This is a genomic window from Enterobacter sp. FB (genome assembly GCF_000805795.1).
Classification (GTDB): Bacteria; Pseudomonadota; Gammaproteobacteria; order Enterobacterales; family Enterobacteriaceae; genus Enterobacter; species Enterobacter roggenkampii.
In genome coordinates this window covers 746019-968950 of the sequence record NZ_JSZC01000013.1, presented here as the reverse complement: position 1 = coordinate 968950, position 222932 = coordinate 746019, and the positions used below count along the sequence as shown (strand labels likewise).

The 222932-nt window shown below is 56.8% G+C and carries 226 protein-coding genes, 4 tRNA genes, 5 pseudogenes and 1 riboswitch (1 of these 236 only partly in view); of the genes and pseudogenes, 111 read left to right on the top strand and 124 right to left on the bottom strand.

From position 1 onward, the window contains the following. The 4 genes in view from astB to PI91_RS11490 are tightly spaced (each overlapping or abutting the next) and all read right to left on the bottom strand, a layout consistent with a single transcriptional unit that may run on beyond the window. Window positions 1-1082: the 5' portion of an N-succinylarginine dihydrolase gene (gene astB / locus PI91_RS11505; RefSeq protein WP_032651535.1), read on the bottom strand. Its footprint begins 244 nt before the window's first position; only the first 1082 of its 1326 coding nucleotides appear in the window; its start codon is at window positions 1080-1082; its stop codon lies beyond the left edge, outside the window. Next, complete coding sequence (gene astD / locus PI91_RS11500) at window positions 1069-2556, bottom strand: succinylglutamate-semialdehyde dehydrogenase (protein ID WP_032651532.1); 1488 nt, start codon at window positions 2554-2556, stop codon at window positions 1069-1071. The genes astB and astD overlap by 14 nt, the downstream gene beginning before the upstream one ends. After that, window positions 2553-3587 (bottom strand): arginine N-succinyltransferase, encoded by a 1035-nt coding sequence (astA, locus tag PI91_RS11495; RefSeq protein ID WP_008500686.1) that lies wholly within the window; start codon window positions 3585-3587, stop codon window positions 2553-2555. Before astA ends, astD begins: the two co-directional genes overlap by 4 nt. Then, entirely contained in the window at window positions 3584-4804 is a 1221-nt protein-coding gene (locus PI91_RS11490) for an aspartate aminotransferase family protein (protein ID WP_039266158.1), read from the bottom strand. The genes astA and PI91_RS11490 overlap by 4 nt, the downstream gene beginning before the upstream one ends. A 433-nt stretch (window positions 4805-5237) precedes the next feature. Between PI91_RS11490 and xthA the strand changes: the two genes are divergently transcribed. The 6 genes and pseudogenes from xthA (at window position 5238) to PI91_RS11460 (ending at window position 11412) form a co-directional block, all read left to right on the top strand. After that, entirely contained in the window at window positions 5238-6044 is an 807-nt protein-coding gene (xthA, locus tag PI91_RS11485; protein ID WP_008500688.1) for an exodeoxyribonuclease III, read from the top strand. 6 nt (window positions 6045-6050) lie between these two features. Beyond that, window positions 6051-6734, top strand: coding sequence for a TVP38/TMEM64 family protein (locus tag PI91_RS11480; RefSeq protein ID WP_039266157.1), 684 nt, complete (start codon window positions 6051-6053; stop codon window positions 6732-6734). A 15-nt stretch (window positions 6735-6749) separates the two neighbouring features. Beyond that, entirely contained in the window at window positions 6750-7910 is a 1161-nt protein-coding gene (locus PI91_RS11475; protein WP_052232742.1) for an ABC transporter substrate-binding protein, read from the top strand. Continuing rightward, window positions 7883-9412: a thiamine ABC transporter permease gene (locus PI91_RS11470; RefSeq protein ID WP_032651523.1), complete on the top strand. Its 1530-nt coding sequence runs from the start codon at window positions 7883-7885 to the stop codon at window positions 9410-9412. Before PI91_RS11475 ends, PI91_RS11470 begins: the two co-directional genes overlap by 28 nt. Continuing rightward, window positions 9412-10032, top strand: coding sequence for an ATP-binding cassette domain-containing protein (locus PI91_RS11465; protein WP_032651519.1), 621 nt, complete (start codon window positions 9412-9414; stop codon window positions 10030-10032). The genes PI91_RS11470 and PI91_RS11465 overlap by 1 nt, the downstream gene beginning before the upstream one ends. Before the next feature lie 73 nt (window positions 10033-10105). Beyond that, window positions 10106-11412 (top strand): annotated as a pseudogene (locus tag PI91_RS11460) (sulfurtransferase). On the opposite strand, the gene PI91_RS11455 reads toward PI91_RS11460, so the two are convergent. Both PI91_RS11455 and PI91_RS11450 read right to left on the bottom strand, forming a co-directional pair. Further along, window positions 11409-12026, bottom strand: a complete 618-nt coding sequence (locus PI91_RS11455) for a CDP-alcohol phosphatidyltransferase family protein (RefSeq protein ID WP_032651515.1) — start codon at window positions 12024-12026, stop codon at window positions 11409-11411. The pseudogene PI91_RS11460 and the gene PI91_RS11455 overlap by 4 nt on opposite strands. Continuing rightward, window positions 12019-12588 (bottom strand): carboxymuconolactone decarboxylase family protein, encoded by a 570-nt coding sequence (locus PI91_RS11450; protein WP_032651513.1) that lies wholly within the window; start codon window positions 12586-12588, stop codon window positions 12019-12021. Before PI91_RS11450 ends, PI91_RS11455 begins: the two co-directional genes overlap by 8 nt. 75 nt (window positions 12589-12663) lie before the next feature. Between PI91_RS11450 and PI91_RS11445 the strand changes: the two genes are divergently transcribed. Continuing rightward, a complete protein-coding gene (locus tag PI91_RS11445) occupies window positions 12664-13080 on the top strand; it encodes a pyrimidine (deoxy)nucleoside triphosphate diphosphatase (RefSeq protein ID WP_023327152.1) in 417 nt (138 codons plus the stop codon). On the opposite strand, the gene PI91_RS11440 is transcribed toward PI91_RS11445, so the two are convergent. Beyond that, entirely contained in the window at window positions 13040-13312 is a 273-nt protein-coding gene (locus tag PI91_RS11440; RefSeq protein WP_039266155.1) for a YnjH family protein, read from the bottom strand. The two genes, PI91_RS11445 and PI91_RS11440, sit on opposite strands and share 41 nt — an antisense overlap. 227 nt (window positions 13313-13539) lie before the next feature. On the opposite strand from PI91_RS11440, the gene gdhA reads away from it, so the two are divergent. Continuing rightward, a complete protein-coding gene (gdhA, locus tag PI91_RS11435; protein ID WP_008500700.1) occupies window positions 13540-14883 on the top strand; it encodes an NADP-specific glutamate dehydrogenase in 1344 nt (447 codons plus the stop codon). 115 nt (window positions 14884-14998) lie between these two features. Here gdhA and PI91_RS11430 read toward each other — a convergent pair whose 3' ends face one another. From PI91_RS11430 to PI91_RS11420, 3 genes are all read right to left on the bottom strand, one after another. Beyond that, window positions 14999-16912 carry a DNA topoisomerase III gene (locus PI91_RS11430; RefSeq protein ID WP_039266154.1) on the bottom strand — a complete coding sequence of 638 codons (1914 nt, stop codon included), beginning with the start codon at window positions 16910-16912 and terminating at the stop codon, window positions 14999-15001. A gap of 4 nt (window positions 16913-16916) precedes the next feature. Continuing rightward, window positions 16917-17960 (bottom strand): selenide, water dikinase SelD, encoded by a 1044-nt coding sequence (gene selD / locus PI91_RS11425; protein ID WP_023292697.1) that lies wholly within the window; start codon window positions 17958-17960, stop codon window positions 16917-16919. A gap of 116 nt (window positions 17961-18076) precedes the next feature. Next, the gene (locus tag PI91_RS11420) at window positions 18077-18628 is read right to left on the bottom strand and encodes an NAD(P)H nitroreductase (protein ID WP_039266153.1); all 552 of its coding nucleotides are present in this window, start codon (window positions 18626-18628) and stop codon (window positions 18077-18079) included. A gap of 167 nt (window positions 18629-18795) precedes the next feature. On the opposite strand from PI91_RS11420, the gene sppA reads away from it, so the two are divergent. From sppA to PI91_RS11400, 4 genes are all read left to right on the top strand, one after another. Beyond that, the gene (sppA, locus tag PI91_RS11415) at window positions 18796-20652 is read left to right on the top strand and encodes a signal peptide peptidase SppA (protein WP_008500704.1); all 1857 of its coding nucleotides are present in this window, start codon (window positions 18796-18798) and stop codon (window positions 20650-20652) included. Window positions 20653-20715: 63 nt separating this feature from the next. After that, window positions 20716-21732, top strand: coding sequence for an asparaginase (ansA, locus tag PI91_RS11410; RefSeq protein ID WP_008500705.1), 1017 nt, complete (start codon window positions 20716-20718; stop codon window positions 21730-21732). 9 nt (window positions 21733-21741) lie between these two features. After that, window positions 21742-22383, top strand: a complete 642-nt coding sequence (gene pncA, locus PI91_RS11405) for a bifunctional nicotinamidase/pyrazinamidase (protein ID WP_039266152.1) — start codon at window positions 21742-21744, stop codon at window positions 22381-22383. Between the two features lie 221 nt (window positions 22384-22604). Further along, window positions 22605-23858, top strand: coding sequence for a glycoside hydrolase family 18 protein (locus tag PI91_RS11400; protein WP_032651503.1), 1254 nt, complete (start codon window positions 22605-22607; stop codon window positions 23856-23858). 50 nt (window positions 23859-23908) lie between these two features. On the opposite strand, the gene PI91_RS11395 is transcribed toward PI91_RS11400, so the two are convergent. Then, complete coding sequence (locus PI91_RS11395; RefSeq protein ID WP_021241050.1) at window positions 23909-24181, bottom strand: YeaC family protein; 273 nt, start codon at window positions 24179-24181, stop codon at window positions 23909-23911. A gap of 41 nt (window positions 24182-24222) precedes the next feature. Next, complete coding sequence (gene msrB / locus PI91_RS11390) at window positions 24223-24636, bottom strand: peptide-methionine (R)-S-oxide reductase MsrB (RefSeq protein WP_008500710.1); 414 nt, start codon at window positions 24634-24636, stop codon at window positions 24223-24225. A gap of 341 nt (window positions 24637-24977) precedes the next feature. Here msrB and gapA point away from each other — a divergent pair, with 341 nt between their 5' ends. Together gapA and PI91_RS11380 are read left to right on the top strand one after the other, a co-directional pair. Continuing rightward, window positions 24978-25973: a glyceraldehyde-3-phosphate dehydrogenase gene (gene gapA / locus PI91_RS11385; protein WP_006809136.1), complete on the top strand. Its 996-nt coding sequence runs from the start codon at window positions 24978-24980 to the stop codon at window positions 25971-25973. A gap of 72 nt (window positions 25974-26045) precedes the next feature. Beyond that, window positions 26046-26930 carry a D-hexose-6-phosphate mutarotase gene (locus tag PI91_RS11380; protein WP_021241049.1) on the top strand — a complete coding sequence of 295 codons (885 nt, stop codon included), beginning with the start codon at window positions 26046-26048 and terminating at the stop codon, window positions 26928-26930. Window positions 26931-27008: 78 nt separating this feature from the next. On the opposite strand, the gene PI91_RS11375 is transcribed toward PI91_RS11380, so the two are convergent. Next, window positions 27009-27755 (bottom strand): MipA/OmpV family protein, encoded by a 747-nt coding sequence (locus tag PI91_RS11375; RefSeq protein ID WP_021241048.1) that lies wholly within the window; start codon window positions 27753-27755, stop codon window positions 27009-27011. Window positions 27756-28186: 431 nt separating this feature from the next. On the opposite strand from PI91_RS11375, the gene yeaG reads away from it, so the two are divergent. From yeaG to PI91_RS11360, 3 genes are all read left to right on the top strand, one after another. After that, window positions 28187-30121: a protein kinase YeaG gene (gene yeaG, locus PI91_RS11370; RefSeq protein ID WP_008500713.1), complete on the top strand. Its 1935-nt coding sequence runs from the start codon at window positions 28187-28189 to the stop codon at window positions 30119-30121. Between the two features lie 74 nt (window positions 30122-30195). Beyond that, entirely contained in the window at window positions 30196-31479 is a 1284-nt protein-coding gene (locus tag PI91_RS11365) for a YeaH/YhbH family protein (RefSeq protein ID WP_023292702.1), read from the top strand. A gap of 99 nt (window positions 31480-31578) precedes the next feature. Further along, on the top strand, window positions 31579-32079 hold the full coding sequence (locus PI91_RS11360; protein ID WP_008500735.1) for a YbaK/prolyl-tRNA synthetase associated domain-containing protein: 501 nt from the start codon (window positions 31579-31581) through the stop codon (window positions 32077-32079). A 21-nt stretch (window positions 32080-32100) separates the two neighbouring features. Here PI91_RS11360 and yoaI read toward each other — a convergent pair whose 3' ends face one another. After that, complete coding sequence (gene yoaI, locus PI91_RS25665) at window positions 32101-32205, bottom strand: small membrane protein YoaI (protein ID WP_010430055.1); 105 nt, start codon at window positions 32203-32205, stop codon at window positions 32101-32103. 144 nt (window positions 32206-32349) lie between these two features. Between yoaI and PI91_RS11355 the strand changes: the two genes are divergently transcribed. Then, window positions 32350-32796, top strand: coding sequence for a DUF441 domain-containing protein (locus tag PI91_RS11355; protein WP_008500737.1), 447 nt, complete (start codon window positions 32350-32352; stop codon window positions 32794-32796). Here PI91_RS11355 and PI91_RS11350 read toward each other — a convergent pair. Further along, the gene (locus tag PI91_RS11350; RefSeq protein WP_032651495.1) at window positions 32780-33571 is read right to left on the bottom strand and encodes a helix-turn-helix transcriptional regulator; all 792 of its coding nucleotides are present in this window, start codon (window positions 33569-33571) and stop codon (window positions 32780-32782) included. The genes PI91_RS11355 and PI91_RS11350 overlap by 17 nt on opposite strands. Before the next feature lie 99 nt (window positions 33572-33670). On the opposite strand from PI91_RS11350, the pseudogene PI91_RS11345 reads away from it, so the two are divergent. Continuing rightward, a pseudogene (locus PI91_RS11345) lies at window positions 33671-34849 on the top strand (CynX/NimT family MFS transporter); the annotation flags it as partial. 39 nt (window positions 34850-34888) lie between these two features. Here PI91_RS11345 and PI91_RS11340 read toward each other — a convergent pair. Further along, window positions 34889-35596, bottom strand: a complete 708-nt coding sequence (locus PI91_RS11340; protein WP_021241044.1) for a CTP synthase — start codon at window positions 35594-35596, stop codon at window positions 34889-34891. 101 nt (window positions 35597-35697) lie between these two features. Between PI91_RS11340 and PI91_RS11335 the strand changes: the two genes are divergently transcribed. Further along, the gene (locus PI91_RS11335; protein ID WP_039266151.1) at window positions 35698-36042 is read left to right on the top strand and encodes a DUF488 domain-containing protein; all 345 of its coding nucleotides are present in this window, start codon (window positions 35698-35700) and stop codon (window positions 36040-36042) included. Here PI91_RS11335 and PI91_RS11330 read toward each other — a convergent pair whose 3' ends face one another. Beyond that, on the bottom strand, window positions 36043-36348 hold the full coding sequence (locus PI91_RS11330; protein ID WP_021241042.1) for a hypothetical protein: 306 nt from the start codon (window positions 36346-36348) through the stop codon (window positions 36043-36045). 80 nt (window positions 36349-36428) lie between these two features. Next, window positions 36429-36683 (bottom strand): DUF333 domain-containing protein, encoded by a 255-nt coding sequence (locus PI91_RS11325; protein WP_039266150.1) that lies wholly within the window; start codon window positions 36681-36683, stop codon window positions 36429-36431. Window positions 36684-36991: 308 nt separating this feature from the next. Between PI91_RS11325 and PI91_RS11320 the strand changes: the two genes are divergently transcribed. Together PI91_RS11320 and PI91_RS25660 are read left to right on the top strand one after the other, a co-directional pair. Further along, window positions 36992-38020: a sensor domain-containing diguanylate cyclase gene (locus tag PI91_RS11320; protein WP_031274981.1), complete on the top strand. Its 1029-nt coding sequence runs from the start codon at window positions 36992-36994 to the stop codon at window positions 38018-38020. 45 nt (window positions 38021-38065) lie between these two features. Further along, window positions 38066-38164 (top strand): YoaK family small membrane protein, encoded by a 99-nt coding sequence (locus PI91_RS25660; protein WP_014883431.1) that lies wholly within the window; start codon window positions 38066-38068, stop codon window positions 38162-38164. A 130-nt stretch (window positions 38165-38294) separates the two neighbouring features. Here the strand turns inward: PI91_RS25660 and PI91_RS11315 are convergent, their stop codons facing one another. From PI91_RS11315 to PI91_RS11305, 3 genes are all read right to left on the bottom strand, one after another. Beyond that, complete coding sequence (locus PI91_RS11315; protein ID WP_008500746.1) at window positions 38295-38543, bottom strand: GlsB/YeaQ/YmgE family stress response membrane protein; 249 nt, start codon at window positions 38541-38543, stop codon at window positions 38295-38297. Between the two features lie 282 nt (window positions 38544-38825). Then, window positions 38826-40310 carry a diguanylate cyclase gene (locus PI91_RS11310; RefSeq protein ID WP_369804006.1) on the bottom strand — a complete coding sequence of 495 codons (1485 nt, stop codon included), beginning with the start codon at window positions 40308-40310 and terminating at the stop codon, window positions 38826-38828. A 167-nt stretch (window positions 40311-40477) separates the two neighbouring features. Continuing rightward, window positions 40478-41998, bottom strand: coding sequence for an EAL domain-containing protein (locus tag PI91_RS11305; RefSeq protein ID WP_084635643.1), 1521 nt, complete (start codon window positions 41996-41998; stop codon window positions 40478-40480). 236 nt (window positions 41999-42234) lie between these two features. On the opposite strand from PI91_RS11305, the gene PI91_RS11300 reads away from it, so the two are divergent. Beyond that, a complete protein-coding gene (locus PI91_RS11300) occupies window positions 42235-43734 on the top strand; it encodes a cyclic diguanylate phosphodiesterase (RefSeq protein ID WP_039266149.1) in 1500 nt (499 codons plus the stop codon). 290 nt (window positions 43735-44024) lie between these two features. Here PI91_RS11300 and PI91_RS11295 read toward each other — a convergent pair whose 3' ends face one another. From PI91_RS11295 to icd, 3 genes are all read right to left on the bottom strand, one after another. Further along, window positions 44025-44270: a DUF2543 family protein gene (locus PI91_RS11295; RefSeq protein ID WP_025911748.1), complete on the bottom strand. Its 246-nt coding sequence runs from the start codon at window positions 44268-44270 to the stop codon at window positions 44025-44027. Window positions 44271-44344: 74 nt separating this feature from the next. Next, window positions 44345-44692 (bottom strand): DUF1304 domain-containing protein, encoded by a 348-nt coding sequence (locus PI91_RS11290; RefSeq protein WP_008500751.1) that lies wholly within the window; start codon window positions 44690-44692, stop codon window positions 44345-44347. 77 nt (window positions 44693-44769) lie between these two features. Further along, window positions 44770-46020 (bottom strand): NADP-dependent isocitrate dehydrogenase, encoded by a 1251-nt coding sequence (icd, locus tag PI91_RS11285; RefSeq protein WP_023292761.1) that lies wholly within the window; start codon window positions 46018-46020, stop codon window positions 44770-44772. A 117-nt stretch (window positions 46021-46137) separates the two neighbouring features. Between icd and rluE the strand changes: the two genes are divergently transcribed. From rluE to PI91_RS11245, 8 genes are all read left to right on the top strand, one after another. Then, on the top strand, window positions 46138-46791 hold the full coding sequence (gene rluE / locus PI91_RS11280) for a 23S rRNA pseudouridine(2457) synthase RluE (protein ID WP_008500753.1): 654 nt from the start codon (window positions 46138-46140) through the stop codon (window positions 46789-46791). Between the two features lie 9 nt (window positions 46792-46800). Then, on the top strand, window positions 46801-47274 hold the full coding sequence (locus PI91_RS11275) for an NUDIX hydrolase (RefSeq protein ID WP_039266148.1): 474 nt from the start codon (window positions 46801-46803) through the stop codon (window positions 47272-47274). A 40-nt stretch (window positions 47275-47314) separates the two neighbouring features. Then, window positions 47315-48427 (top strand): tRNA 2-thiouridine(34) synthase MnmA, encoded by a 1113-nt coding sequence (gene mnmA, locus PI91_RS11270; RefSeq protein WP_021241033.1) that lies wholly within the window; start codon window positions 47315-47317, stop codon window positions 48425-48427. A 28-nt stretch (window positions 48428-48455) separates the two neighbouring features. Continuing rightward, entirely contained in the window at window positions 48456-49085 is a 630-nt protein-coding gene (gene hflD, locus PI91_RS11265; protein ID WP_008500756.1) for a high frequency lysogenization protein HflD, read from the top strand. A 19-nt stretch (window positions 49086-49104) separates the two neighbouring features. Continuing rightward, window positions 49105-50475, top strand: coding sequence for an adenylosuccinate lyase (gene purB / locus PI91_RS11260; protein WP_008500757.1), 1371 nt, complete (start codon window positions 49105-49107; stop codon window positions 50473-50475). A 123-nt stretch (window positions 50476-50598) separates the two neighbouring features. Continuing rightward, window positions 50599-51270, top strand: coding sequence for a two-component system response regulator PhoP (gene phoP / locus PI91_RS11255; RefSeq protein WP_025911763.1), 672 nt, complete (start codon window positions 50599-50601; stop codon window positions 51268-51270). After that, the gene (gene phoQ, locus PI91_RS11250) at window positions 51271-52734 is read left to right on the top strand and encodes a two-component system sensor histidine kinase PhoQ (protein WP_008500759.1); all 1464 of its coding nucleotides are present in this window, start codon (window positions 51271-51273) and stop codon (window positions 52732-52734) included. A gap of 91 nt (window positions 52735-52825) precedes the next feature. Then, a complete protein-coding gene (locus PI91_RS11245) occupies window positions 52826-53947 on the top strand; it encodes a cupin domain-containing protein (protein WP_039266147.1) in 1122 nt (373 codons plus the stop codon). Between the two features lie 92 nt (window positions 53948-54039). Here the strand turns inward: PI91_RS11245 and PI91_RS11240 are convergent, their stop codons facing one another. Beyond that, window positions 54040-54531: a transposase gene (locus PI91_RS11240; RefSeq protein WP_039266146.1), complete on the bottom strand. Its 492-nt coding sequence runs from the start codon at window positions 54529-54531 to the stop codon at window positions 54040-54042. A 95-nt stretch (window positions 54532-54626) separates the two neighbouring features. Continuing rightward, the gene (gene pepT / locus PI91_RS11235) at window positions 54627-55850 is read right to left on the bottom strand and encodes a peptidase T (RefSeq protein ID WP_023343774.1); all 1224 of its coding nucleotides are present in this window, start codon (window positions 55848-55850) and stop codon (window positions 54627-54629) included. Between the two features lie 237 nt (window positions 55851-56087). Between pepT and potA the strand changes: the two genes are divergently transcribed. The 4 genes from potA to potD are packed head-to-tail and all read left to right on the top strand — an operon-like array spanning window position 56088 to window position 59896. Then, window positions 56088-57236, top strand: coding sequence for a spermidine/putrescine ABC transporter ATP-binding protein PotA (gene potA, locus PI91_RS11225; RefSeq protein ID WP_181008253.1), 1149 nt, complete (start codon window positions 56088-56090; stop codon window positions 57234-57236). Beyond that, window positions 57220-58077, top strand: coding sequence for a spermidine/putrescine ABC transporter permease PotB (gene potB, locus PI91_RS11220; RefSeq protein WP_023292769.1), 858 nt, complete (start codon window positions 57220-57222; stop codon window positions 58075-58077). The genes potA and potB overlap by 17 nt, the downstream gene beginning before the upstream one ends. Further along, complete coding sequence (potC, locus tag PI91_RS11215) at window positions 58074-58865, top strand: spermidine/putrescine ABC transporter permease PotC (protein WP_039266145.1); 792 nt, start codon at window positions 58074-58076, stop codon at window positions 58863-58865. The genes potB and potC overlap by 4 nt, the downstream gene beginning before the upstream one ends. Further along, the gene (gene potD / locus PI91_RS11210; RefSeq protein ID WP_039266144.1) at window positions 58862-59896 is read left to right on the top strand and encodes a spermidine/putrescine ABC transporter substrate-binding protein PotD; all 1035 of its coding nucleotides are present in this window, start codon (window positions 58862-58864) and stop codon (window positions 59894-59896) included. The genes potC and potD overlap by 4 nt, the downstream gene beginning before the upstream one ends. Before the next feature lie 47 nt (window positions 59897-59943). On the opposite strand, the gene PI91_RS11205 is transcribed toward potD, so the two are convergent. Beyond that, complete coding sequence (locus PI91_RS11205; RefSeq protein ID WP_039266143.1) at window positions 59944-61173, bottom strand: EAL and HDOD domain-containing protein; 1230 nt, start codon at window positions 61171-61173, stop codon at window positions 59944-59946. Window positions 61174-61409: 236 nt separating this feature from the next. Between PI91_RS11205 and PI91_RS11200 the strand changes: the two genes are divergently transcribed. After that, on the top strand, window positions 61410-63341 hold the full coding sequence (locus PI91_RS11200) for a methyl-accepting chemotaxis protein (protein WP_039266142.1): 1932 nt from the start codon (window positions 61410-61412) through the stop codon (window positions 63339-63341). Between the two features lie 45 nt (window positions 63342-63386). On the opposite strand, the gene cobB is transcribed toward PI91_RS11200, so the two are convergent. From cobB to lolC, 5 genes and pseudogenes are all read right to left on the bottom strand, one after another. Then, window positions 63387-64208, bottom strand: coding sequence for a Sir2 family NAD+-dependent deacetylase (gene cobB, locus PI91_RS11195; protein ID WP_021240739.1), 822 nt, complete (start codon window positions 64206-64208; stop codon window positions 63387-63389). 14 nt (window positions 64209-64222) lie between these two features. Further along, window positions 64223-65134 (bottom strand): N-acetylglucosamine kinase, encoded by a 912-nt coding sequence (gene nagK / locus PI91_RS11190; RefSeq protein ID WP_021240740.1) that lies wholly within the window; start codon window positions 65132-65134, stop codon window positions 64223-64225. Between the two features lie 53 nt (window positions 65135-65187). After that, window positions 65188-66432 carry a lipoprotein-releasing ABC transporter permease subunit LolE gene (gene lolE, locus PI91_RS11185; RefSeq protein WP_008500771.1) on the bottom strand — a complete coding sequence of 415 codons (1245 nt, stop codon included), beginning with the start codon at window positions 66430-66432 and terminating at the stop codon, window positions 65188-65190. Then, window positions 66432-67133 (bottom strand): lipoprotein-releasing ABC transporter ATP-binding protein LolD, encoded by a 702-nt coding sequence (gene lolD, locus PI91_RS11180; RefSeq protein WP_039266141.1) that lies wholly within the window; start codon window positions 67131-67133, stop codon window positions 66432-66434. Before lolD ends, lolE begins: the two co-directional genes overlap by 1 nt. Continuing rightward, a pseudogene (gene lolC / locus PI91_RS11175) lies at window positions 67126-68324 on the bottom strand (lipoprotein-releasing ABC transporter permease subunit LolC). Before lolC ends, lolD begins: the two are co-directional and overlap by 8 nt. 256 nt (window positions 68325-68580) lie before the next feature. Here lolC and PI91_RS11170 point away from each other — a divergent pair. From PI91_RS11170 to PI91_RS11160, 3 genes are all read left to right on the top strand, one after another. Further along, a complete protein-coding gene (locus tag PI91_RS11170; RefSeq protein WP_039266140.1) occupies window positions 68581-69654 on the top strand; it encodes an acyltransferase family protein in 1074 nt (357 codons plus the stop codon). Between the two features lie 148 nt (window positions 69655-69802). Beyond that, window positions 69803-73249, top strand: a complete 3447-nt coding sequence (mfd, locus tag PI91_RS11165) for a transcription-repair coupling factor (protein WP_039266139.1) — start codon at window positions 69803-69805, stop codon at window positions 73247-73249. Window positions 73250-73396: 147 nt separating this feature from the next. Beyond that, a complete protein-coding gene (locus PI91_RS11160) occupies window positions 73397-74362 on the top strand; it encodes a L,D-transpeptidase family protein (RefSeq protein ID WP_039266138.1) in 966 nt (321 codons plus the stop codon). 75 nt (window positions 74363-74437) lie between these two features. Here PI91_RS11160 and bhsA read toward each other — a convergent pair whose 3' ends face one another. Beyond that, the gene (gene bhsA, locus PI91_RS11155) at window positions 74438-74695 is read right to left on the bottom strand and encodes a multiple stress resistance protein BhsA (RefSeq protein WP_008500777.1); all 258 of its coding nucleotides are present in this window, start codon (window positions 74693-74695) and stop codon (window positions 74438-74440) included. Between the two features lie 244 nt (window positions 74696-74939). On the opposite strand from bhsA, the gene comR reads away from it, so the two are divergent. Continuing rightward, window positions 74940-75575: a TetR family copper-responsive transcriptional repressor ComR gene (gene comR, locus PI91_RS11150; RefSeq protein WP_008500778.1), complete on the top strand. Its 636-nt coding sequence runs from the start codon at window positions 74940-74942 to the stop codon at window positions 75573-75575. 59 nt (window positions 75576-75634) lie between these two features. Here comR and PI91_RS11145 read toward each other — a convergent pair whose 3' ends face one another. The 22 genes from PI91_RS11145 to yceD all read right to left on the bottom strand — a co-directional run bounded on the left by PI91_RS11145 (window position 75635) and on the right by yceD (window position 94295). Continuing rightward, window positions 75635-76174, bottom strand: a complete 540-nt coding sequence (locus PI91_RS11145) for a glycine zipper 2TM domain-containing protein (protein ID WP_008500779.1) — start codon at window positions 76172-76174, stop codon at window positions 75635-75637. Window positions 76175-76367: 193 nt separating this feature from the next. Beyond that, on the bottom strand, window positions 76368-77672 hold the full coding sequence (locus PI91_RS11140) for an NAD(P)/FAD-dependent oxidoreductase (RefSeq protein ID WP_008500780.1): 1305 nt from the start codon (window positions 77670-77672) through the stop codon (window positions 76368-76370). Between the two features lie 237 nt (window positions 77673-77909). Then, window positions 77910-78452: an alpha/beta hydrolase YcfP gene (gene ycfP / locus PI91_RS11135; protein WP_008500781.1), complete on the bottom strand. Its 543-nt coding sequence runs from the start codon at window positions 78450-78452 to the stop codon at window positions 77910-77912. Between the two features lie 34 nt (window positions 78453-78486). Beyond that, window positions 78487-79512 carry a beta-N-acetylhexosaminidase gene (gene nagZ / locus PI91_RS11130; protein ID WP_025911802.1) on the bottom strand — a complete coding sequence of 342 codons (1026 nt, stop codon included), beginning with the start codon at window positions 79510-79512 and terminating at the stop codon, window positions 78487-78489. Window positions 79513-79535: 23 nt separating this feature from the next. After that, complete coding sequence (gene thiK / locus PI91_RS11125; RefSeq protein ID WP_039266137.1) at window positions 79536-80348, bottom strand: thiamine kinase; 813 nt, start codon at window positions 80346-80348, stop codon at window positions 79536-79538. Beyond that, entirely contained in the window at window positions 80329-80976 is a 648-nt protein-coding gene (lpoB, locus tag PI91_RS11120) for a penicillin-binding protein activator LpoB (protein WP_008500784.1), read from the bottom strand. Before lpoB ends, thiK begins: the two co-directional genes overlap by 20 nt. A gap of 10 nt (window positions 80977-80986) precedes the next feature. Further along, entirely contained in the window at window positions 80987-81361 is a 375-nt protein-coding gene (locus tag PI91_RS11115; protein WP_008500785.1) for a YcfL family protein, read from the bottom strand. Window position 81362: 1 nt separating this feature from the next. Beyond that, entirely contained in the window at window positions 81363-81722 is a 360-nt protein-coding gene (gene hinT, locus PI91_RS11110; RefSeq protein ID WP_008500786.1) for a purine nucleoside phosphoramidase, read from the bottom strand. A gap of 246 nt (window positions 81723-81968) precedes the next feature. Continuing rightward, the gene (ptsG, locus tag PI91_RS11105; RefSeq protein WP_008500788.1) at window positions 81969-83402 is read right to left on the bottom strand and encodes a PTS glucose transporter subunit IIBC; all 1434 of its coding nucleotides are present in this window, start codon (window positions 83400-83402) and stop codon (window positions 81969-81971) included. Window positions 83403-83699: 297 nt separating this feature from the next. Then, entirely contained in the window at window positions 83700-84494 is a 795-nt protein-coding gene (locus tag PI91_RS11100; RefSeq protein ID WP_039266136.1) for a metal-dependent hydrolase, read from the bottom strand. 10 nt (window positions 84495-84504) lie between these two features. Then, a complete protein-coding gene (gene holB / locus PI91_RS11095) occupies window positions 84505-85509 on the bottom strand; it encodes a DNA polymerase III subunit delta' (RefSeq protein ID WP_008500790.1) in 1005 nt (334 codons plus the stop codon). After that, window positions 85506-86147, bottom strand: coding sequence for a dTMP kinase (tmk, locus tag PI91_RS11090; RefSeq protein WP_008500791.1), 642 nt, complete (start codon window positions 86145-86147; stop codon window positions 85506-85508). The genes holB and tmk overlap by 4 nt, the downstream gene beginning before the upstream one ends. Then, entirely contained in the window at window positions 86137-87159 is a 1023-nt protein-coding gene (yceG, locus tag PI91_RS11085) for a cell division protein YceG (RefSeq protein ID WP_023292782.1), read from the bottom strand. The genes tmk and yceG overlap by 11 nt, the downstream gene beginning before the upstream one ends. Before the next feature lie 2 nt (window positions 87160-87161). Then, complete coding sequence (pabC, locus tag PI91_RS11080) at window positions 87162-87971, bottom strand: aminodeoxychorismate lyase (RefSeq protein ID WP_039266135.1); 810 nt, start codon at window positions 87969-87971, stop codon at window positions 87162-87164. A 121-nt stretch (window positions 87972-88092) separates the two neighbouring features. After that, the gene (gene fabF / locus PI91_RS11075) at window positions 88093-89334 is read right to left on the bottom strand and encodes a beta-ketoacyl-ACP synthase II (protein WP_008500794.1); all 1242 of its coding nucleotides are present in this window, start codon (window positions 89332-89334) and stop codon (window positions 88093-88095) included. Window positions 89335-89425: 91 nt separating this feature from the next. Further along, window positions 89426-89662 (bottom strand): acyl carrier protein, encoded by a 237-nt coding sequence (acpP, locus tag PI91_RS11070; protein ID WP_003857954.1) that lies wholly within the window; start codon window positions 89660-89662, stop codon window positions 89426-89428. 154 nt (window positions 89663-89816) lie between these two features. Beyond that, on the bottom strand, window positions 89817-90551 hold the full coding sequence (fabG, locus tag PI91_RS11065; protein ID WP_008500795.1) for a 3-oxoacyl-ACP reductase FabG: 735 nt from the start codon (window positions 90549-90551) through the stop codon (window positions 89817-89819). Window positions 90552-90563: 12 nt separating this feature from the next. Further along, window positions 90564-91493, bottom strand: coding sequence for an ACP S-malonyltransferase (gene fabD, locus PI91_RS11060; RefSeq protein ID WP_008500796.1), 930 nt, complete (start codon window positions 91491-91493; stop codon window positions 90564-90566). A 15-nt stretch (window positions 91494-91508) separates the two neighbouring features. Next, the gene (locus tag PI91_RS11055; protein WP_008500797.1) at window positions 91509-92462 is read right to left on the bottom strand and encodes a beta-ketoacyl-ACP synthase III; all 954 of its coding nucleotides are present in this window, start codon (window positions 92460-92462) and stop codon (window positions 91509-91511) included. Between the two features lie 6 nt (window positions 92463-92468). Beyond that, the gene (gene plsX / locus PI91_RS11050; RefSeq protein WP_021240758.1) at window positions 92469-93503 is read right to left on the bottom strand and encodes a phosphate acyltransferase PlsX; all 1035 of its coding nucleotides are present in this window, start codon (window positions 93501-93503) and stop codon (window positions 92469-92471) included. Window positions 93504-93583: 80 nt separating this feature from the next. Beyond that, window positions 93584-93757: a 50S ribosomal protein L32 gene (gene rpmF, locus PI91_RS11045; RefSeq protein ID WP_003857964.1), complete on the bottom strand. Its 174-nt coding sequence runs from the start codon at window positions 93755-93757 to the stop codon at window positions 93584-93586. Window positions 93758-93773: 16 nt separating this feature from the next. Beyond that, window positions 93774-94295: a 23S rRNA accumulation protein YceD gene (gene yceD / locus PI91_RS11040; RefSeq protein ID WP_021240759.1), complete on the bottom strand. Its 522-nt coding sequence runs from the start codon at window positions 94293-94295 to the stop codon at window positions 93774-93776. Between the two features lie 140 nt (window positions 94296-94435). Between yceD and PI91_RS11035 the strand changes: the two genes are divergently transcribed. Further along, window positions 94436-95020 carry a nucleoside triphosphate pyrophosphatase gene (locus PI91_RS11035; RefSeq protein WP_039266134.1) on the top strand — a complete coding sequence of 195 codons (585 nt, stop codon included), beginning with the start codon at window positions 94436-94438 and terminating at the stop codon, window positions 95018-95020. A gap of 76 nt (window positions 95021-95096) precedes the next feature. On the opposite strand, the gene rluC is transcribed toward PI91_RS11035, so the two are convergent. Then, window positions 95097-96044 carry a 23S rRNA pseudouridine(955/2504/2580) synthase RluC gene (rluC, locus tag PI91_RS11030; RefSeq protein WP_032663822.1) on the bottom strand — a complete coding sequence of 316 codons (948 nt, stop codon included), beginning with the start codon at window positions 96042-96044 and terminating at the stop codon, window positions 95097-95099. A gap of 572 nt (window positions 96045-96616) precedes the next feature. On the opposite strand from rluC, the gene rne reads away from it, so the two are divergent. Next, window positions 96617-99736, top strand: coding sequence for a ribonuclease E (gene rne, locus PI91_RS11025; protein WP_039266133.1), 3120 nt, complete (start codon window positions 96617-96619; stop codon window positions 99734-99736). 47 nt (window positions 99737-99783) lie between these two features. On the opposite strand, the gene PI91_RS11020 is transcribed toward rne, so the two are convergent. Continuing rightward, entirely contained in the window at window positions 99784-100686 is a 903-nt protein-coding gene (locus PI91_RS11020; RefSeq protein WP_369804005.1) for a LysR family transcriptional regulator, read from the bottom strand. Between the two features lie 145 nt (window positions 100687-100831). Between PI91_RS11020 and PI91_RS11015 the strand changes: the two genes are divergently transcribed. Beyond that, complete coding sequence (locus PI91_RS11015) at window positions 100832-102046, top strand: MFS transporter (protein ID WP_008500804.1); 1215 nt, start codon at window positions 100832-100834, stop codon at window positions 102044-102046. Between the two features lie 74 nt (window positions 102047-102120). Here the strand turns inward: PI91_RS11015 and flgL are convergent, their stop codons facing one another. The 11 genes from flgL to flgB all read right to left on the bottom strand — a co-directional run bounded on the left by flgL (window position 102121) and on the right by flgB (window position 111975). Next, the gene (gene flgL / locus PI91_RS11010) at window positions 102121-103074 is read right to left on the bottom strand and encodes a flagellar hook-associated protein FlgL (protein WP_023327102.1); all 954 of its coding nucleotides are present in this window, start codon (window positions 103072-103074) and stop codon (window positions 102121-102123) included. Between the two features lie 14 nt (window positions 103075-103088). Beyond that, window positions 103089-104729, bottom strand: a complete 1641-nt coding sequence (flgK, locus tag PI91_RS11005; RefSeq protein WP_039266131.1) for a flagellar hook-associated protein FlgK — start codon at window positions 104727-104729, stop codon at window positions 103089-103091. Between the two features lie 75 nt (window positions 104730-104804). Further along, on the bottom strand, window positions 104805-105758 hold the full coding sequence (flgJ, locus tag PI91_RS11000) for a flagellar assembly peptidoglycan hydrolase FlgJ (protein WP_021240767.1): 954 nt from the start codon (window positions 105756-105758) through the stop codon (window positions 104805-104807). Beyond that, entirely contained in the window at window positions 105758-106855 is a 1098-nt protein-coding gene (locus tag PI91_RS10995) for a flagellar basal body P-ring protein FlgI (protein WP_008500808.1), read from the bottom strand. Before PI91_RS10995 ends, flgJ begins: the two co-directional genes overlap by 1 nt. A gap of 12 nt (window positions 106856-106867) precedes the next feature. Further along, window positions 106868-107566 (bottom strand): flagellar basal body L-ring protein FlgH, encoded by a 699-nt coding sequence (gene flgH / locus PI91_RS10990; RefSeq protein ID WP_039266130.1) that lies wholly within the window; start codon window positions 107564-107566, stop codon window positions 106868-106870. A gap of 57 nt (window positions 107567-107623) precedes the next feature. Beyond that, the gene (gene flgG / locus PI91_RS10985) at window positions 107624-108406 is read right to left on the bottom strand and encodes a flagellar basal-body rod protein FlgG (protein ID WP_008500810.1); all 783 of its coding nucleotides are present in this window, start codon (window positions 108404-108406) and stop codon (window positions 107624-107626) included. Between the two features lie 11 nt (window positions 108407-108417). Further along, complete coding sequence (locus PI91_RS10980; RefSeq protein WP_008500811.1) at window positions 108418-109173, bottom strand: flagellar basal body rod protein FlgF; 756 nt, start codon at window positions 109171-109173, stop codon at window positions 108418-108420. A 20-nt stretch (window positions 109174-109193) separates the two neighbouring features. Continuing rightward, window positions 109194-110402, bottom strand: a complete 1209-nt coding sequence (flgE, locus tag PI91_RS10975) for a flagellar hook protein FlgE (protein ID WP_008500812.1) — start codon at window positions 110400-110402, stop codon at window positions 109194-109196. A gap of 26 nt (window positions 110403-110428) precedes the next feature. Next, a complete protein-coding gene (flgD, locus tag PI91_RS10970) occupies window positions 110429-111139 on the bottom strand; it encodes a flagellar hook assembly protein FlgD (RefSeq protein WP_021240768.1) in 711 nt (236 codons plus the stop codon). Window positions 111140-111150: 11 nt separating this feature from the next. After that, the gene (gene flgC, locus PI91_RS10965) at window positions 111151-111555 is read right to left on the bottom strand and encodes a flagellar basal body rod protein FlgC (RefSeq protein ID WP_008500814.1); all 405 of its coding nucleotides are present in this window, start codon (window positions 111553-111555) and stop codon (window positions 111151-111153) included. Window positions 111556-111558: 3 nt separating this feature from the next. Then, window positions 111559-111975, bottom strand: coding sequence for a flagellar basal body rod protein FlgB (gene flgB, locus PI91_RS10960; protein ID WP_008500815.1), 417 nt, complete (start codon window positions 111973-111975; stop codon window positions 111559-111561). A 157-nt stretch (window positions 111976-112132) separates the two neighbouring features. On the opposite strand from flgB, the gene flgA reads away from it, so the two are divergent. The 3 genes from flgA (at window position 112133) to flgN (ending at window position 113609) form a co-directional block, all read left to right on the top strand. Then, window positions 112133-112792 carry a flagellar basal body P-ring formation chaperone FlgA gene (flgA, locus tag PI91_RS10955; RefSeq protein WP_021240769.1) on the top strand — a complete coding sequence of 220 codons (660 nt, stop codon included), beginning with the start codon at window positions 112133-112135 and terminating at the stop codon, window positions 112790-112792. A 93-nt stretch (window positions 112793-112885) separates the two neighbouring features. Continuing rightward, window positions 112886-113179, top strand: a complete 294-nt coding sequence (gene flgM, locus PI91_RS10950; protein ID WP_008500817.1) for a flagellar biosynthesis anti-sigma factor FlgM — start codon at window positions 112886-112888, stop codon at window positions 113177-113179. Between the two features lie 4 nt (window positions 113180-113183). Continuing rightward, window positions 113184-113609, top strand: coding sequence for a flagella biosynthesis chaperone FlgN (gene flgN, locus PI91_RS10945; protein WP_008500818.1), 426 nt, complete (start codon window positions 113184-113186; stop codon window positions 113607-113609). A gap of 59 nt (window positions 113610-113668) precedes the next feature. Here flgN and murJ read toward each other — a convergent pair whose 3' ends face one another. The 4 genes from murJ to rimJ form a co-directional block, all read right to left on the bottom strand. After that, complete coding sequence (gene murJ, locus PI91_RS10940; protein ID WP_021240770.1) at window positions 113669-115204, bottom strand: murein biosynthesis integral membrane protein MurJ; 1536 nt, start codon at window positions 115202-115204, stop codon at window positions 113669-113671. Window positions 115205-115333: 129 nt separating this feature from the next. After that, window positions 115334-116257 (bottom strand): Gfo/Idh/MocA family protein, encoded by a 924-nt coding sequence (locus PI91_RS10935; protein ID WP_023343752.1) that lies wholly within the window; start codon window positions 116255-116257, stop codon window positions 115334-115336. 2 nt (window positions 116258-116259) lie between these two features. Next, window positions 116260-116910 carry a YceH family protein gene (locus PI91_RS10930; protein WP_039266129.1) on the bottom strand — a complete coding sequence of 217 codons (651 nt, stop codon included), beginning with the start codon at window positions 116908-116910 and terminating at the stop codon, window positions 116260-116262. Between the two features lie 9 nt (window positions 116911-116919). Then, window positions 116920-117504: a ribosomal protein S5-alanine N-acetyltransferase gene (rimJ, locus tag PI91_RS10925; RefSeq protein ID WP_008500822.1), complete on the bottom strand. Its 585-nt coding sequence runs from the start codon at window positions 117502-117504 to the stop codon at window positions 116920-116922. A 236-nt stretch (window positions 117505-117740) separates the two neighbouring features. Between rimJ and mdtH the strand changes: the two genes are divergently transcribed. From mdtH to PI91_RS10875, 9 genes are all read left to right on the top strand, one after another. After that, a complete protein-coding gene (mdtH, locus tag PI91_RS10920; protein WP_023292794.1) occupies window positions 117741-118949 on the top strand; it encodes a multidrug efflux MFS transporter MdtH in 1209 nt (402 codons plus the stop codon). A gap of 123 nt (window positions 118950-119072) precedes the next feature. Continuing rightward, window positions 119073-119633 (top strand): lipoprotein, encoded by a 561-nt coding sequence (locus PI91_RS10915; RefSeq protein ID WP_008500824.1) that lies wholly within the window; start codon window positions 119073-119075, stop codon window positions 119631-119633. Between the two features lie 126 nt (window positions 119634-119759). After that, window positions 119760-120806: a dihydroorotase gene (gene pyrC / locus PI91_RS10910; protein WP_039266128.1), complete on the top strand. Its 1047-nt coding sequence runs from the start codon at window positions 119760-119762 to the stop codon at window positions 120804-120806. A 74-nt stretch (window positions 120807-120880) separates the two neighbouring features. Continuing rightward, window positions 120881-121126: a DNA damage-inducible protein I gene (gene dinI, locus PI91_RS10905; protein WP_039266127.1), complete on the top strand. Its 246-nt coding sequence runs from the start codon at window positions 120881-120883 to the stop codon at window positions 121124-121126. Window positions 121127-121400: 274 nt separating this feature from the next. Further along, window positions 121401-121655, top strand: a complete 255-nt coding sequence (gene bssS / locus PI91_RS10900; RefSeq protein WP_008500827.1) for a biofilm formation regulator BssS — start codon at window positions 121401-121403, stop codon at window positions 121653-121655. Window positions 121656-121771: 116 nt separating this feature from the next. Further along, the gene (solA, locus tag PI91_RS10895; protein ID WP_039266896.1) at window positions 121772-122890 is read left to right on the top strand and encodes an N-methyl-L-tryptophan oxidase; all 1119 of its coding nucleotides are present in this window, start codon (window positions 121772-121774) and stop codon (window positions 122888-122890) included. 59 nt (window positions 122891-122949) lie between these two features. Further along, on the top strand, window positions 122950-123063 hold the full coding sequence (locus PI91_RS10890; protein ID WP_021240776.1) for a DUF2770 family protein: 114 nt from the start codon (window positions 122950-122952) through the stop codon (window positions 123061-123063). 208 nt (window positions 123064-123271) lie between these two features. Continuing rightward, on the top strand, window positions 123272-123838 hold the full coding sequence (locus tag PI91_RS10880) for a cytochrome b (RefSeq protein WP_039266895.1): 567 nt from the start codon (window positions 123272-123274) through the stop codon (window positions 123836-123838). 1 nt (window position 123839) lies between these two features. Further along, window positions 123840-124418 (top strand): YceI family protein, encoded by a 579-nt coding sequence (locus tag PI91_RS10875; protein WP_039266126.1) that lies wholly within the window; start codon window positions 123840-123842, stop codon window positions 124416-124418. A 41-nt stretch (window positions 124419-124459) separates the two neighbouring features. Here the strand turns inward: PI91_RS10875 and PI91_RS10870 are convergent, their stop codons facing one another. Then, entirely contained in the window at window positions 124460-125509 is a 1050-nt protein-coding gene (locus PI91_RS10870; RefSeq protein ID WP_021240778.1) for a rhodanese-related sulfurtransferase, read from the bottom strand. A 221-nt stretch (window positions 125510-125730) separates the two neighbouring features. Here PI91_RS10870 and PI91_RS10865 point away from each other — a divergent pair, with 221 nt between their 5' ends. From PI91_RS10865 to PI91_RS10855, 3 genes are all read left to right on the top strand, one after another. Beyond that, a complete protein-coding gene (locus tag PI91_RS10865; protein WP_008500832.1) occupies window positions 125731-126657 on the top strand; it encodes a Kdo(2)-lipid IV(A) acyltransferase in 927 nt (308 codons plus the stop codon). Window positions 126658-126800: 143 nt separating this feature from the next. Next, window positions 126801-128018, top strand: coding sequence for a multidrug efflux MFS transporter MdtG (gene mdtG / locus PI91_RS10860; protein WP_021240779.1), 1218 nt, complete (start codon window positions 126801-126803; stop codon window positions 128016-128018). Window positions 128019-128114: 96 nt separating this feature from the next. Further along, complete coding sequence (locus PI91_RS10855) at window positions 128115-128489, top strand: MysB family protein (protein ID WP_039266125.1); 375 nt, start codon at window positions 128115-128117, stop codon at window positions 128487-128489. Between the two features lie 6 nt (window positions 128490-128495). Here the strand turns inward: PI91_RS10855 and PI91_RS10850 are convergent, their stop codons facing one another. From PI91_RS10850 to mdoG, 3 genes are all read right to left on the bottom strand, one after another. Next, entirely contained in the window at window positions 128496-128723 is a 228-nt protein-coding gene (locus PI91_RS10850) for a YceK/YidQ family lipoprotein (RefSeq protein ID WP_008500835.1), read from the bottom strand. Between the two features lie 84 nt (window positions 128724-128807). Then, a complete protein-coding gene (gene mdoH / locus PI91_RS10845) occupies window positions 128808-131336 on the bottom strand; it encodes a glucans biosynthesis glucosyltransferase MdoH (protein ID WP_023292800.1) in 2529 nt (842 codons plus the stop codon). Next, window positions 131329-132882, bottom strand: coding sequence for a glucans biosynthesis protein MdoG (gene mdoG / locus PI91_RS10840; RefSeq protein WP_021240787.1), 1554 nt, complete (start codon window positions 132880-132882; stop codon window positions 131329-131331). Before mdoG ends, mdoH begins: the two co-directional genes overlap by 8 nt. A gap of 254 nt (window positions 132883-133136) precedes the next feature. On the opposite strand from mdoG, the gene mdoC reads away from it, so the two are divergent. Beyond that, the gene (mdoC, locus tag PI91_RS10835; RefSeq protein WP_008500838.1) at window positions 133137-134276 is read left to right on the top strand and encodes a glucans biosynthesis protein MdoC; all 1140 of its coding nucleotides are present in this window, start codon (window positions 133137-133139) and stop codon (window positions 134274-134276) included. Between the two features lie 34 nt (window positions 134277-134310). On the opposite strand, the gene ymdB is transcribed toward mdoC, so the two are convergent. From ymdB to csgB, 5 genes are all read right to left on the bottom strand, one after another. After that, on the bottom strand, window positions 134311-134853 hold the full coding sequence (gene ymdB / locus PI91_RS10830; protein ID WP_023327094.1) for an O-acetyl-ADP-ribose deacetylase: 543 nt from the start codon (window positions 134851-134853) through the stop codon (window positions 134311-134313). Window positions 134854-134958: 105 nt separating this feature from the next. Continuing rightward, entirely contained in the window at window positions 134959-135279 is a 321-nt protein-coding gene (locus tag PI91_RS10825; protein WP_008500840.1) for a type 1 fimbrial protein, read from the bottom strand. Window positions 135280-135439: 160 nt separating this feature from the next. Then, entirely contained in the window at window positions 135440-135772 is a 333-nt protein-coding gene (csgC, locus tag PI91_RS10820) for a curli assembly chaperone CsgC (protein ID WP_023343744.1), read from the bottom strand. A gap of 59 nt (window positions 135773-135831) precedes the next feature. Then, window positions 135832-136284 (bottom strand): curli major subunit CsgA, encoded by a 453-nt coding sequence (gene csgA, locus PI91_RS10815; protein WP_023292803.1) that lies wholly within the window; start codon window positions 136282-136284, stop codon window positions 135832-135834. Window positions 136285-136325: 41 nt separating this feature from the next. Beyond that, window positions 136326-136781 carry a curli minor subunit CsgB gene (gene csgB, locus PI91_RS10810; protein ID WP_008500843.1) on the bottom strand — a complete coding sequence of 152 codons (456 nt, stop codon included), beginning with the start codon at window positions 136779-136781 and terminating at the stop codon, window positions 136326-136328. A 763-nt stretch (window positions 136782-137544) separates the two neighbouring features. On the opposite strand from csgB, the gene csgD reads away from it, so the two are divergent. Genes csgD through csgG form a run of 4 tightly spaced genes read left to right on the top strand, consistent with a single transcriptional unit; the run spans window position 137545 to window position 139886 of the window. After that, the gene (gene csgD / locus PI91_RS10805) at window positions 137545-138195 is read left to right on the top strand and encodes a biofilm master transcriptional regulator CsgD (RefSeq protein WP_021240790.1); all 651 of its coding nucleotides are present in this window, start codon (window positions 137545-137547) and stop codon (window positions 138193-138195) included. Between the two features lie 4 nt (window positions 138196-138199). Continuing rightward, window positions 138200-138589, top strand: coding sequence for a curli production assembly/transport protein CsgE (gene csgE / locus PI91_RS10800; protein WP_008500845.1), 390 nt, complete (start codon window positions 138200-138202; stop codon window positions 138587-138589). 23 nt (window positions 138590-138612) lie between these two features. Then, window positions 138613-139026: a curli production assembly/transport protein CsgF gene (csgF, locus tag PI91_RS10795; protein ID WP_008500846.1), complete on the top strand. Its 414-nt coding sequence runs from the start codon at window positions 138613-138615 to the stop codon at window positions 139024-139026. A 26-nt stretch (window positions 139027-139052) separates the two neighbouring features. Then, window positions 139053-139886, top strand: a complete 834-nt coding sequence (csgG, locus tag PI91_RS10790) for a curli production assembly/transport protein CsgG (RefSeq protein WP_008500847.1) — start codon at window positions 139053-139055, stop codon at window positions 139884-139886. Between the two features lie 43 nt (window positions 139887-139929). Here the strand turns inward: csgG and PI91_RS10785 are convergent, their stop codons facing one another. From PI91_RS10785 to ghrA, 4 genes are all read right to left on the bottom strand, one after another. Further along, window positions 139930-140412, bottom strand: coding sequence for a DUF1097 domain-containing protein (locus PI91_RS10785; protein ID WP_072203727.1), 483 nt, complete (start codon window positions 140410-140412; stop codon window positions 139930-139932). A gap of 96 nt (window positions 140413-140508) precedes the next feature. Next, window positions 140509-141063 carry a molecular chaperone gene (locus tag PI91_RS10780; RefSeq protein ID WP_021240794.1) on the bottom strand — a complete coding sequence of 185 codons (555 nt, stop codon included), beginning with the start codon at window positions 141061-141063 and terminating at the stop codon, window positions 140509-140511. A gap of 21 nt (window positions 141064-141084) precedes the next feature. Further along, window positions 141085-141822 (bottom strand): phosphatase, encoded by a 738-nt coding sequence (locus tag PI91_RS10775; protein WP_008500850.1) that lies wholly within the window; start codon window positions 141820-141822, stop codon window positions 141085-141087. An 84-nt stretch (window positions 141823-141906) separates the two neighbouring features. After that, window positions 141907-142845 (bottom strand): glyoxylate/hydroxypyruvate reductase GhrA, encoded by a 939-nt coding sequence (gene ghrA / locus PI91_RS10770; protein WP_039266124.1) that lies wholly within the window; start codon window positions 142843-142845, stop codon window positions 141907-141909. A gap of 232 nt (window positions 142846-143077) precedes the next feature. On the opposite strand from ghrA, the gene PI91_RS10765 reads away from it, so the two are divergent. After that, window positions 143078-143165 (top strand) — tRNA-Ser (locus tag PI91_RS10765). A 133-nt stretch (window positions 143166-143298) separates the two neighbouring features. Here PI91_RS10765 and PI91_RS10760 read toward each other — a convergent pair. Further along, on the bottom strand, window positions 143299-144204 hold the full coding sequence (locus tag PI91_RS10760) for a LysR family transcriptional regulator (protein WP_039266123.1): 906 nt from the start codon (window positions 144202-144204) through the stop codon (window positions 143299-143301). Between the two features lie 109 nt (window positions 144205-144313). Here PI91_RS10760 and PI91_RS10755 point away from each other — a divergent pair, with 109 nt between their 5' ends. The 3 genes from PI91_RS10755 (at window position 144314) to PI91_RS10745 (ending at window position 146106) form a co-directional block, all read left to right on the top strand. Next, complete coding sequence (locus PI91_RS10755; RefSeq protein ID WP_039266122.1) at window positions 144314-145180, top strand: pirin family protein; 867 nt, start codon at window positions 144314-144316, stop codon at window positions 145178-145180. A gap of 14 nt (window positions 145181-145194) precedes the next feature. Next, window positions 145195-145872 (top strand): isochorismatase family protein, encoded by a 678-nt coding sequence (locus PI91_RS10750; RefSeq protein ID WP_008503510.1) that lies wholly within the window; start codon window positions 145195-145197, stop codon window positions 145870-145872. Window positions 145873-146018: 146 nt separating this feature from the next. Beyond that, window positions 146019-146106: transfer RNA gene (locus tag PI91_RS10745), tRNA-Ser, on the top strand. 154 nt (window positions 146107-146260) lie between these two features. On the opposite strand, the gene phoH is transcribed toward PI91_RS10745, so the two are convergent. The 4 genes from phoH to efeU form a co-directional block, all read right to left on the bottom strand. Further along, the gene (phoH, locus tag PI91_RS10740) at window positions 146261-147049 is read right to left on the bottom strand and encodes a phosphate starvation-inducible protein PhoH (RefSeq protein ID WP_008503509.1); all 789 of its coding nucleotides are present in this window, start codon (window positions 147047-147049) and stop codon (window positions 146261-146263) included. A 500-nt stretch (window positions 147050-147549) separates the two neighbouring features. Beyond that, the gene (gene efeB / locus PI91_RS10735; protein WP_032651282.1) at window positions 147550-148833 is read right to left on the bottom strand and encodes an iron uptake transporter deferrochelatase/peroxidase subunit; all 1284 of its coding nucleotides are present in this window, start codon (window positions 148831-148833) and stop codon (window positions 147550-147552) included. Between the two features lie 5 nt (window positions 148834-148838). Further along, complete coding sequence (gene efeO, locus PI91_RS10730) at window positions 148839-149966, bottom strand: iron uptake system protein EfeO (protein WP_039266121.1); 1128 nt, start codon at window positions 149964-149966, stop codon at window positions 148839-148841. A 40-nt stretch (window positions 149967-150006) separates the two neighbouring features. After that, the gene (gene efeU / locus PI91_RS10725; RefSeq protein WP_039266120.1) at window positions 150007-150840 is read right to left on the bottom strand and encodes an iron uptake transporter permease EfeU; all 834 of its coding nucleotides are present in this window, start codon (window positions 150838-150840) and stop codon (window positions 150007-150009) included. Window positions 150841-151091: 251 nt separating this feature from the next. Here efeU and PI91_RS10720 point away from each other — a divergent pair, with 251 nt between their 5' ends. Then, on the top strand, window positions 151092-152276 hold the full coding sequence (locus tag PI91_RS10720; RefSeq protein WP_021240801.1) for a NupC/NupG family nucleoside CNT transporter: 1185 nt from the start codon (window positions 151092-151094) through the stop codon (window positions 152274-152276). Window positions 152277-152346: 70 nt separating this feature from the next. Here PI91_RS10720 and PI91_RS10715 read toward each other — a convergent pair whose 3' ends face one another. Together PI91_RS10715 and putP are read right to left on the bottom strand one after the other, a co-directional pair. Then, entirely contained in the window at window positions 152347-152766 is a 420-nt protein-coding gene (locus PI91_RS10715) for a DUF3574 domain-containing protein (RefSeq protein ID WP_032651277.1), read from the bottom strand. 116 nt (window positions 152767-152882) lie between these two features. Beyond that, complete coding sequence (gene putP, locus PI91_RS10710; RefSeq protein WP_008499815.1) at window positions 152883-154391, bottom strand: sodium/proline symporter PutP; 1509 nt, start codon at window positions 154389-154391, stop codon at window positions 152883-152885. A 423-nt stretch (window positions 154392-154814) separates the two neighbouring features. Between putP and putA the strand changes: the two genes are divergently transcribed. Continuing rightward, window positions 154815-158777, top strand: coding sequence for a trifunctional transcriptional regulator/proline dehydrogenase/L-glutamate gamma-semialdehyde dehydrogenase (putA, locus tag PI91_RS10705; protein WP_039266119.1), 3963 nt, complete (start codon window positions 154815-154817; stop codon window positions 158775-158777). A gap of 101 nt (window positions 158778-158878) precedes the next feature. Beyond that, window positions 158879-159274 (top strand): lysozyme inhibitor LprI family protein, encoded by a 396-nt coding sequence (locus tag PI91_RS10700; RefSeq protein ID WP_008499817.1) that lies wholly within the window; start codon window positions 158879-158881, stop codon window positions 159272-159274. On the opposite strand, the gene rutR is transcribed toward PI91_RS10700, so the two are convergent. Further along, on the bottom strand, window positions 159271-159909 hold the full coding sequence (gene rutR / locus PI91_RS10695; protein WP_039266118.1) for an HTH-type transcriptional regulator RutR: 639 nt from the start codon (window positions 159907-159909) through the stop codon (window positions 159271-159273). The genes PI91_RS10700 and rutR overlap by 4 nt on opposite strands. Window positions 159910-160154: 245 nt before the next feature. On the opposite strand from rutR, the gene rutA reads away from it, so the two are divergent. From rutA to rutG, 7 genes are read left to right on the top strand one after another with little or no spacing between them, the layout of a single operon-like run. Continuing rightward, window positions 160155-161246: a pyrimidine utilization protein A gene (gene rutA, locus PI91_RS10690; protein WP_039266117.1), complete on the top strand. Its 1092-nt coding sequence runs from the start codon at window positions 160155-160157 to the stop codon at window positions 161244-161246. Beyond that, window positions 161246-161935, top strand: coding sequence for a pyrimidine utilization protein B (gene rutB / locus PI91_RS10685; RefSeq protein ID WP_039266116.1), 690 nt, complete (start codon window positions 161246-161248; stop codon window positions 161933-161935). Before rutA ends, rutB begins: the two co-directional genes overlap by 1 nt. An 11-nt stretch (window positions 161936-161946) precedes the next feature. Next, window positions 161947-162333, top strand: coding sequence for a pyrimidine utilization protein C (gene rutC / locus PI91_RS10680; protein ID WP_008499822.1), 387 nt, complete (start codon window positions 161947-161949; stop codon window positions 162331-162333). A 7-nt stretch (window positions 162334-162340) separates the two neighbouring features. Further along, window positions 162341-163141, top strand: coding sequence for a pyrimidine utilization protein D (gene rutD / locus PI91_RS10675; RefSeq protein ID WP_039266115.1), 801 nt, complete (start codon window positions 162341-162343; stop codon window positions 163139-163141). A 9-nt stretch (window positions 163142-163150) separates the two neighbouring features. Beyond that, window positions 163151-163741 (top strand): malonic semialdehyde reductase, encoded by a 591-nt coding sequence (locus PI91_RS10670; protein WP_039266114.1) that lies wholly within the window; start codon window positions 163151-163153, stop codon window positions 163739-163741. Between the two features lie 9 nt (window positions 163742-163750). After that, window positions 163751-164245 (top strand): NADH-dependent FMN reductase RutF, encoded by a 495-nt coding sequence (gene rutF, locus PI91_RS10665; RefSeq protein ID WP_039266113.1) that lies wholly within the window; start codon window positions 163751-163753, stop codon window positions 164243-164245. A gap of 21 nt (window positions 164246-164266) precedes the next feature. Beyond that, window positions 164267-165589, top strand: coding sequence for a pyrimidine utilization transport protein G (gene rutG / locus PI91_RS10660; RefSeq protein WP_039266112.1), 1323 nt, complete (start codon window positions 164267-164269; stop codon window positions 165587-165589). Window positions 165590-165662: 73 nt separating this feature from the next. Here the strand turns inward: rutG and PI91_RS10655 are convergent, their stop codons facing one another. From PI91_RS10655 to PI91_RS10640, 4 genes are all read right to left on the bottom strand, one after another. Beyond that, a complete protein-coding gene (locus PI91_RS10655; protein WP_032651255.1) occupies window positions 165663-166184 on the bottom strand; it encodes a GNAT family N-acetyltransferase in 522 nt (173 codons plus the stop codon). Window positions 166185-166190: 6 nt separating this feature from the next. Further along, window positions 166191-166460, bottom strand: a complete 270-nt coding sequence (locus tag PI91_RS10650; RefSeq protein ID WP_008499829.1) for a DUF1778 domain-containing protein — start codon at window positions 166458-166460, stop codon at window positions 166191-166193. A gap of 61 nt (window positions 166461-166521) precedes the next feature. Continuing rightward, the gene (locus PI91_RS10645) at window positions 166522-167439 is read right to left on the bottom strand and encodes a DMT family transporter (RefSeq protein WP_039266111.1); all 918 of its coding nucleotides are present in this window, start codon (window positions 167437-167439) and stop codon (window positions 166522-166524) included. Window positions 167440-167557: 118 nt separating this feature from the next. After that, complete coding sequence (locus PI91_RS10640; protein ID WP_013097201.1) at window positions 167558-167728, bottom strand: general stress protein; 171 nt, start codon at window positions 167726-167728, stop codon at window positions 167558-167560. A gap of 391 nt (window positions 167729-168119) precedes the next feature. Between PI91_RS10640 and wrbA the strand changes: the two genes are divergently transcribed. Both wrbA and PI91_RS10630 read left to right on the top strand, forming a co-directional pair. Beyond that, on the top strand, window positions 168120-168716 hold the full coding sequence (gene wrbA, locus PI91_RS10635) for an NAD(P)H:quinone oxidoreductase (protein ID WP_008499831.1): 597 nt from the start codon (window positions 168120-168122) through the stop codon (window positions 168714-168716). A 20-nt stretch (window positions 168717-168736) separates the two neighbouring features. Next, complete coding sequence (locus tag PI91_RS10630) at window positions 168737-168964, top strand: YccJ family protein (protein WP_008499832.1); 228 nt, start codon at window positions 168737-168739, stop codon at window positions 168962-168964. A gap of 35 nt (window positions 168965-168999) precedes the next feature. On the opposite strand, the gene agp is transcribed toward PI91_RS10630, so the two are convergent. Then, window positions 169000-170241 carry a bifunctional glucose-1-phosphatase/inositol phosphatase gene (agp, locus tag PI91_RS10625; RefSeq protein WP_008499833.1) on the bottom strand — a complete coding sequence of 414 codons (1242 nt, stop codon included), beginning with the start codon at window positions 170239-170241 and terminating at the stop codon, window positions 169000-169002. A gap of 152 nt (window positions 170242-170393) precedes the next feature. Between agp and PI91_RS10620 the strand changes: the two genes are divergently transcribed. Next, window positions 170394-170837, top strand: coding sequence for a helix-turn-helix domain-containing protein (locus PI91_RS10620; protein WP_008499834.1), 444 nt, complete (start codon window positions 170394-170396; stop codon window positions 170835-170837). Between the two features lie 125 nt (window positions 170838-170962). After that, the gene (locus PI91_RS10615; RefSeq protein ID WP_039266110.1) at window positions 170963-171757 is read left to right on the top strand and encodes an SDR family oxidoreductase; all 795 of its coding nucleotides are present in this window, start codon (window positions 170963-170965) and stop codon (window positions 171755-171757) included. Between the two features lies 1 nt (window position 171758). Here the strand turns inward: PI91_RS10615 and PI91_RS10610 are convergent, their stop codons facing one another. Next, complete coding sequence (locus PI91_RS10610) at window positions 171759-172118, bottom strand: helix-turn-helix domain-containing protein (protein WP_008499836.1); 360 nt, start codon at window positions 172116-172118, stop codon at window positions 171759-171761. A 100-nt stretch (window positions 172119-172218) separates the two neighbouring features. Here PI91_RS10610 and PI91_RS10605 point away from each other — a divergent pair, with 100 nt between their 5' ends. Next, on the top strand, window positions 172219-172968 hold the full coding sequence (locus PI91_RS10605) for an SDR family oxidoreductase (protein ID WP_023343729.1): 750 nt from the start codon (window positions 172219-172221) through the stop codon (window positions 172966-172968). Window position 172969: 1 nt separating this feature from the next. Here the strand turns inward: PI91_RS10605 and PI91_RS10600 are convergent, their stop codons facing one another. Beyond that, entirely contained in the window at window positions 172970-173473 is a 504-nt protein-coding gene (locus PI91_RS10600) for a DedA family protein (protein ID WP_039266109.1), read from the bottom strand. A 159-nt stretch (window positions 173474-173632) separates the two neighbouring features. Continuing rightward, a riboswitch (M-box (ykoK) riboswitch) is annotated at window positions 173633-173802 on the top strand. Window positions 173803-173862: 60 nt separating this feature from the next. Here PI91_RS10600 and PI91_RS10595 point away from each other — a divergent pair. Beyond that, window positions 173863-174864 carry a magnesium transporter gene (locus PI91_RS10595; protein ID WP_021240818.1) on the top strand — a complete coding sequence of 334 codons (1002 nt, stop codon included), beginning with the start codon at window positions 173863-173865 and terminating at the stop codon, window positions 174862-174864. A gap of 85 nt (window positions 174865-174949) precedes the next feature. Here the strand turns inward: PI91_RS10595 and hpxK are convergent, their stop codons facing one another. From hpxK to hpxU, 7 genes are all read right to left on the bottom strand, one after another. Next, a complete protein-coding gene (gene hpxK, locus PI91_RS10590) occupies window positions 174950-176179 on the bottom strand; it encodes an allantoate amidohydrolase (RefSeq protein ID WP_023327071.1) in 1230 nt (409 codons plus the stop codon). Then, window positions 176176-177417, bottom strand: a complete 1242-nt coding sequence (locus tag PI91_RS10585; protein ID WP_025912976.1) for an alanine--glyoxylate aminotransferase family protein — start codon at window positions 177415-177417, stop codon at window positions 176176-176178. The genes hpxK and PI91_RS10585 overlap by 4 nt, the downstream gene beginning before the upstream one ends. Window positions 177418-177430: 13 nt before the next feature. Further along, entirely contained in the window at window positions 177431-178168 is a 738-nt protein-coding gene (locus tag PI91_RS10580) for an amino acid ABC transporter ATP-binding protein (protein ID WP_023292833.1), read from the bottom strand. Beyond that, the gene (locus tag PI91_RS10575) at window positions 178149-178805 is read right to left on the bottom strand and encodes an amino acid ABC transporter permease (protein ID WP_071530936.1); all 657 of its coding nucleotides are present in this window, start codon (window positions 178803-178805) and stop codon (window positions 178149-178151) included. The genes PI91_RS10580 and PI91_RS10575 overlap by 20 nt, the downstream gene beginning before the upstream one ends. Beyond that, entirely contained in the window at window positions 178805-179470 is a 666-nt protein-coding gene (locus tag PI91_RS10570; RefSeq protein WP_023343724.1) for an amino acid ABC transporter permease, read from the bottom strand. The genes PI91_RS10575 and PI91_RS10570 overlap by 1 nt, the downstream gene beginning before the upstream one ends. 4 nt (window positions 179471-179474) lie before the next feature. Then, complete coding sequence (locus tag PI91_RS10565) at window positions 179475-180257, bottom strand: transporter substrate-binding domain-containing protein (protein WP_023311064.1); 783 nt, start codon at window positions 180255-180257, stop codon at window positions 179475-179477. 191 nt (window positions 180258-180448) lie between these two features. Further along, the gene (gene hpxU / locus PI91_RS10560) at window positions 180449-181288 is read right to left on the bottom strand and encodes a MurR/RpiR family transcriptional regulator HpxU (RefSeq protein WP_039266108.1); all 840 of its coding nucleotides are present in this window, start codon (window positions 181286-181288) and stop codon (window positions 180449-180451) included. Between the two features lie 142 nt (window positions 181289-181430). Here hpxU and hpxW point away from each other — a divergent pair, with 142 nt between their 5' ends. Genes hpxW through hpxZ form a run of 4 tightly spaced genes read left to right on the top strand, consistent with a single transcriptional unit; the run spans window position 181431 to window position 184990 of the window. Further along, the gene (gene hpxW / locus PI91_RS10555; RefSeq protein WP_039266107.1) at window positions 181431-183014 is read left to right on the top strand and encodes an oxamate amidohydrolase; all 1584 of its coding nucleotides are present in this window, start codon (window positions 181431-181433) and stop codon (window positions 183012-183014) included. A gap of 10 nt (window positions 183015-183024) precedes the next feature. Beyond that, window positions 183025-183213 (top strand): oxalurate catabolism protein HpxX, encoded by a 189-nt coding sequence (hpxX, locus tag PI91_RS10550; protein ID WP_008499849.1) that lies wholly within the window; start codon window positions 183025-183027, stop codon window positions 183211-183213. Beyond that, the gene (locus PI91_RS10545) at window positions 183210-184607 is read left to right on the top strand and encodes an AtzE family amidohydrolase (protein WP_039266106.1); all 1398 of its coding nucleotides are present in this window, start codon (window positions 183210-183212) and stop codon (window positions 184605-184607) included. Before hpxX ends, PI91_RS10545 begins: the two co-directional genes overlap by 4 nt. After that, window positions 184604-184990: an oxalurate catabolism protein HpxZ gene (gene hpxZ, locus PI91_RS10540; RefSeq protein WP_039266105.1), complete on the top strand. Its 387-nt coding sequence runs from the start codon at window positions 184604-184606 to the stop codon at window positions 184988-184990. Before PI91_RS10545 ends, hpxZ begins: the two co-directional genes overlap by 4 nt. A 115-nt stretch (window positions 184991-185105) precedes the next feature. On the opposite strand, the gene puuE is transcribed toward hpxZ, so the two are convergent. From puuE to PI91_RS10525, 3 genes and pseudogenes are all read right to left on the bottom strand, one after another. After that, entirely contained in the window at window positions 185106-186005 is a 900-nt protein-coding gene (gene puuE, locus PI91_RS10535) for an allantoinase PuuE (protein WP_232764432.1), read from the bottom strand. Next, window positions 185923-186794 (bottom strand): annotated as a pseudogene (gene hpxA, locus PI91_RS10530) (allantoin racemase). Before hpxA ends, puuE begins: the two are co-directional and overlap by 83 nt. Next, complete coding sequence (locus PI91_RS10525) at window positions 186794-187510, bottom strand: GntR family transcriptional regulator (protein ID WP_039266102.1); 717 nt, start codon at window positions 187508-187510, stop codon at window positions 186794-186796. The pseudogene hpxA and the gene PI91_RS10525 overlap by 1 nt, the downstream one beginning before the upstream one ends. Window positions 187511-187654: 144 nt before the next feature. Here PI91_RS10525 and PI91_RS10520 point away from each other — a divergent pair, with 144 nt between their 5' ends. Then, window positions 187655-189151: an NCS1 family nucleobase:cation symporter-1 gene (locus tag PI91_RS10520; protein WP_008499855.1), complete on the top strand. Its 1497-nt coding sequence runs from the start codon at window positions 187655-187657 to the stop codon at window positions 189149-189151. Window positions 189152-189250: 99 nt separating this feature from the next. Beyond that, entirely contained in the window at window positions 189251-190570 is a 1320-nt protein-coding gene (gene guaD, locus PI91_RS10515) for a guanine deaminase (protein WP_039266101.1), read from the top strand. Here the strand turns inward: guaD and uraH are convergent. After that, the gene (gene uraH / locus PI91_RS10510; protein ID WP_039266100.1) at window positions 190550-190873 is read right to left on the bottom strand and encodes a hydroxyisourate hydrolase; all 324 of its coding nucleotides are present in this window, start codon (window positions 190871-190873) and stop codon (window positions 190550-190552) included. The two genes, guaD and uraH, sit on opposite strands and share 21 nt — an antisense overlap. Beyond that, on the bottom strand, window positions 190870-191370 hold the full coding sequence (uraD, locus tag PI91_RS10505) for a 2-oxo-4-hydroxy-4-carboxy-5-ureidoimidazoline decarboxylase (protein ID WP_039266099.1): 501 nt from the start codon (window positions 191368-191370) through the stop codon (window positions 190870-190872). Before uraD ends, uraH begins: the two co-directional genes overlap by 4 nt. Window positions 191371-191609: 239 nt before the next feature. On the opposite strand from uraD, the gene hpxO reads away from it, so the two are divergent. The 3 genes from hpxO to PI91_RS10490 are packed head-to-tail and all read left to right on the top strand — an operon-like array spanning window position 191610 to window position 194763. Next, the gene (hpxO, locus tag PI91_RS10500; RefSeq protein ID WP_039266098.1) at window positions 191610-192764 is read left to right on the top strand and encodes an FAD-dependent urate hydroxylase HpxO; all 1155 of its coding nucleotides are present in this window, start codon (window positions 191610-191612) and stop codon (window positions 192762-192764) included. 17 nt (window positions 192765-192781) lie between these two features. Further along, on the top strand, window positions 192782-193816 hold the full coding sequence (hpxD, locus tag PI91_RS10495; RefSeq protein WP_039266097.1) for a molybdenum cofactor-independent xanthine hydroxylase subunit HpxD: 1035 nt from the start codon (window positions 192782-192784) through the stop codon (window positions 193814-193816). A gap of 11 nt (window positions 193817-193827) precedes the next feature. Continuing rightward, complete coding sequence (locus tag PI91_RS10490) at window positions 193828-194763, top strand: PDR/VanB family oxidoreductase (protein WP_039266894.1); 936 nt, start codon at window positions 193828-193830, stop codon at window positions 194761-194763. A gap of 44 nt (window positions 194764-194807) precedes the next feature. Here the strand turns inward: PI91_RS10490 and PI91_RS10485 are convergent. Continuing rightward, window positions 194808-194895, bottom strand: a tRNA-Ser gene (locus tag PI91_RS10485). Between the two features lie 279 nt (window positions 194896-195174). Here PI91_RS10485 and PI91_RS10480 point away from each other — a divergent pair. The 5 genes from PI91_RS10480 to PI91_RS10460 all read left to right on the top strand — a co-directional run bounded on the left by PI91_RS10480 (window position 195175) and on the right by PI91_RS10460 (window position 200216). Then, on the top strand, window positions 195175-196311 hold the full coding sequence (locus PI91_RS10480) for a D-alanyl-lipoteichoic acid biosynthesis protein DltD (RefSeq protein WP_039266893.1): 1137 nt from the start codon (window positions 195175-195177) through the stop codon (window positions 196309-196311). A gap of 128 nt (window positions 196312-196439) precedes the next feature. After that, window positions 196440-197558 carry an MBOAT family O-acyltransferase gene (locus tag PI91_RS10475; RefSeq protein WP_023343711.1) on the top strand — a complete coding sequence of 373 codons (1119 nt, stop codon included), beginning with the start codon at window positions 196440-196442 and terminating at the stop codon, window positions 197556-197558. Further along, the gene (locus PI91_RS10470) at window positions 197555-198988 is read left to right on the top strand and encodes an AMP-binding protein (RefSeq protein ID WP_039266096.1); all 1434 of its coding nucleotides are present in this window, start codon (window positions 197555-197557) and stop codon (window positions 198986-198988) included. Before PI91_RS10475 ends, PI91_RS10470 begins: the two co-directional genes overlap by 4 nt. A 17-nt stretch (window positions 198989-199005) precedes the next feature. After that, window positions 199006-199224, top strand: a complete 219-nt coding sequence (locus PI91_RS10465; protein ID WP_008499867.1) for an acyl carrier protein — start codon at window positions 199006-199008, stop codon at window positions 199222-199224. 155 nt (window positions 199225-199379) lie between these two features. After that, window positions 199380-200216 carry an alpha/beta fold hydrolase gene (locus PI91_RS10460; protein WP_023292852.1) on the top strand — a complete coding sequence of 279 codons (837 nt, stop codon included), beginning with the start codon at window positions 199380-199382 and terminating at the stop codon, window positions 200214-200216. Between the two features lie 101 nt (window positions 200217-200317). On the opposite strand, the gene PI91_RS10455 is transcribed toward PI91_RS10460, so the two are convergent. The 3 genes from PI91_RS10455 to PI91_RS10445 all read right to left on the bottom strand — a co-directional run bounded on the left by PI91_RS10455 (window position 200318) and on the right by PI91_RS10445 (window position 202712). Beyond that, window positions 200318-200575: a YjhX family toxin gene (locus PI91_RS10455; protein WP_023343708.1), complete on the bottom strand. Its 258-nt coding sequence runs from the start codon at window positions 200573-200575 to the stop codon at window positions 200318-200320. A gap of 290 nt (window positions 200576-200865) precedes the next feature. Beyond that, window positions 200866-200953: transfer RNA gene (locus PI91_RS10450), tRNA-Ser, on the bottom strand. A 130-nt stretch (window positions 200954-201083) separates the two neighbouring features. Next, complete coding sequence (locus PI91_RS10445; RefSeq protein ID WP_039266095.1) at window positions 201084-202712, bottom strand: ABC transporter substrate-binding protein; 1629 nt, start codon at window positions 202710-202712, stop codon at window positions 201084-201086. A 270-nt stretch (window positions 202713-202982) separates the two neighbouring features. On the opposite strand from PI91_RS10445, the gene yccA reads away from it, so the two are divergent. Continuing rightward, complete coding sequence (gene yccA / locus PI91_RS10435) at window positions 202983-203642, top strand: FtsH protease modulator YccA (RefSeq protein ID WP_021240844.1); 660 nt, start codon at window positions 202983-202985, stop codon at window positions 203640-203642. Window positions 203643-203705: 63 nt separating this feature from the next. Here the strand turns inward: yccA and PI91_RS10430 are convergent, their stop codons facing one another. Next, entirely contained in the window at window positions 203706-204182 is a 477-nt protein-coding gene (locus PI91_RS10430) for a hypothetical protein (RefSeq protein WP_008499906.1), read from the bottom strand. Continuing rightward, window positions 204179-204931, bottom strand: a complete 753-nt coding sequence (locus tag PI91_RS10425; RefSeq protein WP_008499907.1) for a winged helix-turn-helix domain-containing protein — start codon at window positions 204929-204931, stop codon at window positions 204179-204181. The genes PI91_RS10430 and PI91_RS10425 overlap by 4 nt, the downstream gene beginning before the upstream one ends. A 326-nt stretch (window positions 204932-205257) precedes the next feature. Here PI91_RS10425 and PI91_RS10420 point away from each other — a divergent pair, with 326 nt between their 5' ends. The 6 genes and pseudogenes from PI91_RS10420 to tusE all read left to right on the top strand — a co-directional run bounded on the left by PI91_RS10420 (window position 205258) and on the right by tusE (window position 211473). Continuing rightward, complete coding sequence (locus PI91_RS10420) at window positions 205258-205983, top strand: fimbrial protein (RefSeq protein WP_232764397.1); 726 nt, start codon at window positions 205258-205260, stop codon at window positions 205981-205983. A 75-nt stretch (window positions 205984-206058) separates the two neighbouring features. Then, the gene (locus PI91_RS10415; RefSeq protein ID WP_021240847.1) at window positions 206059-206565 is read left to right on the top strand and encodes a CS1 type fimbrial major subunit; all 507 of its coding nucleotides are present in this window, start codon (window positions 206059-206061) and stop codon (window positions 206563-206565) included. A 72-nt stretch (window positions 206566-206637) separates the two neighbouring features. Further along, the gene (locus PI91_RS10410; RefSeq protein ID WP_039266092.1) at window positions 206638-209355 is read left to right on the top strand and encodes a TcfC E-set like domain-containing protein; all 2718 of its coding nucleotides are present in this window, start codon (window positions 206638-206640) and stop codon (window positions 209353-209355) included. Window position 209356: 1 nt separating this feature from the next. Further along, window positions 209357-210514, top strand: coding sequence for a CfaE/CblD family pilus tip adhesin (locus tag PI91_RS10405; RefSeq protein ID WP_039266091.1), 1158 nt, complete (start codon window positions 209357-209359; stop codon window positions 210512-210514). A gap of 10 nt (window positions 210515-210524) precedes the next feature. Then, entirely contained in the window at window positions 210525-211076 is a 552-nt protein-coding gene (locus PI91_RS10400) for a LuxR C-terminal-related transcriptional regulator (protein WP_008499912.1), read from the top strand. A 68-nt stretch (window positions 211077-211144) separates the two neighbouring features. Further along, window positions 211145-211473: pseudogene (tusE, locus tag PI91_RS10395) on the top strand (sulfurtransferase TusE). On the opposite strand, the gene yccX reads toward tusE, so the two are convergent. The 3 genes from yccX to PI91_RS10380 are packed head-to-tail and all read right to left on the bottom strand — an operon-like array spanning window position 211470 to window position 213119. Beyond that, complete coding sequence (gene yccX, locus PI91_RS10390) at window positions 211470-211751, bottom strand: acylphosphatase (RefSeq protein WP_008499914.1); 282 nt, start codon at window positions 211749-211751, stop codon at window positions 211470-211472. The pseudogene tusE and the gene yccX sit on opposite strands and share 4 nt — an antisense overlap. Window positions 211752-211762: 11 nt before the next feature. Next, window positions 211763-212551: an AraC family transcriptional regulator gene (locus tag PI91_RS10385; protein WP_008499915.1), complete on the bottom strand. Its 789-nt coding sequence runs from the start codon at window positions 212549-212551 to the stop codon at window positions 211763-211765. Between the two features lie 10 nt (window positions 212552-212561). Next, the gene (locus PI91_RS10380) at window positions 212562-213119 is read right to left on the bottom strand and encodes a kinase inhibitor (protein ID WP_039266090.1); all 558 of its coding nucleotides are present in this window, start codon (window positions 213117-213119) and stop codon (window positions 212562-212564) included. 174 nt (window positions 213120-213293) lie between these two features. On the opposite strand from PI91_RS10380, the gene rlmI reads away from it, so the two are divergent. Beyond that, on the top strand, window positions 213294-214484 hold the full coding sequence (gene rlmI, locus PI91_RS10375) for a 23S rRNA (cytosine(1962)-C(5))-methyltransferase RlmI (protein ID WP_021240853.1): 1191 nt from the start codon (window positions 213294-213296) through the stop codon (window positions 214482-214484). A 60-nt stretch (window positions 214485-214544) separates the two neighbouring features. Beyond that, on the top strand, window positions 214545-214862 hold the full coding sequence (hspQ, locus tag PI91_RS10370) for a heat shock protein HspQ (protein WP_008499919.1): 318 nt from the start codon (window positions 214545-214547) through the stop codon (window positions 214860-214862). A 37-nt stretch (window positions 214863-214899) separates the two neighbouring features. Here hspQ and PI91_RS10365 read toward each other — a convergent pair whose 3' ends face one another. After that, window positions 214900-215313, bottom strand: coding sequence for a CoA-binding protein (locus PI91_RS10365; protein WP_008499920.1), 414 nt, complete (start codon window positions 215311-215313; stop codon window positions 214900-214902). A 173-nt stretch (window positions 215314-215486) separates the two neighbouring features. On the opposite strand from PI91_RS10365, the gene PI91_RS10360 reads away from it, so the two are divergent. Next, a complete protein-coding gene (locus PI91_RS10360; protein ID WP_039266089.1) occupies window positions 215487-216149 on the top strand; it encodes a DUF2057 family protein in 663 nt (220 codons plus the stop codon). A gap of 80 nt (window positions 216150-216229) precedes the next feature. Further along, entirely contained in the window at window positions 216230-216688 is a 459-nt protein-coding gene (gene mgsA, locus PI91_RS10355) for a methylglyoxal synthase (RefSeq protein WP_008499922.1), read from the top strand. Window positions 216689-216747: 59 nt separating this feature from the next. On the opposite strand, the gene helD is transcribed toward mgsA, so the two are convergent. After that, on the bottom strand, window positions 216748-218802 hold the full coding sequence (helD, locus tag PI91_RS10350; protein ID WP_039266088.1) for a DNA helicase IV: 2055 nt from the start codon (window positions 218800-218802) through the stop codon (window positions 216748-216750). A 123-nt stretch (window positions 218803-218925) separates the two neighbouring features. Here helD and PI91_RS10345 point away from each other — a divergent pair, with 123 nt between their 5' ends. Both PI91_RS10345 and yccS read left to right on the top strand, forming a co-directional pair. Beyond that, window positions 218926-219372 (top strand): YccF domain-containing protein, encoded by a 447-nt coding sequence (locus tag PI91_RS10345; protein WP_023343701.1) that lies wholly within the window; start codon window positions 218926-218928, stop codon window positions 219370-219372. Window positions 219373-219391: 19 nt separating this feature from the next. Next, complete coding sequence (gene yccS, locus PI91_RS10340; protein ID WP_032651202.1) at window positions 219392-221554, top strand: YccS family putative transporter; 2163 nt, start codon at window positions 219392-219394, stop codon at window positions 221552-221554. Here the strand turns inward: yccS and PI91_RS10335 are convergent. Then, entirely contained in the window at window positions 221511-222137 is a 627-nt protein-coding gene (locus tag PI91_RS10335; RefSeq protein ID WP_008499926.1) for a TfoX/Sxy family DNA transformation protein, read from the bottom strand. The two genes, yccS and PI91_RS10335, sit on opposite strands and share 44 nt — an antisense overlap. A 217-nt stretch (window positions 222138-222354) precedes the next feature. On the opposite strand from PI91_RS10335, the gene sulA reads away from it, so the two are divergent. After that, window positions 222355-222864, top strand: a complete 510-nt coding sequence (gene sulA / locus PI91_RS10330) for an SOS-induced cell division inhibitor SulA (protein WP_032637628.1) — start codon at window positions 222355-222357, stop codon at window positions 222862-222864. Window positions 222865-222932 lie beyond the last annotated feature (68 nt).

Below are 222932 nucleotides of genomic sequence, written 5' to 3'. Positions count from 1 at the left end.
CCGCCGTTGGCCATGCTTTCACGCAGGTCAAACACGCGCAGTTCGTCAATCGGGTTATCCGCCTTCACCAGCTCGGTCAGGTAGCGCCATACGCCCTGATGATCCCGGGACTCCTGCGGCAGGACCAGCATCATGCTGCCGTCATCGCGGCTGAGCAGCTGGCTATTGAACAGATACGTTTCAACCGCGTCCTGCACGCTCACCGCCTCCGTTGGCACCTGGACAGGCGTGAAGCCGCGCACGCGCTCATGCAGCGTGGCGAGCAGCTTTTCCTGATGGGCAAACGCCTGCTCGTGGCAGAACAGCACCTGGCGGTTAGAAACGGCAATCACGTCGTTGTGGAACACGCCCTGGTCGATCACATGCGGGTTCTGCTGGGCAAAAATCACCTGGGAAGGATTCACCTGGTTCAGGCGGGCAACCGCCTGGCTGGCCGCCAGCGTCTGACGGGCAGGATAACGGGTTGGCGCGACGTGGCCCCCCTCTTCTCGCCCGTAAATAAACAGCTGCACACCCGGCTCGCCATAATCGCCCCCCAGGCGGTTATGGTTGGCTGCGCCTTCGTCGCCAAACATCGCCACCTGCGGCAGGGCCTGATGCACCGCGAAATGGGCGTCCTGGTTGAAAATGGCGCGCAGCACGCGCTCGGTGGTTTCCGCTTCGGTGGCGCGGTGAAACTTGTTATTCAGGTTCGCTACCGTCAGGTGGACTTTGCCATCCAGCGTATCGGCTGACGGCGCGACGGTGGCCGCGTTGGCGACCCACATCGAAGAGGCGGAGCTTGCCGCCGAGAGCAGGTGCGGCGTCTGCGTCCCCGCTTTTTCGACCACCTGCTCATCGGTACCGCTAAAGCCGAGCTGACGCAGTACCGCCACGTTCGGACGCTCCTGCGGCGGGATCACCGCCTGCGGGAAACCGGCATCCGCCAGCGCTTTCATCTTCAGCAGCCCCTGCTTCGCCGCCAGCTTCGGGTTGGAGACCTGAAAACGGTGCTTCGTGGAGGCTTCATTACCAAAAGAGAGACCGGCATAGTGGTGGGTCAGCCCCACCAGCCCGTCAAAGTTGACTTCACGCGCTTTCATGACGGTCCCCTCCGGTAAAGTCCAGCCCCGGATTAAGCGTTTCCGGCAGCGTCAGCGCCGGGGTTTCCAGGCTCGCCATCGGCCAGGCACAGTAATCGGCGGCATACCACGCACTGGCGCGATGGTTCCCCGACGCGCCCACGCCGCCGAACGGCGCGGTGCTCGCGGCCCCGGTGAGCGGTTTATTCCAGTTCACAATCCCGGCGCGTGCTTCCAGCAGCAGTTGGTCAAACTTCTCGCGATGCGGCGAAATCAGCCCACTCGACAGACCATAGCGGGTCTTATTGGCCATTGCGATGGCGTCGTCAAAATCGTCATAGCGCCAGACGCACAGCAGCGGGCCAAAGACCTCTTCATCCGGCACGTTGCTCGCGCCGCTCATCTCAACGATGCCCGGCGTCAGCAGCGAGGCACCCGGCTGAACCTGTTTCGGTTCGAGCAGGGTTTTCGCGCCGCGCGTGACGTGGTCCTGCCAGGCCTTCAGCACGTTCAGCGCGGCCTGCTCGGAAATCAGCCCGCCGATAAACGGCTGCGGATCGGCATCCCACGCGGCTGGTACCAGACGCGCGCTCACCTCAACCAGACGTTTGAGGAACGCATCCCCCTGCGCGCCCCGTTTCACCAGCAGGCGGCGGGCGCAGGTGCAGCGCTGTCCGGCGGTAATAAAGGCGGACTGAATCGTCAGGTGCACCGCGGCGTCGATATCGTCAGGGTCTTCCACAATCAGCGGGTTGTTGCCGCCCATCTCGAGAGCAAGGATTTTTTCCGGCTGCCCCGCCAGCTGGCGATGCAGCTGATAGCCCGTCCCGGCGCTGCCGGTAAACAGCAGGCCGTCGATATCGCTCAGCGCGCTCAGCGCCTGGCCGGTTTCGCGTCCGCCCTGCACCAGGTTCAGCACGCCCGGCGGCAGGCCAGCCTGTTCCCACAGCTTAACCACCGCCTCGCCGGTTAATGGGGTGAGCTCGCTCGGCTTGAAAATCACGGTATTGCCTGCCAGCAGCGCGGGCACAATGTGGCCATTCGGCAGATGCCCCGGGAAGTTGTACGGACCAAACACCGCCAGCACGCCGTGCGGACGGTGGCGCAGCGTGGCCGCGCCGTCCGGCATCTCGGTGTGCTGTTCGCCGGTGCGGGTGTGGTACGCCTTCACCGAAATGGCGACTTTGTTGATCATCGCCGTCACTTCGGTTGCCGCTTCCCAGCGCGGTTTACTGGTTTCAGACGCGATGATGCGCGTCAGTTCGGCCTTATTTGCCTCCAGCAGCCCGGCAAACTTTTCAACAAGCGCCTGGCGCACGGCGAAAGGCTGTTTTGCCCACGCCGGGAACGCGCGGCGAGCGGCATGGCAGGCTTGTTCCACCTGCGCGGCGCTGGCGTCGTTCCCCTTCCAGAGCACCTCTTTTCCTACCGGATTGGTCTTTACGCGCTGTTCGCCTTCGCCCGTGACCCAGTCACCGTTAATCCATAATGTCATGCTGTTTTCTCCTCAGGGCAGAGACGCACCAGGCGAACCTTATCGCCGGCGTTACATTTCAGGGCATCCAGTTCTGCAGCCGTCAGCACCAGACGTTCACATTTCGGGTTGGTCCGCACCAGCATCGCACGGAAGTTGGCGTAATTTTCGTTCGCCACCAGGCATGCCGGCCAGTCGCCCGGCGCGGGCTGGCCTTCAGAGACCTCAACCAGCCGGCTCTTACGGATCGCGCGCACGCGGTCGATATCGCACTCAAGCGTAGGCCCACCGTCAAAGATGTCGACATAGTTGCGGTAGCGGAACCCTTCTTTCTCCAGCACCGCGCGGGCAGGCGCGGTTTGCGGATGCACTTCACCGATCACCGCCTGCGCTTCCGGGCTGAGGAAATGGGTATAGATAGGATGCTTCGGCATCAGTTCGGCAATAAAGGCTTTCTGACCCGTGCCGCAGAGATAGTCCGCCCGGCTGAACTCCATAGAGAAGAAGCGCTCGCCCAGGCTCTCCCAGAACGGTGAATAGCCGGTGTCGTCGATCACGCCGCGCATCTCCGCAACCACCTTTTCGTTAAAGCGATCGCGGAAGGCGGCCATAAACATAAAGCGCGATTTGGAGAGCAGATAGCCGTTGCCCTCCTTGCGCCACGCCGGGTCGAGGAACAGCGTGCAAAGCTCGCTGGCGCCCGTGTGGTCATTGCAGAGGAACAGCGTCGGCAGCGCGTTATAGACGTTCAGCTCTTTCGAGGCATGAACCATGGTGCCGACGCGGTAGTTGTACCACGGGTCGTTAAGCCCGACGGCCACTTCGATGGCGCAGATCCCGGCCACGGTCCCCGTGTCGGTGTCTTCCAGCACGAACACATACCCCTGTTCGCTTTTTGGCAACGTCCCCTGCCAGGTTTGAAGGGCGCGCTCAATGCGCGCCGACAGCGTTTTTTCATCAGCAGGAAGCGAGGTCAGCCCGCCTCCCGTCTTACCGGCAAGCTGCATGAGCCCGGCGAGATCGCCGCGCTCAACGGGACGGATGACCATCATGATGACACCCCGGATTTCACCTTTTCACACGCCAGCGCAAAGCGGTCCAGACCGGTTTGCACCTCTTCCTCGCTGACAATCAGCGCGGGAGCAAAACGCACGACGTTGGCACCGGCAATCAGCACCATCACGCCGACTTTTGCCGCTGACTGTGAAATAAGTTTAGCTTTTCCGGCAAACTCAGCGGTGAGCTCGCAGCCGATTAACAGCCCCAGGCCACGAATTTCTTTAAACAGGCCAACCTTGCCGTTGATGGCATTCAGGCGCTCAACAAACCAGTCGTGGCGCTGCTTAACGCCCTTCAGCACCTCAGGGGTATTAATGATGTCGAGCACCTGTCCGGCAACGGCAGTGGCCAGCGGGTTGCCGCCGTAGGTGGTGCCGTGGGTGCCGACGGTCATCACGCTGGCGAATTTCTCGGTGGTCAGCGTCGCGCCAATCGGGAAGCCGCCGCCCAGCGCTTTGGCGGTCGACAGCACATCCGGCGTGACGCCGTAGTGCATATAGGCATACAGCTCGCCGGTGCGGCCCACGCCGGTCTGCACTTCGTCGAAAATCAGCACCGCGTTATGACGATCGCACAGCTCGCGCAGCCCCTGCAGGAATTCCTTTTGCGCCGGAAGCACGCCACCCTCACCCTGCATCGGCTCGACGATCACCGCACAGGTGGTGTCGTTAATCAGCTCGCTGGCAGACTGCAGATCGTTATAAATACCGTGACGGATATCCGGCGGCAGCGGTGCGAAATCCTGCGAGTAGGAAGGCTGGCCACCCGCGCTGACGGTAAAGAGCGTGCGTCCGTGGAAGGCATTTTTAAACGCCACGATACCGCTCTTGTGGGTACCAAACTTATCGTGTGCATATTTGCGCGCCAGCTTCAGCGCCGCTTCGTTGGCTTCCGCCCCCGAGTTACAGAAAAAGACTTTTTCGGCAAACGTCGCGTCGATCAGTTTTTTGGCCAGGCGCAGCGCAGGCTCGTTGGTGAAGCCGTTGCCGGTATGCCAGAACTTCGCCGCCTGATCGTTCAGCGCCTGACGCAGCGCCGGGTGCGCATGACCCAGCGCGTTCACCGCAATCCCACCTGCAAAGTCGATATACTCTTTACCCTGCTGATCCCACAGGCGCGAGCCTTCCCCACGAACCGGAATAAAAGCCGCCGGAGCGTAAACCGGCATCATCCATTCATCGAAATTTTCACGCGTAATTGACAGAGACATAGCGACCTCATCCGGTAAATAAAAGGTTATTTGAATGTTAAATAATTGAGTGTTTGCACTGTGAATGTAGATTGCAGCCTTCGTGCCAGCCAGCGATAAAAATGCATAAACGGGTTGAGGTAACAGAATATCAATGAGTTACAATATGGAGTTATTCACTGTTAGTGCATAAAAAGTGAATATTTTTACGACAAGCGGCGCTTTGCCGCATGAAAATCAGAAAGAGTATGCACAGGCCAAATATAATTCTGGAATTGTGATCGCTCGCGAAATTTATCGGCCATTTACGCCCTGTTTGGGGGCGAAGCGCGTCAGAATGGTGCAAATATTGCACCACCGGCATTATCTGTTGCAGTTATTGGTCGAAGCCGGTAACAGTTGACGCAAATTCTGCTACCATCCTTGCACTATTCACCTTGCACTGGCAGCGACTATGAAATTTGTCTCTTTTAATATCAACGGCCTGCGTGCCCGCCCTCATCAGCTTGAAGCTATCGTTGAGCAACATCAGCCAGATGTGATCGGCCTGCAGGAGACAAAGGTTCACGACGACATGTTCCCCCTCGAAGAGGTGGCGAAACTCGGCTACAACGTCTTTTATCACGGCCAGAAAGGTCACTATGGCGTCGCGCTGCTCACCAAAGCGCCGCCGGTTTCCGTGCGTCGCGGCTTCCCGGGCGACGGTGAAGAAGCGCAGCGTCGTATTATCATGGCGGAAGTCCCTTCTGCGATCGGCAATATCACGGTCATCAACGGCTATTTCCCGCAGGGTGAGAGCCGTGACCATGAAACCAAATTCCCGGCGAAAGCGAAGTTTTATCAGGATCTACAGGACTACCTGACCACCGAACTCAAAAAAGAGAATCCGGTGCTGATCATGGGCGACATGAATATCAGCCCGACGGATCTCGATATCGGTATTGGCGAAGAGAACCGCAAACGCTGGCTGCGCACCGGCAAATGCTCCTTCCTGCCGGAAGAGCGTGAGTGGATGGAGCGCCTGCTGGGCTGGGGCCTGGTGGATACCTTCCGCAATGCCAACCCGGAAACGCAGGATCGCTTCTCCTGGTTTGACTATCGCTCTAAAGGCTTTGACGACAACCGCGGCCTGCGTATCGATCTGCTGCTGGCCAGTTCCCCGCTGGCCGAGCGCTGCATCGAAACCGGGATCGACTACGACATCCGCAGCATGGAAAAACCGTCTGACCACGCGCCGGTGTGGGCTAAATTCAAGCTGTAATGACGCGTGAACCTTTCAAAAACACTCTTCCTGTGCGCCCTTCTGGGCGCCTTTATTCTGGCGTTTATCATGCTTCCGCCGAGAACCCTCTCCCTGGAAGAGATTAAAACGCACCAGCAGGCATTACTCTCCTATGTCGACCACTCGCCGCTGCGCAGCGCGCTGATCTTCTTTGCGGTCTATGTGGCGGTCTCCGCCCTCTCGATCCCCGGCGCGGCGATCCTGACCCTGCTGGGCGGGACGTTGTTTAGCCTGTGGGAAGGCACTGTGCTGGTCTCGTTTGCCTCCACGCTTGGGGCCACGCTGGCGATGCTCGCCAGCCGCTATCTTTTGCGCGACTGGGTGCAACGGCGGTTTGCCCGGCAGATGAGTACGGTGAATACCGGCATGGCGCGCGACGGCGCGAACTTTCTTTTTGCCCTGCGCCTGATGCCGCTGTTCCCGTTTTTTCTGGTGAATTTGCTGATGGGGCTGACCCGCATGAGAGTATTTCGCTACTGGTGGGTCAGCCAGCTCGCCATGCTGCCCGCAACGGTGGTCTTTCTCAACGCCGGGCGCGAGCTGGGAAAAGTGACCTCGCTACGCGATATTTTGTCGCTGGGCATGCTATTCGCCTTTACACTACTGGGGTTATTGCCGTTGGTCACCCGCCGGCTGTTTTCCCGTTATCTCCCGTCTGCTAAAAAGTGAGGCATTATGCGCCGTGTGCGTTTTTGCGCGTTTCTGACCGGGCTGCTGCTGGCGGCCCCTCTGTATGCCGCCGACGGCTGGCAGGCCATTCAGCAACAGGCTAAAGGCCAGACCGTCTGGTTTAACGCCTGGGGCGGCGATCCGGCGGTCAACCGCTATCTGGAGTGGGTCAGCGGCGAGATGCAAACGCACTATGCCATTACCCTTAAAATTGTCCCGCTGGCGGATGCTGCCGACGCGGTAAAACGTATTCAGACCGAAGCCGCCGCGGGGCGTAAGACCAACGGCTCCGTTGACCTGCTGTGGGTTAACGGCGAGAACTTCCGCACGCTGAAAGAGGCAAACCTGCTGGAGACCGGATGGGCGCAGACGTTGCCCAACTGGCGCTATGTCGATACCCGCAAGCCCGTCACGGAGGATTTTGCTATCCCCACAGACGGCGCGGAATCGCCGTGGGGCGGCGCGCAGCTGACCTTTATCGCCCGTAAAGCCACCATGCCGACGCCGCCGACCGATCCTCAGGCGCTGCTGGCGTACGCGCAGCAGCATCCGGGCAAGATCAGCTATCCTCGCCCGCCCGATTTTACCGGCACGGCATTTCTTGAGCAGTTGCTGATGACGCTAACCGCTCACCCGGAGGCGCTGCAACAGGCCCCCGATAGCACCTTTGCCGAGGTCACGGCCCCGCTCTGGGATTATCTGGACACGCTCCACCCGCTGCTGTGGCGCGAAGGGAAAGATTTTCCCCCTTCTCCTGCACGGATGGATGCCCTGCTTGCCCGCGGCAGCCTGTACCTGTCCCTGACCTTTAATCCGGCCCATGCGCAGCAAAAAGTGGCGAGCGGCGAACTGCCCGCCGACAGCTACAGCTATGGTTTTCAGGGCGGGATGCTCGGCAACGTCCATTTTGTGGCGATTCCGGCCAACGCTAGCGCGAGCGCGGGGGCGAAAATGGTCGCCAATTTCCTGCTGTCGCCGCAGGCGCAGATCCGCAAAGCTGACCCTGCCATCTGGGGCGATCCGAGCGTGCTGGATGCGAAAACGCTGCCCGAAGAAGAAGCCAGACAGCTGCTGGCACACACGCCTCAGGGGCTGCCGAAGGTGCTTGCCGAGCCGCAGTCCGCCTGGGTGAACGCGCTGGAGCAGGAATGGCTGCGTCGTTACGGCACCCGCTGAGCGGGCTCGTCTGGCTGGCGATGGCGGTGATTTATCTGCCGATCCTGCCCGCCGGCGCCATGCTGCTTGCCCCGGCGTTTTCGCTGACAAACTGGCAGCGGCTGCTGAACGATCCGCAGCTCCCGCAGGCGGCCGTCGCCACGCTGGTCTCAACGCTCATCGCCACGCTGGGGGCGTTGTTCATTGCCCTTCTCCTCGTCAGCCTTCTCTGGCCCGGTAAACGCTGGCGACGTCTCACAACCCGCCTGCCGTGGCTGCTGGCGATCCCCCATGCAGCGTTCGCCACCGGCGCGCTACTGCTGTTTGCCGAGGGCGGCCTGTTTTATCAGGTCTGCACCGTGTGTTCGCCGCCGTTTGACCGCTACGGCGCCGGGCTGGGGCTGACGCTCGCAGTCAAAGAGAGCGCGTTTGTCCTGTGGGCCATTTATGCCGTACTGCCGGAAAAACGGCTCGCGCAGCAGAAGATCGTCCTGCAGACGCTCGGCTACGGGCGATTTCAGACGCTGAGCTGGCTGATTCTGCCAGCTATCGCGCCCGTCCTCGGGGCAGTCATGCTGGCGGTGCTGGCATGGTCGCTGTCGGTCGTGGACGTGGCGATCGTTCTCGGGCCCGGCAACCCGCCTACCCTGGCCGTGCTGGCCTGGCAGTGGTTAAGCCAGGGCGACGCGCAGCAGCAGGCAAAAGGGACGCTGCTGTGCCTGCTTCTCCTTCTGCTGCTGGCCGCGCTTGCCGCTCTGGGATACGGACTCTGGAAGGCATGGGTTCGCACACTTGCGGACCTCACCGGAACGCGTCCCCGGTCGCAGCGCGTCCTGCCTGAGCGGGCACTGAGCGGGTTTCTGCCCGCCTGCGGCGTCCTGTGCGCCGCGGTACTGCTGATGCTGGCGCAACGGGATGACGTTGGCCCGGTGGGAACCAGCCTCTCCTTCGGTCTGCTTTCAGCCCTGATTGCCCTGGTCGTCGGGTTACTCTGGCTGGAGTGGGGCCCGCAGCGCGGCACGCTGTGGGTATGGTTACCGCTCGCCCTTCCGGCCCTCCCGCTCGTCATCGGCCAGTATGCCATTGCGTTGCACCTGGGCATCGACGGGCACTACGCCGCCGTGCTCTGGAGCCACCTTCTGTGGGTATTGCCGTGGATGCTGCTGGTACTGCAACCCGCCTGGCGACGGATCGATCCCCAGCTTATCCTCACCGCCAGAACCCTCGGCTGGCGGCGGACAAAAATCTTTTTACTGCTGAAATGCCCGCTGCTGGTGCGCCCTGCGCTACTGGCCTTTGCCACCGGCTTTTCCGTCAGCATGGCGCAATACATGCCGACGCTGTGGCTGGGCGCGGGGCGTTTCGCCACGCTGACCACCGAAACCGTCGCGCTCAGCAGCGGGGGCAGCATCCCGATTCTCGCTAACCGGGCGCTGGGATTACTGTTGGTCACGGGCACGGTATTTGGTCTTGCCGCCCTGCTATCCCGGCTCGTGGGCCACTACCGACAAGGGTTACGTTAATGCTGAAGGTAAAAAATCTCACCATCGAACCGCTTTTCCGCGAGGTCAGTTTTTGCGTGCCCCGCGGGGAGATCGTCACTCTGATGGGGCCGTCCGGCAGCGGAAAGTCGACCCTTTTTGCCTGGATGGTCGGCGCGCTGTCAGACGATTTCCAGGCGCGGGGCGAACTGTGGCTCGACGCGCGTCGCTGCGACGCGCTTCCCGTGGAGTCCCGCGGGCTGGGTATTCTCTTTCAGGACGCGCTGCTGTTCGATCAGTTCAGCGTCGGGCAAAATTTGCTGCTGGCGCTGCCCGAGCGCATCACCGGACGCGCGCGTCGGGAGGCGGTCGCGCAGGCGCTGGATTCCGCCGGGCTGAGCGGCCATTACGCCAGCGATCCGGCCACCCTCTCCGGCGGGGAGCGTGCCCGGGTCAGCCTGCTGCGGGCCCTGCTCGCGGAGCCGCAGGCGCTGCTGCTGGATGAACCGTTCAGCCGCCTCGATAAAGCGTTACGGGCCACGTTTCGGGCATGGGTATTTGACGCCGTCCGCGCGCGCAATATTCCGGCGGTGCTGGTCACGCACGATGAGGACGATATTCCACCCGGCGGCGAGCTGATTGAGATTTCTCGCTGGCAATAATGTGCTAACGCAATGTTTTCCGTTTCGGGAGAGACGACAATGCCCCCCTCTTTTACTGACGTCAGGTTATTCGATGAAACGTGTTTCTCAACTGACCGCGCTGGCCCTGCTCTGCGGCCTCGCTTCTTTTTCCTCGCTGGCGGCTGATATGCCCAACGCCATCACGCTGTCTCAGCTTCAGGCACAGCACGGCACGCCTGTCGACACACGCGCCAGCGCCTTCTATAACGGCTGGCCGCAGACGCTTAGCGGCCCCTCCGGGCATGAACCCGCCGCGCTCAACCTTGCTGCCGCCTGGCTCAGCGCCATGAGCGACGAGCAGATTGCGCTGTGGGCAAAACAGCATCAGCTTACCCCTGCGACGACCATCGCCCTGTACGGCGACGAGAACGATAACCAGGCGGTGAAAGCCCGCCTGGAGAAAGCCGGGTACCGCCACGTTTCGCTGCTCAGCGATGCTCTGCAGACGCCCGAACGCCTTCAGCGCCTGCCTCACTTTGAACAGCTGGTTTACCCGCAGTGGATCCACCGGCTCCAGCAGGGTAAACCCGTGGCTGCCGCACCGGCGGGCGACTGGAAAGTGATTGAGGCCGCCTGGGGTGCACCGAAGTTTTACCTGCTGAACCACATTCCCGGCGCGGGCTATATCGACACCAACGAGGTGGAAAGCGAACCGCTGTGGAATAAAGTCTCCGACGACAAGTTGAGAGCGATGCTGGCGAAGCACGGGATCCGTCACGATACTACCGTCATTTTGTATGGCCGCGACGTCTACGCCGCCGCGCGCGTGGCGCAGATTATGCTGTATGCGGGCGTGAAGGATGTGCGTATTCTCGACGGCGGCTGGAAGGCGTGGTCAGATGCAGGCCTGCCGGTTGAGCGCGGTACGCCCGGTAAAGTGACGCCCGCCCCCGATTCGGCGCGCCAATCCCCGGCCAGCCGCAGCTGATGGTGGATATGGAACAGGCGCGCGGCATGCTGCACCGTCAGGATGCCTCTCTGGTCAGCATACGCTCGTGGCCGGAGTTCATCGGCGAAACCAGCGGCTACAGCTACATCAAGCCAAAAGGTGAAATTGCCGGTGCCCGCTGGGGTCACGCGGGCAGCGATGCCACCCACATGGAGGATTTCCATAACCCGGATGGCACCATGCGCAGCGCTGACGACATCGCCGCCCAGTGGAAGCGCTGGAATATTCTGCCGGAACAGCACGTCGCGTTTTACTGCGGCACCGGCTGGCGGGCGTCTGAAACCTTTATGTACGCCCGGGCGATGGGCTGGAAGAATATCGCCGTCTATGACGGCGGCTGGTACGAATGGAGTAGTCATCCGCAGAACCCCGTGACGACCGGTGAGCGCGGGCCTGAAAGCGCGCGCTAAGGATTGAGTGACTTCAGCGTCACGTAGCCGCTCCAGATGCGCGTTGTGGTGGTCAGCCAGCACAGCGCGCCGAATACCCACGCGAAGAGCGTAAAGTGCGCAGGAAAAAGGCAGCACAGCACAAACAGCGCGATGGTCTCCGTCCCTTCCGTTAACCCGCCGATGTAATAAAACGACTTGTGCGCATAGCCGGGGTTGTCGATGTCGTGCTTCGCGGCCAGGGCCGCGAACGCCAGAAAACTGCTGCCGGTCCCGATAAACGCGAACAGCAGCCAGGCGGCTGCCAGCGCATTTTCCGCCGGTGCTGCCAGCGCAAAGCCAAACGGCACCAGGGCGTAGAACAGAAAGTCGAGCGCGATATCGAGAAATCCCCCCGCATCGGTCAGGCCTCTGCGGCGCGCCAGCGCCCCGTCCAGACCGTCCAGCAGGCGGTTAAGCACGATGGCGACCAGCGCCGCCGGATACCAGCCGAGGGCCAGAAACGGCAGCGCCAGCACGCCGATGGCAAACCCGGTCAGGGTCAATCCGTCTGGCGTGATGCCCGGCCTGTCCAGCATAGAGACCAGACGATCCAGAGCCGGTTTTATCCGCGGGTGAAGATGGCGATCAAGCATGGGGCGTCTCGTTAAAGGTGGCGCATAGCCCCTGCGCCGGAATATCCAGCGCGGCGTTAAAGCGGGCAGAGAGATTCTGAAAGGCAATGAGCGCCGTCATCTCGGTGATGGCATCTTCCGTAAAGTGGCGCTTCAGCGCCGTTCTGATGGCCTCATCCGCCCGGGGCGGCGTGGCGGTCACCGCCTCGGCGTAGGCCAGCGCCGCGCGCTCCTGCTCCGTGAACAAGGCGGAACCCTGCCAGTCGCTCACGGCCTGCACCTTATCCAGCGCCCCGCAGCGCTCGGCTAGCCGCAGGCTGTTGGCATCAATACAGAAAGCGCAGTGGCAGAGCTGGGACACCCGCGTCATGAGCAGCGAACGCAGCACGGGTGACAGGCGCGCGCGACGACGCTCCAGAAAACCGACGAACAGCGCGACCAGCCAGAACAGACGCGGCATGCGCCCCCACCAGCGCGTGGGATTCAGCACGGCGCCAAAATGCTTTTTCTGCATCACGGCAATGGGTTTAAGGCTGGCGGGAAGGGATTCGATAGGGGCAACCCAGGCGGTAGTCTCTTTCACCTGATTCTCCTGATTACTGGACTCTGAGAAAGGGCACGATAATATGTCTTTTTTCGCTATCAATTATTGACGACCATGCTGAAAACACTCGATGTCGTTGCCGCCATCATCGAAAAAGACGACAAAATTTTACTGGCGCAGCGCCCTGCCCACGCCGACCAGCCTGGCATGTGGGAATTTGCAGGCGGCAAAGTCGAGGCGGGTGAAACCCAGCCCGAGGCACTTATCCGCGAGCTGCGTGAAGAGTTAGGTATTGAAGCCCGCCCTGCGCAATACGTGGCAAGCCACCAGCGCGAAGTCTCGCAGCGCTTAATCAACCTGCACGCCTGGCACGTTCCTGCGTTTAGCGGTGCGCTCACGGCGCACTACCACAGCGCGCTGGCGTGGTGTACGCCTGAAGAGGCGTTTGGCTATACCTTAGCCCCCGCGGATATTCCCCTGCTGGAGGCGTTTATTGTTTTACGCGACGCCAGACCAGCGGGTTCGTGCTGATGGCGCGCTCGTCGCGCTGGCACTGCAGCAGCACGCCCTCCGCCTTCACGACGGCCCCTTCAGAATAGTTTTGATCCTGATAAATGCAGCACTGGTTACACGGCTGCGCACGCTGGCCGCTGGAGGTAAACACTTCCGGCGGCACATTCACTTCCACATCCGGGCGAATGCGGTCAGCCTGCGCGCCTGCGGTCAACATCAATGATAACGCGGCCATCACGTAACGGTTCATAGACTTCTCTTCCTGTTGTGTCCTGATAATGACTATAACGGTAAATCGGGCAGAATCTTTAATTTAGCGCGCCATCGCTTTTGGTTATGACGCAGCACCTGTCATTAATTTCCCTTTCGTCCTGAATTTCTGCTTGCCACACAAAGCGGTACGGGTGGTATAGTCAAAAAAACAACACAAAACGCATAAGTCATATACAAACACTATTATAAGAGGTTCTTATATCTATGGATCAGACACGCTCTCTGGAAAGTTTCCTTGCCCATGTTCAGCAGCGCGACCCGCACCAAAGCGAGTTCGCCCAGGCCGTGCGCGAAGTGATGACCACCCTGTGGCCCTTCCTTGAACAAAACCCGCGCTATCGCCAGATGTCTTTGCTTGAACGCCTTGTCGAGCCAGAGCGCGTGATCCAGTTCCGCGTGACGTGGGTGGACGATCGCAACCAGGTGCAGGTTAACCGCGCGTGGCGCGTACAGTTTAACTCAGCCATCGGTCCGTTTAAGGGCGGCATGCGTTTCCATCCGTCCGTGAACCTGTCGATTCTGAAATTCCTCGGCTTCGAGCAGACCTTTAAAAACGCGCTGACCACGCTGCCCATGGGCGGCGGGAAAGGCGGCAGCGATTTCGATCCGAAAGGCAAAAGCGAAGGTGAAGTGATGCGTTTCTGCCAGGCGCTGATGACCGAACTCTACCGTCACCTCGGCCCGGACACCGACGTGCCTGCCGGTGATATCGGCGTGGGCGGACGTGAAGTGGGCTTTATGGCCGGGATGATGAAAAAGCTTTCCAACAACAGCGCCTGCGTCTTTACCGGCAAAGGGCTGTCGTTTGGCGGGAGCCTGATCCGCCCGGAAGCGACCGGGTACGGCCTGGTATACTTCACAGAGGCCATGCTCAAGCGTCACGGCTTAGGCTTCGAAGGCATGCGCGTAGCCGTTTCCGGCTCCGGTAACGTGGCGCAGTACGCGATTGAAAAAGCGATGCAGTTTGGCGCTCGCGTGGTGACCGCCTCTGACTCCAGCGGAACGGTGGTGGATGAAGCGGGCTTCACGGCAGAGAAGCTGGCGCGCCTGTGTGAAATCAAAGCCAGCCGCGATGGACGCGTAGCGGATTACGCCCGGGAGTTTGGCCTGACCTACCTCGAAGGGAAACAGCCGTGGGGCGTGCCGGTGGATATCGCCCTGCCGTGCGCCACGCAGAACGAGCTGGATGCTGAAGCCGCGCGCACGTTGATTAGCAACGGCGTAAAAGCGGTCGCCGAAGGGGCAAACATGCCGACCACCATCGACGCGACGGATCTGTTCCTGGAGGCAGGCGTGCTGTTTGCACCGGGCAAGGCCGCCAACGCGGGCGGCGTGGCAACCTCCGGCCTCGAGATGGCGCAAAACGCCGCGCGTCTCGGCTGGAAGGCGGAGAAAGTGGATGCGCGCCTGCACCATATCATGCTGGATATTCACCACGCCTGCGTGGAGTACGGCGGTGAAGCATCGCAAACCAACTACGTGCGTGGGGCGAATATCGCCGGGTTCGTGAAGGTAGCGGATGCGATGATTGGGCAGGGTGTGATTTAAGTTTTCGCGGCGTTCTCGCCCTGTAGGCCCGGTAAGCGTTAGCGCCAACGGGCTTTTTTCAGGCCGCAGAGCGGCTTTTCGCCGGGTGGCGGCTTCGCCTGACCCGGCCTACGGGTTAAGAGGCGGCCGCGCTCTTTTTCTTTTTAAACGGTTTCTTCGCGCCACCACCGGGTGCAACCATCCCTCTGAACGTTTTCACCGGCGTGCTGCGCGCCTGATCGATCAGCTGGTAAAGCGTCCCCACCAGCGGCTGCATAAAGTCCTGATAGCGGCACTGCTTCTCGCTGATCTGCGTCAGCACCGATTCCCAGTGCGCGGTCATGTCCGGCCTGGCGGCCAGCTCCGGCAGGGAGTGAATCAGCGCGCGGCCCGGCTCGGTCGAATGGATATAGCGCCCCTTTTTCTCAAGAAAACCGCGCTTAAAGAGCAGCTCGATGATCCCCGCGCGGGTTGCCTCCGTGCCCAGACCGTCGGTGGCGCGCAGGATCTTCTTCAGACCTTTATCCTGCACGAACCGGGCGATCCCGGTCATAGCCGACAGCAGCGTCGCATCGGTAAAATGGCGCGGCGGCTGGGTCTGGCGTTCCACCACTTCCCCTTTCTCGCACAGCAGTTCGTCGTCTTTAGCCACCACGGGCAGCGGCGTACCGTCGTTCTCTTCGTCACGCTCTTTGTTGCCGAGCAGCGTGCGCCAGCCTGCTTCCGCGAGGAAACGGGCTTTGGCGATAAACTTCCCTTTTGCGATTTCCAGCTCGATCACGCATTTGCGGAACACCGCGTCCGGGCAGAACTGCATCAGGTACTGACGAGCGATCAGGTTGTAGACCTTCGCTTCGTTATCCGTCAGGTTGACGCTGCTGGCGCGCGCCGTCGGGATAATCGCGTGGTGGGCGTCCACCTTTTTGTCGTCCCAGCAGCGGTTATGGGTATCTGGGTTCACCACCGGCTGCGGCAGCAGATCCGGCGCGTGCACGCTAATGGCGTTCATCACCGAATGACGACCGGCAAAATGCTCTTCCGGCAGGTAGCGGCTATCCGAACGCGGATAGGTGATCAGCTTATGGGTTTCATAGAGCTTCTGGCAGATATCCAGCACGTTCTGCGCGCTGAGGCCAAAGCGTTTCGCGGCCTCAATCTGCAGGGCCGACAGCGAGAACGGCAGCGGCGCGGGTTCTGATTCCCGTTTATCGTTATAGCTGGTGACGATAGCGGGCTGTCCGGTAATGCGGTTAACCACATGATCCGCCAGCGGACGGTGCAGCAAACGCCCCTCTTCATCCTGATATGACTCGCAGGCATCGCTCGGCTGCCAGACGGCGGTAAAGCGTTCGTCTTTAGGCGTGACGATATGCGCTTTCACTTCAAAGAAATCTTTGGCGACGAAGTTCTCAATCTCTTCATCACGACGCACGACCAGCCCCAGCACCGGCGTCTGCACGCGCCCCACGGAGAGCACGCCCTGATAGCCCGCGTTGCGCCCGAGTATGGTGTAGGCGCGGGTCATGTTGATGCCGTACAGCCAGTCCGCGCGCGCGCGGGCCAGCGCGGAGACGCACAGCGGAATAAACTCGCTGTTGGCGCGCAGGCGCGAGATCGCACGCTCCACCGCCTGCGGGTTGAGGTCGTTGATCAGGCAGCGCTGCACCTGCTGGCGCTTTTCCGGCGCCAGCTCCAGATAGTCCAGCACCTCATCCACCAGCAGCTGTCCTTCCCTGTCCGGGTCACCCGCGTGCACGATTTCTTCGGCTTCATGCAGGAAGCGCTTGATCACGTTGAGCTGTTTGGTCACCGAAGGTCGGGGCTGCAGGCGCCATTTTTCAGGCACGATGGGCAGATCGTTTAAATTCCAGCGGGCGTAGCGGCTGTCATAGACATCCGGCTGCGCCTGCTCAAGCAGGTGACCGATACACCAGGTAACCACCTGCCCGTTACCGCATTCGATAAAGCCGTCGCCTTTGCGATGCGGCTTGGGCAGCACATCGGCAATGGCACGGGCCAGGCTCGGCTTTTCGGCAATAAACAACCGCATCGAATTAACGGATCTCAATCATCGGTCGGCCACCGCGCGCGGTCACCAGCTCGCCGATCGCCGTCAGGGTAATGCCGAACTCGGCGGCCGTGGCCTGAACCTCGGCTTCGGATTCCGGCGTGACCGCCAGCAGCAGGCCGCCGGAGGTTTGCGGATCGCACAGCAGGTTGCGCCATTCTTCTGGCATTTCGCCCATCAGGTGACCATAGCTGGCGAAGTTACGCTGGGTACCGCCCGGGACCGCGCCCTGAGCAATATACTCTTCCACGCCCGGTAGCTTCGGCACGTCCTGATACCAGACCTGCGCCTGCACGCCCGCGCCCTGACACACTTCGGAGAGGTGCCCCAGCAGACCAAAACCGGTCACGTCGGTCATCGCCTTCACGCCGTCGATATTGGCGAACGCCGCACCCGCGAGGTTCATCTGGCACATGACTTCGGTTGCCAGCCCTATGTGCTCAGGCTTCAGCAGGGATTTTTTCTCGGCGGTGGTCAGCACACCAATGCCCAGCGGCTTGGTGAGGAACAGCTTGCAGCCCGCCTGCGCGGTGCTGTTGCGCTTCACGCGCTCGGTCGGGACCACGCCGGTAACGGCCAGGCCGAAGATAGGCTCCGGCGCATCGATAGAGTGACCACCGGCCAGCGCAATCCCCGCCTGCTGGCAGGCGAAACGGCCGCCATCAATCACTTCACGGGCTACTTCCGGCGGGATAGTGTTGATCGGCCAGCCCAGAATAGCGATCGCCATAATCGGTTTGCCGCCCATGGCGAAGATATCGCTGATGGCGTTGGTGGCCGCAATACGCCCGAAATCGAACGGGTTGTCGACAATCGGCATAAAGAAGTCGGTGGTGCTGATAATGCTGGTGCCGTTACCCAGGTCATAAACCGCTGCATCGTCACGCGTTTCGTTGCCGACAAGCAGGTTCGGGTCGACAAACTTCGCCTGTTCGCTGTGCAGGATGGTCTCCAGCACTTTAGGGGAAATTTTACAACCGCAACCGGCTCCGTGGCTGTACTGCGTTAAACGAATGGTTTGCTCGCTCATGGACGTCTCCTGTCATCTCAATCGCGCTATGGTAGCGCTCATTCCATAAAGAGGTAAGTATGACTGTCTGAATTCTGCGGCAGATGCTCAGAATCCAGACAGTTTAGCGCGCGTTATCAGAAACGGCTGACGAAAGGCGTGGTGTCCGGCACGCTGATGGTGCTGGAGGCTTTAAGCTGCGGAGTACCGAGATAGAGGAAACCGACAATTTTGTCATGCTCACCGCAGCCAAAACCGTCCCGGACCGCCGGGCTTTCGGTCAGCGCACCGGTGCGCCAGATACCGTTAAAGCCTTGCGCGACGGCGGCCATCTGCATCGCCATCACCGCACAGCCCGCAGACATTTCCTGTTCCCAGACCGGGACTTTATGATCCACCTGGCATTTTGCCACGACAGCAATGATCATCGGGGCGCGGAACGGGGCATTACGCGCCTTATCGATTCCTTTCTCATCCTGCCCTGCGGCCACCGCCCCCTGCCCCAGCAGTTTACTGAAACGATCGCGACCTTCGCCTTCAATCACAAAGAAGTGCCACGGCTGCAGCGTGCCATGATCGGGGGCACGCATGCCGGCACGCAGAATGTTCTCCAGCTGCTCGCCTGCCGGGGCAGGTTCGGCCAGACGGGAAGCGCTACGGCGGTTAACAAGCAGTTCGAGTGCGTCCATTGGTTAACTCCTTTCTTGAAATTTACTCACAAAATTAACACGACGGCAGATTTTGTTACAGCCTGGCAGGCGATTCCTGCTGACAAGTGGCGGTTGGGTCATTACGATAACCCAACATTACCGTCCAGTGGCGACGGAAACAGTCATTTTCTGGTTAGGGAGAATACATGCGAACCCTTTGGCGAATTATTGCCGGTTTCTTTAAATGGACGTGGCGACTGCTCAACTTCGTCCGCAACCTGGTGATGAATATCTTCTTCATCCTGTTGGTTCTGGTTTGCGCGGGCATCTGGATGCACATCAGCAACGCAAATCAGGCGCAGCATTCGACTCGCGGGGCCCTGTTACTCGATATCACCGGCGTCATCGTTGATAAACCGTCAGCCAGCAACCGTCTGGGTGTGATCAGTCGCCAGCTGTTTGGCGCCACGTCCGACCGCCTGCAGGAAAACTCCCTGTTCGATATCGTCGATGCCATCCGTCAGGCGAAAGATGACCGCAACATCACCGGCATCGTGCTGGATCTGAAAGATTTTGCCGGCGGCGATCAGCCGTCTATGCAGTACATCGGTAAAGCGCTGCGCGAATTCCGCGACAGCGGCAAGCCGGTCATTGCCGTGGGCGACAGCTACAGCCAGGGACAATATTATCTGGCGAGCTTCGCCAATAAAATCTGGCTCTCCCCGCAGGGTACGGTCGATCTGCACGGCTTTGCCACCAACGGCCTGTACTATAAATCGCTGCTCGATAAGCTGAAGGTTACCACCCACGTCTTCCGCGTCGGCACGTACAAATCCGCCGTGGAGCCGTTTATCCGCGACGATATGTCACCTGCCGCCCGCGAAGCGGACAGCCGCTGGATTGGCGAGCTGTGGCAGAACTATCTCGGCACCGTTGCCGCTAACCGTCAGATTACGCCTGAGCAGGTGTTCCCTGGCGCGCAGGGCGTGCTCGAAGGCCTGCGCAAGGTTGACGGCGATACCGCGAAATACGCGCTCGATAACAAACTGGTTGATGCCCTGGGCACCAGCGCCGAGATTGAAAAATCCCTGAGCAAACAGTTTGGCTGGAGCAAAGAGGACAAAAATTACAGCGCCATCAGCATGTATGATTACTCGACGAAGAAACCGGATGAGAACGGGGACAGCGTCGCGGTGGTCTTTGCTAACGGTGCGATCATGGACGGTCAGGAGACCCCGGGGAACGTGGGCGGCGATACCACCGCGTCACAAATCCGCGATGCGCGCCTGGATCCGAAAGTGAAGGCGATTGTCCTGCGGGTCAACAGCCCTGGCGGTAGCGTCAGCGCCTCCGAAGTGATCCGCGCTGAACTGGCCGCGGCCCGCGCCGCCGGTAAGCCGGTCGTCGTCTCAATGGGCGGAATGGCCGCCTCCGGGGGTTACTGGATCTCCACGCCAGCCAACTACATCGTGGCGAACCCAAGCACGCTCACCGGCTCGATTGGCATCTTCGGGGTGATCAACACCGTAGAAAACAGCCTGGATTCTCTGGGCGTGCATACTGACGGCGTAGCGACTTCTCCGCTCGCGGATGTCGCGGTGACCAAATCCCTGCCGCCGGAAGTCTCTGAGATGATGCAGCTCAGCATTGAGAACGGCTATAAACGCTTTATCACCCTGGTCGCCGACTCGCGCAAAAAGACGCCTGAGCAGATCGACCAGATTGCGCAGGGCCACGTCTGGACCGGTCAGGATGCGAAGAGCAACGGACTGGTGGACAGCCTGGGCGACTTCGATGATGCGGTGAAGAAAGCCGCCGAACTGGCGAAGCTGAAGCAGTGGCATATCGAGTATTACCAGGACGAACCGTCGTTCTTCGATATGGTCATGGACAGCATGTCCGGCTCGGTACGCGCCATGCTGCCGGAGGCGCTGCAGGCTTACCTGCCTGCGCCGGTCGCCACGGCGGCAAAAGCGATGAAGGCAGAAAGCGATAAGCTTGCGGCCTTTAACGATCCACAGAGTCGTTACGCGTTTTGCCTGACCTGCGCGAACGTCCGTTAAAAACCGTCCCCTCTTCCTACGAAGAGGGGATTTTTTTCTTTTGAAGAACAAGAACTCACTACCATGCAGAAGAAATCGATTTATGTAGCCTACACTGGCGGTACCATCGGTATGCAGCGCTCTGAAAACGGCTATATCCCCGTCTCCGGCCACCTGCAGCGTCAGCTTGCGCTGATGCCCGAATTCCACCGTCCGGAAATGCCTGACTTCACCATCCACGAATACGAGCCGCTGATGGACTCCTCCGACATGACGCCGGAAGACTGGCAGCACATCGCGGATGACATTAAAGCCCATTACGACCAGTACGACGGCTTCGTGATCCTGCACGGTACCGACACCATGGCATTTACCGCCTCGGCGCTCTCCTTCATGCTGGAGAACCTGAGCAAGCCGGTTATCGTCACCGGATCGCAAATTCCGCTGGCGGAGCTGCGTTCTGACGGGCAGATCAACCTGCTGAACTCCCTGTACGTGGCGGCGAATTACCCGATTAACGAAGTGTCGTTGTTCTTTAACAACCGTCTGTATCGCGGGAACCGCACCACCAAAGCCCACGCTGACGGCTTTGACGCCTTTGCCTCACCCAACCTGCAGCCGCTGCTGGAGGCCGGGATTCATATCCGTCGTCTGGGAACCCCTCCTGCGCCGAACACCGCGGGCGAGCTGATTGTGCATCCGATTACTCCGCAACCGATTGGCGTGGTGACCATTTATCCGGGTATCTCTGCGGACGTGGTGCGTAACTTCCTGCGCCAGCCGGTGAAAGCGCTGATCCTGCGCTCCTATGGCGTGGGCAATGCGCCGCAAAACGGCGAGTTTCTGAAAGAGCTTCAGGAAGCCAGCGAACGCGGAATTGTGGTGGTGAACCTGACCCAGTGTATGTCCGGTAAAGTGAATATGGGCGGCTATGCCACCGGCAACGCGCTGGCGCATGCGGGCGTGATCAGCGGTTTCGATATGACCGTTGAGGCAACGCTGACTAAACTTCACTATTTACTGAGTCAGGATCTGGACATTCAGTCCATTCGCAGCGCGATGATGCAAAACCTGCGCGGCGAACTGACGCCTGACGAATAAGGAGGTCTCATGAAGCAACGCGCCCTGCTCCTGGTCGATTTGCAAAATGATTTCTGCGCGGGCGGTGCGCTGGCCGTCGCCGAAGGTGACAGCACCGTTGACGTAGCCAACACGCTCATTGACTGGTGCAAAGCCCGTGGTGAAGCAATTGTCGCAAGCCAGGACTGGCACCCGGCAAATCACGGCAGCTTTGCCAGCCAGCACAATGTCGAGCCCTTCACCCAGGGTGAACTCGACGGGCTGGCGCAAACTTTCTGGCCGGATCACTGCGTACAGCAAACGGAAGGCGCGGAGTTACATCCGCTCCTGAACCAGAAAGCCATCGACGCGGTGTTCCATAAAGGTGAAAACCCGGCTATCGACAGCTATAGCGCGTTTTTTGATAACGGGCATCGCCAGAAAACGGCGCTGGACGCCTGGTTACGTCACCATGAAATCACCGAGCTGATTGTACTGGGGCTGGCAACGGACTACTGCGTGAAGTTCACCGTGCTGGATGCGCTTCAGCTTGGCTACACCGTCAGCGTCATCACCGACGGCTGCCGCGGGGTGAACATTCACCCGCAGGACAGCGCTCAGGCGTTTATGGATATGGCTGCGGAAGGCGCGACGCTGTATACGCTCGAAGACTGGCTGGAAACGCAGGCGTAGTCTTTTAAGCCGGGTGGCGGCTGCGCCTTACCCGGCCGACTTCTTTGGTTTTGTAGGCCGGGTAAGCGTCAGCGCCACCCGGCAAAACTCCCCCTCCGATCCCCATAAAGTGAACTCCCTCGCAACCTCAGCGAAGCGGCAATGCTATTCTCTTCAGGCTGTTTTTTCGCCACGCCTTTTCCGTGGCGTGGTTAATTTTATTAAGTCAAAGAGGAACTTGTATGAAACGTTTGCCCTTGCTGGCAGCACTACCCTTGCTTTGCGCGTCAGTTGCCTCCGCCAGTTCCCTGATGTCCGTGGGCTACTTTAACGGGGGTGGCGACGTCACCGCCGGACCGGGTGGCGATATCAATAAGCTGGACGTTCGCCAGATCACCCACCTGAACTACTCGTTTGGTCTGGTCTATAACGACGAAAAAGACGAAACCAACGCCGCGCTGAAAGATCCGGCGAAGCTGCATCAAATCTGGCTATCGCCAAAAGTGGCGTCCGACCTGGCCTTAATCCCCACGCTGCGTAAGCAAAACCCAAATCTTAAGGTCCTGCTCTCCGTCGGCGGCTGGGGCGCGCGTGGCTTCTCTGGCGCAGCGGCAACCCAAGAGAGCCGCGCAGTGTTCATCCGCTCCGCGCAGGAGATTGTTGAAAAATATGGTCTGGACGGGATCGACCTCGACTGGGAGTATCCGGTCAACGGCGCCTGGGGCCTGGTGGCTAGCCAGCCCGCCGACAGGGATAACTTTACCGCCCTGCTGAAGGAGATGCGCGACGCGTTCGGGCATAAAAAGCTGGTGACCATTGCGGTAGGCGCGAATGCGGAAAGTCCGAAAAGCTGGGTGGATGTGAAAGCCATTGCGCCCCTGCTCGATTACATCAACCTGATGACCTACGACATGGCGTACGGCACGCAGTATTTCAACGCCAACCTGTACGACTCCAGCGCCTGGCCGACGGTGGCCGCCGCGGACAAATACAGCGTCGATTTTGTGGTGAACAACTATCTGGCCGCCGGGCTGAAGCCACAGCAGATGAATCTCGGGATTGGTTTCTATGGCCGCGTACCGAAACGCGCCGTGGAGCCGGGCATTGACTGGACGAAACCCGATGCGCAAAAAAATCCGGCCACTCAGCCCTACTTCGGGCCGCAGGAGATCGGGCTATTCAAGTCACTCGGCTATGACCTGACCAAAGATACCTACGTGAAGTACAACGATATCGTCAAAACGTTGCTGAACGATCCGCAGAAACGCTTTACCGAGCACTGGGACGACCAGGCAAAGGTGCCGTGGCTTTCGGTGAAGGGTGCCGATGGCAACGCGCTGTTTGCGATTTCGTATGAGAACCCGCGATCCGTGGCGATCAAAGCGGACTACATCAAAGAGAAAGGTCTCGCCGGGGCGATGTTCTGGGAGTACGGCGCGGATGACGAAAACCAGTTAGCGAAGCAGCTGGCGGCGTCGCTCGGGATCCCGCACTAAAGTGTAGCGTGCCGGGTGGCGCTAGCGCTTACCCGGCCTACATGAGAGCATTATTTGAAAGTCGCAATCGGCTTCGGGGTGATACCAAAGTCCTCTTTCAGCTCACGCTTGCTCTTCATCACCATTTGACCATGGGTGTCGATCGTCATGTGCTGCGCGTCGGTGTTGTTGCGCGCCTGCCACAGCATCACCAGCTGCAGGCTGTTCTCTTTCTGCTCCGGGGTCAGCGCGACGCCATCGGGCCATTTTCCCAACTCTACGGCGGTGACCAGACGCTGATAAATTTCCGGCGTCATACCGCTAATCATGTCTTCAATATTCACAGTCCCGCCCTTTAAAAGGAATAATTTGCTGAATCGTTTTTTCAACCCTTGATCTGGTCGCCGTTTTCGTCGTCAGTGAAGCTCATTGAGGCTGAATTCACGCAGAAACGCTCGCCCGTTGGCTGAGGGCCATCCGGGAAGACATGTCCAAGGTGCGCATCGCAGTTGCCGCAGCGAATTTCCGTGCGCACCATACCGTGCGACGAGTCGGTCAGATAGCGGATAGCCTCATCGCTCACCGGCTCGTAAAAGCTCGGCCACCCGCAGCCCGAATCAAATTTCGTTTGGGAATTGAACAGCGGAGCATCACAGACCAGGCAGTGGTAGACGCCGTCTCGCTTGTTGTGCAGTAAACGTCCGGTGAACGGCGGTTCCGTCCCGTGGTTTTGCGTCACGTAAAACTGCATTTCTGTGAGGTTTTTTTTCAAATCGTCGGGGTTACGTTGGTTCGACATATGCTTACATCTCGCTGTAGAAACAGACATCTTTTACCCCGCATTCTAACAAAACATTAACACCCTTGCGTGCACTTTTGATCTAAACTTATGTGTCGCGAAAAGGCGGTCAGGCAATTGTGATCATATTCACATTTTTATCCTGCGAGGACTTTAAAATTCCGGGCGCAGCCCCCATGTGGTTGCAAGCTCAAAGGGAAAGTGAGGCGAGTCAGTCGCACAAACGTTAGTCACAGGATTGATTTGTCGCAATGATTGACACGATTCCGCTTGACGCTGCGTAAGGTTTTTGTAATTTTACAGGCAACCTTTTATTCACTAACAAATAGCTGGTGGAATATATGACTATCAAAGTAGGTATCAACGGTTTTGGCCGTATCGGCCGTATTGTTTTCCGTGCTGCTCAGAAACGTTCTGACATCGAAATCGTTGGTATCAACGATCTCCTGGACGCTGAATACATGGCGTACATGCTGAAGTACGACTCAACTCACGGTCGTTTCGACGGCACCGTTGAAGTGAAAGACGGCCACCTGGTTGTAAATGGCAAAACCATCCGCGTTACTGCTGAGAAAGACCCAGCTAACCTGAAATGGAACGAAATTGGTGTTGACGTTGTTGCTGAAGCAACCGGTATCTTCCTGACCGACGAAACTGCACGTAAACACATCACTGCGGGTGCGAAGAAAGTTGTTCTGACGGGTCCTTCCAAAGACAACACCCCAATGTTCGTTCGTGGTGCAAACTTCGAAACTTACGCTGGCCAGGACATCGTTTCCAACGCATCCTGCACCACCAACTGCCTGGCACCGCTGGCTAAAGTTATCAACGACAACTTCGGCATCATCGAAGGTCTGATGACCACCGTTCACGCAACCACCGCTACTCAGAAAACCGTTGATGGCCCGTCTCACAAAGACTGGCGCGGCGGCCGTGGCGCGGCTCAGAACATCATCCCATCCTCTACCGGTGCGGCTAAAGCTGTAGGTAAAGTACTGCCAGAACTGAATGGCAAACTGACTGGTATGGCGTTCCGCGTTCCAACTCCTAACGTATCCGTTGTTGACCTGACCGTTCGTCTGGAAAAAGCTGCTTCTTATGAAGAAATTAAGAAAGCAATCAAAGCTGCTTCCGAAGGCCCAATGAAAGGCGTTCTGGGTTACACCGAAGACGACGTTGTTTCTACCGATTTCAACGGCGAAGTGTGCACTTCCGTGTTCGATGCTAAAGCAGGTATCGCACTGAACGACAACTTCGTTAAACTGGTATCCTGGTACGACAACGAAACCGGCTACTCTAACAAAGTACTGGACCTGATCGCTCACATCTCCAAATAAGTTGAGATGAGTGTTTGATCCAAAAAGGCGACTTCGGTCGCCTTTTTTATTTATAAGACAGAGGATTGCTTAATGATTAATAAAATTTTTGCACTTCCGGTAGTCGAACAACTTACCCCTGTGCTCTCCCGCCGCCAGATTGACGGTGCTGACGTTATCGTCGTTGACCATCCGCGCGTTAAGGCCTCCGTGGCGCTGAACGGCGCCCACCTGCTCTCCTGGAAGCCGGAAGGTGAAGTTGAGGGATTGTGGCTCAGTGATGCGACCTCCTTCAAAAAAGGGGCTGCAATCCGTGGTGGCGTACCGATCTGCTGGCCGTGGTTCGGCCCGTCCGCACAGCCGGGTTTACCTTCTCACGGTTTTGCCCGTAACCAGCAGTGGACCCTGAAAGCGCATAACGAAGACGACAGCGGCGCCGTGCTGACCTTTGAGCTGCAGGCAAATGACGAAACCCGCGCTCTGTGGCCGCACGATTTCACCCTGTACGCCCGCTTTAAGCTGGGTAAAACCTGTGAAATCGAACTGGAAGCCCACGGCGAGTTCGAAACCACCTCCGCCCTGCACACCTATTTCAACGTGGGTGACATCAGCGCTGTGAAGGTGAGCGGTCTGGGCGATACCTTTATCGATAAAGTCGACAACGCGAAAGAAGGCAAACTCAGCGACGGCGTTCAGGCGTTTCCTGACCGTACCGACCGCGTCTATCTGCATCCGGAAGCATGCAGCATGATCCACGACGGTGCCCTGAACCGCGGCATTGAGGTAGTACATCACCATCACAGCAACGTGGTGGGCTGGAACCCGGGCCCTGCACTGTCTGTCAGCATGGCCGACGTGCCTGACGACGGTTATAAAACGTTTGTCTGCGTGGAAACGGCCTGCGTGACTACCCCGCAGAAAGCGAGTGAAGAAAAGCCATCTCGTTTAGGTCAGACGATCCGCATTATTAAGCGATAATCTCGCTGCACCACACTAAAGCAAACGGGGCGCAAGCGCCCCGTTTTGATGCACCAATTGCACAATATAAGTGCGCAATCAGAACTTGTAGGTCACACCGACAGAGAAGATGCCTGCCCAGGACTTATCGACCATCGGGCTGTCTTTCACTTCATCGCTCAGACGCTCATAACGGCCAGTACCGTACACGCTCCAGTCGCCAAGGAAGTTATAGCTCGCGGTCAGCTCCAGGTACGGATCCCAGCCGTCATCTGCGCTGTAGCTCTTCAGACCGCTACGACGGGACTCGTTTTTAGAGACGCCATAATAGTAGTCATTGTAGTTCTCGCTGTTGTACTGCACACCGATACCCGGCGTCAGGGTCAGACCACCGTTGGTGTAACGGTACAGCCACGCCAGATCCCAGATAAAGCCGTTGCTGTTATCCAGCGTATCGCCTGCCAGGGCCGTACGCAGGAAGCCATACTGGGTGTTATGCACATAAGAGAGGCCGGCCATCATCGAGCTTTTACGCTTGTCGAGCTGGCGAAGCGCGTGGCTGTCGCTGTCACCCGGCTTGAAGTGCGTAGGATCGTAGTACGCCATGATGGAGAGCTTATCGGCCGTATCGTTCCACAGATAGTAGCCGCCGCCGAGCCCACGGAACCAGACGTTATCGCCTTCATAGGTGATAACCGGGACAGGATAAACATCACGGTCATACTGTTTGTACGGGCTGTTAATGACGCCAACACCCGCGCCAACCGTCCACTGACTTTCCGCCTGTGCGGTGCTTACTGCGGTCGCGGCAAGGATGCCTAATGCCAGAAGTTTGAGTTTGGTCACAATCCATTCTTTCCTGTAGTCAAATAATCAGCGGGTGAAGTGTAACCGCCATTCCCGTACATCCCAAAATTTTTTGCCTGCTAATCAGTCTGATTAACCCATTATTTTTAACTTATCAGATGACAACCGGCTTTCATTTACATGACCGCTGAATGAAAAATGTGCTTTTGCCTTATTACCAGAGTGGAAATTTTTGGATGAGTTATTGATATGTCATTGAAAGTAGATTTTATGGGCATGCAAGTTTTGCAAATGCCATCTACGCTTTAATTTAAGAAGAGTTTTCCTGAACACCCTGCGGTTCTTAGCGTCTGACCTGGCACACAGGTTGCTGCTCTGGCAGTGAGGTGCGAGAGATTCTCTTCCGGGAGCCTCCACTACTCATACGAACGGCTCTTATCCTGTGCTAAAAAACGAAAGGACGGCATGCCATGAATATATTCGATCACTATCGCCAGCGCTATGAAGCTGCCAAGGACGAAGAGTTCACACTGCAGGAGTTTCTTACCATCTGTCGGCAAGATCGCAGTGCCTATGCCAATGCGGCAGAACGGCTATTGATGGCTATTGGTGAGCCAAACATGGTTGACACTGCCCTGGAACCCCGGCTTTCCCGTCTCTTTTCGAATCGGGTGGTCGCCCGATACCCGGCGTTTGAAGAGTTCTATGGCATGGAAGATGCCATAGAGCAGATTGTCTCCTACCTGAAGCATGCCGCTCAGGGTCTGGAAGAGAAGAAACAGATCCTCTATTTACTTGGCCCCGTGGGCGGCGGTAAATCCTCGCTGGCGGAACGCCTGAAGTCGCTGATGCAGCGCGTGCCTATCTATGTCCTGAGCGCCAATGGCGAGCGCAGCCCGGTGAACGACCATCCGCTGTGCTTGTTCAATCCGCAGGAAGATGCGCAGATTCTGGATAAAGAGTACGGCATCCCGCGTCGCTACCTCGGCACCATCATGTCGCCGTGGGCGGCAAAACGCCTGCATGAGTTTGGTGGCGACATCACCAAATTCCGCGTGGTGAAAGTCTGGCCGTCGATCCTGGAACAGATCGCCATCGCCAAAACGGAACCCGGTGATGAGAACAACCAGGATATTTCGGCGCTGGTCGGTAAGGTCGACATCCGCAAGCTGGAAAACTTCGCGCAAAACGACCCGGATGCCTACGGTTACTCCGGCGCGCTGTGCCGGGCTAACCAGGGGATTATGGAATTCGTCGAGATGTTTAAAGCGCCCATCAAGGTGCTGCATCCGCTGCTGACGGCCACTCAGGAAGGAAACTACAACGGGACGGAAGGTATCTCCGCCCTGCCGTTTAACGGGATCATTCTTGCCCACTCGAACGAATCTGAATGGGTGACCTTCCGTAACAACAAAAACAACGAGGCCTTCCTTGACCGCGTGTACATCGTCAAGGTGCCTTACTGCCTGCGGATCTCCGAAGAGATCAAAATTTACGAGAAACTGCTTAACCACAGTGAGCTGGTGCATGCGCCGTGCGCGCCGGGCACGCTGGAAACGCTGTCTCGCTTCTCCATCCTGTCGCGCCTGAAAGAGCCGGAAAACTCCAGCATCTACTCGAAAATGCGCGTCTATGACGGTGAGAGCCTGAAGGATACCGATCCGAAAGCGAAGTCGTATCAGGAGTATCGCGACTACGCCGGGGTTGATGAAGGGATGAACGGTCTGTCCACGCGCTTCGCGTTTAAGATCCTCTCCCGCGTCTTTAACTTCGACCATGCGGAAGTGGCGGCCAACCCGGTGCATCTGTTCTACGTGCTGGAGCAGCAAATCGAGCGCGAGCAGTTCCCGCAGGAGCAGGCTGAACGCTACCTTGAGTTCCTGAAAGGTTATCTGATCCCGAAATACGCCGAGTTCATTGGCAAAGAGATCCAGACGGCCTACCTGGAATCCTATTCAGAATACGGGCAGAACATTTTTGACCGTTATGTCACCTACGCTGACTTCTGGATCCAGGATCAGGAATACCGCGACCCGGATACCGGCCAGCTGTTTGACCGTGAATCCCTGAACGCAGAGCTGGAAAAAATCGAGAAGCCTGCCGGGATCAGCAACCCGAAAGACTTCCGTAACGAGATTGTGAACTTCGTCCTGCGCGCCAGAGCGCATAACAACGGGCGCAACCCGAACTGGACCAGCTACGAGAAGCTGCGCACGGTCATTGAGAAGAAAATGTTCTCCAATACCGAAGAGCTGCTGCCGGTGATCTCGTTTAACGCCAAAACCTCAACCGATGAACAGAAAAAGCACGACGATTTTGTCGACCGTATGATGGAAAAAGGCTACACCCGCAAACAGGTCCGCCTGCTCTGCGAATGGTACCTGCGCGTGCGTAAATCGTCTTAAAACAAGTGCCCGGCGGCGGTTAGCGCCTGCCGGGCCTACAAAATGCAAGTTGGCAAATGCAGTACGGGGGGTATATGACCTGGTTTATTGACCGGCGTCTTAACGGCAAAAACAAGAGCACGGTGAACCGCCAGCGCTTCTTGCGTCGTTATAAAGCGCAAATTAAACAGTCTATCTCCGAGGCCATCAACAAACGCTCGGTGACCGACGTCGACAGCGGCGAGTCTGTCTCCATCCCCACCGATGACATCAGCGAACCGATGTTTCATCAGGGGCGAGGCGGCCTGCGCCATCGCGTACACCCAGGTAATGATCACTTCGTTCAGAACGACAGAATTGAGCGCCCTCAGGGCGGCGGCGGTGGTTCAGGAAGCGGTCAGGGACAGGCCAGCCAGGACGGTGAAGGTCAGGACGAATTTGTCTTCCAGATCTCAAAAGATGAATATCTCGACCTGCTGTTCGAAGACCTGGCGCTGCCGAATCTGAAAAAGAATCAGCATCGTCAGCTTAATGAATATAAAACCCACCGCGCGGGCTATACCGCCAACGGCGTGCCCGCCAACATCAGCGTCGTGCGTTCGTTGCAGAACTCGCTGGCGCGACGCACGGCCATGACGGCAGGCAAACGTCGCGAACTGCGCGAGCTGGAGAGCAGCCTGAAGGTAGTGGAAAATACGGAGCCGGCGCAGCTGCTGGAAGAGGAGCGCCTGCGTAAAGAGATTGCAGAGCTGAGGGCGAAGATCGAACGGGTACCGTTTATCGACACCTTCGACCTGCGCTACAAGAATTACGAAAAACGTCCGGAACCCTCCAGCCAGGCGGTGATGTTCTGCCTGATGGACGTGTCCGGCTCGATGGACCAGGCCACCAAGGATATGGCAAAGCGCTTCTATATTCTGCTCTATCTGTTCCTGAGCAGAACCTATAAGAACGTCGAGGTGGTCTATATCCGTCACCATACCCAGGCGAAAGAAGTGGATGAGCATGAGTTCTTCTACTCGCAGGAAACCGGGGGCACCATCGTCTCGAGCGCGCTGAAGCTGATGGATGAAGTGGTCAAAGAGCGCTACGACCCGGCACAGTGGAACATTTATGCCGCGCAGGCGTCGGACGGCGATAACTGGGCCGACGACTCGCCGCTGTGTCACGAGATTCTGGCGAAGAAAATTCTGCCGGTCGTGCGTTACTACAGCTATATCGAAATCACCCGTCGCGCACACCAGACCCTGTGGCGGGAGTATGAGCATCTGCAGTCGATGTTCGATAATTTTGCCATGCAGCATATCCGTGACCAGGATGACATTTATCCGGTGTTCAGGGAGCTGTTCCACAAGCAGTCTGCTACCAGCAACGCATAATCCCACAGCCAGCGAACCCGCTGGCTGTTTTCTTTCGACCCCGTTCATCCCGTGCTAATGTAGACCCCTGCATACTGGATTATCACCGGGAAAATCGTTATGACTGACGACGTTATTGGAACAGGAACCCACCAGCAGCTCATTACCTTACTCACCGAGCAGGGCGCGCGTTTTCGCGTCATGGAGCACGAGGCGGTCGGGAAATGTGAAGCGGTAAGTGAAATTCGCGGAACCGACCTGCGGCAAGGCGCCAAAGCCCTGGTTTGCAAGGTGAAGGGAAACGGCGTAAAGAAACATGTTCTGGCGATCCTCGCCGCCGACCTGCAGGCTGACCTGAGCCAGCTTGCCAGCCATTTTGGCGGGCTAAAGGCCTCCCTCGCCAGCCCGGCCGAAGTCGATGCCCTGACCGCCTGCGTTTTCGGCGCTATCCCGCCCTTTAGCTTCCATCCTGACCTGGCACTGGTTGCCGACCCGCTGCTGTTCGAGCGCTTTGACGAAATCGCGTTTAACGCCGGCCTGCTGGAGAAATCCGTCATTATGGATACCCAGGATTACCTGCGCATCGCCCGTCCTGAGCTTGTCACCTTCCATAAAGCGTAACTGCGATGGCTGACGCCCCTGTCAGCCTTTTCTTTCCAGGAACAGCACGGAGGCAACAAGAATAACGGCAATAGCGAAAAACGATGAGGAGATAATCAGCGTTTCCACAAACATGTGATCGTTCATGATAGCGACCCTTTTGCGATATCTGCTTTCGTTTTAATCCGCGTAAATGACAAGGTTATGACAACGATAAAATCTTTTTAAAACTGTTCTCTGCCGCGTTTGCGCGTACAGTAAACAGGACCATTATTCTGGCAAGGATTCCCTATGTTTGACCCTACTCTGCTCATTCTTCTGGCACTCGCCGCGCTCGGCTTTATCAGCCATAACACCACCGTTGCCATCTCGATTCTGGTACTGATTATTGTGCGCGTGACCCCGTTAAATACCTTTTTCCCGTGGATAGAAAAACAAGGCCTCACCATCGGGATCATCATCTTAACCATCGGGGTAATGGCGCCCATCGCCAGCGGCACGCTTCCCGCCTCAACGCTGCTGCATTCGTTTGTAAACTGGAAATCGCTGGTGGCGATCGCGGTGGGGATTTTTGTGTCATGGCTGGGCGGACGCGGCGTCACGCTGATGAGCAGCCAGCCCTCGCTGGTGGCGGGTCTGCTGGTGGGCACCGTGCTGGGCGTGGCGCTCTTTCGCGGCGTGCCGGTCGGCCCGCTGATTGCGGCAGGCCTTGTCTCGCTGTTTATTGGGAAGTCGTAGTCAGGCTGGCCATATAACGCGCCGGCGTCTGGCCCAGTCCCTTCCTGAACATGGTGATAAACGCGGTGGTCGAGTCATAGCCCAGTGACTGTGCCACCTGCTGTACCGATTTTCCGCCGATCAGGTGCTGTAACGCCACAATCAGCTGCAGCTGGTGACGCCAGCGGCGGAAGCTCAGACCGGTCTCCTTCACTACCAGCCGCGCCAGGTTGCGCTCGCTCATGGCGAAGTGGCTCGCCCACTGCGCCAGCGTCTGCCAGGCGGCGGGCTCTTCCGCCATCTTCTCGCTCATCAGCCGGATTTTGGGATGGGGCGACACGGGCAGCTGCAGATGCTCCTGTCGCTGGAGCGGCAGCTCGTCAAACAGGACGTCCACCAGACGCGAGGTGGCCGCGAGCTGCAGCTGTTCACGTGATTTTTCCGCGAGCGATAAAATCAGCTCCCGCACCAGGGGGGAGATTTTCAGGGTACAGCAGCGCTCGGGCAGGCTGGCAGCCCCCGGCTCAATGAACAAAAAGCAGAGCTGCGCGCCCGGCGTGGCCCTGTTACTGTGCGGCATCTGTCCAGGGATCCAGACGGCATACTGGGGCGGCACCATCAGCATGGCATTTTCCACTTCACAGGTGATTGCGCCGCCGAGGGCCAGAATCAGCTGCCCCTTACGGTGATGATGAAGCGGAATATATTGTTCCTCCGCCACTACCTGAATGCGAAATGCGACGGCCGCATCGTACTGGCTATCTGGATCGTAGCCCTCCAGTCCCAGACCAATCATCAGTTTGTCCGATATGAGCGATAAACTGTCATTTTAGCCTGATTTCAACCGCTGAGAAAATCGGTATTGTGTGCGCTCGCTTGAACGTATGAGAACATAATGACTACTGCTATTCGCACCTCAGGAAAACACGGCGCGCTGTTGATTGCAGGCATCCTGATGATTGCCACCACGCTTCGCGTCACCTTTACTGGCGCAGCGCCGCTGCTCGATACCATTCGTCTTGATTATGGCTTAAGCACGGCGCAAACCGGTCTGCTGACCACCCTGCCCCTGCTGGCTTTCGCCCTTGTCTCGCCGCTCGCCGCAGGCGTTGCCCGGCGTATCGGCATGGAGCGCAGCCTGTTTATCGCCCTGCTGCTCATTTGCGCCGGGATTGCCGTTCGCTCGCTGCCTTCCGCCGCTTTGCTTTTCATCGGAACGGCGATCGTCGGCTGCGGTATTGCGCTCGGGAACGTGCTGTTACCGGGATTAATTAAGCGTGATTTTCCGGGCCAGGTGGCGAAGCTCACCGGCGCCTATTCCCTGACGATGGGCGTCTCGGCGGCGTTTGGCTCAGCGATGATCGTTCCCCTTGCACAGGGGAGCGCGGGCTGGCATGGCGCGCTGCTGATGCTGATGGCGTTTCCGCTGGTCGCACTGCTGCTCTGGCTGCCGCAGTGGCGTCAGAAACACGTCGCAACGGTAACGGGCGCAGGCGCGCTGCAAAACCGCGCGCTCTGGCGCTCGGCCCTCGCCTGGCAGGTGACGCTCTTTTTAGGAATTAACTCGCTGATCTACTACGTCATCATCGGCTGGCTGCCGGCGATATTGCTGAGCCACGGCTACAGCGAAGCGCAGGCCGGTTCGGTGCACGGTCTGTTGCAGCTGGCCACGGCCGTGCCGGGACTCGCCGTTCCGCTGATCCTCCACCGCCTGAAAGATCAGCGAGCGATCGCAGGCTTAGTGGCACTGATGTGCGCGATAAGCGCGGCAGGATTATGGTTTATGCCCGGAATGGCGGTGATGTGGACGCTGATGTTTGGCTTTGGCACAGGGGCAACAATGATCCTCGGCCTGACGTTCATCGGCCTGCGCGCCAGCTCTGCGCACCAGGCGGCGGCGCTCTCCGGAATGGCACAGTCGATTGGCTACCTGCTTGCCGCCTGCGGCCCGCCGCTGATGGGGAAAATTCACGATACCGCAGGAGACTGGCAAATCCCGCTTCTGGGCTGTGCGCTGGCCGCTGTGATAATGGCTATCTGCGGTGTGTTAGCCGGGCGAGACCGGGAGATCGCGCCCGTTAAATCCTCAGGCAGACCACCGGGTCTGCCTTTTTTACCCGCGCGCCGCGCGCAGCATCGCCTGCACCAGCACGACCGGGCGTCCTTCCAGCGCGGCACGTTCATGCTGGAATAAGGTGATCACGAAGAACGGGTGCGTCACCAGCTCCGCGGCACGAATTTCACCCTGATCGTCCCAGCCCGTTACATGCATATCACCGCTTTCCAGCGCCTGCGCAAACGCCGGCGACACGCCATAGTTACAGTGATACCCCTCTTCAATTTCCGGCTTGCCGTACGCTTTGGCGATCAGCGTATTATTGCGCAGCTCAATGGCATCCGTTTTTTCCACCAGCGAGCAGGTCAGCGGCGCAATCACCATGGTGCCTTCGGTATCCGTCTCAGCGTGTGCCGCATCAGCCCAGCCCAGCACGTTTCGGGCATACTCAATCAGCGCATGCTGGAACCCGCCGCAGGTGCCCAGGAACGGGATGCCGTTCTCACGGGCGTAGCGCGCGGCAATAAAAGCGGCCGCCGTGTTTTTATAGGGGCTGGCAGGAACCAGCCAGATGGCATCGTAGCCCACCAGATCTTCAGCGCTTGTTAGCTCCGTCGTGGCCAGCCAGTCGTAATCGGCGGTGAGGTCAAGCACTGCGGCGGCGTCGTCAATGGCCAGCGGGATAGCCTGATGCGCAATAACATTGGGATTGTAATCGCCAACCAGCGCAATGCGCAGCGTTGTTTTAACCGGGAGGTGTTCCATGAAAGGTTCCTTATGCCAGAGTATTATCAGATAACATAAGGAACCTCAGACTACCGATCTTTTGCAATTATCACAATACCTTAAATTGGGAGGGTGGAATCATGATTCAGTGCAAACGGGTCTACGAACAGGCAAGCCCTGACGACGGCTATCGGGTACTGGTGGACAGGCTGTGGCCGCGCGGGCTGAAGAAAACGGATCTCGCGTATGACGAATGGTGTAAAGCGCTCACGCCCTCAACTGAACTACGCAAGGCCTTTCACAGCGACACGATTGATTTCGCCGCCTTCAGTCAGGCCTATCGGGAAGAGCTGGCGCAGCAGGCTGACGAGGGCGTGCGTCTGGCGACGCTGGCGCGCAGGCAGACCGTCACCCTGCTCTTTGCTGCCAAAAATACGGAGCAAAATCACGCTCTGGTCTTAGCCGACTGGCTGCGCCATCTGTGATCAGCCGATCGCCAGTTCATCCAGAATTTGCGGCGCTTCATCCGGGGTGAGCGGCATCAGATGTTCGGCGCGGACAAACGCAAAGCCGTGCTGGTTGTCAAAGGCGTAGACATCACCCGTCACCAGCCAAAGCGCGCGATCTGCGGTGACCGGTAATTGCGTCATCACGCCGTTGACGGGGTTAACAAAACGCAGGCCAGGCTGGCAAAGGCCAAACAGCTCAACGGATTTACCAATATTGCGACGGCCTGACGCCGTGCGGGCGCCAACGATCATCGCCATGCTGCCCGGTTTTAGCTGAAACATACTTCTCTCACGATAACGAACGCCAGGAACTGGCTAAGAATAATCTTAAAGAGAAGTGTATCGCAGGCAATATTACTTTGTCACCTGGCGGGTTGCGGATGGTCGCGACGATAGAGCGTCCATTCATCAATCACTTCGCCGCCCGGTAATTTGCACTCGGTACGCACGCCCTGCGGGCTTTGAAACGGGACCTGTTCCCCGCCTTTCTCCAGACAGTAGACGGAAGCTGGGTTCGCCATACCGATAACGTGCGGCGGTTTCGGTGCATCAGGTGGCGTGGTTTTGGCGGTGCAGGCGGCCAGGGCAAGCGCCAGCGCCAGAAGCAGAAATCTCATCTCATTGATCCTTTTGACGTCATCAGAGTCTAAGGGTAACGGGTCATCGCCACGTTCTCCATGATTTCTCCATTTTAACTGCACTTTTCAGCACTATAGTGTGGCATGTTCTCGATATGACCAGAGAACATCATTCCGTAATCAAGATGTCTTTGCCCCGGTCTCAACAACGGGGCTTTTTTCTCGCCTGCTGCCCGCCCCCTGCATATATTAAATTTTCTGTATTCATGTTTTACTATGTCTGAAGCCTAAAAATTCAGCATAACATGCAGATGCAGACGTCTTCTGCCTGGGAGTTATTCTACGTCATGTCGGATCTTATCCTCGCTCGCGTTTCAGAAACCCTTGCCACCGAGCAATCCCTTGAAAGCCTCGTTCGCCAGCTGCTGGAGATGCTGGAGATTGTCACCGACATGGAGTCGACCTACCTGACGAAGGTGGATATCGAAGCGCGGCTACAGCACATTCTCTACGCCCGCAACAGCAAGCAGATGACGATCCCGGAGGGGCTGAGCGTCCCATGGGATGAGACGCTGTGCAAGCGCGCGCTGGATAGTGACACGATATTCAGCAATGACGTGCCCGAGCGTTGGCCCGAGTGTGAAGCAGCGAAAGCACTTGGCATTACCACCTACATGAGTATTCCTGTCCATCTTGCGGATGGTTCACTTTACGGAACGCTCTGTGCCACCAGCACGGCCAGAAAGCCGCTGAGCGAGCGCGGTGAACAGGTTCTGAAGCTCTTCGCCGGGCTGATCGCCCAGTCCATTCAGAAAGAGTCGCTGGTCACCCAGCTTCGCGAAGCCAATGCGGCCCTCATCGCGCACTCCTATACGGATGCCCTTACCGGTTTACCCAACCGTCGCGCCATTTTTGAAGATCTGACCACCCTCTTTTCTCTGGCCCGGCACCTTAAGCGTAACGCCATCATCGCGTTCATCGATCTGGATGATTTCAAACTGATTAACGATCGTTACGGCCACGAGGCTGGCGACCAGTTCCTGATAGAAGTGGGTAAGCGTTTGACGGAAGAGAAACAGCAGGACGATATTATCGGTCGTCTGGGCGGGGATGAATTTCTGGTGGCGTCGCTAAGCCAGCCCCACCAGGACGGGGATAACGCGCAGCTTACGCTGCTCAAAACGCGCCTCAGCGCCTGCATCGCTGGCGAATACTGGCTGGGCAGCGTTCATATTATTTATCCGGGCGCCAGCTTCGGCGTGATCGAAGTGGACCCTGCCGCAACCGATCCTGACAGCGCGTTACGCGCTGCGGATGTCGCGATGTATCAGGATAAGAAAGGAAAAAGCAAATCACGCTTTCTCACCATTGATTAACCCCGTACACTCTACGGCGTTACAGAAACCGAAACAGGTGATGGTATGAGAATAGGGATCCTCTTCCCGGTCGTTATATTTATAACGGCGGTGGTATTTTTAGCGTGGTTTTTTGTCGGCGGTTACGCGGCGCCGGGGGCATAAATGCGGATGACAACCGTCATTATGCTGATCGTTGCCATCGCGGCGTTTGCAGGCACGCAGCTTGGCTGGTGGTAAACGCCAGTACGTAAAAAGGCCGCCATCTGGCAGCCTTTTTCAACGCTTTAAGACCTTAGCTTTTGATCTTTCTGTAGATAAACAGAACAACCAGCGCACCGATCACCGCGACGGCGAAACTGCCGAAGTTAAAGCCATCGACCTTGCCAAAACCGAACAGCGTACTGATCCAGCCGCCGACTACCGCGCCGACAATACCCAGTATTACGGTGACGATAAACCCACCGCCATCTTTGCCCGGCATGATCCACTTCGCCAGAATACCCGCAATAAGCCCAAAGATAATCCAGGATAAAATTCCCATAACTTTCCTCTCTGTATGGTTTTTGTCATTAAATCAACGACACAAAAAAGAATAGCACAGGATTCCAGAAAGGAAATTTGTGATAAGCATCACAATGAGAGAGTGGGGAATTATTCATCAAAAAAATGTACGGGCCACAGAAACTGTGGGGTTGCATCTTTTGTTGAGAAAGATTATCTTTCTCAACACTGAATAGTTGAGAGAAACACTCAAGTATTCAGTACGACATTGCTCACATTGCTTCCAGTATTTCTTGCCCACTCCTGAGTGGGCTTTTTTTTCTCATACCCCAACAAACGCGTACCGGTTACGTCCCGCGCGTTTCGCCTGATAGAGCGCCTGGTCTGCGGCAATAATGATATTTTGCTGGCTGCCTGCAATGTCGACGGCACGGGCGGTGGAAATTCCGACGCTTACCGTCACCCGGCCGAAGGGGCTAAAGGCATGCGCGATTTGCAGCGAGAACACATTGCGAATAATCGTCTGGGCCAGACGAAGTGCCTCCTGAATATCCGCATCCGGCAATATCAGCGCAAACTCCTCTCCGCCGTAGCGCGCCACAAGCTGATTATCACGGGTAAGGCTCTCCCTGAGGCTGTTTCCGAGCATTGCCAGACACCGGTCCCCTTCAGGATGACCATAGTTATCGTTGTATTTTTTGAAGTAGTCCACGTCCACGATCAGTACCGAAATCGGCGCGTCATGCGCGGCGCACGTAGCAATTTCCGAGAGGATTTTTTCATCAAAGACGCGGCGGTTGTACAGCCCGGTCAACGCATCTTCTGAAGCGATAATCTTCAGCGCTTTGTTATCCCGTGTTTTTCGGGACAGGTCGGAATACAGGAAGTACGACGCCACGATGAGTATCGCCGTAAACACGAAAATGAGTACCGCCAGCTGAATCGCCTGCTTGCGCCAGGGTGCAAGAGCTTCATCAATGCTAACGGCCACTGTGGTGACCAGTCCGTAGCGTCTGTTTTTCTCATAGGCATAGATGCGCTCGATTTTATCAAACCGTGAGATGGAGCTGGCTATCCCCGTATTTTGTACTTTGAGATATTTCCTGAAGAGCGGTGAATCAGAAACAATCGTGCCGATATAGGTATTTTTAAAGGGATAACGGACCAGCAGCACGCCTGATTGCGTCGTTAAGCCGATGACGCCCGAGTGGCCGATATTAATCTGCCCGTAGAGTGCCAGAAAATTTTCAATACCGAGCGTCACCACCACGACACCGTTAAATGCCCCGGACTGGGTTTCAAGGCGCCGACTGAGGGTGATAACCCATTTGCCATTGGTTCTGCTTACCACCGGCTCCCCAATAAAGACCTGCTGAGTTTTATTTTCCTGGTGATAGATAAAAAACTCTCTGTCCGAGCCTTTGCGTGGCCCCGTGAAACTTTCATGCAGCGCGGTGAAGATATCGCCCTGAGCATCGTAAACAACCACATTATTAATCTGGGTAAGAAGGTTATCCTGATTATGGATCATGTGCTGAATATTGGTCGCCTGCTGCGGGGTCATGCCATAAATTTCGATTATGTCGGAAACGGTAGTAATTAACATTTCACTCTGGCGCATGATCCCTTCAGTATAAACATCCAGGGTGTGGCTAAGATTAGCGACGCTGGTATTAATTTGCTGGATTGACTGCTGTCTGGACGTGGCAATTTGGACGGCAAGCGCCAGCGAGATGATCAATGAGACAATGATGACGGTAATGGTTGTTGTGTAAAAAGTATTTTTCACATGCACGAGCTTTTCCACCTTATCACGCCTGATATCCCTGGCTGACAACTCTTGTCACTGTAACAAAGCTCAGGATAAGAGGAAAATGAATTGCACTTAAGCATACAACAGAAGCTCGTCTTTATTTTGTTTTTCACCGCCAGGCAACCCGCTCTATTCCTGATTTTTTTACAGCGCCTGACGTTTTACAGCATCACGGCCTCCCTGGGCTTAGATAAAATGACTTTAATAAAATCGATATAGGAGACGGGTTTACCAAAATAATACCCCTGCAACAGGGTAATTTCATTACGGTTGAGGTACTCCAGCTGCTCTTTCGTTTCTACGCCTTCGGCCACGATACGCAATGAAAGTTTTTTCGCCAGGTCAATAACGCAGCCCAGCAGGATCGTTGAGTCCTTCTCCTCAGAAACCCGGTTAACAAAGCTTTTATCAATTTTAATATAATCTATGGCAAGCGCATTAAGACATGACAGCCCGGAATACCCCGTCCCAAAATCATCCAGTGCAATGACAAAACCGGCGTTATGCAGCGCGTTGAGGTTTTCCACCAGATGAGGATTATCGATCAACGGTTCACGTTCGGTCACCTCGAGAACCAGCTTCACGGCTTTACCCTGAAACCCCTTGCCGAAGAGACGACAGTCACCGAGGAAAGAAGGGGCATCAATGTGTCTGGCGCTGATGTTCACCCCGATATGGAACCCATCCGGTAGCTTCGGCAACAGCGGCTTAAGCTGTGTGACCACTTTCGCCATCAAGCCTTTGGTCAGCGGAATAATCAACCCGCTACGTTCAGCAATCGGAATAAAGACATCCGGCGGGATAAACCCAGACTTTGGATGCTTCCACCTTGCCAGGACTTCAACCCCGTATAACCCGCCGGTGTCCCCGTTCACGATCGGCTGATAATAAGGCACGATCTCTCCCTGCAAAATGGCCTTACGCAAATCGTCTTCAAAGGTGGTGCTTTTTCCCTTGTATCGGCGGATCAAAATGCCCACCGCCAGGGATAGCGCGAGAATCAGCAGTATCAGGCTCCAGCCCTGGTGCAGTAGCCGCGTCAGGCTAAAAAAGGCAGGCGGTTGCCAGGCCAGACTAAAGGGGAATTGCGAAGATGCCGTAAGTGAACCCGTCCACGAGGCCGCTTTCCAGCCGGTCACGTCACCGTTGCGCGTAAACATGCTTTCGCCGACAACCAACCCCAGGTCAACGCTGTTTGATGCGTTCGCGATGACGTCCTGCAAATGCGCATCGCTGACGCTGACGATGATGCGCCCGCCTGCGATGGGCATCTGGAAGACAAGTACCGGGATCCCGTTCACCAGTCGATTACCGGGGAGCAGCATTAATTCTTTTTCAGGTAGCGTCTCCGGATGAACAATCAATACGCCATTCCCCGGAAGGGATGTACAGATGATTTCACCCTGCTGCTGGATCATGATGGCGCGCAGATGCGGTTTTAGCGCAGCTTCTGTCCCCAGCGCCAGCTGCCCGCTGCTGGTACACCCCTGCTCCGCAACGCGCTTCGCCGTGCTGGCCGCACTGACGGCTTCCGACAAAATGCTTTCTATTTTCTGGGTGCTTACCGTGGCGGTATGAACGTTATTCATTTTCGCCATCTGCCATAACTGCCAGTTAATAATCAGTATGCCGATCAGAAAAAGAAACAGGGCACTGAGAATAGGGATCATCACGTTGCGCACGATGTTTTCCTTAATAGAATAAACAAGCATGAAGGATCTGAAAGAAGAACCCGTGGTTTACCTGACGTTGCCGATCGCAATGAAAATATCTTAGCTGAGAATTGTCTTAAAAAACTGATGCTTTCGTATGAGTTCACCCGCCCGAATTTGCTCACCCGGCGTGACTATCAGGCTTGTGCCTTGCCCAGGCTGTGTTAAGATTTATGAATTCAGGGAGCGGACAGGATAACCGGAAAATGAAAAAGCGCATTGCCGTTGCGATCGTTTCAACGCTTCTGGTCATCCTGTCTCTTTATGCGGTCAATGCGGTTATCCTTGGTCAGCAAAAAACCAAACAGCTTGAAATATCCCGGACCCTTTTACATTATTCCGAAGACCTGTCCCAAAACGTGGCGCTGGGCCTTAAAAGCATAACGACGCAGGGGTGTGATAAAACCAGCCTTGATAGCTACAGACAAATAAAGCTTAACAACCTCTATTTCGGCGATATCGGTTTTATTGAAAAAGGAAAAATTATCTGTACTGCTTTTTGGGGTAAACTCGCGACGCCCGTTCCACTTCCTGCGGAACTGCATAAAACGCCGAGAGGTTTTCTCCTCGCGCAGTTTTCAAGAAAAGACTTTTTCACGGGCAATGCGGCCATTTATAATAATATTATTATCTTCACCTCCCGCTATGCTTACGATAAATTCACCCCGGTTACCGCAAGCTATTCTCTGAGTGCCACCACAAAGGACTTTGGCCGGATCTTTTTTTCGGCTGCCCCCGACCTGCGAGCGCGGAGCTGGCTGCACTCCACGTTGTTCACCCTGACCATTACACAGTGCAGCGCCGTGTGGGATTTATGCGTGATTGTAAAACATCACGATGCGGGACTGGCCTCGTTACCCCCGTTTATCTTGACGTTTCTCGCGATCATTCTCTACTTTATCTGGGCCGCGATAACGTTATTTGTCTTCCGTATCCATGAAGACCGTTTTTCGCTGGAACGTACGCTAATCAAAGCCGTGATAACAAATACCTTCAGCGTTAACTATCAGCCCATTATTCGCATTCGCGATCAAAAAATCGTGGGCGTGGAAGTTCTGTCGCGATGGCGCGATCAAAAACACGGAGACGTCTCGCCGGAGCTGTTTATCCCATTAATTAAGAAAATCGGGCTGTATAAAAGATATTATGGCAATGTTATCGGTAAATCTCTCTCAGAAATTGCCCCGCTGGCGATTAAGCATCAGCTGATCGTTTCAATCAACGTTGGGCGGAAAGAAATTGAAGACGGACAGTTTATTAACATTTTGCGTCGCGAGTGCTTAGTCAACAACCTTCCCCTTTCCCTGATGAAGGTCGAGCTTTCTGAGAAAGCCGTTTCCGCTGCGGATATCCTTGAGGGATTCTGCCAGGAACTAAAATCGCTTGGCGTTAAAATTTCAATCGATGATTTCGGCGTACAAAATTCAAATCTGGCGCGGCTGTCACAGCTTGAATATGATGAAATCAAAATCGATAAATCGCTGGTGGATGGCATCAGCGAAGATTATAAGCAAAACATCTTTGTTATCTTCAGCGATGCCCTCGCGAAGTTGAATAAAACCCTTGTTTTCGAGGGCGTGGAAAATGAAACTCAGTATCGCTTTATTGCGGACAGATATCCCGACGCGCTGATCCAGGGATGGTATTTTTCAAAAGCACTCACCCGGAGCGAGCTGGCGAAGCGACTCACCGGCGTCGCCCCCTAACATGAAGCCTGTCCTGCTCGTTTTTTTACACTCGGACGTTTCCATTTTTTCCGCCAAAACATATAGTCGTCATATTCAGACGGTAGATTACCCTGAAGCACACTCTTATTTTGGTTAAAAACGTGAAATTATCCTTAGTTTTTCCAGCAGTACTCTTTTTTCTGATCGTTATTTTCGCGCTGCTTGTCGATAAACCCGCTTCGCCTATTCTGCGGAAAAAATGCATGTGGTCCGATAGCGTGATGCTGAGCTGTATCGCAAAGCATCACCATAACGGTTTTTGAGGCAGGCTATTCATTTCCCCACTGATTGAGGAAGTTCGCAACATCATCAATGCGACCCGCACGGATCCCGGCTTCTGTGGCCATCTCCTGCTGGGCTTCCTCGCTGATCTCCTCATTATTCGCTAAGCGGGTAAGCAGCAGCTGGAAATAGTGTGCAAGCGCGTCGCGCTCTGATTCCGCGACTTGCTCTGCAGCCTCCGTCGCGTACTCATCGGCAATATCATAATATTTCAGGGGGATATCGTTGTGCATAACAGTCTCGTCTCTGGTCAATAAAGGTAACGTCACGAGTATATCGGACGCATTATCTCAACCAAAGCATTGCTTCAGATGAGTAACGCAAGCAGCGCAGCGAGCGCGGGAATGGCCTGCACGTACAAAATTTTTCGGCTGGCGGTGGCTGCGCCAAAAAGCCCGGCGATCAGCACGCAGGTCAGAAAGAAGATGGCCACCTGAATCCCGTTTTCGCCGAGCCAGAGGCTCCACAGCAGGCCCGCCGCCAGGAACCCGTTATACAGACCCTGATTCGCCGCCAGCACGCGGGTGTCGCGTGCAAAATCAGGACGCAGATTAAAGGCCTTGTGCCCTGTTTTGGTATTCCACAGGAACATTTCCAGCACAAGAATGTAGAGATGAATAAGTGCAACGACAGTGATAAGGACAGTGGCTAACATCGGGTTGTCTCCCGCGGGCAGAGGCAAAAAAAACGGGAACCCTCAGGCCCCCGCTCTTGTTTAACCCAGAATCTGGATTACATGTTCGCGATAATCGCGTCGCCAAACTCTGAGCATTTCAGCAGCTTAGCGCCTTCCATCAGACGTTCGAAGTCATAGGTTACGGTTTTCGCGTTGATTGCGCCTTCCATACCTTTAACGATCAGGTCTGCGGCTTCGAACCATTCCATATGACGCAGCATCATCTCTGCGGACAGGATGATAGAGCCCGGGTTCACTTTGTCCTGGCCTGCATATTTTGGTGCAGTACCGTGGGTAGCTTCGAACAGGGCGCACTCGTCACCGATGTTCGCGCCAGGGGCGATACCGATACCGCCAACCTGAGCTGCCAGGGCGTCAGAGATGTAGTCACCGTTCAGGTTCATACAGGCAATCACGTCGTATTCCGCAGGACGCAGCAGGATCTGCTGCAGGAACGCATCGGCGATCACATCTTTAATGACGATCTCTTTGCCGGTGTTCGGGTTTTTGATCTTCTGCCATGGGCCGCCGTCGATCAGCTCACCGCCGAACTCTTCTTTCGCCAACTGGTAGCCCCAGTCTTTGAACGCGCCTTCGGTGAACTTCATGATGTTGCCTTTGTGAACCAGGGTCACAGAGTCACGGTCGTTGGTGATCGCATATTCGATGGCCGCGCGCACCAGACGCTTGGTCCCTTCTTCGGAGCACGGCTTAATGCCGATACCGCAATGCTCAGGGAAGCGAATTTTCTTCACACCCATCTCTTCGCGCAGGAATTTAATCACTTTCTCTGCATCAGCAGAGTCCGCTTTCCATTCGATACCCGCGTAGATGTCTTCTGAGTTTTCGCGGAAGATGACCATGTCGGTCAGTTCTGGGTGCTTAACCGGGCTTGGGGTGCCCTGATAGTAACGAACCGGACGCAGACAGACGTACAGGTCCAGCTCCTGACGCAGTGCCACGTTCAGGGAACGGATGCCGCCGCCAACTGGCGTCGTCAATGGGCCTTTGATAGCAACGCGGTAGTCGCGGATCAGGTCCAGCGTTTCTGCTGGCAGCCAGACGTCCTGGCCATAAACTTGCGTCGATTTCTCACCGGTGTAAATTTCCATCCAGGAAATTTTACGCTCGCCTTTGTAGGCTTTCTCAACAGCGGCATCAACCACTTTCAGCATTGCCGGGGTAACGTCTACACCGATACCATCACCTTCGATGAATGGAATGATCGGATTGTGAGGAACGTTAATCTTGCCGTTTTGCAGGGTGATCTTTTTACCTTCCGCCGGAACAACTACTTTGCTTTCCATTAACCTCTCCTTCGAGCGCTTCTGGTTGTTACTGATCTTATGTTAATAAATTGTAATGAGCCCTTCGATAGTACCTGATTGTCCGACTCCATGAAAGGTCTTCGTTATTAGGCTATAATGCGGCAATTGATAACGCCTGAAAATACCATGAAGAAAACTTCTTTTACAAAACACCGGGTTGAGCGATTCAGCTCGCGACAAGCCGCCAGACGACCGCAAGAAACCCAGCCAAAGCGGGTGATTCTGTTCAATAAACCCTACGATGTTTTGCCGCAGTTCACCGATGAAGCCGGACGCAGCACGCTTAAGGACTACATCCCGGTTCAGGGGGTCTACGCGGCCGGGCGTCTGGACCGCGACAGCGAAGGCCTGCTGGTCTTGACCAACGACGGCGCGCTGCAGGCGAAACTCACGCAGCCGGGGAAACGCACCGGCAAAATTTACTTCGTCCAGGTAGAAGGCGAGCCGGATGACGAGACGCTGGAAAAATTGCGCAAAGGCGTCACGCTAAACGACGGTCCCACCCTGCCGGCAGGTATTGAACGCGTGAATGAACCGGAGTGGCTGTGGCCGCGTAACCCGCCTATCCGCGAACGCAAATCCATTCCGACAAGCTGGCTTAAAATCACCCTTTATGAAGGCCGCAACCGCCAGGTTCGGCGCATGACCGCACACGTCGGCTTCCCCACCCTGCGCCTGATTCGTTATGCCATGGGTAACTACACCCTGGAAACGCTGGCAAACGGTGAATGGCGGGACGTTACCTCTTAAGGAGTCACTATGTTTAAACCTCATGTCACGGTTGCCTGCGTGGTCCACGCCCGGGGGAAATTCCTTGTTGTCGAAGAGAGCATTAACGGCAAAGCGCTGTGGAATCAGCCTGCCGGGCACCTTGAAGCCAATGAGACCCTCCTGCAGGCGGCAAAACGCGAGCTGTGGGAAGAGACCGGTATTCACGCCGAGCCCCAGCACTTCATCCGTATGCACCAGTGGATTGCGCCCGACAGCACACCGTTCCTGCGTTTTTTATTTTCCGTTGAGCTTAGCGAAACGTGCGCCACTGAGCCGCAGGATGACGATATCGACCGCTGTCTGTGGGTCACCGCCGACGAGATCCTGAACGCGCCAAACCTGCGCTCGCCGCTGGTTGCGGAAAGCATCCGCTGCTGGCAGTCAGGCGCACGCCTGCCGCTGGATGTCATCGGCGCATTTAACTGGCCGTTTACAGAGGGTGCCAATGGTGGGGGGGCGTGATAGAATACGCCGCCTTGAAGTTCAATGTCGTGAGTATTCCATGTCAGATAACAGCCAGAAAAAAGTGATCGTCGGCATGTCCGGCGGTGTCGATTCCTCCGTTTCCGCCTACCTGTTACAGCAACAGGGCTATAAGGTGGAGGGCCTGTTCATGAAGAACTGGGAGGAAGATGACGGCGAGGAATACTGCACTGCCGCAGCGGATCTCGCCGATGCGCAGGCCGTGTGCGATAAGCTCGGCATTGAACTGCACACCGTTAACTTTGCCGCAGAATACTGGGACAACGTTTTTGAACTGTTCCTCGAAGAGTACAAAGCGGGCCGTACGCCGAACCCGGATATTCTGTGCAACAAAGAGATCAAATTTAAGGCCTTCCTGGAATTCGCCGCGGAAGATCTGGGCGCAGACTACATTGCGACCGGTCACTACGTGCGTCGCGCTGACGTGAATGGCAAAAGCCAGCTGCTGCGCGGTCTGGACGGCAACAAAGATCAAAGCTATTTCCTCTATACGCTGAGCCACGAGCAAATCGCCCAGAGCCTGTTCCCGGTCGGCGAGCTGGAAAAGCCTCAGGTGCGTAAAATCGCCGAAGAGCTGGACCTGATCACCGCGAAGAAAAAAGACTCTACGGGTATCTGCTTCATCGGCGAGCGCAAATTCCGCGATTTCCTCGGACGTTACCTGCCCGCACAGCCGGGTAAAATTGTCACCGTCGACGGGGAAGAGATTGGCCAGCATCAGGGGCTGATGTACCACACCTTAGGCCAGCGTAAAGGCCTGGGTATCGGCGGGACGAAAGAAGGTAGCGAAGATCCGTGGTACGTGGTCGACAAAGATGTCGAAAACAATATTCTGGTTGTTGCTCAGGGCCATGACCATCCGCGTCTGATGTCCGTTGGCCTGATCGCGCAGCAGCTGCACTGGGTCGATCGTGAGCCGCTGAAAGGCACGCTGCGCTGCACGGTGAAAACACGCTACCGTCAGACCGATATTCCTTGCACCGTTACCGCGCTTGATGACGACCGCATTGACGTGCGCTTCGACGAGCCGGTCGCCGCCGTCACCCCGGGTCAGTCCGCTGTCTTCTACAGCGGCGAAATCTGCCTGGGCGGCGGGATCATTGAACAGCGCCTGCCGCTGCCCGCTGTTTAACAGCGTTTGCACACATAAAGGAGACCGTGTGGCGAAGAACTACTATGACATCACCCTGGCGCTGGCGGGAATTTGCCAGTCAGCCCGTCTGGTGCAACAGCTGGCGCATCAGGGTCATTGCGACGCTGATGCCCTGCACGTTTCACTCAACAGCGTTATCGACCTCAACCCCGGTTCGACCCTGGGCGTGTTCGGTGGCAGTGAAACCAATCTTCGTCTCGGTCTTGAAACCCTGCTTGGCGTGCTTAACGCCAGCAGCCGTCAGGGGTTAAACGCAGAGCTGACCCGCTACACGTTGAGCCTGATGGTGCTGGAGCGTAAGCTGAGCGCAGCAAAAGGTGCGCTTAATACCCTGGGCGATCGCATTGCCGGGCTACAGCGTCAGCTTGACCATTTTGACCTGCAGTCCGACACGCTGCTGAGCGCCATGGCCGGCATTTATGTTGACGTCATCAGCCCGCTGGGCCCACGGATTCAGGTCACCGGCTCCCCTGCCGTGCTGCAAAGCCCGCAGGTACAGGCAAAAGTACGCGCCTCCCTGCTGGCAGGGATCCGTGCCGCCGTACTGTGGCACCAGGTTGGCGGTGGCCGCCTGCAGCTAATGTTTTCTCGTAATCGCCTGACCACTCAGGCAAAACAAATTCTTGCTCATTGTTAACCTCCCGGAGTTGCGAATTATGGAATTATCCTCACTGACCGCCGTATCCCCTGTCGATGGACGCTACGGCGATAAAGTCAGCGCGCTGCGCGGGATCTTCAGCGAATATGGTTTGCTGAAGTTCCGTGTTCAGGTTGAAGTACGCTGGCTGCAAAAGCTGGCCGCCCAGGCAGCAATCAAGGAAGTTCCTGCTTTTGACGAAAAGGCAAACGATTACCTTGATAAAATCGTTGCCGAGTTTAGCGAACAAGACGCCGCGCGCATTAAAACCATTGAGCGCACCACCAACCACGACGTGAAGGCGGTTGAGTACTTCCTGAAGGAGAAAGTGGAAAGCGTTCCTGCGCTGCACGCCGTGTCTGAGTTCATTCACTTCGCCTGTACGTCTGAAGACATCAACAACCTCTCTCATGCGCTGATGCTCTCCACCGCGCGCAAAGAGGTGGTGCTGCCTTACTGGCGTAAAATCATCGACGCGGTGAAAGCGCTGTCCGTGGAATACCGCGACATTCCGCTGCTCTCCCGTACCCACGGCCAGCCAGCCACCCCATCCACGATGGGTAAAGAGATGGCGAACGTCGCGTACCGTATGGAGCGCCAGTACCGTCAGCTGGAACAGGTTGAAATTCTGGGCAAAATCAACGGCGCGGTCGGTAACTATAACGCCCACATCGCCGCGTATCCGGAAGTGGACTGGCACCAGTTCAGCGAAGAGTTCGTGACCTCGCTGGGCATTCAGTGGAACCCGTACACCACCCAGATTGAGCCGCACGACTACATCGCCGAGCTGTTTGACTGCATCGCGCGCTTTAACACCATCCTGATCGACTTCGATCGTGACGTGTGGGGCTACATCGCCCTGAACCACTTCAAGCAGAAAACCATCGCCGGTGAAATCGGCTCTTCCACCATGCCGCACAAAGTGAACCCGATCGACTTCGAAAACTCCGAAGGTAACCTGGGTCTGGCGAACGCCGTGCTGCAGCATATGGCGAGCAAACTGCCGGTATCCCGCTGGCAGCGCGACCTGACCGACTCCACCGTACTGCGTAACCTGGGCGTGGGCATCGGCTACGCGCTGATCGCGTATCAGTCCACGCTGAAAGGCGTGAGCAAGCTGGAAGTGAACCGCGATCGTCTGCTGGACGAACTGGATCACAACTGGGAAGTGCTGGCGGAGCCGATTCAGACCGTGATGCGTCGTTACGGCATCGAAAAACCGTACGAGAAGCTGAAAGAGCTGACCCGCGGCAAACGCGTTGATGCCGAAGGTATGAAGCAGTTTATCGACGGCCTGGCGCTGCCGGAAGAAGAGAAAACCCGCCTGAAGGCGATGACTCCGGCGAACTACATTGGCCGCGCCATCACCATGGTTGACGAGCTGAAGTAATCTCCTCTCCCCCCTTTCCGCCCGGAAAGGGGGTTGCTTTTCCACGGTTTACTCAATGTTTATCCCCACAGCAACATAATCAGCGTTAAACTATTCATACTATTTATTCTGGGAGAAAAGATGATGCGCGTACTGGTTGTTGAGGATAACGCATTGCTACGCCATCACCTGAAGGTTCAGCTTCAGGAGATGGGACATCAGGTGGACGATGCTGAAGATGCAAAAGAAGCCGATTATTATCTCAATGAACACCTGCCGGATATCGCCATTGTCGATTTAGGGTTGCCTGACGAAGACGGCCTGTCGTTGATTCGTCGCTGGCGCAGCCACGATGTTTCCCTGCCGGTTCTGGTGTTGACCGCTCGTGAAGGCTGGCAGGATAAGGTTGAAGTGCTCAGCGCGGGTGCAGATGATTACGTCACTAAGCCGTTCCATATTGAAGAGGTGGCGGCCCGCATGCAGGCGCTGCTCCGTCGCAACAGCGGGCTGGCGTCGCAGGTTATTTCCATCCCGCCTTTCCAGGTCGATCTCTCCCGCCGCGAGCTCTCAATTAACGATGAAGTCATCAAGCTGACCGCATTCGAATATACGATTATGGAAACGCTGATCCGCAACAGCGGCAAGGTGGTGAGTAAAGATTCTTTAATGCTTCAGCTCTACCCTGACGCTGAACTGCGCGAGAGCCATACCATTGACGTGCTGATGGGACGACTGCGTAAGAAAATTCAGGCCCAGTACCCGCAGGATGTGATTACCACCGTCCGCGGTCAGGGCTACCTGTTTGAATTACGCTAAATGAGACGGATTTTGCGTCATCTTCTGCCCCTCTCACTGCGGGTTCGTTTTTTACTGGCAACGGCTGCGGTGGTGCTGGTGCTGTCGCTCTCCTACGGCATGGTCGCCCTGGTGGGGTACAGCGTCAGCTTCGATAAAACGACCTTTCGTCTCTTACGCGGCGAAAGCAATCTGTTTTATACCCTGGCGAAATGGGAAGACAACCGAATCACCGTCGAAATGCCGGAAAACCTTAATCAGCAAAGCCCCACCCTCGCCCTGATTTACAACGAAAAGGGAAAGCTGCTGTGGGCGCAGCGCGACATTCCGTGGCTGGTCAAAAGCATTCGTCCGGAGTGGCTTAAAACCAACGGGTTTCACGAAATTGAAGCCGATCTCAACACCACCAGCTCGCTGATCCGTGAAGATCGTTCCCTGCAGCAAAAGCTGAACGAGATCCGCGCCGACGACGCCGAAACGGAGATGACGCACTCCGTTGCGATTAACCTTTATCCGGCGACGCTAAACATGCCGCAGCTGACCATCGTGGTGATCGACACCATTCCGGTCGAACTGAAGCGTTCTTATATGGTCTGGAGCTGGTTCATCTACGTTCTGGCGGCAAATCTGCTGCTGGTGATCCCGCTGCTGTGGATAGCGGCGTGGTGGAGCCTGCGCCCCATTGAATCACTGGCGAAAGAGGTTCGCGAGCTGGAAGAACATCATCGCGAAAAGCTTAATCCGGAAACCACCCGCGAGCTCACCAGCCTGGTGCGTAACCTCAACCGCCTGCTGAAAAGTGAACGCGAACGCTATGATAAATACCGTACGACGCTTACCGATCTGACCCACAGCCTGAAAACCCCGCTCGCGGTGATGCAAAGCACCCTGCGTTCCATGCGCAGTTCGAAGCTGAGCGTCGACGATGCCGAGCCGGTGATGCTGGAGCAGATCAGCCGTATTTCCCAGCAAATTGGCTATTACCTCCACCGCGCCAGCATGCGTTCCGGCAGCGCCCTGCTGAGCCGCGAGCTGCATCCGGTCGCCCCGCTTCTGGATAACCTCACGTCCGCCCTCAACAAGGTGTATCAGCGTAAAGGGGTGAATATCAGCCTCGATATCTCGCCAGAGATAAGCTTTGTGGGTGAAAAAAATGACTTCATGGAAGTGATGGGCAACCTGCTGGATAACGCCTGCAAATACTGTCTTGAGTTCGTGGAAGTGTCGGCGCGCCAGACGGATAACGAACTGCATATCATCGTGGAGGATGATGGCCCGGGGATCCCGCGCAATAAACGTGATGTGGTGTTCGATCGCGGTCAGCGCGCCGATACGCTACGTCCTGGCCAGGGCGTTGGATTAGCCGTCGCCCGGGAGATTGTCGACCAGTATGACGGGAAAATCGAAACCAGCGAAAGTTTGCTGGGCGGCGCGCGAATGGAGGTCATTTTTGGTCGCCAGCAGCCGACATCGAACGATAGTTAACCCGTTATGTGAAAAATGCGAGGATCTCGCAGCCGGGGACCTGAGCTTCCGTTATAATCCGAGTCAGTAAGAGCCTGCGGAATAAAAAAATATGGATTATCACTTAACGCTTAACTGGCCCGAGTTTATTGAACGTTACTGGCAAAAACGCCCGGTCGTTCTGAAACGCGGGTTCAGCAATTTTGTCGACCCTATCTCGCCTGACGAGCTGGCCGGTCTGGCCATGGAAAACGAAGTCGACAGCCGCCTGGTCAGCCACCAGGACGGGAAATGGCAGGTTAGCCACGGTCCTTTCGAAAGCTACGATCACCTCGGTGAAAACAACTGGTCGCTGCTGGTACAGGCTGTCAACCACTGGCATGAGCCGACGGCCGCCTTAATGCGTCCGTTCCGCGCCCTGCCCGACTGGCGCATGGACGATCTGATGATCTCCTTCTCCGTGCCGGGCGGCGGCGTAGGCCCGCATCTGGACCAGTACGATGTGTTCATCATTCAGGGTACGGGCCGCCGCCGCTGGCGCGTGGGCGAAAAAGTGCCGATGAAGCAGCACTGCCCGCATCCGGACCTGCTTCAGGTTGATCCGTTTGAAGGGATTATCGACGAAGAGCTGGAGCCGGGCGACATTCTCTACATCCCGCCGGGATTCCCTCATGAAGGCTACTCCCTGGAGAACTCCCTCAACTACTCCGTCGGGTTCCGCGCGCCTAGCGGCCGCGAGATGATCAGCGGATTTGCCGACTATGTTCTGCAGCGCGAGCTGGGCAGCTATCGTTACAGCGATCCCGACATGCCTGCGCGTGAGCACCCGGCAGACATCCTGCCTGCGGAGCTGGATAAGCTGCGCGGCATGATGCTGGATCTGATCAACGAGCCGGAACATTTCCGTCAGTGGTTTGGCGAGTTTATTAGCCAGTCCCGCCACGAGCTGGACGTTGCGCCTCCGGAGCCGCCGTATCAGGCTGACGAGATTTACGATGCGCTTCAGCAAGGCGACAAGCTGACGCGCCTGGGCGGGTTGCGCGTGCTGCGCATTGGTGAGGATGTGTTCGTCAACGGCGAGAAGCTGGACTCTCCACACCGACCGGCGCTGGAAGCCATAGCCAGCCATCTGGTGCTGACTGCGGATACCTTTGGCGATGCGCTGGAAGACCCGTCTTTCCTCGCGATGCTGGCCGCGCTGATCAACAGCGGGTACTGGTTCTTTGAGGACTGAGTCGTGATATTTGCCGGGTGGCGGCTACGCCTTACCCGGCCTACGAAAGCGCGATCCTGTAGGCCCGGTAAGCGTAGCGCCACCGGGCGTTTTTATCGCCGCTCCCCCGCGGCAAAATCCTCAATCTCTCCTGCCCAATCCACCGGATACAACCCTTCAGCCACGTCCCGATGAAACGTTGAATACGGCCAGTCGCTGACTTTACCCACATAGCCGTGCTTCAGCGGATTGACATAAATGTAATCCACATGCCGCCGGTAGTCCTCTTCGTTGCGGATAGTGTGCTCCCAGAATCGTGGCTGCCAGATATAGCGCATGTCGATGCTGCGGCTGAATGTCTTTTTGATATCCCGCCAGCGGGCGGAAAAATCACTGTCCCCGTCCGGTAGGCTCCAGATACAGTGCATATGTTCAGGCAAAATAACCCACGCGTTGATGGTGAAGGGCTTCGCACGCTTAACCGTTGAGGTGGCGGAACGCAGGTTATCGATATGGCGGGTAAGCAAATCGCTCTGACGGTTTTGCAGGTTAACGGTGAAAAACCAGGTGCCACCGGGGACGTAATGGCGACGGTAGTTTGACATGGGCACTCCTTGCCTCATTGCTCGGTGGCGGCTTTGCCTTACCCGGCCTACATTCGGATCGTAGGCCCGGTAAGCGCAGCGCCACCGGGCATTTTTTAGCGTTTAGCGGTCAACTCCGCGATCCGCACTATCACCTTCACCGCCTTTTCCATCCCTTCCAGCGTCACAAACTCATGTTTACCGTGGTAGTTATAGCCACCGGTAAACAGGTTCGGGCACGGTAGTCCCATAAACGACAGCTGAGAACCGTCGGTACCGCCGCGAATCGGTTTTAATACCGGTTCAATATCGCAGTCGCGCATCGCCTGCTGGGCGATATCGAGAATATGCGGATGGGCCATCACCTTCTCGCGCATATTGTAATAGCTGTCTTCGATGATGAGCTCAATATAGCAGTCAGGATGCAGGCCCTTGCCCACCTTCTTGGCGATTTCCATCATCTTACGCTTGCGCGCCTCAAAGGCTTTACGGTCAAAATCGCGGATGATGTAGTGCATCTGCGCGCTGTCCACGGTGCCTTTGATGCTGGTCAGGTGATAGAAACCTTCATACCCTTCGGTCTGTTCGGGGCTCTCTTCCGCCGGGACTTCTGCATGAATACGCGACGCCAGCGACAACGCGTTGACCATGACGCCTTTGGCAGAGCCTGGGTGAACGTTGTTGCCGACAATTTTGATCGTGACTGACGCGGCATTGAAGTTTTCATACTCCAGCTCACCGACGCCGCCACCGTCGACGGTGTAGGCCCACTGGGCGTTAAAGGCGTCCACGTCGAAGTGCTTCGCGCCCTTGCCGACCTCTTCATCCGGCGTAAAGGCCACGCGGATATCACCGTGCGGAATATCGTTGCCCTTCAGCACCGCCAGCGCCGTCATGATCTCCGCGATGCCCGCTTTGTCATCCGCCCCCAGCAGCGTTTTACCATCGGTGGTGATCAGCGTCTGACCGAGCAGCTGGTGCAGCACCGGGAACATCACGGGCGAGAGCACTTCGTCGCCAATGCCCAGCGCAATGTCGCCGCCGCGGTAGTTTTCAACAATCTGCGGGTTCACATGTTTACCGCTAAAATCCGGAGAGGTGTCGACATGGGAGATAAAGCCAATCGCCGGAATGTCGCCCGGGACATTCGCCGGCAGCGTTCCCATCACAGTGCCTTTCTCGCTTAACGTGACGTTGACCAGCCCCATGGCGTCAAGCTGCTCTTTCAGCAGGTTTAATAGCTTCCACTGGCCTTCGGTGCTCGGCACCTGGCGAACACCCGGCTTAGATTGGGTATCCAGCGAAACGTACTGTAAAAAACGCTCAAGTAATTTATCCATGCAGTCACCCTCACTTTTTGTGACAACATTATCAATAAGCATCAAAACGCAAATATTGCGTCAGGTCACTTTTATCCCGCAAACGAGAATATTTTCCGTTTATATCGTTATGCGTTAGTAAATGTAGCTTATGAATCAGTGACAAGGATTGGCGATTGCGGGGGATTGCCGTAGAATGTCCGCCCTCATTACGAGTCACCAAGGTGGTTACACACAAACCCCGCTTCAGTCTGCTGCCTGAGGCGTCTATATGGGACAGCGCAAAAATTGAATACACAATCCCGTTCACGTTCACCGCTGGTGCAACTGGAACGAATTCGTAAAAGTTTTGATGGCAAAGACGTCATTTCCGACCTCACTCTCACCATCAATGACGGTGAGTTTCTGACGCTGCTTGGCCCCTCCGGCTGCGGCAAAACCACCGTACTGCGCCTTATCGCCGGGCTGGAGAGCGTCGATAACGGCCATATCCATCTTGAAAACCAGGACATCACCCAGGTTCCCGCTGAAGACCGCCACGTCAACACTGTCTTTCAGAGCTATGCCCTCTTCCCGCACATGACCGTGTTTGAAAACGTGGCGTTTGGCCTGCGGATGCAAAAAACCCCGGCGAATGAAATCGAACCGCGCGTCACCGAAGCCCTGCGCATGGTGCAGCTCGAGACGTTTGCCCAGCGAAAACCGCATCAGCTTTCCGGCGGCCAGCAGCAGCGCGTGGCCATCGCCCGCGCCGTGGTCAACAAGCCGCGTCTGCTCCTGCTGGATGAATCCCTCTCCGCGCTGGATTACAAGCTGCGCAAGCAGATGCAGAACGAGCTTAAAGCCCTGCAGCGCAAGCTCGGCATTACCTTTGTCTTCGTCACCCACGACCAGGAAGAAGCCCTGACCATGTCCGACCGCATCGTGGTGATGCGCGACGGCAAAATCGAGCAGGACGGCACGCCGCGTGAAATCTACGAAGAGCCGAAAAATCTGTTTGTCGCCAGCTTCATTGGTGAGATCAATATCTTCGACGCCACGGTGATCGAGCGTCTGGATGACCAGCGCGTTCGCGCGTGCGTCGAAGGACGCGAGTGCGCCATCACGGTGAATTTCCCCGTCGAAAAGGGACAAAAGCTCAACGTTCTGCTGCGCCCGGAAGATCTGCGCGTCGATGAAATCCACGGCAATGCCGAGGCCGAAGGGTTAATCGGCTATATCCGCGAGCGCAACTACAAAGGGATGACGCTGGAGTCTGTCGTCGAGCTGGAGAACGGCAAAATGGTGATGGTCAGCGAGTTCTTTAACGAGGACGACCCGGACTTCGACCACTCTCTCGACCAGAAAATGGTTATCAACTGGGTAGAAAGCTGGGAGGTTGTACTGGCTGATGAAGAACACAAGTAAGTTCCAGAATGTGGTGATTGCCACGATCGTCGGTTGGCTTGTGTTGTTTGTCTTTTTACCCAACCTGATGATCATCGCCACCAGCTTCCTGACCCGGGACGACGCAAACTTCGTTTCGCTGGTTTTTACGCTGGACAACTACGCGCGCCTGCTCGATCCGCTCTATTTTGACGTGCTGCTGCATTCGCTCAATATGGCGCTGATTGCCACCATTGCCTGCCTGGTGCTGGGGTATCCTTTCGCATGGTTCCTCGCGGGCCTGCCGCAAAAGGTACGTCCCCTGCTGCTGTTTTTACTGATTGTTCCCTTCTGGACCAACTCGTTAATCCGCATCTACGGGCTGAAAATCTTCCTGAGCACCAAAGGCTACCTCAATGAATTTCTGCTGTGGCTGGGGGTGATTGATACGCCGATCCGCATCATGTTTACCCCGAGTGCGGTGATTGTGGGTCTGGTCTATATCCTGCTGCCGTTTATGGTGATGCCGCTCTACTCCAGCATTGAGAAGCTGGATAAACCGCTGCTGGAGGCGGCAAAAGATCTGGGTGCCAGCAAGTTCCAGACCTTTATCCGCATTATCATTCCGCTGACCATGCCCGGCATTATCGCGGGCTGTCTGCTGGTCATGCTTCCGGCCATGGGTCTGTTCTACGTTTCGGACCTGATGGGTGGCGCGAAAAACCTGCTGATTGGGAATGTGATCAAGAGTCAGTTCCTCAACATTCGCGACTGGCCGTTCGGCTCCGCCACCAGCATTACGTTGACGGTGGTGATGGGTCTGATGCTGCTGGTTTACTGGCGCGCCTCACGGCTGCTGAACAAGAAGGTGGAACTCGAATGATCGGTCGACTGCTTCGCGGCGGTTTTATGACCGCCATTTACGCTTACCTGTATATCCCGATCATTATTTTGATCGTGAACTCGTTTAACAGCTCGCGCTTTGGGATTAACTGGCAGGGCTTTACCACCGACTGGTACAGCCTGCTGATGAACAACGACAGCCTGCTGCAGGCCGCTCAGCACTCGCTGACGATGGCGATCGTCTCCGCCACCTTCGCCACGCTGATTGGCTCCCTGACCGCCGTGGCGCTCTATCGCTATCGCTTTCGCGGTAAGCCGTTCGTCAGCGGCATGCTGTTTGTGGTGATGATGTCGCCGGACATCGTGATGGCGATTTCGCTGCTGGTGCTGTTTATGCTGCTGGGCGTACAGCTTGGCTTCTGGTCGCTGCTGTTTTCCCATATCACCTTCTGCCTGCCGTTTGTGGTGGTGACCGTCTTTGCGCGCCTGAAAGGGTTCGACGTGCGCATGCTGGAGGCGGCGAAAGATCTGGGCGCCAGCGAGATGACCATCCTGCGCAAAATCATCCTGCCGCTGGCGATGCCCGCCGTGGCGGCCGGATGGCTGCTGAGCTTTACCCTGTCGATGGATGACGTAGTGGTCTCCTCCTTCGTGACCGGGCCGAGCTATGAAATTCTGCCGTTGAAAATTTATTCGATGGTGAAAGTCGGCGTTTCACCTGAGGTGAACGCGCTGGCGACCATTCTGCTGGTGTTTTCGCTGGTTCTGGTGATCGCCAGCCAGGTTATTGCTCGTGATAAAACAAAATCTCAGGGGACAATGAAATGAAAAAAATGCTCGCCGCTGCGGCGCTGGTGCTTGGTATGGGTGCCGCACACGCTGATGACAGCAAAACGCTCTACTTCTACAACTGGACCGAGTACGTGCCGCCGGGCCTGCTGGAGCAGTTCACCAAGGAGACGGGCATCAAGGTGATCTACTCGACCTACGAGTCGAATGAAACCATGTACGCCAAGCTCAAAACCTACAAAGATGGCGCGTACGATCTGGTGGTTCCGTCCACCTACTTTGTCGACAAAATGCGCAAAGAGGGCATGATCCAGAAGATCGACAAAACGAAGCTAACCCATTTTTCAAACCTCGATCCTGAGATGCTCAACAAGCCGTTTGACCCAAATAACGACTACTCCATTCCGTATATCTGGGGGGCAACCGCGATTGGCGTTAACAGCGAGGCCGTCGATCCGAAATCGGTGACAAGCTGGGCCGATCTGTGGAAACCGCAATACAAAGGCAGCCTGCTGTTGACCGACGACGCGCGCGAAGTCTTCCAGGTGGCGCTGCGCAAGCTTGGCTACTCTGGCAACACGACGGATCCTAAAGAGATTGAAGCGGCATATGCCGAGCTGAAAAAGCTGATGCCTAACGTGGCGGCATTCAACTCTGATAACCCGGCAAACCCGTATATGGAAGGCGAAGTAAACCTGGGGATGGTGTGGAACGGCTCCGCGTATGTGGCCCGCCAGGCCGGTACGCCGCTTGAGGTGGTCTGGCCAAAAGAGGGCGGGATTTTCTGGATGGACAGTCTTTCAATCCCGGCCAACGCGAAAAACGTGGACGGGGCACATAAGCTGATCGACTTCCTGCTGCGCCCGGACGTGGCGAAACAGGTTGCCGAGACGATTGGCTACCCGACGCCAAACCTGGCCGCACGCAAGCTGCTGAAGCCTGAGGTGGCTAACGATAAGTCGCTCTACCCGGATGCGGAAACCATCAGCAAAGGTGAGTGGCAGAACGATGTCGGCGACGCCAGCCGGCTCTACGAAGAATATTACCAGAAGTTAAAAGCGGGCCGCTAACCGGTATCGCGTACTTCCTCACGCCGCCTGCGCGGCGTGAGGAAGGATTAACTGACCGTATTCTCTCCAGCCCAGAGCGTCGCTTTTCGCATCGCCTCAACCACCTCTTCATCTGACAGGCCCAGCGCCTGACGAACCCGGGTCGCCTCGTCCCACCGCTGCTGTTCATAGTAACGGCAGAGGTTAATCATGTCGGCTAACCGTCCCTCCTGGTGGCACAGCGCGTTGCTCACGCTCTGCGGTACCGCAATTTGCTTCATCAGCTCTGCCATCGGAAGCTCCAGGAGGGTATCGAGCAGAGAAAACAGGCCGCACATGAACGCATTTTCAGCCAGAGTAGGTTCGTTCATCGTCTCAGCCAGCAGTTCGCAAAATTTGCCGCGCATCATGCTCAGCGGGTAAAGCTCGCTGACGGTGTCATTGCCCGCACTGGCGAGGACCACGACGGCAACAAACCGTCGGAGCTGGTTTTCGCCAAGATACCTGAGCACCTCGCTCAGGGTTAACTTGCTGAAATTACAGGCGCCGACATGTTTAAACGCCGTATGCTTCATATAGCGCATGATTTTATAAGAGAGCGTGAGATCGGTTTTTATCAACGACTCGATGATTCGAAAATCAGGTTTATTGCGTCCGACCTCCATTTGCAGCCGAAAAATCGCCAGCTGATTTTGCGACAGCCGTTTATATTTAATGACCTCCGGACGGCAGAAAAAATAGCCCTGAAAAAGGGAAAATCCCTCGTCTCTGTATTGGTTGAATTCCTCTTTAGTCTCAATTTTTTCAGCCAGATATTTAATATGACCGGTCAGATGTTTGCGTGCTTTCAGATACGCTTTAATTTGCGCTAAGGTATAATTTCTGACGTCAAATTTCAGGATAGAAATATAGGGTAAAAAAACATCCCATTCTGGCGCAAGGGTGAAATCATCAAGCGCAAACTGATAGCCGTGCGCATTCATCTCCCTGACGGCCTGCAGCAGTTCGGCCCCCGGCACAGCATCTTCAAGGATTTCAATCACCACGCTCTCTTTATCAAGCGCTTCTCCACTGCGGTCAATAACCATCCTTGAAGGGAAATTAATAAACGACGTATGTGCCCCGGCAATGCGCTGGGACGGCACACATAAGAACTGATCTGATATCATCCTGGACGTGGCATATTCTGCCGACACATCCGGAAAACGATTTGTCATCCCGTCTCTGAAAAGCAGCTCATAGGCTACGGTATTCATTTCAGGGTTAAAAATGGGTTGTCGCGCGATAAATCCGTACATATCCCATCCTCCTCTACCACTTTATATTTATTAGCATCCTCTTTCTACACGACGATAACGAGTTTTATCGAGCACTATTTTGATTGAATGCACAAAATAAAAGCATCCACACTAATTAACGGGAATTAATCGTCTGGATTTAAATTAAATATATCCTTCGCTCTACAGAAAGGGGATGAAATATCCGATAAGTACTTTGTGCCTGCCCGACATGCACGACATTACGGGAGATGAGAATGAAAGACGCCATGGTCCGAAGACAAAAAATAAGAGTCAAGACGTTGATGCTATTGTCCATTTTCCTCACCGTGACGGTGGGCTTTACGGCAACGATCGGGTTTATGATGTGGCAATGGATGGCGCAGCAAGAGGTGCTGGCCAAAAACCATATCCGCCAGATAGCCGAGGTACACGCTTTACAGGTCAGCAAACAGCTGGATTCTGCCCTGACTGCCGCCCGGGATATGGGCAACAGCGCCCTCGCGCTACGCGAAGCGGGCATTTCCGACCGCCAGAGCCTGAACCAGCTGCTCGTCCACTTCCTCTCGGCTCACCCGTCGTTTCTCTCCATGTCGATGGCCTTTGAGCCCAACGCGTTTGACGATAAAGATGCCGTCTTTGCCGGTCAGAGCGGTGAAGATCCTGCCGGGCGCTACGCCCGCTACGTCGACCGCGATGCCACCGGCAAACCGACATTGCACCTGCTGACGGACATCGAAACGCCCGGCAGCGGTGATTACTATCTGTTGCCGAAACAGCGGCATAAAGATGTGATCATCGAACCCTATATTTACCCCTACAACGGCGTGGACGTGATGCTCACCTCAATTGCCGCCCCCATCATGCGTGACGGTCAGTTTCTGGGCTCAGTCACCTCTGACTTCTCGCTCGCCACGCTGCAGTCCATGATTGGCGCCATTAAACCGTGGAACGGCACAGGCTACGCCCTGCTCCTGTCTGCGGGCAATAACGTGGTGTCCAGCCCGGACAAAGGTGCGGCAGGCAAGCCTTACGCGGGTCAAATTGCAGGACATGACGTCACCCGGGTAAACGATCCGCTGCTGAAAGAAGAGGTATTTATCACCTGGCAGGCGATCGCCGTCGGTAATAGCCAGACGCCGTGGAAACTCGCCATCATCACCCCGGTCAGCGAAGTGATGGCCGAAGCGCGCGCATTTTTACTGAAGGCCATCGTCATGATGGTGTTAAGCATCGTTGCGGTTAGCCTGGTGATGGCCCAGATTTTTACCCGCAAGGTTGATCGTCCGGTGGGGGGAGAACCTTCCGAGGCCGCCGGGATCGCCCTGGCCGTCGCCCGCGGGGATCTGAACAACACCATCCCGGTGCGATCCGGGGATACCCACAGCATTTTTTATGCCCTGCACACCATGCAGACGCAGCTCAAGCGCATCGTCGACAACATCAGCGAAGCCAGCCACTCCGTGCACGGCGGGACCAGCGAAATTTCGGCGGGCAACCTTGACCTCGCCTCGCGTACCGAGGAACAGGCGGCGGCGATTGTTGAAACCGCTGCCAGCATGGAAGAGATTTCGGTTACGGTGAAGAACAATGCCGACAACGCCCACAAGGCGACCACCCTGACCGATCGCGCCGCGAGCCTTGCCGGACATGGCGAAACGCTGGTGAACGATGTGGTCGTGGTGATCGGCGAGATTGATGAGAGCGCGCGCAAGATCGGTGAGATTAACAGTATCGTCGATGGCATCGCCTTCCAGACCAATATCCTGGCGCTGAATGCTGCCGTTGAAGCGGCGCGCGCGGGTGAACAGGGACGCGGTTTCGCGGTAGTCGCAGGTGAAGTACGCAACCTTGCGCAGCGAAGCGCTAACGCGGCCAAAGAGATCTCTCAGCTGATTGCCGAGTCCTCAGGCCGCGTCAGCAAAGGCGTTGAGCTGGTCAATGAAACCGGCGTAATGATGAAACAGGTGATTGAGGCGGTGTCGCACGTGCATCTGGTCATCAACGACATTGTCCAGGCGCTGGACGAGCAGAATCGGGGGATTAGCCAGGTCAGTACCGCCGTTAACCAGATGGACAGCACCACCCAGCAGAACGCCTCTCTGGTTCAGCAGATCTCTGCGGCGGCGCTTTCGCTGGATGAGCAGGCTAAATCGCTGGAGAAGACGCTGGCCTTCTTTCATTCTTAAATAAAAAGGCACCCGCCCGGCGGGTGCCTTTTCACGCCATGAGCGTCACAGCCCTTTCAGCAGCTTGTCGACAAACTCCGGAACAACCGTGCTTGCCAGGCCGTAGTGTTTCTCTTCAAACTCGCTGCCCACCTGGCTCGGCTCAAGATTGAGTTCAACCGTATGCGCACCGTGCAGCCGCGCTTCGTGGACAAACCCCGCCGCCGGGTAAACGTGGCCGGATGTGCCGATGGCGATAAACACGTCGGCCATCGCCAGCGCGCTGTAGATCTCATCCATTCCCAGCGGCATTTCGCCGAACCAGACCACGTGCGGACGCAGGCGAGACGGGAACTGGCAGCAGTGGCACTTATCCTCCGGCAGCACGTCCTCTTTCCAGTCCAGCACCTGACCGCTCCAGGCGCAGCGAACCTTGAGCAGCTCGCCGTGCATATGGATGATGTTCTTGTTGCCGGCCCGCTCGTGAAGGTTGTCGATATTCTGCGTTACCAGCAGAAAACGATCGCCCAGCGCCTCTTCCAGCTTCGCCAGCGCCAGATGCGCGGCATTCGGCGCGACGTCAGGCTGCTGAAGCTGACGACGGCGGGCGTTGTAAAACGCCTGCACGAGATCCGGGTCGCGGGCAAAGCCTTCAGGCGTGGCGACATCCTCCACGCGGTGCTCTTCCCACAGCCCGTCCGCCGCGCGGAAGGTTCGAATACCTGACTCGGCGGAGATCCCCGCCCCGGTCAGCACCACCACTCTGGGTTTATCCATCGCTTCTGGCATCATTCTGTCTCTGAAAAAGATCCGCTGGCGCAAGCGCTCACGCAAGCGGCGTTTATTTTTGCGAAAACGGCTGAGTCGACCCTGGCGACGCGACAGCATAGAAACCTCGTAAACTAATCGGTGAGATGAAGGAATGCGGCTCCGCGCATGCCTCCTGCGTCCCCGTGTCGCGCGCGTTCAATACGCGGCACGCGGGCAACCGGCAATAAATGTCGGGGCAAACGCCCGGACAACCGTTCCGTAATCGCGGTAAAGTTTGAGAGCCCTCCCCCAATCACCAGCAGATCCGGGTCGACGATGGTGAGAATATTGCCCAGACACACCGCCAGCAGATCCAGATAGCGCTCGACGTGCTCACGCGCCTGCGCATCCCCTTGCTCCCACAGGGTAATGATTTGAGGGGCCTCAAGTTTCTGATGATAGAAGTGTTCGTAAAGCCATGCAAACCCGCGGCCTGACAGGTAGTTCTCAATACAGCCGTGCTGCCCGCAGCCGCAGCGGGTCAGCGGGAAATCACGGCCGACGACCTCCAGCGCATCCACCGGGAGGCGGATATGACCAAACTCGCCGGTGATGTAGCTGCGGCCGGTGATGGGCTTACCGTTGATGACGATTCCTCCGCCGACGCCGGTACCGAGGATCAGCCCCATCACCAGCGGATATTGACGGAACTCATCATCCCAGGCTTCGGAGAGCGCAAAGCAGTTGGCGTCGTTATCTAAACGCACGTCGCGTTCAAGGAGCGCGGAGAGATCGGCGCGCAGCGGTTTACCGCTGGCGGCAGGCACGTTGGCCGCGTAAAGCGTACCGTCGTCGGTTTCCGGCATGCCCGGAATACCAATGCCGACGCTGCCTTTCACGCCAAAGCGTTCATCGGCCTGCGCCACCAGCGCGGCAATGGCAGTTAAAAATTCGTCGTAGCTGTCGCGCGGCGTGGGAACGCGGGTTTCCCACTGCAGTTTGAGGTCTTTATCAAACACGCCGAGCGCAATCTTGGTGCCGCCAATATCAAATCCATAATACATAACGTATTCCTCTTTCGATCTGGCGACACGAAAGCCGCTAGATCGTGACGTAATTACTGGCCACTTAATACCCTCGCCGGATCAATTCGGCTTGCGCGACGCGCCGGATACCAGCTTGCCAGCAGACTCAGTAAAAGTGCTGTAAGCAGCACATAAAAAACATCCAGCCAGTGCAGTTCAGACGGCAGGAAGTCAATAAAATAGATATCACCCGACAGGAACTGGTGACCAATAAGCTTTTCAATCCCGTTGATAATCGGCGTTAGCTGCAGGGAAACCACCACGCCAATCACCACGCCGCACAGGCTGCCGAACAGTCCTGCCAGCAAACCGTACCAGACGAAAATGGCGCGAATAAGGCCGTCTTTTGCCCCAAGGGTACGCAGCACGGCGATGTCGCCGCTCTTGTCTTTGACCGCCATCACCAGCGTCGAGACGATATTAAAGCACGCGACACCGATCACCAGCACCATCGCCAGATACATAATGGCGCGGATCATCTGGATATCACGGTACATATAGCCGTAAGTGCCGATCCAGCTTTTGATGTAGACATAGTTATTGGTCACGCTGCCCGCGTCGCGCACCAGTTTGTTAGCGTTAAAGACGTCGTTCACCTTAATGGCAATGCCCGTCACGCTGTCGCCCATGTCGAGATACTGGCGTGCATCCTCCATCGGCACCATCGCAAAGCTGTGGTCAAGCTGACCGCTCAGCTGAAGAATACCGGTAACGTGCAGGCGCACGCGCTTTGGCTGCTGCAGTTTGTGATCGGCGCTGGCATTCGGGATCATGATTGACACCCAGTCGCCCTGCTTCACCTTCAGGGCATCAGCAACGCCTTTACCCATGATGATCTGCTGCTCGCCCGCCTTGAAGTTGGCCCACGCGCCGTTCTGCACGTAGTTCGGCAGCGCGCTGAGGCGCGCTTCCTGCGTCGGATTCACCCCTTTCACCTGGATAGCGCGCAGGTTTACCCCGCTCTCCACCAGCCCGGTAAAGTTAATGTAGGGCGCAGCCGCGGCGATGCCGGGCACTTTTTCCACTTTGTTCAGGGCGTCGCTCCAGTTCGTCCACGGCTGGTTAACCGGTTCGATCTCCCCGTGCGGCACGACCGCCAGAATACGGTTATTCAGCTCGCGCTCGAAGCCGTTCATGGCGCTTAAGCCCACGATCAGCACCGCCACACCCAGCGCAATACCGATGGTCGAGATAACGGAGATCAGCGACACCATGCCGCCGCGACGGCGGCCGCGGCTAAAACGTAAACCGATGAGTAACGATAACGGTGACGCCATTACTCTGCTCCCATCAGGGTCAGTTCCGCGTTCAGATGGCCGTCGCGCATCTCAAGCTGGCGCCCCATGCGTTTTGCCAGCTGCAGATCGTGGGTCACCACCAGAAACGCGGTGCCCTGCGAGGCGTTCAGCTCGCCCAGAAGCTGGAAAATACTGTCCGCGTTGCGCGCGTCCAGGTTACCGGTAGGCTCATCCGCCAGCACCAGACGCGGGTTGTTGACCAGCGCACGGGCAATCGCCACGCGCTGACGCTCGCCGCCGGACAGCTCCGACGGACGGTGGTTTCCGCGATGGCCCAGCCCTACCGCTTTCAGCATGTCGCTGGCGCGGGCGTTAATCTCAGCCGGTTTCTTTTTGCCAATCAGCAGCGGCATCGCCACGTTTTCCAGCGCCGTGAAGTCCGGCAGCAGGTGGTGGAACTGGTAGATAAAGCCCAGCTCGCGGTTACGCAGCTCGGCCTTCGCCGCCGAGGACATTTTGCTCATCGGCTGGCCGGAGAAAATCACGTCGCCGTTGGTTGGGGTATCCAGCCCGCCCAGCAGATGTAATAAGGTACTTTTACCGGAGCCGGAGCTGCCGACAATCGCCATCATCTCGCCTTCATCCACGCTAAAGCTCACATTGTGCAGCACGTCGGTTTGCACAGTGCCTTCCTGATAGCGTTTGGACAGGTTGTCGCATTGCAACAGGATCTTATTCATAACGTAAAGCCTCAGCGGGTTGAGTGGCGGCAGCGCGCCAGGAAGGATAAAGCGTAGAAAGCAGCGCAATGGCCATCGCGGCCAGCGCGATACCGACCACCTGCAGCGGCTCGATGGCCACCGGCAGCGCCGCGCCGTCAAGCAGCGCGCCGATGATCGGCATTAAATTGTTGAGCTGGCTGGCAAGCAGCGCACCCAGCCCCGCCCGAGCAGCGCGCCGATGATACCGGCGCTGGCCCCCTGCACCATAAACACGGCCATGATCTGCCGCGGCGTCAGCCCCTGGGTTTGCAGGATAGCGACCTCGCCCTGCTTCTCCATCACCATCAGCCCCAGCGAGGTGATGATGTTAAAAGCAGCCACGGCGACGATCAGGCTCAGCAGCAGCCCCATCATGTTTTTCTCCATCCGCACGGCCTGGAACAGCTCGCCTTTACGCTCGCGCCAGTCCTGCCATTTGGTGCCGTCCGGCAGTTTTTGCTGGCTGAGGGTATCGACCTTCAGCGGCGCGTCGAGCCACAGGCGCCAGCCGGTGATATTGCCGGCCGGGTAGCGCATCAGGCGTGACGCGTCCTGAATGTTAACCAGCATCTGGTAACCATCGACTTCACTGTTGGCGGCAAAGGTCCCAACCACGGTAAACAGGCGTTGGCTTGGCAGGCGCCCCATCGGCGTAAACTGGCTGGCTGAAGGCACCATCACGCGGAGCTGGTCGCCGCGGTTGACGCCAAGCTGACCGGCAAGCTGCTCACCCAGAATCACGTTGTATTTTCCGGCTTCCAGATCGGTCTGCTTCACGTTTACGAGATACGGCGTCAGCGGGTCTTTTTGCGCCGGGTCAATACCCAGCATCACGCCGACCGCCACGCTGCGGGCGCTTTGCAGCACCACGTCGCCGGTGGTCAGTGGCGCAACGCGCGTGACGCCCTGTAACTTCGCCGCGCTTTCCGGCAGCTGTTGCGGGTTAACCGAACCGTTAGTGGATGAGAGTACGGCCTGCGGCATCAGCCCCAGGATGTTGTTTTGCAGCTCGCGCTCGAAGCCATTCATGACGGAAAGCACCGTCACCAGTGCCATCACGCCAAGCGTAATGCCAATAGTCGAAAGCCAGGAGACAAAGCGACCGAAGCGGTCCGCGGCGCGCCCACGCATGTAGCGTAAGCCTATGAAGAGTGCGACAGGTTGATACATGAAGTCCGTCTGTTTGCTGATAGCAGACCCACGAGTATATAAGCGAATCCGTTAAGCGTAAATGACTGAAACCGTAAGCTTTGGTAATCATTTTTCCAAAAAATTCAGATAAATCAGGATACTAATATCTGAAACCGCACCTCGTAACCTCCACCTTTTCCGAAAAACCTCCTGATACAGACTGTTACCCATTACAGCCCGGTTTCGTTTAACAACAATTGCTCGTTCGTCTATGGCAATAAGGTAGTTGCGAACAATGAAGCAAAAAGCATTATGGATTAACCAGATAAAAGGGCTGTGCATCTGCCTGGTGGTTATCTACCATTCAGTTATCACGTTTTATCCGCACCTGATGGGGCTGCAACACCCCCTCTCTGGCCTTCTCGCCAAATGCTGGATCTATTTTAATCTCTATCTCGCCCCCTTCCGTATGCCGGTCTTTTTCTTTATCTCCGGCTATCTGATCCGTCGTTATATTGACGAGGTGGACTGGCGAACCAGCCTCGACAAGCGAATCTGGAGCATTGTCTGGGTTCTGGCGCTGTGGGGGATTCTGCAATGGCAGGCGCTGACCCACCTGAACGCCTGGCTGGCGCCCGATCGCGAGGTTGCCACCTCATCAAACGCGGCCTACGCCGATTCGCTCCTGGGATTTGTGCAAGGGATGCTCACCGCCAGCACCAGCCTGTGGTATCTGTATGCCCTGGTGGTCTACTTCACGTTGTGTAAACTGCTGAGCCGCTGGAAGCTGCCGATGCTGGGACTGCTGGCGCTGGCAAGCATCGCGATCAACTTCCTGCCGCTGCCGTGGTGGGGAATGAACAGCGTGGTACGCAACATGATCTACTACAGCCTCGGGGCGTGGTATGGCGCTGAGCTGATGGCATGGATGAAAAATCTAAACCTTCGCCGCACCTGGCTGGCAACGGGCGCTTTCGCCGCCGTCTCCGTGGTGCTGTGGTTTGCTAACGTTCCGCTGCTGCTCTCCTTGCTGTCGATTGTGCTGATCATGAAGCTGTTCTACAGCGTTGAGCAGCGCTATGCCGTTCACCCTGACAACCTGCTGAACGTGATTGGCTCCAATACCATTGCGATTTATACCACCCACCGCATCCTCATTGAGGCCTTTAGCCTGTTCCTGATTGGCGAGATGAATGCCGCTTACTGGCCGGTCTGGGCCGAACTCACCTTAATTCTGGTCTACCCGTTTGCCAGCCTGCTTATCTGTACCCTGGCCGGGCTGGGGGTGCGTAAACTCTCCACCGCGCTGTTCGGGGACATTTTCTTTTCTCCGCCTTCGACGCTTACGCTCTCGCCGACCACCCGTTAATGCCCTCTCCGCCCCCTTTCGGGGGCGTATAACCCCGCCGTGCGGTTCCGATTTGCTTATGTAAAACGATCGAGGATAATAAAGACATTGCGTATCAGTGATATGCCCCAATACTGTTGGTATATCCATAAGGGACTCTGACATAGCCATGCCTGAACACTATCGTTATTCCTTGCCTGTCAAAGCGGGCGACCAGCGCCAGCTGGGTGAACTCACGGGCGCAGCGTGCGCCACGCTGGTGGCGGAAATTGCTGAGCGTCATCCTGGCCCGGTGATCCTGGTTGCCCCGGATATGCAAAACGCCCTGCGCCTGCACGATGAAATTCGCCAGTTCACCGATAATCTGGTGTTCAGCCTGGCCGACTGGGAAACGCTGCCCTATGACAGCTTCTCTCCGCACCAGGAGATCATCTCCTCGCGCCTGTCGACGCTGTATCAACTCCCGACCATGCAGCGCGGCGTGCTGATTGTGCCGGTGAATACCCTGATGCAGCGCGTCTGTCCGCACAGCTACCTGCACGGTCACGCGCTGGTAATGAAAAAAGGTCAGCGCCTGTCCCGTGATGCCCTGCGGGCGCAGCTTGACGGCGCCGGGTATCGCCACGTGGATCAGGTGATGGAGCACGGGGAATATGCGACCCGCGGCGCGCTGCTCGACCTTTACCCGATGGGCAGCGACCAGCCGTATCGTCTGGACTTTTTCGATGATGAAATCGACAGCCTGCGCGTCTTCGACGCCGATACGCAGCGCACGCTGGAGGAGGTCGAGTCCATCAATTTACTGCCCGCACATGAGTTCCCGACGGACAAAACCGCTATCGAACTGTTCCGCAGCCAGTGGCGCGATAAGTTCGAGGTGAAGCGCGACGCGGAACATATTTATCAGCAGGTCAGCAAAGGCACGCTGCCTGCCGGGATCGAATACTGGCAGCCGCTGTTCTTCAGCGAGCCGCTCCCTGCCCTGTTCAGCTACTTCCCGGCGAATACCCTGATTGTTAACACCGGGGATATCGACGCCAGCGCCAGCCGCTTTGAAAGCGAAACCCGCGCTCGCTTCGAAAACCGGGGCGTTGACCCGATGCGTCCGCTGCTGCCGCCGGAGGCGCTGTGGCTGCGTACCGACGAGCTCAACGCCGAGCTGAAGCGCTGGCCGCGGATGCAGCTGAAAACCGATTCGCTTGCCGACAAGGCCGCGAACACCAACCTCGCCTTCCGGACGCTGCCGGACCTGGCCGTCCAGGCGCAGCAGAAATCCCCGCTGGATAATCTGCGCAAGTTCCTGGAGTCCTTTACCGGCCCGGTGGTGTTCTCCGTTGAGAGTGAAGGCCGTCGCGAAGCGTTAGGTGAGCTGCTGGGACGCATTAAGGTGGCGCCGAAGCGCATCCTGCGCCTGAGCGAAGCGACCGGAAACGGCCGTTACCTGATGATTGGCGCCGCCGAGCATGGGTACATCGACACGCTCAACAACCTGGCGCTGATTTGCGAAAGCGACCTGCTGGGCGAGCGCGTCGCGCGCCGTCGTCAGGACAGCCGTCGAACCATCAACCCGGACACGCTGATCCGCAACCTGGCCGAGCTGCATCCGGGCCAGCCGATTGTGCACCTGGAGCATGGCGTTGGGCGCTATCAGGGCATGACCACGCTCGAGGCGGGCGGCATTAAAGGTGAATACCTGATGCTGACCTACGCTAACGACGCCAAACTGTATGTCCCGGTGTCGTCCCTGCATCTGATCAGCCGCTACGCGGGCGGTGCCGAAGAGAACGCGCCGCTGCACAAGCTGGGCGGCGACGCCTGGGCGCGCGCGCGCCAGAAGGCCGCGGAAAAAGTGCGCGACGTGGCCGCCGAGCTGCTGGATATCTACGCCCAGCGCGCGGCCAAAGAGGGCTTCGCCTTTAAGCATGATAAGGAACAGTATCAGCTGTTCTGCGACAGCTTCCCGTTTGAAACCACGCCGGATCAGGCTCAGGCTATTAACGCCGTGCTGAGCGACATGTGCCAGCCGCTGGCGATGGACCGTTTAGTGTGCGGCGACGTCGGCTTCGGCAAAACCGAAGTGGCGATGCGCGCCGCCTTCCTTGCGGTGGAAAACAACAAGCAGGTGGCGGTGCTGGTGCCAACCACCCTGCTCGCTCAGCAGCATTTCGACAACTTCCGCGACCGCTTCGCCAACTGGCCGGTACGCATCGAGATGCTGTCACGTTTTCGCAGCGCCAAAGAGCAGACACAGATCCTGGAGCAGGCCAGCGAAGGCAAGATCGATATTCTGATCGGCACCCACAAGCTCCTGCAAAGCGACGTGAAGTGGAAAGATTTGGGGCTGCTGATCGTCGACGAAGAGCACCGCTTCGGGGTGCGTCATAAGGAACGCATCAAAGCGATGCGCGCCGACGTCGATATCCTGACCCTGACCGCGACGCCGATCCCGCGCACCCTGAACATGGCGATGAGCGGCATGCGCGATCTGTCGATTATCGCCACGCCGCCGGCGCGCCGTCTGGCGGTAAAAACCTTCGTCCGCGAATACGATAATCTGGTGGTGCGAGAGGCCATTCTGCGTGAAGTGCTGCGCGGGGGTCAGGTCTATTACCTGTACAACGACGTGGAAAACATCCAGAAAGCGGCCGACAGGCTGGCGGAGCTGGTGCCGGAAGCGCGCATTGCTATCGGTCACGGGCAGATGCGCGAGCGCGAGCTGGAACGGGTGATGAACGACTTCCACCATCAGCGCTTTAACGTGCTGGTGTGTACCACCATCATCGAAACCGGGATCGACATTCCGACGGCGAACACCATCATCATTGAACGTGCGGATCACTTTGGCCTGGCGCAGCTTCACCAGCTGCGCGGCCGCGTCGGGCGTTCGCACCATCAGGCCTACGCCTGGCTGCTGACGCCGCATCCGAAAGCGATGACCACCGATGCGCAGAAGCGTCTGGAAGCCATCGCCTCGCTGGAAGACCTCGGTGCAGGCTTCGCGCTGGCCACGCACGATCTCGAGATCCGCGGTGCCGGTGAACTGCTGGGTGAGGACCAGAGCGGCTCGATGGAGACCATCGGCTTCTCGCTCTATATGGAACTGCTGGAAAACGCGGTTGATGCCCTGAAGGCCGGGCGCGAGCCGTCGCTGGAAGATCTCACCAGCCAGCAGACCGAGGTCGAGTTGCGTATGCCTTCCCTGCTGCCGGATGATTTCATTCCGGACGTGAATACCCGACTGTCGTTCTACAAGCGCATCGCCAGCGCGAAGACGGAAAGCGAGCTGGAAGAGATTAAGGTTGAGCTGATCGACCGCTTTGGTCTGCTGCCCGATGCGGCGCGAAATCTGCTGGATATCGCGCGCCTGCGCCAGCAGGCGCAGAAGCTGGGCATTCGCAAGCTTGAAGGCAACGAAAAAGGCGGCGTGATTGAGTTCGCCGAGAAGAACCACGTCAACCCGATGTGGCTCATCGGTCTGCTGCAAAAACAGCCGCAGCATTTCCGTCTGGATGGCCCAACGCGTCTGAAATTTACCCAGGAGCTGACGGAGCGCAAAACCCGCATGGACTGGGTGCGTAACTTTATGCGCCAGCTGGAAGAGAACGCGATCGCCTGACCTCCCTTCCCCCGTTAGCCCAGCGCTAACGGGGGACAATTTACAAACTCTTTGCACTTCACCCGATCTTCCCGACACACCCATTCGCCATAATTATCGTTAACGCCTTATAAAACAATAACCTTATCATTTGCATGGATTATGGTGATGATGACCTCTTCGCGTATTTCTCGCTGGTTAACCCTGTTTGCGCTGGCAGCCACCGTTGCGGTTGCGCTTCCCGCTCGCGCAAATACCTGGCACCTTCCTCCGCCCGGCAGCAAGGTGGTGGGGGAAAACCGCTTTCATGTGGTTGAAAATAATGGCGGTTCGCTGGAAGCCATTGCCAAAAAATATAACGTTGGTTTTCTGGCCCTGCTGCAGGCGAACCCTGGCGTCGACCCCTACGTCCCGCGCGCGGGCAGCGTATTGACTATCCCGTTACAGACTATCCTGCCGGACGCTCCGCGTGAGGGGATCGTCATAAATCTGGCGGAGCTGCGTCTGTACTATTACCCGCCGGGTAAAAATGAGGTGACCGTCTACCCGATTGGTATTGGTCAGCTGGGCGGCGACACCCTGACGCCGACGATGGTCACGACCGTCTCGGATAAACGCGCGAATCCAACCTGGACACCAACGGCCAATATTCGTGCCCGTTATAAAGCTCAGGGCATCGATCTTCCAGCCGTGGTGCCAGCAGGCCCGGATAACCCGATGGGTCACCACGCGATCCGTCTGGCGGCCTACGGCGGCGTTTACCTGCTGCACGGAACGAATGCGGACTTTGGCATCGGCATGCGCGTCAGCTCCGGCTGCATTCGTCTGCGCGATGACGATATCAAAACGCTGTTTAACGTCGTTACGCCGGGTACCAAAGTGAATATCATCAATACGCCGATCAAGTTTTCTGAGGAGCCGGGCGGCGTGCGGCTGGTTGAAATTCACCAGCCGCTGTCGAAAAACATTGGCGATGACCCGCAGACGCTGCCCATTAACCTGAATGCCGCGATGGTAAGCTTTAAAACGAATGCGAATACCAACAGCGAGGTGATGGAGCGCGCAATGGAGGCCCGCTCAGGCATGCCGACCGACGTCACCCGGCATCACGATGTCATCCAGCAATCGATGTAAATCATAAATAAAAAAACGCCCTGCTTAGCAGGGCGTTTTTTATTGCAGTGGCATAAATGAGGGTTTATGCCCGGCTTATTTATAGATGACGGCGGTGCCGTGCAGGGTGTTAGGACCGGTCACAGAGGTGATGCGGTAAGATTTTGCACCCATCTCTTGCGCTTTTTGCGCCAGCTGATCTTCCAGTGAACCCAGGTTAGTCCCGGCAGAGGCAGAGATCGTGCCGACTTTATGCTGATCGACCGGGGTGGACTGTACCTGTACAGCCGCAAAGCTTGCGAAAGAGAGTGAACTCAGGACAGCAGCAGCGATGAGGGTTTTTACGTTTTTCATGATGTTTACCTTTAGCAGATGAATTTGGAGGTCGTTAGCTATTTAGTTAACGATCGATAGGTAAATAATAAATGTGATCCATCTCACACGTCAACATAATTTTATAATGGTCATTAACTTAATTTTAAAGTCGTTATTTTTCATACTCATATGATTAATTTATTTTTAAGCATTCAGCGCTGGTGGTGACTTGCGTTTATTTTTATAATGGTCATTCAACAAACCAACAGAGGACCAACGGCACATGACAACCGACGTCACGAGTTGTGCAAAGAAAAGCCGTGGCCGACCAAAAGTGTTTGACAGGGATGCAGCGCTTGATAAGGCCATGACTCTCTTCTGGCAACATGGGTATGAAGCAACCTCGCTTTCCGATCTGGTAGAAGCCACCGGCGCCAAAGCGCCGACGCTCTATGCCGAATTTACCAATAAAGAGGGGCTGTTCAGGGCGGTGCTGGACAGATACATTTCGCGCTTTGCGGCGAAACACGAAGCCCAGCTGTTTTGTGAAGAGAAAAGCGTCGAACAGGCGCTTCGGGATTACTTCACCGCCGTCGCGACCTGCTTCACCAGTAAGGACACGCCTGCGGGCTGCTTTATGATTAACACCTCTGCCACCCTGGCGGCGTCCTCGAAAGAGATTGCCAATACGGTGAAATCGCGTCATGCCATGCAGGAGGAGACGCTGAGCGCCTTTCTGGCTCAGCGGCAGCAGCGCGGTGAAATCCCTGCACAGTGCAACCCTCAGCTGCTGGCGCAATACCTGAGCTGTATTTTGCAGGGGATGTCGATCAGCGCCCGTGAAGGGGCAACGCTGGAAAAACTGCAGAATATTAGCGACACCACGCTGCGGCTGTGGCCTGAGCTACTCAAAATCTGAAGCAAAAAAAAGCTCCTCAGCCTGAGCGCATGAGGAGCTAAATTCAGAGAACATCTTTTTTACACTTTGTTATTCAGAACCAGCTGGCCATTTCCATCGAGCGGAATTTGCGTGCCCGGGTCTTTATCCATGCGGATTTTGCCCTGCTGATCGCCAATTTTGTACGTCACGTCATAACCCAGCATTTTTTCCGACTTGTCATAGACGGTTTTGCAGCGTTGCTGAGTCGTGGTGTAGGTATCGTTATCCTGCATCGCGCCCTGCACCTGGTTACCGGCATAGCCGCCACCCAGCGCGCCGACCACGGTCGCCACATCTTTACCCCGGCCGCCGCCAAACTGGTGACCAATCACGCCACCCGCTACCGCACCCAGAACAGAACCGGCGATACGGTTTTCATCCTGCACCGGACGACGATGCGTCACGGAGACGTTACGGCACTCCTGACGAGGCGTTTTTACCGTTTCTTTAATCGGTGTAGCAGAAACCACCTGCGCATACTGCGGACCGCGGTCTAATACGTTGAGACTGGCAACGGCAGCCACACCTAACGCAGCCGCGACGCCAATCCCTATACCCGCCAACATTGATTTATTCACGGGACTTCCTCCTTTGTTGCTATTGGTAACAATTTTGCAATGGAGGCACGGCTTCGCCAATCAGATAAAGGATCAAAAAAGGGGCATAGCGAGGAGATATATTCTATTTAGGAGAACTCTTAAGCAGTCAAACTGTGATCTACAGCATGAAATGCTAAAAACTCCCTCCGGAGAGCCCGGAGGGAGTGAAAGATTAGTGCAGCTTCAGACGCGGACGGATCACGCGGTTGATTCTGCCCACCAGCATCATCAGCCCGGTTTTGAAGTAGCCGTGCAGCGCAATCTGGTGCATACGGTACAGGGAGATGTACACGAAGCGGGCAATGCGCCCTTCTACCATCATCGAGCCGCGCATCAGGTTGCCCATCAGGCTGCCGACGGTTGAGAAGTTTGACAGAGACACCAGAGAACCGTGGTCTTTGTAAACATAGGCCTTCATTGGCTTGCCTTTGTACTGCGCCAGAATGTTGTGCAGGACCAGGCTTGCCATCTGGTGTGCAGCCTGGGCGCGCGGCGGCACGAATCCACCTTCAGGACGGGCGCAGGAGGCACAGTCACCGATAGCAAAGATTTCAGGGTCACGCGTGGTTTGCAGCGTTGGCTCCGTGACCAGCTGATTAATGCGGTTGGTTTCCAGGCCGCCGATATCTTTCATAAAGTCAGGCGCTTTGATACCTGCCGCCCAGACCATCAGATCCGCTTTGATATACTCGCCGTCTTTGGTGTGCAGGCCGCCTTCGTCGGCGCTGGTCACCATGGTCTGCGTCAGCACACGCACGCCCAGCTTGGTGAGTTCATTGTGCGCCGCACCGGAAATACGCGGAGGCAGCGCAGGCAGAATGCGTTCACCGGCTTCGACCAGCGTGACGTTCAGCGCTTCGTTCGTTAACCCTTTATAACCGTAGCTGTGCAGCTGCTTCACCGCATTGTGCAGCTCAGCGGACAGCTCAACGCCCGTCGCACCGCCGCCGACAATGGCGATATTGACCTTACCGTTCGCACCCATATTGCTGGTGTACTTCAGGAACAGGTTCAGCATTTCCTGATGGAAACGACGCGCCTGGTGCGGGTTATCGAGGAAGATACAGTGCTCTTTCACGCCCGGCGTGTTGAAGTCGTTGGAGGTACTGCCCAGCGCCATGACCAGGGTGTCGTACGGCAGCTTGCGCTCAGGAACCAACAGCTCCCCTTTTTCATCACGCAGTTCTGCCAGAGTGATGGTTTTGCTTTCACGGTTGATGTCCACCACCGAGCCCAGCTGGAACTGGAAATGATGGTTGCGCGCGTGTGCCAGATAGCTGAGCGCGTCCACGCCCTCGTCCAGAGAGCCGGTCGCTACTTCGTGCAGCAGCGGTTTCCACAGGTGGCTGTGGTTACGATCCACCAGCGTGATTTTGGCTTTTTTACCGCGCCCCAGCTTCTTACCCAACTGTGTCGCCAGCTCCAGCCCGCCAGCACCACCGCCTACAATCACTATCTTTTTCAATGGCGTAGTCAACGTGACCCCCTCAAATTATTAACCAATTGTTAATTAAAAGTTATAAAAATAACCCTTAATTAACAACAGGTTACAGCACTGAAACCATTCAGGTGCACTGAGAATACCACGTCAGGCGCATTGGTCATACCAAAATTGATATGCATCAAGTTTTGATGGCTTAAAAGTAGACAATTCTGGACAAAAAGAAACCCGGTGCGCGTTCGCGACCGGGTTTCTGAAGTGGCAGGCTGTGGTTTAGCCCAGCGTTTTAAAGGCTTTGATGCGCTGCAGATGCGGGGAGATATTCTTAAACTTGTGGGTCTGTTCTTCGTCCCAGACAATTTCATAGTAATGATGCAGGAGTTCTGCTGCCCGGTGGCTGTTGAGCGCCTCATCGTTACGCGACAGGATCACCAGGCAGCGGTCACGGTTTTTCTCCCGAAAATTGCTGACGCACTTGGTCGCAATATCGACATACTCTTCCGGGCGGTCGATTTTGCCTTCCATGTTTTCGTTCGGGAAAAGGTTGGGATTGAATACCACCTGACGGATGTCACACAGGAAGCCAATCCGCTCTGCCCAGTAGCCGCCCAGCCCCACGCCGCAAATCAACGGCCGATCGTCGACGTTGAGCTGCAACATCTTGTCCACCTCTTTGAGCAGGTGCTGCATATCATGCTTCGGATGGCGCGTGCTGTAGCTGATCAACCGGACATCCGGATCGATAAACTGCAGCTGCAGCACCTTCTCATGATTACCAGGACTGTTTGAGTCAAAACCGTGTAAATAGATGATCATCGTCTTCTCACCACGCTACGCCTTCCGGGAGGGTTTACAGGCTGGCTTTATGTGCCTGCCAGCGCTCATTCAGGTCTTCAAGCCGGGCGTTGACCGTCTTCCAGCGCGCCGAATCCATCAGCTCCTGACGGCTAAATGAACCTTTATGATACAATTGTGTAACACGCTCTGCATTGATCGGCGACAGGTTATCCAGCACGCTAACGGCACCTTTACGATTATTGCAGACCAGGATCATATCGCAACCTGCATCCAGCGACGCCTGACCGCGTTCAGCGTAGCTGCCCATGATCGCCGCCCCTTCCATTGATAGATCGTCAGAGAAGATCACGCCATTGAAGCCCAGCTCCTGACGCAAAACGGTTTTCAGCCAGTGCGGAGAGCCGCTGGCAGGACGTGGGTCAACGTCGCTGTAAATCACGTGCGCCGGCATGATGGCATCCAGCTTGTTGTCGGTGATAAGCGACCTGAACACCGACATATCTTTGGCGCGAATTTCTGCTTCCGGACGCGGATCGCGCGGGGTCTCTTTATGCGAGTCCGCCGTCACCGCCCCGTGGCCAGGGAAGTGTTTCCCGGTGGTTTTCATCCCGGCATCGTGCATGCCGTCAATGAAGCGGGTCGCCATGGCCAGCGCAATGCGCGGATCGTCATGGTAGGAGCGCTCGCCAATGGCGGCGCTGATATGCCCCACGTCCAGCACCGGGGCAAAACTGATGTCGATATCCATGGCAATCATTTCGCTGGCCATCAGCCAGCCGGCCTCCTGCGCCAGTGTCCCGCCCTCTTCCGTGCCGAGCAGCGCGGCAAAAGACTGGGCCGCCGGCAGGCGAGTAAACCCTTCCCGAAAACGCTGCACGCGTCCGCCTTCCTGATCGACGGCGACCACCAGATGGTTGCGCGACGCGGCGCGGATCTGGCGCACCAGCTCGCGCAGCTGCGCCGGATCGTGATAGTTGCGGGTAAACAGGATCAGGCCCCCCACCAGCGGATGCGCCAGAATTTCACGCTCCTCCGCATCCAGTTCAAACCCTTCTACATCCAACATGACTGGACCCACATCCACCTCTCTTATCCTTTCGTTTATAACTGACGCCAGGCATCGTCTGCCAGCGCAATAAAATGTTTGTCTCTTGACTGCTGATAGCGCATTTCAAACCAGCCAGCCATTAACATGACGACCCATGGCCGCCAGCGTTTGACCTGACGCCTCAGCGCGTCGGCGTCAATGTGCGCCACCTCGGCGTAGTCCCTGATAAGCCTCTGCCGCGCGTCGTCACTCTCCGTCCAGACTGCCGCCAGCTCCAGCGCCACATCGCCATCTCCGGCGTATTCCCAGTCGATGAGCCTGATGCCCTCTGCCGTATGCACAATATTTCCGGCATGAACATCCATGTGCAGCGGCGATAGCCGAATCGGCTGCGGCTCGCCTGCTTTACGCAACCGCTTGAGATGTGCCAGCCACACTGGAGTGCGTCTGTCAGGCGCGGCCTGCTGCCAGTAGCGTTCAAGCAGCGGGTATAACGTGATTCGCCATCCCAGACGTGGCTGTCGGTGCAGATGATACAGCATTGCCGCGAGCGTCGGCGTGTCCGGCAGCGCGCTTTTCACGTCACCGTCCAGATAGTCGACTGCCATCCAGCCCTCTCTGAAAAAACGGGGGGCAGGCACGAGATCTGACGGAAGGCGCCTCAGGGCGCGAAACTGACGACGGAAGTGGGAGGCAGGCGCATAGGGGTCGTGATGTTGCCGCAAGACCAGACGTCGTTCGCCCTGCGCTATAATGCAACTCGCGCCGCCAAGCCCGGAGTGGGCCTGCGGCGCGATAAGGCGGTACTGAGGAAAATAGCGCGTCAGAATCTCTTCACGCGTGCTGTCATTGTTGCGTAACCGCACCTTTACCTGACCAGATAATTTCGCCTGTCTGAACCAGCATCAGCTGCATCTGCAGGGCCGGTGTATTCACGTTACCGGTGGCGTTAGAGTACAGCACATACTGTGCGCCAACGTTACGGGCAATGCCGATCGCCTTGCTGCGTGTGCCGAGGCTATCCTGCGGCGACAGGCCCAGCTGCTGTTTGGCTACCGCGAGCTGCTGAGCCGAGACCAGCGTAAACTTACCGTTGTTTGCCAGCGCATTGCGCAGCGTTTCCGTCGCTTCACCCGCGTTCAGCGAACCGTTGGTACGGTTGTTCACGCTATCGACCAACAACACGCTGCCTGCCGTCACGCCCTGTGCCTGCAGCATTTTGCCGACCATGGGCTGCATTGCGCCGTTCCAGTCGTAATGGCGCACGCGCGGCGTGGGCTGCGACGTCTGGTCAGGATGCTCAATCGGGCCAGGCTGTGACGGAATAGACGGTACGGACGGCACGGTTGGCTGCGGCTGCGTTGGCTGTGTCGGCTGTTCAGTGCCCGGTTTCGCCTCTTCCACAGGCGCTGGCTGTTCAGTTCGGGTCACACACCCCGCCAGGAACAGCGCGAAAGCTGTCACGAGCGCATAGCGGCTCAAGTTTTTAATCAAGGTTCACCCCTTAGAGATAAAGATAAAGTCTCACCTTATGCGCACCCAGATAGTTGGCGCTGCCATAGAGCGTTACCGACGATCTGGCCGGAATGGTGACGCTGCGCGGCGCCTCCAGCGGATGCATTTCAAGACCTCTTACGTCATACCAGAAAAAACGGTAGTGGACCGTCACGGGTTCATGTCTTTCATTAAAGAGCGTAGAGGAGGCAGAGGAATTGATTTCACTGATGGTCAGCACGGGTTGTTGCGCCGTGATGCCCGCGGCAAGCACGGAGGATTCCATCACCAGCGTCTGTTCATCGTTCACGGGGATCGCCGGGCGCGAGCTGCACCCCACAATCATCATCGTCAATACCAGCGCTGCAATACGCCCTTTACGCATATCAAAGACCTTTATGTGCCAGCATCGGCCCCAGAGGACGTCCACCCAGCAGATGCATGTGAATATGATAAACTTCCTGACCACCATGACGGTTGCAGTTCATGATCAGACGGTAACCGTCTTCTGCAATGCCTTCCTGTTCAGCGATTTTCGCGGCCACCGTCAGCATACGACCTAACGCCACTTCATGCTCGGTTTTTACGTCGTTTACGGTCGGAATCAGAATATTGGGAATGATAAGGACGTGCGTCGGGGCCTGAGGGGAAATATCCCGGAAAGCCGTTACCAGTTCATCCTGATAGACGATATCCGACGGGATTTCGCGACGGATAATTTTACTGAAAATCGTTTCTTCAGCCATGACCTTTTCCTTTTTTGTTTAATCTGGCGCGAGCAATTGCTGTTAACACACGCTCTGGTTGAGTGCGTGACACAATTCAAGAGTATGAGCGAGTTTCTCCTGTCCTTTCAACCTCCTCCCTCGATTTCTTTCCTGAATGTTCATCAGCTGAACGAAGAGTGACCGTTAAAGCGTGCTGCTGCATTTTTTTAAGACAGAAATAAAAAAGGCAGCCATTCGGCTGCCTTAGTCTCCCCAGGTCACAGCTTAGTTGTTGCGGATGTATTCATCCATTTCGGTTTTCAGGTTATCGGATTTCGTACCGAAAATTGCCTGTACACCAGAACCTGCAACAACCACGCCCGCTGCGCCCAGTTTTTTCAGACCCGGCTGGTCTACTTTCGCGACGTCGGCAACGCTCACACGCAGACGAGTGATGCACGCGTCCAGGTTAGTGATGTTCTCTTTACCGCCGAACGCGGCAACCAGTGCCGGAGCCATTTCGCTGGTCGCGCCAGCTTTGCTGTCTTCTGTCGCATCTTCACGGCCTGGGGTTTTCAGGTCCAGTGCTTTAATCAGCACGCGGAAGATGGTGTAGTAAACAACGGCGTAGCACGCACCCACGATTGGGAACAGCCACAGTTTGCTGCTGTTACCGGACAGAACGATGAAGTCGATCAGACCGTGAGAGAAGGACGTACCGTCACGCATACCCAGCAGAATACAGATTGGGAACGCCAGGCCCGCCAGAATCGCGTGGATAACGTACAGGATCGGCGCAACGAACATGAAGGAGAACTCGATCGGCTCGGTGATACCGGTCAGGAACGAGGTCAGCGCTGCGGAGATCATGATACCGCCCACTTTTGCACGGTTCTCTGGCTTAGCAGAGTGCCAGATAGCAATCGCCGCTGCTGGCAGACCGTACATTTTGAACAGGAAGCCACCAGACAGTTTACCTGCAGTTGGGTCACCCGCCATGTAACGTGGGATATCGCCGTGGAATACCTGGCCTGCTGCGTTGGTGAATTCACCAATCTGCATCTGGAATGGAACGTTCCAGATGTGGTGCAGACCGAATGGCACCAGGCAACGCTCGATGAAGCCGTAGATACCAAACGCCACAACCGGGTTCTGGTAAGCAGCCCACTGAGAGAAGGTCTGGATAGCGGAGCCGATTGGTGGCCAGATGAAGGACAGGATCACGCCAGTGAAAATCGCTGCCAGACCAGAGATGATCGGAACGAAACGCTTGCCCGCGAAGAAGCCCAGGTACTCAGGCAGCTTGATGCGATAGAAGCGGTTGAACATGTACGCTGCAATCGCACCGGAAATGATACCGCCCAGAACACCGGTGTCCGCCAGGTGTTTCGCGGCGATCTCTTCTGCCGGTAAATGCAGAACCAGCGGCGCAACCACAGCCATGGTTTTCACCATGATGCCGTAAGCAACCACTGCAGCCAGCGCAGATACGCCGTCGTTATTGGTGAAGCCCAGAGCCACACCGATCGCGAAGATCAGTGGCATGTTAGCAAAGACAGAACCGCCTGCTTCGGCCATCACATGGGACACTACGGCTGGCAGCCAGCTGAAGTTAGCAGAACCGACACCCAGCAGGATACCTGCGATAGGCAGTACGGATACTGGCAGCATCAGCGATTTACCGACCTTTTGCAGGTTAGCAAATGCATTCTTAAACATAATTGAGAGTGCTCCTGAGTATTTGTGCTTTTTTTACGCTTTCACGCATTGGCCCGGGGGGAGTACCGTGCCGTGGACAGGACATCTAAGCGCCCTTTATTTATTACACAGAGTAAAATAATTCCCTCTGAGTTTGTTTGACGGCTATCACGTTTCAGCTTAAGGCGGTCGAAAAACTTTCAGTTATTTACAAAAAGCATGTCCGGATGTGTCTAAAAACACCCTCACCGCCCCAAATGAGGCGGTGAACTTTACTCGTTTTATTTATTAATTACGAGCCTAAAAAAAACAGGTGTATCAGACAGATTGCAGGCGGGCGGGGTCAATATGGAACAGCGTTGAGAAGTTTTCCGTGGTCACGCGGGCCAGCTCTACGATGCTGACGCCCTTCAGTACGGCCATGTACTCAGCCACGTCTCGCGTCATCGCCGGTTGGTTCTCTTTACCGCGATGCGGTACCGGGGCCAGATACGGAGAGTCTGTCTCCACCAGAATGCGATCGAGCGGAACATAACGCGCGGCATCCCGGAGCTGCTCAGCGTTACGGAACGTCACGATCCCGGAAAACGAAATATAAAACCCTAAATCAAGCAGTTTACCCGCCGTTTCTCTGTCTTCTGTGAAACAGTGTAGTACGCCACCGCAATCCGTCACGTTTTCTTCCCGAAGGATCGCCAGGGTATCGGCACGCGCATCACGGGTATGCACAATGACCGGCTTGTTCAGTTCGCGGCCAATGCGGATATGATGGCGGAAGGACTCCTGCTGCCGCGGTTTCGTTTCCGGCGTGTAAAAATAGTCCAGGCCGGTCTCCCCCATCGCCACCACGCCTTCTTCTGCTGCCAGTCGGCGCAGTTCCTCAACGTCATACGCCTCGTCCTGATTCAGCGGATGCACGCCGCAGGAGAACACTACGTTGTCGCGAACGCCCACCAGCTCACGCATGGTGCGATAACCCGGCAGCGTCGTCGCCACCGCAAGGCAGAATTTCACATCGCGGGCAGCGGCTTTTTCCAGCACGTCATCCACGTTTTTATGCAGGGATTGATAATCCAGGCCATCAAGATGGCAGTGTGAGTCGACTAAAAACATAATGTCTCTCTCAGAGATGGGAAACTGGCGGTGTGACGCCGGGTTGCAGGTAATGTTCAATACGCAGTAACTGGTCGGTCAGTAAAAGCTCGCGATTAAGACCCGTCACGGTTAAAAGCTGTTCGCGGCTCTGGCAAACTTCATGAAGCATCGCATGAAGAATCGCGCCGGAGAGGCGGTTCGCCAGCGTACTCACCAGTGGCCACGCGTCAGGGTTAGTCAGCAGCGTTGCCCCTTGCTGAATTTTAAGGGCATCCAGCAGCAACGCGGCCAGCCAGTGCAGACGCTCAACGGCACTATCGCTGTTAAGTGTCGGGAGTAAGCTTAGCCAGTCGTTGTTATTCAGCGCCGCTTCAACGGCCCGGCAGAGCGCTTCTCGCTGTGACCAGACGTCAGGTTGCAGCAAGGCCAGCGCCGCCGCGGGCGCGCCGCTACTCAGGCGCAAGGCGGACAGCGCACTTTCAGGTGACGTTGTCACCTCTCGCTCCAGCCAGCTCAGCGCCCATGATTCCTGAGGCACCGCAAGGTGATGAAGACGGCAGCGGCTGCGCAACGTCGCCAGCAATCGTCCCGGATCGCGGCACGAGAGGAAAAACCACGTTTTTTCCGGCGGCTCTTCAAGAGTCTTAAGCAGGGCGTTAGCCGCCGCCTCGGTCAGCAGGGTGGCGTCTTTGAGCAAGACGACCTTAGCGCCACCCAGACGCGCATGTTCGTACAATTTTTCACTAACTTCACGCACGGCATCAATACCCAGCGCGCTCTTGCCCTTCTCAGGCTCAAGGGTGTAGTAGTCAGGATGTGTGCCCGCCTGCATCAGCTGGCAGCCGCGGCACTTACCACAGCTTTTGTGCCCTTCCGGCTGCTGGCACATCAGAAAACGGGTGAGGGCATAAATTAACGCCTCATCCCCCATCCCTGGCAATGCCTGAATCAGTAACGCATGATGCCCCCGCCCCGCCTGATAGCTGCCGATCAGCTGCTCAAAGTGCGGACGCAACCATGGATACCATTTCATGCCTGCTGCTCCTGTACCCACTGCGTAACGGTCTGCTGGATGTTGTGCGTGACGTCATCCAGCGACTGCGTCGCATCGATGGTACGAATAGCGCTATCCTGTGCCGCCAGCTCAAGATAGCGCGCACGGGTGCGGTTAAAGAAATCAAAGGACTCTTGTTCAATGCGGTCCAGCTCGCCGCGCGCGCGCGCGCGCTTGAGGCCCACTTCCGGCGTAACATCCAGATAGAGGGTCAGGTCGGGGCGAAAATCACCCAGTACGGCATCGCGCAGCGTTGCCAGCATCGTCTGGTCAATACCACGCCCCCCGCCCTGGTAGGCCTGAGTCGACAGATCGTGGCGATCGCCGATCACCCATTTACCCTCGGCCAACGCGGGTTTGATCACCGTCTCAACCAGCTGTACGCGCGCCGCGTAGAACATCAACACTTCAGCTTTGTCAGTGATAACTTCGTCGCCAACGGATTTAATATCCAGCACCAGGCTGCGCAGTTTCTCCGCAAGTTGTGTACCGCCCGGCTCGCGGGTGAAGACCATGTCGGCGACGCCAAGCGATTTCAGCGTGTCCACCACTACGTTGCGGGCAGTGGTTTTACCCGCCCCTTCGAGTCCCTCAATGACAATGTATTTACTGCGCATTTTTTTCCTTAAGTGCCTTCAGATAGTCCTGAACAGAGCGATTGTGGCTGGCAAGGTTAGTGTTAAAGGTATGCCCCCCTTTTCCATCAGCCACAAAATAGAGATACGGTGTTTTCGCCGGGTGCGCAGCGGCTTTGAGAGAAGCCTCGCTCGGCGTGGCAATCGGGCCAGGCGGTAAACCGCTAATCACGTAGGTATTATACGCCGTTGGCGTTTCCAGATCTTTTCTGGAAATCTTGCCGGTATAGCTCTCACCCATGCCGTAGATGACGGTAGGGTCGGTTTGCAGGCGCATACCAATGCGCAGACGATTGATAAATACTGACGCCACCCGATCGCGTTCAGCAGCAACGGCGGTCTCTTTTTCGATAATCGAGGCCATGGTAACAAACTGATTTTGATCTTTATAAGGTAAACCATCCATTCGCCCTTCCCAGGCGGCATCCACGGCGGCGACCATTTTTTTGTGCGCCCGCTTCAGAATAGCCACATCGGTCGTGCCTGCGGTGTACATCCAGGTATCTGGCCAGAACCAGCCTTCCACCCATTCAGGATGCTCAAACTTGAGCACGTCGGCCACCGTCTGATAGCTGTCATCTTTCAGGGTATGTTTGATATACGGCGCATCGCGCAGCTGTTTGAGGTAATCGCTCAGGCGCATCCCTTCGACAAAACGCAGCGGGAACTGGGCTTCTTTACCGCTTTCCAGCAGTTGCAGCATCTCTCTGACGGTCATGCCGGGCGTAAAGCGGTAGGTACCGGCCTTGAAGTGAGATAGGTCAGGCTCAATACGCAATAACCACTGGAACACACGAGGACGGTTAATGATTTTATCCCCGTAAAGCTGCTCGCCCAGCGCCATCCGCCCGGTACCGGCTTTCAGGGTAAAAATCGTCTCGTCTTTAATCAAGATTTTACTGTTCGCCAGCTGGCGGACTTTCCATACTCCCGCTCCGCCAGCAATGCCCAGCGCAATAATAAGGAGAAGGACAAAACGCAACATTTTCTTCATGACTATCTGGTTTGCTCACATATCGGGGCTAAAAACTGGAACAGCTCGCGCGAAGACCAGCGCTGTTGGTCATACGCACGGACGGGTATAACAGGCATCAGCGCATTGCAGATCACAACTTCATCGGCGGACAGCAGCGCCTCTTCCTTCGCGTTTACTTCGACAACGCGAAAACCTGCATGTGCCAGCTGTTGCAAACAAAACTGGCGCATGATGCCGTTAACGCCAGCCTGCGCCAGCGAAGGGGTGAAGACCTCACGGCCCTTCCGCCAGAGTAAATTAGCCGCACAGCATTCCGTAATGAACCCTTCGCTGTCAAGGACTAGCGCCTCATCGGCGTCCGTCTGTTCAAGATGAGTACGAATAAGCACCTGTTCAAGGCGGTTAAGATGTTTTAGTCCGGCAAGCATCGGGTTTCGCCCCAGCCGCACCGGGCTCAGCGTCAACGTCACGCCCTCTTCAAGCCAGCGCGCATAGTGAGCAGGATAAGCTGAAACAGAGAGAATACGTGTTGGATGCTGACAGGCGGCACCGCTGTACCCCCGCCCACCGCTGCCTCGGCTAATGATAACTTTTAAGACACCGCTGGTTTTACCTGACGCCAGCTGACGCATCTCATGTTCAAGAATTTCCCACTGCGTAAAAGGGATCAGTAACGTCTGGCAGGCGTCTTGTAGACGGCGGAGGTGTGCATCAAGCAAGCATACGTCGCCTTCCAGAATACGCGCAGTCGTAAAGCAGCCATCGCCAAACTGCGTCGCCCTGTCGCTTGCTGGCAGCGTGTCTTGCTCAAGGCCATTAATTAAAAACATGGTGGCTCCTTATGCGTGGGCGTTTAGTCTGGCAGGATGCCATGCAACCGACAAGAAGATTAGGCTTAATAAAAAAGGCCCGGCAAGCGGACCTTTTTTTTTAGCTTTCGGGCCGTCAGGCTCAGACCTTTTTGAAGATCAGAGAACCATTCGTGCCGCCAAAGCCGAAGGAGTTACACAGGGTGTACTCCATACCGCTAACCTGGCGCGCTTCATGAGGAACGAAGTCCAGATCGCAACCTTCATCCGGGTTATCCAGGTTGATGGTTGGCGGAACAGCCTGATCGCGCAGCGCAAGGATAGAGTAGATGGACTCTACTGCACCCGCAGCACCCAGCAGGTGACCGGTCATAGATTTCGTGGAGCTAACCAGTACGCGGCTGGCAGACTCGCCGAAGATAGACTTCACAGCCTGCGCTTCAGCTTTGTCGCCTGCTGGCGTAGAGGTACCGTGAGCGTTAACGTAGCCAATCTGCGCTGGGGTAATACCCGCATCACGGATCGCGTTTTCCATCGCCAGCGCAGCACCCGCACCGTTCTCCGGAGGAGAGGTCATGTGATAAGCATCGCTGCTCATACCAAAGCCAACGACTTCAGCATAAATTTTCGCACCGCGTTTTTTCGCATGTTCGTACTCTTCCAGCACGAGCATACCTGCCCCGTCACCCAACACGAAACCATCGCGGTCTTTATCCCACGGACGGCTCGCCGCCTGAGGATTATCGTTACGGGTAGAAAGCGCACGCGCTGCACCAAAGCCACCGACACCCAATGGGGTACTGGCTTTTTCAGCACCGCCCGCAACCATAGCATCTGCATCGCCGTACGCAATGATACGCGCGGCCTGGCCGATGTTATGCACGCCAGACGTACACGCGGTAGCGATAGAAATGCTTGGCCCACGCAGGCCGAACATAATGGTCAGGTGACCTGCCACCATGTTAACAATCGTGGACGGAACGAAGAACGGGCTGATCTTACGCGGTCCGCCATTCATCAGCGATGTATGGTTTTCCTCGATCAGGCCAAGACCGCCAATCCCGGAGCCGATAGCAGCGCCGATACGGGTTGCGTTCTCTTCCGTAATCTCAAGGCCAGAATCCTGCATGGCCTGAACGCCAGCGACAATTCCATATTGAATGAAGGCATCCATCTTGCGCTGTTCTTTGCGCGAGATGATCTCTTCACAGTTAAAATCCTTTACTAAGCCAGCAAATTTCGTTGCATAGGCGCTAGTATCGAAATGGTCGATTAGGCTGATGCCGCTCTGACCGGCAAGGAGAGCTTTCCAGGTGGACTCTACGGTATTGCCGACAGGAGACAACATGCCAAGTCCGGTCACAACTACACGACGCTTAGACACGTTTGTCCTCCAGGGAGGGATAAAAAAAGAGATTCGTGGGACTAAAAAAGATAAAACTCAGGCGGTCGAATGACCGCCTGGAGATGTTCACTTACGCCTGGTGGCCGTTGATGTAATCAATGGCAGCCTGAACGGTGGTGATTTTCTCAGCTTCTTCGTCCGGAATCTCAGTATCAAACTCTTCTTCCAGAGCCATTACCAGCTCAACGGTGTCAAGAGAATCTGCGCCCAGGTCTTCAACGAAGGAAGCGGAGTTCACAACTTCTTCCTGCTTAACGCCCAGCTGTTCGCCGATAATTTTCTTAACGCGTTCTTCGATAGTGCTCATACTCTTAAATTTCCTATCAAAACTCGCTTTCGCGATGGTTTTCGTAGTGTATAAAATGTTGAAAAATTTGCAACTAAATCCCGGCAGGTCTTACCACGATTTTACGTTATTTTGAGGCCATTTGCCCTAATAACGCAAATATTTTCGATCGTGATTAAACCATGTACATCCCGCCGTTGACGTGGAGGGTCTCACCAGTGATGTAACCCGCTTCGTCAGAGGCTAAAAATGCAACCGCACTGGCGATTTCTTTAGGGTCGCCAAGACGACCCGCCGGAACTGCCGCCAGTGTACCCGCACGCTGCTCATCGGTCAGCGCACGCGTCATGTCCGTTTCAATAAAGCCCGGAGCAACAACGTTTACAGTAATCCCGCGGGACGCGACTTCACGCGCCAGCGATTTACTGAAACCGATCAGACCTGCTTTCGCCGCAGCGTAGTTAGCCTGACCAGCATTTCCCATGGTACCAACCACAGAACCAACAGTGATAATACGACCATGACGCTTTTTCATCATAGCGCGCATTACCGCTTTTGACAGACGGAATACAGATGACAGGTTGGTTTCGATAATATCGTTCCACTCGTCATCTTTCATTCGCATCAGCAGGTTGTCGCGAGTGATCCCGGCATTATTGACCAGAATATCCACTTCACCAAACTCTGCGCGAATATTTTCCAGAACAGATTCGATAGATGCTGGTTCGGTCACATTCAGTACCAGACCTTTACCGTTCGCACCCAGATACTCGCTGATGGCCTGCGCGCCATTCTCGCTGGTTGCTGTACCAATCACCTTCGCGCCGCGCGCAACCAGTGTTTCAGCAATTGCACGCCCGATACCGCGGCTTGCGCCAGTCACCAGGGCGATTTTTCCTTCAAAACTCATGGTATTCCTCTTTTATTGCGAGAGTGCCGCTGACATCGCTTCCGGCTCGTTAATCGCCGAGGCTGTCAGGGTGTCAACAATACGTTTCGTCAGACCGGTGAGGACTTTCCCTGGGCCGACTTCATACAGATGCTCAACGCCCTGAGCGGCCATAAACTCAACGGTTTTGGTCCACTGTACCGGGCTATAGAGCTGGCGAACCAGTGCGTCGCGGATAGCTTCCGGCGCGGTTTCGCATTTCACATCGACGTTGTTCACAACGGCAATCGTCGGTGCGTTAAACGTAATTTTTTCCAGCTCAACCGCCAGTTTCTCGGCGGCTGGCTTCATTAACGCACAGTGGGACGGCACGCTGACCGGCAGCGGCAGCGCGCGTTTCGCGCCAGCAGCTTTACAGGCAGCACCGGCACGCTCAACCGCTTCTTTATGACCAGCGATAACCACCTGGCCCGGCGAGTTGAAGTTAACCGGTGAAACCACCTGCCCTTCAGCAGATTCTTCACACGCTTTTGCAATCGCAGCATCATCCAGACCGATGATAGCAGACATGCCACCTGTGCCTTCTGGCACCGCTTCCTGCATGAATTTACCGCGCAGTTCCACCAGACGTACGGCGTCAGCAAACGCGATCACACCGGCACAGACCAGCGCTGAGTATTCACCCAGACTATGGCCCGCGAGCAGCGCTGGCGCTTTACCGCCCTGCTGCTGCCAGACACGCCACAGCGCAACGGACGCTGTCAGCAGCGCTGGCTGTGTCTGCCAGGTTTTGTTCAGTTCTTCGGCCGGGCCCTGCTGGGTCAGCGCCCATAAATCATAACCCAGTGCATCAGAAGCTTCACGGAAAGTCTCTTCAATGACCGGATAGTGTGCTGCCATTTCAGACAACATCCCAACGGTTTGAGAGCCCTGCCCCGGGAACACAAAAGCAAATTGCGTCATTTTTTATTCCTTATCCTAGAAACGAACCAGCGCGGAACCCCAGGTGAACCCGCCACCGAAGGCTTCAAGCAAGACCAGCTGGCCCCGTTTGATTCGCCCGTCGCGTACCGCTTCATCAAATGCGCACGGTACTGACGCCGCAGAGGTGTTGCCGTGACGATCCAGCGTCACCACAACGTTATCCATCGACATGCCCAGCTTTTTCGCGGTCGCGCTGATGATACGCAGGTTCGCCTGATGCGGCACCAGCCAGTCGAGCGCGGAGCGCTCAAGGTTATTCGCTTCCAGCGTTTCATCAACAATGTGCGCAAGCTCAGTCACCGCCACCTTGAACACCTCGTTCCCTGCCATGGTCAGGTAAATCGAGTTGTCCGGATTAACGCGATCGGCGTTAGGCAGGGTCAAAAGCTCACCATAGCTGCCATCAGCATGAAGATGCGTAGAGATGATACCCGGCTCTTCGGACTGCCCCAGCAGCACCGCGCCCGCACCATCACCAAAAATAATGATCGTTCCGCGATCGGTTGGATCGCAGGTACGCGCCAGCACGTCAGCACCGATCACCAGCGCATATTTGACGGCTCCGGACTTCACGTACTGATCGGCAACGCTCAGCGCATAGGTAAAACCTGCGCACGCAGCGGCAACGTCAAACGCCGGGCAACCTTTAATGCCGAGCATATTCTGCACCTGGCATGCCGCGCTTGGGAAAGCATGTGTAGCAGACGTCGTGGCCACCACGATCAAACCGATCTGTTCTTTATCAATGCCCGCCATCTCGATAGCACGCTGTGCGGCTTCGTAACCCATGGTGGACACGGTTTCGTCTGGCGCGGCGATACGACGTTCACGGATACCTGTGCGCGTGACAATCCACTCGTCAGACGTATCTACCATTTTTTCCAGATCGGCGTTGGTACGCACTTGTTTTGGCAGGTAGCTGCCGGTACCTAAAATCTTCGTATACATGTACGCTCAGTCACTTTTAGCTAATACAGATTCCAGGCGAGCGGCAATCCGCTGAGGGACTTGTCGCTGCACCGCCTGCACTGCCTGTTCAATGGCGACAGAAAATGCTCGCTGATTGGCGGCGCCATGACTCTTAATCACGATGCCGCGCAATCCTAACAGACAGGCGCCATTATACTGGTCGGGGTTGAGGTGACTGAATCGCCGCGTCAGGCTCTTTTGTAACCAACGCTTCAATAAAATCAGCCACCAGGCGCTTTTTTTGCCCTCTCCCTGTGATTTCAGCAGAGAAAGAAACATCCGCACGACCCCTTCCATGGTCTTCAACGTTACGTTTCCAGTGAAGCCATCGCAGACCAGAACATCCGTTTTACCCGTCAACAACTCATTGGCTTCGAGATAACCAATATAGTTGATGGAGGGAACCTGTTTGAGCAATTCAGCTGCTTCGCGAATGCTGTCCAGGCCTTTGGTCTCTTCTTCACCAATGTTCAGTAACGCAACACGGGGAGTGTTGATCCCGACCACTTCTTCTGCCAGCACCGATCCCATTACGGCAAACTGAGCCAGCATTGTACTATCACAATCGACGTTCGCGCCCAAATCAAGCACCACCGTCTTGCCCTTCTGCTGATGCGGCAACACCGTCACCAGCGCCGGGCGCTCAATACCGTCAATCGGTTTGAGCAACAATTTCGCCAGTCCCATCAGCGCGCCGGTATTACCCGCGCTGACGCAAGCCTGGGCTCGTCCTTCTTTCACCAGCTCCAGCGCTATCCGCATCGAGCTGCCGCGGCTATTGCGAATCGCCTGCGAGGGTCGGGCATCACTGGCAATAACTGACTGCGCAGGAATAATCTGCAGACGTGAACGTTGTTCAAAGTCAGCTTTTGCAAGTAATGGCGTGATTGCGTCGGGATTGCCGACTAAAAGAAGAGTGAGTTGCGAATTAGAATTCAGTGCCTGCAATGCTGCAGGCACTGTCACGGAAGGGCCAAAATCTCCCCCCATGACATCTAACGCCAGGGTTAGACGTGTCAAGGTATCGTCGCAGCCTGGTTCGGTAAGTTCCCCGTTTGCACGGGGAGCTCCTCACTAAGCCTAATCACGCTGACGCGTGATTACTTAGTGATAACCTTGCGGCCGCGGTAGAAACCGTCAGCGGTGATGTGGTGACGCAGGTGTTTCTCACCAGAAGTCTTGTCTACAGACAGGCTGGTAACTGCAGTCAGCGCGTCATGGGAACGACGCATGCCACGTTTGGAACGGGTTGGTTTATTCTGTTGTACGGCCATGGACCTTACTCCTCAATTACTTACGCTTTAAGCTGGCTAATACGGCAAATGGGTTTGGTTTTTGCGCTTCATCAGGCAGTTCCCCAAAGACCATGTCCGCCTCGGACACTTCACAGTGTTCAGAATCATGCACCGGAACGACTGGCAAGGAGAGGATGATTTCATCTTCAACCAGAGCCAGAAGATCGATTTCACCGAATTCGTTAACCTCAATCGGCTCATACGCTTCCGGGAGTGCTTCAGCCTGTTCGTCAGAACGAACCGGACTGAAACAATACGTTGTGTGAACATGCTGTACAAACGGTTTCCCGCAACGCTGACACTCGAGCGTTACCGTCACCTTTGCATCACCGGTTAACACGGCGAGGCGCTGGTTGTCGATAGCGAACGACATGGAGCATTCTACATCACTGTCCACACTGACTACGGATTCGGCAATACGCTCAGCCTGATCGGAAGTATAGATACCTTCGTAATCGAGGCGTTTTTGAGCCGTACGTACCGGATCAAGAGTCAGGGGTAATTTTACCTTTTGCATAGGGCGCGCATATTAACTTTGTAACGTCATAGAGTCAAAGAAAAAGGCAACCAGAGCTGCCTTTTGCCAATTATTCGCACACATTGCGGCCTGTAGTTTAAAATGGCTGGCATCGATACGCTATATCTGGTGATAAAAATATGCCAAATCTCGTCCTTGCTTCCACGTCTCCCTACCGCCGAATGCTGCTGGAAAAGCTCGGGATCCCGTTTGAATGCGCTGCACCAGACGTGGATGAGACGCCACAGCCGGGCGAGTCACCGCGCCATCTGGTGACGCGTCTTGCTAAGGAGAAAGCGCAGTCGCTGGCCGCACGCTATCCTTCGCATTTGATTATAGGCTCCGATCAGGTTTGCGTAATGGACGGCGAAATCACCGGCAAGCCGCATACAGAGGAAAATGCCTGCCAGCAGCTTCTGCGCGCGCGCGGTACTATCGTGACCTTCTATACGGGCCTCGCCCTCTATAACGCCGCGTCAGGCCATCTGCAAACGGAGTGCGAGCCGTTCGACGTACACTTCCGCCATCTCAGCGAGCAAGAGATTATGGATTATGTGCGTCGTGAGCGTCCGCTGAACTGCGCGGGGAGCTTTAAAAGTGAGGGGCTGGGGATTGCGCTGTTCGACAAGCTGGACGGTCGGGATCCGAACACCCTGGTGGGGTTACCGCTGATTGCCTTGTGTCAGATGTTACGGCGAGAAGAGTGTAATCCGCTGACGATGTGACCTTCGCCGGGCGGCGCTGCGCTTACCCGGCCTACAAAACCGTAGGCCCGTGCAAGCGCAGCGCCGCCGGGCAAAATCAGCCGCGCAGAACCTTCAGGCAGCGTTTCAACTGCTCATCCAGCGGCGCTTCAATACGGATGACTTCACCGGTATTTGGGTGGGTAAATTTCAGCGCTGCCGCATGCAGGAACAGACGCGATAGCCCCGTCCCCGTCAGCTGCTTATCAAACTCGCGGTCGCCATAGCGGTCATCAAACGCGATGGGGTGCCCTGCAAACTGCGTATGCACGCGGATCTGGTGGGTACGACCGGTCACCGGACTGCAGCGCACCAGCGTGGCAAACTCATAGCGCTCTTCAACCTTAAAGCGCGTCTCAGACGGTTTCCCTTCCTGGCTGACGCGGACAATACGCTCGCCGCTTTGCAGAATGTTCTTCAGCAGCGGCGCCTGCACCACTTTTACATGGGACTGCCATTGGCCGCGCACCAGCGCCAGGTAGTCTTTCTGCATCCCTTTTTCACGCAGCTGTTCATGCAGGGAACGCAGCGCAGAACGTTTTTTCGCTACCAGCAGCACGCCAGAGGTGTCACGGTCAAGACGGTGCACCAGTTCAAGGAAACGCGCTTCCGGGCGCAGGGCGCGGAGCCCTTCAATCACACCGAAGCTCAGGCCGCTACCGCCATGGACTGCCGTTCCTGACGGTTTATTCAGCACCAGAATGTGGTCATCTTCGTAAAGGATGACATCGCTCAGGGCCGCCACTTTCTGTAGCTTCGGTGAAACGGTCTCTTCTTCACGCTCTGCCACGCGCACCGGCGGAATACGCACTTCATCCCCCGCCTCGAGTTTGTACTCGGGCTTCACGCGTTTTTTGTTCACCCGCACTTCGCCCTTACGCAGGATGCGGTAAATCATGCTCTTTGGCACCCCTTTCAACTGGGTGCGCAAGAAGTTATCGATACGTTGCCCCGCTTCATCTTCAGCGATGGCAACCATTTTTACGGCTGGAGTCTCTGTTTTCATGGTTGGCGATTCTAAATATCGTCAGCCATTAGCGCCACTCATTTTTCTATGCTTATATTTACTTTTATCCGGCCTGCGCCCCGTTTCACGCAATCGATTTGGTGGTTATTAAACCAATCACCACCTTGAGGTGAAGAAACTGTGAGTAACCGGGTGATAATTGGTAAAAGTCATCTTGCTATAACCCGGCGAGCAGTGGAATAATGAGGTCGTTTTCCGCGTTAAATCCGGGTTTTGTAAGGATGTCGACGGAATGACCAATTTTGTCTGACCGATCATCCACGCAGCAATGGCGTAAGACGTATTGATCTTTCAGGCAGTTAGCGGGCTGCGGGTTGCAGTACTTCCCGGTATAAGGATTGTTCTCTGGAGAGTTCTACCCAGGCAATTCCCCTGATAATTGCGCTGTGTTTCCGTATGAAATACAGGCAACCGACACTCTGCGCCTCTTAAGCGAGCGACAACCGTGAGGTTGGCGACGTGAACAGACACGAGGCCATCGGTTCATACCCCGGAAAGCGTCACCTTGCCCGCAGCTTTGTCGTCAATGTAAGAATAACGAGTAAGTTACGATGAAAAGAATGTTAATCAACGCAACTCAGCAAGAAGAGTTGCGTGTCGCCCTTGTGGATGGGCAGCGCCTGTACGATCTGGATATCGAAAGTCCTGGACACGAACAGAAAAAAGCGAACATTTACAAAGGCAAAATCACCCGCATTGAACCAAGCCTTGAAGCTGCATTTGTCGATTACGGTGCTGAGCGTCATGGTTTCCTCCCTCTGAAAGAAATCGCCCGCGAATATTTCCCTGCACACTACAACGCCCATGGCCGCCCAAACATCAAAGATGTTCTGCGTGAAGGTCAGGAAGTTATCGTTCAGATTGATAAAGAAGAGCGTGGCAACAAAGGTGCCGCACTGACAACCTTTATCAGCCTGGCGGGGAGCTATCTGGTGCTGATGCCAAACAACCCGCGTGCGGGTGGTATCTCTCGCCGTATCGAAGGTGATGACCGTACCGAGCTGAAAGAAGCACTGGCAAGCCTTGAACTGCCTGACGGCATGGGGCTTATCGTGCGTACCGCAGGCGTCGGGAAATCCGCCGAAGCGCTGCAGTGGGACCTCAGCTTCCGTTTGAAACACTGGGAAGCCATCCAGAAAGCAGCGGAAAGCCGCCCTGCTCCGTTCCTGATCCACCAGGAAAGCAACGTGATCGTGCGTGCCTTCCGTGACTACCTGCGTCAGGACATCGGTGAGATTCTGATCGATAACCCGAAAGTGCTTGAGCTGGCGCGCCAGCACATCGCCGCGCTGGGCCGTCCGGATTTCACCAGCAAAATTAAGCTGTATACCGGTGAAATCCCGCTGTTCAGCCACTATCAGATCGAATCCCAGATTGAGTCCGCCTTCCAGCGTGAAGTGCGTCTGCCATCCGGCGGTTCTATCGTTATCGATACCACTGAAGCGCTGACCGCTATCGACATCAACTCCGCGCGTGCAACCCGCGGCGGCGACATCGAAGAGACCGCTTTCAACACCAACCTTGAAGCCGCTGATGAAATCGCCCGCCAGCTCCGCCTGCGCGACCTGGGTGGTCTGATTGTTATCGACTTCATCGACATGACCCCTGTTCGTCACCAGCGTGCGGTAGAAAACCGTCTGCGCGAAGCGGTGCGTCAGGATCGTGCGCGTATTCAGATTAGCCATATCTCACGCTTTGGCCTGCTGGAGATGTCCCGTCAGCGTCTGAGCCCATCGCTGGGTGAGTCCAGCCATCACGTCTGCCCACGCTGCTCCGGCACCGGCACCGTGCGTGATAACGAGTCGCTGTCCCTCTCTATCCTGCGTCTGATTGAAGAAGAAGCGCTGAAAGAGAATACCAAAGAGGTTCACGCGATTGTGCCTGTGCCAATTGCGTCCTACCTGTTGAACGAAAAACGTGCTGCGGTCAGTGCCATTGAAGCGCGTCAGGGCGGCGTTCGCTGCATCATCGTGCCAAACGATCAGATGGAAACCCCGCACTACCACGTGCTGCGTGTCCGTAAAGGCGAAGAGACGTCAACGCTCAGCTACCTGCTGCCGAAGCTGCACGAAGAAGAGATGGCCCTGCCATCTGATGACGAGCCAGCAGAGCGTAAGCTGCCAGAGCAGCCTGCGTTAGCGACCTTCATCATGCCAGAAGCCCCACCGGAAGCCGCCCTGGAAAAACCAGCGGCCAAACCTGCGGCGCAGAAACCAGAAGCGACGGCAGCGAAAGCCCAGCCTGCGCAGCCGGGTCTGCTGAGCCGCTTCTTCGGCGCGCTGAAGAAGATGTTTGCCGGCGAGGAAGTTCAGCCAGAGCAGCCGAAAGAAGAGCCAAAAGCGGCCAAGCCTGAACGTCAGCAGGACCGCCGTAAGCGTCAGAACAACCGCCGCGACCGTAATGACCGTAGCGATCGTAATGAGCGCAACGAGCGTCGTGACAACCGTGACAACCGCTCTGACAATAACGAAGGCCGTGAGCAACGCGAAGACAACCGTCGCAACCGTCGCGAGAAACAGCAGCAGAATGTTGAAGATCGTGAAATTCGCCAGCAGGCGGGCGATGAGTCTGAGAAGAGCAAACAGCGTGACGACCAGCAGCCGCGCCGTGAACGCAACCGTCGTCGTAACGACGAGAAGCGTCAGGCACAGCAGGAAGTCAAAAACCTGAACCGCGAAGAGCCTGTAGAGCAGCAGGACGGCGAGCAGGAAGAACGTACTCAGGTCATGCCGCGCCGTAAGCAGCGCCAGCTTGCTCAGAAAGTCCGCTTCGCCTCTGAAGCAACCGAAGAGACAGCAAACGTTGCGGTTGAAACTCGCGAGAGCGCAACCGGTACGCAGCTGGCAAAAGTTGACCTGCCAGCGGTCGTTGATAACAACATTGAGCAAGATGAAAACGGTGAAAACCGTGATAACGCCGGTATGCCGCGCCGTTCACGTCGTTCCCCACGTCATCTGCGCGTCAGCGGTCAGCGCCGTCGTCGCTATCGTGACGAGCGGTACCCGACTCAGTCTCCAATGCCGCTGACCGTTGCCTGTGCTTCACCAGAAATGGCTTCTGGCAAAGTCTGGATCCGCTACCCTGTTGCTCGCCCGGAGCAGGTTGTTGAAGAACAGCCGGTAACGGAAGAGGTCATTGCACCTGTAGCAGCGGTAGAAGAGGTCGTGACTGAAACGGCAACCGTGGTTGAACCTCAGGTTGTTGAAACTGAAGCACCTCAGGCCGCGGACGTCGAAACCACGCATCCGGAAGTGATTGCCGCGCCGGTTGATGCCGCACCGCAGCTTATTGCTGAAGAAGATGTCGTGGTGGCTGAGGAAATCGCTCAAGAGGCTGAACCTGTAGCCGCGGTAGAAGAAGCCGCTGAAACCCTCGTCGAAACCACCGCTGAAGAGGTCGTTCAGGACGTTGAGATTCAGGTTGAACCGGTTGTTGAAGAGCCGAAAGCGCCAGAAGTGAAGCCTGAGCCGGTTGTCTCTGCGCCAGCCGCTGCCCACGTGGCAACAGCACCGATGACCCGCGCCCCGGCGCCGGATTACGTGCCTGAAGCGCCGCGTCACAGCGACTGGGTTCGCCCGGCCTTCAGCTTCGAAGGTAAAGGCGCAGCCGGTGGTCATAGTGCAACGCATCAGGCGACTGCACCGGCAACGCGTCCACAGTCTGTCGAATAACGACAAACGACACTGAAGTAAAAAGCCGACCCTTGGGTCGGCTTTTTTTATGGCTGCTGAACAGGCTTTCTCATCCCGGTCACCTCCGGCATGACCTGCCGCATCAACTCCAGAAATCGCCGCAAGCGTGCCGGATAATAACGGGACCAGGGATAAACCAGATGTACCGGTAGCGCCGCGGGCTGCCACTCGGGCAGCAAATGCACCAGCCGCCCTTCCCGAATATCGTCCTGTACCGTCCAGCTGGATACCACGGCCACGCCAAGGCCGGTAAGTGCCGTATTGCGTGCGACATACAGGCTGTCGGTGCTGAGCCGTGGCGTAATAGCAATCCGCGCGGTGGCGGACGAGGCATAGTGAAAAAGCTCCACGTGGCGCTGGTAGAAAGAGCTGATGGCTATCCAGGGAAACTGCTGCAAATCCTCCGGCGTATTCACCGCCGGGAAGCGGGCCAGCAGTGCCGGAGAAGCCACCACCGAGCGCGGCACCTCCGCCAGCAGTACGGATACGGTTGCCGGATCGACCTCCACGCCCACCCGAATAGCACAGTCAAGGTTGTCGCCGAGGAAATCCGCCGACCGATCGTTGAGCATCCACTCAATCGAAAGCTGCGGATAGCGTTGCAAAAATTCGGTTACGGGTTTCAGAAGCTGATCCTGACCAAACGCGTGCGGCGCCCGCACCCGCAGCACGCCTACAGGCTCATCTTCCGTCTGCCCCACCTCATCCTCCAGCGCCAGCCAGCTGTCAATCACCCGACGGGCGTGCTGATAGCAGCGCTCGCCGTCATCCGTTAGCCGCGTCGTGTGGGTGGTGCGCAACAACAGGCGCACGCCCAGCATGGTTTCAAGCGACTGCAGCCGTCGGCTTACCGTGGCCTGGGTTGTTGCCAGCTGCCGCGCCGCCGCTGAGAGCGAACCCGCCTCGACAATGCGGACAAACGTCCGCATTAACTCTACCCTGTCTATACGCTCAGCTCTTTTCATCGCATTTTCACTTATACGTTCAACGTATAAGCGTTTTACCACCGGGCCCGCTACCGTCGCAAGGCGTACTGATAAAAAATAGCCTCACACGATGAATGAGGAACAACTTATGAACACAACAACGACTCCCCATGCTGTAAGCCGCTGGGTGATCTTTATGCTGGCTCTGGGGGCTGGCTTCAGCGTGGCATCAATCTATTACGCGCAGCCCCTGCTGCCGCTGATGGGTGCCGACCTGCATTTGAGTATTGAAGGTATGGGCCTGGTGCCAACATTAACGCAGGCAGGCTACGCGCTTGGCATCCTGTTCCTGCTTCCTCTGGGCGATCGCCACGACCGCAGGACGTTAATTTTGATCAAAAGCGCGGCGCTGGCGCTGTTTCTTCTCGGCTGTAGCCTGACCGGGCAGATCCATTCCCTGCTGCTGGCAAGCCTGCTTATCGGCATGGCCGCCACCATGGCGCAGGATATCGTCCCTGCCGCGGCCATCCTTGCGCCGGAAGGTAAACAGGGGAAAACCGTGGGCACGGTAATGACCGGGCTGCTGATGGGTATCTTATTATCAAGAACCGTAAGCGGCGTGGTGGGCGAAGCGTTTGGCTGGCGCGTCATGTACCAGCTGGCAGCGGCGAGCATTGCGTTCATCGGGGTAATGATGTGGTTTGTACTTCCCCGTTTTGCCATTCACTCCACGCTGAGCTACCCCGCGCTGATGCGCTCGATGGAACACCTGTGGCGTCGCTACCCGGCGCTGCGCCGCGCGGCGCTGGCTCAGGGTTTCCTGTCGATTGCCTTTAGCGCCTTCTGGTCAACGCTTGCGGTCATGCTGCTGGAACGCTATCACCTGGGTAGTGCCGTCGCAGGTGGTTTTGGTATTGCCGGTGCCGCGGGTGCGTTAGCTGCCCCACTGGCGGGGGGGCTGGCGGACAAACTGGGGGCAGGAAAAGTCACGCAGCTTGGTGCCGTTCTTGTGACCGTCTCTTTCGCCCTGATGTTCCTGATGCCCGCGCTGGGCGTTCATGGACAGCTGATGCTGATCGCCATCTCTGCCGTCGGGTTCGACCTGGGCCTGCAGTCCAGCCTGGTCGCCCATCAGAACCTGGTGTACAGCCTTGAACCGCAGGCGCGTGGTCGTCTCAACGCCCTGCTCTTTACGGTCGTCTTTATCGGGATGGCCCTGGGGTCCGCGTTAGGCAGCAATATCTACTCGCTGGCTGGCTGGACGGGTGTGGTCGCACTGGCCACCGTCTGTGGCGTCATTGCGCTGGTCATCCGTCTGATAGAAAGCGCGCGTGTCGCCTCAGTAACGGCAGAAGTCGCATAAAAAAATGCCCAATCCAGACGGATTGGGCAGCAAAACATGCCCAGTTTCAAGACATGTTCTAAGAGGTCAAGATGTTATTTGTTCAGCTGGAACAGAGACATGCCCTGCATATCGCTAAACGCTTTATAAGACGCCTGCAAGGCCGCCTGCTGCATGGTGTAAGAGGAAATCGCTTCGTTCCAGTCGACATCCACCAGGTCGCTCATCTGCTTGGTCTGGCCCAGCGCGCGGTCATCGCCCAGCGTATCGAGTTTTTCCAGCTCGTTCATCTTGGTGCCCACATCGGCAACGACTGTCAGAATATTGTTCTCGGTGTTCTGAATACCGATTCGCGCATTGGCAATCACCTGGTTTTGGACTGCAGCTGCAGCCTGATCGTTCTCAATCGGCGTCTTCAGCGCAGCAACGGCAGAATCCAGGATTTTGAACATGTTTGTCTCGCCATAACCACCACCCGGCAATTGCTCCGCATTACTGGTAATGCTTTCGAAAATCTGCTGGCCGGTATGACTAATCGCCATATTTCGCGCCGTATCGACCTGCTGGGTGATGGCTTCAGCGCCGCCCCGGTACTCGCCGGTTACGGAATCAAACGGTGCGCTCTCGGTTTTGTATCCCGCAAAGATAAAGCGACCATTACCATCCGTCGTGTTGGCCAGGTTCATAAGCTGATCGCGTATCCCCTGAATATCGGTCGCCAGAGCAAGACGATCGTCATCGTTTAGTGTGCCGTTTGACGCGTAGACCAGTTTCTCCCGCACGCTTGAGATCGCGCTATTCACCTGAGCCAATACGTTATCTTCCAATGAGACCTTTTGCGTGGCAAAGGTTCGCGCCAGAGCAAATTGGCTGTTTTGTGACTGAGATTGTGACAAAACAATAGCCTGCGAAGCCGCGATCGGATCATCGGACGGACGATTGACGCGCTTGCCGGTGGACATTTGTTCACCATAACTCAGCCATCTGCTTTGGGAATCGGTGATCCCACGCATGTTCTGCTCATACATCATCTGGGTGCTAATACGCATTGTTCACCTCAACCTTAACGGATGTTGATAATTGCATCGAAGAGCGTACTGGCAGTCTGGAGAACCTGGGCGTTCGCCAGGTAATACTGCTGATAACGCTGCAAATTGCCATACTCTTCGTCGAGGTTTACCCCAGAGATGGTCTGCTGCTGTCTGATCAGCTGCGTTTCTACATCGGCTTTCGTCTGGCTGCTTACTTTCAGTGAGGCCGTAGAACTCCCGACAGTACTTACCAGCGAGGCATACGCATCGTTGAAGCTTTTGTTCCCGCCTACCACTTTGCTGTTTTGCAATTCGAGCATTTTCTGGCCATTGCGGTTGTCGCTCTCACCGCCGGTCTGCACGGACGCCATCGCCAGTTTGGACTCGTCGCTGATCGCCAGATCCATGTTCATGATGACGTCGGAAACCGGCTTCACGGTAAAGCTGTCTTTGGTATTTGCCGTGCCGCTCACGTTGACGTTAAGACCATCAAACGACAGGTTGCCGCTGGCATCCGGGCTCATCGTAAAGCTGGTTTTGTCTGATGTACGGGTGATCGTCCAGTCAGTGCCGTTGAACTGCAGCTTATAGTCTGTCGCCTGGACCTGTTTGCTGTCCGCCACAGAGGCCGTAACAACCGCCGACCCGCCGTTCTTGCTGTTGGACAGCACCGCCGGAGAACCAAAGTTGAACAGCTTACCGCCCGCATCACCGTTAGCGTCAAAGCCGGCCTCATGCTGCGTGTTCATCGAATCGGCAAAGGCCAGCGCCATCTGGTTCAGGGTGTTACGAGCTTTATCCAGATCTTCCGTGCGGAAGGTCAGTAAACCGCCCAAAGAACCGGTGGTGATCATCTTTTCCGGGATCTCTACGGTCCCGGCCACGTCATCGACATAGGCTACGGTAGTACGAGCCGGATCGGCACTCGACTTCACGGCAGCCAGCTGGTTGGCTTTGCTGCCCTGTACCAGGCTGTAACCGTTGCCGAAAGAGATGTTAAACGTACCGCTATCCTGAACAGACACTTCCACGCCGACGATTTTGTTCAGCTCATTGACGAGCTGATCGCGCTGATCAAGCAGATCGTTAGGCGATGCGCCCGCACCGACGCCGGTCAGACGGGAAATCTGATCGTTCAGGTTGGCAATCTGTTTGGCATAGTTGTTGATCTGAGAAACGCTGGTGCTAATCGCGGTGTTCACCTGCGTATCCTGGTCACGAAGATACTGATCGTTGGTTTTGAACTGATTGACCAGACCGCCCGCTTTACCCAGCACCGTCTGACGCGCCGCCGGATCTTCCGCGTTGCTCACCAGGGTTTGCAGGCTTTTGAAGAAGTCCTGCAGCGTGGTGGAGAGCGAGTTGGTGGTATCGGAGAGCACATCGTCGATTTTTGACATCTGCTGATAGCGCGTCGTCAGGCCGCTGCTCTGCGTCTGTGCGGCGCGCAGCTGATTGGTGATGAAGGCGTCATACTCACGCTGGACACCGGAGACATACACCCCGTTACCCACCCAGCCACCGCCGGTCAGCGTGCTGTTAGATGCGCCCAGCACCGTGGTCTGGCGGGTGTAACCTGCCACGTTATAGCTTGAAATATTATTACTGACGGTATTGAGTGCCGACTGCGCAGCACTGAGGCCACTCATGGCGCTGTTAATCAAACTGGACATGGGGGTTCCTTTTATACGTTCAGACACGAGTCCTGATGAAGGTTATCGGCAACCTCCACCGGGACTTGAGAACTTTCAGAACAGATTTTCAATATCTGTGCTATAGGCTTTGCTGACCTTCTCGCCCATGGATTTCAGCTGCTGGATCATGCTGGTGAGCTTGCGTGCATAGTTCGGGTCGGTCGCGTAGCCCGCGTTTTGCAGCGCCTGAGCGCCCTGCTCCGCCGTTGCCGCCTGCGTCACGGCGGTATAGCGCGGATTTCGGCTCAGCAGGCCAACATAATCGGACAAGGCTTCCAGATACGAGCTGTAGACGCGGAATTTGGCTTTGACCTTCACCGCCGCACCGTTCTCGTATTCGGTGGTTGTGATCTCCGTAGTTGGCCCCTTCCAGCTGGAGGTGGCCTTCACGCCGAAGATGTTGAAGCTCGGCTCGCCGTTTTCCTTGCGGATCTGGCGCTGCCCCCAGCCCGACTCCAGCGCGGCCTGCGCCAGAATCAGGTGATGCGGCACGCCGCTCTGTTCGCTGGCAAGCCGTGCAGGCAGAGAAAGCTGCGCCAGGAAGTCTTTGCTGTCACCGGAGAGCGGCTCATCGCCGCTGCCCGTGGCTTTCGGCATGGCTTTACGCACCATTTGCGTCAGAGCCTGGTTCTGATAGCTGGTCACCGTTTCCAGGTCGAACTTCATCGGTACCTGCTGCGGCTGATCCTGAGGCTGAATGCCCTGCGCCGCTTCGGTCTGCTTGACAATCATGTCAGCCAGACCGAGGCCTTTGCCGGCGGTCATCTGCTGCGCAATCTGCTGGTCATACATGCTGGTGTAGAGACGCGTTGAATCGCTGCTGAACATCCCGTCTTTCGGCAGGGTTTCGCGCATGCTCTTCAGCATCATCTGTACAAACATCCCTTCCACCTGGCGGGCGACCGGGCGGATATTCGCCGCCGGGTCTTTACCTGCTTTGGTTTTCAGTTCGTTGAGCGACTGGGCGTCCCAGGCTGCACTGGTCAACAATTTGCTATCGGTCAGCATTAAATGATTTCCAGTTTGGCGCGCAGGCAGCCCGCGCTTTGCATCGATTGCAGGATGGACATCAGATCCATCGGCGTTGCGCCCAGGGCGTTCAGGGCGCGCACCACGCTGTTCAGGTTGGCGCTTGATCGCACGCTCTGTAAAGACCCACCGCTCTGACGTAAATCAATCTGCGTTTGCGGGGTTACCACCGTCTGACCACCGCCAAACGGCGTGTCCGGCTGGCTCACGTTCGCGGAGCGGTTTACCGTCACCGACAGGTTCCCCTGCGCCACGGCACAGCTGTCGAGCGACACTTCCCGGTTCATCACCACCGAGCCAGTTCGGGAGTTGATGATCACCTTCGCATCCTGGACCGGAACGTTCACTTCCATATTCTGGATATCGGCCAGCATGCGCACCTGGTTGCTGCTGCCGGTGGAGGTACGGATCTGCACGGTACGCGCATCAAGTGCCGTGGCATTACCGTAGCCACGGCTGCGGTTGATGGTATCGGCAATCTGCTGCGCCATCGTGAAATCTTCATTATTGAGCTGCAGGTTAATGGTGTTGCCCGCGCCAAACTGGGTCGGCAGTTCACGCTCAATGATCGCCCCGTTGGTAATCCGTCCGCCGTTGAGCTGGTTCACCTGCACGCTGCTTCCGCCTGCGGATGCACCCGCACCGCCGACCAGAATGTTCCCCTGCGCCAGCGCATACACCTGGCTGTCGACGCCCTTCAGCGGGGTCATCAGCAGCGTACCGCCGCGCAGGCTTTTGGCGTTACCCATTGAGGAAACCACCACGTCAATGGTCTGCCCCTGACGCGCGAACGCCGGGTAGGACGCGGTGACCATTACTGCCGCCACGTTTTTCAGCTGCATGTTAGTTCCCGCCGGCACGGTAATGCCGAGCTGGGAAAGCATGTTGTTCAGACTTTGGGTGGTAAAGGGGGTCTGGGTCGTCTGGTCACCGGTACCGTCCAGCCCCACCACCAGGCCATAGCCAATCAGCGAGTTTTCACGCACGCCCTGAACGCTGGTGAGATCGCGAATACGGTCAGCCTGGGCAAAGGTAGCCACCAGCGCGAGCGCCACGGCGAAGATCGATTTAAACATGGGTCACCTCGCTTACATCGGCGATAAGTTAAGGAAGAAGCGCTGCAGCCAACCCATATTTTGCGCTTCATTAATGTAGCCGTTACCGACGTACTCAATGCGCGCATCCGCCACCTGGGTGGACGGAACGGTGTTGGTGCCGCTGATGGTGCGAGGGTTAACCACGCCCGAGAAGCGAATGAATTCAGTGCCCTGGTTGATGGCGATCTGTTTTTCACCCACCACGTGTAAGTTGCCGTTAACCAGTACCTGGTCAACCGTGACCGTCAGCGTGCCGCTGAAGGTGTTGCTGGCGTTCGCGCCACCTTTACCGTTAAAGGTGTTGCCGCCAGAGGCATCGACATCAGCACGCGCGTTGCCGAACAGTCCCTGCAGGTAGCGCGGGACGGTATCGAAGCCAAAATTCGTTTTGCCATCGCGGCTGGCGTTCGCCGACGAGCTCTTGCTCGCGCTGACGTTTTCCTGCAGCACAATGGTCAATGTATCGCCGACGTTACGCGGGCGGCGATCTTCAAACAGCGGCTGATAGCCGTAATTAATCGGCTGCGCGGTCTGGAAAATGGAGCCGTTGACTACTGGCGCAGGGCCAGGAACGGGTTGGGCAGTCGTCGCACCCTGGACCAAAGGTTTAGACGGGATCCAGGCACACCCGCTGAGAGTGACGGCCAGAATAGTCAGTATCGGATAACGAAACGCCGCGTTTTTTTGCATTGCCTTCATCTTCGAAAACAGGGAGCCGGCGCGGCGTTTACCGCACCGGGCTACACCTTAGAGTTGCGTCAGTTTCTGCAGCATCTGGTCGGTCGTCGACACTGCTTTACTGTTAATTTCATACGCGCGCTGAACCTGGATCATATTCACCAGCTCTTCCGCCACGTTCACGTTGGAGGTTTCAACATAGCCCTGATACAGCAGGCCCGCGCCGTTCAGGCCCGGGGTGCTCTCATTTGGCGTACCGGAGGATTGCGTCTCGGTGTAGAGGTTCTCACCAATGCTTTCCAGACCGGTATCGTTCATGAAGGTGGTCAGGTTGAGCTGCCCAACCTGAACCGGCGCAGCCTGCCCCTGCTGGGTTACGCTGACCACACCGTCACGTCCGATGGTAATGCTCAGGGCGTTCGCCGGGATGGTAATCGCAGGCTGAACCTGGAAACCGCCCGCCGTCACCAGCTGGCCGTTCTGATCGACCTGGAACGAGCCGTCGCGAGTGTAGGCAGAAGTCCCGTCAGGCAGCTGCACCTGGAAGAAGCCCTGGCCTTTGATCGCCACGTCTTTGCTGTTGTTGGTCTGAGACAGGTTGCCCTGGCTGTGCAGACGCTCGGTCGCCACCGGACGAACACCGGTACCGATCTGCAGGCCCGATGGCAGCGTCGTCTGTTCAGAAGACTGCGCGCCCGGCTGGCGGATGGTTTGATAAAGCAAATCTTCGAAAACGGCGCGTTGACGCTTGAAACCATTGGTGCTCACGTTTGCCAGGTTGTTGGCAATCACGTCCATATTGGTTTGCTGGGCGTCCAGGCCAGTTTTCGCGATCCATAAAGAACTGATCATAAGGAATCCTGTTAGCTCATAGCCAGAAGTTGGTTAGCCTTGCCCGCGTTTTCATCGACGCTGCTGATGATCTTCATCTGCATTTCAAAACGACGGGCGCTGGCGATCATGTCGGTCATGGCTTCGACCGGCTTGACGTTACTGCCTTCCAGAACACCGGACATCACGCGGATGCTCGGATCGGCCTGTAAGGTGGCACCCCGCGTCGCCTGCGCCGCCTGGGTCAGACGGAACATACCGTCGTCGCCACGCTGCACCTCTTTGCCTTCCGCCTTAACCAGCTTCAGACGACCGACGGGCGCAACGGTATTGGCCGGGTCGCCCGGGTTGAGCGCCGAAATGGTGCCGTCCGCAGCGATAGTCAGCTCAGAGCCTTCCGGTACGGTCAGCGGACCCGCTTCCCCCATCACCGGATGCCCCTGAATCGTCAGCTGGCCCGTCGCGCTCACCTGGATGTTCCCGTTACGGGTATAGCCTTCGCTACCGTCCGCCGTTTGCACCGCCAGCCAGCCGTCCTGCTGCAGAGCCACGTCCAGCGGGCGTGAGGTGTAATCCATCTGCCCTGGCGTCATATCGGCGCCAGGGGTTGATGCCGTCACCAGCGTACGGGTCGGCAGGGAAAGCCCTTCTACCGGCACCGCGCGCAGCGCATTAAGCTGCGCGCGAAAGCCCGGCGTTGAGGCGTTTGCAAGGTTGCTGGCGGTAACGGCCTGCTGATTGAGCGTCTGACTTGCCGCGCCCATCGCGGTATATATTGCGTGATCCATTGCGCTTTCCTGTTAGCCGCTTAACGCAGGTTAACCAGCGTGTTGAGGATCTGGTCCTGGGTTTTGATGGTCTGCGCGTTCGACTGATAGTTACGCTGCGCGACGATCATGTTCACCAGCTCTTTACTCAGATCGACGTTAGAGGCTTCCAGCGCACCGTTGGTCAGCGTGCCGAAGTTACCGCTTCCGGCAGTACCCAGCAGCGCCACGCCGGAGGACTGGGTGGCAGACCAGACGTTGTCGCCTTCCGATTTCAGACCTTCGTTGTTGGCGAAGTTTGCCAGCACGATCTGGCCCAGAACCTGGGTCTGTTCGTTGGAATAGTTACCGACCACAGTGCCGTCGTCATTGATTTGGTAGCTCACCAGGTCGCCTGGTTTAAAACCATTCTGGCTGGTCGCGACGATATTGTTCGCACCGGTGTTCTGCTGCATGGAGTTAGCAAAACTCATGGCGAAGGTCGCTGGCGTCGCACCTGGGATGGTCGCGGTAGTGATGTTGATATTTCCACCACCGGTCAGCGTACCGTTATTATCGAAGGTCAGCGTGGTGGCCAGTGCCGCCGTGCTGCCTGCGACGCTACCGTCCTGGGCATACACTTTCCAGGAGTTAGCCGGGGTCGCATCTTTGACATAAAACAGGTTCATGTTGTGCGCATTACCCTGGCTATCAAAGACGGTCACCGTACCTTTTTTGTTGTACGTGTCCGGGTTAGCCGGATCAAAGGCGGTGGTCGGCGCGGTATCGGTGGAATTCAGGTTAATCTGCTGGGAAGCCGTGGTGGTGGACTTCGCGGCCATCAGCGTGGTTGGGATATTAATGACCTGTGGGTTCGCCCCGGTCTGAACCGTTGATGGCGTCCCGGCAACCGGATAACCGGTTAACTGCATCCCCTGCATGTTCACCAGGTTACGGTTTTCATCCAGCTTGAACTGGCCGTTACGGCTGTAGAACACAGAGCCGTTGGAGTCGACCATACGGAAGAAACCGTTCTGGCTGATGGCGACGTCCAGACCACGACCGGTATTGGTGGTGGTGCCGTCGCTAAAGTCCTGAGTGATGCCCGCAACTTTCACGCCCAGACCGACTTTGGAGCCGGCAAACATGTCTGCAAAGGAAGCAGAACCGGATTTAAAACCATAGGTCGCGGAGTTGGCGATGTTGTTGCCAATGACGTCCAGGTTGGTGGCCGCAGCATTCAGGCCGCTGACCGCTTGAGAAAAGGCCATGACTTACTCCTGATAAGTGTTAAGGCTTAGATAATCTGCCGAACTTCGTCGAGTGTGGTGGAACCAGAGGTTCCCAAATCCAGTTTGTTGCCGTCGCTTCCTTTAATCACGCCCTGGACCAGCGCGAACTGCAGCGGCTGCGCCACCAGCTGGGTCGTCCCGTTGCTGGCGCTGATCGCGACTTTGTAAGCACCGTTTGGCGCTTTCGTGCCGTCGGTCAGGCTGCCATCCCACGTAAAGGTGTGAACGCCCGCCTTCAGCTCACCGATATCAATGGTGCGCACGACCGTGCCGTTGCTGTCGGTAATGGTTGCGGTAACTTTCTCCGCCGCCTGCTGCAGCTCAACGCCAAACGGCGTTGTGGTCGTTGTGGTGTTGCCTTCGGTAGTGCTGGTGCCTGCCAGAATCGTGGTTCCCGGGATCATCACCCCGTGGCCAATCAGGCTTGCCGCCTGCAGAGACTGGGCGCTATTAATCTGTCCAGAGACGGAACCAAGGGTGGTGTTGAGTTTCTCAATGCCGCTAACGGTGCTGATCTGCGCAAGCTGCGTGGTCAGTTCGTTGTTCTGCATCGGGTTAGTGGGATCCTGGTTCTTAAGCTGCGCCACCAGCAGCGTCAGAAAGCTGCCCTGAAGATCGGCGGCGTTACTCCCCGTCAGGGAGTTAGAACCCGTCGTACTCTTTGTGTTGTTAACACCCGAGTTCGTCGGATCATTCACATTTACGGCGATGGACATGCATGTCTCCTTTACTGGCCGAGAGTGAGTGTTTTGAGCATCATGCTCTTCACGGTATTAAGCACTTCGACGTTGGCCTGGTAGCTACGGGAAGCCGACATGGAGTTCACCATCTCACCCACCACATCCACGTTTGGCATCTTCACGTATCCGCTGGCATCCGCCAGTGGGTTACCCGGCTCATACACCAGTCTGTCCGGGGCCTGGCTCTCCACCACATCCGAGACCTTCACGCCGCCCGTCGCCGCGCCTGGCGCAGCATCGACCTGAAAGACAACCTGTTTGGCACGATAAGGCTGGCCGTCGGGTCCGGTGACGCTGTCGGCGTTCGCGAGGTTACTGGCGGCCACGTTCAGGCGCTTGGACTGTGCGGTTAACGCCGAACCGGCGATATCAAAAATATTCAGCAAGGCCATCTATCAATTCCCCCCCTGCAGGACGTTCATCATGCCTTTGATTTGTCCGCCGAGTACGGTCAGGCCCGTCTGGTATTTCAGGCTGTTGTCGGCAAACTGGGTACGCTCCCGGTCCATATCCACGGTGTTACCGTCGAGTGAGGGCTGATCGGGAATGCGATAAAGTAAATCGGTCGCTGGCGCGGTCATCGCCTGAGCAGGAATATGGCGAGAGGATGTCATGGCAAGTGCAACACCCGTTCCTTCGGCACGTCCACGCTCCATCACCTTTTTGAGTTCACTGGAAAAATCAATATCGCGCGCCTGATACCCCGGGGTATCGGCGTTAGCGATATTGGCGGCTAAAATCTCCTGCCGCTGGGCGCGTAAGTTGAGCGCTTCCTGCTGAAAACGTAACGCGGCGTCGAGTTTATCGAGCATGTCTCCTCCGCTGATGGCAAAATTTCAGTTCACAGCTTAAATCTCACCCGGTCTCCCCTATCGACGGAATAAGCGCAAAATGCGTCGCTATTTATTCCGTTGATGCAAAACCACAGCAGGTAGAATTCGTTCAACTCTGGAAACGGTGGAACTTGCGATGCAAACGTTAAAACGTGGTCTGGTGGCGGCTCTCTTGCTGTTAAGCCCTCTGGCGCAGGCTGAAGGGATACAGGATCGGCTAACGGCTTTTTTTGCTGAAAAACTGGCAGGCTTTAGCGATGACGTGACCGTTACCGTGCGCACGCCACCGAATCTGTACCCGACGTGCGACCAGCCGTCCTTCAGCGTGGTAGGGTTCACAAAGCTCTGGGGGAATGTGAACGTGCTGGCACGCTGCGCCAACGAAAAACGCTATTTACAGGTTGCCGTTCAGGCGACGGGCAATTATGTTGTCGCCGCCGTGCCCATTGCGCGCGGCAGCGTACTGCAGACAAACAGCGTGACCTTGAAGCGCGGCCGTCTGGATCAGCTGCCGCCACGCACCATGCTGGATATTAACCAGGCACAGGACGCCGTCAGCCTGCGCGACGTCGCGCCAGGCCAGCCGATACAGATCTCCATGCTGCGTCAGGCATGGCGGGTAAAAGCAGGCCAACAGGTGATGGTGGTGGCCAACGGAGATGGCTTTAGCATCAACAGTGAAGGGAAAGCGTTGAACAATGCCGCGGTGGCGCAAAACGCCCGCGTCAGAATGTCCTCAGGCCAGGTGGTGAGCGGAACCGTCGATGCTGATGGGAATATTCTGATTAACCTATAATCTTTTTAAAGATTTCGCGGCGCGTGCCGATAAATATTCCACTAATGATGATGTCAGGCGCAAACGCCGCGAACCCTCGATGAGGACAACACTATGAGCATTGATCGTACATCAGCCCTGAAGCCGGTAAGCGCTGTACAACCTCGCGAAACGAATGACGCAACGGCGCAGAAAACGCGTCTGGAAAAACCGTCAACGTCCAACAGCACCAGCGTGACCCTGAGCGACGCGCAGGCAAAACTGATGCAGCCGGGCAGCAACGATATCAATATGGAACGTGTTGAAGCGCTGAAAACGGCTATTCGTAACGGTGAGCTGAAAATGGACACCAGCAAAATCGCTGACGCCCTGATTCAGGAAGCACAGAGTTTCTTACAGAGTAACTAACCGTATGAGTCGACTGTCAGAAATACTGGATCAAATGACGGTTGTCCTGAACGACCTGAAAACGGTAATGGACGCTGAACAGCAGCATCTCTCTTCCGGTCACATCAACGGCAGCGCGCTGCAGCGTATTACTGAAGACAAAAGTTCGCTTCTGGCAACGCTGGATTATCTGGAGCAGCAGCGACGCGCTGAGCAAGATCCTAAGCGCAGCGCCAATGACGATATTATTGAGCGCTGGCAGACCATTACTGAAAAAACCCAGCACCTGCGCGATCTTAACCAGCATAACGGCTGGCTACTGGAAGGGCAGATTGAGCGTAATCAGCAGGCGCTTGAGGTGTTGAAACCGCATAAAGAAACCGGTCTGTACGGTGCGGATGGTCAGACGGCGACGGCGCGTATTGCAGGTGTGAAAAAGATTTCGATTTGACGCATAAGCGACTAATCATGCAGTGGGGAGCACCATGAGGTGAACTCCCCTTTTGGCGTTTATGCCGTCCGGCGGGCAAACTCTTTGACTTTGAAACCCAGCACCGCGAGCGTGGCAAAGTACGCCACCACACCAACGCACACCACGGCCATCAGGCGCATCAGACGATAAGGCATCGTGCCCAGGGACCACTCCGGCATCACGTGCATCATGCCCAGCAGCGCGGCAGACATCACCAGTACCGCAACGATCAGACGCACCAGGAAACTGCCCCAACCCGGCTGCGGCGTGAAAATATCCTGCTTGCGCAGCTGCCAGTACAGCAGGCCGGCATTCAGACAGGCCGCGAGACCAATCGATAATGACAGGCCGGCATGTTTCAGCGGACCAATAAACGCCAGGTTCATCAGCTGCGTCATAATCAGCGTCACGATGGCAATTTTTACCGGCGTTTTGATGTCCTGACGCGAGTAAAAGCCCGGCGCCAGCACTTTCACCACGATCAGCCCCATCAGTCCCACCGAGTAGGCAATCAGCGCGCGCTGGGTCATGGCGGCATCGAAGGCAGTGAATTTCCCGTACTGGAAGAGCGACACCGTCAGCGGTTTGGCCAGAATACCCAGCGCCACCGCGCTTGGCAGGGCCAGCAGGAAGCAGAGACGCAGGCCCCAGTCCATCAGGCGGCAATACTCATCATGATTGCCGCTGGCAAAACTTTTCGACAGCGACGGCAGCAGGATGGTCCCCAGCGCCACGCCCAGCACCCCGGACGGAAACTCCATCAGGCGGTCGGCGTAGTACATCCAGGAAACCGAGCCGGACACCAGGAACGAGGCAAAGATGGTGTTGATAATCAGCGAGATCTGGCTGACGGAGACGCCGAGAATGGCGGGCCCCATCTGCTTGATGACGCGCATCGCCCCGGCATCTTTGAGGTTGATGCGCGGCAGCACCAGCATGCCGATTTTTTTCAGGTGCGGCAGCTGATACGCCAGCTGCAGCACGCCGCCGACGGTGACCGCCCAGGCCAGCGCCAGCACCGGCGGGTTGAAGTGCGGGGCGGCGAACAGGGCAAAGCCGATCATGCTGACGTTAAGAAACGTCGGCGCAAACGCCGGTACAGAGAAGCGGTTCCAGGTATTGAGGATCGCCCCCACCAGCGAGGCCAGCGAGATCAGCAGAATATAGGGGAAAGTAATGCGCAACAGCTGCGAGGTCAGGGCAAACTTGTCGGCCGTATCGGCAAAGCCGGGCGCGGTCACCATAATCACCCAGGGCGCGGCCAGCATCCCGAGGACGGTCACCACCGCCAGCGCCAGCGTCAGCAGGCCGGAGACATAAGACACAAAGACGCGCGTGGCGTCCTCGCCCTGCTTGCTTTTATATTCTGCCAGGATCGGGACGAATGCCTGGGAAAACGCCCCTTCCGCAAAAATACGACGCAGCAGGTTCGGTAATTTGAACGCGACGAAAAAGGCGTCCGTGGCCATCCCTGCACCAAATACCCTTGCCACAATGGCGTCGCGCGCAAAACCCAGCACGCGGGAAAACATGGTCATCGAGCTGACGGCCGCCAGCGATTTTAATAAGTTCATTAACGTGAATTTCCAGAACCATACGGATTTCCAGGACGGGCAAGCGTAAGCGCCACCCGGCAAAGCCTACAAGCGGCGCTTAGTCTACCCGGATTTCAACGAATTACTATCCGCAGATGTTACAGCGAGTTATTCACTCATGGCCTCGCGCCAGAGCCTTTCCACAATGCGCTGCGCCATGATGGCCTGCTCACCGGACGTTTCAGGAACCGTCTGATTTTGCACGCAGGTGATGAAGTGGCGGGCGCAACCGGCAAAACCGCGCTGTTCAAGCGTGCTCTGCCAGCCAGGCGCGGGGAGCGTCACCACGCCGCTGCCCTTCTCTTCCCGCCATTCACGCATGTCGGTAATGTCGTACAACGCCCCGTCGGTGACGGCCTGGACGCATTCTCGCTGGCTGCCGGCACGACGATGCATGCTGGTCGTGATCTGCAGATGGTCAATCGCGAAATGGTGTTCGGCGTAGACCATTTCACCCTGCTCGTTCGTGAGCAGCGTGCCACTTTGCAGCTGCGCGTTGCTGCCGGCGAGCCACAGCGCCGTATCCACAACGTGGAGATAATCATCCAGCAGCGTGAAGCGCAAATCGTTCGGCCCGATGCTGTCCGTGCGGTGCTTATCCATCCGCAGCGAGGCAAACCTGCCCGACTGTGCCTTGAGCTGCTGGTAAAGGGGCGCGAAGCGGCGGTTGAAGCCGACCATCAGCGTCAGTTTTTTACGCGCCGCCAGCTCAATCAGGCGTTCCGCGTCCGGAACATTTTCCGCCAGCGGTTTATCCACGCAAACGTGAACGCCCGCATTGAGCAGCTCGCTCACGACCTGATAGTGGGTAGACGTTGAGGTATGCACAAAGACCGCATCGCACTCGCGGGCCAGATCCTGAAGCGATGCCGCATACGGCATACGCCAGGTTTCGCAGATCCGCTCGGCTTTCTCGCGCGTGGGTGACCATGCCCCTTGCAGCGTCCAGTCCGTCGCTGCCCCCAGAACCGGCAGCCAGGCTTTTTGTGCAATACCGCCCAGCCCTACTACGCCAATGCGTAATTTTTTCACCGTCAGTCTCCCAAATGTGCCAGCAGGGCATCCAGACGCTGTTTCAGCCCGGCGACCTCGTCTTCCAGCGCCGCTACGCGGGCAACCAAATCATCATCTACGGCCGTTATGTCGGTTGCGCTGGATTTAACTGAACTATCAACTTCACCGCTGAACAGGTGCATATAGCGGCTTTCACGCTTGCCCGGCTCGCGCGCCAGACGCACCACGTAAGGACCGTCTTCACGCGCGGCCAGCCCTTCGAGGGCCTGCTCGACCTCCTGCATATCGCTGAACTCATGCATGCGGGAAGCGCGCGTGCGCAGTTCTCCCGGCGTTTGCGCACCGCGCAGCAGCAGCGTGGTGATGACCGCCACTTCCGCACTGCTCAGCTTCAGGTCACCAAATTCGGAGTTACAGAAGCGCTGTTCGTATTTGGTCACGCGGTTGCCGAAGCCGCTGACGGTGCGCAGATAGTGGCGTTTGACCAGCGCATCCAGCACGTCCTGAACCTCATACTCGCTGAGGTTCATCACCGGCTCGCGGTTGGTTTTCTGGTTGCAGGCCATGGTCACGGCGTTGACGGACAGCGGATACTGCTCCGGCGTGGTGACCTGTTTTTCGAGTAAGCACCCAATCACGCGCGCTTCTGTACCGTTTAGCTGATACTTCATCTTTTCTCCTTAACGACCTGCAGTCCAGTCCCGGGTGGTTAATGCCGTCAGAACGTGGTCGCGCCACTCTCCGTCTATCAGCAGATAGTCTTTGGCGTAACCCTCTTTCTCGAACCCTAAACGCGCCAGCAGATTTCCGCTGCGCTGGTTATGCGGCATATAGTTCGCCATAATGCGATGAATGTGCTGGGTGCGTTGCATATAGCGGATCGCTACCGTCAGCGCCTCGTACATCAGCCCCTGCCCCTGCCACTTCTGGCCGATGGAGTAGCCCAGGTAGCAGGCGTGAAACGATCCCCGCACCACGTTTGAAAAATTGGCGATCCCGATAATTTCTTTCTCTTCAGGATCCAGCAGCGCGAAATAAAACGCGCTGCCCTGCTTGTGAAATTCCGTAATCATGCTGAGGCGCGCCTGCCAGCCGGAAGGGTAACAATGGCTCTCATCCCGAACGGGTTCCCAGGGTTTTAAAAACTGGCGATTCTCGGCGTAATAATCCGCCAGACGCCAGGCATCACGCTCATGCACCAGACGAACGACCAGCCTGTCCGTTGTCAGACGCACTTTTGGCACATTACTGCGATAGCCAAACATCGATACCACTCCTTCCCGTCACTTCAGCTTGCCCATTAGCTTTACTATACCTGCGCCTGCGCCGTCTGTGAAAACAGTGACATACCATTTTCACCTCTTTTCACATTTTTCGATGAGAACTCTCTATCAAAGCACCCTTTTGATAAAAAAATATTGTCACGTGCAGGGGTGGGAAAAAACGCGGCGACACCGCAGAATGTTAGCGTGCTCACCATCTTATTTTCCCTGGAGGGAAAATGTCCCGCGTATCACAGGCCAGGAGCCTGGGTAAATATTTCCTGCTCGTCGATAACATGCTGGTCGTGCTCGGCTTTTTTGTCGTTTTTCCGCTTATTTCGATCCGCTTTGTCGATCAGATGGGCTGGGCGGCATTAATGGTCGGCATTGCCCTGGGGCTACGCCAGTTTGTCCAGCAGGGCCTGGGCGTCTTTGGCGGGGCCATTGCCGACCGCTTTGGCGCGAAACCGATGATCGTCACCGGTATGCTGCTGCGCGCGGCAGGGTTTGCCACGATGGCGGTCGCCCAGGAGCCCTGGCTGCTCTGGTTCTCCTGTTTCCTCTCCGGTATCGGGGGCACGCTGTTCGATCCGCCCCGCACCGCGCTGGTGGTAAAGCTGATTCGCCCGCAGCACCGCGGCCGTTTCTTCTCGATTCTGATGATGCAGGACAGTGCCGGGGCGGTTATCGGCGCCCTGCTGGGAAGCTGGCTGCTGCAGTATGATTTCCGTCTGGTCTGCGCGGCTGGGGCGGTGCTCTTTATGCTGTGCGCGCTGTTTAATGGCCTGTTCCTGCCGGCGTGGAAACTGTCAACGGTGAAAGCGCCGGTTCGGGAAGGGCTGGGCCGCGTCCTGCGCGACAGACGTTTTGTCACCTATGTGTTGACCCTGACGGGATATTACATGCTGGCCGTGCAGGTCATGCTGATGCTGCCGATCATGGTTAACGACATTGCAGGTACCCCTGCGGCGGTGAAATGGATGTACGCCATCGAAGCCTGCCTGTCGTTAACGCTCCTCTATCCGATTGCCCGCTGGAGCGAGCGGCGTTTTCGCCTGGAGCATCGCCTGATGGCCGGACTGTTCCTGATGACGCTGAGCATGATGCCGATCGGCCTGGTGAACACGCTCCAGCAGCTGTTTACGCTGATTTGCACGTTCTATATTGGCTCGATCATCGCCGAGCCTGCCCGCGAAACGCTGAGCGCCTCGCTTGCGGATGCGCGTGCACGCGGCAGCTATATGGGGTTCAGCCGACTGGGGCTGGCGCTTGGCGGGGCATTAGGTTACGCTGGCGGCGGCTGGTTGTTTGATGCTGGCAAAGCGTTAAATCAACCTGAACTTCCGTGGATGATGCTGGGCGTGGTGGGCTTTATGACGCTACTCGCCCTGTGGTGGCAGTTCAGCCAGAAACGCAGCGCGAGCGGCATGCTCGAGCCTGGCGCGTAGCCTTTCCCTCGGGCGGGAGCCCTTCCCGCCCCACTTCTCAGTTTTTTCTGCTGGTTTCTGCCCATTCACGCTGACATACTGGCGTAACAGGACAGAAGCGCCGATTTTTCGTTGAGGAACACTATGAAGAAAATTGTCTTAGCCGCGGCATTGATTGTCAGCGGCCTGCTGGTTGGCTGTAACCAGCTCACGCAATACACCGTCAGTGAACAGGAAATTAATCAGGCGCTGGAAAAACATAACAATTTCTCGAAAGACATTGGCGTACCGGGTCTTGCCGATGCGCATATCGTGCTCACAAACCTCACCAGTCAAATCGGACGTGAAGAGCCAAACAAAGTCACCCTGGCCGGTGATGCGGACCTCGATATGTCCTCCCTCTTTGGCAATCAGAAAGCCAACATCAAGCTCAAGCTGAAGGCACTGCCTGTTTTCAACAAAGAGAAAGGGGCGATTTTCCTGCAGGAGATGGAAGTGGTCGACGCGAAGGTGTCTCCGGACAAGATGGCGCCAGTTCTGCAAACCCTGATGCCCTATCTGAATCAGTCGCTGCGGAATTACTTTAACCAGCAGCCCGCGTACGTCTTAAGTGAAGACAAAAGCAAGGGTGAAGCTCTGGCGAAAAAATATGCAAAAGGCATAGAGGTGAAACCGGGCGAAATTATCATTCCTTTCACCGATTAACCTGAAGGGCGCTGCGGCGCCTTTTTTTTCACGGAAAAGTGTGCAAACGAAAACGTTTCCGCTTATGATTTGTGTCCGGCAAAAACAGCCATCCTTATGACTGATTCCTGACAAGCCGGAGCTTCCATGACTGCACAACCCCAGGTTCTTAAAATCCGCCGCCCTGACGACTGGCATATCCATCTGCGTGATGGCGATATGCTGAAAACCGTCGTGCCTTATACCAGCGAAATTTATGGCCGCGCGATTGTCATGCCTAACCTGGTGCCACCAGTCACCACCGTCGATGCCGCGATAGCCTATCGCCAGCGCATTCTCGACGCCGTTCCTGCGGGACACGATTTTACCCCGTTGATGACCTGCTATCTGACCGATTCACTGGATCCGAACGAAGTGGAGCGCGGGTTTAACGAAGGCGTCTTTACGGCAGCGAAACTCTACCCGGCGAATGCCACCACCAACTCCAGCCACGGCGTCACCAGCATTGATGCCATTATGCCGGTGCTGGAACGCATGCAGAAACTGGGTATGCCGCTGCTGGTTCACGGCGAAGTAACGCATGCCGAGATTGACATTTTCGACCGCGAAGCCCGTTTTATCGAGACCGCGATGGAGCCTTTGCGCCAGCGCCTGCCGGCGCTGAAGGTGGTCTTCGAGCATATCACCACCAAAGACGCGGCAGAGTACGTGCGTGACGGCAACGATCTTATCGCCGCCACCATTACGCCACAGCACCTGATGTTTAACCGTAACCACATGCTGGTGGGCGGGGTGCGCCCTCACCTCTACTGCCTGCCTATTCTTAAGCGCAACATCCACCAGCAGGCGCTGCGCGAGCTGGTCGCCAGCGGGTTCTCCCGCGCGTTCCTCGGTACCGATTCCGCACCTCACGCCCGCCATCGTAAAGAGGCGAGCTGCGGCTGCGCGGGCTGCTTCAACGCCCCAACGGCGCTGGCCAGCTACGCAACCGTGTTTGAAGAGATGAACGCGCTGGAACATTTCGAAGCATTCTGCTCCCTTAACGGCCCGCGCTTCTACGGCCTGCCGGTCAACGACACCTTCATCGAACTGGAGCGTAAAGCGAGCCACGTTGAGGAGTCCATTGCCCTGACGGACGACACGCTGATCCCCTTCCTGGCGGGTGAAACCGTAAGCTGGACGGTAAAACGTTAAAAAATCAGTGCCCCTTGTTGTCAAACTGATAATATGCCTGTATAAATAAACAGTATATTACACAGGGGGCATTTATGCGTATTGAAGTCACCATAGCCAAAACTACCGTTATGCCTGCCGGCGCGCTTGATGCACTGGCAGGCGAATTATCCCGTCGTATTAACAACACCTTTCCCGACAACGCGGGTGCCGTCACGGTGCGTTACGCCGCGGCGAACAACCTCTCCGTCATTGGCGCCGCAAAAGAAGATAAAGATCGCATCAGCGAAATCCTCCAGGAAACGTGGGAAAGCGCTGACGACTGGTTCATTACGGATTAACACTGCTCCCTCATTGTGTTTTTTTGCCGGGTCGCCCCGGCTTTTTTTTGCCTCAAAATCCTGTAAGTTCAAAATAATTCGGCATCTTCTTTAAAAATCGTGAACGAGATGGTGTTTTATTGTTCGAACAATCCTAAAAAGCAGAAAAATGTGTTGCCACCTGTTTATTTTTCCCTTCGGAACCCTTATTACTTGGTATACTGAAGTTGCTTTCAGAAAAACATGCATTGAACCTCAAAGCCGTTGTCTTCTAACACGCATTAAGGGGGTTATAATGGAAAAGAATAGTGAAGTCATCCAGACCCACCCACTTGTTGGCTGGGATATCAGTACCGTAGATAGCTACGATGCGCTGATGCTGCGTTTGCACTACCAGACCCCAAATCAACTCAACCGTGAAGAAGCGGAAGTTGGACAGACGCTGTGGCTAACAACAGACGTCGCCCGTCAGTTTATTTCTATTTTAGAAGCAGGTATTGCAAAAATAGAATCTGGCGACTACCAGGAAAATGAGTATAAACGGCACTAAGCTTATGCCCACTTTTCTCTCTACAGGCACCCTCGCGGTGCCTTATTTATTTCTCCCTTGTCTAACCCCGCGTTGTTAATTACTCTGCTAACAAAACATCAGTTTATGAGATGCATATGAGATACGACTTAATCATTATTGGCAGCGGCTCCGTAGGATCTGCCGCAGGCTATTACGCAACACAGGCAGGTCTGAAGGTTCTGATGATCGATAGCCATCTGCCTCCTCATGCGGAAGGCAGCCATCATGGCGATACCCGCCTCATCCGCCATGCGTACGGTGAAGGTGAACGCTACGTTCCGCTGGTGCTTCGCGCCCAGACGCTGTGGGATGAACTGGCGAAACAGACCGAAGATCGTATTTTCGAACGTACGGGCGTCATCAACCTGGGTCCGGCACATTCTGCGTTTCTCGCTGGCGTCGAACGCAGCGCGAAAGCGTTTAATCTGAACGTTGAGAAGCTGGATGCGACGGGCATTACCGCACGCTGGCCCGAAATTACCGTCCCGGACGATTATATTGGCCTCTTTGAAGCCCACTCCGGGGTGCTCCATTGCGAAACGGCGATCAAAACCTGGATCGAGCTTGCTGCGAAGGCAGGCTGCGCGCAGCTGTTCAACTGTCCGGTAGAGGCCATCACCCATGATGATAATGGCGTCACGGTCACCACTATTGACGGCGATTATTCAGCGTCCCGCCTGCTGGTCAGCGCAGGTACCTGGGTTACCCGCCTGCTGCCCGATCTGCCGATCCAGCCGGTGCGCAAGGTCTTCTCCTGGTTCCAGTCGGATGGCCGTTACAGCGCCCAGAATAAATTCCCGGCCTTCACCGGCGAATTACCCAACGGGGACCAGTTCTACGGCTTCCCGTCAGAAAAAGACGCGCTGAAAATCGGTAAACACAACGGCGGCCAGGCGATCGCCTCCCCTGAAGAGCGTAAACCTTTCGGCGCCTTCCCACAGGATGGTTCAGAGGCCTTCTCGTTCCTGCGCACTATTCTTCCGGGCGTCGGTGGCTTGCTGTATGGCGCGGCTTGTACCTACGACAATACGCCGGATGAAGACTTTATCATTGATACGCTGCCGGGGCATGACAACACCCTGCTCATCACCGGACTGAGCGGCCACGGCTTTAAGTTTGCTTCCGTTCTGGGTGAAATCGCCGCGCAGTTTGCCCAGGGCATTGCGCCGCAGTTTGATCTGACGCCCTTCTCCCTCTCGCGTTTTAACGGATAATCCGCACGGGCTCCGGAGGTCACGGGGCCCGCTTCATTCACACCGCATGTTGGGGCGTTATGCGCAAGATCGTTAGCTTTCTGATGAATAATATTCGCGAGCATTTTATGCTCTATCTCTTATTGTGGGCGCTGCTGGCCATTATTGATTTTGTTTACATTGTATTTTACTGAAAACCCAGACTGACAATAATTGACATTACTTTATCTTTATTGAAGCTTATAATTTCATCTTGCACGAAGAGATTGAATTAGCGTTAGCGATCCTTTTCAAAATTGCTGAAATAAATAAAATAAAAATCAATAGCCAATTATTTCAGTTGCAATATCCCGCCTTCCCGTTCATTTTTACCCTTCGGTTAATTTGAAAATGGACATTCTGATGCAATGGCGTAACTCCTCCCGGCGCTACGGAATAATATCCATAGGTTTGCACTGGATATTTGCTCTTGCCGTCTACGGTATGTTTGGACTTGGGCTCTGGATGGTCACACTCAGCTATTACGATGGCTGGTATCACCAGGCGCCGGAGTTGCATAAAAGCATTGGTGTCCTGCTGATGCTGGGGCTGGTTTTCCGCGTGATCTGGCGACATATTTCCCCGCCGCCCGCGGCGCCAAAGACCCACAGTAAATTTACCCGCCTCAGTGCCGTTGCCGCGCATATTGCCCTCTATGCGCTGCTGTTTGCCATCCTGATTAGCGGCTATCTCATTTCGACGGCTGACGGTAAGCCGATTAACGTTTTTGGCCTGTTCGAGGTTCCGGCAACCCTTAGCGATGCCGGCGCTCAGGCCGACACGGCGGGGGTTGTTCACCTCTGGCTCGCCTGGAGCGTGGTGATTCTGTCCGTGCTGCACGGGCTTGCCGCCCTCAAACACCATTTTATTGATAAAGACGATACGCTAAAGCGCATGCTTGGCCGCTCGTCAGTTGACTCTGGAGCATAAAATGAAAAAACACCTGCTGGGTATCGCACTGGGTTCTCTGTTATTCACCGCCGGCTCCGCCGTGGCGGCGGATTATAAAATAGATAAAGAGGGCCAGCACGCTTTCGTCAATTTCCGTATTCAGCACCTGGGATATAGCTGGCTGTACGGCACCTTTAAGGATTTTGACGGCACATTCACCTTTGACGAAAAAAATCCCGCAGCCGATAAAGTCAATGTGACCATTAATACGAACAGCGTCGACACGAACCACGCAGAGCGCGATAAACACCTGCGCAGTGGGGAATTCCTCAACGTCGCGAAATTCCCGCAGGCGACCTTCACTTCTACTGAGGTGAAGAAAGAGGGTGATAAGCTGAATATTACCGGCAACCTGACGCTTAACGGCGTAAACAAACCGGTCACGCTTGATGCGAAATTACTGGGCCAGGGTGACGATCCGTGGGGCGGTAAACGCGCAGGCTTCGAAGCGGCAGGGAAAATTCACCTGAAAGATTTTAATATCACAACGGATTTAGGCCCGGCGTCTCAGGACGTGGAGCTGATTATTTCCGTTGAAGGTGTACAGCAGAAATCATAATAACGTCGCCCGGCAGGCTTTTGCCGTGCCGGGCGTTATTATCATTCCGGGTCAGGGATACCCAGTTTGGTATTCAGACGACCGCGAGATTTATTGAAAATCTTGTTGCCGTTTTCACGTCCTGCGCGACGGCGACGCTGCTCTTCTTCCGGCAGGATGCTCTCTTCGCTGCATAACTCGCTACAGCAACCGTTAAACTTCTCGGCACAGGCCGGGCACTGAATGAACAGCAGATGACAACCGTCGTTTTTGCAGTTGGTGTGGGTATCGCACGGCGCGCCGCACTGGTGGCACTGGGCGATGACGTCATCCGAAATACGTTCACCCATACGCTCGTCAAAGACAAAGTTTTTCCCGATAAAGCGTACCGGCAGCCCCTGTTCACGGGCTCGGCGAGCGTACTCAATAATGCCGCCTTCAATGTGCCAGACTTTATTGAAGCCGTTGTGCTTCATCCACGCGCTGGCTTTCTCACAGCGGATACCGCCGGTGCAGTACATAACGATCTTTTTATCTTTATGCTCCTGCATCATCTCAACCGCTTTCGGCAGTTGCTCGCGGAAGGTATCCGCCGGAATCTCCATCGCATTCTCGAAATGCCCCACTTCATACTCATAGTGGTTACGCATATCGATGAACACGGCATCCGGATCGTCCAGCATCGCATTCACTTCCGCCGCCTTCAGATATTCACCGACGTCCGCCGGGTTAAACTCCGGATCGTCGATACCGTCCGCCACGATGCGTTCACGCACCTTCATGCGCAGCACCCAGAAGGATTTCCCGTCATCATCCAGGGCAATGTTCAGGCGTAAGCCGTTAAGGGCCGGATCAAAGTGATAAAGTACGTCGCGGAAGGCGCTGACTTTGCTTTCCGGTACGCTAATCTGCGCGTTGATGCCTTCACGGGCAAGGTAGACGCGGCCGAAGACGTTCAGCGCCGTGAACGCCTGATAAAGCGCATCTCGGGTCGCCTGCGGATCGTCGATCGTGAAGTATTTATAGAATGAGATGGTTGTGCGCGGTTCGGTTTCAGCCAACATACGCGCTTTTAACATCTCGTTCGAAACGCGGTTGTGTAACACTGGCATGGTGTACAGTCCTGGAGTCGTTAGAGAGAATGAAAAATCGGTCGGCATCATATAGCAAACAAAACCAATTTACATCCACACAATTTACGCTACATTTCACACACCCTGATTAATCAGGATTAACAATTGCTGTATTCGTGCACGCTTCGAAAGCAGATATTTTGGCTACGCCTCAAAAAATGAGACACTAGCGAAACAGGACGTTTGAACACAGGAAAGACATGACCCAGTTACCAAAATTTACTGCCGCCCTTTTGCATCCCCGCTATTGGTTGACCTGGCTTGGCATCGGCTTTTTATGGCTTCTGGTACAGCTTCCCTACCCTGTTATTTTTCGGTTGGGTAAATTTCTGGGCCGTTTCGCACAGCTGTTTATGAAGCGTCGCGCCAGAATCGCGTACCGCAACCTTGAGCTGTGTTTTCCGCAGATGAGCGACTCAGAGCGTCACAATATGGTCGCGAAGAATTTCGAATCCGTTGGGATGGGCCTTATGGAAACCGGCATGGCGTGGTTCTGGCCGGACAAACGCATGGCCCGCTGGAGCGAGGTAACGGGAACCGGCATGGATCCTGTACATACGCTTCAGGCCAACCAGACGGGCGTTCTGCTGATCGGCGTCCATTTTCTGACGCTGGAAATCGGGGCGCGTATGTTCGGCATGCAGGCGCCCGGCATTGGCGTTTATCGCCCTAACGATAACCCGGTCATCGATTTAATCCAGACCAATGGCCGCATGCGCTCCAACAAAAGCATGATCGACCGTAAAGATCTGAAGGGAATGATCCGTGCGCTGAAATCCGGCGAAGTGGTCTGGTATGCCCCCGACCACGACTATGGCCCACAGGCCAGCGTTTTTGTCCCCTTCTTCGCCGTTGAAGAGGCCGCCACAACCACCGGTACCTGGATGCTGGCGCGGATGTCCAAAGCCGCCATCGTACCCTTTGTTCCCCGCCGCAAGCCTGACGGTTCGGGCTACGAGTTGATGATGCTGGAACCGGAACTCGCGCCGCCGCTTGACGATGCAGAAACCACCGCGCGCTGGATGAACGGTATCGTAGAGAAATGCATCATGCTCGCACCCGAGCAGTACATGTGGTTGCACCGCCGCTTTAAAACGCGGCCAAAAGGCACGCCGTCCCGCTATTGATTTTCAGGATGCGATCCCCAGGGTCGCATCCTGTTTTAGCTTTAAAAGCTCCCCCTCATTGCGGCAATCATAACCCAGGCGCATAATTAGCAGGCTTATTACTTCTTGCTTCAGGTGCTCAGCACCTCATTATGCGGATTGTTATGTCACCTTCAGATGCCCCCATAAACTGGAAGCGTAACCTCACGGTTGCGTGGCTTGGCTGTTTTCTCACCGGCGCGGCGTTTAGCCTGGTCATGCCTTTTCTGCCGCTCTATGTTGAACAGCTGGGCGTGACGGGCCATAGCGCGCTCAATATGTGGTCCGGCCTGGTATTCAGCATCACGTTCCTGTTCTCCGCGATAGCCTCGCCCTTCTGGGGCGGCCTTGCCGACCGCAAGGGCCGTAAAATCATGCTGCTGCGCTCGGCGCTGGGGATGGCCATTATCATGGCGCTGATGGGCGTGGCGCAGAACGTCTGGCAGTTCCTGATTTTGCGCGCGTTGCTGGGTTTGCTGGGAGGATTTATTCCCAATGCCAATGCCCTGATTGCCACGCAAATTCCTCGCCATAAGAGCGGCTGGGCGCTGGGCACACTCTCAACCGGCGGCGTAAGCGGTGCCCTGCTGGGGCCACTGGCCGGCGGACTCATGGCCGATAGCTATGGCCTGCGTCCGGTGTTCTTTATCACCGCCTGCGTGCTGTTCCTCTGCTTTGTTGTCACCCTGCTCTGTATTCGGGAAAACTTCACGCCCGTTGCGAAGAAAGAGATGCTACACGCCAGGGAGGTGCTGACCTCGCTTAAAAATCCCAGACTGGTGCTGAGCCTGTTCGTGACGACCCTGATTATTCAGGTCGCAACCGGATCGATTGCCCCTATCCTCACGCTGTACGTTCGCGATCTGGCGGGGAACGTCAGCAATATCGCGTTTATCAGCGGGCTGATTGCGTCCGTGCCCGGGGTGGCGGCGCTGCTTAGCGCGCCGAGGCTGGGGAAACTGGGGGACCGCGTCGGTCCGGAAAAAATTCTGATCTGTGCGCTGGTGATCTCCGTCCTGCTGCTGATCCCCATGTCGATGGTGCACTCTCCGTGGCAGCTGGGCTTACTTCGCTTTTTGCTTGGTGCCGCAGACGGGGCCTTGCTGCCCGCCGTACAGACCCTGCTGGTTTACAACTCCACGAACCAGATTGCCGGGCGGATCTTCAGCTATAACCAGTCATTTCGCGACATCGGTAACGTCACCGGACCGCTTCTCGGGGCGAGCATCTCCGCCAGCTTCGGTTTTCGCGCCGTCTTTATCGTGACGGCGGGCGTGGTACTGTTTAATGCAATTTATTCGTGGTTCAGTTTATCCCGCGCGCTACGGCCAGTGGCGGAATAAGACGAACGCCTGACGCTTATTTTCGCATTCATACTTGCAGAATCGGATATTAAGCTATTCTTTCCCTGAAACCTTCTGGAAAACAGGGAGACACCAATGACCATGTACGCCACGCTGGAAGAAGCTATTGATGCCGCTCGTGAAGAGTTCCTCGCCGACAACCCCGGCGTTGAAGAAGAAGATGCTGACGTGCAACAACTTAATATCCAGAAATACGTTCTGCAGGATGGGGATATTATGTGGCAGGCCGAATTCTTTGCCGATGAAGGTGAAGAAGGGGAATGCCTGCCGGTCCTGAGCGGTGAAGGTGCGCAGGCCGTCTTTAACGGTGACTATGATGAAATCGAACTGCGGCAGGAATGGCTGGAAGAGAACACGTTGCACGAGTGGGATGAGGGCGAATTTCAGCTCGAGCCACCGCTGGATACGGAAGAAGGTCAAACCGCAGCCGATGAGTGGGACGAGCGTTAATTTACGCTACTCGTAAGGGCCGTGGCTGGCATCTATCGGCAGCAGCAGCGTGTCGAAAATTAGCGAGAATGGCAGATCCAGCACGGTGAGGTAGCGCCATGCGGAGTCTCGGAGATCCCATTTCACACCCGGGTAATACTGATTCCCGTGGCCCTGCCCTGGAATGGTGCGGCTGATGATGCTGCCGCAGCCGCTGAGCAGGCATGCCATCAGAACGACGATGATGATTCTCATGAGTAACCTCTAAAAAAATACCGGCGATTATGCCGGTATTTTAGTTGGCGGGAGGTGCTTCGCTTACCTGCCCTACTTAACCACTTACTTCGCCTTCAACGCCAGCGGGTTCAGCTTCAGTTCTTTATAGTAGTTTACCCACGAAGAGTATCTCTCCGGAGCGGACCAAACGCGGTAGTGAAGACGCGCCATCGTAACCGGGTCGCTCAGCAGGACCAGACGACGGTCACGGTTGAGTTTTTCCGGGGTCTCGTTCAGCGCCTGCTCAACGTGACGATCGCGGGCAATCTCCAGCACCTGGCTGGCACGGTGACGCGCCGTCGCCATTGCCGTCGCCAGGGCGTTGAATGACGGGTTAAACACGGCGTGCATAAAGCCGTCATCCAGCGTGCGATTGCGGTTCTGCTCGAGATAACGATCGGTGTCTACCAGCACCTGCGGCGGGGAATACTCTTCCGGGATCAGGAACAGCTTCCAGCGTTTGGTCCGCAGCCCCACCGTCGAACGGCTGGAGATGACGGAGACAAACGGCGACAGGATCAGCGAGAAGACAATCGGCGCCAGCCAGAACAGGAAGCGCAGATCCAGCCACGCCATCCCGGCCGCCCACACCAGACCCAGCAGCAGCTGAGAACCATGGCGCATAAAGGCTTCGCTCCACGGCGTGGAGTCGTCATCACGCTGCGGTGAGTTCCAGACCACTTCCCAGCCCAGGAACGCACTGACCACGAACACGGTGTGGAACAGCATACGCACCGGTGCCAGCAGCACGGAGAACAGCACTTCCAGCAGCAGTGAAAGGGTCACGCGGAAGAAACCGCCGTACTCTTTCGAGCCTTTGCACCAGATCAGGATGATGCTAAGCAGCTTAGGCAGGAACAGCAGCACCATGGTGGAGGCAAACAGCGCAATCGCCAGTTCCGGACGCCACTGCGGCCACACCGGGAACAGCTGGCGCGGCTGCAGGAAGTATTGCGGCTCCGTCAGGGCATGCACGACCTGCAGCGCTGTGGAGAGCGCAAGGAACATAAACCACAGCGGTGCGGAGAGATAAGACATCACGCCCGTCAGGAACACCGCGCGGTGAACCGGGTGCATCCCTTTCACCAGGAACAGACGGAAGTTCATCAGGTTACCGTGACACCAGCGGCGGTCACGCTTGAGCTCGTCCAGCAGGTTCGGCGGCAGCTCTTCGTACGATCCCGGCAGGTCGTAGGCAATCCAGACGCCCCAGCCAGCACGACGCATCAGCGCCGCTTCTACGAAGTCATGCGACAGAATAGAGCCGGCAAACGAACCCTCGCCCGGCAGCGGCGCCAGCGCACAGTGCTCAATGAACGGCTTCACGCGGATGATGGCGTTGTGACCCCAGTAGTGGGATTCACCCAGCTGCCAGAAGTGCAGGCCCGCCGTGAACAGCGGCCCGTAAACACGGGTGGCGAACTGCTGACAGCGCGCATAGAGCGTGTCCATACCGGACGCTTTTGGCGAAGACTGAATGATACCCGCGTTCGGGTTGGCTTCCATCAGACGCACCAGACCGCTCAGGCAGTCACCGCTCATGACGGAGTCAGCATCCAGCACCACCATGTAGCTGTACTGGTTACCCCAGCGGCGGCAGAAGTCATCGATGTTACCGCTTTTACGCTTCACACGACGACGGCGGCGACGGTAGAAGATCTGTCCTTCGCCCTGCACTTCTGCAATCAGCTCCATCCACGCTTTTTGTTCTGCCACGCAGATATCGGGGTTGTAGCTGTCGCTCAGGATGTAAACGTCGAAATGCTCCGCGTTGCCGGTGGCCTTCACGGACTCCCAGGTGGCACGCAGGCCCGCAAACACGCGGTCAACGTCTTCGTTACAGATAGGCATAATCAGCGCGGTACGGTGCTCAGGATTGAGGGGTTCATCCCCGACCGTTGACGCCGAAATACTGTATTTGTCACGCCCCATCAGCAGCTGCAGGAAGCCCATCAGCGCGGTCCAGAAACCGGCCGAGACCCAGCAGAAGAGAACCGCGAACAGCAGAAGGATGCCGCTCTGCAGGATATACGGCAGCAGCTGCATGAAGGAGACCCAGAGATCCTGGCCCATCATGTCCATCGGATTGATGAACGCCCAGCCCTGATACGGCAGGATGGTTTTCATATACCAGGTCGCGACGACCGTCTGCGCCAGCGTCAACAGCAGCAGGATGTAGCGACGGAGGGTCCCCACGGTACGCCATTTCTGTTCGGAAGCCTGCTCTTCTTTCGTCAGGCGTGACAGATAGCGCGGCGTCACATCACGCCCGCGCAGGCGATCCCAGAAGCGGCCCACCGGGTTGGTGCGCCACGGATCGGGGAACATTGAGGAACGCGTGGCCTTCGGCATCGCCTGAAGCTGATCGCGCCCTTCGTCGTCTTTAATCAACTGCCCTTCTGCCAGCGAGTCCGGCCAGGCCTGCTCCAGACGTGCCTTTACTGACCCCAGCGGCGTATCATCATCACGGGAAAACTGACGATGTTCACCATCCAGCGCGGTGTGAACCGCGCGGATGTCGCTCTTAGGCAGTGCCGCTTTTTCGATATCCGTCAGCGGCATGGCATCAATATATTCAGATGTATTATTCATTGGCAGGTAGCTGATAGCTCCAGGTTTCACTCAGCGGCTGATCGTTACTGACCAGCGCAGCACGCATTTCAGTGGTCTGTTTCGGATCTTTCACTTTCACGCGCAGGGTCAGACGCCAGCCTTTGGTTACCGGGTTGTAACGCACGGTATTCTCAACGATTTCACCGTTATCACCGATGCTGGCCTGAGCGGCAACGGCGGTGTCCGGTGACAGTTTCTTCATATCCTGGCCTGTAAAGTCCACGACAAAGGCCACGGTACCGTCAGGCTGACGGATAAGATTAGACTGCTTCACATCACCCGTTGAACGACGAGTCTGCATCACATACGCGTTATCCGGCGCATGCAGCTTATCTTCGTCGCGGCTGAAGGTGATGGTGTACTTGAAGTTCATCTCTTTACCGGCTTCCGGCAGCTGATCCGGCGTCCAGTAAGCCACGATGTTATCGTTGGTTTCGTCGTTGGTTGGAATCTCAACCAGCTCAACCTTACCTTTACCCCAGTCACCGTTTGGCGTGACCCAGGCGCTTGGACGCTGGTCATAGCGGTCGTCCAAATCTTCAAAGCGTGAGAACTGACGGCCACGCTGCAGCAGGCCAAAACCTTGCGGATTTTCCATCGCGAAGCTGCTCACCGCCAGATGTTTCGGGTTGTTCAGCGGACGCCAGATCCACTCTCCGTTACCGGCATGAATAGACAGACCGTTGGAGTCGTGCAGTTCCGGGCGGAAGTTAGTGGCCGGAGACGGCTGGTTCGGCCCAAACAGGAACATGCTGGTCAGTGGTGCAACGCCCAGTTTGCCCACTTTATCACGCAGGTAAACCTTGGACTGCACGTCAACCACGGTGTCACGACCCGGCATAATCACAAAGCGATAGGCGCCGGTCGCACGCGGTGAATCCAGCAGCGCGTAAATGGTCAGACGTTTATCCGTAGGTTTTGGACGTTCAATCCAGAATTCACGGAAACGTGGGAATTCTTCACCTGATGGCAGCGCGGTATCAATCGCCAGTCCGCGCGCAGAAAGCCCGTATACCTGCCCCGCGCCAATCACGCGGAAATAGCTGGCACCCAGCATGCTGACGATTTCGTCGTTTTTATCTTTGCTGTTGATCGGGTAAAGCACCTTAAAGCCTGCGAAGCCCAGGTCTTTCACCGTATCTTTATCGTGTTGCACATTGCCAAAATTGAAGTAATCCGGGCTGTATTTGATCTTACGTACCGCTGTGGCCGTCACTTCGTTGATGGCAACAGGCGTGTCGAAATACATACCCTGATGATAAAACTCAAGCTTGAACGGGGTCTTGATGTTGCTCCAGTAGGCTTTGTCGTGATTGAACTGGATCTGCTGATAGTCCGCATATTTCATATCGCGGAAAACGGAGGGCAAGTTACTTTTCGGCGCTTCGTAGCTCTTGCCAGCCATCGATTTTGCCTGTTTTGCGACATCGTCGATGTTAAAGGCCAGTGCCGATGAGGTATACAGTGATAACACCACTGCAGCACCTAACCAACGCATTTTCATCATCTGTGGTTTATGTTTCATAATAAGTAAGCACTTCCCCCTTTGTGTGCTTATATCGATCCGATCCATTTTAATGGAAACTCAGGCAATCCGACAACATTATCACTGCTTTGTTCAGCTGCTGGCTCATGGATTAAGCAAATGAAAGAACCCATTATTCACTTTGCGTGCTTATCCTGGAGACAGGGTGTCGGTCTTGGTGTAGGGTTGCTTTCGAATGTAACCATTATGAGTCTTAGGGATAAGACGAAAAGTCTGAGAATGCACAACGTTATATGAGCACAACACCAACAGAACGTGAATATTTCCTCGACTCGATCCGGGCATGGCTGATGCTATTGGGGATCCCTTTTCACATATCACTGATTTACTCCAGCCACACCTGGCATGTGAATAGCCAGATGCCCTCCTGGTGGCTGACGCTGTTTAATGACTTTATTCACGCCTTCCGTATGCAGGTGTTTTTTGTCATCTCCGGCTATTTCTCTTACATGCTGTTTCTGCGATACCCGCTTAAACGCTGGTGGAAGGTGCGCGTCGAGCGCGTGGGGATCCCCATGCTGACCGCGATTCCGCTACTGACGCTGCCTCAGTTCATTATGCTGCAGTACGTCAAAGGCAAAGCGGAAAACTGGCCGAATCTGTCACTGTATGAAAAGTACAATACGCTGGTCTGGGAGCTGGTGTCTCACCTGTGGTTCCTGCTGGTCCTGGTGGTGCTCACTACGGTGAGCCTGTTCATTTTCAGCCGCCTGCGTCACCACCTGAGTTCGAGAGCTGACGCCTTTTTCGCCACCGTTACGCTGGGCAAACTGTCAGTGCTCTTCTTGCTGTTGGGTATCGCTTACGCCGCGGTGAGACGCATCCTGTTTATCGTCTATCCACCGATACTGAGCGACGGCCTGTTTAATTTTGTGGTGATGCAGTCCCTTTTCTACATTCCGTTCTTTTTAATTGGCGCGCTGGCGTTTATTTACCCAAAGCTGAAAGCGCTGTTTACTACCCCGTCACCGTGGTGTGCTGTGGGTGCGGCCATCGCGTTCGCGGCCTATCTGCTGAACCAGCGCTACGGGAGCGGTGACGCCTGGATGTACGAAACGGAAAGCGTGATCACCATGCTGCTGGGTTTATGGATGGTGAACGTAGTATTCGCGCTCGGCCACCGCCTGCTGAACTTTAAGTCCAGCCGCGTGACCTACTTCGTGAATGCGTCGCTGTTTATTTATCTGGTGCATCACCCGCTCACGCTCTTCTTCGGGGCTTACATCACCCCGCATATCGCCTCCAACACGCTGGGCTTCTTTACCGGTCTGGTGTTTGTCGTGGGGATTGCGATCGTGCTCTATGAAATCCATCTGCGGATCCCGCTTCTGCGTTTCCTCTTCTCAGGAAAACCTCAGGTAAAAGCCTCATAAACAACCGCGGCGCACTCAGTGCGCCGCGTTTGCTTCAGGTCTCCAGTTCCTGCCCGCGCTGGGTCAGCAACCGTTGATAAAGGTGGGTGGTTTCTTCATCGAAACAGACAAAGATTACTTTCTCAGGCATCGGTTTTAGCGACAGATAGCGGTAAACGGTATCGACGGCGATCGTAGCGGCAGCCGCCTTAGGATAGCCATACACCCCCGTACTGATGGCCGGGAACGCCATTGTTTTATAGCCGTTGTCGGCAGCCAGCCGCAGACAGTTCCGGTAAGCCTCTTCCAGAATACTCGCCTCGTGCCGATCGCCACCGTGCCAGACAGGCCCTACGGCGTGGATCACCGCTTTGGCAGGCAGATCGCCCGCAAGCGTAATGACCGCATGGCCGGGAGGACATTCGCCCTGCTGTTGCCGTACGGTTTTGCAGGCTTCCAGCAGCTGCGGTCCGGCAGCCCGGTGGATAGCCCCGTCCACACCGCCTCCCCCCATCAGGGAGGGATTGGCCGCATTGACGATGACGTCGACGTGCATGGTCGTAATATCACCATGAATAACTTCAATTTGCGGTTTCATAAAGCCCCTCTGCAACCCGCCTTTTTATTAAGTGTATCGCAGGGCTGCCCGGGAGAAAAAACTATCAGAAAAAATCCTCTTCCGCACAAAGCGGAAGAGAGAGCGCTATCGATACTGGATTTCGACAACCGCGAGCGTTTTTTCAGGGTTAAGGTATTTCATGCGGAGCGACACCAGATCTGAATCGGACACTTTGCCATTAAGCGCCTCTTCATAACTGACCATGCGCGTTTGCATACGATTATTATCCGGACAGGACATAGCAAACTGTCTCTGCTGCGGCGTAACTTCACAGGGGTCTGCAACAATGGCACCGCGAAAATGAATAACGCCACCGTTCACAATGGTAGCCGAATAAACCGGGAGGCTAAAAACAGAAACAATCAGGCCCAGACCCGTCACGAGTCGAGCGAAAGAGTGGTTCATTATCGGTACTCCTCAATGAAAATCGTCCTTGAGGGGTAAACGCACTTCATTATGACAAACGAAGTCTCACGTTAAGGAACATAATGACCTGATCCCTGATATCAGCATAGCTCAACGGCACAGACCCGCCACATTCGCAACACATTGATTTCATGAATGATTAAAGCGAACGTTCCGCTGGCGACCACTGCTGAGATAAATGAAGCGATTTACCGTCTGAAACGGTGACAACGATTTTTACCGTGTCTCCCGCATTAATATTTAAACTCAGGCGCATTAAATCAATCGTCTGATTAGCGGGTATAAAAAGGGTATTTTGCTGTCGGGACGAACTTTGTCCGCCCTGCCCTTCCCGAACGGAAACAATCTGAACCTGACAATCACACGGCTGCGCCAGGGTGACCTGAGGAATAATGGTGGTCATATTTTCCTGCTGCGACGTTTTGAAAGTTATCTGGCTGGAAAGCGCGGCAAGAAGAATTAAGGTATTCATGATGTACTCCCGAAAAAACAGGGCATCAGCCCTGTTTTTTTGTAGCACAGATTTCAGTATCAGTACTGATGAGCTGTCGCGTGGTTACCAAAGCCAATCTGGGTAACGTTAACAGTAGAGTTAGAGGCAGTCTGGTCGACGAGGGCGCCGTTAAAGCCGCCGGACTGGTTAACGTTCATAACAGATTTTTTGCTGTTCCACTGATCCAGTGTTGCACTGTTGCCAAATCCTTTCTGGGTCAGGTTGATTTTACTGTCATCAGAACCCTGACCAACGTCAGCGCCGTTACCGCCACCTTTCTGGGTAATATTCAGCACGGAATTTCTGGCGTCTGTCTGCAGAGCAACCGCGGAGTTACCGCCACCGTCCTGATAAATATTCAGGGTTGAATTTGGGCCACTGTATCCGCCATGACCATGCCCATGACCCCAGCCGCCCTGATTAATAGAACCCGCCATAGCACTACCAGAAACTACGATTGCTGCAAGCGCTGCCACTTTGAGAAATTTCATGGTAAACCCCCATCGGATTGATTAAAATCGTCGCGAATGCGCTAATGTTGAATAACGTTAATCGCCATTTGCGACTGTTTCTGCACTACAACTGCGGTTTTCTGCGTACCGTACTGCGTAATATTTGCTCTATTACCCGACCCTTTCTGGATAATTTTCGCGCTATTACCGTATCCCTCTTGCGTAATACCTGCATCATTCGCGGTACCGCTCTGATCGATCCAGGCTATATTGTAACTCCCTGATTGATCAACTCTTGCTCTGTTGCCCGCCCCATCCTGTGAAACAATGGACAAGAGTTTTGAACCTTCCTGGCGAACCTGAGCGTCATTAAAAACACCCTGTTGACCAATAATGGCTGCCTGATTGAGTGATGAAAGACTTAATTCGTTAACCGCAAAATTATATTCAGCATTGGCTAAATCTGAATTCGCTGCGGTTACAAATCCAGGCGCACCCAGTAATGTAAACACCATAAATAACGATGTGTATTTCATGTTGTCACCCTGGACCTGGTTATTTAATCACGCCATAACCTATAACCGTGTTACTTGTAAAAACGATGCATATTGTGTTAACGCGTCGTTACGGTGAAGAGTATGTCCGCTGAAACATTTTAAATATCTCACCCGCGCGGCTTATTTTTATTTTTCGGATCACCACAAAGTCGTAATTTACGACAAAAATCACTTTACTCAGGCCAGCTTATATTTTTTATTTCCCCTGTCCAGCAATCAGGTTGTACAACGAGGCGAAGGCTGTCCACGCGTCTTCTCGCGTTGTTTAAACGTAACAGCAGAAGGACACTTTTTCACAGTCGTGACACGAAGCCCGTTTTCTTAAGCCAGACAACCGCGCATTTATGGGCTTAGAAATAATCTGTACCTCATACTGTTTTATCGTTCACATAAAATAACAAATATACTTAAAAATCAATGATATATAAATATTTGTATGATTTTTAAAAACTGTGCACCTCTATTTAGATGTACAACTTTCTCATCATTTCTCGCCATTCATCACAAGTGATTTTCACAAATTAATATTGATTTTTACATTCGGTTACATGTTTAACACTTGCTTTAAACTTCGTAAAAGCTAGATTGAAATTAGATGTACGAAATTGGTTTTATATTTACCTCCCCGTGGAGGTTATGGTCTGATTCTACACACAGCAGTGCAACATCTGTCAGTACTTCTGGTGTCCTCTATTAAACAGGAGGACAGCTGCCAGGTGCCAAAAAAAAGTGGGGTTTCATCATGTATAATGAAGTCCATAGTTTACATGGTCATACATTACTGTTGATCACAAAACCTTCTTTGCAAGCGACAGCGTTATTACAACATTTAAAGCAATCTTTATCACTGAACGGGAAATTGCATAATATTCAACGTTCTTTTGATGATATTGCACCTGGCAGCATCATTCTGTTCGATATGATGGAAGCTGATAAAAAGCTCATCCATTACTGGCAAGATATTTTAAGCAGGAAAAACAATAATATCCGCGTGCTATTATTGAATACGCCTGATGAATATCCTTTCAGGGATATTGAAAGCTGGCCGCATATCAATGGCGTGTTCTACGTCACGGAAGAAGAAGACCGGGTAGTTGAGGGTCTGCAAGGCATATTGCGCGGAGAGTGTTATTTTTCGCAAAAGCTGGCCAGCTACCTCATCACGCACTCCGGAAATTATCGCTATAACAGCTCAGAGTCAGCACTGCTCACGCACCGTGAGAAAGAGATCCTGAATAAGTTACGCATTGGTGCTTCAAATATTGAAATCGCCCGTTCGTTATTTATCAGCGAAAATACGGTAAAGACGCACCTTTATAATCTTTTCAAGAAGATAGCTGTAAAAAACCGAACTCAGGCGGTTTCGTGGGCAAACGATAACCTCAGGCGTTAATCACATGAAGCGCACGTTGAGTTGGATCGCCGCAGCGAGTTTCCTGCTCGCTGCCGGGAATCTGAAGGCCGTCGAGGTCGAAGTTCCCGGATTGTTAACTGACCACACTGTCTCATCGGTCGGGCACAGTTTTTACCGAGCCTTCAGTGACAAATGGGACAGTACTTATACCGGAAATATAACAATCAACGAGCGGCCCAGTGCACGATGGGGAAGTTGGATAACAATAACGGCCAATCAGTACGTTATTTATCAAACGTTTTTATTCCCCACTAAAATGGACTTCGATAAAAACGTAGCCCTGGCACTGGCCCAATCAGAAGACGCTATTAATCGCCTGCAAATAGATAAAGCCCTATTAAGCACCAGCGATTTAGCTAAAGACGAGTTCTAGCGAACCGATATGCGGAGGCTGTCATGCGTATTGCATATGCAGTTGTTTCGATAATGCTAATAACACCTATAAGCTGGGCCGGAAATATGACGTTTCAGTTCCGTAACCCTAACTTTGGCGGTAACCCTAACAACGGCGCCTTTCTGCTGAATGAAGCGCAGGCGCAAAACTCCTATAAGGACCCAAGCTTAAAGGATTTTAGCGTTGATACCCCATCCGCACTGGACAACTTCACTCAGGCTATCCAGTCGCAGATTTTAGGCGGGTTACTGACCAACATTAATACCGGCAAACCCGGCCGGATGGTGACCAACGATTTTATCGTTGATATCGCCAACACTGATGGACAGCTTCAGCTGAACGTGACCGATCGTAAAACCGGAAGGATCTCCACTATTCAGGTTTCCGGTCTACAAAGTAATTCAACTGACTTTTAAACAATAGCTAAATAAGGACAACGATCATGCAGCGCTTCCTGATATTTGTTGCAGTGTGCTTATTGAGCGGTTGTTTAACTGCTCCACCTAAAGAAGCTGCAAAACCAACATTAATGCCTCGGGCCCAGAGTTATCGTGATTTAACGCATTTACCTGCTCCAACGGGGAAAATATTTGTCTCCGTATACAACATTCAGGATGAAACCGGGCAATTTAAGCCTTACCCGGCAAGTAACTTCTCCACGGCCGTGCCGCAAAGCGCCACCGCTATGCTGGTTACCGCGCTCAAGGATTCGCGCTGGTTTATTCCGCTGGAACGTCAGGGTCTTCAGAACCTGTTGAATGAACGGAAAATCATTCGTGCCGCACAGGAGAATGGTACCGTCGCGGCCAATAACCGCACGCCTCTGGAATCTCTGGCGGCAGCGAACGTGATGATTGAAGGATCGATTATTGGTTACGAAAGTAACGTTAAATCGGGTGGTGCGGGCGCGCGGTACTTCGGTATCGGTGCGGATACCCAGTACCAGCTCGACCAAATCGCCGTTAACCTGCGTGTGGTCAACGTCAGTACAGGCGAAGTGCTCTCTTCGGTGAACACCAGCAAAACCATCCTGTCTTATGAAGTTCAGGCAGGGGTATTCCGCTTCATCGATTACCAGCGTTTGCTGGAGGGTGAAATTGGCTACACCTCTAACGAGCCGGTCATGATGTGTCTGATGTCGGCCATTGAAACCGGCGTGATCTTCTTAATCAACGACGGTATTGACCGCGGGCTGTGGGATCTGCAAAACAAAGCAGACGTGCAGAACCCGATACTGGTGAAATACCGCGATATGTCAGTCCCTCCGGAATCCTGACAGGAAGCGCATAAAAAAGGCGAGATGATTATCTCGCCTTTTTTTATTCGCTCACCGCCGTGATGTCTTGCGCTTTTTCCCGCCGCGACGCCAGCCAAAGACCGCTGTTTTTCATGGCATAGCCAAACAGCAACCCCAGCGCCAGGGAAGGCACCACCAGCTTCCAGTCACCCTGCCCTGCAAAGGTCGCGCACGCCCCGATAAAGGTGCCCGGCACAAACGAAAGCAGGAGATGCTTAGCCTGAATACACATCAGGAAGGCAACAACGCCCGTCATAATGTACCCCAGCATCTCCAGATGCGGCGCCAGCGCGCTGCCTTTCATGATCACCAGCGCCCAGATAACCCCGCTCATCAGCGTGCAGCCTGAGATAAAGAGCCCTTTGACGCCCCCCTGCGGGCAGGCGAAATAGGCCGTACAGCCAAGGAATCCAGCCCAGCTGAGCAATCCGAGAGATACGGCCACCCATCCCCAGAGCCCGGAGAGAATGCCCGTTGTTATTGCGATACAAAGTAATATGTTCATGGCGCGCATCTTAGCAGAAGCGCACCATAGAAATGCGATCAGAAGCACATTATGTGCAAATTGAAATGCGTCGTTGCAGGATTTATGTGATCTAAATCACTCTTCGTTCTCTTCTTCCAGCTCATCCCACATCGCCGCAATTGCGTCGCGGGTCAGCGGTGCCAGCGTTCTCCAGAATGGCGAGGCGGCGTGGGCTTCGACTTTCCCAAGGAATGTTCCGACCCACGGCAGCAGGTACGTTTCGAAAAGCGTTTCGATAGCTTCGTTCTCATCATCCCCGGCGTTATCTTCAATCCAGGAAGCGGCCAGCAGCAGCGTACCGATATGATCCGCAGGCGTATCGCTCAGCGGCATACCGCGCGTGGAGAGGAAAGCACGGACTTCCGCTTCCGTCGCCCCTTCCTGCCAGGCAGAACGGTATGGCGAAACGCGGCACTCATCGCCGACGAACAGCGCATTGTAATCGGTCGCAATCTGCTGCATGTCGCAGCTTTTTTGCAGACGCGCCAGTAAATCATCCTGTTCCAGCGGCCAGTTCTCCGCCAGCTTACCTTCACGAATTAACGTAAAGAGCGGAACCAACAGCGGGTCTTGCGGCTGGCGATAATAGAGCGTACCCAGCACGCGGCAAAGGATGGAAAACTCGTTCATTTTTATTATTCCATTACACAATTAAAGATCGGCAAATTCGGCAATCGGCTCCATGCCGCGCGATTCGAGGAAATCGAGCATGCGGCGGGGAGTCACGTTCAGGATTTGCGCTTCCGGGAAGTTAACGTCATTGAGCACTTTCAGGCACTCGCTGAAATCGCCCAGCGTAAAGGCGGTATGGGAATCCGAACCCAACGCCACCATGCCGCCCGCATCGCGTACGGCGGCGGCCACTTCGCGGCAGTTGGCTTCACTGCCCTTGCGCGAGTGAACAAAGGAGGAGTTGTTAATCTCCAGCGCCACGCGGTGCTTCGCTGCCGCCTGCGCGACAGCCTGAATATCAATCGGGTACTTCGGGTTGCCGGGGTGGCTGATAATGTGCACATTGCCGCTGGCAATGGTGGCAATCATCGCCGCGGTGTTGGTCTCTTTATCCTGAGGTGCAAAAACCGGCTCGTGGAAACCGGCGAGGATAAGATCCAGAGACGTCAGCATCGGCCCGGTGCAGTCGATCTCACCGTCGGTATTTTTGATATTCGCCTCGATGCCGCGCAGTATCCCAATGCCGTCCACCAGACGTGGCCAGATCCGCATATTCACAAAATGCCAGTAGTGCGGCGCATCCGCCATGTCCGGACCATGATCGGTGATCGCGAACAGCTTAATGCCTTTCAGCTTCGCCTGGGCGATATAATCATGGAGGTTGCTATACGCGTGGGTACTGGCGACGGTGTGCATATGCAGGTCAACGGGATACATCTCTCTCTCCTCTGCGGTTTTTCCAAAGGATAGCAGTTATCAGCGGCGAATATTAGCAAAAACCCGGCGAACGCCGGGTTTCTCTCAGTAGCCGCGCTGTCTGTCAACCTGGCCGGTGACCGCGTTACCCTTCTCCATTTCGCTGATGGTATGGGATATGTACGCCACCGCTTCTGCAGGACGAGTCACGGCGGCCACGTGCGGGGTCATCGCCACGCGCGGATGCGCCCACAGTGGGCTTTCCACCGGCAGCGGCTCACGGCTATAGACATCCAGCATGGCGCCTTTTAGCTTTCCGCTGTCCAGCGCCTTCAGCAGATCGGGCTCGACCAGATGCACCCCGCGCGCCAGGTTCATCAGGTAGCTCTGATCGGCTAACTGGTTGAGCAGGGTTTCATTGATGATCCCTACCGTTTCCGCCGTGTTGGGCAGCAGATTGATCAGCACGCGCGTGCCGTTCAGAAAGGCCGGAAGCTCATCCGTTCCGGCAAAGCTCTCTACGCCCGGATAGTCCTTACGGCTGCGGCTCCAGCAGCGCAGCGGGAAGCCCCACGGAGCGAGGGCTTCAGCCACTTTTGAGCCCAGCACGCCCGCACCGAGGATGCTGATGGTAAAGTCTTCGCGACGGTAATCCGGCAGCGGCTCCCAGTGGGCCTGCTGTTTAAAGGCCTGATAGTCATCAAAGCGGCGGAACCAGTGCAGCACCTGGCTGACGGCATATTCCTGCATCTGCTGGCCCATTCCGGTATCCTCCAGGCGGAACAGGGGAATCGCTTCCGGCAGCATGTCAGGGTGCGCCTTCAGCTTGCTCAGAATGGAATCCACGCCCGCCCCCAGGGCAAAAACGGCCTTCAGCTTACGGCCCTGGAGCATTTCTACCGGCGGATGCCAGACCAGCGCATAGTCAGCATGTTCGTTATCTCCACGCTTCCACTCGCGAACGCGTGCGCCGGGTAAAGCTGCCGTGAGCGCCTCGATCCAGTAGGCCGTATCAAACGTGGGGTGATAGAAAAGTATATCCATAGTCATTCCTGCCTTTTATTGCGCTGATTTATTTTGCTTTTTAACGAGGTTGTCAGCATAACAAATTTATTGCGCGGCTGTGTTGCTGATAAAAAAGACGCTTTCAGCACAATTAAGAATCATGTTGCCTGAAGTTTGTCTAAACACGCTAATTTACTGAAAAAGTGAGTTGACGGCAGTTCGGCTTTTCCTTACATTAGCGCCCGTCCCGTCAACAACGGGATGACAATATGGTGAGGTGTCCGAGTGGCTGAAGGAGCACGCCTGGAAAGTGTGTATACGGCAACGTATCGGGGGTTCGAATCCCCCCCTCACCGCCATATTTGAGATGAGAGCTCGTACGAAAGTACGGGCTTTTTTCTTTTATATTCTCCGAAAGGGGGGAATTCGAACCTTGAAACTCCCTGCGCTCTTTATGTCGGGTGGCGCTGCGCTTACCCGACCTACAAAAAGCTACTCCTCCACCATCTTCGCATACTCTTCAGTCAGAAAATCCACCAGCGTCCTGACCGACGGCAGCATGCCGCGCCGCGAAGGATAAACCGCGTGAATCACTTCCCGTTGGGGTTCCCACGCGTCCAGCACCCGTACCAGTTCCCCTGACGCAAGCTGTTCCTTCACCATCAATATCGGCAACTGTACAACGCCCACGCCCGCCATCGCTGCTTCCCGCAATGCCAGCATGTCGGTGGTAATAAAGCGCGGTGCGTAGTGGATCTCCGCTTTCGCCCCTTCTGGACCACTGAGCTCCCATTTATGCACCTGTTTACCGGCCCCCATACTTAATCCAGGCCATTCACTGAGCTCGGAAGGCATTCGCGGTTTACCCATACGTTCAATCAACTGCGGACTTGCCACCAGGCAATGCCCCCTGTCAGCCAGCACCCTTAACACCAGATCGCTGTCATCAAACGGACGCGGGCGCACGCGGATAGCCACATCAATACCTTCGCCAACAAGATCGACCCGACGATTGGTGGCCTCAAGCTGGAGATTAATCCCGGGGTAGCGCGCCATAAACCGCGCCAGCATCGGTCCCACGTGGACGTGCAGTAACGTGACGGGACAGGTGATCCTGACGATGCCGCGCGGCTCAGCCTGCAGCGCAGCAACGGCCTCCTCTGCCGCTTCTGCTTCTATCAGCATTGCCTTACAGTGCTGATAGAAAGTGTGCCCCACTTCCGTCACCGTAAACTGCCGCGTCGTGCGCTGTATCAACCGTACGCCAAGCCGCTCCTCCAGCTGCGCGATCCTGCGGCTCAGTTTGGACTTGGGTTGGTCAAGCGCCCTTCCCGCCGCCGCAAACCCCCCGTACTCCACTACCTTCACAAACCAGACGAAGTCATTGAGATCCTGCATAAATCCTCATCGTTCTATTTTCAGAACAGTGAATGCCATTTTCACTATCTACCGGGATATTAACCCTGAATATAAGCTAATTACATCAACAGAACATCAGGAGTTAATCATGAAAAACATCACTGGCGTTTATACCGCTCCTCGTCAGCACTGGGTGGGCGACGGTTTCCCGGTCCGTTCAATGTTCTCCTATCAGACGCACGGCGAGCCGCTCAGCCCGTTCCTGCTGCTGGACTACGCGGGCCCATACACCTTTCCGGCAGACGGTGCGAAACGCGGCGTAGGCCAACACCCTCACCGGGGTTTTGAAACGGTCACTCTCGTCTATTCCGGTGAAGTGGAGCATCGCGACTCCACGGGGAAAGGCGGCGTCATTGGCCCCGGGGACGTGCAGTGGATGACCGCCGGCGCAGGCATTTTGCACGAGGAGTTCCACTCCAGCGCGTTCTCGCAAAAAGGCGGAGAACTCAAAATGATGCAGCTTTGGGTCAACCTGCCGGCGAAAGACAAGATGGCCGCACCGGGCTACCAGAGCATCACGAAAGCCGACATCCCGGTAGTGACGCTGCCTGACGACGGTGGAACGCTGCGGGTTATTGCCGGTCGCTACGACACGGTGACCGGCCCGGCGCACACCTTCTCGCCGCTCAACGTCTGGGACATCGCGCTGAACCAGGGAAGCCATCTGACGCTCGCTCAGCCGGAAGGCTGGAGCACAGCGCTGGTCGTGCTTGAAGGCAGCATCACGGTAAACGGTACCGCTCAGGCAGGTGAAGCCCAGTTGGTCGTGTTGAGTCAGGAAGGCGACAAGCTGCACCTGGAAGCCAGCAGCGATGCCAAAGTGCTGCTGATGGCGGGTGAGCCACTGAATGAACCTATCGTGGGCTATGGCCCGTTTGTGATGAACAGTAAAACCGAAATCAACGAAGCCATTCGTGATTTCAATTCCGGCCGCTTCGGCCAGATCCGATCGTAATAAAGGAGAAGAACATGTCTACACCTGCGAACTTTAATGGAACCCGTCCGGTCATCGATGTGAACGATGCTGTGATGCTCCTTATCGATCACCAGAGCGGTCTGTTCCAGACCGTTGGTGATATGCCAATGCCGGAACTGCGTGCCCGTGCGGCAGCGCTGGCAAAAATCGCTACTCTGGCGAAGATCCCGGTGATCACCACCGCATCCGTCCCGCAAGGGCCGAACGGACCGCTTATCCCGGAGATCCACGCCAACGCGCCGCATGCGCAATATGTTGCCCGCAAAGGCGAGATCAACGCCTGGGATAACCCGGAATTCGTGGCGGCGGTAAAAGCCACCGGGCGTAAGACGTTGATCATTGCGGGTACCATTACCAGCGTCTGCATGGCCTTCCCGTCGATCAGCGCGGTTGCGGACGGGTATAAGGTGTTTGCGGTGATTGATGCCTCCGGCACCTACAGCAAAATGGCGCAGGAGATCACGCTGGCGCGCGTTGTACAGGCCGGTGTGGTCCCGATGGATACGGCGGCGGTGGCCTCTGAGATCCAGCGTACCTGGAACCGTGAAGATGCGGCGGAGTGGGCGGAAGTGTACACCCACATCTTCCCGGCTTATCAGCTGCTGATCGAAAGCTACAGCAAAGCGCAGGAAGTGGTTAAAAACAGCGAAGTGCTCGATTCACAGCGTTAATCCCCTGCTCCGCGGCGTAAAAACCGTGGAGCTGATTATTGCTTAACCGAACAGGCACTAAAGCTGAAAATCTGCTTGACCGTGTCAGCGCAACTCCCTATAGTAGCGCCCCGTTGCCCCCACGCGGTCAGGCAGCAAAACAATATGGTGAGGTGTCCGAGTGGCTGAAGGAGCACGCCTGGAAAGTGTGTATACGGCAACGTATCGGGGGTTCGAATCCCCCCCTCACCGCCATATTCGAGATGAGAGCTCGTACGAAAGTACGGGCTTTTTTTTCGCATATTGCACGCATGCAGTATTGTAGGTCGGGTAAGCGCAGCGCCACCCGACGACATGCCCGCACAAAAAACAAAGCCCGGTTTCCCGGGCCTTGAACGCAACAGCAAACTCAGTAATAGGCTTGCAGCGTGCGCTGGCAGAGCGCCGAGCGCACGCAGTCATCTTTGGTGAAGCGTACCACCCCAATCATCTCATCTTCCTCAAAACGTGACATGGCGTCGCTCAGTCCGGATTTCACGCCGGACGGCAGGTCACACTGGGTAATATCGCCGTTAACGATAACCGTCACGTTCTCCCCGAGGCGCGTTAAAAACATCTTCATTTGCGCAGCGGTCACGTTCTGAGCCTCGTCAAGAATGACGACCGCATTTTCAAATGTACGTCCGCGCATGTAGGCGAACGGCGCGATTTCCACCTTGCCAATCTCTGGCCGCAGGCAGTACTGCATGAAGGATGCACCCAGCCGCTTCACCAGCACGTCATAGACGGGCCTGAAGTACGGGGCAAACTTCTCCGAAATGTCACCGGGCAAGAAGCCGAGATCTTCATCAGCCTGCAGTACCGGACGGGTAACAATGATTCTTTCCACGTCCTTATGGATCAGCGCTTCCGCCGCTTTGGCTGCACTGATCCAGGTTTTCCCGCATCCGGCTTCACCGGTTGCAAAGATGAGCTGTTTACTCTCGATAGCATTCAGGTAGTGCGCCTGAGCCTCATTACGCGCAACAATTGGAGAATTATCACGGCTGTCACGGGCCATGCCAATTGCCTCTACGCCACTCATCTGCACAAGCGAGGTGACCGATTCTTCTTCACGCTGTTTATGGCTACGTGAATCCCGTCTCAGCACACGTTTTGCTTCGCGACGAGCTTTGATCACTGCTTTTTGTCTTCCCATGGATAGCACCTTGAGTTGTTGGTATTCATCACACGCGCCAGCGTCGGCACGATTATGCGCACGAACATCAGAGGGTTGGCTTCCTTGTAAGCCATTGCTTGCACTATCGGATGACGATACGGAACAGCTACGCGCACCGTTCTGCACGTCGGTCGAATCAGATTCTTGAGGGAGGGGGGAAAATTTAGTGGTGAGGAAATCGCTGCCGGAGTCTGAGCCTCCGCGCCGGGTGCTGCGGTTGTTATGTTTACCTTGTCCAGTACAGGACGCAACCATTCGCGATCTCCATAGTGATTCAGCATCACTGCCGGGAACTACCGCTGTCTTATCTTAAGTACATCAGGAGTTATCATAAATGCAACATTTATTTTACCTGAATGCAACTTTTAGGACTGTCCCTACAGTTGAAATCAGTCTCATATAGAAATATTACAGAAATATAACAGCAGGATAGTCATATGAAAAAATAATGTCCCCGCGAACGGTTGCGGGGACAATTATCAGGCTTCAATAAGACCCTGCGCGAGATACGCGTTGCTGTCGCGCACGCCTGGCAGGGCAAAGAAATAGCCGCCGCCGATAGGTTTAATGTACTCTTCCAGCGCTTCGCCGTTTAAGCGCTTCTGTACCGTCAGGAACCCCTTCTCGAGATCGTGCTGATAGCAGACGAACAGCAGCCCCATATCGAGCTGACCGGAATTGGTCACGCCGAGCGAATAGCTGTATCCCCGACGCATCATCAGACTGGACTGCGTCTCTTTGGTACGCGGATTGGCCAGACGAATATGGCTGTCCAGCGCAATCACGTCGCCATTCGGATCGCGGGCGTAGTCAGGCACATCATGCTCGTTCTTCATGCCGAGCGGCGCCCCGCTTTGCTTATCGCGACCGAAGATCGTCTGCTGCTCTTTGAGCGGCGTGCGGTCCCAGAACTCCACGTGGAACTGAATAATGCGCACCGCCTGATAGCTACCGCCCACCGCCCATGCCGGTTCGCCCTGATCGGCAGTGACCCACACCACCTCCTTCATGAGCGCACTATCATGGCTGTCCGGGTTGGCCGTGCCGTCCTTGAAGCCCAGCAGGTTCACCGGTGTCTCTTTCCCTTTGCTGCGGGCGGCGTGGTCAGAGATAAACCCTTCCCGCTTCCAGCGCACGCTCAGCAGATCCGGCGTGTGCTTAATGATGTCGCGCAGGGCGTGGATTACCGTGTCCTGCGTATTGGCGCAAATCTGCAGAAGCAGATCGCCGTGGCAGAGGGCGGCGTCCAGGGAATCATTCGGGAAGCGCGTCATTTTTTGCAGCGCCTTCGGCTTCTGTTTTGCCAGCCCGTAGCGCGCGTCAAACAGCGATTCACCCAGCGAAACGGTAATGGTCAGGTTATCCGGGGCGATGAAAGGCCCCAGAATGCCGGAGTCCATTGGCGGCAGACGCGGGTTCGGCGTATCGGGCGCCGGTCCACCGGCGGTCAGAAACGCGATGCGCGTCGTCAGCAGGCGGAACAGGCGTTCCAGATCGGCTTTATCGCTGGCCAGCGAATCAAAGGCCACCAGCATCATCGACGCCTGCTGCGGCGTCAGAATGCCCGCCTGATGCTCGCCATAAAACGGCTGCGTCTCCATGCGGGCGTTGGGTGACAGCGTGCCGGGCGCGCTTTGCGGTTTCGCCGCGTGCGCCACCGGACACCCGCCAGCCAGAGCAAGCGCGCCTCCCAGCGCCCCTACCCCTTTTAACAGCCGACGACGTGAGGGCTCTGCCACGTCGCTCTCGTTGTGCTTATCCATCGTGCTTAGTCCAGACCCAGTACGCCACGCAGCAGGGAGAGATCTTCCGCCAGGGCGGTAATCGGGCCTTTCAGCGCGTTACGGTCGGCATCGGTCAGCTTGTCGTAGGTTTCAAAGCCGTCTTTGGTACGGTACTTCGCCAGAATGGTGTCGACCTTTTTGAAGTTGGCGTCCACCTTGGCCAGCAGTTCGCCGTTCTCTTTCTGCAGCTGAGGACGCAGCAGGTTAACAATTTTCTGCGCGCCGTCGACGTTAGCCTGGAAGTCCCACAGATCGGTATGGCTGTAGCGATCCTCTTCGCCGCTGATTTTGCTCGCGGCCACTTCTTCAATCAGACCGGCCGCGCCGCCCACCACTTTAGACGGCGGGAAGGCCAGCTCACTGATGCGCTTTTGCAGCTCCAGCACGTCGCTGTTCAGCTGCTCAGCGTATTTCTCCATCCCTTTGGTGGTGTTGTCACCAAACAGGGCTTTCTCCAGACGGTGGAAACCGGTGAATTTCGGATCGGCGGCCTTCTGCTCGAAATCATCTTCACGGGCATCGATGCTGCCATCAAGGTCAGAGAACAGCTCGGCGATCGGCTCGATGCGCTCGTAGTGCTGACGGGTTGGCGCATAGAGGGATTTCGCTTTTTCGATATCCCCGGCCTTCACCGCATCGGTAAAGGCTTTGGTTGCCGTCGCCAGCTCCGCCGTCTCTTTCGTGACATAGGCTTTATAAGCCGTAATCGCGTCGCCCAGGCTCAGCACCGCCGCGCCTTTCGCCGCATCGGCCGTCACTTCACCTTTGACGATCAGCTTCCCTTTCGGGTTGGTCAGCAGGCCGCAGGTCATCTCATACTCGCCCGGCTGCAGGTTGGCGGTCATCTTCTGGCTAAAGCCAGGGGCGATATTTTCACGCTCTTCCACCACCAGAACGCCTTTCAGGATCTCCCACTCCAGCGCCTTCTGGCTGTGGTTCTGAATAATGAACTGGGTTTTGCCGCTGTCCACCGTGAGGGTCATCGGCTCACACTGCTTATCATTGACGGTGACTTTGACCTGAGGAACATCCGCGCCCCAGGCGGAGAATGCAGAAGCGAACAGCGCGGCAATGCCTGCGCATAACGCACTACGACGGAACTGAATTGCCATGACTCTTCCCTTTAAAAGTATGTTGTCACTAAATCAAAAATTACGGCGCAACGCGCGACGCCTGCGTGCCGGTACGCGGCGGCATGGCGAACAGCACCAGCGCCGGAACCAGATAAATAAAGTACATCGCCACTTCGCTGACGCTCGGCGTTTCCTGATAGCCGAAGATACCTTCGAGCAGGGTGCCGGTCAGAGAGTGCGTGGAGAGAACGTTGCTGAGGTCAAACGCCACGTCCTGGAAATGGTTCCACAGGCCCGCTTCATGGAAGGCGCGAATCGCCCCTGCCGCCAGACCCGCGGCCACCAGCAGAATAAACAGGCTGGTCCACTTGAAGAAGGCGCCCAGGTTCAGGCGGATACCGCCCCAGTACAGCAGGAAGCCGAGCACCACGGCCGTGGCGAGGCCCAGCACGGTCCCCAGCGGCGGCCAGATCCCCACATCCTGCTGAAACGCCGCCAGCAGGAAGAAAACAGACTCCAGCCCTTCACGCGCGACGGCGAAAAAGACCATCATAATGAGCGCCCAGCCGTGGTTGTTCCCCTTCTGCAGCGCGTTATCCACCGCCTGCTCCAGCTGCACCTTCACGTTACGCGAGACTTTACGCATCCAGAACACCATCCAGGTGAGGATCACCACCGCAATCACGGCGACGATACCTTCAAACAGCTCCTGCTCTTTCTGCGGGAACTCGCCGGTGGTTTCGTTAATGAGAATGCCCAGGCCCAGGCAGAGCGCCGCGGCAACGAATACGCCGACCCACATGACGCCAATCCAGCGCCCGCGCTGGGTTCGCTTCAGATAACTGGCGATGAGGCTCACGATAAGGGCGGCTTCGAGCCCTTCACGTAACATAATGAGAAATGGAACAAACATGCCGACACCTTAAATGTTTATCGCGGTCAACTGATGCAAAGAAAGGTAAATTCTTGTGATAGTGATTATCATTACGACGGAAAGAAAAACAAGCGAAATGTGCGGTGTTTTGATGACGAGTTGTAAACGCAAAGCCTGATAATAGTGACGTACGTAACGTTCAGGTTTATAAGTTATAACGAAAATGCCCATTTACGCTGATTCAGGGCTGTGGCTAAATATCCGCCTCACAACCTAACTGAAAATAAACCATGTTTAAAATTGTCCATTTCCTGCTGGCGCTGGTGATTATTCTTGCGCTCGCCTGGCTTACGAGTTTTGACCGCCGGAAAATTCGGGTTCGTTTTGTTTTACAGCTGATTGTTATTGAAATTGCGCTGGCGTTCTTTTTCCTGCACGCCGAAAGCGGGTTATTCCTGATTAAATACGTCTCAGGATTTTTTGAGTCACTGCTCAAATTTGCTGGCGAAGGCACCAATTTCGTCTTTGGCGGTATGGGTGAAAAAGGGCTGGCGTTCATTTTCCTCGGCGTGCTTTGTCCGATTATTTTTATTTCCGCGCTGATCGGTATTCTTCAGCACTGGCGGATCCTGCCAATTTTTATTCGGGTAATCGGTACGCTGCTGTCAAAACTGAACGGTATGGGCAAGCTGGAATCCTTTAACGCGGTGAGCTCGCTGATCCTCGGCCAGTCGGAAAACTTCATTGCCTACAAAGGCGTGCTGGGCGATCTCTCCTCGCGTCGTCTGTTCACCATGGCGGCCACGGCCATGTCGACGGTCTCCCTGTCGATTGTAGGGGCGTATATGACCATGCTCGACGCCAAATATGTCGTCGCGGCGCTGATTCTCAACATGTTCAGCACCTTTATTATCCTCTCGGTCATCAACCCGGCGCGCCCGGAAGCGGAGCCGGATGTTAAGCTCGAAAAACTGCATGAATCGCAGAGCTTCTTCGAGATGCTCGGCGAGTATATTCTGGCCGGTTTTAAGGTGGCGATGATTATTCTGGCGATGCTGATTGGCTTTATCGCGCTTATTAGCGCCGTTAATGCCCTCTTCTCCAGCGTATTTGGCATGAGCTTCCAGCAGATCCTGGGCTATGTATTTTATCCCCTGGCGTGGCTGGTAGGGATTCCGCTGAGCGATGCCTTAAACGCGGGCAGCATTATGGCGACCAAGCTGGTGGCGAATGAATTTGTGGCGATGATTGAGCTGCAGAAAATAGCCCACCAGATGTCCCCGCGCGGGCTGGGGATTTTATCCGTCTTCCTCGTCTCGTTCGCGAACTTTGCCTCTATCGGCATCGTGGCCGGGGCGATTAAGGGCCTGAACGAGCAGCAGGGTAACGTGGTATCGCGTTTCGGGCTGCGTCTGGTGTACGGCGCGACGCTGGTGAGTTTGCTGTCGGCGAGCTTTGCGGGGTTGGTGCTCTGATGCAATGCCGGGTGGCGCGCAGCGATCCCGGCCTACAAAACAACAACGGCGGGAATTCCCGCCGTTTTCATTAAAACTGCACGCACACCGGCTGATCGACACGCATCACCGACTCCTGCGCGAAGCGGGACTTATAAATCCCGCGTAACGCTTCGATGTTCTTCTCGCTCTGCGCATCTTTACCGTGGATCAGCATCAGCGCCTTGCTCGGCTCGCGCGCCACTTTTCCGTCGTTCCCCAACCACTGCCCGCGGGCATCAAACACCGTTAAGCCATCGCGAAAGCGCGGCGTCACGTCCTGGTCAACAAACTGCTGCCACTCGTTGCTGGTAATCTGCGCCCCGGCAGGACGGTTCAAGCCGAAATAGAGCGTGGTTTGCTGCATCTGGCTATCCGCTTTGCAGGTCTCCACCGCCGCGTGTTGCGATGGCGCGCTGCAGCCCGCCAGCATCAATAATGCCGCCGCCATTAACCCTGTTTTGATTGTCATGCTTCGCTATCCTCATTGTTATAAGCACAGGGATATCACAGGAAAAGACGGATTTTGGCAAGAAAAAAGCCGGGTGCGCTTGCGCTTACCCGGCCTACGGTTTTCCGTGGGAAAAATTATTCCGGCTGCAGCTTAGACGGCGGCGCGGAGTGGTAATGCGCGTCGGCTTCCGCAAAGCGTTTCTGCATGGAGGCAGACGGTGCTTTACCCAGCAGGCTGAAGACCACGATACCGATGCTGCCGAAGATGAAGCCAGGAATGATTTCGTACAGGCCCAGCCAGGCGAACTGTTTCCAGACGATAACGGTCACCGCACCGATAATCATCCCCGCCAGCGCGCCGTTACGGGTCATACGGGACCACATGACGGAGAACAGGACGACCGGACCAAACGCCGCACCGAAGCCCGCCCACGCGTAGCTCACGAGACCCAGCACGCGGTTTTCCGGGTTGGCCGCCAGCGCAATCGCCACCAGCGCCACCAGCAGCACCATAAAGCGCCCTACCCACACCAGCTCTTTCTGGCTCGCGTTTTTACGCAGGAAGGCCTTATAGAGGTCTTCGGTGATTGCACTGGAGCAGACCAGCAGCTGACAGCTCAGGGTGGACATCACCGCCGCCAGGATCGCAGAGAGCAGAATACCGGCAATCCACGGGTTAAACAGAATCTGCGCCAGTTCGATGAACACGCGCTCGGCGTTCTGGTTCACCGCGCCCGCCTGCGCCGGGTTGTTATTAAAGTAGGCGATACCGAAGAAGCCGACCGCACACGCGCCCGCCAGACACAGAATCATCCACGTCATGCTGATGCGACGCGCATGAACGATGGTGTGATGAGAATCCGCCGCCATAAAGCGCGCCAGAATGTGCGGCTGACCGAAGTAGCCCAGACCCCAGCCCATCAGGGAGACGATGGCGACAAAGTTCAGCCCTTTCAGCATGTCGACGTTTTCAATGCTCTTCTGCTTGATCACTTCCAGCGATTCGCCAAAGCCGCCAACGGTGAAAATCACAATCACCGGGGTCAGGATCAGGGCAAAGATCATCAGACTCGCCTGCACGGTGTCGGTCCAGCTTACCGCCAGGAACCCGCCCACGAAGGTATAGAGGATGGTCGCCGCCGCACCGGCCCACAGGGCGGTTTCATAGCTCATGCCGAAGGTGCTTTCGAACAGGCGCGCGCCCGCCACGATGCCGGAGGCACAGTAGATGGTAAAGAACAGGAGGATAACCACGGCAGAGATAATGCGCAGAATGCGGCTGTTATCTTCAAAGCGTCCGGTGAAGTAGTCCGGCAGCGTCAGGGCATTATTGTTAGCCTCGGTATGCACGCGCAGACGGCCCGCCACCAGCTTCCAGTTGATCCACGCGCCCACGGTCAGACCGATGGCGATCCAGCTTTCCGAGATACCGGAGATAAAAATCGCACCCGGCAGACCCATCAGCAGCCATCCGCTCATGTCCGATGCGCCCGCGGAGAGTGCGGTCACCATCGGGCCTAAACTGCGTCCGCCCAGAATGTAGTCGTCAAAGTTTTTCGTGGAACGCCACGCCAAAAACCCTATCAGGATCATGCCAAAAATATAAACGAGAAATGTCACCAGCATCGGTGTGCTAATTGCCATTCAAATTCTCCAAAAGTGTCGAGCGACAACCATCCGGGTTGCCTTGTTATATGATCACCGGAACGAGGTGACGGTATCTTGTGTTTCGGTTGGGCGCGCTATCCTGCCGTATGCGCCCTCCGCTGACAAACGATTTAACACTGCATTTACATCAATTTCATCCCCGGTTTGATACGAGTTTCCTATAGGTTGCACTCGCTCACGCTTTTACGGGTTGCACCTTTGAAAAGTGTTAACTCCCGCATAAAAACAGGCTTTCCGCGACAAAGCCAGCACGTTTTTCCAGCTAACCATTCGTTAACAATCCATTCATTTTCTGGGTTGCAAACCAGGTCACATTTAACACGGTTGCACAAAGTTGCAACATGGTGGATATTTCACGCTAACGACCAAACACGATGAAAGCACAACAGGAGCTTTGGCATGGGTATGACCACCATGGGGGTTAAGCTGGATGACGCAACCCGCGAACGGATTAAGACCGCAGCAACCCGCATTGATCGCACGCCGCACTGGTTAATTAAGCAGGCGATTTTTAACTATCTCGAAAGACTCGAGAGCGACGAGGGCCTGCCGGAGCTGCCTGCCCTGCTCGCCGGTGCCGCCAATGAAAGCGAGGAAGCGCCAGCCGCTGGCGATGAAAGCCATCAGCCGTTCCTCGAATTCGCCGAGCAGATCCTGCCGCAGTCCGTCAGCCGCGCCGCCATCACCGGTGCGTACCGTCGCGCCGAAACCGACGCCGTACCGATGCTGCTGGAACAGGCTCGTCTGCCGGAAGCTATTGCCGCACAGGCGCACAGCCTGGCGTACCAGCTGGCTGACAAACTGCGTAACCAGAAAACCGCCACCGGCCGCGCCGGGATGGTTCAGGGTCTGCTGCAGGAGTTTTCCCTCTCCTCACAGGAAGGCGTGGCGCTGATGTGCCTGGCGGAAGCGCTGCTGCGTATTCCGGATAAAGCCACCCGCGACGCGCTGATCCGCGACAAGATCAGCAACGGCAACTGGCATTCGCACATTGGCCGCAGCCCGTCGCTGTTCGTTAACGCCGCGACCTGGGGCCTGCTGTTCACCGGCAAACTGGTCTCGACCCATAACGAAGCCAACCTGTCCCGCTCCCTGAACCGCATCATCGGCAAGAGCGGCGAGCCGCTGATCCGCAAGGGCGTGGACATGGCGATGCGTCTGATGGGCGAGCAGTTCGTCACCGGGGAAACCATTGCCGAAGCGCTGGCGAACGCCCGCAAGCTGGAAGATAAAGGTTTCCGCTACTCCTACGACATGCTGGGCGAAGCGGCGCTGACCGCCGCCGACGCGCAGGCCTACATGGTTTCTTACCAGCAGGCGATCCACGCCATCGGTAAAGCGTCCAACGGTCGCGGTATTTATGAAGGCCCGGGCATCTCCATTAAGCTTTCCGCCCTGCACCCGCGCTACAGCCGCGCGCAGTACGATCGGGTAATGGAAGAGCTCTACCCGCGCCTGAAGTCCCTGACCCTGCTGGCGCGCCAGTATGATATCGGCATCAACATCGACGCCGAAGAGGCCGACCGTCTGGAGATCTCCCTCGATCTGCTGGAAAAACTGTGCTTCGAACCGGAGCTGGCGGGCTGGAACGGCATTGGCTTCGTGATCCAGGCCTACCAGAAGCGCTGCCCGTTCGTCATTGATTACCTGATTGACCTGGCCAGCCGCAGCCGCCGTCGCCTGATGATCCGCCTGGTGAAAGGGGCCTACTGGGACAGCGAAATCAAACGCGCCCAGATGGAAGGGCTGGAAGGCTATCCGGTCTACACCCGCAAGGTCTATACCGACGTCTCTTACCTCGCCTGCGCGAAAAAGCTGCTCGGCGTGCCGAACCTGATTTATCCGCAGTTCGCCACCCACAACGCCCACACCCTGGCGGCCATTTACAGCCTGGCCGGGCAGAACTACTACCCGGGCCAGTACGAATTCCAGTGCCTGCACGGCATGGGTGAACCGCTGTACGAGCAGGTGACCGGTAAAGTGGCGGACGGCAAGCTTAACCGCCCGTGCCGCATTTACGCCCCGGTGGGTACCCACGAAACCCTGCTGGCGTACCTGGTGCGTCGCCTGCTGGAAAACGGCGCGAACACATCCTTCGTTAACCGCATCGCCGACACCACCCTGCCGCTCGACGAGCTGGTCGCCGATCCGGTGCAGGCCGTTGAGAAGATGGCGGCCCAGGAAGGCCAGATTGGCCTGCCGCATCCGAAGATTGCCCTGCCGCGCGAGCTGTACGGCAAGGGTCGCGTCAACTCGGCGGGGCTGGATCTCGCCAACGAACACCGTCTGGCGTCCCTCTCCTCTGCCCTGCTCAACAGCGCGCTGCAGAAGTGGCAGGCGAAACCGATGCTGGAGCAGCCCGTTGCTGACGGCGACATGCAGCCGGTCATCAACCCGGCGGAGCCAAAAGATATCGTCGGCTACGTGCGTGAAGCCACCGAAGCGGAGGTGGATCAGGCGCTGGACAGCGCGGTGAATAACGCCCCTATCTGGTTCGCCACCCCGCCGCAGGAGCGTGCCGCCATTCTGGAACGCGCGGCGGTGCTGATGGAAGATCAGATGCAGTCGCTCATCGGCATTCTGGTGCGCGAAGCGGGTAAAACCTTCAGCAACGCCATCGCCGAAGTGCGCGAGGCGGTCGACTTCCTGCACTACTACGCCGGTCAGGTGCGCGATGATTTCGACAACGAAACCCACCGTCCGCTCGGCCCGGTCGTCTGTATCAGCCCGTGGAACTTCCCGCTGGCGATCTTCACCGGCCAGATTGCCGCCGCCCTGGCCGCCGGCAACAGCGTGCTGGCAAAACCGGCAGAGCAGACCCCGCTGATTGCCGCACAGGGCATCAACATTCTTCTGGAAGCCGGCGTACCGGCGGGCGTGGTCCAGCTGCTGCCGGGCCGCGGTGAAACCGTGGGCGCCAAACTGACCTCCGATAACCGCGTGCGCGGCGTGATGTTTACCGGTTCGACCGAAGTGGCCTCGCTGCTGCAGCGCAATATTGCCACCCGTCTGGATGCGCAGGGTCGTCCTACGCCGCTCATCGCGGAAACCGGCGGCATGAACGCCATGATCGTCGACTCCTCTGCCCTCACCGAGCAGGTGGTGGTTGACGTGCTGGCCTCCGCCTTCGACAGCGCCGGTCAGCGCTGCTCCGCCCTGCGCGTGCTGTGCCTGCAGGATGACGTGGCGGACCACACGCTGAAGATGCTGCGCGGCGCGATGGCCGAATGCCGCATGGGCAACCCGGGCCGTCTCACCACCGACATCGGGCCGGTGATCGACGCGGAAGCCAAAGCCAATATTGAAAACCACATTCAGGCCATGCGCGCGAAAGGCCGTCCGGTGTTCCAGGCGGTGCGAGACAACAGCGAAGACGCCCGCGAGTGGCGTTCCGGCACCTTTGTGCCGCCTACGCTTATCGAGCTGGCAAGCTTCGACGAGCTGAAAAAAGAGGTCTTCGGTCCGGTGCTGCACGTGGTGCGCTACAACCGTAACAACCTCAACGAGCTGGTTGAGCAGATTAACGCCTCCGGCTATGGCCTGACGCTCGGCGTGCATACCCGTATCGACGAGACCATCGCGCAGGTGACCGGCAGCGCCAAAGTGGGCAACCTGTACGTTAACCGCAACATGGTGGGCGCGGTCGTGGGCGTGCAGCCGTTCGGCGGTGAAGGCCTCTCCGGCACCGGTCCGAAAGCGGGCGGTCCGCTCTACCTGTACCGTCTGCTGGCGAACCGTCCTGAGAACGCGCTGGGCGTTACCCTGGCGCGTCAGGATGCGGAGTATCCGGTGGATGCGCAGCTGAAAACCGTGCTGACCCAGCCGCTGGAAGCGCTGATCGCCTGGGCGGAAAAACGTCCTGAACTGCGTGCCGTGGCGCAGCAGTATGGCGAGCTGGCACAGGCCGGTACGCAGCGTCTGCTGCCGGGGCCGACCGGCGAGCGCAATACCTGGACGCTGATGCCGCGCGAGCGCGTTCTGTGCGTGGCGGATAACGAGCAGGACGCGCTGGTACAGCTGGCCGCCGCGATGGCCACCGGGTGTGAAGTGCTGTGGCCGGAAGATGCGCTGCATCGCGACCTGGCCAAACAGCTGCCGAAAGCGGTCTCGGCCCGTATCCACTTCGCGAAAGCCGATGCGCTGCTTACGCAGCCGTTTGATGCCGTCATTTATCACGGTGATTCTGACCAGCTGCGCGAGCTCTGCGAGCAGGTTGCGGCCCGCAGCGGGGCAATTGTTTCGGTGCAGGGCTTCGCGCGCGGGGAAACCAACCTGCTGCTGGAGCGTCTGTACGTGGAGCGTTCCCTCAGCGTCAACACCGCGGCAGCGGGCGGTAACGCCAGCCTGATGACCATCGGTTAATCGTGTAAACTTTCCCCGGTGGCGCTACGCTTACCGGGGCGACAAAACAACCGTAGGCCGGATAAGCGCAGCGCATCCGGCTTTTTTACACGGAGGGGATGATGAAAAGAGTATTTCTCGCAGGCGCAGCGCTGCTGCTGAGCGCCAGCGCGCTGGCCGACGAGTGCGACAAAGCGACCACCCAGGTTGAACTGAATACCTGTAGCGCGCAGCAGTACCAGGCTGCCGACAAAAAGCTCAACCAGACCTATCAGGCCGCCGTCAAGCGTGCGGAAGCCCCTCAGCGCGAGCTGCTGAAAAAGGCGCAGCAGGCCTGGATTGCCCTGCGCGACGCAGATTGTGCGTTTATCGGTTCGGGGACGGAAGGCGGCAGCGTTCAGCCGATGATCGTGAATCAGTGCTTGGCGGAGAAAACCGTGGAGCGCGAGGCGTTTCTGGCCTCGCTGATGCAGTGTGAAGAGGGCGACTTAAGCTGCCCTCTCCCACCGGGGAACTAGCGCAAGCGGATCCCTTCGATAATCATCCGCTGCACGTTCTCCAGGGTGCTGTGGAAAAACGCTTCGTCCTGGAGCGTTTTTCCGGTCACCGCCTCGACCTGGGCCGCAAAGTCAGCGTAATGCTGGGTGGAGGCCCAAATCATAAAGATCAGATGATGCGGATCGACCGGGGCCAACTTTCCGCTGGCCACCCATCCGGCGATAATGGCCGACTTATCGTCCACCAGCTGCTTTAAATCTCCGGTCAGCTCCGCCTGCAACAGCGGCGCCCCCTGCAGCATCTCAAGACAAAACAGCCGTGATGCCTGCGGGTAATCGCGCGACACCTCCAGCTTCAGGCGAATGTACTCCCTGATCGCCACCAGCGGGGCCAGCTCCTCGCGGAACGCTTTCAGCGGCGCCAGCCAGATATCGAGGATCTGCTGCATCACCGCAACATACAGCGCCTCTTTCGACGGGTAATAGTAGAGCAGATTGGTTTTAGACACCCCGGACTGCTCCGCCACCTGCTCCAGGCGCGTGCCGTGAATGCCAAACTGCGAAAAGGTCTCCAGGGCCGCGCTGAGGATCGCCTGCTTCTTGGCGCTCACCGCCTGCGAACGTTTACCTGGTATTTTCACTGCGCCTTGTGTCATTCCCGCTCTCCTTATTCTGCGTTGCCCTCAGCATAGCAAAACCCCCGTCTCGCCACGACATCCTGCACCCCGATCGCGCATGAATGCCTGTTTTCTGTGCAATGTTTTTGACCAGTTAGTCCACATTTAATCATATCAAACCACCAACCTCTGATTAACACATTAATAACACTGCCATTTTCAAAACTGGCACTGCCTTTGCACAAACACCGTTACACCTGCGACGTAATGAAGAGAGGTTCGTGATGAAAATTGGCGTATTTGTACCCATCGGCAACAACGGCTGGCTTATCTCGACCACTGCACCGCAATACATGCCGACCTTTGAGCTGAATAAAGCCATCGTGCAAAAAGCGGAGCACTACCATTTCGACTTTGCGCTCTCGATGATCAAACTGCGCGGCTTCGGCGGCAAAACCGAGTTCTGGGATCACAACCTGGAGTCCTTCACCCTGATGGCCGGGCTAGCCGCGGTCACCTCGCGGATCCAGATCTACGCCACCGCTGCCACCCTCACCCTGCCCCCGGCGATTGTGGCGCGCATGGCCTCCACCATTGACTCCATCTCTGGCGGACGCTTTGGCGTCAACCTGGTTACCGGCTGGCAAAAACCCGAGTACGAGCAGATGGGGCTCTGGCCGGGCGACGATTACTTCTCGCGTCGCTACGACTACCTGACCGAGTACGTGCAGGTCCTGCGCGACCTGTGGGGTACCGGCAAAAGCGATTTCAAGGGCGACTTCTTCACCATGAACGACTGCCGCGTCAGCCCGCAGCCGTCGGTGCCGATGAAGGTGATTTGCGCCGGGCAGAGCGACGCGGGAATGGAGTTCTCGGCGAAATACGCCGACTTCAACTTCTGCTTCGGTAAAGGGGTTAACACGCCTGCCGCCTTCGCCCCGACCGCCGCGCGCATGAAAGAGGCCGCCGACAAAACCGGGCGCGACGTGGGCTCCTACGTGCTGTTTATGGTGATTGCCGACGAAACCGACGACGCCGCGCGCGCCAAATGGCAGCGCTATAAGGACGGCGCCGACGAGGAGGCCCTGAGCTGGCTCACCGAGCAGAGCCAGAAGGATACCCGCTCCGGGGCGGATACCAACGTTCGCCAGATGGCCGACCCGACCTCCGCGGTCAATATCAACATGGGCACGCTGGTCGGCTCGTACGCCAGCGTCGCCAGGATGCTGGACGAAGTGGCAGCCGTTCCCGGGGCGGAAGGCGTCCTGCTGACCTTTGATGACTTCCTCACCGGCGTGGAAACCTTCGGCGAGCGCATCCAGCCGCTGATGCAGTGCCGCGCCCACATCCCTGCCGTCACGAAGGAGGTAGCGTAATGACAACCCTTAACGCACGCCCGGAAGCCATCACCTTTGCGCCGCAGCAGAGCGCGCTGATCGTGGTGGACATGCAAAACGCCTACGCCAGCCAGGGCGGTTATCTGGATCTGGCGGGGTTCGACGTCTCCACCACCCAGCCGGTGATCGCGAACATCAAAACCGCCGTCGCCGCCGCGCGCGCCGCGGGCATGCTTATCATATGGTTCCAGAACGGCTGGGATGACCAGTACGTTGAGGCCGGTGGCCCCGGCTCGCCCAACTTCCACAAGTCGAACGCCCTGAAAACCATGCGTAAACGGCCCGAACTGCAGGGCAAGCTGCTGGCAAAAGGCGGCTGGGATTATCAGCTGGTGGATGAGCTGGTCCCGCAGGCGGGTGATATCGTCCTGCCGAAACCGCGCTACAGCGGCTTTTTCAACACCCCGCTCGACAGCCTGCTGCGCAGCCGGGGCATTCGCCATCTGGTCTTCACCGGCATTGCCACCAACGTCTGCGTGGAGTCGACCCTGCGCGACGGCTTTTTCCTCGAGTATTTCGGCGTGGTGCTGGAAGACGCGACCCATCAGGCCGGGCCGGATTTCGCCCAGAAGGCGGCCCTGTTCAATATCGAAACCTTTTTTGGCTGGGTCAGTAACGTTGCGGAGTTCTGCGACGCCCTGACTCCTCCGCTCGCCCGTATCGCCTGAGGAGACACACGATGCCGAAATCCGTAATCATCCCGCCGGGCACCAGCACGCCCATCGCCCCGTTTGTCCCCGGCACGCTCGCCGACGGCGTGGTGTATGTCTCCGGCACGCTGCCGTTTGATAAAGACAACAACGTGGTGTTTATCAACGACCCAAAGGCGCAAACCCGCCACGTGCTGGAGACGATCAAAACCGTGATCGAAACGGCGGGTGGCACGATGGAAGACGTGACCTTCAACAGCATCTTTATTACCGACTGGAAAAACTACGCCGCGATTAACGAAATCTACGCGGAGTTCTTCCCCGGCGATAAGCCGGCCCGATTCTGCATTCAGTGCGGGCTGGTGAAGCCGGACGCGCTGGTTGAGATCGCCACCGTTGCGCACATCGCGAAGTGAGGCGGCCATGAAACTCTCCGTCTCACCGCCCCCTTATGAGGGTGCGCCCGTGGTGGTCCTTATTGCCGGTCTCGGCGGCAGCGGCAGCTACTGGCTGCCCCAGCTGGCCGCGCTGGAACCGGAGTATCAGGTGGTGTGTTATGACCAGCGCGGAACGGGCACTAACCCCGACGCCCTGCCGGAAGGCTACAGCCTGGCACAGATGGCGGACGAACTGGCCCGGGCGCTGGCTGAGGCCGGGATCGCGCGCTACAGCGTCGTCGGTCACGCGCTGGGGGCGCTGGTCGGCCTGCAGCTGGCCCTCGACCGCCCCGACGCCCTCACCGCGCTGGTGTGCGTCAACGGCTGGTTGACCCTCAACGCGCATACCCGCCGCTGCTTTCAGATCCGCGAGCGCCTGCTGCATTACGGCGGCCCGCAGGCGTGGGTTGAGGCGCAGCCGCTGTTTCTCTACCCGGCAGACTGGATGGCCGCTCGCGCCCCCCGTCTGGAGGCCGAAGAAGCGCTGGCGCTGGCCCATTTTCAGGGAAAAGCCAACCTGCTGCACCGGCTGAACGCCCTGAAAAAGGCCGACTTCAGCCGCCACGCCGAACGCATCCGCTGCCCGGTCCAGATCATCTGTTCCGCCGACGACATGCTGGTGCCCTCTGTCTGCTCGTCTGAGCTGCAGGCAGCCATCCCGCACAGCCACAGCGCGGTGATGCGTCAGGGCGGCCATGCCTGCAACGTCACCGAGCCGGACACCTTCAACACCCTGCTGCTGAACGGGCTTGCCAGCCTGCTGCACAGTCATGAACACGCTTTATAAGGAGCCTTAATGAGCGAAGCCATTACCCCCGCCGCGCTGGAAACCCTGTTCACCGGCGCCCGCACCCATAACGGCTGGCAGGATATTGCCGTCACCGACGAGACGCTGCGCGAAATCTACGACCTGATGAAATGGGGGCCAACCTCGGCCAACTGCTCCCCGGCACGGATTGTGTTTGTGCGAAGCGCGGAAGGAAAAGAGAAGCTCCGCCCGGCGATCTCCAGCGGCAACCTGGAGAAAACGCTCACCGCCCCGGTTACGGCGATCGTGGCCTGGGACAGTGAATTCTACGAGCGCCTGCCTGAACTGTTCCCGCACGGCGATGCCAGAAGCTGGTTTACCGCAAGCCCCGCGCTGGCGGAAGAGACGGCTTTTCGCAACAGCTCGCTGCAGGCCGCCTACATGATTTTCGCCTGTCGCGCGCTGGGGCTGGACACCGGCCCGATGTCGGGCTTTGACCGACAAAAGGTCGACGAGGCCTTTTTCACCGGCACGACGCTTAAAAGCAATCTGCTGATCAACATTGGCTACGGCGACCCGGGCAAACTTTACGGGCGCCTGCCGCGCCTGACCTTCGACGATGCCTGCGGGCTGGCGTAAGGAGCGATCATGACGACACCGGATAAGCAAACCTTTCGCGACGCCATGGCCTGCGTTGGCGCGGCGGTGAACATCATCACCACCGACGGCTCGGCGGGGCTGGCAGGCTTCACCGCCAGCGCGGTGTGCAGCGTTACGGATTCACCGCCCACCCTGCTGGTGTGCCTGAACCGCGGCGCGTCCGTCTGGCCGACGTTCAGCGAAAACCGCACCCTTTGCGTGAATACCCTCAGCGCCGGACAGGAGCCGCTCTCAAACCTGTTTGGCGGCAAAACGCCAATGGAAGAACGCTTCGCCGCCGCCCGCTGGCAAACGGGCGACACGGGCTGTCCGCGTCTGGAGGATGCGCTGGCCTCGTTTGACTGCCACATCAGCCAGGTGGTGAGCGTCGGCACCCATGACATTCTGTTCTGCGACATCGTTTCGATTATTCGCCACCCGGCGCCGCAAGGGCTGGTGTGGTTTGACCGCGGCTACCACGCGCTGATGCGACCCGCCTGTTAAGGCGCTCTAAGGAGACAGACCATGTTCGGATTTCCCCACTGGCAGTTGAAATCGACCTCCACAGAAGCTGGCGTGGTCGCGCCGGATGAACGCCTCCCGCTCGGGCAGACGATGGTGATGGGCGTCCAGCACGCGGTCGCCATGTTTGGCGCCACGGTGCTAATGCCGATGCTGATGGGACTCGATCCCAACCTCTCGATTCTGATGTCCGGTATCGGCACCCTGCTGTTCTTTTTTGTCACCGGCGGGCGCGTGCCCAGCTATCTCGGCTCCAGCGCCGCCTTTGTCGGGGTGGTCATCGCCACCACCGGGTTTAACGGCCAGGGAATCAACCCCAACCTGAGCGTGGCCCTCGGCGGCATCATCGCCTGCGGTCTGGTGTATACCCTGATCGGTCTGGTGGTGATGAAGATCGGCACGCGCTGGATCGAACGCATGATGCCCCCCGTCGTCACCGGCGCGGTAGTAATGGCGATCGGTCTGAACCTTGCGCCGATTGCGGTGAAAAGCGTCTCCGGCTCGCCCTTTGAAAGCTGGATGGCCGTCGTGACCGTGCTGTGCATCGGTCTGGTGGCGGTCTTTACGCAGGGCATGATCCAGCGGCTGCTGATCCTGGTCGGGTTGATTGTCGCCTGTCTGGTATATGCCCTGCTGGCAAACGTTTTTGGTCTCGGCAAGCCGGTTGATTTTACGCTGCTGCATCAGGCCGCCTGGTTCGGCCTGCCGAAGGTGACCTCCCCCACCTTTAACACCCAGGCGATGATGCTTATCGCCCCCGTCGCCGTTATCCTGGTGGCGGAAAACCTGGGTCACCTGAAGGCGGTCGCGGGAATGACCGGACGCAGCATGGACCCGTACATGGGCCGCGCGTTCGTCGGCGACGGGCTGGCGACCATGCTCTCCGGTTCCGTGGGCGGCAGCGGCGTTACCACCTATGCCGAGAATATCGGCGTGATGGCGGTGACCAAAGTCTATTCGACGCTGGTCTTCGTGGCGGCGGCGGTGATGGCGATGCTGCTCGGCTTCTCGCCGAAATTCGGCGCGCTGATCCATACCATTCCGTCACCGGTCATCGGCGGGGCATCAATCGTGGTGTTTGGGCTGATCGCCGTGGCCGGGGCGCGCATCTGGGTGCAGCATCGCGTCGACCTTAGTCAGAATGGCAACCTGATTATGGTGGCGGTCACGCTGGTGCTGGGCGCGGGCGATTTTGCCCTGACGCTGGGCGGGTTTACGATCGGCGGGATTGGCACGGCGACCTTCGGCGCGATCCTGCTTAACGCCCTGCTGAGCCGCCGGATGGCCGCTGCGCCGCAGGGCGAGGTGGTGCGTCAGGAGTCGTGAAATCTCATTGTCGGGTGACGGCGATGCCTTACCCGACCTTTATGTTCGCTAAGAACACCTTTATGTCAGGCAATCACGCCTGCTCAAACAGTCGTTCGATAGATTTTGTAGGAAAGAAAAGAGAATGGCTGTTTTCATCCGTCAGCGGAATAAAGCCCTGCTTCAGATAAAATTGTTTTGCCTGGTCGTTGAGTGCATCAACAAATATTCCGTGTACGCCCACCGCCTGCGATGCCAGATAGACAACCCGCATGGCATGCGTGACGAGCGTCGTTCCCCACTCCAGCCCCTGTAAGTCTTTATGTATCGCCAGACGTCCCAGCGTTACGCTCGGTACGTTGCTATAAGGGATCCGACGCTGCTGAGTCTTAGAAGGCAGCATCGCTTTTTCAAAGCAACTACCAGACAACGTGTAATAGCCCAGGACTCGCGGACCATCGCGATCTTTAAGCAAATAGCCTCGTAAAATACGCCCATTGTGCTGACGCACCAGATGTTCTGTGAGGAAGACATTTAGCGAGGGTTCACCACAATCGAAGTCCCTGAAATCATAGTCTTTTCCCTCTGAAAACATTTCGATCGTGAGATTGTCCACGACGCTTCACTCCATGTTTCGAAGACGTTTCGCCGCTCGCTTCAGGCGTTCATTTGGCTCTGGTGGATTGTCGATGGCATCCATCACCGCATTCCAGGATGCTTCGTTTAATACGAGACGGCGGTGCTGCTCGATGACTTCCGCTGCCCGCTCTGACGCACTGTTCACCATAAACTGGGTGATCGTTTGATTCGTCATCGCTGCCGCTTCTTCAATCATTGTTTTGTCTTCGTCCGTTAAGCGAAGATCGATACGCTGTTTTTTCAGTGCTGGCATGGTTTACTTCACCGTGTACGGTATTTATCCGTACATATCGTAGATAAACCCGTCTGTTTTTTCAATCTAAACCTTCTTCAGCAGTCATGTCGCTCACAGGGTTCCGACGCTTTCTGAGCTTCAACTCGCTCACCAGCACCCCGGCGACAATAAACGCCGCGCCCACCAGGGCCAGCAGCGGCAGACGTTCCCCGGCCAGTCGCCCGAAAATGCCCGCCCAGACCGGCTCGCCGGTGTAGATGACCGTTGCCCGCGTTGGCGATACGCTGCGCTGCGCCCAGTTCATGGTGACCTGGATAATGGCGCTGAAAATCCCCAACCCCAGCGCCACCACGACCAGGCCGGTGGACAGCGGCGGTACGGACTCACCTGCCGGCACCATCGTCGCAAAGGCCACCAGCGAGGCCGTGGCGAGCTGCACCACCGTCACCCGTTTGACGTCGACCTTGCCCGCCCAGGCGCTGATCAGAATAATCTCCGCCGCAATGGCAATCGCCCCAATCAGGGTAATGATCTCGCCCGGCCCCAGCGCCAGAAGATTGTTTTCCGGCCCGGCCAGTAAGATCAGGCCGATAAACGCCAGCACGATGCCAATACAGGACATCAGACCCGGCAGCCGCCCCAGGCACAGCCATTGCAGTAGCGGCACCAGCGGCACATACATGGCAGTGATAAACGCGGATTTGCTGCTGGAGATGGTCTGCAATCCCCACGTCTGCAGGCTGTAGCCCATGGCTATCGCCACCCCAATCGCCACGCCCGCCTTAAGCTCTTTCAGCGTCAGACCCCGCAGCGTTTTAAGGGATATTAGCCCCACGGCTAACGCCGCCGTCGCAAAGCGAAGGCCGACAAAGAAGAACGGATCGCTGAGGGTCACCGCGTACTGAACGGCCAGAAACGTCCCGCCCCAAAACATGGTGATGAGAATGAGGATGGCTTCCTGTGGTTTTACGGAGAATTTAAAGCGTGAGACAGACATGCGGCACCAGCAAATGAGAACAATTCTGTAGTGTGCGTTGCCTTTGGTTACAGTTCAATGTTGCAGAAATAAAAAAACCGCCGGGGGAAACCCGGCGGCAGGGAGTCAACCCGGCGAATTACTTATTACCGCCATGGCTGTTTTTCCCCCCTTTCTTGCCAGCCTCAGATGCGCGCTGAGGGTCATTTTTAAAATTCCCCCCGCTATGCTGGCCACCTTTACGGCCTGCTTCTGATGCTCTTTCACGGTCTTCTGCGAAATTACCTGAACCACCACGATGGTTTGCCATCTCTAACCTCCAGAGTGTGAAACATTAGACATCATATTGCATTCAGTAAAAGAGGATTCTTTCACCTCGCGGCTCAAGGACAACGCCTTTATCTGTGCCGCGTGAAACTAAGCTTAGTGGAATGAGGTTATCCGGCAAGCCGAAGGTAATATCCTGCAACATGATCTCAGTCTTTCGGGTGAGATGACGCGGCGGTAATTCATAAGCCTTTCTTATCATTTTAAAAATCCGCACCGGGAAAGTTGTATCATTTTGCTACAAAGCCATTTTTCTCCTCATGTTGTTATAAATCAAATAAATGGCGTTCATTTTTGCAGTCTGGCTGTGATGACATATCTTTAAAAGAGCGCAGCGATCCGCTGTCAGAGAAACCAACGAGGAGTGAAGCAAAATGGCAAAAGTTCTGGTGCTCTATTATTCCATGTATGGACACATTGAAACCATGGCTCACGCGGTAGCAGAAGGTGCAAACAGGGTTGACGGCGTTGAGGTTGTGGTGAAACGCGTACCGGAAACCATGCAGGCAGAAGCCTTCGCGAAAGCCGGGGGAAAAACACAAAACGCCCCGGTCGCCACCCCGCAGGAGCTGGCGGATTATGATGCCATTATCTTCGGCACCCCAACCCGCTTCGGCAATATGTCAGGCCAGATGCGCACCTTCCTCGATCAAACCGGCGGACTTTGGGCATCCGGGGCGCTCTACGGCAAACTCGCCAGCGTATTTAGCTCTACCGGCACCGGCGGCGGTCAGGAGCAGACGATTACCTCAACCTGGACTACCCTTGCTCATCACGGGATGGTGATTGTGCCAATTGGCTACGGCGCGCAGGAGCTGTTTGATATTTCCCAGGTGCGCGGCGGTACGCCGTACGGTGCAACCACCATTGCCGGTGGGGATGGTTCACGCCAGCCAAGCAATGAAGAACTGTCTATCGCCCGCTATCAGGGTGAATACGTCGCGGGTCTGGCCAAAAAACTCAACGGCTAACACCCAACAGGAGGACAAGCATGCCAACTCAAGAATCCAAAGCTCACCACGTGGGCGAATGGGCAAGTTTACGCAACACCTCTCCGGAGATTGCCGAAGCTATCTTTGAAGTCGCGAAATACGATGAAAAGCTGGCCGAGCAGATTTGGGAAGAAGGCAACGATGAAGTGCTGGTGCGCGCCTTCGAAAAAACGGACAAAGACTCGCTCTTCTGGGGTGAGCAAACCATCGAACGTAAAAACGTTTAAGCGTTTCCCCCCGCCATCACGCGGGGGGTTCTCTCTTACTTCGCCGCGTTATTCATCACCGCATTGAATTTATCAACAGGACAGAAGCCGTTCGCATCCACCGGGCAGCCCTTCAGCTCCAGCGTCACGCGCTGCGCCGGAGACTGCAGCGACAGCACGCTGGCGTTGCGCAGCTGCTCTGAGCTCTGATAGACATACTCAATTTTCATCAGCTCCTGGTTGGCATTTTTGTCATGCCAGCGCTGGAAGACAATCTTGCCGCCAATCGGGGTGCGCTCCTGCTGGTCGTGCAGCTGGTACGGTTTGAAATCGAGGGCGGTGAGCAGGGAAGCAATGTTCGAATCATGCCCCACCAGCAGGGTGATCTTAGGCGCTTTCGCCTGCTCGGTGACCAGCGTTTTATCGATATACTTCACCAGCGGTTTCGCCACGTTTTGCGCCACCTCGGTAGAGGTAAACAGCGAGTCCTGATAGCCGTTTTTCAGCTTCGACAGCACGCGCCACTGCTGGTCGGTTTTGATTTCGCCCCAGGCGACCTGGTCGGCCGGGAAGCCTTCGTAATACTGCAGCGTGAACGCGTCCACCAGCGAGTTACCCACCTTCAGCGGCCCGGAAACGCCGGGCTCTTTTTCATAGTCGGCGCTGAAGGTATCTTTCGCGTCCGCCAGCGAGCAGACCTTTTTCTCTTTGCAGGACGGCGAGTCGGCGTAGTTGGTCATCTGCTCCAGCAGCTTGTAGCTTTCACCAAGCTGCATTTTCTGCCGCTCGGACTCCATCGCCTTGAGCGCTTTTTCGCGGAATTCCGGCGAGTTATCGGTAATCACCGGATTGAATGTCGGGTCCATGGTGCCCATTTTTTCCTGATGGTGCACGGGCACATCGCAGCCCGGGAACGCGCCGGTAATGAAGAACTGCGCGGTGGCGACGGTGCGCTGCAGGCTGTTGGCGTAAGCATAAACGCTATCCGCCGGTGGACATTCTCCCGTCTTCACCATCCCCTGCTGCGCCAGCCACTCGCGCATGTAGTGCCCCATATAGACCTCCAGCACGCCACCTTTGGTGGTGAGCTGGCCGCCCGGCACTTCCCACTCCGGCCACTGCTTCGGCGTGGACTGCTCCAGCACGCTGCCGTTATTGGCCAGCGGCGCGCGCAGGTTGTGACGGCTCATGATTAAAACTTGCTCCAGCTGATACCCTTCCGGCGTCTCTTGCGCCTGTACGCCAAACGTTGCTGAAATGGAACCGGCGACTGCCAGCGCGAGTAGTGCTTTTCTCATCCCTAATTCCTCACTCGTTTTAAAATGTCGCGTTCAGTGTGACAGGTTCGTCACAATTTTCCGGGAAGCATTTCTCAAACTGATGATTAACGTGCTTACGGAGTGTGCCAATTAGTTTTATAATAAAACCACACCCCACCGGAGAATTCGCTGTGAAACGTACCCGCCTTGAAGAGAGCACCTGCCCCGTTGCCCGTTCGCTGGATATCATTGGCGACTGGTGGTCGCTGCTGATCGTTCGAGACGCGCTTCGCGGTATTAAACGCTTCGGCGAGTTTCAGAAAAGCCTCGGTATCGCGAAAAACATGCTGACCACGCGGCTCAAGCTGCTGGTGGACGAAGGCATCCTCCGGCTTCAGCCCGCCTCCGACGGCAGCGCCTGGCAGGAATACGTCCTGACCGACAAGGGACGCGCCCTGCAAACCGTGCTGGTTGCCTTGTCCCAGTGGGGCAATGAATTTTTGTTCGCGGAAAACGAATGCGGCACCGTTCTTGTCGATAGCGAACAGCGCAAACCGCTGCGAAAACTGATGCTTATCGCCGACGACGGGCGCGAACTGACGCCTGAAGAGATCGTGGCCAAACTCCCCTCCTGAGCCCACCCGCCAGGCAAAAGCAAAAAAAACTCGCCAATGTGGTTGCATTATAAAACCAAATGACAGAGAGTTAATTCAGTTTCATATTGAAATCAAATAACCCACTTTGCCTGAGGTAATGCATTATGACTACGCAAATCACCACCGCCCTGATCACGGGTGCCTCTTCCGGGATCGGTGCCGTCTATGCCGATCGCCTTGCCGCGCACGGTGCCAACCTGGTCCTGGTCGCCCGCCGCGAGGATCGCCTGAAAACCCTCGCCGCCGACCTGCGCGCGCGCTACGGGGTCGCAGTCGATATTCTGGTGGCCGATCTCACCGATGAAGCCGGGATCCGCGCGGTGGAAGAGGAACTGCGCAGCAATACCGCCATTGATACGCTGGTTAACAACGCGGGCACCGCGCAGATGGCGCCGTTCCTCGCGGGCGAGGTGGCGCAGCATCAGGCCATCAATACCCTCAACACCACGGCGCTGATGCGGCTGACCTACGCCATTCTCCCGCGACTGGCGCGGAACAATCGCGGCACGCTGATCAATATCGCCTCGGTGTTATCGCTTCATGTCCGTGCGGGCAGCGCGCTCTACAGCGCCACCAAGGCCTGGGTACTGAGCTTTACCCGCGGACTGCAGGAAGAATTTGCCGACAGCAGCGTGCGCATTCAGGCCGTGCTGCCCGCCGCCACCGCGACGGAGATCTGGAGCCATTCTGGCGTCACGGTGGACGATCTGCCGGAAGGATCGGTGATGACCACCGACGATATGGTGGATGCGTCACTGGCGGGGCTGGATCAGGGCGAACCGATCACCATCCCGCCGATGCATGACGTCAGCCTGTGGGACCGCTACGAAGCGGCGCGCCTCGAGCTGTTTAACAGCGCGCGCACCGGCATCCCGGCTCCGCGCTACGTAAAGCAGTAGCCTAACGCTCCAGCTGGTCGCCGTACTCGCTCATCCAGGCGGCCAGCGGCGAGAGCGCATCCTGCAGGGTTAACCCCAGCCCGGTAATCTGATACTCCACGCGCGGCGGGATCTCCGGGTAGACCGTCCGCGTCACCAGCCCGCGCTGTTCAAACAGGCGCAGCTGCTTCGTCAGCTCTTTCTGGGTGATGGGTGCAGCCGCCCGCAGCAAATCGCCAAAGCGGACAGGCGTGTTAATCACAATAAGACGATAAAGGATCGGGATTGCCCATTTGCCGGAAATCAGGTTTACAAACTGCGTCATCGGGCAGGTATAGGCCTCAGATTTTTTTTCACAGCACTCACCCAGCATTTCTGCCATAGCACACCTCTTGCCTCGTTAGTATCCATTTGGTACCTGGTTTCCTTTCGATACTAACGTTTCTATAGTGCTTTCTCCAGTGACATTTCAGGAGAAGAACATGGGTCGTTTAACCGATAAGTATACGTTGATTACCGGCGGCACCAGCGGCATCGGTCTTGCCACCGCGCAGGCGTTTATCGCCGAAGGGGCGCGCGTCGCCGTGACCGGACGCAACCCGGACACCCTCGCTGAAGCTGAGCGCATTCTGGGCGATAAGGCCTGGGTGATCCCGACCGATGCGGGCGATATCGCCTCGCAAAAAGCGCTGGCGGAAACCCTCGCCGCCCGCTGGCCGCGCCTGGACGCGGTGTTTCTCAACGCCGGCGACGTGACGCACGCGCCGCTGGAAGCCTGGCAGGAAGAGGCCTGGGACCGTCTGATGAACATCAACCTGAAGGGGCCGTTCTTTTTAATCCAGGCGCTGCTGCCGCTGCTGAATAACCCGTCCTCGATAATCCTCTGCGGCTCCGTGAGCGCGCGCATCGGCCTGCCCACCAGCAGCGTGTATGCCGCGAGCAAGGCCGCCCTGCTGTCGCTGGCGCGCACGCTGTCGGCAGAGCTGCTGCCGCGCGGGATCCGCGTCAACGGCCTGAGCCCCGGTCCGGTGGAGACCCCGGCGTTTACGAAAACGGGCTTAAGCGACGAGGCGCTTAACGCGATGATGGCGGAAATCATCAAGCTGGTGCCGCTCGGCAGAATGGGCTCGACGACGGAGCTGGCAAAAGCCGCGCTCTATCTGGCCTCCGACGAGTCGAGCTACACGGTGGGAACGGAGCTGCTGGTGGACGGCGGCATGGGAAGTCTGTAATTCAAAAGGCGCTGATGCCGGTGACCGCGCCGACATACAGCGCCGCCCACGCGCAGGCGGAAAGCAGGCTGACGGCGTAGACTTTGACGGCGTTCAGCCTGAGCATACCCGCCGCCAGCGGCACGACATAACGCAACACCGCCAGAAAGCGCGACGTAAACAGGGCGATGACGCCGTTCTTTTGTAGCTGATGCTGGACCCGTAAAAACGTAGCGGCATGCTTCGCCGTGAAGCGCGTGACCAGCCGGGTGTGCCCCATCAACTGGCCGATATGGTAATTCAGCATCGAACCTGCCGTCGCCCCCATCACCACGGCCAGCCACGCCAGGGCAGGATGCATGCTCCCCTGGCTGACGCCGATGCCCGCCAGCAGCATCACCGAGGCGGGCGGCAGCACGGAGGAGATCAGCACCGTCGATTTGCTCAGCGCCATCACGAATAACAGCGCGAACAGATGTGCCGGATACAGCGCAAAATGATTCAGCAGATTATCAAGCCACGCCATTTTCCTCTCCCCCGTTAATTATTTAATTCTCCATTTAAAATGAATAACCTTAAATAAACCCTCAACATTTTATTAATAAGATTTATCTAAACCGTTCTTAAACATTATTTAATTTTCTGAGCGCTAAATTTAAACAGGCGTATTATCCCTCTCGTTTTACAACGATCTCGTTATGGCGAGGCTCCTGTACAAATACACGTTATCGCTCTGGTAGGTTCGAGAGAACCGGCACAGGGTAAAACAGGCACTGTCGAATCAAGGCTTTGTCAGTATAACTTCCCTTGCGGGATACGGTGTACAGTGCTGAACCCAGGACGTGGGGATCTCCTCTTCGACATGCCCTGTCTTGCTCGCCCCTGAGAGATGTTATTATTCAAAGGGAATTCACTATGTCTTACGCTATTCACAACCAAAACCTGGCATTCAATGACAGCGCGGTCGCGCAATATATGAATACCGATTTTATCGTCCTCGATATTGCATTATGCGTGGCGCTGGCGCGCGAGCAATTCTTCAAAAAATTAAAAGACGATGATATTCCGTCGCATATTTTTATTGAAGACAATGGCCGCCTTGCGGGGATGGTTGCCGTGCGCAAGCTGCTACAGACCACAGATACCGTACAGCCAATTAAAAGCCTGATGATTTCGCAGTTTTTGCAGGTCAAACCGGAGGATGAACGTGCCGATGTTGCAGGACTGCTGGCGCACGGCGACGCAGATGTCGTGCCCGTGGTGACCCACGGCAAACTCGTCGGCTGCCTGACCGAGCGCGAAATCGCCCATCTGCTGGAAGATGACGTCACCGAAGATGCCCAGCTTCAGGGGGCGACGCTGCCGCTGGAGAAGCCCTATCTGGAAACCAGCGCCTTCAGCCTGTGGAAGAAACGCTCCGTCTGGCTGCTGCTGCTGTTTGTCGCCGAAGCCTACACCAGCTCGGTCATTCAGCATTTTGAAGAGGCACTGGAGTCCGCCATCGCGCTGGCGTTCTTTATTCCGCTGCTGATCGGCACGGGCGGCAACAGCGGGACGCAGATCACCTCCACGCTGGTGCGCGCCATGGCGCTGGGTGAAGTTCATCTGCGCGACGTGGGCCGCGTACTGCGCAAAGAGATGACCACCTCGCTGATGATTGCTGTGACGCTCGGCATTGCCGGGTGCATTCGCGCCTGGATGATGGGGATTGGGCTGGAGATTACGCTCATCGTCAGCCTGACGCTGGTGTGCATTACGCTGTGGAGTGCGATCGTGTCGTCCGTCATTCCGATGGTGCTCAAGCGCTGCGGCATTGACCCGGCGGTCGTCTCCGCGCCGTTTATCGCGACGCTGATCGACGGTACCGGGCTGATTATCTACTTTAAGATCGCGCAATATACGCTGGGGCTGGAGTGATGTGATTCCTTGCCGGGTGGCGCTGCCGCTTACCCGGCCTACCCATCCCGTAGGCCCGTGCAAGCGCAGCGCCGCCGGGCAACAATCAGATCGCACCAAGCGCTCTCACCGCCTGCCCAAATGCCTCAATCGCCAGGGCAACATCCTCAGCCATCACCGATTCCGCCGGATGGTGGCTTATCCCGCCCTTACAGCGCACAAACAGCATCCCCACCGGCCAGCGTTCCGCCAGAGCGATGGTGTCATGCCCGGCGCCGCTGGGCAGAGATAACGAGCGCCCCTGCACCGATTCAACCGCGTCGCCCAGCAGGCGCTGCAAACGCGCATCGCACGGCGTGGCGGCGATCCGGTAAAACTCCTCGGCGCTGAAGCTCAGCCCGCGACGGGCGGCGATCGCCTGCGCCTGCGCCAGCAGTTCAGCGAGCAGCGCGTCCAGCGGGGCATCCTGCGGGCCGCGAATATCCAGCGAGAGCGCAACCTCGCCGGGGATGACGTTCACCGCGCCGGGCAGGCAGCGCAGTTCCCCGACCGTCGCCACCCGGTTGCCGCCCTGCTGCCGGGTGGTGTTTTCAATCAGCACCATCCACTCGGCGGCGGCGGCCAGAGCATCCTTACGATGGTTCATCGGCACGGTACCGGCGTGCCCGGCCTCGCCGGTGAAGCGGCAGTTGAGGCGGCGCGCGCCGTTGATGGCTTCCACCACGCCCAGCGCCAGCCCTTCCTGCTCCAGACACGGTCCCTGTTCGATATGCAGTTCCAGACAGGCGCTGAAATCCTCCTGATGGCGTGCCGCGAGCGCCACGCGAGTGGGATCGAGTCCTGCCTGCACCATCGCCTGCGCCACGCTGATGCCCTGGGCATCGCACGTCTCCAGCCAGCCCTGCGGCCAGGTTCCCGTCAGACCACGGCTGCCCAGCAGGGTGATGCCAAAACGGGTCCCCTCTTCGTCGCCAAAGCCGACAATCTCGATGGCCTGCGCCAGATGCCGCCCCTGCTGGTGCAGGTTGTCCACCACTTCGATGGCGGTGAGCACCCCGAGCATGCCGTCGTAGCGCCCGGCGTTGCGTACGGTGTCCAGATGCGAACCGAGCAGCACCGCCTGCGCCCCCTCCTGCGCGCCCTCGTAGCGTCCACAGATATTGCCCACGCTGTCCTGCCAGACGGTCATGCCCGCCTGGCGCATCCACTCTCCAACCAGCTGGTTGGCCTGGAGATGCTGCGTGGAGAGATAGACCCGCGTCAGGCCGTCCGGGGTTTCGCTGATGGCGGCCAGCGCGTCGGCGCGCGCCATCACCCGCTCTGCCGCCGGGCTCATTGCGGCGTCTCGCGACGATAGTGGTCCCACGCGGCCTGCATGGCGGCCCCCTGGGTGGTGGTGAATTTGAGGTAGTTCAGCACCGACTCCAGCGCGCTCAGGGTAGTCATCACGCAGTCCTTGCGCGCGTTGTAGCCCATGGTGCCAATGCGCCACACTTTGCCGTGCAGCGGGCCAAACGAGGTGCCGATTTCAATCCCGAAATCCTCCAGCATCAGCTTGCGCACCTGGTCGCCGTTGACGCCCTGCGGTATCACCACGCCCAGCACGTTGTTCATCTTGTGCTTCAGGTCGCCGAAGGTCTCCAGCCCCATCGCCTGAATGCCCTTCAGCAGCGCATCGCCGTGCAGCCTGTGGCGGGCGATGCCGTTATCCAGCCCCTCCTGCAGGATCAGTCGCGCGCATTCGCGAGCGCCAAACAGTGCGGTGGTCGCTTCGGTGTGGTGGTTCAGCCGCTCCGGCCCCCAGTAGTCCATCACCATGCCGAGATCGAAGTAGTTGGAGTAGATCATCTCCTCGTCGCCGTCGCGGTGGGCGTCGGTGCGAATACCCTCCTCCACGCACTTGCGGCGACGGATTGCCTCTTCCATCCGCGCGCTCAGGGTGATCGGCGACGTGCCGGACGGGCCGCCGAGGCACTTCTGCATCCCGGCCGAGACGGCGTCCAGCCCCCAGGCGTCGGTCTCCAGCGCGTTGCCGCCGAGCGACGCGGTGGCATCGGTGTAAAACAGCACGTCGTAGCGGCGGCAGATCGCGCCAAGCTCGGCGAGCGGCTGCAGCATGGTGGTGGAGGTGTCGCCCTGCACGGTTAGCAGCAGGCGCGGACGAATACGCTTAATCGCATCCTCCACCTGGTCCGGGGTAAACACCTCGCCCCACGGTACTTCGATGGTATGCACCTCCGCGCGGCAGCGGCGGGCAATTTCGCACAGCAGGTGACCAAAGCGGCCAAACACCGGCACCAGCACCTTATCTCCCGGGCGAATGGCGGAGACCAGAATGGCTTCAATCCCCGCGCGGGAGGTGCCGTCCACCAGCATCGTCCAGCGGTTTTCGGTGCGGAACACGCCGCGATAGAGCGCCATCACCTCGTTCATGTAGTGGGTCATGGCCGGATCGTACTGGCCGATCAGCTGGCTCGACATGGCGCGCAGCACGCGCGGGTCGGCGTTGATCGGGCCCGGCCCCATCAGCAGGCGCTGGGGCGGGTTGATTTGCGGAAAGTGTGCGATATCCATTGTTCAGTCCTTATCAGTTGAGACCGCGCACGGAGGAGATGAACTGCTTCAGTTCCGTGGTCTGCGGGTTGGCGAACAGCGTTTTGCTGTCGCCCTGCTCCCAGACTTTCCCCTGGTGCATAAACACCACGCGGTCGCCCACTTCGCGGGCAAAATTCATTTCATGGGTAACCAGTATGAGCGTCATCCCCTCGGCTGCCAGCTGCTCCAGAACCTTGAGCACTTCGCCCACCAGCTCCGGGTCGAGGGCGGAGGTGATCTCGTCGCAGAGTAACACTTTCGGCGACATGGCCAGCGCCCGGGCAATCGCCACGCGCTGCTGCTGGCCGCCGGAGAGGCTCGACGGGTAGTAATCCAGACGATCGCCAAGCCCCACTTTCTCCAGCATGCGCTGGGCCAATTCGCGGCATTCGGCGGCGCTTTTCTTCAGCACCCGACGCGGGGCGAGCATCACGTTCTCCAGCGCCGTCATGTGCGGGAACAGGTTAAAGCTCTGGAACACCATCCCCACCGAGCGGCTGATTTCGCGCGCCTGGGAATCCCGGTCGGTAATGGTCATGCCGCCCAGCTTGATGCTGCCGTCCTGATAGCCTTCCAGGCCGTTGATGCAGCGCAGGAGCGTGCTTTTGCCCGATCCGCTGCGCCCGATGATGGAGATCACCTGGCCCATGTCGATATCCAGATCGACGCCCTTGAGCACGTGGTTATTACCGTAGTACTTCTGCACCTGATTAATGGTGATGAGAGGCATTGAATTTCGTCTCCAGATAGCGGCTGTAGCGCGACAGCGGATAACACAGAATAAAGTAGCCGAGCGCCACCAGCGCAAAGACCTTAAACGGCTGATAGGTCACGTTGGTCAGCATGGTCCCGGCCTTGGTCAGCTCGACAAAACCGATAATCGACGCCAGCGCGGTGCCTTTGATCACCTGCACGGCAAAGCCGACCGTCGGCGCAATGCCGATGCGCAGCGCCTGCGGGGCGACCACGCGAAACAGGGTCTGTCCAAAGGTCAACCCCAGACAGCGCGACGCTTCCCACTGCCCCTTCGGCAGCGCGCGAATGCTGCCGTACCAGATATCGAGCAGAAACGCGCTGGTGTAAAACGTCAGCGCCAGCGAGGCGGCGGTCCACGGCGAAACGTCGATGCCGAACAGCGCCACGCCGAAGAAGGCCAGGAACAGCTGCATCAGCAGCGGCGTGCCCTGAAACAGCTCAATATAGCCGCGGATGATGCGCTTCACCGTGCGCCCGCCGGTGAGGCGCAGCAGCAGGAGCGGCAGCGTCACCGCCGCCCCGCCGACAAACGCCACCAGCGACAGCAGCACCGTCCAGCGCCCGGCCAGCAGCAGGTTGCGAATAATGTCCCAGTCGGTAAAGGTGGTCATCATGCCTGCACCCCCAGCCATTTGCGTCCTGCCGCCATCATCAGCTGGCGCAGGGTAATCGACAGCGCCAGGTAAATCCCGGTGGTCACCAAATAGACCTCAAAGCTTAAAAACGTTCTGGACTGGATCAGGTTGGCGGCGAAGGTCAGCTCTTCATACGAGACCTGCGACACCACCGACGAGCCGAGCATCACGATGATGCACTGGCTCACCAGCGCCGGGTAAATGCGCTGCAGCGCGGGCGGCAGCACCACGCGGATAAAGGTCTGCAGGCGGGTCAGCCCCAGCACGCGCCCGGCCTCCCACTGCCCTTTCGGCGTGACCTGAATGCCCGCGCGGATAATTTCGGTGCTGTACGCACCCAGGTTCACCACCATTGCCAATAGCGCCGCTTCCCCCGCCGTCATCTTCAGGCCCAGATTCGGCAGACCGAAGACGATGAAAAACAGCTGCACCACAAACGGCGTGTTGCGGATGATTTCCACGTACGCGCCCCAGATACGGCTGAACCAGGTGGTGCGTCCGCTGCGGATCGCCGCCCCGAAAATCCCGATTGCCAGCCCGCCGACGGTGGCCATTACCGTCAGCTGAACGGTGACCCACAATCCCGCCAGCAGCGCCGGCCAGTGCGGCCAGAGGGCTGAAAAATCAAGTTGCTCCGTCATCGGCTCAGGCGCCAAGGTTTGCCGGCAGCGGGGCCTTCAGCCACTGCTCGGACAGGCCGTTCAGCGTGCCGTCCTTAATGCCCTGCTCGATCAGCGCGTCCACTTTTGCCTTCAGGGCCGGTTCGTTTTTCTTCAGGCCAATAAAGCACGGCGAGTCTTTCAGCATAAAGCTCGGGACCGGGGCTTTATCCGCGTTCTGGCGCGAAATGGCCGCCACCACGAGGTTGCCTGTTGCCACGTACTGCACCTGGCCAGAGAGGTAGGCGGAGAGCGTGGTGTTATTGTCTTCGTAGCGCTTCACGTCCGCGTCTTTCGGCGCCAGGCCGGTCAGCACCATGTCCTCCACCGCCCCGCGCGTCACGCCGATGGTTTTTCCACTCAGCGCGGCGGCGTCCTTCAGTTCAGCCCCTTTCGGACCAAACACGCCGAGGAAGAACGGCGCGTAGGCGCGGCTGAAGTCGATCACCTTCTCGCGCTCCGGGTTTTTACCGAGGCTGGAAATGACCAGGTCCACCTTATCGGTTTGCAGGTACGGCACGCGGTTGGCACTGGTCACGGGCACCAGCTGCAGCTTGAGCTTCATCTGTTTGGCCAGATAGCGCGCCATGTCGATGTCATAGCCCTGCGGCTGCAGATCGGTCCCCACCGAGCCAAACGGCGGGAAGTCCTGCGGAACGGCAATGCGAATCGTGCCGCGCTTCTCGATATCCTGAAGCTGGTCAGCCTTTGCCGGCAGCTGTGTGAAGAGGCATGCGGCCCCGGCCAATGCAATTAACAGTTTTTTCATGGTGCTTCCCCGTAACGTTAACATGAAACAAAAGATTCTTTGAAGGTGATTTTGCAACTAATGTGCCAGATAACGCGAAGCGGGGATTTTTCTAATAAAGCCTGATAAAACGCGGGCGGGGCGAAACCGCTCTCCATTTTCGCCCCGCCCTTATGCACCATTTTAATGCAAAGCACCACCCTGATGCCCCATTATCGCTGTTCGAGTTCGTCCAGTAGCTGGTAGAGGGAGGCGATCTCGTGAATGCGCGGACGGCCCTGATCGAGAATGTCATGCAGGAAGGCGTTCGCCAGCAGGTTGATCAGGCTGTTGACCGAGGAATAGCTATCATAGGCCGAGACGCTGTCCAGCGGGGCGCAGAGCTGCCAGCTCGCCAGCGGAAAAAGGCTGTGGGCCTGCGGCTCGCACATCAGCAGCACCGGAATACCGCTGCTCTGAAGCTGCTGCAGCAGCGGGCGGATGATGCGCGGGCGACGGCGAAAGGCCATCATCACCACCAGATCGTCCGGCGTTAAGTCCACCAGCTCCTCGCTCAGGCTCTGCCCCGGCTGCGGCAGCACCAGCACCTGACCGCGCGCCTGCAGCAGCTGCTGGCGCAGGTGCAGCGCCGCCGGATAGGCGTTACGCATGCCGATAATGACGATGCGGCGCGCCCTGACCATGCAGGCTATGGCGTCGGCAAACTGCTGCGCGTCGAGGGCATTGACCCACTGGGTCAGGTTCGCCATCTCCTGCTTATAGTGGCGCGCCAGCAGCGTGTTGCCCTGCACCGCGTCGCGGTTATCGGTGAGCGGCATTCCGCTCTGGCGCAGGGTGCGCAGCTCGTCGCGCATGTCCTTATATTTCTCATAGCCCAGCCGCTTAAACAGACGGCTCACCGTGGCTTTCGACACCCCGCTCAGCTGCGCCAGCTCGGCGCTGTTGTAGCTAATCAGATCGTCAAAATGGTCGAATATAAAGTCCGCCACCCGCTGCTCCTGCGGCGACAGCGACGGGTATTGTGCTTTCAGACGTTCATCTAACTGTTCCATAGCGCCTCTGTAACTTTTGTTTCATTACATTGTACCTTTTTTGTATGTATTCATTATACGTGCCAGTTTAATGAAACTTTTCTTTCAGAACTGGAACAGCTTTTGCAGCACCTTGTGACTTTCAGGGTTACGAGGACGCTTCATGCAAAGTAATGTCTCCACGCACGGCATGGCCGTTGCGCCCCACCATCTTGCCAGCCAGAGCGCGCTGGCGGTGCTGCGCGAAGGCGGCAGCGCGATAGAGGCGATGGTCGCGGCAGCGGCCACCATCGCCGTGGTTTACCCGCATATGAACGGGCTGGGCGGCGATGGCTTATGGCTTATCGTGCCGCCGGAAGGCGACCCCATCGCCATTGACGCCAGCGGCGCGGCGGGATCGCGCGCGACGCTGGCCGCCTACGATGGGCTCACGCAGATCCCCCATCGCGGACCGCAGGCGGCGCTAACCGTCGCCGGCACGGTAAGCGGCTGGGACGAGGCGCTGAAGGTCTCGCGCGAAATCACCGGCAAAACGCTGCCGCTGGCCCGCCTGCTGGCCGACGCCATTGACTATGCGCAGAACGGCACCCCGGTCACGGCCTCTCAGGCCCACGCCACGGCCAGCAAGTTCGACGAGCTGAAGGCTATCCCCGGATTCGCGGAAACCTGGCTGGTGAACGGTAAGCCGCCGCAGGTCGGGAGCCGGTTTTACCAGCCCGCCATGGCCACGACCCTGACGCGCCTGGCGGAAGAGGGTCTCGACAGCTTTTATCGCGGCCCGCTGGCGGAAGTCCTGGCGCACGGCATGGAGACGCTGGGTCTCCCCGTAACGCTGGCCGATCTCAACGCCCACGCGGCCCGGCGCACCACGCCGCTGAAGCTGGAGCATCAGCAGGGAGAGATCTTTAACCACGCCCCGCCAACGCAGGGGCTGGTCTCGCTGGCGATACTCGGCATCACCGACCGCCTGAACATGGCGGAGGCCGACGACGCCGAAACCCTTCACCGCATCGTGGAAGCCACCAAGCTGGCCTTTGGCCTGCGCGATGCCCACATCACCGACCCACGCGCGCTGAAAACCGATATTCAGGGTCTGCTGGATCCCGCCGCGCTGCAGGCGCTTGCCGACAGGGTTGACGACGGCCGCGCCGCGCCGTGGGGAACCGGAAAAGGCCCCGGCGATACGGTGTGGATGGGGGTGATGGACAGCAGCGGGCTTGCCGTCTCGTTTATCCAGAGCCTTTATCACGAGTTCGGCAGCGGCGTTGTCCTGCCCGATACCGGCATCCTCTGGCAGAACCGGGGCGCATCGTTCAGCCTCGATCCCGCCCATCTTCTGGCCCTCGCGCCGGGCAAACAGCCGTTCCACACCCTGAACCCGGCGGCGGCGCGTCTGAAGGACGGGCGTGTGATGGTGTACGGATCGATGGGCGGCGACGGACAGCCGCAAACCCAGGCCGCGCTCTTTACCCGCTACGTTGTCCAGGGCGTGCCCCTGCAGGAGAGCATCACCCGCCCACGCTGGCTGCTGGGGCGCACCTGGGGGCAAACCTCAGACACCTTAAAGCTTGAAGGGCGTTTTTCATCCGAGACGGTCGCGCGCCTGCGGGCACTCGGTCACGAGGTGGAGCTATTCCCTGACTTTAGTGAAGCCATGGGCCACGCGGGCGCCATTGTTCGCCACCCCAACGGGCTGTTTGAAGGGGCATTTGACCCGCGCAGCAACGGCGCGGCCGCCGGATTCTGAGGAGAAAATAATGACGACACACCAACCCGACTGGCAGGCGTACCTGGCGCAGATGGAAACCGTACTCGGCGTGACGCTGGATGACGCCCGCCGGGCCGAACTGCAGCTGCAGTTTAGCCGCATAGCCAGCATGGCCGCCCCGCTGATGGCGCTGCCGCTCGACGACCGTCTGGAGATCGCAGGAGTGTATAAAGCATGACGCTACACGAGATGAGTATCAGCGCTATTCAGCAGGCGCTGAGCGCGGGGGAGCTGAGCGCTCGCGAGATCGCCCGACAGACGCTGGAGGGGATTGCGCGCGTTAACCCGCAGATCGGCGCCTGGACCGCCGTGACGGAAGCACGCATGCTCGCCGAGGCCGACAATATCGATACCCTGCGACGGGAAAAGCGCCCCCTGCCGCCGCTGGCGGGCGTGCCCTACGCGGTGAAAAACCTGTTCGACGTTGCCGGTCACACCACCCTCGCCGGGGCCGAGCTGTTCAGCCAGCGCCCCGCCGCGGCCGCCGACAGCTTCGCCGTGCGCCAGCTGCGCAGCGCGGGCGGGCTGCTGACTGGGATGGTCAATATGGACGCCTACGCCTACGGCTTTACCACCGAGAACAGCCACTACGGCGCAACGCGTAACCCGCACGATCTGACGCGCATTGCGGGCGGGTCGTCCGGCGGTTCAGCCGCCGCGGTGGCCGCCGGGCTGGTGCACTTTTCGCTCGGCACCGACACCAACGGCTCGATTCGCGTTCCGGCCTCCCTGTGCGGCATCTACGGCCTGAAGCCCACCTTTGGCCGCCTGTCGCGATCCGGCAGCCATCCGTTTGTCGCGAGCCTGGATCATATCGGGCCCTTTGCGCGCCGCGTATGCGACCTGGCGTCCGTGTACGACGCGCTGCAGGGCCGGGACACCAGCGACGGTTTTCAGGCAGAGAGCTCGCGGGAACAGACGCGCCCCCTGCTTGACCGCGGGCTTGACGGCCTGCGCTGCGCGGTGCTCGGCGGCTACTTCACCACCTGGTGCGACGCGGACGCCAGAGACGCCGTGGCGCGGGTGGCGAAGGCGCTCGACGTGCAGGATGAGCTTCTGTTTCCTGACGCCGAGCTGGCGCGCTCCGCGGCGTTTATCATCAGCGCCTCCGAGGGTGGAAATCAGTACCTTCCCGCGCTTCGCCGCGAGCCCGAGCGTTTTGAGCCGCACTCCCGCGAACGCCTGCTGGCCGGGGCGATGATCCCTTCCGCCTGGTACATTCAGGCCCAGCGGTTTCGCGCGCAGGCACGGCAGGCGTTTCACGCGTTGTTTGCACGGGCCGACGTGCTGATTGCCCCGGCAACGCCGCGCAGCGCCACGCGGATCGGCGAGCAGACCATGGAGATTAACGGTCAGCCGCTTCCCATCCGCGCCAGCATGGGGATGCTGACCCAGCCGATTTCGTTTTTAGGCCTGCCCGTGACCACCGTTCCGCTGCGCACCGCGCAGGGCGCGCCCATTGGCCTGCAGCTGATTGCCGCGCCGTTTAACGAGCAGGCCTGCCTGCGCGTCGCGCGGGTTCTGGAAGAGAGCGGCATCACCGATGCCCGCCCGGCGGAGATAGCAGCATGATGAATCACGATGACATTAACCTCCCGTGGGTGGTTGCCGAGGTGACGGCCGCGTTTTACCGCTATGAGGACGCGCTGGTGAGCAACAACGTTGCGGTGCTGGACGAGCTGTTCTGGCACGACAAAAACACGGTACGGCTGGGGGCGGGTGAAAACCTGTACGGGATCGATGAAATCCGCGCCTTTCGTGCGGCGCGCCCCGCCGCCGGGCTGCAGCGGACGTTGCGCCACACCGTCATCACCACCTTCGGGGAGGATTATGCCGTATGCAGCACCGAGTTTACCCGCGAGAGCACGGAACGCGTTGGCCGCCAGCAGCAGACGTGGGTGCGGTTTGCCTACGGGTGGCGCATTGTGGCGGCGCAGGTGAGTTTGATGGTGTAACGCTGAAAAACCTGCCCGGTGGCGCTGCGCTTACCGGGCCTACGATGTCCCGTATGCCCTGTGGGCCCTGTAGGCCGGGTAAGGCGCAGCCGCCACCCGGCAAAACATCGCACACTTACTGCTGAAACGGATGTACCTCCCGCCAGTGGTCGGCAATCTGCTGGCGGGTACAGACCCACACCCGCTCGTGCTGCTCAACGTAATCCAGGAACCGCTGCAGCGCGCGAAAACGCCCCGGCCGTCCCAGCAGGCGGCAGTGCATGCCGATGGACATCATCTTCGGCGCGCTTTCCCCCTCTTCGTACAGCACGTCAAAACTGTCCTTCAGATACGTATAAAACTGCTCGGCGGTGTTAAATCCCTGCGCGGTCGCAAAGCGCATGTCGTTCGCATCCAGCGTATACGGCACGATCAGGTGCGGCTTGCGGGAGCCGTCGCTGCAGGCCACTTCCGTCCAGAAGGGTAAGTCGTCGCCGTAGTAGTCGCTGTCGTAGTCAAAACCACCGTGCTCCACCACCAGCTGGCGCGTGTTGGGGCTGTCGCGCCCGGTGTACCAGCCGGTTGGCGGCTTGCCAAACAGGTCGGTCAGAACGTGCACCGCCTTGTGCAGGTGTTCGCGCTCCTGGCTGATGTCCATATTCTGATAGTGGATCCAGCGCCAGCCGTGGCTGACCACGTCGTAATCCGCCGCTTTGATCGCCTCAACAATCTCCGGGTGACGCGCCAGCGCCATCGCCACGCCAAAGACCGTCAGCGGCAGGCCGCGCTTCTGAAATTCATTGTGGATCCGCCAGAACCCGGCGCGGCTGCCGTATTCGTAGAGGGAGTCCATCGACATGTGCTTATCCGGGTAGCTGGCCGCGCCGATAATGTCCGACAGGAACTGCTCGGATCCGGCATCGCCGTGCAGAACGTGGTTTTCCGCCCCTTCCTCATAGTTGAGCACAAACTGCACGGCAACGCGCGCCTGATTCGGCCACCGCGCGTGCGGCGGGTTGCCCGCGTAGCCGCGCAGATCCCGCGGATAATCCTGTTCAAAAAGCCCCATTGCTACCCCCAAAAATTAAAATGGATTCAATGCCTGAAAATGCCCGCTTAACGGTTTTTTCTCCGGGAACGCCAGATCCCCGTGCTTGCTGGTCGACAGCCCCAGCGCCACCAGCGACTCCACCATCTTCACCGCCGCGCTGACGCCGTCGATCACCGGCACGCGCAGCTCGCGGGTCAGCTCCTGCGCCAGCGTCGCCATGCCGCCGCAGCCCAGCACGATGGCGCCACAGCCATCCTCTTTCAGCGCCTGTATACAACGCGCGCGCACTTTCTCCTGCGCCAGACCGCTGCCATCCTCCAGCGCGAGCACCGGAAGGTCGATGGCGTGCAGCGCCGCGCAATGGTCCTGAAAGCCATACTGGTGCAACAGATGACGGGCAATAATCAGCGTGCGCGGCAGCGTGGTAACCACCGAAAAACGCGTCGCCACCAGCGTCGCCATGTGCATCGCGGCTTCGGCAATGCCGATAACCGGCCCCTGGGCCAGCTCGCGCGCCGCCAGCAGGCCCGGATCGCCAAAGCAGGCAATCACGTGACCCGACACGCCCTGTTCCCTGCCTTTTTTGATCTGTTCCAGCACACCGACGGCGGCGATGGCCTCATCAAAGTGGCCTTCTATAGACGGCACGCCCGCGCTCGGGCAGACCGCGAGGATCTCCGTCCCCGGCGCCGCCACCGCGCGCGCCGCCGCGCCGATGGTTTCCGTCATGGCGAGGCTGGTGTTGGGGTTGATCACTTGTATACAGACAGACATTACGACTCCTTGTGGCCGGCAAACAGCCGGGCAAAATCAGGCAGGCACTCGCCCGCCAGCTCGAAGCAGAGGCTGGCGACGATATGTTCAAAATGGTGCATGAGGGCATCGCTTAATGGCTCAAGCGCCTTCTGGCGCAGCAGATCCACAAGCTGTTCGTGATCGTTGCAGCGGCAGCCCTGACGCCACGGCGCGCCCCAGGTGGCGATCACCAGCGAAGAACGCTGGCTCAGGCTGGTCACCATCTCAGTGAGCACCTGGTTGCCGGAGATGGCCTGCAGCTGAATGTGGAAATTGGCGGAGTGGCGAATCGCCGCCGGGCCGTCATAGGCCTCGTGCGCCTGCTGCTCCTGGCGAATAATGGTCTCCAGCGCGGCAAGGTGCGGCGGCTGGCAGTGCGCCAGCACGTCCGGAAGGTTAGCGACCTCCAGCAGCGCGCGGGTGCGAAAGATGTGTCGCGCCTCTTCCACCGTCGGGCTGGCGACGTGTGCACCACGCTTGGGCGTCAGGGTGACCATTTGCACAGCGGCGAGTCGTTGAAGCACCTTGCGGATGCCCGTGCGGCTTACGCCAAACACCTCGGCCAGCGCCTCTTCCGGCAATTTGCTCCCCGGCAGCAGCTGATGTTCGACAATCGCGGTCATCAGCGCCTGAAAGATCGATTCGTCTTTGTCATGCAGGTCTGGCGCGGTCTGCAGGGCGTTTATGTTGTTCATTCACCACTCCGTCTTTTACTCTTCGTTATCGAATCGTATACATAAAAATAAAATATTGCATACAAGATTTATTATTTTGGCCTGGATCCTGCAACACCGTTTGCACTCCCGCTTAACGGGTTTTCATTCACAGGAGCAGGTTTCATGCCAAACAGTCAAAACGCACAGCAAGGTACGGCCGCTGATTCCGGTGCGGTTTACAGCCCACGTCTTTGCAATGAGGATCTGGCACCGACGCGTGACCAGAACTGGAGCTGGTACAACATCTTTTCGTTCTGGATGTCGGACGTTCACAGCATGGGGGGTTATGTTGTCGCCGCGAGCTTCTTTACGCTCGGGCTGGCAAGCTGGCAGGTGCTGCTCTGCCTGCTGGTGGGGATTTGCATCGTGCAGCTGTGCGCCAACCTGGTGGCCAAACCAAGCCAGATGGCGGGCGTGCCCTATGCGGTGATCAGCCGTCAGGCGTTCGGCGTCTTCGGAGCCAATATTCCGGCGGTGATCCGCGGGCTGATTGCCTTCGCGTGGTACGGCATCCAGACCTATCTTGCCGCCAACGCCCTGATGCTGGTGGCGCTGAAGTTCTGGCCATCGCTCTCTTCACTCACTACCGGCGCATTCCTGGGCCTGTCGCATCTGGGCTGGATCTGCTTTGCCATTATGTGGGTCCTGCAGGCGATGGTCTTCTGGCACGGCATGAGCGCCATCAAGCGCTTTATTGATATCGCCGGTCCGGCGGTCTATGTGGTAATGCTGGCCCTCGCCGGCTGGATTGTATACAAGACCGGTTTTGACGGGATCTCCTTTACCCTCGCCAGCAAATCCCTGAGCGCGGGCGAGCAGACCTGGCAGATGATCACCGCCACGGCGTTGGTGGTCTCCTACTTCTCCGGCCCGCTGCTCAACTTTGGCGACTTCTCCCGCTACGGCAAAAGCATGGGCGAGATCCGCCGCGGCAACCGCTGGGGGCTGCCGTTTAACTTCCTGCTGTTCTCCATCGTCACCGTGGTGATTGTCTCCGGCACCCAGTCGCTGTTTGGCCGCATGATCACCGATCCGATCGAAACCGTCAGCCGCGTGGGTAACGATCTGGCCGTGGCGATAGGCCTGCTGACGATGATCACCGCCACCATCGGGATCAACATCGTCGCGAACTTCGTCTCCCCGGCGTTTGATTTCTCTAACTGCTCGCCGCAGAAAATCAGCTTCCGCACCGGGGGCATGATCGCCGCCGTCGGTTCGATCCTGCTCACCCCGTGGAACCTGTTCAACTCGCCGGAGCTTATCCACTACACCCTGGACGTGCTCGGGGCGTTTATCGGCCCGCTGTTCGGCATTCTGATTGCTGACTTCTACCTGATTAAGCGCGGCAAGGTGTCGGTTGACGATCTGTTCGACGACACGCCAAAGGGCAAATACTGGTACCGCAACGGCTTTAACCCGAAAGCCATTGGCGCCCTGATCCCGTCCGTTGCCGTGGGCCTGGTCATTAGCTTTATCCCGGCCCTGCATGAGGTGGCAAACTTCAGCTGGTTTATCGGCGTCTTCCTCGGCGGCGTGACCTACCGCTGGCTGGCGCGGGAAGAGCGCGAGACGGCAGGCGCGACGTCGTTTGGCTCCCGCGTGGCGACGCAAAAAGAGTAACCCCTCCCCTCTGGCCGCAGCGTATCTGCGGCCCGTTCATTCTGGCACCGTTCTTGCTGAGCTTTCCCACCCCGCTACGCACACACGAAGGCAGGAACCATGATGGAATACCAGACTGCGATACGCGGTGCATTTTTTGATATTGCCCGGGTCTGCGACAGCGCAGACGCCATTGCCCAGCACGCGCGCTATCTTGAGGACGGCCTGCTGTTTATCCAGAACGGAAAAATTCTGGCGCACATGCCGTGGCAGGAGGGCGAGCAGTATCTTGACCCGCACAAAGGCTATACCGACCTGCGCGGCAGGCTGCTGCTGCCCGGTTTTGTCGACACCCACGTCCATTACCCGCAAACGGAGATGATCGGCGCCTTTGGCGAACAGCTGCTGGAGTGGCTGACCACCTACACCTTCCCGGTGGAAAGCCAGTTTGCCGATGAGGCCTACGCGAAAGAGATCGCCGAATTTTTTATTCAGCAACTGGTGAGCAACGGCACCACCACCGCGCTGGTGTTTTGCACGCTGCATCCGGAATCGGTCGAAGCGCTGTTTACCGAGGCCCTGCGCCTGAACATGCGCCTTATCGCCGGAAAAGTGATGATGGACAGACACGCGCCGGACTACCTGAGCGAAGACGCGAAGCAGAGCTACCGGCAGACGCGGGCGCTAATCCAGCGCTGGCACCACCGGGGACGGCTGGGCTATGCCATTACGCCGCGCTTTGCCCCGACGTCATCCCCCGAGCTGCTTGCGGCGGTCAGCCTGCTCAGAGAGGAGTTCCCGGACACCTGGCTGCAGACCCACCTGAGCGAAAACCCCAACGAAGTGGCCTGGGTAAGCGACCTCTGGCCGGAGCATGAGCGCTATCTCGACGTGTATCACCACTACGGCCTGACCGGCGAGCGCAGCGTGTTTGCCCACGCGATCCATCTGCACCACAGCGAGTGGCAGTGCCTGCATGACACCGGCTCGGCGGTGGCGTTTTGCCCTACCTCTAACCTGTTTCTCGGCAGCGGGCTGTTTCGCCTGCCCGCCTGCTGGCAGCACAGGGTGCGGATGGGCATCGGCACCGACGTTGGGGCGGGCACGACCTTCAGCATGCTGCGCACGCTGGGGGAAGCCTACAAGGTCGGCCAGCTTCAGAGCTACCGCCTGCGCGCCAGCGAGGCGTTTTATCACGCCACGCTGGGCGGCGCGCACGCCCTCCGGCTGGACGATAAGATTGGCAACTTCACACCCGGCAAAGAGGCGGATTTTGTGGTCATCGATCCCGACGTGACGCCGCTGCAGCGCCTGCGCAATCGCCGCTGTCAGGATATCTACGAGCAGCTTTTCGTGCTGATGACCCTCGGAGACGAGCGCAACATCAGCGAGACCTGGGTCAACGGCGAGCGGGTGTGGTCAACTGCCCCGGTAGGTTGACCATCCGCCGGGGGCAATCACAAACGGCAGATGGAAATGCTCGTCTGCCGTTTCTCCCGTCACAAAATCAATTTGCGCGCTGGGATAGAGCGTGTCGCGACCGGTTTCGCTAAACCACGCCCCGATCTCCGCCACCAGCCGATAGCGACCTGCGGGCAGAGAGGGAACGAACGCGGCAATGCGCCCCTGGGCGTTGGTCACGCCCGTGGCCAGCGTGCTCCCGTCCTGTTGTAGATGAACCGTTACGCCCTCCGCGGGCTTGCCCGTTGAGATATCGAGAATATGGGTGCTGAGTGTGCTCATTCGCTAATAACTCCTTCCAGCCGAAGCAGCGTAATTTCCCGCAGCTGTTCCAGCGCGGCACGGACTTCCTGCGCGTCGCTGTTCTCCAGCCGCGCGTGCAGGGCCCGCAATATCTCCTCGCCGCTGCGGCCCTTCGCGCGGATCAGAAAGACGCGTCCAAAGCGGGCTTCGTAGCGGGCGTTGCCTTCACGCAGCGCCTGGGCAAGGTCAGCATCGCGATCGTTCACAGCGCCCTGCTCCTGACGCGACAGCGCCGCCTCTGCCGCTGAACCCGCGGGCTTTTCCCCGATGCGCGGATGGGCGCTCAGGGCCTGCGCCAGCTCCGCTTCGTCCCAGTTTTGCGTCAGCGCGTTTGCCGTACTGAGTAATTCGTCCCGGCTGGCATATGGCCGCCCCAGAGCCAGCGCGTCGGCCCAGCCGGGTATCGCCACGCAGGGCAGAAGCAGCGTAAGAGCATCTTTCTCAGGAAGCTGATTGAAGTCGTGCAGTGCGATCATAGTGTCTCCTTTATTATCCTTCTCCAGGCTATTGCACAAACCACGCCACCCTGAACGCGGGCGTGAAACAGTCGATTCCGTATAGCTCAACTGGAAATTTTTGATTCATAAAAAGGCACGCTCACCGCGTTTACGCACCTTAGCAGTGCAAACGTCTCCCTTACAACGCCGTTTTCGCCATGCTGCAGCCTGGTACGCAAATTGCTGAATGTCTTTACACCCTGCAAAAGGAGAGAAGCATGAAAGCAATCGTGATTGGCGCGGGCATTGGTGGCCTGAGCGCTGCCGTGGCGCTGAAGAAAGCGGGCATCGACTGTACCGTGTTTGAAGCCGTAAAGGAGATCAGGCCCGTCGGGGCGGCCATCTCCATCTGGCCTAACGGCGTGAAATGCATGCAGCACCTCGGCATGGGCGACATCATCGAGACCTATGGCGGGCCGATGCGTTTTATGGCCTACAAGGATTACCGGCGCGGCGATACCCTGACCCGCTTTAGCCTTGCCCCGCTGGTTGAGCGTACCGGCGGGCGTCCCTGCCCCGTCTCGCGCGCTGAGCTTCAGCGCGAAATGCTGGACTTCTGGGGTCGCGACAAGGTGCAGTTCGGCAAGCGCGTCGAAGGCGTCCATGAAGACGACGCGGGCGTGAGCGTGACCTTCACCGATGGCACCACCGCCGCCGGCGATTTTCTGATTGCCGCCGACGGCAGCCACTCGGCGGTTCGCCCGTACGTGCTGGGATACACCCCGGAGCGCCGCTACGCGGGCTATGTGAACTGGAACGGGCTGGTGAAGATTGACGAAGAGATCGCCCCGGCGCACCAGTGGACCACCTTCGTTGGCGAAGGCAAACGCGTGTCGCTGATGCCCGTCTCCGGCGGACGCTTCTATTTCTTTTTTGACGTGCCGCTGCCCGCAGGCCTGGCGGAGGATCGCACCACCCTGCGCGCCGATCTCACGGGCTACTTCCGCGGCTGGGCGCCGCCGGTGCAAAAGCTTATCGCGGCGCTGGATCCTGAAACGACCAATCGGATTGAAATCCACGACATTGAGCCGTTCGACAGCCTGGTGCGCGGCAACGTCGCGCTGCTGGGCGATGCCGGGCACAGCACCACGCCGGATATCGGCCAGGGTGGCTGTGCGGCGATGGAAGACGCCGTGGTGCTGGGGGAATGCCTGCGTGAAAACCACAACATCACGCTGGCGCTGCGGCAGTACGAGGCGCTGCGCTGCGACCGCGTACGCGACCTGGTGCTGAAGGCGCGCAAGCGCTGCGACGTCACCCACGGCAAAGATATGGCGTTGACGCAGGCCTGGTATCAGGAGCTCAAAGAGGAGACCGGAGAGCGCATCATCAACGGTCTGTGCGAGACCATTCAGGGCGGCCCGTTAGGCTGAACGCAAGAGGGACTACGATGAAAAGAGAACCGACCCCACCCGCCCACTGTACGTTTGAGCCAGAGGACTGGCTGCGTCTGGCGAAATGCTGGCATCCGGTCGCGCGCGCCTGCGACGTCGGTCCGGCGCCGGTCAAAGCGACGCTGCTGGATGAGCAGCTGGTGATTTACGGCATTAACGACCAGGTCGTGGTCGCCCGTGACGTTTGCCCGCACCGCGGCGTGCCGCTGACGCTCGGCTTTCACGACGAGCACGGGATTATCTGCCCCTATCATGGCTTACGCTTTGGGGAGGACGGCCGCTGCAACCGTATTCCCTCCAGCCCCGACCAGCCCGTTCCGGCGAAGCTGAACCTGATTAACTACGCGGTCAAAGAGCGGTTCGGGCTGATCTGGGCCTGCCTGGTCTATGATCCGGAAAACCCCGCGCCGCTGCCCACCATGCCGCACTGGGATGACGACGGATTTCAGCAGATTAACTGCCCGGCGTTTGAGGTGAACGGCTTTGCCGGACGTCAGGTAGAGGGTTTTCTGGACGTGGCGCACTTTGCGTGGATCCACACCGAAACCTTTGCCGCCCCCAATAATCAGCTTGTACCTGCCTATCAGCCGCAGGAGACGCCGTTCGGCTTCGTGGCGGATTACTGGAGCTCCGTGAGCAACTATCCCGCCAGTTCGGACGTGCAGGCACCAGAAGGGTTCCAGTGGCTGCGCCATTTTGAAATGCACCTGCCGTTCACAGCCACCCTGACGATTCATTTTCCGGGTGAATCGCGGCTGGTGATCATGAACGCCGCGTCGCCCGTGTCGTCGCGCGTGACCCGCATGTTCGCCCCTATCGCCCGCAACTTTGACCTGCATATTCCGGTGGAGGATGTGCATGCCTTTAACCTGCGCATTTTTGAAGAGGATCGCCTGATGGTCGAAACCCAGCGCCCGGAAAGCCTGCCGCTGGATCTGACGCTGGAAGCCCATATTCCCGCAGATAAAAGCTCAATTGCCTACCGTCGGGGGCTGAAGAAGATGGGCTTTGGCGAATTTTTCCTGGTATGACGGAGGCCGATATGCTGAGCGTAATTGTTGACGGGCTGTGGCGCGAGGGCGACAAAAGCCTCGCCGTCAGGCTGGTGGCTGAAAACGGCGAAGCGCTGCCGGCGTGGCAGGCCGGCGCGCACGTTGATGTCCACCTGCCCTGCGGCGTGGTGCGCCAGTATTCACTGACCGGAGCATGTGGGGACGAGAGCTATCTTATTTGCGTGGGGCGTGAAACCGCCTCGCGCGGCGGGTCGCGCTACGTTCACGAGACGCTGCGTCCCGGGCAGAAGCTGATGATATCAGCTCCGCGCAACCTGTTTCCGCTGCAGCAGGCAGAGCGGGTTTTGCTCCTGGCGGCGGGGATTGGCATTACGCCGCTGTATGCGATGGCCCTGCAGCTGAAGGCGACCGGAACGCCGTTCACGCTGCATTATTACGTCAGAAACCGTGAAAGCGCGGCGTTTGGGCGCGAACTCTCCCGGCTCGGTGAGTGCCTCATTCATACCGCCAGCCCGCGCACAGCGCTGGCGGCACATCTCCCGGTGGCCGAATCTGGCCTTCACGCCTGGGTCTGTGGTCCGGCAGGTTTTATGGAAAAAGTGCGTGAGGTCGCCACGGCAAAGGGATGGGATGACGCCCATCTTCACAGCGAGGCGTTTCAGCCCGTTGCGCCCGCCGCAGGCGGTGAAGCCGGGGAGATCTTCACGGTCAAACTGGCCTCCACCGGGGAGCGCTGGCCGGTGCCTGCGGATAAAACCATCGCCCAGGTGCTGCAGGAAAATGGCGTGGCGGTCCCGCTTTCCTGTGAGATGGGGATCTGCGGCGCCTGCCTGACGCCGGTGATTGACGGTGTGGTGGATCACCGGGATAGCGTGCAGTCGGAGGCGGAAAAAGGCGCGATGGACCAGCAGGTGGCGCTGTGCTGTTCGCGAAGCTATTCCGGGGAGCTGGTGATTGGGCTGTAAAACGAAAAAACCCTGCGATATTGCTATCGCAGGGTTTTCGAATTTGGCGGAAGCGTAGAGATTCGAACTCTAGAACCCTTTCGGGTCGCCGGTTTTCAAGACCGGTGCCTTCAACCGCTCGGCCACGCTTCCAAAGTGAGGCGCACTATAAACATCTATTAGCGCCTTGTAAAGCAGGAATTTTTCGATTTTTCCCCACGGGCGTTTGACTGCGCAAAAAGTCACCCAAACGCTGACATCCCCCTCACTCTCCGCGACCTTGTACATACCGTAACACAGCAACGCTCATCGTTTTAAATCGCTCTGGTATAGAATGCCACAAAAATAGACGGCCATTTGTTGTGTAATTGTTATTAATCTGAATTTCCGCAGATTTAAGACATTACTGCCATGCAGTGTTACTGGTTGATGATGAAAATCAAAAATACGCTTTGCTTACATTTTCTGATGGCGTTTCTGGCCATTTTGTTTCTTTGTCTTCACCCGCTGGTGGCGAGCTTCGATCCGCCGCTTACCTTCCAGCCGCTGATTAAATCAATGGCGGGCACGCCTAAAGAACAGGCGGAAAAAATTGCCACTATTTCTCATGCCTTAGAAGGGAATGCGATATTCTTCATTGGTGCGTCTGAGGTGGCGACGTCAGAAGATGAACATTACGCTGTCTATAATTACTTTAATAAGCAATTGCACAAACCCGTCGTGGCGTATGGCGATGCGTTTGTCGATGACGAAACGCAGTTTTTACTGTTCTCACGTTTTAAAAATAGCCTTAACGCAAACAGTAAAGTTGTTTTGCTGCTGGCACCTGACAGCTTTTACTCAAAAGGCCTGCCTCCCGCTATCTATGCCGATAATTTCCCGGGTTCTGTTTTTAATCCTTTGATGAAGGATCCGCAGGCACGCCCAATATTGGTTAATTATTTAAAACATATTGATAGTAAAGAAATAAGCCATTTAACCTTTGGCCAAATGCGTGTCTTTGGCTGGCACCCCGATCTGATATGGGACGAGGTGAGTTTCCAGTTTGCCAACGTCTGCACCCTGATAAAAAACGACTGGCTGGCGCTGCTTCACGTCACGCCCCGGACGGAACAGCCGTGGCCGCCACAGCCGACCACCCACATTGCCCCTGACTGGGATAAAGAGCTGGCGAATGCCCGCGAGTTAAATAAAAAACGCCAGCAGAGCGCGGCCACCCTGTGGATGGACAAAACGATTTACGAGGAGGACGGTACGCGGCAGCAGTGGGATGACACGCCGGTCGTGCCTGCGCAAATCGCCGCCTTCAGTAAAACCGTCCAGCTGCTTAAAGAACACCACGTGCAGGTGATTGCTATCGTCGACCCGGTTAACCCCTGGGCGCTTTACAACACCGATACCTTCCGCCCGGTGGATAAGCAAATAAAAACCATTCTGGAAAAGAACCAGATCCCCTATTTTGATATGTACGCCATGCCTTATCAGAATGGCTGGAACTGGGATCGTTTGCACCCTTCCGAACTGGCCTGGGTTCCTATGATTCGCTTTATTGCACAGAGCTTTAAATAATGAAAATCGCGATTCGTCTTTTTTTCCTTTATCTCCTGCTGGCGATCACCATCGTCGCGTGGACCTCTGTCGATGACAGTATGAGTATGCAGCTGCATTTTGAATATCAAAAGTTCTGAGGCCGAATGATGTATAGCTCAGGAATGTTTTTTGTCTGTTTGTTTTCATCCGCCCTGGCGTTTGCGCTGGTCAATCGCCTATTACGCCATCGCCTGACGTATTTATCGGCCTTATCCGTCATGGCCGCATTAGGCTGGGGCTATATTTTTCAGGGTGATTACCGTGTTCCCGCGGTCGTTTTTATCAGTTTTTATCTAGTCGCCGCGTTAAAAGAAAAAGGATGGTTAAAAACCTGGCAGGCGATTGTGTTAACGCTGCTTCCTTTATTTTTGGTGAAATTGCACCTTAATCATCATCTCGGCATGATCGGCCTCTCTTTTATGACATTCCGCGCGGTGGACGTGCTGCTCTATCGCAGTAAAAAAGAAGGGCAGAATTTCCTGCACTATTTCTGCTATCTGTTTATGCCCTTTATTATTCTGGCAGGCCCAATGTACCGCTGGCGGACATGGATGAACGACGTCAGCAAGCCCGTCTTTGCCCTTAACCGCGAACAGTTTTTAGTGGCGCTGGAGCAAATCATTACCGGCATTATCCAGAAGTTCCTGTTTGCCATGCTGGTTGATTCACTTGTCGTGCAGCCCTGGAGCCATAAGCCGTTTACGCTGACCGTGGGCGTGGTGATGTCGATTGCCTATAGCGCCTACCTCTACTTTGATTTTGCGGGCTACAGCAATATGGCCATCGGTGCGGGCCGCCTGTTTGGGCTCAACATCCCGGCAAACTTCAATATGCCGCTTCTGGCAAAGAACCCGCAGGATTTCTGGCGCCGCTTCCACATCAGCCTGTCTGAATGGTTGCGCGATGTGGTCTTTATGCCCGTTTATATGAACCTGATGAAGTTCAATTTTTTCCGTCAGAACAAAACGCTGGCGCAAAATATCGGTATTTTCTGCACCCTGTTTTGCATGGGGGCATGGAATGGCCTGGAACGCCATTACGTCATCAGCGGCGCGCTGTTTGGCGCCATTTCTGTCGCGCACAACATGCTGCTGTGGTCAGCCAAACGCAGCCCGGCGTTACACCGCGGGTTGCAGTATCCGGCTGTTGCGTTTTTAGGGCGCATTCTGACGCTGGGAAGCGCCGCGGGCGCCCTTTACATCTTTAGTGGAATGTCACCTCTATGAAAAATCTCTCCGATCTTCAGGAACTGCAGGATTTCTTGCGTGCGGCATTATACGATCCCGCCTCCCCGCAGCAGCTGGCCGTCAGCGGCAGCGACGAAGCCTTAAGCTGGCTGCAGCTTTCCACGGCCGTGACGGACTGGGCGCAGCGCTATCAGCGTAGCCAGCCTGTTGCCGGTACGCCGGTCGTCTTGTACGGACACCAGCAGGCCGAGTTCGCCGTGGCGATTTATAGCTGCCTGCTGCACAACATTCCGTACATTCCGGTGGACTGCATTTACCCGCAGGAGCGCCTGCGGGAGATCTGCCACCTGGCCAGCGCCCCTCACTATTACGACGTCGCGACCCGGCAGTTCATCGCCACGGGTGAACCGGGCAAGGTGCTGGAGGAGCAGGATCTGGCCTACATCATGTTTACCTCCGGCAGCACCGGCAAGCCTAAAGGGGTGCAGATTGGGCGTGAAAGCGTGTGGCACTTCATGAAATGGGTCAGCAATGACTTTTCGCTGCCGGAAAAACCGGTCCTGATGAACCACGCGGTGTTCAGTTTTGACCTCTCCCTGATCCCTTTACTGGCAAATCTGGCGATGGGTGGACACATCGTGCTGAACGCCAAAGACGATATTCAGAAAGCGAACTGGCTGGAGCGACTGAAAAGCAACGCCGTCTCCGCCTGGGTTTCCACCCCCTCTTTTGCTTACCAGCAGCTGCTTTCCCCGCAGTTCAACAGCGAGTATTTACCTGAACTCAACGTCTTTATCTTCATTGGTGAAGTGTTGAATAAAGCGCTGGTTAAACAGCTTCGCCGCCGTTTCCCGCAGGCCAAAATTATTAACTCCTATGGCCCAACGGAAGCGACCATCGCGACCACCGTGGTCGAGATCACGGATGCGATCCTGAACAGCGACAGCGCCGTGCTGCCGGTGGGGGTCATGATGCCTGAGAGCAGAATGGAAATTTCCGCCGAGGGCGAGCTGATTATCTGGGGTAAAAACGTCATGCGCGGCTACCTCGGCCTGCCGCAGGAGAACGCAGAAAAATTACTTCATCGGGAAAACGAGGCGTTTCGCGGCTACCGGACCGGCGATCTGGGCTATGAAGCGGGGCTCATCTACTGCCAGGGACGCAACGACAGCCAGGTCAAACTGAATGGCTACCGTATTGAAATTAACGAAATTGAAAACCGCCTGCTGGCGATGTCCGGGATTAACGAAGCGGTGGTGATGCCACTGATGAAACCCTGCGGCAGCGTGCTGCGCATTGCCGCGTTCTGCGTGACGGAGCTGGCGCCGGATACCATCAAAACCTCGCTCTCGAAGGTAGTCCCCCACTATATGGTGCCGTCACAAATTATCGTAAAAGACGCTTTGCCGCTGAATCCTAACGGCAAAATTGACCGCAAGCTGCTGGACGCTTACGCCCGCACAAATTAATGACTCCAGGAAAAATTATGGAACAAGAAATTCTCGCCCTGTTCGAAAAAGTGTTATCCCGTAAGGTGGGCTTTCACGATGAGCTGATTGAATCCGACATTCTCGACTCCATCCTGGCGGTCGATATGGTTCTGGAAGTGCAGGACGTTTACGGCTGCATGATCCCGCCGACAGACGTGGCGACGGTGCTGAAAACCCCGGCGGACCTGGCCCGCTATATTGAAGAAAACCGCTAAACGCCCCTGCTGTTAATCCTGCCCTGAAGGCCCTGGCGCATCGCGCCAGGGCCCAGACGCAAAATGAATATCCTTCACCGGAATTAAACCAACCGCTTTTGGGATTTCTCCTACACTTTAGGGGTCGTGTTGTTCTTAACAGAGGAGTCTGCGGTATGGCATTCGTAACCACGAAAGACGGCGTCAACATTTACTACAAAGACTGGGGTCCGAAAGAGGCTCAGCCTATTGTCTTCCACCACGGCTGGCCGTTGAGTGCCGATGACTGGGATAACCAGATGCTCTTCTTCCTGGCAGAAGGCTATCGCGTTATCGCTATCGATCGCCGCGGACATGGACGATCGGACCAGGTGAGTGAAGGCCACGATATGGATCATTATGCGGCCGATGCGTCAGCCGTGGTTGAAAGCCTGGATCTGCACAATGCCGTGCACGTCGGTCACTCCACCGGCGGCGGCCAGGTCGCCCGCTATGTTGCGAAGTACGGTCAGCCGCAGGGGCGCGTCGCCAAAGCGGTGCTCGTCAGCGCCGTCCCGCCTCTGATGGTCAAAACGGAGACGAATCCCGGCGGAACGCCGATCGAGGTTTTCGACGGCTTCCGCAAAGCGCTGGCGGCTAACCGCGCCCAGTTTTATCTCGACGTTGCCAGCGGTCCTTTCTACGGTTTTAATCGCGATGGTGCCGACGTTTCGCAGGGTACGATCCAGAACTGGTGGCGTCAGGGGATGATCGGAAGCGCCAAAGCCCACTACGAGGGGATTAAGGCGTTTTCAGAGACCGACCAGACGGAAGATTTGAAAACCATCACCGTTCCCGTTCTGGTGCTGCAGGGCGATGACGATCAGGTTGTGCCGTATAAAAATGCCGCCCTTCTCCAGGACAAGCTGCTGGCGAACAGCGTGCTGAAAATTTATCCGGGCTTCCCGCACGGGATGCATACTACCCATGCGGATACTATCAACGCGGACATTCTGGCCTTTATTCGCTCATAACGCCGCGTTTCTTGCCGGGTGGCGCTGCGCTTACCCGGCCTACGCCACGATATCCCGCTCAATGCATGAACGCCACCCGAGGGTGGCGTTGTTTATTCCGCTTAGCGATTATCCAGCTGGGCGCGAACGTTGTTCAGCCCGGTGGTGTTGATGCGGTAAGGCTGCCCGTTCACGGAGCGGATCAGCTTTTTGGTGCGGAGTTTTTTGAAGACGTTCAGCGTGCAGTCGCTCAGTATCAGCCCTTCACGGGTGTAGCACTCAACGGACGTGACGCGGCCAGAACTGTCGCGGACGTGCACGATACGCCCACCTTTGGCGAGAACGTGTAAGGTACGTTGTTCCTGACGGGATAAATTCATACTGGAAAACCTGTGTAATCATCATGCGTAAAAACGAGCCCACACCCGCAGGTGCGTGCGTAAGGTTTAAGCGCAGCGATAACCAGTCCGTCCTGAAAAGGGCGGGAAGCTGATTATCTGATGAAAACATTCTCCAGCATCAAAGCCTCGGTAAGCGATGAAAAGGTATTTACGGGGTGAATGATAACGCCGGGGTTTTACAGGGAAATAACCGGGTCTTAAAAATGTGAGGCGGATCGGCTAATCCAAAAGAAAAACCCCAGGTCAACGAGTAACCTGGGGTTTATATCTGGCGGAAGCGCAGAGATTCGAACTCTGGAACCCTTTCGGGTCGCCGGTTTTCAAGACCGGTGCCTTCAACCGCTCGGCCACACTTCCTGAGTGAGGCGAACTATAAACACCTCACCGCGTGCTGTAAAGAGTGGCTGCACTCGTTCGCTGTAAAAATAGTCAATACGTGTTTAATCGGTTGAACTGACAACACATCGACGATTTTATCAGCACAGGCCTAGTGTTTCTTGATGTACATGTCTTTCGTGTAATAGTACCCCAGCTTATCCGGCGTAAATCCGCCCACCCACGGTTTAACCAGGTGAGTACGGACGTAGTGATACACCGGAATGGCCGGCACATCGCGTCCCAGCAGATCTTCCGCCTGCTGGTAGAACTTACCCCGCTCTTCCGTTGTTTTGGCTTTTGCGGCATTCACCAGCGCCTGGTCGTATTCCGGATTGCTGTACTGGCTGGTGTTTTCGCTGTCGCCGGTGCGGAAGTTGTTCAGGAACGTCGCCGCGTCGTCGTAGTCGGCAATCCAGGCGTAACGCACCGCGTCAAAGTTGTGGGTGTGCATGGTATCCAGCATGGTTTTCCACTCCTGATTTTGCAGCTTCGCGTCCACGCCGAGGTTTTTCTTCCACATGGAGCTGGCGGCAATCGCGATGCGCTGGTGCGATTCAGAAGTGTTATAGAGCAGGTTGAAGCTCAGGGGATGGCTTTCGTTATATCCGGCCTCGTTCAGCAGTTTTTTCGCCTCGGCGATGCGCTTGTCCAGCGGCCAGCTGGCGTAATCCGGGTTCTGGAGCTTTACGCCGCCGATGTCCGGCTGGCTGATGAGCCACGCCGGGCGCTGCCCCTGCCCTAATACTTTTCCGGCAATGATGTCTTTATCGAGCGCCATGTTCAGCGCCTTGCGCACGCGGGCGTCGTTGAACGGCGGCCGGGTGGTATTGAATTCGTAGTAATAGGTCGCCAGCTGCGGAGAAACATCCAGCTGGCTGCCCAGGGTTTTCTTGAGCTGGGCAAACTGGTTGATCGGCACCGTGTAGACAATATCAATTTCGCCCGCTTTATAGCGGTTCACATCCGAGGCCTCCGAGGTGATGGGCAGGTAGGTCACCTTGTTAATCACGGTGTGCGCGTTATCCCAGTAGCGCGGGTTGCGCTCCGCCACGATGCGTTCGTTGACCACCCACTGCGACAGCTTATACGCCCCGCTGCTGACGAAGTGCTCAGGCTTGGTCCACTTTTCGCCAAAGCGGCCAATCAGCACTTTATCCACCGGCACAAGCGACGGGTGCGCCAGCATGGCGAGGAACGCCGCGTTTGGCTGGGTGAGCGTCACTTCCAGCGTGGTGTCGTTAATGGCTTTCACGCCCAGCGTGTCGGGGGATTTTTTCCCCTGAGCGATATCGGCCGCGTTGGCGATATGCATGTTGCCCGGATAGCTCGCGTATGGTGACGCCGTTTTCGGGTCAATCAGGCGCTGCCAGCTCCAGACCACATCCTCTGCGGTAATCGCCGTGCCGTCGCTCCAGGTGATGCCCGGACGCAGATGGAACGTCCAGACGGTGTTGTCCTTGTTCTCCCATTTTTCCGCCAGCCGGGGCTGGACGTCACCCGACGGGGAAACGCTCACCAGACCTTCGAATAAATCACTGATAATATTGAATTCGATGTCGCTTTCGACTTTATGCGGGTCGAGCGAAGCCGGTTCACTGCCATTATTCCTGACCAGTTCCTGTTTATCGGCCAGCGCGGTTCCTGCCGGCACGTTAGCCGCCCAGGTAGCCGTGCTGGCGCACAGGATCCCGGCGGTAAGTAAAGAGAGCGTAAAGCGCGTGCGTGTTTGTGGTTTCATGTCCTTCGCCTTATTGTCTGTTTTTGTGACGATCCGGAAATAACTCTTAGCGGCCTTATGGTAATAACGCAATAATTTTCAGTAACCTATAAGAGGTTGATCTGATTAATCGCGTCAAACCGCTGTTCATACTGGTGAAACGTATTTATGTAGAAGAAACAACCAAGTCCCGCGCTAACCTGCTGAGTAAAGATGGGTAAAACCACTTTGAGAGTGACGCGCCGTTTCCTATTCTTTCCGTTAATTACATCTGTCATAAGAGAGTGACTCATGGATCGTATAATTACTTCCTCACGCGACCGCACATCGCTACTCAGCACCCACAAGGTGCTGCGCAATACCTATTTCATGCTCAGCCTGACGCTGGCGTTTTCGGCGATCACCGCCACCGCCAGCACCGTGCTGATGCTGCCGTCTCCGGGGCTGATCCTGACCCTGGTGGGTATGTATGGTTTGATGTTCCTGACCTACAAAACCGCTGACAAACCGGTCGGTATTCTGTCCGCGTTTGCCTTCACCGGCTTCCTGGGCTACATCCTGGGGCCAATCCTGAACGCGTATCTGTCCGCCGGAATGGGCGATGTGATTGGTATGGCGCTGGGCGGCACCGCGCTGGTGTTCTTCTGCTGCTCGGCCTACGTGCTGACCACGCGTAAGGACATGTCCTTCCTCGGCGGCATGCTGATGGCGGGTGTTGTGGTGGTGCTGGTGGGTATGGTGGCCAACATCTTCCTGCAGCTGCCTGCTCTGCACCTGGCGATCAGCGCCGTATTTATTCTGATCTCTTCCGGCGCGATCCTGTTTGAAACCAGCAACATCATTCGCGGCGGTGAGACGAACTATATCCGCGCCACCGTGAGCCTGTATGTGTCGCTGTACAACATCTTCGTCAGCCTGCTGAGCATCCTGGGCTTCGCCAGCCGCGATTAAGCTGACCTGCTGAAACAAAAAGGAGAAAGGAGAATGCCCCCGGCATTCTCCTTTTTTTATGCCTTAATCACCCCGGCAAATATAGGTGGGGTAACGCCGGTCCTGAATCAGCCATACGGAAGGCGAGAGTTCAGAGATCGTGAGATAGTAGCGTGCGGTCGGGCTGGCAAAGCTTCCCCACTGGGCATCAGGAGTGTTGTCATTGTGTCGACGCCAGGTCTTGGTGTAGCTCAGGACAATTACCTTATCATCGTCCCGTCGCTCCCACGTAAAATCCACGTCCCTGTCAACGATCAGGCTCTTACCTTCAGCCTTTGCAGCGCCTTTGTAGGTGGTCAGGCCGGTGCCGTTACGATGAAAATAGAACTGGGCAACGGCATTGACCTTCACTTCATTTGCCTTTCCTTGATTGCGCGTAAAATTAAACTCGGTGCTGCAGGCCAGCGCATCGCGCTTATAGGCTCCGCCGGTGTAGATAAAGAGCGCAAACGCCCCGCCAACGACTGCGCCACCCAGTCCGAACAGAAGTCTGTTTTTCATTCTTCCGCCCCGCTTTTATAGCGAATAGTTTTACACAGGCTGGCTTCACTCACCGGGCAGGCGCCGATGAAAACCTCATCGGCGGCGGCAAGCGAAAAGCGGGCGCTGAAATAATAAATGTTGTACTCCTCGCGCTCGCACGCGACGTTATTTTTCTTCAGCAGCTCGGCCAATTTTGATAACACCAGCGGTCGGCCATGATCGTTGATCACCCAGAGCCGACAGCCAGCTATTTTTTCCTTAACGGGTTTGAGTGTTGCGGGTACGGTTATCTCAAGCTGTCGGCTAAAAAACAGGCTAAACCCCACGACTGACGTCGTTAATACCGCTAAAACCAGCCACCACTTTTTGGATAAACGCTTATATCCTGACGGCTGCTCAACGGACGGCTGAGATACTTCGGGCGTAACGCTCTCTGCGGGCTTAAAAATAACGTCGGCGTCAAAGCGGAATCCAAACCGGGGCACGGTCACGATATAGTCGTGGCTGTCGCCCAGGGCGTGGAAGCTTTTGCGTAATTCACTTACCGCCTTATTGAGGTTATTTCCCGACGGCGTAAAGCCGAACTCCTCCCACACGCGAGTGATCAACTCCTCCCGGCTCAGGTCGCGCCCTTTATGACGAATAAACTCCTGTAAAAGACGAACGGCCGGAGCCGAAAGCGTTAATACAGACTCGGGTTGCCCAACAATACTTATTGCATGTGCTTCAGGATCGAATAACAACGAATTATTGCATATAAAAAACATCTTTTATTCTCGGCTGTTACCGCATGCTTTTTAATCCCTGATACAACGACAAGAAAATCGCCTCCTGAACTGATTGTTTTTTCATCAGAAGGAGTTTTCTCCCCATCCCGGGTCGCGGTATTTTCGCTTAACTATACAACCTTAAAGCCAGGAAAGCAGGATAAAAAACTGTATATAACGAGTTAATTAATACAAATTTTCACAAACCGCTGTTCTGGTTAAAGTTTCCCTGCCCTGAAGCAATACGTTAGCAGAGGGTGTCCCGTTGTGAATGCGCCGGGAATGAACTCAACGCAGGCGGACAGAAAGTGAAACAGAAAAATAGTGTGAATAAGACAACTGCCTTTTATATCGCCGCGCTGTCATTGCCATTTTTCTCAGAAATGGCACTGGCCAATATGAGCGTGTATCCCATGGAACTTAACGTGGATAAGTCCGGTGCGGCGCAAATTAAGGTGGCGTCAAAAACGGATGATATTCAGTTCATTCGGGTGAGGCAAAAGAAAATTCTTAATCCCGGCACGCCCCAGGAAAAAGAGATTGATGTGGCCTCGTGGAAAGAAGGTGGCGTTGTTGTCACACCGGAAAAATTCGCCCTTGCGGCAGGCACAATGCGCGTGGTTCGCCTGGTATCGCTTGCACCACCGGAAAAAGAGACGACCTGGCGCGTCTATTTTGAAGGCGTAAAGCAGCCTGACAGCATTATTCCGGGCAAGGCAGAAAGCCCTGCGGCGACGGCACGACTGGGCGTCAATGTGATCTGGGGCGCCCTGATCCATCTCGCACCGGAAAAAAGCGTGGTTTCACTGACGATTGACCCTCTCAGGGGAACGTTAAAAAACAACGGCACGTTGCGCGTGCCGCTCAGGGAGATCGGTGTTTGTGATGCGGATTCATCGTGTAGATGGATTAAAGAAGACGCGACGATTTATCCGGACACCGAACGGAAATTAAAAACGCTCACGAAGGTACAAGGCCAGAAATATAAATTCCGCTACTTCAACTGGCTGAATAAAAGCGCTGAAGAAGCTGATTTACCCGTCGTGCAATAACACGACGTCACCGTAAAAACCCCACAGGGTTTGATTAAAGAGCCAGGGTGCTCATTTGTAAATATGGAGATATCAATGCGTAAGTACTTTAAACCTCTGATGATTGTTGCCGCGATGACCACGTCCGTTAGCGCGCTGGCGATTCAAAAAGATATTACCGTCAACGCCAGCGTTGATTCACAGCTGGATATGACTCAGGCCGATAACACGCCGCTGCCGGCAAGCATCGATATGCAGTACCTGCCTGGCCGCGGTCTGGAAAGCTACCGTCTGAATACCAAGGTGTGGTCTAACTCCGCCACCAGCAACGTGAAAGTCCGTCTGGTGAGCGCCGCGAAGCTGGCGAATGCCGACGGTGCTGAAACCATCCCTATGACGGTGAAGCTGGGCGATAAAACCCTCTCTACCGCAGATGTTGAATACACCGGTACCGAACTGTTCCCAGGGAGCATTGAAAACGGTTCTGCGGTACTGCCGCTGACCATTTCCCAGACCACCAAAGGCATTCTGAAAACCGGTCAGTACAGCGGCGTTGTCAGCCTGATGCTGACGCAGGCGACGACCACGGAAGGCGGTGCGTAACACCACAGCACCTAAGGAATAACGTCAGAGGGTGCCCACCCTCTGACGTCAGGATGATGTCGAGGCTCGTTCATGGCGTTTCACAGAAATACTCTCCTCTTTGTTGCTTTGTTACCCGCTTCCATCCAACTCGCCTGCGCCGGGCTGGCCGTCCCACCAGGTTTTGAAGATCTGGCAAAGACGCAGCGCCTGTGGACAGAGGTGAACCTCTACGGCGAATCGCTGGGCCTTTTTGAAACGGATATCACGCTTGAAACGGTGAGCTTTGTCGCACCTGAGAACGTGGTAGCGGCCATCAAACGCCGGTTTAATGACGCCCCATCCCTCGTTGCCACCGTCTCTGCCGCGCTGGCCGTTCCGCTTGCCCGTAACGGCAACCTGGCCTGCAGCAGCAACGGCTCCGCAGCGGGCTGCGATTACATCGATACCGATCGCGCGGCCATTGTTTATGACGAGAATAACGCCCGCATTAACCTGTTCCTGGACAAGAAATTTCTGCCTAAGCAGACGGCAGAGAACACATGGTATCAGCCCACGCACGGCACCGAAAATGCGCTGATCCATCAACAAAACATTAACTTCGTTGCCGACAGGGATTATCAGTCGGCCACCGTGCAGGGCAACGGCGCGCTGGCGCTCACCCAGGACGGCTATGTGAATCTCGACTGGACCTGGCTGGGGCAGCGTTCACGGCACCAGCAGCAGCAGGAGGTCACCGTCAACAACGCCTGGTTCCGCCAGGATATCCTGCGTCAGTACTACGTCCAGGCAGGCGAGATGGATACCCGCGATCTGTTCAGCAATGCCGGCGGGAATATCACCCTCAGCCAGCTGCCGCTGGGCAAAATTCGCGGCCTGCGCACGGGTTCAACACGGGCGTGGATGAACCCGGTTCAGCAGTCGAAGGGAACCCCTGTTACCGTGCTGCTTTCCCATGACGCGCGTATCGACGCCCGCCGGGGCAACCAGCTGCTGGCGAGCTTCTATCTGAATGCCGGGGCGCAAACCCTTGACACGCGCTCGTTCCCGGACGGGAGCTACACCGTGACGCTCTCCATCTATGAAAATAACCGGCTGACGCGCACCGAGCAGGTGCCGTTTACCCGAACCGGCATTACGCCATTCGACCGCATCGAGTGGTTCCTTCAGGCGGGTGAAACCGATAATAGCGATCAAAACGAAGAGCGCCGCGCGGTTGCGCAGGCGGGCATTCGTCTGCCCGTCACCCCGACGCTGGCGCTGACCAGCGGCGCAACGTTCAAGAAAAACCAGCGTTTCCTGGAGAACGCGCTCGACTGGAGCCGGGGCTTCAACGCGGGCCCGATCGATGGCGTGCTGAGTACCCGGTTTAGCTACCTCTACGGCAGCGAAGGCCAACGCGGTAATATCCAGCAAATCAGCTACAACGACGGTTTTTCTTTGAGCGTCTATCGAAACGCGTTATCCGCTGAAAACTGCAACACTCAAAGCGCGGGATTTGACGCCGTGAACGGCTGTTATCGCACCCTCTCGGTGATGTTCTCCGTCCCGGTCGGCGCCTGGTATGCGAGCCTGGGGTATTCGGATAACCGCAACGAAGGCCGGTACGTTTCACGCCGGGAGCTGCCGGACAGTGACGATCGCCACGATGCGGGTTTGCCGTGGGAATCGGTCTATATGACCCGCTCGCGCACGCGGGCCTGGCAGGCTGGCCTGAGCAATGCCTTCAGCACCCATGGCCTGAATATTAACAGCAGCATTAACCTGTTCATGCGTAACGATGACGCCCGCGAAGGCAGGGATAAAGGCGGCTACCTGAGCGTGAGCCTGTCCATGGCGCATAACCGCCAGGGCGATGCGTCAAGCTACACCTCTCTGGGCGCGACATGGCAGCACCAGCAACGTGAAAAAAACCAGCTGAGCTACAACGTGGCGCATAACTGGTATGCCGATGCCCGCGGCGAAAATGAGTACGGCCTCAGCGCGTCGGGCATTAACAGCGACTCGCTGAATACCTCAGCCTATACGCGCCAGGGCGGACGATATGGCAACGGGAGTCTGACCGTCAGCGACGCCTGGGATCGTCAGGATCGTCGCCATACGCTGAGCAGCAGCGGCAACTACAGCTCGACGTTTGCGCTGTCCCGCTCTGGCCTGTGGCTGGGCCGCTGGAGCGACGGTCGCCCTGCTTCCGCCGTCGCGGTGAACGTGACCACGCCGGAAGATGCTCAGGATCCGCGCGTCGCCGTGTCGCTGGATAACGGCGGCAGTGCCGATATTCCAGGCAATAGCCGCGCCCTCTTCGCGGTGCCGGGCTATCAGCAGACAACGTTGACGGTTAACGAATCGCTGGATGTCTCACGAGGAGCCAGCAGTGAAATCACGCAAGGATCGGGCAGCAGAACGCTGTTTATGGTGCCTGGCAAACTGCTGCGCCGGGACGTGCAAACCACCGCAAGCTACACCTGGCTCGGCCAGTTAACCGACGAGCGTCATTCGCCGTTTATCGGCGGCGTGCCGCTGAACGTGAACGGCTGGAGCGACCTTGGCAACGGCGGGTTTAGCGCCCAAAGCGACGCCCTGCTCCATCACCTCTACCTGGTGCGTCAGCAGCAGTTTTATCAGTGCGCGCTGAACGTGAAGAGTATGCGCGACGTGGTGCGTTACGTCGGGTCGATCCCCTGTAAGGAGTTAACCTTCTCCGCCCTGCCGGATGCCGTCCAGCAGCAGGCACAGCTGATGCTGGCCGGACGGTCGGTCCCTGCTGGACCGACTGCCATGAACACCGATAGCCTCACTAAAGGGAAATGATGTGATTAAGTGCCTCTTTATTTTTCTGTTCTTAAGCCTGTGGGCCAGCCAGACGCTGGCGGGCGCTCCCGCGGGACGAAATACCAGCGTAGGGATCAGCTTCGATCGCACCGCGCCGCCCGCGCGTTTTGACATCTGGTTTCATGAATCGGGCGGCTTTGACGCCGCCGATCCGCAAAAGTGGGGGCGCAATACCCTGACCTGTCAGTCCCGTACCGATACCACGAACGGCGCCTGCATGAACTCACCGGTCTGGTTCTCGGCGAACCCGGCCGCGCCTTATGCCATCAATTTAGCGTTTAGCCATTCCCTTACCGGCAAGACGGTGAATATCAAGGTGTATGGCGATCACTACATGTTTATCAACAATAAAGTGTTCACCTTTGCCAGCTTTGTCACGGGAGGGACGACGGAAATTGCTAGCTGGAACAGAGAGCCCTACTTCGATTTCTATATCGTGAAAAGCGAGCTGGATAAGCTCGCCCTGCCGGGGATCTGGACCGCCACGCTGAAGCAGAACCTGCGCCAGTGGGGAAGCGCCGACTGCGGCGGCAACTTCAATGACGTGAATGTCGGCTGTCCTGGCTATCTCACCATCGCCAAATGGCAGGCAAATATTCGCATTGAGGTGGTCGACCCGGGAAACCAGCAGATTTATCTGCCGGCCTTTCCGCACTCCACGCCCATCGTTAACCTCAACCTGACCAACTTCCCGGGGCGCCCCGGGGGCAGCGAGATCAAGGGGGAAAACACGCTGGATATGTGCCTGTACGACGGCAAAAACAGCACCAGCACCCGCGCCTATCTTCGTTTTGAAGATGACGGGCTTCCCTCAGCGGGACGTGCCGAAGGCGCGTTTTCTATCCGGCGGCGCGGTGGAAGCCAGACGGATGCGCGGGACCGTCTCGACTATCAGGTCTTCGTTACCCATCCCGTCACAGGCGCAACCGAAACCGTCGCGAACGGTAAAACCGTAGTCTGGCAAGGCACTAACGATCCGCAGTATCTGCGTCAGGTCGTGCTGCCCGGCGGACGCGAGAGCGTACTGTGCATTCCTGCGCCAATTATCCTGAAAACCCCCGCGTTCGCCGCCAGCAGCAAAAACGCGGGCGACTATACCGGCACGCTGCGCGTCATCTATACGCCCAGCACGTTATAACGAGGTCACCGTGAGTTACGCCATTCTCGACAATAATCGATTTTACGCCGAAGGACTGCGCTATGCGCTGCTGCGTCGGGGCGTTCAGTTAGAGGTCCAGAGCGATACCGTACAATGGCAGCCAACGCTGCTTACCCGCCGCGTGATTGTCGTCCGCTGCCGTTTTTCCGTGGCGGCGACGCATCAGGCGCTGATCAATATTTTGCTCAGGCTGGAAGCCGCCCGCTGGAAAGGCAGCCTTTATCTGGTCTGCAACGAAAAGGGGTGGGCGCTGGCGACGCATTTACGCAAGCGTTTCAGTACGCTAACGCTTTATATCATCGACGACCGGATCGCCGTTGCCGATGCGGCGTATTTGCTGGCAAAAGAGCCGCGTCGCGTTCGAAGCCTGGACTGCTGCCTGACCGTTCCTGAATTCAACGTGCTCGATCTGATGCTGACCGGGTTGCCGGTCCGCCACATTGCCATCGTGACGCACATGTCGGAGAAACAGGTTTCAACCCATAAATGCAACGCGCTGAAGAAGCTCAATGCCAACAACCTGCTTCAGCTGCTCCTGTAGGTCACGGTTTATCCTGAGCCCGCTTTTTTGCTACACTGTCGCCGATTTTTCACCTACGACAGAAGATTATGTTCATTTTTGCAGGCCAGGAAATTGAGACCGATAGCGAAGGCTATCTGAAAGATACAACGCTCTGGAGCGAACCGCTGGCGGAGAAAATTGCGGAAAACGAAGGGATTACTCTTTCCCCGAACACTGGGAAGTGGTGCGTTTTGTGCGCGAGTTCTATCTTGAGTTCAACACCTCTCCGGCCATCCGCATGCTGGTCAAGGCGATGGCCAATAAGTTCGGTGAAGAGAAAGGCAACAGCCGCTATCTCTATCGTTTGTTCCCGAAAGGGCCGGCAAAACAGGCCACCAAAATTGCCGGCCTGCCTAAGCCGGTGAAGTGTATTTAATACCGAATACCGAAGTTGACGTATTCGCGCCCCGGTTGATGGGGTTCCGTTAAGACCTTATCAACCCGCGCGCTGCGCGGCCCACCCGCTTTCAGCCACGCCACCAGCTTGTCAACCTGCTCCGCTTCGCCACAGGCGACCACCTCAACGCTGCCGTCATCCATGTTGCGCGCGTATCCCGTTAGCCCAAGCTCAATCGCTTCGCGCTGGGTACTGTAGCGGAAACCCACGCCCTGAACGACGCCGTGAACCCAGGCAATAGTGCAGACTTTAGACATTCTTCTTCTCCTTAACGTAGCGTTTTCGGCAAACAGCCGTAGTGTTGCCGAAAACGGGCGGTGAAACGAGAGCTGGACAGATACCCACATTGTAATGCGATTTCGCCGATCGGTAATCGGGTTGACTGTAACTGTGACAAAGCCACGGCCATCCTCACCTCCTCGACAATCTGGCGAAAACTCTGCGACTCCTCGCGTAACCGTCTGCGCAGCGTCGGCACGCTCAGGGCCAGACGGCTGGCGACGTCCTGCGCGGTCCAGGCTCTGGCGGGCGACAGCATAATGAACTGTCGCACCTGCTCGGTCAGGTTATTGCTTCGCTCGATAAGCAGCGGACCTGCCACGCCGTCATGCAGCAATGCCAGCAACAGACCGAAGGCCTGATGTTTTTGCAGCGCCTCCGGTAAATCCTGACGCACGGCGTGCAGCAGGTTATCCCACATAAACGCCAGCCCCTCGCTCAGCGGAGCGCAGAGCGAATGCAGCGTCGTGCGTGGCCAGGATTTCAGGTAATGCGCTTTAAACTCGGCAACGATTTCCGGCGATAACATCAGCAAGTCCGAGTGAAACAGACCGTTTGCAGGCTGATTGATGATCTCCATTGCCGTATTGGCAGGGATAATGATGAGTTCATCCCGGGTGGCCACCAGGCGGTTATCGTCCTGCACAATCACCTTGCTGCCGTGAGTGATATGGCAAATCGCCGGGAAAAAGAGCTTAACCTGGTGCAGGCGATGCATTTTGCTGGCACTCACTTCACCCGCCGTGAGATGTTTATGTCGAAAATGGAACTCCTGCACCTCGCCATCCTTATCTGCTGTAGGTTGCGGTTAACTGAGCCTTTGCCAGAACGTGACTATTGAGCATAAAGCCGACCAGCGCGCCGCTCGCATTGTTGTCGACGGGCAGGGTATCCACGTCCAGCGCCCAGACGGTCATCTGATAGCGGTGAGGCTTGTCCCCGGCAGGGGGACATGCGCCGCCGAATCCAGAATAACCGAAATCATTACGCCCCTGCACAGCGCCAGCAGGTAATTTTTCGCCATTTGGGTTACCGGCATCAGCGGGCAGCGTCATTGTCTTCACGGGAATGTTGGCTACTGTCCAGTGCCACCAGCCGCTGCCGGTAGGCGCATCCGGGTCATAGACCGTAATGGCAAAACTTTTCGCACCCGCGGGCGGATTTGTCCACGCCAGCTGCGGGGACTGATTACCACCGTGGCAGCCAAATCCCTCAAACACCTGCTGTGGCGCTAACCGCCGGTCGCCGGAAATATCCCGGCTGGTCATGCTGAAAGGCGTTGCGGCTAAAACCTGAAAACTCATTGCCGTCAGAGCGGCTATTGTGATGACACTGCGCTTTTTCATGGGGGGTTTCCTTTGCTGAACCGGAATCCCACTGTATATCCGGCCGCAGTGCCGTAATGTGCTTAAGCGATTTGATTTTGTGCCGAAACGCTCAACGGCATCCGCAGATGATTGCGCCTTGCTGAATGTGCTACTCTACGCGCCATTTCCCTGAAATCGACAGAACAGCAAATTATGAGTGTACGTTTAGTGTTAGCCAAAGGGCGCGAGAAATCCTTACTGCGCCGTCATCCCTGGGTCTTTTCCGGCGCGGTTGCCCGTATGGAAGGCAAAGCCAGCCTCGGTGAAACCATTGATATCGTGGACCACCAGGGGAAATGGTTAGCGCGAGGCGCCTACTCGCCAGCCTCCCAGATCCGCGCGCGCGTCTGGACCTTCGATAAAGACGAAACCATTGACATCGACTTCTTCGTGCGTCGTCTGCAGCAGGCGCAGCAGTGGCGCGACTGGCTGGCTAAACGCGACGGGCTGGACAGCTACCGCCTGATTGCCGGTGAATCTGACGGCCTACCGGGCGTGACCATCGATCGCTTCGGTAACTTCCTGGTGCTGCAGCTCCTGAGCGCCGGGGCGGAATACCAGCGCGCTGCGCTGATTAGCGCCCTGCAAACGCTGTTCCCGCAGTGCGCCATTTACGACCGCAGCGATGTGGCGGTGCGCAAAAAAGAAGGCATGGAGCTGACTCAGGGGCCGGTCACGGGTGAACTGCCGCCTGCCCTGCTGCCAATTGAAGAGCACGGCATGAAGCTGCTGGTGGATATTCAGGGCGGGCACAAAACAGGTTACTACCTTGACCAGCGCGACAGCCGCCTCGCGACGCGTCAGTACGTTGCCGACAAACGCGTGCTCAACTGCTTCTCCTACACCGGTGGGTTTGCCGTTTCGGCGCTGATGGGCGGCTGTGCCCAGGTGGTCAGCGTGGATACCTCGCAGGAAGCGCTGGACGTGGCAAAACAGAACGTCGAGCTGAACAAACTGGACTTGAGCAAAGCCGAATTTATACGCGACGACGTCTTCAAGCTGCTGCGTAAATACCGCGATCAGGGCGAGAAGTTCGACGTCATCGTGATGGATCCGCCAAAGTTTGTGGAGAACAAAAGCCAGCTGATGGGCGCCTGCCGCGGATATAAAGATATCAACATGCTGGCTATCCAGCTGCTGAACCCGGGCGGGGTTTTGCTCACCTTCTCCTGCTCCGGCCTGATGACCACAGATTTATTTCAGAAAATCATCGCTGATGCCGCAATAGATGCTGGCCGTGATGTACAATTTATAGAGCAGTTCCGTCAGGCAGCCGATCACCCCGTGATTGCTACCTACCCGGAAGGACTGTATCTGAAAGGGTTTGCCTGTCGCGTCATGTAACTTGAAAAGAGAAATATTGCCCGCACATAACGTGTAAGTCGTATTTCCCGGGAGGTGACTATGATTGCCAGCAAATTCGGTATCGGCCAGCAGGTCCGCCACACTTTGCTCGGGTATTTGGGTGTGGTCGTGGATATCGACCCGGAGTATTCCCTTGATGAGCCGTCAGCAGACGAGCTGGCGGTGAACGCAGAGCTTCGCGCTGCACCCTGGTACCATGTGGTGATGGAAGGTGACGACGGGCAACCCGTCCACACCTACCTTGCCGAAGCGCAGCTAAGCAGCGAGCTGCAGGAAGAGCATCCGGAGCAACCCACTATGGATGAACTTGCTCAGACTATCCGCAAACAGTTACAGGCTCCGCGCCTGCGGAACTAAGCGTGTAAAAAAAGCCCGATGAACGGGCTTTTTTTTATTACTTCGCCAGCCCCAGACGGGGGATGTCGATCGCCGGACAGCGATCCATGACGACGTTCAGCCCCGCATCCCGCGCCAGCACGGCAGCTTGCTCGTTAATCACGCCCAGCTGCATCCACAGCGTTTTCGCCCCAACGGCGATAGCGTCCTGCGCCACTTCCCACGCCGCCTCGGAATTACGGAAGACATCGACCATATCAATTTTTTCCGGCACGTCAGCGAGCGTGGCATAACCCTGCTGGCCCAGTAAGGTTTTCCCCGCCACTTTTGGCGAGACCGGGATGACGTGATAGCCCTGATCGAGAAGGTATTTCATCACCCGATAGCTGGGACGATCGGGTTTATCGCTCGCGCCCACCAGCGCAATGGTACGCGTGGATGTCAGAATCTCGGCAATATCGTTCTCTTTCATGGTTTTTCTCCTGGCTTTTTTAAAAGTGTACGCCAAACCGCACATCTCAACCATCCATCCCATACCGATGCATGAGGGCAAAACGGCCAAATATGTCTATATGTTAGTAAACGTGATTATCGAAAAATTTTGATACATTAATGCGGCGACAGGATTTCTGACGGGAGCCTTCTATGAAAACCGGTATTGCCACTGCTCTGATTGCGTTAGTGATGCCGGTCTGCGTTTTTGCTACCACGCTCCGGCTCTCAACCGATATTGATCTCCTGGTACTGGACGGAAAAAAGGTCTCCAGTTCGTTATTACGCGGTGCGGACAGTATCGAGCTGGATAACGGACCGCATCAGCTGGTATTCCGCGTAGAAAAATCGATCGGTCTGGCGAATCACGAGCAAAGGATGTATATCTCCCCGCCGCTGATCGTCAGCTTTAATACCCGACAAATCAGTCAGGTGAATATTACCCTGCCACGCCTTGAAACGGAGAAGGAATCAGCGGCCTTCGACGCGTCTCCCCGCATTGAACTGCTGGACGGGGATGCGATGCCGATTCCGGCGAAGCTGGATATTCTGGCGCTGACGACTTCACCGAAAGGTCCGGACTACGAGGCCGCGACGCAGACCTATAACAAAGCCGGTAAACGCGCGTCGCTTCCTCAGTTTGCCACCATGATGTCCGACGACAGTACGCTGCTTTCCGGCGTCTCTGAACTGGACGTCATTCCCCCCCAGTCCCAGGCCCTGACGGAACAGCGCCTTAAATTCTGGTTCCAGCAGGCCGATGCCGACACGCGGGCCCGGTTTTTACAATGGGCAAAACAACAACCTTCATCATAAGCCACATTTTTTACGCCTTTCTCTTGCAGCGTCAGACGGTTCCCGTCATCGTGTAGGCAGTTAACCTGATGGATATGATTATGGAACTGACAACACGCACGCTCCCGGAACGCAAACACATTGCTCTGGTGGCGCACGATCACTGTAAACAAATGCTGCTTAACTGGGTTCGCCGCCATCAGTCTTTGCTGGAAAAGCACGCCCTGTCGGCGACCGGCACCACCGGTAACCTGATCCAGCGCGAAACGGGTCTGGAGGTAAACGCCATGCTGAGCGGCCCGATGGGCGGCGATCAGCAGGTCGGCGCACAGATTTCCGAAGGAAAGATTGATGTGCTGATCTTCTTCTGGGACCCGCTAAACGCGGTTCCGCACGACCCGGACGTCAAGGCCCTGCTGCGCCTGGCGACGGTGTGGAATATTCCGGTGGCGACAAACCTCTCGACGGCGGATTTCATCATCGAATCGCCGCAGTTTAACTCGCCGGTAGATATCCTTATTCCGGACTATCAGCGTTATCTTTCAGAGAGATTGAAGTAGCTTTTTTTGCCGGGTGGCGGCTACGCCTTACCCGGCCTACCCATCCTTACCCTTCGTCGTTATGGCTTCCGCGCCACCGGCACATCAATACTCTTCAAAATATCGACAAACACGGATGGCTCTTCTTTATTGAACAGCAGCCACACGCGATGGCGCGCGCGGGTCATCGCCACATACAGCAAACGCCGCTCTTCGGCATCCGGAAAGTCTTCCGGCACCGGCAGCAGGGCCTGCTCCATGACCGACTCGCGGGCCGGGGCCGGGAAACCGTCGCTCCCCTCTTTCAGCCCCATGACAATCACATAGTCGGCCTGCTGCCCTTTGCTGGCGTGAATCGTCATAAATTCAAGCTGCAGCTTCGGCCAGCGGGTGGCCGCCTTTTCCAGCGCCTCGGGTTTGAGGTGATGGTATCGTGCCAGCACCAGGATACGTTCATCAGGCTTCGCGTAGCCGCTGAGCTTGTCCAGCAGCGGTTCCAGCTGGTCTTCCGCCAGCAGGGTCACGGCTTTTTTATCCCCTGCCCGCAGGCTATTGAGCGGCTTTGCCAGCTGATGCGGGTTCTGCTGGATAAAGCGGTTGGCGATTTCACCAATCCGTGAATTGAAGCGGTAGGTGGTGTCCAGATCGCTGCGATCGCCTTCGCCAAAATAGTCGTGGAATGCGGTCGTCAGCGAAAGCTGCGCCCCGCTGAAGCGATAGATGGCCTGCCAGTCGTCACCCACCGCAAACAGCGAAGTATGCTTATTTTGCGCCCGTAGCGCCGAAAGCAGCGCTGCGCGCTGCGGAGATATGTCCTGAAACTCATCCACCAGAATATGTTTCCACGGGCTGACAAAGCGCCCCTTCTCAAGAATGATGATGGCCTGGTGGATTAGGCCGGAAAAATCGACGGCATTTTCCGCTTTCAGCGCGGTTTTCCAGGCCTTCAGCAGCGGCGCCATCAGCTTGACCCGCTTCGAAAACAGATCGCGGATCGCCTCCGGCGCGCTTTCAATCATCTCTGCCTGCGTTCCGCCGTGCATTCGCATCAGGCTGACCCAGCGGTCAAGCCGTGAACCCAGCCGACGCGCCAGTTTGTCATCCTGCCAGAAGCTGCCCTCCGGCACGTCCCAGTCGAGCTCCTCCTCGAGCCACTGGCGCCACCCTTTCGCCTGCGCCTTTTTCTCACTGCACTGCTGGCGCCACGTTTTGATAAACAGCGCCTGGCGCGCCTGCGCGTCGTTTTCCAGCTTACTGATAGCAGGCACTTTTTTACTGCCCTGCTGAATAATATGCAGGGCAAGGGCATGGAAGGTTCTGGCCGTGATATCCCGGGTATGCAGACGTTCCTGGATCCGTTCGTCCATCTCCTGGACCGCCTTGCGGCCAAAGGCCAGAAGCAGAATTTGATCGGCGACCGCTTCCCCGGTCGTCAGCAGCCAGCCGGCACGCGCGACCAGCACCGACGTTTTACCGCTACCGGCCCCCGCAAGAACCAGCAGCGACTGCTCGCCGTTGACCACCGCGCGCGCCTGAGCCGGATTAAGCGGAGAGGACTCCACCGTACTGAAAAAGTCGGCGTATTGGGTGAGCATGGCGTCCGTCCAGGCCTGGTTATGGGCGAGTCGGCTCTTATCCTTATCATTCAGCCAGGCCTGGCACTGGCGCCAGGCGTCGCGACAATTGTCAAACTCCTCAAGACGCGCCACGGATAACGGCAGCGCCGAGAGTGCCTGCCGGATTTTTTGCTGTAGCCCGGCGGTCTGCTGACGGGTGAGCCACGAATGCTGCGCGTTGCTTTGCGCGATATCGTCCAGCACCTTTTGAAGCACTCCGGCGGCAATCACGCTCATATCCTGACTCCACTGCTGCCAGAGCGCGTTCAGGTGATGATGGAAACGCTGGGTTTCTGCCCACTCGGTGCCGTGAAGACGCACGACTTTATCGTCAGGCAGTACGAACTCGAGTTCGCCCCACACCAGCCCGCGTTTGCAGTGGATAGCCAGAAGCTGATTAAACGGAATAAGGTATTCGTGGCGTTCTCCAGAGACTTTTACCCCGGCATTGAGGAGAACCACCCGGTCGTAAGGGTGTTGCGCCAGACGTTTGCCTAACGACGTTGCTTTCAGTTCCATGTTCCGCCAAATCCACGAAGAGATAATTTACCTGACAGTGTAACTGCCAGTTTTAAGGTGCTCCAGCCTAAAAAAACGTTACAATCATTGGGCGTTAATTTTATCGAAAGGAAGTGAGGGTTTATGCGTACCGTTCTGAATGTGTTGAATTTTGTGCTGGGCGGTTTTGCCACCACCCTTTCCTGGCTTTTTGCCACGCTGGTGAGCATCGTCCTGATTTTTACGCTCCCCCTGACTCGCTCCTGCTGGGAAATCACAAAACTCTCCTTCGTCCCCTACGGGAATGAAGCCATCCACGTTGACGAGCTGAATCCGGAGAACAAAAACGCCCTGATGAATACGGGGGGTACCCTGCTTAACATTCTGTGGCTGATTTTCTTCGGCTGGTGGCTCTGCATCATGCATATTTTTGCGGGTATTGCGCAGTGCATCACGATTATTGGTATTCCGGTGGGGATCGCGAACTTTAAGATCGCCGCTATCGCTCTTTGGCCCGTCGGGCGCAGGGTTGTTCCGGTCGAAGTGGCCCAGGCGGCGCGTGAAGCCAATGCGCGTCGTCGTTTTCAGTAACTAAGGACTGGCCGCGTTTATGCTAAGCCCACTGCTTCGCCGTTATACCTGGAACAGCACCTGGCTTTATAACGTCAGGATATTTATCGCACTTTGCGGCACGGTTGCCCTGCCCTGGTGGCTGAATGACGTCAAGCTCACCATCCCGCTCACGCTGGGCGTCGTGGCCGGGGCGCTGGCGGACCTGGACGATCGTCTGGCCGGGCGTTTACGCAACCTGGTCATCACGCTCGTCTGCTTTTTTATTGCGTCAGCGTCCGTTGAGTTACTTTTCCCCTGGCCCTGGCTGTTTGCCCTGGGTCTGACGCTCTCAACCAGCGGGTTTATTTTGCTGGGCGGCCTTGGGCAGCGCTATGCCACTATCGCGTTTGGCGCCCTGCTGATCGCCATCTATACCATGTTGGGCGCATCCCTCTACGACCAGTGGTACCAGCAGCCGGTTCTGCTGTTGCTCGGCGCCATCTGGTATAACCTGCTGACCTTAACCGGTCATCTGATCTTCCCTGTTCGTCCTCTGCAGGACAACCTTGCCCGCAGCTTTGAGCAGCTAGCCCACTATCTGGAACTGAAATCCCGGCTGTTCGACCCGGATATCGAGGAAGAAAGCCAGGCGCCGCTCTACGATCTGGCGCTGGCAAATGGTCAACTGGTCGCCACCCTTAACCAGACAAAAGCCTCTCTGCTGACCCGTCTGCGCGGCGATCGCGGTCAGCGCGGAACGCGAAGAACCTTACACTACTATTTTGCCGCCCAGGACATTCATGAACGCGCCAGCTCCTCGCACGTCCAGTATGCCGCCCTGCGCGAGAAGTTCCGCTACAGCGACGTGATGTTCCGCTTCCAGCGCCTGCTCTCCATGCAGTCCCAGGCGTGCCAGCAGCTCTCGCGCTCCATTCTGCTGCGCACGCCCTATCAGCATGACCCACGTTTTGAACGCGTATTTAGCCATCTTGATGCGGCACTCGACCGCGTTCAGGCCAGCGGAACGTCACCGGAACACATCAAAGCGCTGGGCTTTCTGCTGAACAACCTGCGGGCGATTGACGCACAGCTGGCGACCATCGAGTCCGAGCAGGCGATGGCGCTTCCGGGCAGTGAGGTCGACAATCAGCTTGCTGATGACAGCGTGCACAGTTTTAGCGATATGTGGCTACGCCTGAGCCGCAACTTTACCCCGGAGTCGGCTCTCTTCCGCCACGCGGTGAGAATGTCGCTGGTGCTGTGCGTGGGGTATGCCTTTATCCAGATAACCGGGCTGCATCATGGCTACTGGATCCTGCTGACCAGCCTGTTCGTCTGCCAGCCGAACTATAACGCCACCCGACACCGTCTTGCGCTGCGCATTATCGGCACGCTGGTCGGCGTCGCAATCGGCCTGCCGGTGCTTTATTTCGTGCCTTCCGTCGAAGGTCAGCTGATTCTGATCGTGATCACCGGCGTGCTGTTTTTCGCGTTTCGCAACGTGCAGTACGCCCATGCCACCATGTTCATCACGCTGCTGGTGCTGCTCTGCTTTAATCTGCTGGGTGAAGGGTTTGAAGTCGCCCTGCCACGCGTGATTGATACGCTGATTGGCTGCGCGATTGCCTGGGCCGCGGTCAGCTTTATCTGGCCGGACTGGCGTTTTCGCAATTTGCCGCGCGTGGTAGACAGGGCGATGAATGCCAACTGTCGTTACCTTGACGCAATTCTGGAGCAGTACCACCAGGGCCGCGATAACCGTCTGGCTTACCGGATAGCACGTCGCGACGCGCACAACAGTGATGCTGAACTGGCCTCCGTGGTCTCTAACATGTCAACGGAGCCGCGCGCCACGGCTGAGATTCGTGAGACAGCGTTCCGCCTGCTCTGCCTGAACCATACCTTCACCAGCTATATTTCGACGCTGGGGGCCCACCGCGAGAAGCTCACTAACCCGGCGGTTCTCAACCTCCTCGATGATGCCGTCTGCTATGTCGATGATGCGCTTCATCACCGCCCGGCCGATGAACCGCGCGTTCGACAGGCTCTGGATGAACTGGCTCAACGCATTGCGCATCTTGACCCGGGAAACGACAGCAAAGCGCCGCTGGTTCTTCAGCAGATAGGCCTGCTTATCGCTCTGCTGCCTGAAATTTGCCGGCTGCAACAGCACATCGCTACCTGGAGGAACGACTCTCCTGCGGCTCAGGCAGCGCATTAAACCACTCCGTCAGCTCCCGGCGGATACCTGCCGGGAGTGCCGCCTCATGCAGCCCTTCGATAGCCCCTTCCAGCGCAAAGAGCACTTTTATACTGAGTGCTTTATTCTTTGCCCGCATCTTCAGCCAGCTCGCTCTGGCGCCCAGCGCCCGCAGCGTTTCTTCATTGGTGATACCGGCTTCAAAGAGCAAGACTTCAAGCTGAAAGGTCAGGTTCGGCAGATCCTTAAGACGGGTTCGTTGATGACGCTGGTAGCGCTCTTTCCTTGCCGCACTGAGTGCAAACGAGGAGAGCTGAAGCAACCGCTCCCTGTCCTGCCATAATCCGTCATCCACACGATAATAGTTGAGCAGCACCGGGCGGCCTCGCTTCATCAACGTCAAGAAGGAGGAAGCATTTTTTACACAGTATTTTGCACTCTCTTCACACGCGCGAAGGTAAAGTTCGCCATCGGACACCATGGCAAAGACCGCATCATCCACTGCCAGGGTGTAACCGCCAAACAGCGCGCGATGATGAATCTCGCCCAACGGAGAGAGGTATTCCTGGGATTTATAAATCCGTTCATAAGATATCTTTTTCATGATATTTCCCTTCAAAATCATAGGCTAACAACGAAATTTCTTACTAGCGGATCCGTTAGCAGGAAAATAGGCAACTTATCGTCGTTGAGCAAGATGATTTTTCGAGGGGCATCAAGATTGAATGAATTTTGCGAGTCGCTTTCCGAAAATGAGGTTGATCTTTGGGTATACAGGGGTTACTGTATATCCATACAGTAACTACAGGGCTGGAATGAATATGCACACTTCAGGCTATGCAAATCGCGCAATCTCTCTCTCTTCTGCTGCAGGCAATGTCGCGCAGAATTCCGTCGAGCGTGTTTCCACAGGGCTTATCAGTGAAGTGGTTTATCGTGAAGACCAGCCCTTGTTAACGCAACTTCTTTTACTGCCATTATTACAACAGCTCGGTCAGCAATCGCGCTGGCAGCTTTGGCTCACGCCTCAGCAAAAGCTGAGTCGCGAGTGGGTTCAATCCGCAGGCCTTCCGCTGACCAAGGTCATGCAGATTAATCAACTTTCGCCTTGCGATACCGTTGAGTCGATGATCCGCGCGTTACGCACAGGAAATTACAGCGTGGTGATTGGCTGGTTACCGGAAGAATTGACGGAAGAGGAACATTTCCGACTGACTGAAGCCGCTGAAGAAGGGAATGCGATCGGGTTCATTATGCGTCCGGTTCGATCGGATTCTTACCGCAGAGGACAACTTTCTGGGCTAAAAATTCACTCAAATTTGTATCATTGAGTGAAATTAAGATTTTTCCTGGAATTTTTTTTGACCGCAAGATGGGATTTTAGTTCCCGGCCTTAAAA

What these genes read in the sequence shown, in the direction of transcription:
- astD (WP_032651532.1), bottom strand. Translation starts at nt 2,556, where the DNA reads ATGACATTATGGATTAACGGTGACTGGGTCACGGGCGAAGGCGAACAG.
- astA (WP_008500686.1), bottom strand. Translation starts at nt 3,587, where the DNA reads ATGATGGTCATCCGTCCCGTTGAGCGCGGCGATCTCGCCGGGCTCATG.
- PI91_RS11490 (WP_039266158.1), bottom strand. Translation starts at nt 4,804, where the DNA reads ATGTCTCTGTCAATTACGCGTGAAAATTTCGATGAATGGATGATGCCG.
- xthA (WP_008500688.1), top strand. Translation starts at nt 5,238, where the DNA reads ATGAAATTTGTCTCTTTTAATATCAACGGCCTGCGTGCCCGCCCTCAT.
- PI91_RS11470 (WP_032651523.1), top strand. Translation starts at nt 7,883, where the DNA reads ATGGCTGCGTCGTTACGGCACCCGCTGAGCGGGCTCGTCTGGCTGGCG.
- PI91_RS11465 (WP_032651519.1), top strand. Translation starts at nt 9,412, where the DNA reads ATGCTGAAGGTAAAAAATCTCACCATCGAACCGCTTTTCCGCGAGGTC.
- PI91_RS11455 (WP_032651515.1), bottom strand. Translation starts at nt 12,026, where the DNA reads ATGCTTGATCGCCATCTTCACCCGCGGATAAAACCGGCTCTGGATCGT.
- PI91_RS11445 (WP_023327152.1), top strand. Translation starts at nt 12,664, where the DNA reads ATGCTGAAAACACTCGATGTCGTTGCCGCCATCATCGAAAAAGACGAC.
- PI91_RS11440 (WP_039266155.1), bottom strand. Translation starts at nt 13,312, where the DNA reads ATGAACCGTTACGTGATGGCCGCGTTATCATTGATGTTGACCGCAGGC.
- gdhA (WP_008500700.1), top strand. Translation starts at nt 13,540, where the DNA reads ATGGATCAGACACGCTCTCTGGAAAGTTTCCTTGCCCATGTTCAGCAG.
- PI91_RS11430 (WP_039266154.1), bottom strand. Translation starts at nt 16,912, where the DNA reads ATGCGGTTGTTTATTGCCGAAAAGCCGAGCCTGGCCCGTGCCATTGCC.
- selD (WP_023292697.1), bottom strand. Translation starts at nt 17,960, where the DNA reads ATGAGCGAGCAAACCATTCGTTTAACGCAGTACAGCCACGGAGCCGGT.
- PI91_RS11420 (WP_039266153.1), bottom strand. Translation starts at nt 18,628, where the DNA reads ATGGACGCACTCGAACTGCTTGTTAACCGCCGTAGCGCTTCCCGTCTG.
- sppA (WP_008500704.1), top strand. Translation starts at nt 18,796, where the DNA reads ATGCGAACCCTTTGGCGAATTATTGCCGGTTTCTTTAAATGGACGTGG.
- ansA (WP_008500705.1), top strand. Translation starts at nt 20,716, where the DNA reads ATGCAGAAGAAATCGATTTATGTAGCCTACACTGGCGGTACCATCGGT.
- pncA (WP_039266152.1), top strand. Translation starts at nt 21,742, where the DNA reads ATGAAGCAACGCGCCCTGCTCCTGGTCGATTTGCAAAATGATTTCTGC.
- PI91_RS11400 (WP_032651503.1), top strand. Translation starts at nt 22,605, where the DNA reads ATGAAACGTTTGCCCTTGCTGGCAGCACTACCCTTGCTTTGCGCGTCA.
- msrB (WP_008500710.1), bottom strand. Translation starts at nt 24,636, where the DNA reads ATGTCGAACCAACGTAACCCCGACGATTTGAAAAAAAACCTCACAGAA.
- gapA (WP_006809136.1), top strand. Translation starts at nt 24,978, where the DNA reads ATGACTATCAAAGTAGGTATCAACGGTTTTGGCCGTATCGGCCGTATT.
- PI91_RS11380 (WP_021241049.1), top strand. Translation starts at nt 26,046, where the DNA reads ATGATTAATAAAATTTTTGCACTTCCGGTAGTCGAACAACTTACCCCT.
- yeaG (WP_008500713.1), top strand. Translation starts at nt 28,187, where the DNA reads ATGAATATATTCGATCACTATCGCCAGCGCTATGAAGCTGCCAAGGAC.
- PI91_RS11365 (WP_023292702.1), top strand. Translation starts at nt 30,196, where the DNA reads ATGACCTGGTTTATTGACCGGCGTCTTAACGGCAAAAACAAGAGCACG.
- PI91_RS11360 (WP_008500735.1), top strand. Translation starts at nt 31,579, where the DNA reads ATGACTGACGACGTTATTGGAACAGGAACCCACCAGCAGCTCATTACC.
- yoaI (WP_010430055.1), bottom strand. Translation starts at nt 32,205, where the DNA reads ATGAACGATCACATGTTTGTGGAAACGCTGATTATCTCCTCATCGTTT.
- PI91_RS11355 (WP_008500737.1), top strand. Translation starts at nt 32,350, where the DNA reads ATGTTTGACCCTACTCTGCTCATTCTTCTGGCACTCGCCGCGCTCGGC.
- PI91_RS11350 (WP_032651495.1), bottom strand. Translation starts at nt 33,571, where the DNA reads ATGATTGGTCTGGGACTGGAGGGCTACGATCCAGATAGCCAGTACGAT.
- PI91_RS11340 (WP_021241044.1), bottom strand. Translation starts at nt 35,596, where the DNA reads ATGGAACACCTCCCGGTTAAAACAACGCTGCGCATTGCGCTGGTTGGC.
- PI91_RS11335 (WP_039266151.1), top strand. Translation starts at nt 35,698, where the DNA reads ATGATTCAGTGCAAACGGGTCTACGAACAGGCAAGCCCTGACGACGGC.
- PI91_RS11330 (WP_021241042.1), bottom strand. Translation starts at nt 36,348, where the DNA reads ATGTTTCAGCTAAAACCGGGCAGCATGGCGATGATCGTTGGCGCCCGC.
- PI91_RS11325 (WP_039266150.1), bottom strand. Translation starts at nt 36,683, where the DNA reads ATGAGATTTCTGCTTCTGGCGCTGGCGCTTGCCCTGGCCGCCTGCACC.
- PI91_RS11320 (WP_031274981.1), top strand. Translation starts at nt 36,992, where the DNA reads ATGTCGGATCTTATCCTCGCTCGCGTTTCAGAAACCCTTGCCACCGAG.
- PI91_RS25660 (WP_014883431.1), top strand. Translation starts at nt 38,066, where the DNA reads ATGAGAATAGGGATCCTCTTCCCGGTCGTTATATTTATAACGGCGGTG.
- PI91_RS11315 (WP_008500746.1), bottom strand. Translation starts at nt 38,543, where the DNA reads ATGGGAATTTTATCCTGGATTATCTTTGGGCTTATTGCGGGTATTCTG.
- PI91_RS11300 (WP_039266149.1), top strand. Translation starts at nt 42,235, where the DNA reads ATGAAAAAGCGCATTGCCGTTGCGATCGTTTCAACGCTTCTGGTCATC.
- PI91_RS11295 (WP_025911748.1), bottom strand. Translation starts at nt 44,270, where the DNA reads ATGCACAACGATATCCCCCTGAAATATTATGATATTGCCGATGAGTAC.
- PI91_RS11290 (WP_008500751.1), bottom strand. Translation starts at nt 44,692, where the DNA reads ATGTTAGCCACTGTCCTTATCACTGTCGTTGCACTTATTCATCTCTAC.
- icd (WP_023292761.1), bottom strand. Translation starts at nt 46,020, where the DNA reads ATGGAAAGCAAAGTAGTTGTTCCGGCGGAAGGTAAAAAGATCACCCTG.
- rluE (WP_008500753.1), top strand. Translation starts at nt 46,138, where the DNA reads ATGCGGCAATTGATAACGCCTGAAAATACCATGAAGAAAACTTCTTTT.
- PI91_RS11275 (WP_039266148.1), top strand. Translation starts at nt 46,801, where the DNA reads ATGTTTAAACCTCATGTCACGGTTGCCTGCGTGGTCCACGCCCGGGGG.
- mnmA (WP_021241033.1), top strand. Translation starts at nt 47,315, where the DNA reads ATGTCAGATAACAGCCAGAAAAAAGTGATCGTCGGCATGTCCGGCGGT.
- purB (WP_008500757.1), top strand. Translation starts at nt 49,105, where the DNA reads ATGGAATTATCCTCACTGACCGCCGTATCCCCTGTCGATGGACGCTAC.
- phoP (WP_025911763.1), top strand. Translation starts at nt 50,599, where the DNA reads ATGCGCGTACTGGTTGTTGAGGATAACGCATTGCTACGCCATCACCTG.
- phoQ (WP_008500759.1), top strand. Translation starts at nt 51,271, where the DNA reads ATGAGACGGATTTTGCGTCATCTTCTGCCCCTCTCACTGCGGGTTCGT.
- PI91_RS11245 (WP_039266147.1), top strand. Translation starts at nt 52,826, where the DNA reads ATGGATTATCACTTAACGCTTAACTGGCCCGAGTTTATTGAACGTTAC.
- PI91_RS11240 (WP_039266146.1), bottom strand. Translation starts at nt 54,531, where the DNA reads ATGTCAAACTACCGTCGCCATTACGTCCCCGGTGGCACCTGGTTTTTC.
- pepT (WP_023343774.1), bottom strand. Translation starts at nt 55,850, where the DNA reads ATGGATAAATTACTTGAGCGTTTTTTACAGTACGTTTCGCTGGATACC.
- potB (WP_023292769.1), top strand. Translation starts at nt 57,220, where the DNA reads ATGAAGAACACAAGTAAGTTCCAGAATGTGGTGATTGCCACGATCGTC.
- potC (WP_039266145.1), top strand. Translation starts at nt 58,074, where the DNA reads ATGATCGGTCGACTGCTTCGCGGCGGTTTTATGACCGCCATTTACGCT.
- potD (WP_039266144.1), top strand. Translation starts at nt 58,862, where the DNA reads ATGAAAAAAATGCTCGCCGCTGCGGCGCTGGTGCTTGGTATGGGTGCC.
- PI91_RS11205 (WP_039266143.1), bottom strand. Translation starts at nt 61,173, where the DNA reads ATGTACGGATTTATCGCGCGACAACCCATTTTTAACCCTGAAATGAAT.
- PI91_RS11200 (WP_039266142.1), top strand. Translation starts at nt 61,410, where the DNA reads ATGAAAGACGCCATGGTCCGAAGACAAAAAATAAGAGTCAAGACGTTG.
- cobB (WP_021240739.1), bottom strand. Translation starts at nt 64,208, where the DNA reads ATGCTGTCGCGTCGCCAGGGTCGACTCAGCCGTTTTCGCAAAAATAAA.
- nagK (WP_021240740.1), bottom strand. Translation starts at nt 65,134, where the DNA reads ATGTATTATGGATTTGATATTGGCGGCACCAAGATTGCGCTCGGCGTG.
- lolE (WP_008500771.1), bottom strand. Translation starts at nt 66,432, where the DNA reads ATGGCGTCACCGTTATCGTTACTCATCGGTTTACGTTTTAGCCGCGGC.
- lolD (WP_039266141.1), bottom strand. Translation starts at nt 67,133, where the DNA reads ATGAATAAGATCCTGTTGCAATGCGACAACCTGTCCAAACGCTATCAG.
- PI91_RS11170 (WP_039266140.1), top strand. Translation starts at nt 68,581, where the DNA reads ATGAAGCAAAAAGCATTATGGATTAACCAGATAAAAGGGCTGTGCATC.
- mfd (WP_039266139.1), top strand. Translation starts at nt 69,803, where the DNA reads ATGCCTGAACACTATCGTTATTCCTTGCCTGTCAAAGCGGGCGACCAG.
- PI91_RS11160 (WP_039266138.1), top strand. Translation starts at nt 73,397, where the DNA reads ATGATGACCTCTTCGCGTATTTCTCGCTGGTTAACCCTGTTTGCGCTG.
- bhsA (WP_008500777.1), bottom strand. Translation starts at nt 74,695, where the DNA reads ATGAAAAACGTAAAAACCCTCATCGCTGCTGCTGTCCTGAGTTCACTC.
- comR (WP_008500778.1), top strand. Translation starts at nt 74,940, where the DNA reads ATGACAACCGACGTCACGAGTTGTGCAAAGAAAAGCCGTGGCCGACCA.
- ycfP (WP_008500781.1), bottom strand. Translation starts at nt 78,452, where the DNA reads ATGATCATCTATTTACACGGTTTTGACTCAAACAGTCCTGGTAATCAT.
- PI91_RS11115 (WP_008500785.1), bottom strand. Translation starts at nt 81,361, where the DNA reads ATGCGTAAAGGGCGTATTGCAGCGCTGGTATTGACGATGATGATTGTG.
- hinT (WP_008500786.1), bottom strand. Translation starts at nt 81,722, where the DNA reads ATGGCTGAAGAAACGATTTTCAGTAAAATTATCCGTCGCGAAATCCCG.
- ptsG (WP_008500788.1), bottom strand. Translation starts at nt 83,402, where the DNA reads ATGTTTAAGAATGCATTTGCTAACCTGCAAAAGGTCGGTAAATCGCTG.
- PI91_RS11100 (WP_039266136.1), bottom strand. Translation starts at nt 84,494, where the DNA reads ATGTTTTTAGTCGACTCACACTGCCATCTTGATGGCCTGGATTATCAA.
- holB (WP_008500790.1), bottom strand. Translation starts at nt 85,509, where the DNA reads ATGAAATGGTATCCATGGTTGCGTCCGCACTTTGAGCAGCTGATCGGC.
- tmk (WP_008500791.1), bottom strand. Translation starts at nt 86,147, where the DNA reads ATGCGCAGTAAATACATTGTCATTGAGGGACTCGAAGGGGCGGGTAAA.
- yceG (WP_023292782.1), bottom strand. Translation starts at nt 87,159, where the DNA reads ATGAAGAAAATGTTGCGTTTTGTCCTTCTCCTTATTATTGCGCTGGGC.
- pabC (WP_039266135.1), bottom strand. Translation starts at nt 87,971, where the DNA reads ATGTTTTTAATTAATGGCCTTGAGCAAGACACGCTGCCAGCAAGCGAC.
- acpP (WP_003857954.1), bottom strand. Translation starts at nt 89,662, where the DNA reads ATGAGCACTATCGAAGAACGCGTTAAGAAAATTATCGGCGAACAGCTG.
- fabG (WP_008500795.1), bottom strand. Translation starts at nt 90,551, where the DNA reads ATGAGTTTTGAAGGAAAAATCGCCCTGGTGACTGGCGCAAGCCGCGGT.
- fabD (WP_008500796.1), bottom strand. Translation starts at nt 91,493, where the DNA reads ATGACGCAATTTGCTTTTGTGTTCCCGGGGCAGGGCTCTCAAACCGTT.
- PI91_RS11055 (WP_008500797.1), bottom strand. Translation starts at nt 92,462, where the DNA reads ATGTATACGAAGATTTTAGGTACCGGCAGCTACCTGCCAAAACAAGTG.
- rpmF (WP_003857964.1), bottom strand. Translation starts at nt 93,757, where the DNA reads ATGGCCGTACAACAGAATAAACCAACCCGTTCCAAACGTGGCATGCGT.
- yceD (WP_021240759.1), bottom strand. Translation starts at nt 94,295, where the DNA reads ATGCAAAAGGTAAAATTACCCCTGACTCTTGATCCGGTACGTACGGCT.
- PI91_RS11035 (WP_039266134.1), top strand. Translation starts at nt 94,436, where the DNA reads ATGCCAAATCTCGTCCTTGCTTCCACGTCTCCCTACCGCCGAATGCTG.
- rluC (WP_032663822.1), bottom strand. Translation starts at nt 96,044, where the DNA reads ATGAAAACAGAGACTCCAGCCGTAAAAATGGTTGCCATCGCTGAAGAT.
- rne (WP_039266133.1), top strand. Translation starts at nt 96,617, where the DNA reads ATGAAAAGAATGTTAATCAACGCAACTCAGCAAGAAGAGTTGCGTGTC.
- PI91_RS11020 (WP_369804005.1), bottom strand. Translation starts at nt 100,686, where the DNA reads ATGCGGACGTTTGTCCGCATTGTCGAGGCGGGTTCGCTCTCAGCGGCG.
- PI91_RS11015 (WP_008500804.1), top strand. Translation starts at nt 100,832, where the DNA reads ATGAACACAACAACGACTCCCCATGCTGTAAGCCGCTGGGTGATCTTT.
- flgL (WP_023327102.1), bottom strand. Translation starts at nt 103,074, where the DNA reads ATGCGTATTAGCACCCAGATGATGTATGAGCAGAACATGCGTGGGATC.
- flgK (WP_039266131.1), bottom strand. Translation starts at nt 104,729, where the DNA reads ATGTCCAGTTTGATTAACAGCGCCATGAGTGGCCTCAGTGCTGCGCAG.
- flgJ (WP_021240767.1), bottom strand. Translation starts at nt 105,758, where the DNA reads ATGCTGACCGATAGCAAATTGTTGACCAGTGCAGCCTGGGACGCCCAG.
- PI91_RS10995 (WP_008500808.1), bottom strand. Translation starts at nt 106,855, where the DNA reads ATGTTTAAATCGATCTTCGCCGTGGCGCTCGCGCTGGTGGCTACCTTT.
- flgH (WP_039266130.1), bottom strand. Translation starts at nt 107,566, where the DNA reads ATGCAAAAAAACGCGGCGTTTCGTTATCCGATACTGACTATTCTGGCC.
- flgG (WP_008500810.1), bottom strand. Translation starts at nt 108,406, where the DNA reads ATGATCAGTTCTTTATGGATCGCGAAAACTGGCCTGGACGCCCAGCAA.
- PI91_RS10980 (WP_008500811.1), bottom strand. Translation starts at nt 109,173, where the DNA reads ATGGATCACGCAATATATACCGCGATGGGCGCGGCAAGTCAGACGCTC.
- flgE (WP_008500812.1), bottom strand. Translation starts at nt 110,402, where the DNA reads ATGGCCTTTTCTCAAGCGGTCAGCGGCCTGAATGCTGCGGCCACCAAC.
- flgD (WP_021240768.1), bottom strand. Translation starts at nt 111,139, where the DNA reads ATGTCCATCGCCGTAAATGTGAATGATCCGACGAACTCGGGTGTTAAC.
- flgC (WP_008500814.1), bottom strand. Translation starts at nt 111,555, where the DNA reads ATGGCCTTGCTGAATATTTTTGATATCGCCGGTTCGGCGTTAACCGCA.
- flgB (WP_008500815.1), bottom strand. Translation starts at nt 111,975, where the DNA reads ATGCTCGATAAACTCGACGCCGCGTTACGTTTTCAGCAGGAAGCGCTC.
- flgA (WP_021240769.1), top strand. Translation starts at nt 112,133, where the DNA reads ATGCAAACGTTAAAACGTGGTCTGGTGGCGGCTCTCTTGCTGTTAAGC.
- flgM (WP_008500817.1), top strand. Translation starts at nt 112,886, where the DNA reads ATGAGCATTGATCGTACATCAGCCCTGAAGCCGGTAAGCGCTGTACAA.
- flgN (WP_008500818.1), top strand. Translation starts at nt 113,184, where the DNA reads ATGAGTCGACTGTCAGAAATACTGGATCAAATGACGGTTGTCCTGAAC.
- murJ (WP_021240770.1), bottom strand. Translation starts at nt 115,204, where the DNA reads ATGAACTTATTAAAATCGCTGGCGGCCGTCAGCTCGATGACCATGTTT.
- PI91_RS10930 (WP_039266129.1), bottom strand. Translation starts at nt 116,910, where the DNA reads ATGAAGTATCAGCTAAACGGTACAGAAGCGCGCGTGATTGGGTGCTTA.
- rimJ (WP_008500822.1), bottom strand. Translation starts at nt 117,504, where the DNA reads ATGTTTGGCTATCGCAGTAATGTGCCAAAAGTGCGTCTGACAACGGAC.
- mdtH (WP_023292794.1), top strand. Translation starts at nt 117,741, where the DNA reads ATGTCCCGCGTATCACAGGCCAGGAGCCTGGGTAAATATTTCCTGCTC.
- PI91_RS10915 (WP_008500824.1), top strand. Translation starts at nt 119,073, where the DNA reads ATGAAGAAAATTGTCTTAGCCGCGGCATTGATTGTCAGCGGCCTGCTG.
- pyrC (WP_039266128.1), top strand. Translation starts at nt 119,760, where the DNA reads ATGACTGCACAACCCCAGGTTCTTAAAATCCGCCGCCCTGACGACTGG.
- dinI (WP_039266127.1), top strand. Translation starts at nt 120,881, where the DNA reads ATGCGTATTGAAGTCACCATAGCCAAAACTACCGTTATGCCTGCCGGC.
- bssS (WP_008500827.1), top strand. Translation starts at nt 121,401, where the DNA reads ATGGAAAAGAATAGTGAAGTCATCCAGACCCACCCACTTGTTGGCTGG.
- solA (WP_039266896.1), top strand. Translation starts at nt 121,772, where the DNA reads ATGAGATACGACTTAATCATTATTGGCAGCGGCTCCGTAGGATCTGCC.
- PI91_RS10890 (WP_021240776.1), top strand. Translation starts at nt 122,950, where the DNA reads ATGCGCAAGATCGTTAGCTTTCTGATGAATAATATTCGCGAGCATTTT.
- PI91_RS10880 (WP_039266895.1), top strand. Translation starts at nt 123,272, where the DNA reads ATGCAATGGCGTAACTCCTCCCGGCGCTACGGAATAATATCCATAGGT.
- PI91_RS10875 (WP_039266126.1), top strand. Translation starts at nt 123,840, where the DNA reads ATGAAAAAACACCTGCTGGGTATCGCACTGGGTTCTCTGTTATTCACC.
- PI91_RS10870 (WP_021240778.1), bottom strand. Translation starts at nt 125,509, where the DNA reads ATGCCAGTGTTACACAACCGCGTTTCGAACGAGATGTTAAAAGCGCGT.
- PI91_RS10865 (WP_008500832.1), top strand. Translation starts at nt 125,731, where the DNA reads ATGACCCAGTTACCAAAATTTACTGCCGCCCTTTTGCATCCCCGCTAT.
- mdtG (WP_021240779.1), top strand. Translation starts at nt 126,801, where the DNA reads ATGTCACCTTCAGATGCCCCCATAAACTGGAAGCGTAACCTCACGGTT.
- PI91_RS10855 (WP_039266125.1), top strand. Translation starts at nt 128,115, where the DNA reads ATGACCATGTACGCCACGCTGGAAGAAGCTATTGATGCCGCTCGTGAA.
- PI91_RS10850 (WP_008500835.1), bottom strand. Translation starts at nt 128,723, where the DNA reads ATGAGAATCATCATCGTCGTTCTGATGGCATGCCTGCTCAGCGGCTGC.
- mdoH (WP_023292800.1), bottom strand. Translation starts at nt 131,336, where the DNA reads ATGAATAATACATCTGAATATATTGATGCCATGCCGCTGACGGATATC.
- mdoG (WP_021240787.1), bottom strand. Translation starts at nt 132,882, where the DNA reads ATGAAACATAAACCACAGATGATGAAAATGCGTTGGTTAGGTGCTGCA.
- mdoC (WP_008500838.1), top strand. Translation starts at nt 133,137, where the DNA reads ATGAGCACAACACCAACAGAACGTGAATATTTCCTCGACTCGATCCGG.
- ymdB (WP_023327094.1), bottom strand. Translation starts at nt 134,853, where the DNA reads ATGAAACCGCAAATTGAAGTTATTCATGGTGATATTACGACCATGCAC.
- PI91_RS10825 (WP_008500840.1), bottom strand. Translation starts at nt 135,279, where the DNA reads ATGAACCACTCTTTCGCTCGACTCGTGACGGGTCTGGGCCTGATTGTT.
- csgC (WP_023343744.1), bottom strand. Translation starts at nt 135,772, where the DNA reads ATGAATACCTTAATTCTTCTTGCCGCGCTTTCCAGCCAGATAACTTTC.
- csgA (WP_023292803.1), bottom strand. Translation starts at nt 136,284, where the DNA reads ATGAAATTTCTCAAAGTGGCAGCGCTTGCAGCAATCGTAGTTTCTGGT.
- csgB (WP_008500843.1), bottom strand. Translation starts at nt 136,781, where the DNA reads ATGAAATACACATCGTTATTTATGGTGTTTACATTACTGGGTGCGCCT.
- csgD (WP_021240790.1), top strand. Translation starts at nt 137,545, where the DNA reads ATGTATAATGAAGTCCATAGTTTACATGGTCATACATTACTGTTGATC.
- csgE (WP_008500845.1), top strand. Translation starts at nt 138,200, where the DNA reads ATGAAGCGCACGTTGAGTTGGATCGCCGCAGCGAGTTTCCTGCTCGCT.
- csgF (WP_008500846.1), top strand. Translation starts at nt 138,613, where the DNA reads ATGCGTATTGCATATGCAGTTGTTTCGATAATGCTAATAACACCTATA.
- csgG (WP_008500847.1), top strand. Translation starts at nt 139,053, where the DNA reads ATGCAGCGCTTCCTGATATTTGTTGCAGTGTGCTTATTGAGCGGTTGT.
- PI91_RS10785 (WP_072203727.1), bottom strand. Translation starts at nt 140,412, where the DNA reads ATGAACATATTACTTTGTATCGCAATAACAACGGGCATTCTCTCCGGG.
- PI91_RS10780 (WP_021240794.1), bottom strand. Translation starts at nt 141,063, where the DNA reads ATGAACGAGTTTTCCATCCTTTGCCGCGTGCTGGGTACGCTCTATTAT.
- PI91_RS10775 (WP_008500850.1), bottom strand. Translation starts at nt 141,822, where the DNA reads ATGTATCCCGTTGACCTGCATATGCACACCGTCGCCAGTACCCACGCG.
- ghrA (WP_039266124.1), bottom strand. Translation starts at nt 142,845, where the DNA reads ATGGATATACTTTTCTATCACCCCACGTTTGATACGGCCTACTGGATC.
- PI91_RS10760 (WP_039266123.1), bottom strand. Translation starts at nt 144,204, where the DNA reads ATGCAGGATCTCAATGACTTCGTCTGGTTTGTGAAGGTAGTGGAGTAC.
- PI91_RS10755 (WP_039266122.1), top strand. Translation starts at nt 144,314, where the DNA reads ATGAAAAACATCACTGGCGTTTATACCGCTCCTCGTCAGCACTGGGTG.
- PI91_RS10750 (WP_008503510.1), top strand. Translation starts at nt 145,195, where the DNA reads ATGTCTACACCTGCGAACTTTAATGGAACCCGTCCGGTCATCGATGTG.
- phoH (WP_008503509.1), bottom strand. Translation starts at nt 147,049, where the DNA reads ATGGGAAGACAAAAAGCAGTGATCAAAGCTCGTCGCGAAGCAAAACGT.
- efeB (WP_032651282.1), bottom strand. Translation starts at nt 148,833, where the DNA reads ATGGATAAGCACAACGAGAGCGACGTGGCAGAGCCCTCACGTCGTCGG.
- efeO (WP_039266121.1), bottom strand. Translation starts at nt 149,966, where the DNA reads ATGGCAATTCAGTTCCGTCGTAGTGCGTTATGCGCAGGCATTGCCGCG.
- efeU (WP_039266120.1), bottom strand. Translation starts at nt 150,840, where the DNA reads ATGTTTGTTCCATTTCTCATTATGTTACGTGAAGGGCTCGAAGCCGCC.
- PI91_RS10720 (WP_021240801.1), top strand. Translation starts at nt 151,092, where the DNA reads ATGTTTAAAATTGTCCATTTCCTGCTGGCGCTGGTGATTATTCTTGCG.
- PI91_RS10715 (WP_032651277.1), bottom strand. Translation starts at nt 152,766, where the DNA reads ATGACAATCAAAACAGGGTTAATGGCGGCGGCATTATTGATGCTGGCG.
- putP (WP_008499815.1), bottom strand. Translation starts at nt 154,391, where the DNA reads ATGGCAATTAGCACACCGATGCTGGTGACATTTCTCGTTTATATTTTT.
- putA (WP_039266119.1), top strand. Translation starts at nt 154,815, where the DNA reads ATGGGTATGACCACCATGGGGGTTAAGCTGGATGACGCAACCCGCGAA.
- PI91_RS10700 (WP_008499817.1), top strand. Translation starts at nt 158,879, where the DNA reads ATGAAAAGAGTATTTCTCGCAGGCGCAGCGCTGCTGCTGAGCGCCAGC.
- rutR (WP_039266118.1), bottom strand. Translation starts at nt 159,909, where the DNA reads ATGACACAAGGCGCAGTGAAAATACCAGGTAAACGTTCGCAGGCGGTG.
- rutA (WP_039266117.1), top strand. Translation starts at nt 160,155, where the DNA reads ATGAAAATTGGCGTATTTGTACCCATCGGCAACAACGGCTGGCTTATC.
- rutB (WP_039266116.1), top strand. Translation starts at nt 161,246, where the DNA reads ATGACAACCCTTAACGCACGCCCGGAAGCCATCACCTTTGCGCCGCAG.
- rutC (WP_008499822.1), top strand. Translation starts at nt 161,947, where the DNA reads ATGCCGAAATCCGTAATCATCCCGCCGGGCACCAGCACGCCCATCGCC.
- rutD (WP_039266115.1), top strand. Translation starts at nt 162,341, where the DNA reads ATGAAACTCTCCGTCTCACCGCCCCCTTATGAGGGTGCGCCCGTGGTG.
- PI91_RS10670 (WP_039266114.1), top strand. Translation starts at nt 163,151, where the DNA reads ATGAGCGAAGCCATTACCCCCGCCGCGCTGGAAACCCTGTTCACCGGC.
- rutF (WP_039266113.1), top strand. Translation starts at nt 163,751, where the DNA reads ATGACGACACCGGATAAGCAAACCTTTCGCGACGCCATGGCCTGCGTT.
- rutG (WP_039266112.1), top strand. Translation starts at nt 164,267, where the DNA reads ATGTTCGGATTTCCCCACTGGCAGTTGAAATCGACCTCCACAGAAGCT.
- PI91_RS10650 (WP_008499829.1), bottom strand. Translation starts at nt 166,460, where the DNA reads ATGCCAGCACTGAAAAAACAGCGTATCGATCTTCGCTTAACGGACGAA.
- PI91_RS10645 (WP_039266111.1), bottom strand. Translation starts at nt 167,439, where the DNA reads ATGTCTGTCTCACGCTTTAAATTCTCCGTAAAACCACAGGAAGCCATC.
- PI91_RS10640 (WP_013097201.1), bottom strand. Translation starts at nt 167,728, where the DNA reads ATGGCAAACCATCGTGGTGGTTCAGGTAATTTCGCAGAAGACCGTGAA.
- wrbA (WP_008499831.1), top strand. Translation starts at nt 168,120, where the DNA reads ATGGCAAAAGTTCTGGTGCTCTATTATTCCATGTATGGACACATTGAA.
- PI91_RS10630 (WP_008499832.1), top strand. Translation starts at nt 168,737, where the DNA reads ATGCCAACTCAAGAATCCAAAGCTCACCACGTGGGCGAATGGGCAAGT.
- agp (WP_008499833.1), bottom strand. Translation starts at nt 170,241, where the DNA reads ATGAGAAAAGCACTACTCGCGCTGGCAGTCGCCGGTTCCATTTCAGCA.
- PI91_RS10615 (WP_039266110.1), top strand. Translation starts at nt 170,963, where the DNA reads ATGACTACGCAAATCACCACCGCCCTGATCACGGGTGCCTCTTCCGGG.
- PI91_RS10610 (WP_008499836.1), bottom strand. Translation starts at nt 172,118, where the DNA reads ATGGCAGAAATGCTGGGTGAGTGCTGTGAAAAAAAATCTGAGGCCTAT.
- PI91_RS10605 (WP_023343729.1), top strand. Translation starts at nt 172,219, where the DNA reads ATGGGTCGTTTAACCGATAAGTATACGTTGATTACCGGCGGCACCAGC.
- PI91_RS10600 (WP_039266109.1), bottom strand. Translation starts at nt 173,473, where the DNA reads ATGGCGTGGCTTGATAATCTGCTGAATCATTTTGCGCTGTATCCGGCA.
- PI91_RS10595 (WP_021240818.1), top strand. Translation starts at nt 173,863, where the DNA reads ATGTCTTACGCTATTCACAACCAAAACCTGGCATTCAATGACAGCGCG.
- hpxK (WP_023327071.1), bottom strand. Translation starts at nt 176,179, where the DNA reads ATGAGCCCGGCGGCAGAGCGGGTGATGGCGCGCGCCGACGCGCTGGCC.
- PI91_RS10585 (WP_025912976.1), bottom strand. Translation starts at nt 177,417, where the DNA reads ATGGATATCGCACACTTTCCGCAAATCAACCCGCCCCAGCGCCTGCTG.
- PI91_RS10580 (WP_023292833.1), bottom strand. Translation starts at nt 178,168, where the DNA reads ATGCCTCTCATCACCATTAATCAGGTGCAGAAGTACTACGGTAATAAC.
- PI91_RS10575 (WP_071530936.1), bottom strand. Translation starts at nt 178,805, where the DNA reads ATGACCACCTTTACCGACTGGGACATTATTCGCAACCTGCTGCTGGCC.
- PI91_RS10570 (WP_023343724.1), bottom strand. Translation starts at nt 179,470, where the DNA reads ATGACGGAGCAACTTGATTTTTCAGCCCTCTGGCCGCACTGGCCGGCG.
- PI91_RS10565 (WP_023311064.1), bottom strand. Translation starts at nt 180,257, where the DNA reads ATGAAAAAACTGTTAATTGCATTGGCCGGGGCCGCATGCCTCTTCACA.
- hpxU (WP_039266108.1), bottom strand. Translation starts at nt 181,288, where the DNA reads ATGGAACAGTTAGATGAACGTCTGAAAGCACAATACCCGTCGCTGTCG.
- hpxW (WP_039266107.1), top strand. Translation starts at nt 181,431, where the DNA reads ATGCAAAGTAATGTCTCCACGCACGGCATGGCCGTTGCGCCCCACCAT.
- hpxX (WP_008499849.1), top strand. Translation starts at nt 183,025, where the DNA reads ATGACGACACACCAACCCGACTGGCAGGCGTACCTGGCGCAGATGGAA.
- PI91_RS10545 (WP_039266106.1), top strand. Translation starts at nt 183,210, where the DNA reads ATGACGCTACACGAGATGAGTATCAGCGCTATTCAGCAGGCGCTGAGC.
- hpxZ (WP_039266105.1), top strand. Translation starts at nt 184,604, where the DNA reads ATGATGAATCACGATGACATTAACCTCCCGTGGGTGGTTGCCGAGGTG.
- PI91_RS10525 (WP_039266102.1), bottom strand. Translation starts at nt 187,510, where the DNA reads ATGAACAACATAAACGCCCTGCAGACCGCGCCAGACCTGCATGACAAA.
- PI91_RS10520 (WP_008499855.1), top strand. Translation starts at nt 187,655, where the DNA reads ATGCCAAACAGTCAAAACGCACAGCAAGGTACGGCCGCTGATTCCGGT.
- guaD (WP_039266101.1), top strand. Translation starts at nt 189,251, where the DNA reads ATGATGGAATACCAGACTGCGATACGCGGTGCATTTTTTGATATTGCC.
- uraH (WP_039266100.1), bottom strand. Translation starts at nt 190,873, where the DNA reads ATGAGCACACTCAGCACCCATATTCTCGATATCTCAACGGGCAAGCCC.
- uraD (WP_039266099.1), bottom strand. Translation starts at nt 191,370, where the DNA reads ATGATCGCACTGCACGACTTCAATCAGCTTCCTGAGAAAGATGCTCTT.
- hpxO (WP_039266098.1), top strand. Translation starts at nt 191,610, where the DNA reads ATGAAAGCAATCGTGATTGGCGCGGGCATTGGTGGCCTGAGCGCTGCC.
- hpxD (WP_039266097.1), top strand. Translation starts at nt 192,782, where the DNA reads ATGAAAAGAGAACCGACCCCACCCGCCCACTGTACGTTTGAGCCAGAG.
- PI91_RS10490 (WP_039266894.1), top strand. Translation starts at nt 193,828, where the DNA reads ATGCTGAGCGTAATTGTTGACGGGCTGTGGCGCGAGGGCGACAAAAGC.
- PI91_RS10480 (WP_039266893.1), top strand. Translation starts at nt 195,175, where the DNA reads ATGAAAATCAAAAATACGCTTTGCTTACATTTTCTGATGGCGTTTCTG.
- PI91_RS10475 (WP_023343711.1), top strand. Translation starts at nt 196,440, where the DNA reads ATGTATAGCTCAGGAATGTTTTTTGTCTGTTTGTTTTCATCCGCCCTG.
- PI91_RS10470 (WP_039266096.1), top strand. Translation starts at nt 197,555, where the DNA reads ATGAAAAATCTCTCCGATCTTCAGGAACTGCAGGATTTCTTGCGTGCG.
- PI91_RS10465 (WP_008499867.1), top strand. Translation starts at nt 199,006, where the DNA reads ATGGAACAAGAAATTCTCGCCCTGTTCGAAAAAGTGTTATCCCGTAAG.
- PI91_RS10460 (WP_023292852.1), top strand. Translation starts at nt 199,380, where the DNA reads ATGGCATTCGTAACCACGAAAGACGGCGTCAACATTTACTACAAAGAC.
- PI91_RS10455 (WP_023343708.1), bottom strand. Translation starts at nt 200,575, where the DNA reads ATGAATTTATCCCGTCAGGAACAACGTACCTTACACGTTCTCGCCAAA.
- PI91_RS10445 (WP_039266095.1), bottom strand. Translation starts at nt 202,712, where the DNA reads ATGAAACCACAAACACGCACGCGCTTTACGCTCTCTTTACTTACCGCC.
- yccA (WP_021240844.1), top strand. Translation starts at nt 202,983, where the DNA reads ATGGATCGTATAATTACTTCCTCACGCGACCGCACATCGCTACTCAGC.
- PI91_RS10430 (WP_008499906.1), bottom strand. Translation starts at nt 204,182, where the DNA reads ATGAAAAACAGACTTCTGTTCGGACTGGGTGGCGCAGTCGTTGGCGGG.
- PI91_RS10425 (WP_008499907.1), bottom strand. Translation starts at nt 204,931, where the DNA reads ATGTTTTTTATATGCAATAATTCGTTGTTATTCGATCCTGAAGCACAT.
- PI91_RS10415 (WP_021240847.1), top strand. Translation starts at nt 206,059, where the DNA reads ATGCGTAAGTACTTTAAACCTCTGATGATTGTTGCCGCGATGACCACG.
- PI91_RS10410 (WP_039266092.1), top strand. Translation starts at nt 206,638, where the DNA reads ATGGCGTTTCACAGAAATACTCTCCTCTTTGTTGCTTTGTTACCCGCT.
- yccX (WP_008499914.1), bottom strand. Translation starts at nt 211,751, where the DNA reads ATGTCTAAAGTCTGCACTATTGCCTGGGTTCACGGCGTCGTTCAGGGC.
- PI91_RS10380 (WP_039266090.1), bottom strand. Translation starts at nt 213,119, where the DNA reads ATGAAAAAGCGCAGTGTCATCACAATAGCCGCTCTGACGGCAATGAGT.
- rlmI (WP_021240853.1), top strand. Translation starts at nt 213,294, where the DNA reads ATGAGTGTACGTTTAGTGTTAGCCAAAGGGCGCGAGAAATCCTTACTG.
- hspQ (WP_008499919.1), top strand. Translation starts at nt 214,545, where the DNA reads ATGATTGCCAGCAAATTCGGTATCGGCCAGCAGGTCCGCCACACTTTG.
- PI91_RS10365 (WP_008499920.1), bottom strand. Translation starts at nt 215,313, where the DNA reads ATGAAAGAGAACGATATTGCCGAGATTCTGACATCCACGCGTACCATT.
- PI91_RS10360 (WP_039266089.1), top strand. Translation starts at nt 215,487, where the DNA reads ATGAAAACCGGTATTGCCACTGCTCTGATTGCGTTAGTGATGCCGGTC.
- mgsA (WP_008499922.1), top strand. Translation starts at nt 216,230, where the DNA reads ATGGAACTGACAACACGCACGCTCCCGGAACGCAAACACATTGCTCTG.
- helD (WP_039266088.1), bottom strand. Translation starts at nt 218,802, where the DNA reads ATGGAACTGAAAGCAACGTCGTTAGGCAAACGTCTGGCGCAACACCCT.
- PI91_RS10345 (WP_023343701.1), top strand. Translation starts at nt 218,926, where the DNA reads ATGCGTACCGTTCTGAATGTGTTGAATTTTGTGCTGGGCGGTTTTGCC.
- yccS (WP_032651202.1), top strand. Translation starts at nt 219,392, where the DNA reads ATGCTAAGCCCACTGCTTCGCCGTTATACCTGGAACAGCACCTGGCTT.
- PI91_RS10335 (WP_008499926.1), bottom strand. Translation starts at nt 222,137, where the DNA reads ATGAAAAAGATATCTTATGAACGGATTTATAAATCCCAGGAATACCTC.
- sulA (WP_032637628.1), top strand. Translation starts at nt 222,355, where the DNA reads ATGCACACTTCAGGCTATGCAAATCGCGCAATCTCTCTCTCTTCTGCT.